This is a genomic window from Streptomyces sp. NPDC006365 (assembly GCF_042870755.1).
GTDB lineage: Bacteria > Actinomycetota > Actinomycetes > Streptomycetales > Streptomycetaceae > Streptomyces > Streptomyces xiangluensis.
In genome coordinates this window covers 1-220461 of the sequence record NZ_JBIAHS010000001.1, presented here as the reverse complement: position 1 = coordinate 220461, position 220461 = coordinate 1, and the positions used below count along the sequence as shown (strand labels likewise).

218 protein-coding genes, 2 rRNA genes, 8 pseudogenes and 2 riboswitches (1 of these 230 only partly in view) are annotated in these 220461 nt (G+C 70.0%); of the genes and pseudogenes, 102 read left to right on the top strand and 126 right to left on the bottom strand.

Annotated features, from left to right (window positions below):
• On the top strand, window positions 1–24 hold the final stretch of the coding sequence (locus tag ACFYO0_RS01140) for a carbohydrate ABC transporter permease (protein WP_388668629.1). Its footprint begins 915 nt before the window's first position; the window shows 24 of its 939 coding nt (coding positions 916–939); its start codon lies beyond the left edge, outside the window; the stop codon is at window positions 22–24.
• A gap of 91 nt (window positions 25–115) precedes the next feature.
• On the opposite strand, the gene ACFYO0_RS01135 is transcribed toward ACFYO0_RS01140, so the two are convergent.
• A complete protein-coding gene (locus ACFYO0_RS01135; RefSeq protein ID WP_388668625.1) occupies window positions 116–1735 on the bottom strand; it encodes a glycoside hydrolase family 43 protein in 1620 nt (539 codons plus the stop codon).
• Window positions 1736–2070: 335 nt separating this feature from the next.
• Window positions 2071–3420 (bottom strand): mucin-1, encoded by a 1350-nt coding sequence (locus ACFYO0_RS01130; RefSeq protein ID WP_388668622.1) that lies wholly within the window; start codon window positions 3418–3420, stop codon window positions 2071–2073.
• 182 nt (window positions 3421–3602) lie between these two features.
• Between ACFYO0_RS01130 and ACFYO0_RS01125 the strand changes: the two genes are divergently transcribed.
• From ACFYO0_RS01125 to ACFYO0_RS01110, 4 genes are all read left to right on the top strand, one after another.
• Window positions 3603–4625 (top strand): LacI family DNA-binding transcriptional regulator, encoded by a 1023-nt coding sequence (locus ACFYO0_RS01125; RefSeq protein ID WP_388668619.1) that lies wholly within the window; start codon window positions 3603–3605, stop codon window positions 4623–4625.
• A gap of 79 nt (window positions 4626–4704) precedes the next feature.
• Window positions 4705–6048, top strand: a complete 1344-nt coding sequence (locus ACFYO0_RS01120; protein ID WP_388668616.1) for an ABC transporter substrate-binding protein — start codon at window positions 4705–4707, stop codon at window positions 6046–6048.
• A 347-nt stretch (window positions 6049–6395) separates the two neighbouring features.
• Window positions 6396–7394, top strand: a complete 999-nt coding sequence (locus ACFYO0_RS01115; protein WP_388668613.1) for a carbohydrate ABC transporter permease — start codon at window positions 6396–6398, stop codon at window positions 7392–7394.
• 2 nt (window positions 7395–7396) lie between these two features.
• Window positions 7397–8251 (top strand): carbohydrate ABC transporter permease, encoded by an 855-nt coding sequence (locus tag ACFYO0_RS01110; protein WP_388668610.1) that lies wholly within the window; start codon window positions 7397–7399, stop codon window positions 8249–8251.
• Between the two features lies 1 nt (window position 8252).
• Here the strand turns inward: ACFYO0_RS01110 and ACFYO0_RS01105 are convergent, their stop codons facing one another.
• From ACFYO0_RS01105 to ACFYO0_RS01085, 5 genes are all read right to left on the bottom strand, one after another.
• The gene (locus ACFYO0_RS01105; protein WP_388668607.1) at window positions 8253–9200 is read right to left on the bottom strand and encodes a formylglycine-generating enzyme family protein; all 948 of its coding nucleotides are present in this window, start codon (window positions 9198–9200) and stop codon (window positions 8253–8255) included.
• Window positions 9201–9243: 43 nt separating this feature from the next.
• Window positions 9244–11586: a SpoIIE family protein phosphatase gene (locus ACFYO0_RS01100; RefSeq protein WP_388668604.1), complete on the bottom strand. Its 2343-nt coding sequence runs from the start codon at window positions 11584–11586 to the stop codon at window positions 9244–9246.
• A 328-nt stretch (window positions 11587–11914) separates the two neighbouring features.
• The gene (locus ACFYO0_RS01095) at window positions 11915–12436 is read right to left on the bottom strand and encodes a MarR family winged helix-turn-helix transcriptional regulator (protein ID WP_388668601.1); all 522 of its coding nucleotides are present in this window, start codon (window positions 12434–12436) and stop codon (window positions 11915–11917) included.
• 81 nt (window positions 12437–12517) lie between these two features.
• Entirely contained in the window at window positions 12518–14149 is a 1632-nt protein-coding gene (locus ACFYO0_RS01090) for a hypothetical protein (protein ID WP_388668598.1), read from the bottom strand.
• Window positions 14150–14177: 28 nt separating this feature from the next.
• A complete protein-coding gene (locus ACFYO0_RS01085) occupies window positions 14178–16082 on the bottom strand; it encodes a flavin-containing monooxygenase (protein ID WP_388668596.1) in 1905 nt (634 codons plus the stop codon).
• Window positions 16083–16084: 2 nt separating this feature from the next.
• Here ACFYO0_RS01085 and ACFYO0_RS01080 point away from each other — a divergent pair, with 2 nt between their 5' ends.
• Window positions 16085–16264 carry a hypothetical protein gene (locus ACFYO0_RS01080; protein WP_388668593.1) on the top strand — a complete coding sequence of 60 codons (180 nt, stop codon included), beginning with the start codon at window positions 16085–16087 and terminating at the stop codon, window positions 16262–16264.
• Here ACFYO0_RS01080 and ACFYO0_RS01075 read toward each other — a convergent pair.
• From ACFYO0_RS01075 to ACFYO0_RS01065, 3 genes are read right to left on the bottom strand one after another with little or no spacing between them, the layout of a single operon-like run.
• Entirely contained in the window at window positions 16225–17052 is an 828-nt protein-coding gene (locus tag ACFYO0_RS01075; protein WP_388668590.1) for an SDR family oxidoreductase, read from the bottom strand. The two genes, ACFYO0_RS01080 and ACFYO0_RS01075, sit on opposite strands and share 40 nt — an antisense overlap.
• Window positions 17053–17106: 54 nt before the next feature.
• Entirely contained in the window at window positions 17107–17304 is a 198-nt protein-coding gene (locus ACFYO0_RS01070) for a ferredoxin (protein WP_388668587.1), read from the bottom strand.
• Between the two features lie 37 nt (window positions 17305–17341).
• Window positions 17342–18583, bottom strand: coding sequence for a cytochrome P450 (locus ACFYO0_RS01065; protein WP_388668585.1), 1242 nt, complete (start codon window positions 18581–18583; stop codon window positions 17342–17344).
• Between the two features lie 430 nt (window positions 18584–19013).
• Here ACFYO0_RS01065 and ACFYO0_RS01060 point away from each other — a divergent pair, with 430 nt between their 5' ends.
• Entirely contained in the window at window positions 19014–19886 is an 873-nt protein-coding gene (locus ACFYO0_RS01060) for a universal stress protein (RefSeq protein ID WP_388668582.1), read from the top strand.
• Window positions 19887–19965: 79 nt separating this feature from the next.
• Here the strand turns inward: ACFYO0_RS01060 and ACFYO0_RS01055 are convergent, their stop codons facing one another.
• The 4 genes and pseudogenes from ACFYO0_RS01055 to ACFYO0_RS01040 all read right to left on the bottom strand — a co-directional run bounded on the left by ACFYO0_RS01055 (window position 19966) and on the right by ACFYO0_RS01040 (window position 22058).
• A complete protein-coding gene (locus ACFYO0_RS01055; protein ID WP_388668579.1) occupies window positions 19966–20325 on the bottom strand; it encodes a nuclear transport factor 2 family protein in 360 nt (119 codons plus the stop codon).
• Window positions 20318–21304: a hypothetical protein gene (locus ACFYO0_RS01050; RefSeq protein WP_388668576.1), complete on the bottom strand. Its 987-nt coding sequence runs from the start codon at window positions 21302–21304 to the stop codon at window positions 20318–20320. The genes ACFYO0_RS01055 and ACFYO0_RS01050 overlap by 8 nt, the downstream gene beginning before the upstream one ends.
• Window positions 21305–21453: 149 nt before the next feature.
• A pseudogene (locus ACFYO0_RS01045) lies at window positions 21454–21573 on the bottom strand (pyridoxamine 5'-phosphate oxidase family protein); the annotation flags it as partial.
• Between the two features lie 26 nt (window positions 21574–21599).
• Window positions 21600–22058 (bottom strand): Crp/Fnr family transcriptional regulator, encoded by a 459-nt coding sequence (locus ACFYO0_RS01040; protein WP_388668573.1) that lies wholly within the window; start codon window positions 22056–22058, stop codon window positions 21600–21602.
• Window positions 22059–22298: 240 nt separating this feature from the next.
• Here ACFYO0_RS01040 and ACFYO0_RS01035 point away from each other — a divergent pair, with 240 nt between their 5' ends.
• The 5 genes from ACFYO0_RS01035 (at window position 22299) to ACFYO0_RS01015 (ending at window position 26147) form a co-directional block, all read left to right on the top strand.
• Window positions 22299–22880 carry a hypothetical protein gene (locus tag ACFYO0_RS01035; RefSeq protein WP_388668570.1) on the top strand — a complete coding sequence of 194 codons (582 nt, stop codon included), beginning with the start codon at window positions 22299–22301 and terminating at the stop codon, window positions 22878–22880.
• Window positions 22881–23001: 121 nt separating this feature from the next.
• On the top strand, window positions 23002–23172 hold the full coding sequence (gene rpmF, locus ACFYO0_RS01030; RefSeq protein ID WP_165338983.1) for a 50S ribosomal protein L32: 171 nt from the start codon (window positions 23002–23004) through the stop codon (window positions 23170–23172).
• A 5-nt stretch (window positions 23173–23177) separates the two neighbouring features.
• Complete coding sequence (locus ACFYO0_RS01025; protein ID WP_388668567.1) at window positions 23178–24350, top strand: GTP-binding protein; 1173 nt, start codon at window positions 23178–23180, stop codon at window positions 24348–24350.
• Between the two features lie 131 nt (window positions 24351–24481).
• On the top strand, window positions 24482–24841 hold the full coding sequence (locus ACFYO0_RS01020; protein ID WP_388668564.1) for a DUF779 domain-containing protein: 360 nt from the start codon (window positions 24482–24484) through the stop codon (window positions 24839–24841).
• Between the two features lie 82 nt (window positions 24842–24923).
• Window positions 24924–26147: a phosphodiester glycosidase family protein gene (locus tag ACFYO0_RS01015; RefSeq protein ID WP_388668561.1), complete on the top strand. Its 1224-nt coding sequence runs from the start codon at window positions 24924–24926 to the stop codon at window positions 26145–26147.
• Window positions 26148–26192: 45 nt separating this feature from the next.
• On the opposite strand, the gene ACFYO0_RS01010 is transcribed toward ACFYO0_RS01015, so the two are convergent.
• The 10 genes from ACFYO0_RS01010 to ACFYO0_RS00965 form a co-directional block, all read right to left on the bottom strand.
• Window positions 26193–26387, bottom strand: a complete 195-nt coding sequence (locus ACFYO0_RS01010) for a hypothetical protein (RefSeq protein ID WP_386343238.1) — start codon at window positions 26385–26387, stop codon at window positions 26193–26195.
• Window positions 26388–26510: 123 nt separating this feature from the next.
• Window positions 26511–27371, bottom strand: a complete 861-nt coding sequence (locus ACFYO0_RS01005; RefSeq protein ID WP_388668558.1) for a phosphatidylinositol-specific phospholipase C/glycerophosphodiester phosphodiesterase family protein — start codon at window positions 27369–27371, stop codon at window positions 26511–26513.
• 314 nt (window positions 27372–27685) lie between these two features.
• On the bottom strand, window positions 27686–28606 hold the full coding sequence (locus ACFYO0_RS01000; RefSeq protein ID WP_388668555.1) for a carbohydrate ABC transporter permease: 921 nt from the start codon (window positions 28604–28606) through the stop codon (window positions 27686–27688).
• Window positions 28603–29979, bottom strand: a complete 1377-nt coding sequence (locus tag ACFYO0_RS00995; protein WP_388668552.1) for a carbohydrate ABC transporter permease — start codon at window positions 29977–29979, stop codon at window positions 28603–28605. Before ACFYO0_RS00995 ends, ACFYO0_RS01000 begins: the two co-directional genes overlap by 4 nt.
• A gap of 10 nt (window positions 29980–29989) precedes the next feature.
• A complete protein-coding gene (locus ACFYO0_RS00990; RefSeq protein WP_388668549.1) occupies window positions 29990–31345 on the bottom strand; it encodes an ABC transporter substrate-binding protein in 1356 nt (451 codons plus the stop codon).
• A gap of 53 nt (window positions 31346–31398) precedes the next feature.
• The gene (locus ACFYO0_RS00985; RefSeq protein WP_388668546.1) at window positions 31399–33075 is read right to left on the bottom strand and encodes a glycoside hydrolase family 13 protein; all 1677 of its coding nucleotides are present in this window, start codon (window positions 33073–33075) and stop codon (window positions 31399–31401) included.
• Window positions 33076–33475: 400 nt separating this feature from the next.
• Window positions 33476–34447 (bottom strand): ROK family protein, encoded by a 972-nt coding sequence (locus tag ACFYO0_RS00980; RefSeq protein ID WP_388668543.1) that lies wholly within the window; start codon window positions 34445–34447, stop codon window positions 33476–33478.
• Between the two features lie 189 nt (window positions 34448–34636).
• The gene (locus tag ACFYO0_RS00975) at window positions 34637–35965 is read right to left on the bottom strand and encodes an FAD-dependent oxidoreductase (protein ID WP_388668540.1); all 1329 of its coding nucleotides are present in this window, start codon (window positions 35963–35965) and stop codon (window positions 34637–34639) included.
• Window positions 35962–36654, bottom strand: coding sequence for an SDR family oxidoreductase (locus tag ACFYO0_RS00970; protein WP_388668537.1), 693 nt, complete (start codon window positions 36652–36654; stop codon window positions 35962–35964). Before ACFYO0_RS00970 ends, ACFYO0_RS00975 begins: the two co-directional genes overlap by 4 nt.
• Window positions 36651–37430, bottom strand: a complete 780-nt coding sequence (locus ACFYO0_RS00965; RefSeq protein ID WP_388668534.1) for a sugar isomerase domain-containing protein — start codon at window positions 37428–37430, stop codon at window positions 36651–36653. The genes ACFYO0_RS00970 and ACFYO0_RS00965 overlap by 4 nt, the downstream gene beginning before the upstream one ends.
• A gap of 293 nt (window positions 37431–37723) precedes the next feature.
• Here ACFYO0_RS00965 and ACFYO0_RS00960 point away from each other — a divergent pair, with 293 nt between their 5' ends.
• A complete protein-coding gene (locus tag ACFYO0_RS00960; protein ID WP_388668531.1) occupies window positions 37724–38428 on the top strand; it encodes a GntR family transcriptional regulator in 705 nt (234 codons plus the stop codon).
• Window positions 38429–38590: 162 nt separating this feature from the next.
• Window positions 38591–39541 carry a phosphotriesterase gene (locus ACFYO0_RS00955; RefSeq protein WP_388668528.1) on the top strand — a complete coding sequence of 317 codons (951 nt, stop codon included), beginning with the start codon at window positions 38591–38593 and terminating at the stop codon, window positions 39539–39541.
• A gap of 79 nt (window positions 39542–39620) precedes the next feature.
• Here the strand turns inward: ACFYO0_RS00955 and ACFYO0_RS00950 are convergent, their stop codons facing one another.
• From ACFYO0_RS00950 to ACFYO0_RS00935, 4 genes are all read right to left on the bottom strand, one after another.
• Window positions 39621–40700, bottom strand: a complete 1080-nt coding sequence (locus ACFYO0_RS00950; protein ID WP_388668525.1) for an acyl-CoA dehydrogenase family protein — start codon at window positions 40698–40700, stop codon at window positions 39621–39623.
• Window positions 40697–41878, bottom strand: a complete 1182-nt coding sequence (locus ACFYO0_RS00945; RefSeq protein WP_388668522.1) for an acyl-CoA dehydrogenase family protein — start codon at window positions 41876–41878, stop codon at window positions 40697–40699. The genes ACFYO0_RS00950 and ACFYO0_RS00945 overlap by 4 nt, the downstream gene beginning before the upstream one ends.
• The gene (locus ACFYO0_RS00940; RefSeq protein ID WP_388668518.1) at window positions 41875–42852 is read right to left on the bottom strand and encodes an NADPH:quinone oxidoreductase family protein; all 978 of its coding nucleotides are present in this window, start codon (window positions 42850–42852) and stop codon (window positions 41875–41877) included. The genes ACFYO0_RS00945 and ACFYO0_RS00940 overlap by 4 nt, the downstream gene beginning before the upstream one ends.
• A gap of 123 nt (window positions 42853–42975) precedes the next feature.
• Window positions 42976–43590, bottom strand: a complete 615-nt coding sequence (locus tag ACFYO0_RS00935) for a helix-turn-helix domain-containing protein (RefSeq protein ID WP_388668515.1) — start codon at window positions 43588–43590, stop codon at window positions 42976–42978.
• A 77-nt stretch (window positions 43591–43667) separates the two neighbouring features.
• Here ACFYO0_RS00935 and ACFYO0_RS00930 point away from each other — a divergent pair, with 77 nt between their 5' ends.
• From ACFYO0_RS00930 to ACFYO0_RS00910, 5 genes are all read left to right on the top strand, one after another.
• Window positions 43668–44603, top strand: coding sequence for an NAD(P)/FAD-dependent oxidoreductase (locus tag ACFYO0_RS00930; protein WP_388668512.1), 936 nt, complete (start codon window positions 43668–43670; stop codon window positions 44601–44603).
• Window positions 44604–44887: 284 nt separating this feature from the next.
• Entirely contained in the window at window positions 44888–46435 is a 1548-nt protein-coding gene (locus ACFYO0_RS00925) for an ATP-dependent DNA ligase (RefSeq protein WP_388668509.1), read from the top strand.
• Entirely contained in the window at window positions 46432–46902 is a 471-nt protein-coding gene (locus ACFYO0_RS00920) for an NUDIX domain-containing protein (protein WP_388668506.1), read from the top strand. The genes ACFYO0_RS00925 and ACFYO0_RS00920 overlap by 4 nt, the downstream gene beginning before the upstream one ends.
• Window positions 46903–47103: 201 nt before the next feature.
• On the top strand, window positions 47104–48489 hold the full coding sequence (locus ACFYO0_RS00915) for an NADP-dependent succinic semialdehyde dehydrogenase (RefSeq protein ID WP_388668502.1): 1386 nt from the start codon (window positions 47104–47106) through the stop codon (window positions 48487–48489).
• A 25-nt stretch (window positions 48490–48514) separates the two neighbouring features.
• Window positions 48515–48754 carry a DUF6213 family protein gene (locus ACFYO0_RS00910; protein WP_033325019.1) on the top strand — a complete coding sequence of 80 codons (240 nt, stop codon included), beginning with the start codon at window positions 48515–48517 and terminating at the stop codon, window positions 48752–48754.
• 13 nt (window positions 48755–48767) lie between these two features.
• On the opposite strand, the gene ACFYO0_RS00905 is transcribed toward ACFYO0_RS00910, so the two are convergent.
• Together ACFYO0_RS00905 and ACFYO0_RS00900 are read right to left on the bottom strand one after the other, a co-directional pair.
• Window positions 48768–49442, bottom strand: coding sequence for a transcriptional regulator (locus tag ACFYO0_RS00905; RefSeq protein ID WP_388668498.1), 675 nt, complete (start codon window positions 49440–49442; stop codon window positions 48768–48770).
• An 80-nt stretch (window positions 49443–49522) separates the two neighbouring features.
• Window positions 49523–50749, bottom strand: a complete 1227-nt coding sequence (locus ACFYO0_RS00900) for an acyl-CoA dehydrogenase family protein (protein WP_388668495.1) — start codon at window positions 50747–50749, stop codon at window positions 49523–49525.
• 170 nt (window positions 50750–50919) lie between these two features.
• Between ACFYO0_RS00900 and ACFYO0_RS00895 the strand changes: the two genes are divergently transcribed.
• A complete protein-coding gene (locus tag ACFYO0_RS00895) occupies window positions 50920–51564 on the top strand; it encodes a TetR family transcriptional regulator (RefSeq protein ID WP_388668492.1) in 645 nt (214 codons plus the stop codon).
• A gap of 193 nt (window positions 51565–51757) precedes the next feature.
• Here ACFYO0_RS00895 and def read toward each other — a convergent pair whose 3' ends face one another.
• On the bottom strand, window positions 51758–52297 hold the full coding sequence (gene def / locus ACFYO0_RS00890; RefSeq protein WP_388668489.1) for a peptide deformylase: 540 nt from the start codon (window positions 52295–52297) through the stop codon (window positions 51758–51760).
• 147 nt (window positions 52298–52444) lie between these two features.
• Here def and ACFYO0_RS00885 point away from each other — a divergent pair, with 147 nt between their 5' ends.
• The 4 genes from ACFYO0_RS00885 (at window position 52445) to ACFYO0_RS00870 (ending at window position 56878) form a co-directional block, all read left to right on the top strand.
• Window positions 52445–53683, top strand: a complete 1239-nt coding sequence (locus ACFYO0_RS00885) for a MurT ligase domain-containing protein (protein WP_388668486.1) — start codon at window positions 52445–52447, stop codon at window positions 53681–53683.
• Between the two features lie 19 nt (window positions 53684–53702).
• Entirely contained in the window at window positions 53703–54431 is a 729-nt protein-coding gene (locus ACFYO0_RS00880; protein ID WP_328773167.1) for a glutamine amidotransferase, read from the top strand.
• A 216-nt stretch (window positions 54432–54647) separates the two neighbouring features.
• The gene (locus tag ACFYO0_RS00875) at window positions 54648–55673 is read left to right on the top strand and encodes a 6-phosphofructokinase (RefSeq protein ID WP_388668482.1); all 1026 of its coding nucleotides are present in this window, start codon (window positions 54648–54650) and stop codon (window positions 55671–55673) included.
• Between the two features lie 251 nt (window positions 55674–55924).
• A complete protein-coding gene (locus ACFYO0_RS00870) occupies window positions 55925–56878 on the top strand; it encodes a cytochrome c oxidase assembly protein (RefSeq protein WP_388668479.1) in 954 nt (317 codons plus the stop codon).
• Between the two features lie 172 nt (window positions 56879–57050).
• Here the strand turns inward: ACFYO0_RS00870 and ACFYO0_RS00865 are convergent, their stop codons facing one another.
• The 4 genes and pseudogenes from ACFYO0_RS00865 to ACFYO0_RS00850 form a co-directional block, all read right to left on the bottom strand.
• A complete protein-coding gene (locus tag ACFYO0_RS00865) occupies window positions 57051–57587 on the bottom strand; it encodes a YceI family protein (protein ID WP_388668476.1) in 537 nt (178 codons plus the stop codon).
• The gene (locus ACFYO0_RS00860) at window positions 57584–58141 is read right to left on the bottom strand and encodes a hypothetical protein (protein WP_388668473.1); all 558 of its coding nucleotides are present in this window, start codon (window positions 58139–58141) and stop codon (window positions 57584–57586) included. The genes ACFYO0_RS00865 and ACFYO0_RS00860 overlap by 4 nt, the downstream gene beginning before the upstream one ends.
• A 43-nt stretch (window positions 58142–58184) precedes the next feature.
• Window positions 58185–61007: an ATP-binding protein gene (locus tag ACFYO0_RS00855; RefSeq protein WP_388668470.1), complete on the bottom strand. Its 2823-nt coding sequence runs from the start codon at window positions 61005–61007 to the stop codon at window positions 58185–58187.
• Between the two features lie 202 nt (window positions 61008–61209).
• Window positions 61210–61511, bottom strand: a pseudogene (locus tag ACFYO0_RS00850) (transposase); the annotation flags it as partial.
• Window positions 61512–61681: 170 nt separating this feature from the next.
• On the opposite strand from ACFYO0_RS00850, the gene ACFYO0_RS00845 reads away from it, so the two are divergent.
• Genes ACFYO0_RS00845 through ACFYO0_RS00835 form a run of 3 tightly spaced genes read left to right on the top strand, consistent with a single transcriptional unit; the run spans window position 61682 to window position 64886 of the window.
• Window positions 61682–62818, top strand: coding sequence for a DUF6777 domain-containing protein (locus ACFYO0_RS00845; RefSeq protein WP_388670788.1), 1137 nt, complete (start codon window positions 61682–61684; stop codon window positions 62816–62818).
• A gap of 24 nt (window positions 62819–62842) precedes the next feature.
• A complete protein-coding gene (locus ACFYO0_RS00840) occupies window positions 62843–64714 on the top strand; it encodes a protein kinase (RefSeq protein WP_388668467.1) in 1872 nt (623 codons plus the stop codon).
• Between the two features lie 13 nt (window positions 64715–64727).
• Window positions 64728–64886 carry a hypothetical protein gene (locus ACFYO0_RS00835; RefSeq protein ID WP_033325007.1) on the top strand — a complete coding sequence of 53 codons (159 nt, stop codon included), beginning with the start codon at window positions 64728–64730 and terminating at the stop codon, window positions 64884–64886.
• 73 nt (window positions 64887–64959) lie between these two features.
• Here the strand turns inward: ACFYO0_RS00835 and ACFYO0_RS00830 are convergent, their stop codons facing one another.
• The 4 genes from ACFYO0_RS00830 to ACFYO0_RS00815 are packed head-to-tail and all read right to left on the bottom strand — an operon-like array spanning window position 64960 to window position 69084.
• Window positions 64960–66150, bottom strand: a complete 1191-nt coding sequence (locus ACFYO0_RS00830; RefSeq protein WP_388668463.1) for a sensor histidine kinase — start codon at window positions 66148–66150, stop codon at window positions 64960–64962.
• A gap of 31 nt (window positions 66151–66181) precedes the next feature.
• On the bottom strand, window positions 66182–67924 hold the full coding sequence (locus tag ACFYO0_RS00825) for a cation acetate symporter (protein WP_388668460.1): 1743 nt from the start codon (window positions 67922–67924) through the stop codon (window positions 66182–66184).
• Window positions 67925–67962: 38 nt separating this feature from the next.
• Window positions 67963–68319 carry a hypothetical protein gene (locus ACFYO0_RS00820; protein ID WP_388668457.1) on the bottom strand — a complete coding sequence of 119 codons (357 nt, stop codon included), beginning with the start codon at window positions 68317–68319 and terminating at the stop codon, window positions 67963–67965.
• 9 nt (window positions 68320–68328) lie between these two features.
• Window positions 68329–69084: a LytR/AlgR family response regulator transcription factor gene (locus tag ACFYO0_RS00815; protein WP_388668454.1), complete on the bottom strand. Its 756-nt coding sequence runs from the start codon at window positions 69082–69084 to the stop codon at window positions 68329–68331.
• A gap of 113 nt (window positions 69085–69197) precedes the next feature.
• Between ACFYO0_RS00815 and ACFYO0_RS00810 the strand changes: the two genes are divergently transcribed.
• The 5 genes from ACFYO0_RS00810 to ACFYO0_RS00790 all read left to right on the top strand — a co-directional run bounded on the left by ACFYO0_RS00810 (window position 69198) and on the right by ACFYO0_RS00790 (window position 73710).
• On the top strand, window positions 69198–69692 hold the full coding sequence (locus ACFYO0_RS00810) for an Lrp/AsnC family transcriptional regulator (RefSeq protein ID WP_388668451.1): 495 nt from the start codon (window positions 69198–69200) through the stop codon (window positions 69690–69692).
• Between the two features lie 163 nt (window positions 69693–69855).
• Window positions 69856–70686, top strand: a complete 831-nt coding sequence (gene ddaH / locus ACFYO0_RS00805; protein WP_388668448.1) for a dimethylargininase — start codon at window positions 69856–69858, stop codon at window positions 70684–70686.
• Window positions 70683–71909: an ornithine--oxo-acid transaminase gene (rocD, locus tag ACFYO0_RS00800; protein WP_388668445.1), complete on the top strand. Its 1227-nt coding sequence runs from the start codon at window positions 70683–70685 to the stop codon at window positions 71907–71909. Before ddaH ends, rocD begins: the two co-directional genes overlap by 4 nt.
• A 129-nt stretch (window positions 71910–72038) precedes the next feature.
• Window positions 72039–72863 (top strand): SAM-dependent methyltransferase, encoded by an 825-nt coding sequence (locus ACFYO0_RS00795; RefSeq protein ID WP_388668442.1) that lies wholly within the window; start codon window positions 72039–72041, stop codon window positions 72861–72863.
• A gap of 118 nt (window positions 72864–72981) precedes the next feature.
• On the top strand, window positions 72982–73710 hold the full coding sequence (locus ACFYO0_RS00790; protein ID WP_388668439.1) for a lysophospholipid acyltransferase family protein: 729 nt from the start codon (window positions 72982–72984) through the stop codon (window positions 73708–73710).
• A 70-nt stretch (window positions 73711–73780) separates the two neighbouring features.
• On the opposite strand, the gene ACFYO0_RS00785 is transcribed toward ACFYO0_RS00790, so the two are convergent.
• The 8 genes from ACFYO0_RS00785 to ACFYO0_RS00750 all read right to left on the bottom strand — a co-directional run bounded on the left by ACFYO0_RS00785 (window position 73781) and on the right by ACFYO0_RS00750 (window position 81030).
• A complete protein-coding gene (locus tag ACFYO0_RS00785; protein WP_388670785.1) occupies window positions 73781–75370 on the bottom strand; it encodes an alpha/beta hydrolase in 1590 nt (529 codons plus the stop codon).
• Window positions 75371–75512: 142 nt separating this feature from the next.
• Window positions 75513–76316: an urease accessory protein UreD gene (locus ACFYO0_RS00780; protein ID WP_388668436.1), complete on the bottom strand. Its 804-nt coding sequence runs from the start codon at window positions 76314–76316 to the stop codon at window positions 75513–75515.
• Window positions 76313–76993, bottom strand: a complete 681-nt coding sequence (gene ureG / locus ACFYO0_RS00775; protein ID WP_388668434.1) for an urease accessory protein UreG — start codon at window positions 76991–76993, stop codon at window positions 76313–76315. Before ureG ends, ACFYO0_RS00780 begins: the two co-directional genes overlap by 4 nt.
• 239 nt (window positions 76994–77232) lie before the next feature.
• Window positions 77233–77907 (bottom strand): urease accessory protein UreF, encoded by a 675-nt coding sequence (locus tag ACFYO0_RS00770; RefSeq protein WP_388668431.1) that lies wholly within the window; start codon window positions 77905–77907, stop codon window positions 77233–77235.
• 12 nt (window positions 77908–77919) lie between these two features.
• The gene (locus ACFYO0_RS00765; protein ID WP_388668428.1) at window positions 77920–79641 is read right to left on the bottom strand and encodes an urease subunit alpha; all 1722 of its coding nucleotides are present in this window, start codon (window positions 79639–79641) and stop codon (window positions 77920–77922) included.
• Window positions 79634–79945, bottom strand: a complete 312-nt coding sequence (locus tag ACFYO0_RS00760; protein ID WP_165263778.1) for an urease subunit beta — start codon at window positions 79943–79945, stop codon at window positions 79634–79636. The genes ACFYO0_RS00765 and ACFYO0_RS00760 overlap by 8 nt, the downstream gene beginning before the upstream one ends.
• Before the next feature lie 16 nt (window positions 79946–79961).
• Window positions 79962–80264 carry an urease subunit gamma gene (locus ACFYO0_RS00755; protein WP_055614092.1) on the bottom strand — a complete coding sequence of 101 codons (303 nt, stop codon included), beginning with the start codon at window positions 80262–80264 and terminating at the stop codon, window positions 79962–79964.
• A 136-nt stretch (window positions 80265–80400) separates the two neighbouring features.
• Window positions 80401–81030 carry a TetR/AcrR family transcriptional regulator gene (locus tag ACFYO0_RS00750; RefSeq protein ID WP_388668424.1) on the bottom strand — a complete coding sequence of 210 codons (630 nt, stop codon included), beginning with the start codon at window positions 81028–81030 and terminating at the stop codon, window positions 80401–80403.
• 203 nt (window positions 81031–81233) lie between these two features.
• On the opposite strand from ACFYO0_RS00750, the gene ACFYO0_RS00745 reads away from it, so the two are divergent.
• Window positions 81234–82199 carry an ABC transporter permease gene (locus ACFYO0_RS00745; RefSeq protein ID WP_388670782.1) on the top strand — a complete coding sequence of 322 codons (966 nt, stop codon included), beginning with the start codon at window positions 81234–81236 and terminating at the stop codon, window positions 82197–82199.
• Window positions 82200–82288: 89 nt separating this feature from the next.
• Here the strand turns inward: ACFYO0_RS00745 and ACFYO0_RS00740 are convergent, their stop codons facing one another.
• Window positions 82289–82567: a type II toxin-antitoxin system Phd/YefM family antitoxin gene (locus ACFYO0_RS00740; RefSeq protein ID WP_388668421.1), complete on the bottom strand. Its 279-nt coding sequence runs from the start codon at window positions 82565–82567 to the stop codon at window positions 82289–82291.
• 70 nt (window positions 82568–82637) lie between these two features.
• Between ACFYO0_RS00740 and ACFYO0_RS00735 the strand changes: the two genes are divergently transcribed.
• The 4 genes from ACFYO0_RS00735 to ACFYO0_RS00720 all read left to right on the top strand — a co-directional run bounded on the left by ACFYO0_RS00735 (window position 82638) and on the right by ACFYO0_RS00720 (window position 85249).
• Window positions 82638–83273 (top strand): ATP-dependent Clp protease proteolytic subunit, encoded by a 636-nt coding sequence (locus tag ACFYO0_RS00735; protein ID WP_388668418.1) that lies wholly within the window; start codon window positions 82638–82640, stop codon window positions 83271–83273.
• A gap of 7 nt (window positions 83274–83280) precedes the next feature.
• Window positions 83281–83592 (top strand): hypothetical protein, encoded by a 312-nt coding sequence (locus ACFYO0_RS00730; protein ID WP_386343356.1) that lies wholly within the window; start codon window positions 83281–83283, stop codon window positions 83590–83592.
• A gap of 347 nt (window positions 83593–83939) precedes the next feature.
• Window positions 83940–84127, top strand: a riboswitch (cyclic di-AMP (ydaO/yuaA leader).
• A 3-nt stretch (window positions 84128–84130) separates the two neighbouring features.
• The gene (locus ACFYO0_RS00725) at window positions 84131–84604 is read left to right on the top strand and encodes a C40 family peptidase (RefSeq protein WP_386343358.1); all 474 of its coding nucleotides are present in this window, start codon (window positions 84131–84133) and stop codon (window positions 84602–84604) included.
• Between the two features lie 78 nt (window positions 84605–84682).
• Window positions 84683–85249, top strand: a complete 567-nt coding sequence (locus tag ACFYO0_RS00720; protein ID WP_388668414.1) for a DUF6328 family protein — start codon at window positions 84683–84685, stop codon at window positions 85247–85249.
• 24 nt (window positions 85250–85273) lie between these two features.
• Here ACFYO0_RS00720 and ACFYO0_RS00715 read toward each other — a convergent pair whose 3' ends face one another.
• On the bottom strand, window positions 85274–85897 hold the full coding sequence (locus ACFYO0_RS00715; protein ID WP_388668411.1) for a LysE family translocator: 624 nt from the start codon (window positions 85895–85897) through the stop codon (window positions 85274–85276).
• 100 nt (window positions 85898–85997) lie between these two features.
• On the opposite strand from ACFYO0_RS00715, the gene ACFYO0_RS00710 reads away from it, so the two are divergent.
• Window positions 85998–86915 (top strand): LysR family transcriptional regulator, encoded by a 918-nt coding sequence (locus ACFYO0_RS00710; protein WP_388668408.1) that lies wholly within the window; start codon window positions 85998–86000, stop codon window positions 86913–86915.
• Between the two features lie 53 nt (window positions 86916–86968).
• Here the strand turns inward: ACFYO0_RS00710 and ACFYO0_RS00705 are convergent, their stop codons facing one another.
• Complete coding sequence (locus ACFYO0_RS00705; RefSeq protein WP_388668405.1) at window positions 86969–87412, bottom strand: ATP-binding protein; 444 nt, start codon at window positions 87410–87412, stop codon at window positions 86969–86971.
• Window positions 87413–87698: 286 nt separating this feature from the next.
• Here ACFYO0_RS00705 and ACFYO0_RS00700 point away from each other — a divergent pair, with 286 nt between their 5' ends.
• Window positions 87699–88556, top strand: coding sequence for a helix-turn-helix domain-containing protein (locus ACFYO0_RS00700; protein WP_388668402.1), 858 nt, complete (start codon window positions 87699–87701; stop codon window positions 88554–88556).
• 9 nt (window positions 88557–88565) lie between these two features.
• Entirely contained in the window at window positions 88566–88793 is a 228-nt protein-coding gene (locus tag ACFYO0_RS00695) for a DUF397 domain-containing protein (RefSeq protein WP_388668399.1), read from the top strand.
• On the opposite strand, the gene ACFYO0_RS00690 is transcribed toward ACFYO0_RS00695, so the two are convergent.
• Window positions 88774–89910, bottom strand: coding sequence for an 8-amino-7-oxononanoate synthase (locus ACFYO0_RS00690; protein ID WP_388668396.1), 1137 nt, complete (start codon window positions 89908–89910; stop codon window positions 88774–88776). The two genes, ACFYO0_RS00695 and ACFYO0_RS00690, sit on opposite strands and share 20 nt — an antisense overlap.
• A gap of 208 nt (window positions 89911–90118) precedes the next feature.
• Here ACFYO0_RS00690 and bioB point away from each other — a divergent pair, with 208 nt between their 5' ends.
• The 4 genes from bioB to ACFYO0_RS00670 all read left to right on the top strand — a co-directional run bounded on the left by bioB (window position 90119) and on the right by ACFYO0_RS00670 (window position 94061).
• The gene (gene bioB / locus ACFYO0_RS00685; protein ID WP_388668393.1) at window positions 90119–91249 is read left to right on the top strand and encodes a biotin synthase BioB; all 1131 of its coding nucleotides are present in this window, start codon (window positions 90119–90121) and stop codon (window positions 91247–91249) included.
• The gene (locus ACFYO0_RS00680; protein WP_388668390.1) at window positions 91242–92522 is read left to right on the top strand and encodes an adenosylmethionine--8-amino-7-oxononanoate transaminase; all 1281 of its coding nucleotides are present in this window, start codon (window positions 91242–91244) and stop codon (window positions 92520–92522) included. The genes bioB and ACFYO0_RS00680 overlap by 8 nt, the downstream gene beginning before the upstream one ends.
• A gap of 22 nt (window positions 92523–92544) precedes the next feature.
• Window positions 92545–93264 carry a dethiobiotin synthase gene (bioD, locus tag ACFYO0_RS00675; protein ID WP_388668387.1) on the top strand — a complete coding sequence of 240 codons (720 nt, stop codon included), beginning with the start codon at window positions 92545–92547 and terminating at the stop codon, window positions 93262–93264.
• Window positions 93265–93371: 107 nt separating this feature from the next.
• Complete coding sequence (locus ACFYO0_RS00670) at window positions 93372–94061, top strand: class I SAM-dependent methyltransferase (protein WP_388668384.1); 690 nt, start codon at window positions 93372–93374, stop codon at window positions 94059–94061.
• A gap of 88 nt (window positions 94062–94149) precedes the next feature.
• Here ACFYO0_RS00670 and ACFYO0_RS00665 read toward each other — a convergent pair whose 3' ends face one another.
• Window positions 94150–94494 carry a fic family toxin-antitoxin system, toxin component gene (locus tag ACFYO0_RS00665; protein ID WP_388670779.1) on the bottom strand — a complete coding sequence of 115 codons (345 nt, stop codon included), beginning with the start codon at window positions 94492–94494 and terminating at the stop codon, window positions 94150–94152.
• A 37-nt stretch (window positions 94495–94531) separates the two neighbouring features.
• Window positions 94532–94759, bottom strand: coding sequence for a hypothetical protein (locus ACFYO0_RS00660; RefSeq protein WP_033324966.1), 228 nt, complete (start codon window positions 94757–94759; stop codon window positions 94532–94534).
• 191 nt (window positions 94760–94950) lie between these two features.
• Here ACFYO0_RS00660 and ACFYO0_RS00655 point away from each other — a divergent pair, with 191 nt between their 5' ends.
• From ACFYO0_RS00655 to ACFYO0_RS00625, 7 genes are all read left to right on the top strand, one after another.
• Window positions 94951–95853 carry an ABC transporter ATP-binding protein gene (locus tag ACFYO0_RS00655; RefSeq protein ID WP_388668380.1) on the top strand — a complete coding sequence of 301 codons (903 nt, stop codon included), beginning with the start codon at window positions 94951–94953 and terminating at the stop codon, window positions 95851–95853.
• 11 nt (window positions 95854–95864) lie between these two features.
• Window positions 95865–98432, top strand: coding sequence for an FtsX-like permease family protein (locus ACFYO0_RS00650; protein ID WP_388668377.1), 2568 nt, complete (start codon window positions 95865–95867; stop codon window positions 98430–98432).
• A gap of 188 nt (window positions 98433–98620) precedes the next feature.
• A complete protein-coding gene (locus tag ACFYO0_RS00645; RefSeq protein WP_388668374.1) occupies window positions 98621–99046 on the top strand; it encodes a GNAT family N-acetyltransferase in 426 nt (141 codons plus the stop codon).
• Between the two features lie 180 nt (window positions 99047–99226).
• Window positions 99227–100558, top strand: coding sequence for a hemolysin family protein (locus ACFYO0_RS00640; protein ID WP_388668372.1), 1332 nt, complete (start codon window positions 99227–99229; stop codon window positions 100556–100558).
• Window positions 100555–101568, top strand: a complete 1014-nt coding sequence (locus tag ACFYO0_RS00635) for a hemolysin family protein (protein ID WP_388668369.1) — start codon at window positions 100555–100557, stop codon at window positions 101566–101568. The genes ACFYO0_RS00640 and ACFYO0_RS00635 overlap by 4 nt, the downstream gene beginning before the upstream one ends.
• A gap of 427 nt (window positions 101569–101995) precedes the next feature.
• Window positions 101996–102778, top strand: coding sequence for an SGNH/GDSL hydrolase family protein (locus ACFYO0_RS00630; protein ID WP_388668366.1), 783 nt, complete (start codon window positions 101996–101998; stop codon window positions 102776–102778).
• Between the two features lie 135 nt (window positions 102779–102913).
• Window positions 102914–103264, top strand: a complete 351-nt coding sequence (locus ACFYO0_RS00625; protein WP_388668363.1) for a DUF4326 domain-containing protein — start codon at window positions 102914–102916, stop codon at window positions 103262–103264.
• A 79-nt stretch (window positions 103265–103343) separates the two neighbouring features.
• Here ACFYO0_RS00625 and ACFYO0_RS00620 read toward each other — a convergent pair whose 3' ends face one another.
• On the bottom strand, window positions 103344–103904 hold the full coding sequence (locus tag ACFYO0_RS00620; RefSeq protein WP_388668360.1) for a hypothetical protein: 561 nt from the start codon (window positions 103902–103904) through the stop codon (window positions 103344–103346).
• A 318-nt stretch (window positions 103905–104222) separates the two neighbouring features.
• Here ACFYO0_RS00620 and purB point away from each other — a divergent pair, with 318 nt between their 5' ends.
• The 3 genes and pseudogenes from purB to ACFYO0_RS00605 all read left to right on the top strand — a co-directional run bounded on the left by purB (window position 104223) and on the right by ACFYO0_RS00605 (window position 106180).
• A complete protein-coding gene (gene purB, locus ACFYO0_RS00615; RefSeq protein WP_388668357.1) occupies window positions 104223–105665 on the top strand; it encodes an adenylosuccinate lyase in 1443 nt (480 codons plus the stop codon).
• Window positions 105662–105769: pseudogene (locus ACFYO0_RS00610) on the top strand (mismatch-specific DNA-glycosylase); the annotation flags it as partial. The gene purB and the pseudogene ACFYO0_RS00610, both read left to right, overlap by 4 nt.
• A 66-nt stretch (window positions 105770–105835) precedes the next feature.
• Window positions 105836–106180: a hypothetical protein gene (locus ACFYO0_RS00605; protein WP_388668355.1), complete on the top strand. Its 345-nt coding sequence runs from the start codon at window positions 105836–105838 to the stop codon at window positions 106178–106180.
• A gap of 45 nt (window positions 106181–106225) precedes the next feature.
• On the opposite strand, the gene ACFYO0_RS00600 is transcribed toward ACFYO0_RS00605, so the two are convergent.
• Window positions 106226–107302 carry an integrase core domain-containing protein gene (locus ACFYO0_RS00600; protein ID WP_388668352.1) on the bottom strand — a complete coding sequence of 359 codons (1077 nt, stop codon included), beginning with the start codon at window positions 107300–107302 and terminating at the stop codon, window positions 106226–106228.
• A 154-nt stretch (window positions 107303–107456) separates the two neighbouring features.
• Between ACFYO0_RS00600 and ACFYO0_RS00595 the strand changes: the two genes are divergently transcribed.
• The 4 genes and pseudogenes from ACFYO0_RS00595 (at window position 107457) to ACFYO0_RS00580 (ending at window position 110762) form a co-directional block, all read left to right on the top strand.
• Entirely contained in the window at window positions 107457–109379 is a 1923-nt protein-coding gene (locus ACFYO0_RS00595; RefSeq protein ID WP_388668348.1) for an AMP-dependent synthetase/ligase, read from the top strand.
• Between the two features lie 38 nt (window positions 109380–109417).
• Window positions 109418–109969, top strand: a complete 552-nt coding sequence (locus ACFYO0_RS00590) for a transposase (RefSeq protein ID WP_388668345.1) — start codon at window positions 109418–109420, stop codon at window positions 109967–109969.
• Between the two features lie 68 nt (window positions 109970–110037).
• A pseudogene (gene mug, locus ACFYO0_RS00585) lies at window positions 110038–110505 on the top strand (G/U mismatch-specific DNA glycosylase); the annotation flags it as partial.
• Between the two features lie 122 nt (window positions 110506–110627).
• Complete coding sequence (locus tag ACFYO0_RS00580) at window positions 110628–110762, top strand: hypothetical protein (RefSeq protein ID WP_388670899.1); 135 nt, start codon at window positions 110628–110630, stop codon at window positions 110760–110762.
• A 1-nt stretch (window position 110763) separates the two neighbouring features.
• On the opposite strand, the gene ACFYO0_RS00575 is transcribed toward ACFYO0_RS00580, so the two are convergent.
• From ACFYO0_RS00575 to ACFYO0_RS00545, 7 genes are all read right to left on the bottom strand, one after another.
• Entirely contained in the window at window positions 110764–111078 is a 315-nt protein-coding gene (locus tag ACFYO0_RS00575; RefSeq protein ID WP_388668342.1) for a hypothetical protein, read from the bottom strand.
• Window positions 111059–111505 carry a MerR family transcriptional regulator gene (locus ACFYO0_RS00570; protein ID WP_388668339.1) on the bottom strand — a complete coding sequence of 149 codons (447 nt, stop codon included), beginning with the start codon at window positions 111503–111505 and terminating at the stop codon, window positions 111059–111061. The genes ACFYO0_RS00575 and ACFYO0_RS00570 overlap by 20 nt, the downstream gene beginning before the upstream one ends.
• Entirely contained in the window at window positions 111502–111837 is a 336-nt protein-coding gene (locus ACFYO0_RS00565) for a hypothetical protein (RefSeq protein WP_388668336.1), read from the bottom strand. Before ACFYO0_RS00565 ends, ACFYO0_RS00570 begins: the two co-directional genes overlap by 4 nt.
• Before the next feature lie 215 nt (window positions 111838–112052).
• A complete protein-coding gene (locus ACFYO0_RS00560; RefSeq protein ID WP_388668333.1) occupies window positions 112053–112259 on the bottom strand; it encodes a hypothetical protein in 207 nt (68 codons plus the stop codon).
• 39 nt (window positions 112260–112298) lie between these two features.
• A complete protein-coding gene (locus tag ACFYO0_RS00555; RefSeq protein WP_388668330.1) occupies window positions 112299–112712 on the bottom strand; it encodes a hypothetical protein in 414 nt (137 codons plus the stop codon).
• 62 nt (window positions 112713–112774) lie between these two features.
• Entirely contained in the window at window positions 112775–113500 is a 726-nt protein-coding gene (locus ACFYO0_RS00550; RefSeq protein ID WP_388668327.1) for an ABC transporter permease subunit, read from the bottom strand.
• A 2-nt stretch (window positions 113501–113502) separates the two neighbouring features.
• The gene (locus tag ACFYO0_RS00545; protein ID WP_388668324.1) at window positions 113503–114435 is read right to left on the bottom strand and encodes an ABC transporter ATP-binding protein; all 933 of its coding nucleotides are present in this window, start codon (window positions 114433–114435) and stop codon (window positions 113503–113505) included.
• 108 nt (window positions 114436–114543) lie between these two features.
• Between ACFYO0_RS00545 and ACFYO0_RS00540 the strand changes: the two genes are divergently transcribed.
• From ACFYO0_RS00540 to ACFYO0_RS00530, 3 genes are all read left to right on the top strand, one after another.
• Complete coding sequence (locus tag ACFYO0_RS00540; protein WP_388668321.1) at window positions 114544–115704, top strand: sensor histidine kinase; 1161 nt, start codon at window positions 114544–114546, stop codon at window positions 115702–115704.
• A gap of 14 nt (window positions 115705–115718) precedes the next feature.
• On the top strand, window positions 115719–116381 hold the full coding sequence (locus tag ACFYO0_RS00535; protein WP_388668318.1) for a response regulator: 663 nt from the start codon (window positions 115719–115721) through the stop codon (window positions 116379–116381).
• Window positions 116382–116480: 99 nt separating this feature from the next.
• Window positions 116481–117638: an ROK family transcriptional regulator gene (locus ACFYO0_RS00530; protein ID WP_388668315.1), complete on the top strand. Its 1158-nt coding sequence runs from the start codon at window positions 116481–116483 to the stop codon at window positions 117636–117638.
• A gap of 109 nt (window positions 117639–117747) precedes the next feature.
• On the opposite strand, the gene ACFYO0_RS00525 is transcribed toward ACFYO0_RS00530, so the two are convergent.
• Window positions 117748–118509: a GntR family transcriptional regulator gene (locus ACFYO0_RS00525; RefSeq protein WP_388668312.1), complete on the bottom strand. Its 762-nt coding sequence runs from the start codon at window positions 118507–118509 to the stop codon at window positions 117748–117750.
• Window positions 118510–118638: 129 nt separating this feature from the next.
• Window positions 118639–119529, bottom strand: coding sequence for an RNA polymerase sigma-70 factor (locus ACFYO0_RS00520; RefSeq protein WP_388668309.1), 891 nt, complete (start codon window positions 119527–119529; stop codon window positions 118639–118641).
• 214 nt (window positions 119530–119743) lie between these two features.
• Between ACFYO0_RS00520 and ACFYO0_RS00515 the strand changes: the two genes are divergently transcribed.
• Window positions 119744–120619, top strand: coding sequence for an alpha/beta fold hydrolase (locus tag ACFYO0_RS00515; protein ID WP_388668306.1), 876 nt, complete (start codon window positions 119744–119746; stop codon window positions 120617–120619).
• A gap of 60 nt (window positions 120620–120679) precedes the next feature.
• Here the strand turns inward: ACFYO0_RS00515 and ACFYO0_RS00510 are convergent.
• A pseudogene (locus tag ACFYO0_RS00510) lies at window positions 120680–121513 on the bottom strand (DMT family transporter); the annotation flags it as partial.
• Window positions 121514–121560: 47 nt separating this feature from the next.
• On the opposite strand from ACFYO0_RS00510, the gene ACFYO0_RS00505 reads away from it, so the two are divergent.
• The 3 genes from ACFYO0_RS00505 to ACFYO0_RS00495 all read left to right on the top strand — a co-directional run bounded on the left by ACFYO0_RS00505 (window position 121561) and on the right by ACFYO0_RS00495 (window position 126189).
• Entirely contained in the window at window positions 121561–123033 is a 1473-nt protein-coding gene (locus tag ACFYO0_RS00505) for a PLP-dependent aminotransferase family protein (RefSeq protein WP_388668302.1), read from the top strand.
• Between the two features lie 128 nt (window positions 123034–123161).
• Window positions 123162–124754: an alkaline phosphatase D family protein gene (locus ACFYO0_RS00500; RefSeq protein ID WP_388668299.1), complete on the top strand. Its 1593-nt coding sequence runs from the start codon at window positions 123162–123164 to the stop codon at window positions 124752–124754.
• A gap of 97 nt (window positions 124755–124851) precedes the next feature.
• Complete coding sequence (locus ACFYO0_RS00495; protein WP_388668296.1) at window positions 124852–126189, top strand: GNAT family N-acetyltransferase; 1338 nt, start codon at window positions 124852–124854, stop codon at window positions 126187–126189.
• 6 nt (window positions 126190–126195) lie between these two features.
• On the opposite strand, the gene ACFYO0_RS00490 is transcribed toward ACFYO0_RS00495, so the two are convergent.
• A complete protein-coding gene (locus ACFYO0_RS00490; RefSeq protein WP_388670776.1) occupies window positions 126196–127410 on the bottom strand; it encodes a trans-sulfuration enzyme family protein in 1215 nt (404 codons plus the stop codon).
• Between the two features lie 90 nt (window positions 127411–127500).
• Here ACFYO0_RS00490 and ACFYO0_RS00485 point away from each other — a divergent pair, with 90 nt between their 5' ends.
• Window positions 127501–128001 (top strand): Lrp/AsnC family transcriptional regulator, encoded by a 501-nt coding sequence (locus tag ACFYO0_RS00485; RefSeq protein WP_388668293.1) that lies wholly within the window; start codon window positions 127501–127503, stop codon window positions 127999–128001.
• A 60-nt stretch (window positions 128002–128061) separates the two neighbouring features.
• Window positions 128062–129753: a DUF885 domain-containing protein gene (locus ACFYO0_RS00480; RefSeq protein WP_388668290.1), complete on the top strand. Its 1692-nt coding sequence runs from the start codon at window positions 128062–128064 to the stop codon at window positions 129751–129753.
• A 103-nt stretch (window positions 129754–129856) separates the two neighbouring features.
• Here the strand turns inward: ACFYO0_RS00480 and ACFYO0_RS00475 are convergent, their stop codons facing one another.
• The 3 genes from ACFYO0_RS00475 to ACFYO0_RS00465 form a co-directional block, all read right to left on the bottom strand.
• Window positions 129857–130702 (bottom strand): SDR family oxidoreductase, encoded by an 846-nt coding sequence (locus ACFYO0_RS00475; RefSeq protein ID WP_388668288.1) that lies wholly within the window; start codon window positions 130700–130702, stop codon window positions 129857–129859.
• Between the two features lie 181 nt (window positions 130703–130883).
• Entirely contained in the window at window positions 130884–131399 is a 516-nt protein-coding gene (locus ACFYO0_RS00470; protein WP_388668285.1) for an immunity 21 family protein, read from the bottom strand.
• A 74-nt stretch (window positions 131400–131473) separates the two neighbouring features.
• Window positions 131474–131917 (bottom strand): rhodanese-like domain-containing protein, encoded by a 444-nt coding sequence (locus ACFYO0_RS00465; RefSeq protein WP_388670773.1) that lies wholly within the window; start codon window positions 131915–131917, stop codon window positions 131474–131476.
• A 186-nt stretch (window positions 131918–132103) separates the two neighbouring features.
• Between ACFYO0_RS00465 and ACFYO0_RS00460 the strand changes: the two genes are divergently transcribed.
• A complete protein-coding gene (locus ACFYO0_RS00460) occupies window positions 132104–132550 on the top strand; it encodes an Lrp/AsnC family transcriptional regulator (protein WP_352370563.1) in 447 nt (148 codons plus the stop codon).
• Between the two features lie 57 nt (window positions 132551–132607).
• Here the strand turns inward: ACFYO0_RS00460 and ACFYO0_RS00455 are convergent, their stop codons facing one another.
• The 6 genes and pseudogenes from ACFYO0_RS00455 to ACFYO0_RS00430 all read right to left on the bottom strand — a co-directional run bounded on the left by ACFYO0_RS00455 (window position 132608) and on the right by ACFYO0_RS00430 (window position 139319).
• The gene (locus ACFYO0_RS00455) at window positions 132608–135607 is read right to left on the bottom strand and encodes an AAA family ATPase (RefSeq protein ID WP_388668282.1); all 3000 of its coding nucleotides are present in this window, start codon (window positions 135605–135607) and stop codon (window positions 132608–132610) included.
• Entirely contained in the window at window positions 135604–136767 is a 1164-nt protein-coding gene (locus ACFYO0_RS00450; RefSeq protein WP_388668279.1) for an exonuclease SbcCD subunit D, read from the bottom strand. The genes ACFYO0_RS00455 and ACFYO0_RS00450 overlap by 4 nt, the downstream gene beginning before the upstream one ends.
• An 83-nt stretch (window positions 136768–136850) precedes the next feature.
• Window positions 136851–137023 (bottom strand): annotated as a pseudogene (locus ACFYO0_RS00445) (transposase); the annotation flags it as partial.
• A gap of 202 nt (window positions 137024–137225) precedes the next feature.
• Window positions 137226–137858 carry a YigZ family protein gene (locus ACFYO0_RS00440; RefSeq protein WP_388668276.1) on the bottom strand — a complete coding sequence of 211 codons (633 nt, stop codon included), beginning with the start codon at window positions 137856–137858 and terminating at the stop codon, window positions 137226–137228.
• A 118-nt stretch (window positions 137859–137976) separates the two neighbouring features.
• Entirely contained in the window at window positions 137977–138531 is a 555-nt protein-coding gene (locus ACFYO0_RS00435) for a SixA phosphatase family protein (protein WP_388668273.1), read from the bottom strand.
• Window positions 138528–139319 carry a hypothetical protein gene (locus tag ACFYO0_RS00430; protein ID WP_388668270.1) on the bottom strand — a complete coding sequence of 264 codons (792 nt, stop codon included), beginning with the start codon at window positions 139317–139319 and terminating at the stop codon, window positions 138528–138530. Before ACFYO0_RS00430 ends, ACFYO0_RS00435 begins: the two co-directional genes overlap by 4 nt.
• A 217-nt stretch (window positions 139320–139536) precedes the next feature.
• On the opposite strand from ACFYO0_RS00430, the gene ACFYO0_RS00425 reads away from it, so the two are divergent.
• A complete protein-coding gene (locus tag ACFYO0_RS00425) occupies window positions 139537–140475 on the top strand; it encodes an arginase family protein (RefSeq protein ID WP_388668267.1) in 939 nt (312 codons plus the stop codon).
• 9 nt (window positions 140476–140484) lie between these two features.
• Here the strand turns inward: ACFYO0_RS00425 and ACFYO0_RS00420 are convergent, their stop codons facing one another.
• On the bottom strand, window positions 140485–141225 hold the full coding sequence (locus ACFYO0_RS00420; RefSeq protein WP_388668264.1) for a class I SAM-dependent DNA methyltransferase: 741 nt from the start codon (window positions 141223–141225) through the stop codon (window positions 140485–140487).
• Window positions 141226–141445: 220 nt separating this feature from the next.
• The gene (locus tag ACFYO0_RS00415; RefSeq protein ID WP_388668261.1) at window positions 141446–142942 is read right to left on the bottom strand and encodes a vanadium-dependent haloperoxidase; all 1497 of its coding nucleotides are present in this window, start codon (window positions 142940–142942) and stop codon (window positions 141446–141448) included.
• A 359-nt stretch (window positions 142943–143301) separates the two neighbouring features.
• Between ACFYO0_RS00415 and tnpA the strand changes: the two genes are divergently transcribed.
• The 5 genes and pseudogenes from tnpA to ACFYO0_RS00390 all read left to right on the top strand — a co-directional run bounded on the left by tnpA (window position 143302) and on the right by ACFYO0_RS00390 (window position 145587).
• The gene (gene tnpA, locus ACFYO0_RS00410) at window positions 143302–143730 is read left to right on the top strand and encodes an IS200/IS605 family transposase (RefSeq protein WP_388670770.1); all 429 of its coding nucleotides are present in this window, start codon (window positions 143302–143304) and stop codon (window positions 143728–143730) included.
• A pseudogene (locus tag ACFYO0_RS00405) lies at window positions 143727–144203 on the top strand (RNA-guided endonuclease InsQ/TnpB family protein); the annotation flags it as partial. The gene tnpA and the pseudogene ACFYO0_RS00405, both read left to right, overlap by 4 nt.
• 76 nt (window positions 144204–144279) lie before the next feature.
• On the top strand, window positions 144280–144729 hold the full coding sequence (locus tag ACFYO0_RS00400) for an SRPBCC family protein (RefSeq protein WP_388668258.1): 450 nt from the start codon (window positions 144280–144282) through the stop codon (window positions 144727–144729).
• A gap of 9 nt (window positions 144730–144738) precedes the next feature.
• Complete coding sequence (locus ACFYO0_RS00395) at window positions 144739–145068, top strand: TfoX/Sxy family protein (protein ID WP_388668255.1); 330 nt, start codon at window positions 144739–144741, stop codon at window positions 145066–145068.
• Between the two features lie 111 nt (window positions 145069–145179).
• Window positions 145180–145587, top strand: a complete 408-nt coding sequence (locus ACFYO0_RS00390) for a CoA-binding protein (protein ID WP_388668252.1) — start codon at window positions 145180–145182, stop codon at window positions 145585–145587.
• A gap of 24 nt (window positions 145588–145611) precedes the next feature.
• Here the strand turns inward: ACFYO0_RS00390 and ACFYO0_RS00385 are convergent, their stop codons facing one another.
• From ACFYO0_RS00385 to ACFYO0_RS00375, 3 genes are all read right to left on the bottom strand, one after another.
• Window positions 145612–146427: a VOC family protein gene (locus tag ACFYO0_RS00385; RefSeq protein ID WP_388668250.1), complete on the bottom strand. Its 816-nt coding sequence runs from the start codon at window positions 146425–146427 to the stop codon at window positions 145612–145614.
• 33 nt (window positions 146428–146460) lie between these two features.
• Window positions 146461–148728 (bottom strand): catalase, encoded by a 2268-nt coding sequence (locus ACFYO0_RS00380; protein WP_388668247.1) that lies wholly within the window; start codon window positions 148726–148728, stop codon window positions 146461–146463.
• 100 nt (window positions 148729–148828) lie between these two features.
• Window positions 148829–149005 carry a hypothetical protein gene (locus ACFYO0_RS00375; protein ID WP_388668244.1) on the bottom strand — a complete coding sequence of 59 codons (177 nt, stop codon included), beginning with the start codon at window positions 149003–149005 and terminating at the stop codon, window positions 148829–148831.
• 127 nt (window positions 149006–149132) lie between these two features.
• Here ACFYO0_RS00375 and ACFYO0_RS00370 point away from each other — a divergent pair, with 127 nt between their 5' ends.
• Window positions 149133–150680, top strand: a complete 1548-nt coding sequence (locus ACFYO0_RS00370) for an FAD-dependent oxidoreductase (RefSeq protein WP_388668241.1) — start codon at window positions 149133–149135, stop codon at window positions 150678–150680.
• 10 nt (window positions 150681–150690) lie between these two features.
• On the opposite strand, the gene ACFYO0_RS00365 is transcribed toward ACFYO0_RS00370, so the two are convergent.
• A complete protein-coding gene (locus ACFYO0_RS00365) occupies window positions 150691–151050 on the bottom strand; it encodes a metalloregulator ArsR/SmtB family transcription factor (RefSeq protein ID WP_189327700.1) in 360 nt (119 codons plus the stop codon).
• Window positions 151051–151130: 80 nt separating this feature from the next.
• Between ACFYO0_RS00365 and ACFYO0_RS00360 the strand changes: the two genes are divergently transcribed.
• Window positions 151131–152234, top strand: a complete 1104-nt coding sequence (locus tag ACFYO0_RS00360; protein WP_388668237.1) for a cation diffusion facilitator family transporter — start codon at window positions 151131–151133, stop codon at window positions 152232–152234.
• A gap of 9 nt (window positions 152235–152243) precedes the next feature.
• Here the strand turns inward: ACFYO0_RS00360 and ACFYO0_RS00355 are convergent, their stop codons facing one another.
• Together ACFYO0_RS00355 and ACFYO0_RS00350 are read right to left on the bottom strand one after the other, a co-directional pair.
• Complete coding sequence (locus tag ACFYO0_RS00355) at window positions 152244–152801, bottom strand: YbaK/EbsC family protein (protein ID WP_388668234.1); 558 nt, start codon at window positions 152799–152801, stop codon at window positions 152244–152246.
• A gap of 43 nt (window positions 152802–152844) precedes the next feature.
• Window positions 152845–153417, bottom strand: coding sequence for a helix-turn-helix domain-containing protein (locus tag ACFYO0_RS00350; RefSeq protein ID WP_388668231.1), 573 nt, complete (start codon window positions 153415–153417; stop codon window positions 152845–152847).
• 115 nt (window positions 153418–153532) lie between these two features.
• On the opposite strand from ACFYO0_RS00350, the gene ACFYO0_RS00345 reads away from it, so the two are divergent.
• Complete coding sequence (locus tag ACFYO0_RS00345; protein ID WP_388668228.1) at window positions 153533–154384, top strand: EamA family transporter; 852 nt, start codon at window positions 153533–153535, stop codon at window positions 154382–154384.
• Here ACFYO0_RS00345 and ACFYO0_RS00340 read toward each other — a convergent pair.
• Window positions 154381–155172: an acyltransferase gene (locus ACFYO0_RS00340; protein ID WP_388668224.1), complete on the bottom strand. Its 792-nt coding sequence runs from the start codon at window positions 155170–155172 to the stop codon at window positions 154381–154383. The two genes, ACFYO0_RS00345 and ACFYO0_RS00340, sit on opposite strands and share 4 nt — an antisense overlap.
• A 120-nt stretch (window positions 155173–155292) precedes the next feature.
• On the opposite strand from ACFYO0_RS00340, the gene ACFYO0_RS00335 reads away from it, so the two are divergent.
• Window positions 155293–155823: a gamma carbonic anhydrase family protein gene (locus ACFYO0_RS00335; protein WP_388668221.1), complete on the top strand. Its 531-nt coding sequence runs from the start codon at window positions 155293–155295 to the stop codon at window positions 155821–155823.
• 102 nt (window positions 155824–155925) lie between these two features.
• On the opposite strand, the gene ACFYO0_RS00330 is transcribed toward ACFYO0_RS00335, so the two are convergent.
• Together ACFYO0_RS00330 and ACFYO0_RS00325 are read right to left on the bottom strand one after the other, a co-directional pair.
• Window positions 155926–156585 carry a DedA family protein gene (locus ACFYO0_RS00330; RefSeq protein ID WP_388668218.1) on the bottom strand — a complete coding sequence of 220 codons (660 nt, stop codon included), beginning with the start codon at window positions 156583–156585 and terminating at the stop codon, window positions 155926–155928.
• Window positions 156586–156731: 146 nt separating this feature from the next.
• Window positions 156732–157547: a DUF427 domain-containing protein gene (locus ACFYO0_RS00325; RefSeq protein ID WP_388668215.1), complete on the bottom strand. Its 816-nt coding sequence runs from the start codon at window positions 157545–157547 to the stop codon at window positions 156732–156734.
• A 188-nt stretch (window positions 157548–157735) separates the two neighbouring features.
• Here ACFYO0_RS00325 and ACFYO0_RS00320 point away from each other — a divergent pair, with 188 nt between their 5' ends.
• Window positions 157736–158650, top strand: coding sequence for a helix-turn-helix domain-containing protein (locus ACFYO0_RS00320; RefSeq protein ID WP_388668212.1), 915 nt, complete (start codon window positions 157736–157738; stop codon window positions 158648–158650).
• 40 nt (window positions 158651–158690) lie between these two features.
• Here ACFYO0_RS00320 and ACFYO0_RS00315 read toward each other — a convergent pair whose 3' ends face one another.
• From ACFYO0_RS00315 to ACFYO0_RS00305, 3 genes are all read right to left on the bottom strand, one after another.
• Window positions 158691–159506: an SAM-dependent methyltransferase gene (locus tag ACFYO0_RS00315; protein ID WP_388668209.1), complete on the bottom strand. Its 816-nt coding sequence runs from the start codon at window positions 159504–159506 to the stop codon at window positions 158691–158693.
• Between the two features lie 536 nt (window positions 159507–160042).
• Window positions 160043–160264: a hypothetical protein gene (locus ACFYO0_RS00310; protein ID WP_388668206.1), complete on the bottom strand. Its 222-nt coding sequence runs from the start codon at window positions 160262–160264 to the stop codon at window positions 160043–160045.
• A gap of 163 nt (window positions 160265–160427) precedes the next feature.
• Window positions 160428–160865 (bottom strand): DUF4442 domain-containing protein, encoded by a 438-nt coding sequence (locus ACFYO0_RS00305; protein ID WP_388670767.1) that lies wholly within the window; start codon window positions 160863–160865, stop codon window positions 160428–160430.
• A 179-nt stretch (window positions 160866–161044) separates the two neighbouring features.
• Here ACFYO0_RS00305 and ACFYO0_RS00300 point away from each other — a divergent pair, with 179 nt between their 5' ends.
• The 3 genes from ACFYO0_RS00300 to ACFYO0_RS00290 all read left to right on the top strand — a co-directional run bounded on the left by ACFYO0_RS00300 (window position 161045) and on the right by ACFYO0_RS00290 (window position 163928).
• The gene (locus ACFYO0_RS00300; protein WP_388668204.1) at window positions 161045–161428 is read left to right on the top strand and encodes a hypothetical protein; all 384 of its coding nucleotides are present in this window, start codon (window positions 161045–161047) and stop codon (window positions 161426–161428) included.
• Window positions 161429–161492: 64 nt separating this feature from the next.
• The gene (locus ACFYO0_RS00295) at window positions 161493–162521 is read left to right on the top strand and encodes a hypothetical protein (protein WP_388668201.1); all 1029 of its coding nucleotides are present in this window, start codon (window positions 161493–161495) and stop codon (window positions 162519–162521) included.
• A gap of 99 nt (window positions 162522–162620) precedes the next feature.
• On the top strand, window positions 162621–163928 hold the full coding sequence (locus ACFYO0_RS00290; RefSeq protein ID WP_388668198.1) for an MFS transporter: 1308 nt from the start codon (window positions 162621–162623) through the stop codon (window positions 163926–163928).
• Window positions 163929–163948: 20 nt separating this feature from the next.
• On the opposite strand, the gene ACFYO0_RS00285 is transcribed toward ACFYO0_RS00290, so the two are convergent.
• The 3 genes from ACFYO0_RS00285 to ACFYO0_RS00275 form a co-directional block, all read right to left on the bottom strand.
• Window positions 163949–164800: a spermidine synthase gene (locus ACFYO0_RS00285; protein ID WP_388668195.1), complete on the bottom strand. Its 852-nt coding sequence runs from the start codon at window positions 164798–164800 to the stop codon at window positions 163949–163951.
• 456 nt (window positions 164801–165256) lie between these two features.
• The gene (gene tuf, locus ACFYO0_RS00280; RefSeq protein WP_388668191.1) at window positions 165257–166438 is read right to left on the bottom strand and encodes an elongation factor Tu; all 1182 of its coding nucleotides are present in this window, start codon (window positions 166436–166438) and stop codon (window positions 165257–165259) included.
• A gap of 318 nt (window positions 166439–166756) precedes the next feature.
• On the bottom strand, window positions 166757–167485 hold the full coding sequence (locus ACFYO0_RS00275; RefSeq protein ID WP_388668188.1) for a DNA alkylation repair protein: 729 nt from the start codon (window positions 167483–167485) through the stop codon (window positions 166757–166759).
• 49 nt (window positions 167486–167534) lie between these two features.
• Between ACFYO0_RS00275 and ACFYO0_RS00270 the strand changes: the two genes are divergently transcribed.
• Together ACFYO0_RS00270 and ACFYO0_RS00265 are read left to right on the top strand one after the other, a co-directional pair.
• On the top strand, window positions 167535–168329 hold the full coding sequence (locus ACFYO0_RS00270) for a TVP38/TMEM64 family protein (RefSeq protein ID WP_388668185.1): 795 nt from the start codon (window positions 167535–167537) through the stop codon (window positions 168327–168329).
• 43 nt (window positions 168330–168372) lie between these two features.
• Window positions 168373–168849, top strand: coding sequence for a winged helix-turn-helix transcriptional regulator (locus ACFYO0_RS00265; protein WP_388668182.1), 477 nt, complete (start codon window positions 168373–168375; stop codon window positions 168847–168849).
• An 18-nt stretch (window positions 168850–168867) separates the two neighbouring features.
• Here ACFYO0_RS00265 and ACFYO0_RS00260 read toward each other — a convergent pair whose 3' ends face one another.
• Genes ACFYO0_RS00260 through ACFYO0_RS00250 form a run of 3 tightly spaced genes read right to left on the bottom strand, consistent with a single transcriptional unit; the run spans window position 168868 to window position 171733 of the window.
• Window positions 168868–169590, bottom strand: coding sequence for a cupin domain-containing protein (locus ACFYO0_RS00260; protein ID WP_388668179.1), 723 nt, complete (start codon window positions 169588–169590; stop codon window positions 168868–168870).
• Window positions 169584–170519, bottom strand: a complete 936-nt coding sequence (locus tag ACFYO0_RS00255; RefSeq protein ID WP_388668176.1) for a PmoA family protein — start codon at window positions 170517–170519, stop codon at window positions 169584–169586. Before ACFYO0_RS00255 ends, ACFYO0_RS00260 begins: the two co-directional genes overlap by 7 nt.
• Complete coding sequence (locus tag ACFYO0_RS00250; RefSeq protein WP_388668173.1) at window positions 170516–171733, bottom strand: Gfo/Idh/MocA family protein; 1218 nt, start codon at window positions 171731–171733, stop codon at window positions 170516–170518. Before ACFYO0_RS00250 ends, ACFYO0_RS00255 begins: the two co-directional genes overlap by 4 nt.
• Before the next feature lie 339 nt (window positions 171734–172072).
• On the opposite strand from ACFYO0_RS00250, the gene ACFYO0_RS00245 reads away from it, so the two are divergent.
• Together ACFYO0_RS00245 and ACFYO0_RS00240 are read left to right on the top strand one after the other, a co-directional pair.
• Complete coding sequence (locus tag ACFYO0_RS00245) at window positions 172073–172948, top strand: undecaprenyl-diphosphate phosphatase (RefSeq protein WP_388668170.1); 876 nt, start codon at window positions 172073–172075, stop codon at window positions 172946–172948.
• Between the two features lie 94 nt (window positions 172949–173042).
• Entirely contained in the window at window positions 173043–173222 is a 180-nt protein-coding gene (locus ACFYO0_RS00240) for a hypothetical protein (protein WP_386343505.1), read from the top strand.
• Window positions 173223–173411: 189 nt separating this feature from the next.
• Here the strand turns inward: ACFYO0_RS00240 and ACFYO0_RS00235 are convergent, their stop codons facing one another.
• A complete protein-coding gene (locus ACFYO0_RS00235) occupies window positions 173412–174152 on the bottom strand; it encodes an SDR family NAD(P)-dependent oxidoreductase (protein ID WP_388668167.1) in 741 nt (246 codons plus the stop codon).
• A 169-nt stretch (window positions 174153–174321) separates the two neighbouring features.
• Between ACFYO0_RS00235 and ACFYO0_RS00230 the strand changes: the two genes are divergently transcribed.
• Together ACFYO0_RS00230 and lnt are read left to right on the top strand one after the other, a co-directional pair.
• Window positions 174322–174807: a nuclear transport factor 2 family protein gene (locus tag ACFYO0_RS00230; RefSeq protein ID WP_388668164.1), complete on the top strand. Its 486-nt coding sequence runs from the start codon at window positions 174322–174324 to the stop codon at window positions 174805–174807.
• A 109-nt stretch (window positions 174808–174916) separates the two neighbouring features.
• The gene (lnt, locus tag ACFYO0_RS00225; RefSeq protein WP_388668161.1) at window positions 174917–176503 is read left to right on the top strand and encodes an apolipoprotein N-acyltransferase; all 1587 of its coding nucleotides are present in this window, start codon (window positions 174917–174919) and stop codon (window positions 176501–176503) included.
• Here lnt and ACFYO0_RS00220 read toward each other — a convergent pair.
• Both ACFYO0_RS00220 and ACFYO0_RS00215 read right to left on the bottom strand, forming a co-directional pair.
• Complete coding sequence (locus ACFYO0_RS00220) at window positions 176427–177332, bottom strand: Gfo/Idh/MocA family protein (protein WP_388668158.1); 906 nt, start codon at window positions 177330–177332, stop codon at window positions 176427–176429. The two genes, lnt and ACFYO0_RS00220, sit on opposite strands and share 77 nt — an antisense overlap.
• Before the next feature lie 29 nt (window positions 177333–177361).
• Window positions 177362–178564 (bottom strand): FAD-dependent oxidoreductase, encoded by a 1203-nt coding sequence (locus tag ACFYO0_RS00215; protein WP_388668155.1) that lies wholly within the window; start codon window positions 178562–178564, stop codon window positions 177362–177364.
• Window positions 178565–178706: 142 nt separating this feature from the next.
• Here ACFYO0_RS00215 and ACFYO0_RS00210 point away from each other — a divergent pair, with 142 nt between their 5' ends.
• Complete coding sequence (locus ACFYO0_RS00210) at window positions 178707–179297, top strand: TetR/AcrR family transcriptional regulator (protein ID WP_388668152.1); 591 nt, start codon at window positions 178707–178709, stop codon at window positions 179295–179297.
• 61 nt (window positions 179298–179358) lie between these two features.
• A complete protein-coding gene (locus ACFYO0_RS00205) occupies window positions 179359–179871 on the top strand; it encodes a DinB family protein (RefSeq protein WP_388668149.1) in 513 nt (170 codons plus the stop codon).
• A gap of 604 nt (window positions 179872–180475) precedes the next feature.
• Here the strand turns inward: ACFYO0_RS00205 and ACFYO0_RS00200 are convergent.
• The 6 genes from ACFYO0_RS00200 to ACFYO0_RS00175 form a co-directional block, all read right to left on the bottom strand.
• Complete coding sequence (locus ACFYO0_RS00200) at window positions 180476–181159, bottom strand: uracil-DNA glycosylase (protein ID WP_388668146.1); 684 nt, start codon at window positions 181157–181159, stop codon at window positions 180476–180478.
• Between the two features lie 132 nt (window positions 181160–181291).
• Complete coding sequence (locus tag ACFYO0_RS00195) at window positions 181292–182872, bottom strand: ABC transporter substrate-binding protein (protein WP_388668143.1); 1581 nt, start codon at window positions 182870–182872, stop codon at window positions 181292–181294.
• Window positions 182873–183074: 202 nt separating this feature from the next.
• Complete coding sequence (locus tag ACFYO0_RS00190) at window positions 183075–183833, bottom strand: SDR family oxidoreductase (protein WP_388668140.1); 759 nt, start codon at window positions 183831–183833, stop codon at window positions 183075–183077.
• 17 nt (window positions 183834–183850) lie between these two features.
• The gene (gene fabG, locus ACFYO0_RS00185; RefSeq protein WP_344390837.1) at window positions 183851–184612 is read right to left on the bottom strand and encodes a 3-oxoacyl-ACP reductase FabG; all 762 of its coding nucleotides are present in this window, start codon (window positions 184610–184612) and stop codon (window positions 183851–183853) included.
• Window positions 184613–184754: 142 nt separating this feature from the next.
• Window positions 184755–185147 carry a DUF3037 domain-containing protein gene (locus ACFYO0_RS00180; protein ID WP_388668137.1) on the bottom strand — a complete coding sequence of 131 codons (393 nt, stop codon included), beginning with the start codon at window positions 185145–185147 and terminating at the stop codon, window positions 184755–184757.
• Window positions 185144–185911 carry a HipA family kinase gene (locus tag ACFYO0_RS00175; protein WP_388668134.1) on the bottom strand — a complete coding sequence of 256 codons (768 nt, stop codon included), beginning with the start codon at window positions 185909–185911 and terminating at the stop codon, window positions 185144–185146. Before ACFYO0_RS00175 ends, ACFYO0_RS00180 begins: the two co-directional genes overlap by 4 nt.
• Before the next feature lie 356 nt (window positions 185912–186267).
• On the opposite strand from ACFYO0_RS00175, the gene ACFYO0_RS00170 reads away from it, so the two are divergent.
• Both ACFYO0_RS00170 and ACFYO0_RS00165 read left to right on the top strand, forming a co-directional pair.
• Complete coding sequence (locus ACFYO0_RS00170; RefSeq protein ID WP_388668131.1) at window positions 186268–188388, top strand: prolyl oligopeptidase family serine peptidase; 2121 nt, start codon at window positions 186268–186270, stop codon at window positions 188386–188388.
• A 95-nt stretch (window positions 188389–188483) separates the two neighbouring features.
• Entirely contained in the window at window positions 188484–188942 is a 459-nt protein-coding gene (locus ACFYO0_RS00165; RefSeq protein ID WP_388668128.1) for a Rieske (2Fe-2S) protein, read from the top strand.
• Here the strand turns inward: ACFYO0_RS00165 and ACFYO0_RS00160 are convergent.
• Entirely contained in the window at window positions 188935–189579 is a 645-nt protein-coding gene (locus tag ACFYO0_RS00160; protein WP_388668125.1) for an isochorismatase family protein, read from the bottom strand. The two genes, ACFYO0_RS00165 and ACFYO0_RS00160, sit on opposite strands and share 8 nt — an antisense overlap.
• 119 nt (window positions 189580–189698) lie before the next feature.
• Between ACFYO0_RS00160 and ACFYO0_RS00155 the strand changes: the two genes are divergently transcribed.
• A complete protein-coding gene (locus tag ACFYO0_RS00155; protein ID WP_388668122.1) occupies window positions 189699–190166 on the top strand; it encodes a pyridoxamine 5'-phosphate oxidase family protein in 468 nt (155 codons plus the stop codon).
• A 246-nt stretch (window positions 190167–190412) separates the two neighbouring features.
• Here the strand turns inward: ACFYO0_RS00155 and ACFYO0_RS00150 are convergent, their stop codons facing one another.
• Window positions 190413–191309 carry a LysR family transcriptional regulator gene (locus ACFYO0_RS00150; protein ID WP_388668120.1) on the bottom strand — a complete coding sequence of 299 codons (897 nt, stop codon included), beginning with the start codon at window positions 191307–191309 and terminating at the stop codon, window positions 190413–190415.
• Window positions 191310–191383: 74 nt separating this feature from the next.
• Here ACFYO0_RS00150 and ACFYO0_RS00145 point away from each other — a divergent pair, with 74 nt between their 5' ends.
• Entirely contained in the window at window positions 191384–192379 is a 996-nt protein-coding gene (locus ACFYO0_RS00145) for a DMT family transporter (protein WP_388668118.1), read from the top strand.
• Between the two features lie 9 nt (window positions 192380–192388).
• Here ACFYO0_RS00145 and ACFYO0_RS00140 read toward each other — a convergent pair whose 3' ends face one another.
• Window positions 192389–193720 carry an aminotransferase class I/II-fold pyridoxal phosphate-dependent enzyme gene (locus tag ACFYO0_RS00140; protein ID WP_388668116.1) on the bottom strand — a complete coding sequence of 444 codons (1332 nt, stop codon included), beginning with the start codon at window positions 193718–193720 and terminating at the stop codon, window positions 192389–192391.
• 100 nt (window positions 193721–193820) lie between these two features.
• Between ACFYO0_RS00140 and ACFYO0_RS00135 the strand changes: the two genes are divergently transcribed.
• A complete protein-coding gene (locus ACFYO0_RS00135; RefSeq protein ID WP_388668114.1) occupies window positions 193821–194495 on the top strand; it encodes a pyridoxamine 5'-phosphate oxidase family protein in 675 nt (224 codons plus the stop codon).
• On the opposite strand, the gene ACFYO0_RS00130 is transcribed toward ACFYO0_RS00135, so the two are convergent.
• The 3 genes from ACFYO0_RS00130 to ACFYO0_RS00120 form a co-directional block, all read right to left on the bottom strand.
• Window positions 194477–195454, bottom strand: coding sequence for a DMT family transporter (locus ACFYO0_RS00130; RefSeq protein ID WP_388668112.1), 978 nt, complete (start codon window positions 195452–195454; stop codon window positions 194477–194479). The genes ACFYO0_RS00135 and ACFYO0_RS00130 overlap by 19 nt on opposite strands.
• Before the next feature lie 195 nt (window positions 195455–195649).
• Complete coding sequence (locus tag ACFYO0_RS00125) at window positions 195650–196660, bottom strand: DMT family transporter (protein ID WP_388668110.1); 1011 nt, start codon at window positions 196658–196660, stop codon at window positions 195650–195652.
• Between the two features lie 167 nt (window positions 196661–196827).
• Window positions 196828–197361 (bottom strand): Clp protease N-terminal domain-containing protein, encoded by a 534-nt coding sequence (locus ACFYO0_RS00120; RefSeq protein ID WP_388668108.1) that lies wholly within the window; start codon window positions 197359–197361, stop codon window positions 196828–196830.
• A gap of 306 nt (window positions 197362–197667) precedes the next feature.
• Here ACFYO0_RS00120 and ACFYO0_RS00115 point away from each other — a divergent pair, with 306 nt between their 5' ends.
• Entirely contained in the window at window positions 197668–198099 is a 432-nt protein-coding gene (locus tag ACFYO0_RS00115) for an SRPBCC family protein (RefSeq protein ID WP_344390854.1), read from the top strand.
• 117 nt (window positions 198100–198216) lie between these two features.
• On the opposite strand, the gene ACFYO0_RS00110 is transcribed toward ACFYO0_RS00115, so the two are convergent.
• Entirely contained in the window at window positions 198217–198840 is a 624-nt protein-coding gene (locus tag ACFYO0_RS00110) for a PadR family transcriptional regulator (RefSeq protein ID WP_388668105.1), read from the bottom strand.
• A 240-nt stretch (window positions 198841–199080) separates the two neighbouring features.
• Here ACFYO0_RS00110 and ACFYO0_RS00105 point away from each other — a divergent pair, with 240 nt between their 5' ends.
• Together ACFYO0_RS00105 and ACFYO0_RS00100 are read left to right on the top strand one after the other, a co-directional pair.
• Window positions 199081–199989, top strand: a complete 909-nt coding sequence (locus ACFYO0_RS00105; RefSeq protein ID WP_388668103.1) for a class I SAM-dependent methyltransferase — start codon at window positions 199081–199083, stop codon at window positions 199987–199989.
• 248 nt (window positions 199990–200237) lie between these two features.
• The gene (locus ACFYO0_RS00100; RefSeq protein ID WP_388668101.1) at window positions 200238–201047 is read left to right on the top strand and encodes a PhzF family phenazine biosynthesis protein; all 810 of its coding nucleotides are present in this window, start codon (window positions 200238–200240) and stop codon (window positions 201045–201047) included.
• 55 nt (window positions 201048–201102) lie between these two features.
• Here the strand turns inward: ACFYO0_RS00100 and ACFYO0_RS00095 are convergent, their stop codons facing one another.
• A complete protein-coding gene (locus tag ACFYO0_RS00095) occupies window positions 201103–201903 on the bottom strand; it encodes a CPBP family intramembrane glutamic endopeptidase (protein ID WP_388668099.1) in 801 nt (266 codons plus the stop codon).
• A 357-nt stretch (window positions 201904–202260) separates the two neighbouring features.
• Between ACFYO0_RS00095 and ACFYO0_RS00090 the strand changes: the two are divergent.
• A pseudogene (locus tag ACFYO0_RS00090) lies at window positions 202261–202525 on the top strand (hypothetical protein); the annotation flags it as partial.
• A gap of 42 nt (window positions 202526–202567) precedes the next feature.
• Here ACFYO0_RS00090 and ACFYO0_RS00085 read toward each other — a convergent pair.
• Window positions 202568–204088, bottom strand: a complete 1521-nt coding sequence (locus ACFYO0_RS00085; protein WP_388668097.1) for a glutamate--cysteine ligase — start codon at window positions 204086–204088, stop codon at window positions 202568–202570.
• Window positions 204089–204749: 661 nt separating this feature from the next.
• Here ACFYO0_RS00085 and ACFYO0_RS00080 point away from each other — a divergent pair.
• Both ACFYO0_RS00080 and ACFYO0_RS00075 read left to right on the top strand, forming a co-directional pair.
• Window positions 204750–205379 (top strand): hypothetical protein, encoded by a 630-nt coding sequence (locus ACFYO0_RS00080; RefSeq protein ID WP_388668095.1) that lies wholly within the window; start codon window positions 204750–204752, stop codon window positions 205377–205379.
• A gap of 385 nt (window positions 205380–205764) precedes the next feature.
• Window positions 205765–205971: a DUF5999 family protein gene (locus ACFYO0_RS00075; RefSeq protein WP_388668093.1), complete on the top strand. Its 207-nt coding sequence runs from the start codon at window positions 205765–205767 to the stop codon at window positions 205969–205971.
• Between the two features lie 112 nt (window positions 205972–206083).
• Here ACFYO0_RS00075 and gcvP read toward each other — a convergent pair whose 3' ends face one another.
• On the bottom strand, window positions 206084–208969 hold the full coding sequence (gene gcvP, locus ACFYO0_RS00070) for an aminomethyl-transferring glycine dehydrogenase (protein WP_388668091.1): 2886 nt from the start codon (window positions 208967–208969) through the stop codon (window positions 206084–206086).
• Between the two features lie 182 nt (window positions 208970–209151).
• Window positions 209152–209248: riboswitch (glycine riboswitch) on the bottom strand.
• A 120-nt stretch (window positions 209249–209368) separates the two neighbouring features.
• Between gcvP and ACFYO0_RS00065 the strand changes: the two genes are divergently transcribed.
• Window positions 209369–209740: a PRC-barrel domain-containing protein gene (locus tag ACFYO0_RS00065; protein WP_388668089.1), complete on the top strand. Its 372-nt coding sequence runs from the start codon at window positions 209369–209371 to the stop codon at window positions 209738–209740.
• Between the two features lie 53 nt (window positions 209741–209793).
• On the opposite strand, the gene ACFYO0_RS00060 is transcribed toward ACFYO0_RS00065, so the two are convergent.
• From ACFYO0_RS00060 to ACFYO0_RS00005, 12 genes are all read right to left on the bottom strand, one after another.
• Window positions 209794–211155: a DNA polymerase IV gene (locus ACFYO0_RS00060; RefSeq protein WP_388668087.1), complete on the bottom strand. Its 1362-nt coding sequence runs from the start codon at window positions 211153–211155 to the stop codon at window positions 209794–209796.
• A gap of 112 nt (window positions 211156–211267) precedes the next feature.
• A complete protein-coding gene (locus ACFYO0_RS00055; protein ID WP_388668085.1) occupies window positions 211268–211945 on the bottom strand; it encodes a MerR family transcriptional regulator in 678 nt (225 codons plus the stop codon).
• 246 nt (window positions 211946–212191) lie between these two features.
• Window positions 212192–212665: a bifunctional nuclease family protein gene (locus tag ACFYO0_RS00050; protein WP_033327106.1), complete on the bottom strand. Its 474-nt coding sequence runs from the start codon at window positions 212663–212665 to the stop codon at window positions 212192–212194.
• Between the two features lie 86 nt (window positions 212666–212751).
• Complete coding sequence (locus ACFYO0_RS00045; protein ID WP_388668083.1) at window positions 212752–213480, bottom strand: MerR family transcriptional regulator; 729 nt, start codon at window positions 213478–213480, stop codon at window positions 212752–212754.
• Window positions 213481–213519: 39 nt separating this feature from the next.
• Entirely contained in the window at window positions 213520–214401 is an 882-nt protein-coding gene (locus ACFYO0_RS00040) for an FHA domain-containing protein (RefSeq protein WP_388670764.1), read from the bottom strand.
• Window positions 214402–214549: 148 nt separating this feature from the next.
• On the bottom strand, window positions 214550–215455 hold the full coding sequence (locus ACFYO0_RS00035) for a DUF881 domain-containing protein (RefSeq protein WP_388668081.1): 906 nt from the start codon (window positions 215453–215455) through the stop codon (window positions 214550–214552).
• Between the two features lie 5 nt (window positions 215456–215460).
• On the bottom strand, window positions 215461–215793 hold the full coding sequence (locus tag ACFYO0_RS00030; protein ID WP_003988855.1) for a small basic family protein: 333 nt from the start codon (window positions 215791–215793) through the stop codon (window positions 215461–215463).
• Complete coding sequence (locus ACFYO0_RS00025; protein WP_388668079.1) at window positions 215790–216692, bottom strand: DUF881 domain-containing protein; 903 nt, start codon at window positions 216690–216692, stop codon at window positions 215790–215792. The genes ACFYO0_RS00030 and ACFYO0_RS00025 overlap by 4 nt, the downstream gene beginning before the upstream one ends.
• Before the next feature lie 87 nt (window positions 216693–216779).
• Window positions 216780–219275 (bottom strand): mannose-1-phosphate guanyltransferase, encoded by a 2496-nt coding sequence (locus ACFYO0_RS00020; protein WP_344393324.1) that lies wholly within the window; start codon window positions 219273–219275, stop codon window positions 216780–216782.
• A gap of 116 nt (window positions 219276–219391) precedes the next feature.
• Window positions 219392–220000 (bottom strand): CDP-alcohol phosphatidyltransferase family protein, encoded by a 609-nt coding sequence (locus tag ACFYO0_RS00015; protein WP_388668077.1) that lies wholly within the window; start codon window positions 219998–220000, stop codon window positions 219392–219394.
• A gap of 152 nt (window positions 220001–220152) precedes the next feature.
• Window positions 220153–220269 (bottom strand): 5S ribosomal RNA (gene rrf, locus ACFYO0_RS00010).
• Between the two features lie 95 nt (window positions 220270–220364).
• Window positions 220365–220461, bottom strand: a 23S ribosomal RNA gene (locus tag ACFYO0_RS00005); the annotation flags it as partial.

Below are 220461 nucleotides of genomic sequence, written 5' to 3'. Positions count from 1 at the left end.
GTCACCCTGGGCGCACTCAAGTAACCAAGCCCGTGTAACGCAACTCGGCGGTCAGAGACGTAACTTCGTCGCTGACCGCCGAGGCGTTCGCCAGGCATTACTGGCGGAGGAACCCCTACTCCTGCCCGCCGTCCCCGCCGTCCAGATCCCGCACCTCGAACCAGTCGAAGTCGGCCGGAGCGCGCGTTCCGCCCAGATCCTGCGCGCAGATCCCGACAAACGCACCGGTGAACCGCAACCGGTTCCCGTAGTCGTCGGAGAGCTTGCTCGCGTCGAGGACCGGGCCCACAGCCTGCCAGTCGGTCCCGTCAGGCGAGACGAAGAAGCGTAGTTCCGTACCGTCGAAGCGGGCCCTCAGGTACACCGACGGCCAGTCGTCGACGTCGAGTTCGGACTCCTGGAGTTCCCCGTACGCCCCGTCGTCGCTGAGGACCACGCCCAGGACGCGTCCCCTGCCCTCGGCGTGGGTGAGGCGCAGGTAGTAGTGCGTCGACGTGTCGTACCAGCAGATGAGGCCCGCGCACTGGTTGAAGTGGGATGGGCGGAAGTCGACGACCGTCGTCACCTCGCACCGCACCGAAGTGAGGCGCCGCGCGAGAAGGCTCTGGTCGAAGAGCGAGTGCGGACTCTGCCGGCCGCGCAGCCGCAGATGACCTGGGCGTTCGCCGAGTGTCAGCCACTCGGAGGTCGCGGGCGCCCGCAGCGTACTCCAATGCCCGTCCAGGGAGGGCGAGTCGAAGTCGTCACGGGCGGGAGGCCCGGCGGCCGGGCCCGGTTGTCCCGGCTCCACCCCCGTGGGTGCCAGAACCTCCGGACTCGGCCGCCGTCCGCCGTCGGCCAGCCGCAGCCAGCCGTCGTCCGTCCAGGTCACGCGTTGCAGGCAGGTCTCACGGCCGAGAATGCAGCGCGGCCCTTCGGGCGTCTGTACGGGGCGGGAGGCCAGGTGCACGAGGTACCACTCCCCCGCCGGCGTCTCGACCAGCTCGCCGTGACCGGCCTTCTGCAGCGGCCAGTCCGGGGTGTCCCGGGTGGTCAACAGCGATCCGAGCGGGTCGAGTTCGTACGGTCCTGTCAGCTCGCGGGAGCGGGCCATGAGGATGCCGTGGTTCCAGCCGGTGCCCCCCTCGGCGAGCATCAGGTAGTACCAGCCGTCGCGGAAGTAGACGTTGGGGCCCTCGATGAGCTCGTCGTGCTTGAGGATCGTGCGGGGCTGCCCGATCAGGGCCCGCTTGTCGGCGTCGTACTCCTGGAGCAGGATCCCGGCGAAGGACGGGTGCCCGTCGCGCGGGTCCCACTGGATGTTCAGCAGCCAGCTGCGGCCGTCCTCGTCGTGGAAGAAAGACGGGTCGAATCCGGAGGAGTTCAGGAACACAGGCTCCGACCACGGGCCCTCGATCGACGGGGCCGTGATCAGGTAGTTGTCGACGTCCTTGTAGGGGTGCCCGATGGTGCGGACGATCGTGTAGACGAGCCAGAACTGCCCGTCGCGGTACGACAGTGAAGGCGCCCACACGCCGGCCGAGTCGGGGACTCCGCGCAGGTCGAGCAGATCCGGGCGGTCCAGGATGTGGCCGGCCGGTTCCCAGTGGACGAGATCCGCGGAGCGGTGCACGGGCACGCCGGGGTACCACTCGAAGGTCGAGGTGGCGATGTAGTAGTCCGCGCCGACGCGCACGATGCTGGGGTCCGGGTGGAATCCCGGGAGCACGGGGTTGCGGAGGTGGCCCGAGGTCATGCCGGTCCTTTCACAGATGATTCAGGTGCCTCAAAGACGGCTGCGCCCAAGGGCGGCGGCAGTTCGGTGACGCTCAAGAGGTTGCGCCGGCCGTAGTCGACGTGAGCGATGACGGTCCCGCCGTCCGCCGCTTACGCCATGTTGAGACGCTCTCAATCTAGGAACCGGTTGCTATCGGGTCAACGATTCGTCGCGTGAGCTGCGCTAATCGAAACTTTTCGCTGCCGCTTGGGGTGACGCGAGGACATGCCGTGGGGCATGGATCCACGGGTCGATGTGACTCGGGGCAACAGAGCCCACGGGGCTCAGTCACAGGGCGGGCAGGCTCCTGTGCGTCACTGGGATGTGGACCCGGCCCAGATCGCCGAGGCGTCGTCGCGGTGCGGGTCGGGCAGCCTGATCGGGCGGACGGGGATGGTGCGTTCGCGTCCTTCGGTGACGGCTGTCCACGGTGTGGGGTGGCCGGAGTAGCACAGGGCCGCGAGGGCGAAGACGGAGTCGGCATAGACCTCGACGTACTCGCCGATGGTGAGGATGCGCAGCGAGGCCGCGGGTTCGCTCAGGATGGTCTCGCCGAGGCGAGTGCCGTCGGGGCCGGTGACCCAGAGGTTCTTGCCGTCGCAGCCCACGGCGAGGGATGCACGGTCGGTACCCGGGGCGTCGGTGCGGAGAGTGATCTCCACGGGCCCGGAAATGCCGACGTCGCCGACCGCGTGCGGGGTTGGGTGGTCGGTCTCCTCGCCGAGCCAGGCGTTCAGGCCGGGCCACCATTCCAGGCGGGGCGCGCAATCACCTTGCACCACAAGGGACTTGGGCTGGGCGAGCATGCCGCGGCAGAGGTCCCCGTCATCACTGAGGCCGACCCGGCGGGGTGTCGTGTGCAGGACGACGCGGGAGCCGTCCGGGGCGGGGATGACCCTGGGGGCGTAGGCGCCGCTCGGGCCCAGTGGGCCGCGGCGAGTCCACGGGCCGCGCAGGCGGGGGGCCGTCCACGCCTCGATGCAGCGGGTCTGCCCGATGGAGCCGAGCAGCAGCCAGCTGCCGTCGCCGAGGCGTTCCAGGACCGGGCACTCGAACTCGTCGATGTCTCCCGGTGCGAGGAGCGGCGGGTGGACGGTCCAGTGCTCCAGATCGTCGGAGGTGGCCAGGGCCACGCAGCCGCCGGACTCCACCGGGAGGGAGGCGTCGCTCGCGCAGACGGCCATGACCCAGCCGTCGGCCTCGTCGTCCCGTACGACGAAGGGGTCGCGCCAGCCCATCCCCTCGCCTGTGCGGTACCAGCGCGGGTCGGCCTCGACGACCGGTCCGGTGCCATGGCGGCGCCAGCCCGTGCCGTCGGTGCGGTCGGAGTACGCGAGTCCGACGGCCTGGAGCGGCGTACCGCCGGGCAGCAGGCCGCTCACCCCCGTGTAGAACATCGCCATTCCGTCGCCGTGCCGGAACGGATGCATCGTCCACACCGCCTGGGCGTCGAAGCGGCCCGGCAGCCCGTTGCCGAACACGGGTCCCTGCGGCTGCCATTGGACAAGGTCGGTGGATGTCGCCCGGCCGTACGAGGTCTCCATCCGCAGGTGATCGAACTCGGCCGTCCAGGGCCCCTGAAGGTGCAGCACCGTGTAGGTGCCGTCCTCGTCCCCGAGCAGGGCGAAGTCGTTCAAGCAGAGGCCTGGCGGGGCGTATCGCATGGGCAGTTCCTGTCGGCTCACAGCGCCCAAACGCGTGCGCTGACCATCAAGTTAAAAGGGACTCACTTTGGAATCGGCCCAAGTAAATCTGAACGCAAACGCTTGCGCAACAAGGAGGCCGGGTTTACGGTCTCGTCACCCCCACATCACACCGACGTGAAATCAACGGGAGGAACTGCGCCGTGACGGCCAGCATCAACGACGTCGCCCGCGCCGCCGGCGTCTCGGCGTCCACCGTGTCCCGCGCCCTGCGCGGCCGGACCGGCGTCTCCGACGAGGTACGGGACAAGATCGCGGCCGTCGCCGCCCAGCTCGGCTACACCGCGTCCCGCTCCGCCGCCAGTCTGGCCAGCGGCCGTACGTTCACCATCGGCGTCCTGGTTCCGTACGTGGGCCGCTGGTTCTTCGGCACCGTGCTGGACGCCGCCGAGCGCGTGTTCAGCGCGGCCGGGTACGACGTGCTGCTGTACAACCTGGGCTCGCCGGAGATACGCAAGCGCTTCTTCACCAGGCTGCCGGTGCGCAAGCGGGTGGACGCGGTGCTCTCGCTGCTCATCCCGGACGAGGAGGAGTCGGCCGCGCTGCGCTCCCTGGGGGTGCCACTGGCCACCACGGTCGGTGGCACCCGGCCCGGCTTCACCGTTGTCGGCATCGACGACCGGGCCGGCACCGAGAGCGCCGTACGCCATCTGGTCAACCTCGGCCACCGCCGCATCGGCATGATCAGCGGAGCGAGCGGGCCGCTGCACTGGACCACCCCCATCGAGCGGCGCAACGCCTACCTGGACGTCCTGGCCGACGCCGGAATCGAGCACGATCCGGCGTTGGAGGCGGACGGCGACTACACCGTCGAGGGCGGTGAGCGAGCCATGACCGAACTGCTGGCCGTCTCCCGCCCGCCGACCGCCGTGTACGCGCAGTCCGACGAGATGGCGATGGGCGCCCTGCGCGCCCTGCGCCGCCACCGGCTCAGGGTCCCGGACGACGTGTCGGTCGTCGGCTTCGACGACCACGAACTCGCCGATGTGGTCGGCCTGACCACCGTCGCCCAGCCGGTCGCCGACCAGGGCGCCGAGGCCGCCCGGCTGCTGCTGCGTCAGCTGGACGAACCCGGAGCCCAAGCACCCACGGAGCAGGTGCAGATGCCCATCCGTCTCGTCCTGCGCGAGACGACCGCCCCGCCCCGACCGCGCGGACCGCAGTAACCCGCACCCCCTTGATCCCCCCACACTCGGACAGCACGTCAGCACTGCAAACCCTCGCCACAGCACGGAAGGCACAGCCATGAGTTCGACCAGTAGAAATGTCCGCCGCACAGCCAGTACGGGCCTGGCTCTCGTCCTGCCCCTGGCGGCGCTGGCCGCCTGTGGCGGGGGTGGTACCACCGACACCTCCGCCGAGGCGGGCAGCGGCAAGGGCACCATCAGCGTCTGGGCCCACCAGGGCCAGAAGAGCGAGGACACCGCGATACAGAACGCGGTGAAGTCCTTCAACTCCTCACAGAGCGACATCAAGGTCGAGCTGAAGCTGATCCCCGGCAACGACTACACCAAGACCATCACCACGACCGACGCATCCGAGCTGCCGGACGTGATGGAGTTCGACGGCCCGACCATGGCGAACTTCGTCTTCAACCAGAAGCTCGCCCCGATCGACGACCACGTCTCCGCCAAGACCCTGAGCAACGCCACCGACGCCATCAAGGCGCAGGGCGAGATCGACGGCAAGCACTACGGTCTGGGCCAGTACGACTCGGGCCTGGGCATCTACGGCAACAAGAAGCTGCTGGACGCGGCCGGCGTGAAGTACCCGACGAGCGTGGACGACGCCTGGACGGCGGACGAGTTCACCGCCGCGCTCAAGGCGCTGAAGGCCAAGGACCCCGACGGCAAGATCCTCGACGTTCAGGAGAACAACGGGTTCACCACCGAGTGGGGCACCTACGGCTTCTCCCCCATCGTCTGGTCGGCCGGTGGTTCGCTCCTCAAGGACGGCAAGGCGGAAGGCGCAATCGACTCGCCGGAAACCGTGTCGGCGCTGAAGACGTTCCAGTCCTGGAAGTCCGACGTCGACCCGAACACCGACGGCAACGCCTTCGCCAAGGGCCGCGTCGCGCTCAGCTGGGTCGGCCACTGGATGTACCCCGCTTACAGCGAGGCCCTCGGTGACGACCTCGTCGTCCTGCCGCTGCCCGACTTCGGCAACGGCCCCAAGACCGGCCAGGGCTCCTGGGCCTGGGGCATCGGCGCGGACTCCAAGAACGCCAAGGCCGCCGGCACGTTCCTGGACACCCTCCTGAACGACGAGAACGTCGCCGCGATGACGACGGCCAACGGCGCCCCGCCCGCCACCAAGTCCGCGCTCGCCGCAAGCGACCTCTACAAGCAGGGCGGCCCGCTCCAGCTGTTCTCCGACCAGCTCGCCAAGCCCTGCGGCGACACCGACATCACCCAGTCCTGCGTCGCCGTGACCCGCCCGCTGACCGCCGGATACCCCACGGTCACCGCCAAGTTCGCCGAGGCCCTCAACTCGGTCTACGGCGGCGCCGACCCGAAGGACGCCTTGTCCAAGGCAGCCAGCGCCATCGACCAGGACTTCTCCGACAACGCCGGCTACGAGATCCCGTAGGACCCATCGGCCGGGGCGGGCCGCGCACACCGCGCCCGCCCCGCCGGGAACAGGACCCACCGTCACCTTCTCGGCCGTGAAGCGACCGAGCTTGTGCGCTCAGCCGTCCACACCTCGTCACGCTCCCGACTGCCCCCTACGACAGGACGGTCACAGGTCGCATCCACCGCATGACGACCGGACCACCATGCGGTGCGGGACCGGTGACAAGGCCCCACGCCAGGAAGTCCTGGCGACATCGATCCGGTCAACACCACGTACAACCGTCTCCCCGGCCAGGCCGGTTCGTGCCTTCAAGGACTCACGAAACGATCAAGCCATCGTAGCGAGACGCTGGAAGGAACAAGGTGAAATCCGTCGAACCCGCGCACGCCGCGCCCCATGCCCGGGAGCAGGCCCCACCCGTGACCTCCGTCGAACCCGCGCGCCCGGCGCGCTCTGTGCGCAAGAACCGCGACTGGTTGCACGGACTGCTCATGTCCACGCCCGCCGTCGTCGGACTCATCGCCTTCGTCGGTATCCCGTTCGGCTACGCCGTCGTCCTCTCCTTCTACAACGTCCGACTCGGCTCCCCCCTGGAACCGACCTGGTTCGGCATCGAGCACTACCGGCGGCTGTTCACCGACCCCGATCTGTCCGGCCCGTTCCTCAGGTCCCTGCTCAACAACCTGACCTTCGCCGCGGTCGTCGTACCCGTGCAGACCGGTCTGGCGCTCTGCCTTGCGATCCTGCTCAACCGAAAGCTCAAGGCGATCGGCCTGTTCCGGTCCCTGTTCTTCATGCCGGTCGTCTTCCCGATGGCGCTGGTCGCCGTGATCTGGCGGCTCATCCTCGCCCGCAGCGATCAGGGCATGCTCAACTCCGCGCTGGACGCGGTGAGTTTCGGCAACTGGGGCGCCTTCGACTGGCTCGGCGACTCCGCCACCGCGATGGTCTCGATCATCATCCTCTCCATCTGGCAGGGCGTCGGCTTCCAGATGGTCATCCTGCTCGCCGGGCTCCAGAGCATCCCGGGTGAGCTCTACGAGGCCGCCGAGCTCGACCGCGCCTCCCGCTGGCAGCAGTTCCGCCATGTCACCCTGCCCGGCATCCGCGGCACCCTCGTGTTCGTCGCCATGCTCACCTCGGTGCTCTCCTTCCGCGTCTTCGACCAGGTCTACGTCCTCGTCAAAGGCGGCGGCCTCAATGAGGACGCCGCCCGCACCGTGATGTACCAGGCGGTCACCACCGCCTTCGACCAGAACAACATCGGCCAGGCGTCCGCGATCACCGTCGTCTTCTTCCTGATCGTCGTCGTCCTGACCCTCATCCAGCGCCGCGTCGTCCGGCCCGACAACGAGGACTGACCATGAGCATGAACACGGGCCTCACCCGCACTCCCCTGCGCCGCTTCCTCGACTACGCCGTCCTGTCCGTTCTGGCTTTCGTCTTCGCGCTGCCCGCCATCTACCTGCTCATCGGCAGCCTCAAGCCGTCCGACGAAGTCCTGAACGGCCTGTCCGGCTTCCTGCCCATCAACCTGTCCTTCGACAACTACACGGCCGTCCTCGACAGCCTGAACTCCGAGAGCACCGGTTACTTCTGGCGCTTCATGGGTGTCTCGCTGCTGCTGGCGTTCGTGGTGGTGACGGGGGGTCTCTTCGTCAACTCCATGGCTGCGTACGGGCTTTCACGGCTGAAGTGGCGCGGCCAGAACGCCGTGTTCACCCTCATCCTGCTGCTGATGCTGATCCCGTTCGAGTCGGTGGCGGTCCCGCTCTTCTACATGTTCAACGATCAGCGCAACACGCTCCCCATCCTGGCGCTCCCGTTCATCGCCAACGCCTTCTCGGTCTACCAGTTCCACACGTTCTTCCGCACGATCCCGCCGAGCATCGAGGAAGCCGCCCGCATCGACGGCGCGGGCCCCTGGCGCACCTTCTTCGCCATCATCGTCCCGATGTCGAAGCCGGCCTTCGCCTCCGTGGCGATCCTGACCTTCCTCATCCAGTGGGGCTCGTTCCTCTGGCCGGTCCTGATGGTCTCCGATCCGGCGGTACGCCCGCTGCCGCTGGAGATGAGCGTCTTCCAGGCCCAACTGCCCCCGGACTGGGGTCAGATCCTCGCCTTCGGCGTGCTCCTGGTCCTGCCCGTGCTGGTCGTCTTCGTCTTCTTCCAGCGCTGGTTCGTCCAGGGTGTCGCCAGCTCGGCCGTCAAGGGCTGAGTCAGTCGTGCCTGTGGTCCCGTACGCAGCGGAAACCGGTGTTGCCGACCGAGCTGTCCGGGCTGTTGGCGGTGCGGGCCGCGACACGGTAGCGGTTGCAGTAGGAGTCGTGGCACAGGTAGGAGCCGCCGCGCATCACGCGGGCCGTGCCCTGCTCCGGTCCCGTGGGGTCGGTGTGGGGCCCGGTGCCGTGGTCGGTGCCCCACCAGTCGGCGCACCACTCCCAGACGTTGCCGGAGGTGTTGAACAGGCCGAACCCATTGGGCGGGAAGGCGTCGACGGGGGCGGTGCCGACGTAGCCGTCCTCGCCGGTGTTGCGGAACGGGAAGCGTCCCTGCCAGATGTTGCAGCGGTGTTCGCCACCGGGCGTGAGCTCGTCCCCCCACGGGAAGCGCTTCTGGTCGAGGCCTCCGCGGGCCGCGTACTCCCATTCGGCCTCGGTCGGCAGCCGGGAGCCCTCCCACCGGCAGAAGGCGAGTGCGTCGCCCCAGGAGACATGGACCACCGGGTGCTCCCAGCGCCCGTCGAGGCCGCTGCCGGGCCCTTCCGGCGCAGCCCAGTAGGCGCCCTGCACCCCGCACCACCAGGGCGTTCCCTCCGGCCGGGGTGACTCCTTGCGCAACTCCCCCGGCAGAAACCGGGCGAAGACGTACGACCAGCCGAACCGCTCGGCGTCGGTGCGGTAGCCCGTGGCGTCCACGAACGCGGCGAAGCGCTCGTTGGTGACACAGCGGGTGTCGATCTCGAACGGCCCGACGGTCACTTCGCGGACCGGGCCTTCACCGTCACCGGGGTTGGCGTCAGCGTCCTCACCGCCCATACGGAAGGTGCCGCCGGGCAGCGCCACCTTTGAACCGCCGAGCGCAGTGCCGCTGCCGGGAACGGGCGGCTCGGACGCGGCGGGTGCCGCTTCGGAGGACCGGCCGGGTGCACAGCAGTGGGATGTCACGCGGCCCAGTACAACACGCGTCCGGTTCGCCGAGGCGAGCGAGTCAGTCCGGCAGCAGCGGCTGCTGGGCCCAGATCGTCTTGCCGTTGACGGTCTGCCGACTGCCCCAGCGCTGGGTGAGCTGGGCGACCAGCAGCAGACCTCGGCCACCCTCGTCGTAGACGTGCGCCCTGCGCAGATGCGGCGAGGTGGAGCTGCCGTCGGAGACCTCGCAGATCAGTGCGCGGTCGCGGATCAGGCGCAGCTGGATGGGCGGTTCGCCGTACCGGATCGCGTTGGTGACCAGTTCGCTGACGACCAGTTCGGTGACGAAAGCGGTCTCGTCCAGGCCCCACTCGGTGAGCTGCTCGGTGGCGTACTGCCGGGTGGCGGCCACGATTTCGGGGTCCGGCGGGATGTCCCAGGTGGCCACTTGGTCGGCGCCGAGCGCACGGGTGCGGGCCAGCAGCAGGGCCACGTCGTCGGCGGGCTGCGGCGGGAGTACGGACTTCAGCACCGCGTCGCACAGGGCATCCAGCGAATCGGCGGGCACGGTCAGCGCACCGCACAGATCGGCGATGCCGCGGTCGAGGTCGCGGTCCCGCCCCTCGATCAGCCCGTCCGTGTAGAGGGCGATCAACGAGCCCTCGGGCAGCACCAGTTCGGTCGCCTCGAACGGCAGGCCGCCCACCCCGAGCGGCGGGCCGGCGGATATCTCGACGAGCCGCGTGGTGCCGTCAGGCAGCAGGACGGCCGGCGGCGGATGTCCGGCACCGGCCACGGTCAGCCGGCGCGAAACGGGATCGTAGACCGCGTACAGACAGGTCGCTCCCAGCTCCGCGACGTCGTCGGTGGTGCTCTCGTCCGTCGCCAGGTGCGACACCAAGTCGTCGAGGTGGGTGAGGAGTTCGTCGGGCGGCAGATCCACGTCGGCGAGGGTTCGTACGGCCGTACGCAGCCGCCCCATGGTCGCCGACGACTGGAGGCCGTGCCCGACCACGTCCCCGACGACCAGGGCGACCCGGCTGCCGGACAGCGGGATCACGTCGAACCAGTCGCCGCCGATACCGGCCACCGCCCCGCTCGGCAGGTAACGGTGGGCCACCTCCACGGCCGCCTGACCGGGCAGCCCCCGCGGCAGCAGGCTGTGCTGAAGAGCCAGCGCGGTCGACCGCTCCCGGCCGAAGCGGCGGGCGTTGTCCACACAGACGGCGGCCCGGCTCGCCAGCTCCTCGGAGAGAACGACATCGTCACCGGCGTACGCATCCGGATTGACGGCCCGCACGAAGACCGCGACACCCAGTGTCGTGCCACGGGCCCGCAACGGCACCGCCAGCATCGAGTGGACCCGCACGCCGTACTCACGGTCCTTGGCGTCGCGTGCCTCATGGCCGCTCAACCACCGGTCGAAGTCCGGCTCCCCGGCCCCGCTGAGCACCGCCACTCCGTCCATCAGCGCTCGCGCGGGCGGCGAGAACGGCGGATAGGTGTCCGTCTCGCCCAGCTCGACGGCCGCCTCCGGTGTGCCCGTGGTGACGGACCGATGGGCGGCCCGACGCAGCACCACATCGGTGCGCTGTGCCGTCGGCGGTTCGTCCGCTCCGAGGACCCAGTCGAGCAGGTCGACGCTGGCGAAGTCGGCGAAGCGCGGTACCACGAGCCCCACCAGTTCCTCGGCGGTGCGCACCACGTCCAGGGTCGTGCCGATGGAGGCGGCGGCCTCGTTCAGCAGGGCCAGCCGCTGCCGGGCCCAGTGCTGCTCGCTGCTGTCGAACGCCGCCAGGGCGGTCCCGACCAGCTCGCCGGAGGGGGACCGCACCGGCCACATCTCGATGTTCCAGGCGTGGTACCGCGTGCCGGACGGTGACCGGGTGAAGCTCTCGTAGTGAACGGGTTCCCCGGTCTCGGCGACCTGCCGCAGATGCTGCAGGAAGCCCCGGCTGTGGTCGGCGTCCTCCACGGTCTCCGGGTAGTGCCGGCCGACCAGGGTGTCCTCCGGGACCCCCATCACCTGGCAGGCCACATTGTTGAGCCGCACATAGTGCTGCCCGGTGTCGAAGATCGACATCGACATGGACGCCTGCTCGAAGGCCTGCGCCGAGAGGCTGGGCCCCTGCCCGTCGGACCGCTCGGCGGTGACCACGAATCCGGTGGCCGTACCGTCCGCACCCAGCAGAGGGCTCGCCCTCAGGGCCAGCGCGAGCCGGGATCCGTCCCGGTGCCGCAGCACGGCGGTGCCCATCAGCGCGGCGACGAGCTCGGACGGCATGTCCTCGGCGAGCAGCTCCCCCGCCGCCCGGCCCACGGCCTCCTCGGCCGCGTATCCCGTCAGCCTCCGGGCACCCTCACTCCACCCCGTCACCGTGCCCTGTGCATCAAGGATCGCCGAAGCGGCGAGATGCTCCATACGCCCCAGAATGAGGGCATTGCGCCTTCCCATCAACCCGGCTGTCGTCGGTACACAACCGTCTGTCGTCGGCACGTCAACTGGGCTTCCATTGGCAGGGTCGCGACAGCGTCCTCAGCATCGCGGCACGCCAAGGCACCGGTTCGGGCGATCGACGGTGCCACCGCCGTGCACGGCCGGCGGCCCGGCGATGTCGCGTTCTGGGACAACCGCGCCGCCCAGCACCACGCGGTCAACGACAACGCCCCGCGCCGCCGGGGTGGCGGAGCGCGTCGCCATCGAGGGGGGACCGGCCGCACCGACCCGCCCCGCCCTTACGGCACGCGGGTCAGGGTTTGCGGGCCGCCGGGCCGGCTTCCTCTCCCGTGCCGACTTCTGCGGCGTAGGAGAGGAAGTCGTCGACCATGCGGTGGAAGAGCGTGGCGAGCTGCTGGAGTTCCTGGGGTGACCAGTCGGACAGCGCCATCTGCATGCCGCGGGCGCTCATCTCGCGGATGCGGTCGACGGCTTCCTGGCCGGCCTTGGTGATCTGGATGCGCTGGGCGCGGCGGTCGTCGGGGTCGGGTACGCGGGTGACGTAGCCGCCCTTCTCCAGCTGCTGCACCTGCCGGGTCACATGGGAGGCCTCCACGGCCAGCCGGTTCGCCAGCTCACCGGGGCGCATCGGCTCGGAGTCGTCGATCTGCCGCAGAAGTGCCACTGCGGCGCGGTCCAGCGGCACCCCGACCAGCGCCATGAGCCGGTCGTGCTGGCGCGTTCGGCCCATGAGATAGGCGATGCGCGTCAGCGCCCGCTCGATCTCGATCACTTCCGTGGAGGCGGGCGTGGTGGCCGGCGTTGGTGTGGACATAGGGATCACTTTACCAGCTTCTTGCCTAACTCAACTAAATCCACCCGTCCCCGGCCGGCCGCCTGCGCTCCGGTACGCCCCTCATGGTGCACGCCGCGGAGACAGCTTGAGCACGCTCCCCTCGCCGTTGGCCGAAAGAAGCAGGGAACCCTCCGGAGTGACGGCGAGACCGGCGAACTGGCGGGGAGAGCCGGGCATGCCGTGGGCGAACAGCGCGGGCTGTTCGGTGTGGCCGGTCCCTGGGGGCAGGCCGACCGCCAGGTCCTCGGCGTCGACCCTGGTCTCGCCCGTGGCGAGGGAGATCGCCAGCAGCCTGCGGTGCTCGGTGTCCACCGTGAACAGTTCGTCGCCCAGGACCACCAGCCCGTGCGGTGCGCCGAGCCCCTCCGCGACGGCCACCGCCTCTCCCCCGTCGGCTCCCTCGCTGAGCCGGAGCACTGCCCCGCGCCGGTCGTCGCTGACATAGCAGCGCCCCTCCGCGTCGAAGGCCACGTCCACGGGGTGGTCGAGCCCCTCCGCGAGCACGGTGACGGAGTCGTCGCACTCGTCGATCCGTACGACCCGGCCGGCGCCCGACTCGGCGACCACGAGGGAGCCGTCCGGCCCCAGCGCGATCCCGAACGGCTGGTTCAGCCCGGCCGCCCGTTGCCGCGTGGTCTTGTCCACGGGGTCGTGGGTCTGGACGTTCCCGTACTGGGAGGTGAGGTGCAGGAGCCCGCCCGAGGCGGTGATGCCGTGGCTGAAGATGAGCAGCTCCTGCGTGGTCACTTCGCCCGGCTCATCGTCGGCGGTGGGCTCCGGGCGTGCCACTCGGTAGTGGTCGGCGGCGTAGACCGTGCCGCCGAGGTCGATCGTCACCCCGTAGGGGCCGTCGAGTCCGGTGGGCACGATCTCGCGGATGCGGCCGTCGGGGTGCATCTCCGTGACGCCGCCACTGGCAAAGCTGGAGACGTACATGCGGTTCTCTGCGTCGAAGGCCGCGTTGTCCAGGCCGACGACACCGCTGGTGACGATCGACCGGTCGCCGCTGCCGAAGAGGTCGATACGGGTCACGATGCCGGCCACGCCGCGCGACAGAACCGTCAACACCCCGCCCTGGTCGAAGCGCACCGCGACCGGCTCGTGCACGTCCTCCGCGACCAGTTCGGGGGCGCCGCCGTCGGGGGGTATCCGCCAGACCTGGTTGGTGATCATGTGCGGGTAGTAGAGGTAGCCGTCCGGGCCGAGCTGCATCGCGTTGCCGAGGGCCAGCCCCTCGGTGAGCACGACCGGGTCGCCGCCGTCCGGGAACAGCTCGAGCAGGCGGCCGTCCATCTTCATCTCGTTGACGAAGAGGCGGTCGCCAACGCAGGTGATGCCGTTGGGCACCTTCACCTCGTCGGAGACCAGGGTGTATTCGCCCTTGGGGCTCCGGCGCCACACCCTGCCCGGCGTCAGGTCCGCGATGTACATCGAGCCGTCCGCCCCGAAGGCCAGGTCGTCCGGCGCCTGGACCGGACCGTCCAGCGGCACCACCACGTCGACGTCCCCCGAGGCGGGGTCCACGGCGCTGATCTGCCCGGCGATGAACTGAGCGACGTACAGCCGCCCGTCGGGCCCGAAGGTCACGCCGTTCGAACCCCACAGCCGGTTCGGCCGGTTGAGCCGTCTCATGTCCCACCGGCTGCTCGTGGCGGACCGGCGGCCGGTGTCGTCGTAGCGGCTGGGCGCCATGCTCGCTCCCCCTGTCATTCGGCCTGACTCATTCGGCTCCGGCTCCGGCTCCGGCTTCGGCTTCGGCTTCGGCTTCGGCTTCGGCTTCGGCTTCGGCTTCGACGAGCACGTCGTGCATGCCACCGTCCTCACGCCAGCGCCGGAGCAGTTCGTGGAACACGACCGGCCCGTCGCCGTACGACTCGCTGCGCTTCCTCGGCCTGCCCTCGTTGTTGTAGTAGCCGGGTGTGCACTCGGCCTGGAAGGCGTGCAGGTCGGCCGCCTTCTCCCGGATCGTGGCCACCCAGGCGGCCTCCGCATCGGCACTCGGCTCGATGTACCGGGCCCGCCGCTTGCGGGCCTCGCCGACGACCGCGGCCACATGGGTGGCCTGCTCGTCCAGGACGTGCACGAAATTGACGGCGCTGGCGTTCTGCAGCGGGCCGAGCTGGAAGAGGTTGGGAAAACCGTGGCTGTAGAAGCCGTGCAGCGTCTTCGGGCCCTCCTTCATCCAGGTCTCCAGCAGGCTGACACCGCCGCGGCCGTGCACCGGGACAAGTCCGGACAGGATCCCCGAGACGCCGACCTGGAAACCAGTCGCGAAGATGATGCAGTCGACCTCGTACTCGTTCCCGCCGACCACGACCGCGTCCTCGGTGATGCGCTCGACGCCCCCGTGATCGGCCGTGTCCACGAGGGTCACATTGGGCCGGTTGAACGTGTCGAGGTAGTGGTCGCTGAAGGTGGGCCGCTTGCACATATAGCGGTACCAGGGCTTGAGCAGCTCGGCCGTGGCCGGGTCGTCCACGATCGCGTCCACGCGGGCGCGGATCTCGTTCATCTTCTGGAAGTCGGCGAGCTCGTACAGCCGTTCCCGCTCCTCGGGAGACACGTCCGTGTAGCTGTTGCTCGGGATGAGCTTCTGCTGCAGCCGCGCGGTGGAGGTCCACCCGTCGTTCACCAGGTCCTCGTCGGCCCGTCCACCGGTGACGAGCGCGAGGAAGTTCTCCCTGCGGCGCTTCTGCCAGCCGGGAGTGAGCGACTTCGCCCACCGCGGATCCGTGGGGCGCTGGCCGCGTACGTCCACCGAGGACGGGGTGCGCTGGAACAGGTACAGGTGCTGGGCGTCACGTCCCAGATGCGGCACGATCTGGATCGCGGTCGCGCCGGTGCCGATGACCGCCACATGCTTGTCGGCCAGCTTGTGCAGGTTCCCGTCGGCGTCGCCGCCGGTGTACGCGTAGTCCCAGCGGCTGGTGTGGAAGGCATGTCCCCGGTACGTCTCGATGCCGGGGACGCCCGGCAGTTTGGCCTGGCTGAGTGCCCCGCTGGACACGACCACGTATCTCGCCCGCATACGGTCGCCGCGGTCGGTGGCGACGATCCACTCCGACTCGTCCTCGTCCCACCGCAGTTCGGTCACCTGGGTCTGGAAGCAGGCGTCGTCGTAGAGGTCGAAGTGCTTCCCGATGGCCTGTGCGTGCTGCCGGATCTCCTCTCCCGGCGCGTACTTCCACTTCGGGACGTAGCCGAGCTCTTCGAGCAGCGGCATGTAGACGTACGACTCGATGTCGCAGTGGATTCCGGGATACCGGTTCCAGTACCAGGTGCCACCGAAGTCCCCGGCCTGCTCGATGACCCGGATCTCCCGCACGCCCGCCTGGCGCAGTCGCGCGCCGGCCAGCAGACCGCCGAACCCGCCGCCGACGACCAGCGCCTCGACCCGGTCGTGCAGCGGCTCCCGCGGCACGAACTTGGTGTACGGATCGTCTGCGTACGAGGCGAACTCGCCGACGAGGGGCTGGTACTGCCGGTTGCCGTCTGGACGGATCCGGCGGTCGCGCTCGGCCCGGTACTTCTCGCGCAGGGCGTCCGGGTCGAAACCCAGTTCCTCGGGGGTCAGTTCCTCCGAGGTCAAGGGTGTGGTGGCGGACGGATTGTGGGGGTTGGACATCCGTGTCCTCTCTGCTGTTCGTGCTGTCCGTGCTGTCCGTGCTGTCCGCGCTGTCCGCGCTGTCCGTTCTGCTGTCCGTGCTGTCCGCGCTGCCCGTGAGCAACTGTCTTTGTGCGGCGTGCCGTTGGCCGGTCTCCGGCAGTCAGTCCGCCGGCCTGTGCCGACGGATCCAGGCGGCCTGACCGCCGTCGATGAGCAGGTCGGTGCCGGTGACGTAGCGCGATTCCGGGCCGGTGAGGAATGCCGCGGCGTCGGCGATCTCCCCGGTCGTTCCCATCCGGCCCGCGCCGCACGCGTCCACCATCCGCAGCATGTGCGCGCCGGTGTCGGACTCGGCCTCCACCCGCGACATCGCGGTGGAGATCACGCCCGGGCTGAGGGTGTTGATCCGGGCGCCGCGCCGGTTCCAGGCGAGCGCCGCGGCCTCGGCCCGTACGTGGTTGGCGCGCTTGGAGAGGATGTAGGCGCCGATCGCGTTGTCCCCGACGGCGGCGACGGCGGCGAGCCCCATCAGTTCCTCCGCGGGAGCCGTCGCAAGGACGGCTTCCTCCTCCCGGCTCAGGGACGCCATATGACCGGCCATGCTGGAGACGCACACCAGGGACGTGCCCCGGGCGGCCACCTTCTCGAAGGCGTCGATCACGTGCACCGTGCCGACCATGTCGACCTCGAAGATCTTCTGCGCCGACGCGGTCGCGGCGGATACCCCCGCGGTGTGCACCACGGCGGCCAACCGGCCCTCGCCCGACGCCGTTTCCGCGAGCCTCTCGACCGATTTCCGGTCGGACACATCGGTGACCACGCCCTGAGCCGCATAGCCCTCGGAGCACAAGGCATCGACGAGCCGGTCGAGTTGAGCGAGCGAGGCATCGGCGACGAGCACGGTACGCCCGCTGCCCAGCCGCCGCGCGACCGCCGAGCCCATGCCGCCGGCCCCCGTGACCACGAGAACATCAGGACGGTCCGCCATGGACAACCTCCTTGATTTCAGCGCTTGTTGCCGGTCTCGCGGAGAGGAGCGGCCTCACTCGTCCACCAGCCGGATGGCCGCGGCCGGGCAGATCGCCACGGCCTCGCGCACCTCGTCCAGGAGGTCGTCGTCAGGTGTCTCGGCCAGCAGGATGGCGACGCCGTCCTCGTCCCGCTGGTCGAAGACGTCCGGGGAGGCCATGACGCACTGCCCCGATGCCACGCATTTCGGCTCGTCCAGTTCCACACGCATGGTTGCTTCCTTCTGCGATACAGCGGTACGGGGTGGGTCACCAGGTGACGGGCAGGGAGTGGACGCCATAGGTGGTGCCCGTGTGGTCGAACTCCAACTGGTCGATGGTGGTGGTGAGTTGCAGGGTGGGGATACGGCGGTAGAGGGTGCCGTAGACGACCTGGAGCTCCAGTCTGGCGAGGTTCTGGCCCAGGCACTGGTGAGGGCCGTAGCCGAATCCCTGGTGCTGGCGGGCGGGGCGGCTCAGGTCCAGTCGCTCGCTCTCGGGGAACGCTTCCGGGTCCCAGTTCGCGGCGTGCAGATCGAAGATGATGCCGTCCCCGGCACGGATCACCACACCACCGATCTCGATGTCCTCCTTGGCGACCCTGCGCACTCCGGTCTGGAGGATGGTCAGGTAGCGCAGCAGCTCCTCCACCGCGTTCGCGATCACCTTCCGGTCGTCGGTGTCGCGCAGCACGGTGAGCTGGTCGGGGTTCTGCAGCAGGGCGAGCGTGCCGAGGCTGATCATCGTGGCGGTGGTCTCGTGCCCCGCGATGAGCATGGCGACGCCCATGTTGACGGCCTCCGCATGGGCCATCTCGCCGGCCTTGACCCGGCCGGCCATCTCGGACAGCACGTCGTCGCCCGGGTTCTCGAGCTTCTCCCTGAACAAGGTGTCCAGGTACTGGCCCAGTTCGCGGCTCGCCGCCATCGCCTCCTCCGCCGAGAGCGAAGTGTCCAGGACAAGGCCCGCGTTGCGCTGGAAGAACGCGTGGTCCTTGTACGGAACGCCGAGCAGTTCGGCGATGACCAGCGACGGCACCGGCAGGGCGAGCGCCGTGAGCAGGTCGACCGGCTTCGGCCCGGCCAGCATGTCGTCGATCATGCCGTCGACCATCCTCTGGATGGTGGGCCGCATGGCCTCGATCCGCTTGACGACGAACGGCCCGTTGACCGAGCGGCGCAGCCGCGTGTGCTCCGGCGCATCGGTGTTGGTGATCATCTTGGGGGTGTGGGGGGCGATCTGCGCCCGGTGCGCGTTGACGTGCGGAAAGCCGGGCTCACAGTCGTCGTTGCTGACGCGGGGGTCGGTCATCAGGGCCCGCTGGTCGGCATGCCGGGTCACCAGCCAGGGCGTGCCGCCGTTCCAGATCCGGACCTTGCTGATCCCTTTCTCCGCCCGCAACGGCTCCACGGCGGGGGGCGGGGCGAGCGGGCACGCTGCGGCCCGGGGCATCGGATACTCGGGAAGTGGCGCGCTCGCGTGCGCAGGACAGCCGGTCACGGTGTCGGCCATGTCTCTCCTCGGTGGTGGGGGCTCCGAAGGGATCGGATCGGAGACCGGCGACGCGCTGGCCGAAGGCCTCGATGAGCACATGGAAGCGGACCGGACTGACGCCTTCCGGACAGTTACCTGACAGAACGCTGATGTGATCCAGATCACTCGCGAAGGCCGCAGCGCGGGCACCCGAGTCACAGCGGCACAGACATACCACCCGGAGTACGGGAAGTGAACAAACGGTCCGGATACGGCCGTACACGGCTACTCGGAGATCTCCCAACCTCTGGCGCGGCACGCCGAATGGGCGCGCCTCAGGGCGGGCGGGCCGGTCGGCCCTCGTCCGGGACCACTGGCCCATGGCCGACATGATCGCGTCCGTACGAAGCTCATGACAGGGCCGGGGACAGCACCCGCCGCCCGTCGCATCGGACCCCGGAGGCACCCCATGCTTCGCCCCATCGCCGTCGGCGTCGACGGCTCCCCCGAGAGTCTGGCAGCCGCCGACTGGGCGGCCCGCGAGGCACAGCGCCGTTTGCTGCCGCTGCGCCTGGTGCAGGCCTGGCTCTGGCAGCCCCAGGACGTGCCCATCGCCCAGGACCCGGAGGTCCGCAGGCACTGGGCCCTGCGGATACTGCGCGAGGCGGAGCAGAACCTCGGAGGGCGGTATCCGGATCTGCCGATCAGTACCGAGCAGATCGCCGGTACGGCCGCCGAGGTGCTGCTCACGCAGGCGGAGCGGGCCGACATGCTGGTGCTGGGTTCCAGCGGACACGGCACCATCGCGGGCTTCCTGCTCGGCTCCGTCGGCCAGCAGGTGCTCGCCCACGCGGCCGGCCCGGTCGTCATGGTGCGGGCGGACAAGCACGCCGCCGCCGAGGCCCCCGGTGACGAAGTTGTGGTCGCAATCCAGGAGTTGGGCGATCCGGCCAATGAGCCGCTGCAGTTCGCCTTCGAGGCGGCTGCCGCCCGAGGGGCGACCCTGCGCGCCGTACACGCCTGGAATCTGCCCGCCCTGTACGGATACGGCGCGGCCGCCGGTCAACTGGCAAGCCAGGCGGGTGGTCTGGCGGCACTGAAGGAGGAGGCACTGTCGGCGACCCTCGCACCGTGGCGGGAGAAGTACCCCCAGGTGCACGTCACCCAGACCGTCGACCTGTCCTTCGCCTCCGGAGCGGTGCTCCAGGCCGCCGAGCGCGCCGCACTCGTGGTGGTGGGCCGCACGAAACACCGGCCGCCGCTCGGAATGCACGTGGGCCCGGTCGCCCACGCGATCCTGCACCACGCCAAGGCTCCCGTCGCAGTCGTCCCCCACGACTGACGCGTGCTCAACAAGGAGCGGGGAGAAGCCACCATGAAGGCGGCGATCTGACGGGGCGGGTCAGGGGGGTGGCACCCCGTCAGATCGCCGGCCGATAGAAGAACGTGCGCCGCGACGCGATCAGTCCGCCGTCGGTCTCGATCTCGAACCAGTCGCAGAACAGCTCACTCAGCGGCTCACCCGTGCGTGAGACACCTGTGAACTCACCCCAGCAGCAGACCTCGTACGTCCCCGAGACACAGCCGTACAGGCGGTGTGCGCCGCCCGCCACGATGCGCACCTCTCGGTAGAAGTGGTCGATGGCCGCCCGCCCGTGCAGCGGCGCGTATCCGGGGCGCTCGTACCGCGCGGTCTCCGTGAAGAGGCCGGGCAGCGCCGCCCAGTCCTGTGCGTCGATGACGAGGAGCAGTCGCTCGATGACGAGCCGCTGGTCAGGCATTGCCGTTCCGGTCGCGGAGGTGGTGCAGCGTCAGTCGCACACTGTGCCGGTTGCACTGCTGGAACAGGTCGAGCAGACGGTCCGTCAGATCGCCCTGCGGATTCCTGATGATGAAGATTCCAGTCAACTGGAGATGGGCGGCCTCGAGCTGGCCATTGCGCTGAACGTGTTCATTGATCTGCCAGATGATCGATCCGCCCGTCGCCCCGTTTACGGCCTTCCGTTTGAGGACGACGAACGAAATCGGATACTTGGCCGGCACCGCGTCCACATCCACGATGTTTCCCGCCGCTTCACTCCGTCGCTCGATCGAGCGACGGTAGTGACGGAGGTAGCTCTTCTCCACCCAGTCGGAAAGCAAATTCGAAGGACTGTCGAGTGACTGAAGGTTCTCCAGCTGTATCAGCCGGTGGTACTTCACCCGCCGGTCCAGGCACCGCTCAATACGATCCAGATACTCGTCCTGAAGCCGCTCGATCTCCGGATCCGGATCCTGGTGGAAGATCTCGACGAAGGAGTTCACGGCGTAGATCTCATCGCCGTCCCGCGCACTGTCGATGACCTTCCCGGCCTCCTCGTAGAGGCGCGCGGCCTGCGTGTAATGGTCCTGTACCGGGCCATGGCGAGCCGGGTAGTACTTCGTGAACGAGCCGACACGCTCCCGGAACTCATCGAAGGACCGGTGTGTCTCCCTGCTCAGTTTCGCGACCTTCGCCCGGGTGAGCCTGGCCTCCCTGGCCCCGTCGAGGGCGCTGGACACCACGCCGTACACCAGAAAGGCGAGCATGATCAGAATTCCGCTCAGGAGACCAGTCTGCGTCGAACTGATGCGCTTTCCGAACCAGTCCTGAACGAGACTGATCACTCCCGCAAAAGGAATGGCAGCGAAGAAGCCGGCGAGCCATCGACTGATGCCGTACCACGGCCGCCTCTCCTCTTCCTCATCGTCTCCCCCGCCACTATTGCGCGGCCCTGCCATATGTTGCCTCCCCCGAGCGCCACACCCACCGGGTAATCAGATTACCCAGGCAACTCTCCTTGACACGCGCGCATTTGGAGCCCACAGATGTGTTTTGACGGACCGTCCGCCCCCGGCGCGCGAAATGAGCGCACGCCTGCGACCGGCGCTCAGGAGGAGAGGTCGACGCCGTACATGGTGCGCCCGCCGACGAGCTCCCGCCCTGCGACCAGCTCGGCCTCGATGCGGACGAAGGCCTCGCGTGGCGAGGCGGCCCAGGAGCGCAGGCCGGCCCATGACAGCCACTCGTACGCCGTCACCGCAGGCCGCCGCTGCCGTAGGGGGCGTACAGATCCAGCAGCCGGGTCCTGGCCGCCTGCAGCCGGTGGGCGAGGACCCCGCCGACCCACTGCGCGACGGCCGCGCCCAGCGCGGGATCGGCCTGGCCCATCACACGAACCGTCTGCGCGTCGAACTCGTAGGCGCGCACCGGCGACGCGGCCTCCGCGCCCAGCTGCCACACGTACGGGGCGAAAAGCCAGGACCAGCCGACGAGCTCGCCGTGCCCAAGGGTCTCGATGACGGGAGACCGGCGCCCGGGCACATGCATGTCCAGGGTGACCGTTCCGCTACGGATGATCCAGAACCGGTCGGCCCGGTGCCCCTCCTCGAAGAGGCGAGTCCCCTGGGGGATGGACACCTCATGGGCGGCGCGCATCAGCCTGCCGCGGTGATCCACGGAAAGCGCGCTCGTCATGGTGCTGATGGCGGTCATGGCAACGGCCTGCCTTTCTACGCGACGCGAGCGAACGTTCTGTGGTGGGTGCCGCTCACCGGCCGGCGGAAGGTTCCATTCCTTCCCTCACGAGCCTGCCGCCCGCGAACGCCTCACACCCTGGGCCGAACGTCCCGTGTCACGGCCATTCGGCCCAGGAGGCCGTTCGGGACCCCTCCCCCGGCCCCTCAATAGACTCGCCGCCTGCCCTCGGAGGGACGAGAAAGGGATGGGGACACCATGGCGAGGCTGACCACGGCAGGACGTACGGGACGACTGGCCGGCAGTGCCCTGCTGGCGACGCTCGCCATGCTGACCGTGGCGGGCTGCGGCGGTTCCGGCGAGGACTCCGGGGACGCCGCGGCAGGCGCGATCACTACCGAGTCGCCGGGCTCCCGTGCCGACGGCACTCCTAAGAGCCCGTCAGCCTCCACCTCCAGCCCGTCCCCGTCCCCGAAGGTGACGGCAGCGGACGGAACCGACACCGGCGCCTGCGCCGACGGCAATTGCGAGATCGCGGTGTCCAAGCCGGTGACGATCCGCTTCAAGATCCCCGCCGGTCCCGCCAAGCTGTCCGTGACCAAGGTCGGCAAGAACGAGGTCGGCTACAAGGTCACCCAGGGCACCAGCACCAACGGCAGCTCGGCCGGCGGCACGGCGAGCGGCGAGGGCAGCGGCTGCACCACGTTCTTCTACGGCAACGGCAGCGGCACCCAGTGCGGAGGGGCCGGGGAGCCGCCCGCCAAGGAGGCCGGCACGGTCGCGCTGCAACTGGTGCCAGGCCCCGACGGCACCGCGATCCTCCGCCTCGTATCGGGCTGACCAACCCGCCGCGACGAACGGGGCCGACGGAAGCGATCGCGTCGCCACCGGCGCGGCACACTATTTCGTAATGGGATCCATTTTCATGTAGCGTTCGGGGTCGCTCACCAAGGAGGACCCCATGGCCGTTCCCAAACGGAAGATGTCCCGCAGCAACACCCGTCACCGTCGTGCCCAGTGGAAGGCCAGCACCCCGCAGCTCGTGCCGGTCACGATCGACGGGACCGTCCACCAGGTGCCGCAGCGGCTGGTGAAGGCCTACGAGCGCGGCCTGCTGCACCCCGAGGACTGAGCGCGATGGCGGACGACCGGCTGCCCGTGACCGTGCTGTCCGGATTTCTCGGCGCGGGCAAGACCACCCTGCTCAACCATGTCCTCGGCAACCGTGAGGGGTTGCGCGTCGCGGTCATCGTCAACGACATGAGCGAGATCAACATCGACGCCGCCCTCGTACGCGGCGGCGAGGCCGCCCTCTCGCGCACCGAGGAACGTCTGGTCGAGATGACCAACGGCTGCATCTGCTGCACGCTGCGCGACGATCTGCTGGAGGAGGTCGACCGGCTGGCCCGCGAAGGCCGCTTCGACTATCTCCTCATCGAGTCCAGCGGCATCTCCGAGCCCATGCCGGTCGCCGCCACCTTCGCCTTCGCCCGCGACGACGGAGCCGTACTCGGCGACCTCGCCCGGCTCGACACCATGGTCACGGTCGTCGACGCCGCGAACTTCCTGCCGGAGCTGACAGACGGCGACGAGCTCGTCGAGCGGGGCCTCGACCAGTACGAGGACGACGAGCGCACCGTCAGCGATCTGCTGATGGACCAGATCGAGTTCGCCGACGTCATCGTGCTGAACAAGCTCGACCTGGTCGACGACGAGAGCGCGGCCCGGCTCCGGGCGACCCTCACCCGCCTCAATCCCGTAGCGAGGATCGTGCCCGTCGCCCACGGCCGGGTGAATGTCGGCGAGGTACTCGGCACCGGGCTGTTCGACCTCGATCGCGCCCAGCAGGCGCCGGGCTGGGTCATGGAGCTCAACGGCGACCACGTCCCGGAGACCGAGGAGTACGGCATCTCCTCCACGGTCTTCCGCTCCCAACTGCCGTTCCATACGGGGCGGTTGTGGACCTTCGTCACCGAGGAGCTCGACAGCGGGGCCTTCGGGCAGATCCTGCGGTCCAAGGGCTTCTTCTGGCTGGCGAGCCGCCCGCAGGTGACGGGGCTGTGGTCGCAGGCAGGTTCCGTCGCCCGTTTCGAGCCCTCCGGTGCCCGCGGGGCGGATGGCCCCTCCGGCCAGGAGCTGGTGTTCATCGGCACCGGGCTGCGCGCCGAGGCGCTGCGGGCGGCACTGGCCGACTGCCTGATGAGGGACGGCGAGAGCACACCGCTCATCGATCCGTTCCCCGCCTGGTACACATACGGCATCGACGATACCTGCGAGCACGAGCCCTCCGAACCAGTGGCAGAGGGCTGAAGACTCCGGGTCGGGCGGTGGCCGGTCACAGCGCTGCCAGATCACTTCTCCGCGTGCAACCTTGTTGCAACGGGGCAGTTGGTTGGCTGAGTCACCGTCCGGCACCGGCAAGCGCTGAGGAGTGGTGCACGGTGAACTCACCCGCCCCGCGTGTGGAGCTGACGCCCGCCGCTGGCGAGCTGCTGCGTCGTCTCCGCGCCGTCCACGGTCCGCTGATGTTTCATCAGTCCGGTGGCTGTTGCGACGGCAGTGCGCCCATGTGTTATCCGGAGGGCGAGTTCCGGACCGGCGACTCCGATGTGCTGCTGGCCTCGCTGACCGTCGAGGGTATGGACGAGCCGGTGTCGTTCTGGATGTCGAAGAGCCAGTACGACGTGTGGAGTCACACCCGGCTCATCGTCGACGTGGTGGAGGGACGGGGCAGTGGATTCTCGCTCGAGGCACCCGAAGGGGTGCGTTTTCTGATCCGTTCGCGTCTCGTCGGTACATAGCATCGGCGCGGCAACCATCCTGTGGTGAACTCCCCTGTGTTCTGGGCTCGTTGAGGAGCCGGCGGAGACATCAGGGGGCGGTATGGGACGCGGACGGTTCAGAACCGTGCTGACGGTTCTCGCGGTATGGAGTGTGCTGGCCGGTGCCGCCCTGGTGGGGGCGGCACCGGCCGGCGGTGCGCAGGGCGCCGCGCAGATCGCGCCGGGCGTGAAGTACACGGAGTTCGACATTCCGGCCGCCAAGGGTGTTGCGCACGCGCATGTGATCGATGTCGATCTCCGCAATCCCCGCGTGGGTGTCGACCTCATGCATCCCGGCGCGGTGGCGGCCCGCGCCCCCGTCTCCCAACTGGCCGATGCGCGCGGCGCTGTCGCGGGCGTCAACGGCGACTTCTTCAACATCACCGAGATCCAGCATCCGGGGGTCGAGGCGACGGGCGCGCCCGTCGGCCCGGCGATCGCGAGCGCTCGCACTCTCAAAGCGGCGGTTCCGGACGGTCAGCGATTCGGTCCCGCCCTGCCGCCCGCTGCGAGCACGAAGGACGTACTGGGCGTGGGCACCGACCGCCGGGCCCGCCTCGACAGCCTGGCCCTCGACGGTTTCATCCGCACGAGTGAGACACGGCTGCCGCTCGGCGGGCTCAACCAGTACGCGCTGCCGGTCGGTACCGTCGGCGCGTTCACCTCGGACTGGGGCTCCGTCTCCCGGGCGCGGGCCACTTGCGGCACGGACACCGACCGTGCCGCACCCTGCAGTGCCGACACCTATGAGGTGACGGTCAAGGACGGCCGCGTCGTGTCCTGGGCCGACACGCCCGGCAGCGGTCCCATCGCGTACGGCACCACCGTCCTGGTCGGCCGGGAGGCGGGCGCCCAGCAGTTGCGGAAGCTGTCGCTGGGCGAGCGGGTCAAGGTGCGGCACCGCCTGGTCGCGGCCGCGTCCAGGATTCCGTACCGGTTCGTGGTGGGCGGCTACCCGCTCCTGAGGGACGGTCAGCCGCTCGCCGGCCTCGACAACGCGACCTCGGCGGTACGCACCGCGGCGGGAATCTCGGACGGTGGCAAACGGCTGACGCTGCTCGCGCTGGACGGGGCACCCGAGTTCCGTACCGGCCTCACGATCGCCGAAGTGGCCTCAGCGATGCGGCGGCTGGGCTCCGTCGACGCCTTCAGCCTCGACGGCGGCGGGTCCACGACGCTGGTCGCACGTGAGCCCGGTGCGGCTGCGGTGAGCGTACGCAACCATCCCAGCGCCGGAGCCGAACGCCCGGTGCCCAACGGGATCGGTGTGTTCTCCCGACCGTAGGAGGCGAGCCCTGCCGGGGCCTCAGGGTTTCAGGGCCTCAAGGCCTCAGGGCCTCAAGCTGCCCACGATGTCCGCCGTCGCCGAGATGCCCTCGTGGATGGTCGGCGCCATGCTCGTGCTCGCGAGATAGAAACCGAGCAGGATGCACACCAAGGCGTGCGGGATCTTCAGCGCCCCATTGCGCATGAAGATCACCGCCAGCACCACCAGCAGCAGCACCACAGAGATGGAAATGGCCATCGTCAACCTCCTCCGCCACGCCCACATCGCGGCTTTCAGCCGCAAGTGTGACGTAGCGGGGGGTTCGTCCGGGCGGCAGACGTGTCCGCCGATCGTGTGTTGACTGCTTGTGCAAGCGCTGGGCTACGCCCGCTCGTTGGCGTCCAGGAACTTCTCGAGCCCCGCGAGATCATCCGTGTTGATGTAGTCGACGTCGGCGGCGAGGAGTTCGCCCCAGAGTGCGTCACGGGCCGGGCCTGCCAGGTCGGGCGTGGCCCAGAAGCGGACCTTCTGACGGCGCGAGTGGGCCGCCGCGATGATGCTCCGCAGCTTCTGGCGCTCCGGTTCGGGGAACGGACCGATGCCCCGCCAGGTGAAGTTGAGCGTCCAGTTGTCGCTGATCAGCGGGATGAAGGAGGCGGGCGCCGGGCTGCCGAGGTCGGCGAGACGGCCGTCGTAGAAGGCGCGCCGTACGGTCTGGGCCTCCATGGGCGTACGGGCCGCGCGGTCGCCGGATATCACGGCGGTGACCGGGCCGGGGAAGACCCGTCCGTGCGCGTACGTCGTGAACAGGTGCTTGTAGCGGCGCAGATGGCGGTCGAGTTCGAGGTACGTCGAGGAGCCCTCGGTCTTGAGGTCGATCAGGAGCTGGATCGGCTTGCGGTAACCCCGGTACACCGAACCGTGGTTGGCCTTCACACGGCGGGCGAGCGGGTCGAGGTACAGGGACTCGAGGGTGCGGGCCGGGTCGAGGTCGACCGCGTCGTGGGCCACCAGGAGCTGGTCGCCGACGAGGAAGATGTCGGCCTCGAGGCTGCCGAATCGGTGGTCCAGAGCGTCGAAGAGGGGCCTGGAGTGCAGGTAGTCGTTGTGCGCGTGGGCACGCCACAGCGGGCGCGGGCCGTGCTTCCGCTCGCTCGCCTGCGCGTACGCGGGCACGGCGACCGAGCCCGCGAGGGCGGCGGCGAAGGTGGTGAGTGCTCTGCGACGGGTGGTGAGGGCCATGCTCTGCCTCCCTGGGAGTGCCGTATGGGACCTGAGCGAGTATGCGGTCCCTCGGGTGCCAAGGAGCAGTGTCTTGCGGGGAGTTGGCTGGACTGCCGCTGTGCGTTCACTTGGGCGGAGCATCGGACGCGGCAACGCCCATCCCCACAAGGAAATTGGAAAAGGCCCGCCTCCACAGGAGCTTCCCGAGGGCGCCGCAGGCCACCATCACTTGGCGGTACAACCCTCTTGGGCGGGGTCTGGAACGACTCGCGTCTCCAGGCCCAAACCGGGCAGTTGTCCGGTCCGGGCCTGGAGACGCGAGCACGAGCCGCCTACTTCAGCGCTCCTGCCATGACGCCGCTGACGAACTGCCGCTGGAAGGCGAAGAAGACCACCAGCGGGATGATCATGGAGAGGAAGGCCCCGGAGGACAGGACGTCGATATTGGTGCCGAACTGACGGGTCTGCTGTTGCAAGGCAACGGTGAGCGGGGCCGAATCCGCGTCGGCGAAGATGAGCGCGACGAGCATGTCGTTCCAGACCCACAGGAACTGGAAGATGCCGAGCGAGGCTATCGCCGGCGCGCCGAGCGGAACCACCACCCGGACGAAGAGCCACAACTCACTCGCCCCGTCGAGTCGGGCGGCCTCCAGCAGTTCACGCGGGATGCCCGCAAAGAAGTTCCGGAGCAGGAAGATCGCGAACGGCAGGCCGAAGGCAACGTGGAAGAGGACGACGCCGACGATGCTGCCGAAGATCCCGAGATCCCCGAACAGGCTGGTGATGGGCACCAGAGCAACCTGCAGCGGCACCACGAGCAGGCCGACGATGAGCAGAAACACCCAGTCCCGGCCTGGGAATTCGACCCAGGCGAAAACGTACCCGGCGAGTGAGCCGACCACCACCACCAGCAGCGTGGCGGGGACAGTGATCAGCAGACTGTTCAGGAACGAATGCGTGATCGTCGGGTCGTCCAGCAGGCTGGTGTAGTTGTGCAGGGTCAGCTGCGCGGGCTTGGTGAGCACGGTCCACCAGCCGGACGACCCGATGTCCAGTGGCCCGCGCAGCGAGGAGAGCAGCAGGCCGGCGGTGGGCAGCAGCCAGAACATGGCCACCACCAGCAGGACCAGACGTGTGGATCCGCCGACGAGCCGACGCGCCGCGCGGGCGGCAGCACCCGGACCCGGGCGGCCGGAGGCGGTGGGGACGGCGGCGTCGGTCTGGCCGGCCTGGGCGGTCTGAAGGGTTGTCATCGTGACCTCTCCTTTCGGAACCGCTTGATGTTGAGGAACATGGCCGGTGCCACCAGGGCGAGCAGGAGCACGGCGAGCGCACTGCCGGTGCCCTGGTCGTTGCCGCCGCCGAACGAGGACAGATAGAGCTGCAGGGCCAGTACGTTGGCGTCCTGCTGGCTCGCGCCGGGCGCGATGACGTACACCAGGTCGAAGATCTTCAGCACATTGATCACCAGCGTGACCAGGACGACGCCCAGCACCGGCGCCAGAAGCGGCACCGTGATGCGGCGGAACACCTGCCACTCCCTCGCGCCGTCGACACGTGCGGCCTCCAGCAATTCCCGGGGAATCCCGGCCAGCCCGGCGGCGATGAGGACCATCGCGAAGCCCGTCCACATCCAGACGTAGGCACCGATGATCGACCAGGTGACCAGGGTCGGGCCGAGCCAGTTGACACCCGCGTACTGCTCGGTGAAGTTCGTGGCGGGCAGGCGCAGTTGAACCGGTGAGGCGCCGAGCCGGTTCGCGGGCAGGGCGAAGGTGCCGTCCTTGGCGGCGGTCGCCGCGGCGATGACGCGCCCGTCACGCACAGCCTCGACCCGGACGCCGGACAGTGCCTTCTCGCCCTGGTCGATCTTCCCGGGGGTGCTGCCGCCCGGCTGGAAGTCCAGCCAGACCGTGCCGCACAACGCGCCCTGTGGGCAGGAACTCGGCGCGGCGGCCTGCGTCGCGTCGGTCAGCGTGCTGGGCTGCACACCGACCAGTGGCAGTGTGGCCGGACCGCCATCGGCGCTGACGGGCCTGCTCGTGTAGGGGCCGCCGACCGGCCCGGCCACGGTGCCGCTGCCGGGGCCCGCCACCCGGGGGTGGGCCCCGGGATACGCCGATGCCTTGAAGAAGGTGTCGTGGACGCCGGTCACCACCGCGTTGGCCACGCCCTTGCCGGGGTCCTGGTCGTAGACCAGCCGGAAGATGATGCCGGCGGCCAGCATGGAGATGGCCATCGGCATGAAGACGACCAACTTGAATGCCGTGCTCCAGCGGATCCGATCGGTGAGCACGGCGAAGATCAGGCCAAGCCCGGTGGCCGCGACGGGTGCGACCACGACCCAGATCGCATTGTTCTTGATGGCGATGAGGGTCTGGTGGTCGGTGAAGACGTCGGTGTAGTTGGAAAGCCCGACGAAGTGCGTGAATCCGTCGGGGCCGAAGAGACTGCGTACCACCGACCACACGATCGGATACACCACGAGTCCGCCGAGCAGAACCAGCGCGGGCAGCAGGAAGAAGACCGCGATCCAGCTACGGCCTCGGAGCGTCCTCCTCCTGCGGCGGGCGGGTGCCCCCGCCGCGGGGGCGGCGGGGGACGGAGGGGAAAGCGTCTGTGACATGGCGACTGCCTCAGCCAGCCTTGGCGAACGCCTTCGCGGCGTCCGCTTCGAGCTGTTTCTGCGCGCCCGCGACGTCGGAGGGCTTGGCGAGGAAGTCCTGCAGGTCCTTCCACTCCCCCTGCCCCTTGGTTCCGCCGAATGCGGCCGGCGCCTGATCGGACATGTCGAACCGGATGTTGTCTCCGGCCTTGATCAGGTTCTTCGCGATGCCCCGCACGGTGTCGTCGCGGTAGTTGGAGAAGGCCACCGCCTTGTTCGGAGACAGGAAACCGCCCTGCTGCACGGCGATTTCCGCGGCTTCCGGGGAAACCAGGAAGCGCATCAGCGCCTGCGCGCCTTCTCCGTCCTTGAGCGCGACCGCGACGTCGCCGCTACTCACCACTGGTGCCTTGCCGCCGTCCACGGACGGGAAGGGGAAGACCTTGGCGTCGGTGCCGACCTTGGCCGTGGTCTCCTGGGTGATGTTGGTCGCGATGAACTCGCCCTCGTAGACCAGCGCGGCCTTGGGCGGGTCGGAGAAGACCTGGCCGACCGAGGTGGGGAAGTCGGTCTGCAGCGCGCCGCGTGTGCCTCCGGCGATCAGGTCGGGCCTGCCGAAGATCTGGCCCAGCGTGGTCAGCGCCTTGGTCACCGATGGATCTGTCCACTTGACCTGATGCTTCGTCAACTTGTCGTACATGGCCGGGCCGGCCTGGCTGAGGTAGATGTTCTCGAACCAGTCGGTCACGAGCCAGCCCTCGGCACCGCCTATGGAGAACGGCGGGGTGCCGGAGTCGGAGAGTGTCTGACCGTCCTTGAGCAGCTGCTCCCAGGTGGTGGGGGTGGTCGTCAGTCCGGCCTGCTCCCAGATCGCCGTGTTGTACCAGAACAAGGACTTGTTGGTGACCTTGAAGAACACGCCGTACTGCTTGTTCTCGTACGTACTCAGGTCGCGCCAGGCCTTGCTGTAGTTCTGGTCCAACTCCTTGGTCACGGCGGGCTGGAGCGGCTTGAGCCAGCCGGCTTCGGCGAACTGCTGCAGCACGCCGGGCTGGGGCAGCAGGGCCACGTCCGGCGGAGAGCCGCCCTGGATCTTGCTGCCGACGAAGGTCGACACGTTGTCCCCGGTGGGCACGAAGGTCGTGCTTGCCCCGGTCAACTCGTCGAAGCGGGCCAGTACCTTGAGGAAGTTCTTCTGCTCGGCGCCTGTCCAGACGCCGGCCACCTGCAGCTTCTGCCCATCGAGCTTGGGCAGGTCCAGCGTGGAGGCGCCGCCCGCACCCGTGGTCGCGGGCGTGGTCGAGGCGTCCTTGTCCGAGGAGCCGCAGCCGGCGGCCCCGATCATCAGGACGGCGACGGCCGTCAGTACTGCCGCTCTGCCATTCATTGGGTCACTCCTTCGTGAAAGGACGTACGGAACGTGTTGCGGCGGACAACGGGTCAGTCGGTGAGGCCGTCGGCCACCCACCAGGCGGCAGTGCTGCCAGGGAGGGTGCCGGGCGGGCAGGCACCGCTCGCGAGCAGCGGTGTGCCGTGGACCGGGGCGGGACAGGGGACGTCGCCGAAGTTGACGGCGCACACCAGCCCGTCACCGCGGACGAAGGCCAGGACCTGCGGCGGGGAATCCAGCCAGCGCAGCGTCCCGTTGCCGAGCGACGGCAGGCTCTGGCGCAACCGCAGCGCGTCGCGGTACAGATGCCAGAAGGAATCGGGATCGGCCATGCCCCGCTCGGTGGTGTGCTCCGCGAACCACTCGGGCTGGGGCAGCCAGGGCTTGGCGACGCCTTCGCCCGAGGTGAAACCGAACGGGGACATGTGCCCCGACCACGGCAGCGGTACGCGGCAGCCGTCCCGGATACCCACGCGGCTGCCGCTGCGATGGAAGATCGGGTCGGTGAGCACCTCGTCCGGTAGGTCGACGACCTCCGGCAGGCCCAGCTCCTCGCCCTGGTAGATGTAGGCGGCGCCGGGCAGGGAGAGCATCAGCAGCGCGGCGGCGCGAGCGCGCGCGGAGGCCGCGTACCGCGTGACGGTGCGGACCTGATCGTGATTGTTGAGCACCCAGGTGATGGTCGACCCGGTGTCGGCTATGTCCCGCAGCGCGTCCTGGATGACCCGGCGGAAGGTGGCGGCGTCCCAGGGGGCCGTCAGCATGTGGAAGAAGAACGCCTGGTGGAGCTCGTCCGGGCGGACATAGGCGGCCTGCTCGGCCGGGGTGCGCACGGACACCTCTCCGACGAGCAGCCGGTCGATGCCGTCCCGAGCGGTGTACTCCTCGCAGATGGCGCGCCAGGTGCGCCAGACACCGTGGGTCTCGGGCTGGTTCCACGCCAGGGGGTTGACCGTGTCCCGGGCGCGCGCGTCGGCTGCCGGATCCGGGGAATCCGGCAGCGCGGGATGCTTGAAGAGGCCGGTGGCCACGTCGATGCGGAACCCGTCGACGCCGCGGTCCAGCCAGAATCGCAGTACTTGCTCGAAGTAGCCGCCGACCTCGATGTTGCGCCAGTTCAAGTCGGGCTGCTCCGGCCCGAACAGGTGCAGGTACCACTGGCCCGGCGTGCCGTCCGGCTCGGTCACCCGGGTCCAGGCGGGTCCGCCGAACATGGAGTGCCAGTTGTTGGGCGGCAGTTCGCCGCCCGCACCACGGCCCTCGGCGAAGTGGAAGCGGGATCTGCCCAGACCGCCGTCCGGGCCTTCGGCCAAGGCCCGCAGGAACCACGGGTGGCGGCTGGAGCAGTGGTTGGGGACGATGTCGATGAGCACCTTGAACCCGAGTCGGTGCGCGTCGTCCACCAGGCGGCCGAACTCGTCCAGGTCTCCGTAGACCGGATCCACGTCGCAGTAGTCGGCGACGTCGTAGCCGTGGTCGTACTGCGGCGAGGGGTAGAACGGGTTGAGCCATATGCCGTCGACACCAAGTCGCTTGAGGTACGGCAGGCCCGCGCGGACACCGGCGAGGTCGCCGATGCCGTCCCCGGTGCTGTCGAGGAAGCTGCGGACGTACACCTCGTAGATGACGGCGGTGCGCCACCACTGTTGTCGTGCGGTGTGCTCTGGCTGCTCGGAGGGGCACGGTTCGTTCTGTACCGAGCCGTCGTCGACGAACGCGTCGATCATCGGGAAACCGTCCTGGGCTGGGCGTGATGGAAGCCGGCCGCCGAGCGGGGAGGGCGACGGCCGGCCGACTGGGCGCCGGATCCCGCGCCGCGGAAGGCGCGTTGGGAGTGGATGGGATGCAGATGAGATGCGGATGGGGAGGCCGGTTGGCAAGTGTGGCCGACGGCTGACGGCTGACGGCTGACGGCTGACGGCTGACGGCTGACGGGCAAGGATTCGTTCGGCTTCGTTCACCCGGCAAGGTCGCCGGGTGTGAGGCCACCGATGAGGACGGAAGCCCATTCGTCGGCGCGATGCCCTCCGGCGAGGCCGGAACGCCGTTCGCCGGCACGACACCCGCCGATGCGGAGGTGGGGTGGCCCGCCGATCGCGCCGATCGCCGACGAGTACTGAGGGGTCGTCAGATCGCGGATAACCGAGGCAGTGCCGAAGCGACGGCGAGGGGCTGCGCCGTGGCGTTCAGCGCCGCCCCCATCGCGCCGGCGTACGGGCCGAGTGCGGCGGCCAGGAACGTCACCGGTCCGATCAGTCGCCGACGGTCGCGCAGTGCCAGTTCGACGGCCGGTCGCATCACGCCGAAGGCCGGCGCCACGCCACCGCCCACGACGACCGTCGACAGACCGAGCTGGGTCAGCACGCTGCCCAGGACCGTACCTACTGCCGTGGCGGCGGTATCGAGGATCTCCCGGGCCGTGGTGTCGCCCGACTGGGCGGCCTGGACCAGGTCTTCGGGTGTCGCGATCCGGTCCTGGTCCGTGGTCCCGCGCGAGGCGAGGACTCGGGACCAGGCGACTGCCAGCGCCCGGCCGCCCGACACCGTCTCCAGGCAGCCGCGGGCTCCGCACGCACAGCGGCTTCCGCCGGGGGCGGCGGTCATGTGCCCGATTTCGCCGATCCTGTCGCCGGGGCCGCGCAGGACGCTGCCGCCCAGAGCGATCGCACCGCCTATACCGGTGCCCATGGTCATGAACACCACGTCGGTGTGACCGCGCGCGGAGCCCAGAGCGAGTTCCGCCGAGGCGAACGCGCGTGCGTCGTTCATCAGCAGGACGGGCTTCGCGGTCGCGCGTTCGAGCGTGTCCGCAAGCGGGTAACCCTGCCACTCGCCGTCGATGTTCGGAATGGTGGTGGTGGAGCGCAGGTCCGGGCTCAGATGGCCGGGCAGCGCCACGCCGATGGCCTCGGCGGTGCGCGCGCCCACGAGTTCGGCGATGGTGGCGGCGACCTGCGCGGGACCGGCGGCCGGTGTGGGCAGCGTGCCCCGCGCGACGACGACCGCGCCGGCACGGTGCACCCACTTGATGTTCGTGCCCCCGATGTCCACCCCAAGGGCGGACCCTTCGGGGCGAGGGCCGCCCCTGGTCGCGACCATGCGATCTCCTGATGGATCAGTATTGCCTGTATAGACTTAACGGGAAGTTAGGGCGCGCAATTCATCCAGTCAATCAGTTGAGACGTAAAGAATCAGAAACGCTGGGTGATTCGAGCCGACGCGATCAGCGCTTTGGCGAGTCAGTGGCAGACGGTCACACAACCTGTCTAGCCTTTTGCGCAGTGACGGTCAGTCGGGTGCTATCAGGGCGCCGTCGGCTGCCAGGTGCTCACGCAGTTCGACGATGTTCCCGTCGCGGGGCCGGCATCCGGCGGAGACCGCCAGGGCCGCCGCGGTCCCGGCGGCCTGACCCATCGCCATGCACTGTCCGATGGAGCGGACGGAGGCATGGGCGTCGTGGGTGGCCGACAGGCACCGGCCCGCGACGAGCAGACCGTCGACGCCACGGGGAAGCAGGCATCGGTAAGGCACCCCGTAAGTGCGGCCGGTGGGCCTCTGGTCACCGGAGCCGACGTACTGCCAGATCGTCCGCTGCCCGGCGGCATGGTCCTCGATCGGAGCCCCACAGCGCGCTATGGCGTCATCGAACTGACGCGCGCTCAGGACGTCCTCCTTGCCCAGGACGTACTCGCCGATCAGACGGCGGCTCTCCCGCACGCCGATCCGCGGCGCGGACGCGATGAGGAAAGCCCGTTCGTACCCCGGCACCTGCTCGACGAGGAACCGGGTGTACTCGACGACCTGGCGACGCCCCTCCTGTTCGGCTCCGGAAAGCTGCCACGGGTCCGTCGGGTCGACGCCGCTGACGCGGGTCACGTTGGTGTGGACGACCCCGGGTTCGGTGGTCCGGTGGACAGAACCTTCGCGCCGGGGCAGCTCGTACGCTCCCGAGTCGGCGTGCAGAGCCATCAGGCGGTGCAGCTCCGCCGTCGGGGTCGCCTCGGCGTCGACACCGGCGAGCCGGAAGGTCTGGGTGAGCGGCTGCACGACGCGGTCCTCGGCGGGTCGCTCCAGCGCGGCCCCCGCGCGCCAGGCGATGTCGGCATCACCGGTGGCGTCGACGACGACCCCGGCCCGTACGAATCCGGGGCCGGCGACCGTCTCGACGACCACCCCGAGAACGTCCTGACCCTCCATCACCACCCGTGAGGCACGCGCGTGGAACAAGACCCGCACCCCGGCCCTGCCGGTGAGTTCGTCCCAGACCAGCTTGAGTGTCTCGGGGTCGTAGGTGATGCCGGTGCCCGCGCCGTAGGTGTTGGGGCGTTCGAAGGCCGCCTTGCGATCGGTGAGCTCCTGGCACACTTCCCAGCCCACGCCGCCGACGACGCGCTCCCCCGTGCCGGGCGCGTAGAAGCCGTAGAAGGTGTCCAGGACGCTCGCCCCGGTGCCGCCCAGGTGAGCGGCGCTTTCCACGAGCAGGGTGGAGGCGCCCCGTCGGGCGGCCGCGACGGCTGCCGCGGAGCCCGCCGAGCCTCCGCCGACGACCACCACATCACCGTCCCACAGCAGCGGATGGCGCTCGGCCTCCGCCTGGTTGACGCGCGTGCCGTTCATCTCAGGTGCCACCCTCCGTCTACGGGGACGACCGCGCCGGTCGTGCGGCAGGAAGAGTCCGACAGCAGCCACATGACGGTGTCGGCGATCTCTTCGGGGCTGCAGGCCCGCGCCCCGAGCGGCATCAGCCGCGGCATCCGGTCCTGGATCGCGGGATCGGTCATGGCACGGGCGGCCATCGGGGTGTCCACCAGGCCGGCCGCGACGATGTTGACGCGCACTCCCTTGGGGGCGCCGGTGAACGCGGCCGAGCGCACCAGGGGAACCAGGGCGCCCTTCGCGCTGGCGTAGGCCGCGGTGAGGAAGTCCTCATCGAGCGTGCTCGCCAGGGCGGAGCCGATCACGACGATCGACCCGCCCGAGCCGGACAGCCGCCGTATGCCGGCACGCAACAGGTAGAACACCGAGTCGAGATCGACCCGGTGCACTTCACGCCATGCCTCGTCGCCGCACTCGTCCACCGGCCCGTCGCCGAGACGCCGGCCGGACATGCCCACCGCGTGCACGATGCCGTCCAGACCGTCCAGGGCCTCGGCTGCTCGCGCCACGGCAGCGTCGGCACCCGCGGATACGGTGATGTCGTACGTATCGCGGTCGGCCTCGAAGACTTCGGCACCGGCTGCCCGCGCCGCGTTGACGCACGCGGCGCCGATCCCGCCCTGAGCGCCGGCCACCAGCAGCCGCTTCACGGTGCGCCGTCCGCGGTGCGCAGAGCGGCGGCGGAGCGGCGGGCGAATTCGAGATAGGCGCCCTCGAACAGCTCGTTGCTGCGGTCCGCGCCGACCAGGCGGGAACTGGTGATGACCGGCGGCATGGCGCCCCGCTCGGCGAGCAGTTCGGCGACCCGGACCTTGATCTCGTTGACCACGGCGATCGCGGTGAAGGTACTCACCGGGCCGACGGGAACGTCCAGGCCGTCGACGTGGCAGATGGCGTCGCCGACCGGCGATCCCAGGTCGATCACCACATCGGCGTGGTCGGCGAGCCGGGAGCCGCTCGGATGCCGCGGTTCGGCGGCGTTCGTCTCCTGCAGCGACGTGGCCACGATGACCGGCAGCCCTGCCTTCTTCGCGCCCATCGCCATCTCGATGGGGACGGCGTTGAGCCCGCTGACACTGAAGATGAACATGCTGTCCGAAGGGCGCAGCCGGAAGTTGGCCAGGATCTGGTCGGCCAGTCCCTCGACGCGCTCGATGAACATCGCCTGCCGCTGTCCGTTGGCCCCCACCACCTGGGTGTGGAACGTCATCGAGAGCTCCACCAGCGGCTGGAAGCCCGGATAGGAGCCGTAGCGGGGAAATATCTCCTCCACCGGCATGCGCGAATGACCGGTGCCGAAGGTGTAGACGACGCCGTCGGCGGCGATCGACCTGGCGGCGATCTGAGCCGCGGCCTCGACGGCGCCGGCCTGGGACTCGGCAATCTGCTCGACGATCCCGACTGCGGTACGGATCCACGATGACACGTGCAGATACCTCTCGGTACGAGGGCGGAGACAGACGGAGACAGGGCGCTCCTGCGGAACGGCCTCCGGCGAACTCGATAAGTCTAGACAGGTAGTACTCCTCTGGACGCTAGAGCGGCTACCAGTAGAACGTCAAGCATCTGCACCGGTTGATCACTGGTTACAGCCGAGCGGGACTGGTGTGGACGCGCGCCGAGGTGACGGCCTATGCTGCGGAGGCCTACCGGTATAGACAGCGGGCCTGTCGCTATGGACAGCGGAGGCCTACCGGTACAGACCAAGGGAGGAAAGCCGTGGCTCGGCGGCCCATGCCGCGACATGAAGCGGTCGAACGGCACATCCGCGGCCGGATCGCGGGGCTGAAGCCCGGGGATCAGATCGAGTCCGACGCGGAACTGTGCGACTTGTTCCAAGTCAGCCGGATGACCGTCCGGCAGGCGACCCAGCGTCTGGTCGCCGAGGGGGCGATCTACCGGATCTCCGGAGTCGGCACCTTCGTGGGGGAACCGCAGGTCCACCGCCAGATGGGCAAACTCCGCTCCTTCACCGAGGAGATGGCCCTGCGCGGCATGACCGTGTCATCTACCGTCCTGGCGAGTGAACTGCGCGTGGGCAGCCAGGAGGAGACCACCGCGCTCAGACTCGCTCCTCAGTCCAACATCGTTCATGTACGGCGGCTGCGGCTGGCCGACGAGCAGCCGATGGCGATCGAGAACGTCGTGCTGCCACCGTCCTGTGCCTGGCTGTTGCGCGAGGACCTGGCCCATGGCTCGCTGCACCAGGCCCTCACCGAGCAGGGTTTCGCCCCCTCCCGGGCCACCGGAACGCAGATAGCGGCCATCGCCACCGAGGACGACGCCGCCCTTCTGGAACTGCCCGTCGGGGCGGCCATCTTCGTCGAGCGCCGACTGATCACGACCGGCGACGGCACACCCGTCGAACTCACCGAATCCCGCTATGCGGGTTCCCGCTTCGTGTTCCACATCGAACTGGCCTAGGGGCTTCCGAACTGGCCTGGCCGGTCGGTCCCGGCCACGGGTCGTGACTGCCGGTACCAGTACCACGGCTCCGACTGCCGGTCGTCGCGCCCGGCTCCTCCGGCCGAGCCGGGGTGGGCCCCCGACATCGGTCGGAGGGTCGGCATCCTGAAGGAGAACAGCATGCCCGTCGTCGAAACGGTCCTGGGCCCTGTCACCGCTGACGAACTCGGCGCGGTGGATGCCCACGAGCACGTCTTCCTGCGTACTCCGGTCAACCCGGGCGACGAGTTCCTCGACCCCGGCAAGGCGGCGGCCGAGCTCCTGCGGGTGGCGGCGAGCGGCATCCGTACCGTCGTGGACCTGACCCCGGTCGGTCTCGGACGGCGCCCCGTCCAGCTCGCCGAGGTCTCCCGCACAAGCGCCGTCCATGTCGTGGCCGCGACCGGCTTCCACCGCAGCGCGCACTACCCGGCCGCTCACTGGGCCCGCCACGCCGACGACGCCACGCTTCTCGACGTACTCCTGGACGACCTCAGGACCGGCATGGACAGCCACGACTGGGACTTTCCGCGCCCCGTCCCCAGCCGCCACAAGGCGGGCGTCATCAAACTCGGGGCTTCGTACCACCGTATCGACCGCCACGAGGAACGCTGGTTCGCCGCGGGAGCGACGGCGGCCCGGCAGACAGGCGTGGCCGTGGCGGTCCACACCGAGGTCGGGACCGCCGCACACGCCGCCCTGGACCTCCTGGACAAGCACGGCCTGCCGGCCGCGCGGGTTCTGCTCGCCCACACCGACCGCAACCCCGATCCGGAACTGCACCTCGACCTGATCGCCCGCGGCGCCCACCTCGTCTACGACACGATCGGGCGGATCAAGTACCGGCCGGACTCCGTCGTCCTCGACCTGATCGAGCGCATGGCCGAGGCCGGCAAGCTGGATCACGTCTGCCTGGGGACCGACGTCGGACGCAAGTCCTCGCTCACCGCGTACGGCGGCGGGCCGGGAATGGACGTCCTCGGCCGGGAGTTCGTCCCGCGGCTGCGCCGGCGCCTGGGCGACGAGGCGGTCGAGACCGTTTTGCGGTACGCCCCTCAGGCACTCCTGGGCAAAGAGACCCCCGCCGTGTGAGAGCAGCGACGAGCCGCGGCCGCGCCGTCGGCCCGCCCCAAGGTGGGGCGGGCTCCTCATGGAAGTAAGCAGGTGTACGTCAAGGTGCCCGGAGGTCGACCAGTTCGGCCAGCGCCTCCCGGTGGCCGCCCGCCGTTCCGTACGCGATCGAGTCGGCCTTGGCCCGCTTCAGGTAGAGGTGCACGGGGTGCTCCCACGTCATGCCGATGCCGCCGTGCAACTGCACTGCCTCCTCGGCGGCGTGGACCGCGACGGGTGCCGCGTAGGCCTGGGCGACGGCCACCGCCACGTCCGCGTCCGTACTCCCGGTGGCCAGCGTGTCGGCGGCATTGCGGGCCGCGGCACGCGTGTTGACGACCTCCAGCCACAGCTGGGCGAGCCGGTGCTTGAGGGCCTGGAAGCCGCCGACGGGCCGGTTGAACTGCTTGCGGTCCTTCAGGTGGCGGACCGTCTCGGTCAAGCACCAGTCGGCGAGGCCGAGTTGCTCGGAGGCGAGCAGTCCGGCGCCAGCCCGCAGGCCACGTCGCACGGCGGGTTCGGCATCCCCCAGCAGGCGGCCGGCCGCACCCTCCAGCAGCACCGTCGCCACCGGCCGGGTCAGGTCCAGGGACACCTGCGGGCTGACGGTCACGGCGTCGGCGTCCACCGCGTACAGGCCGCCGTCGTCCGCGGGCACCAGCAGTACGTCGGCGACGGCCGCGTCCGCGATGCCGGTCAACTCGCCGTGCAGGGCGCCATTCTCATGTCGTACGAGCTGGTAGGCGGCGCCGGGACCGACGTGCAGCGCGACGGCGAGGGCGCCGATCCGCCGCCCGGACGCCAACTCGCCGAGAAGGTCGTCGGCCGTGGGGATGGCGAGCAGGGCCTCAGTGGCGACGACCGCGCTCGTCAGATAGGGCACGGGAGCGACTGCGCGTCCCAACTCCTCCATTACCACGGCGACTTCGCGGTGCGTGGCGCCCTGGCCGCCGGACGACTCGGGGACGAGGAGGCCCACAAGGCCCATGCCGTCGGCGAGGGCCTTCCACAGCTCGGGGTCGTACGGCGTCTCGGACTCCACGCGGGCGAGCACGCCCGCCGCGTCACAGTGGTCGGCGAGGAGATCGCGTACGGCCGCGCGCAGCGCCTCTTCCTCCTCCGAGTACAGCAGATCAGTCATCGCGCGAGGTCCTTCCAGGCGACGTCCTTGTCGGTGCGCGGCTCGGCGGGCAGGCCCAGTACGCGCTCGGCGACGATGTTCAGCAGGACCTCGCTGGTCCCGCCCTCAATGCTGTTGCCCTTGGAGCGGAGGTAGCGGTATCCGGCCTCGCGCCCGGTGAAGTCGACGAGCTCGGGGCGCCGCATCGTCCAGTCGTCGTACAACAGGCCTTCCTCGCCGAGTAGTTCGACCTCCAGGCCGCTGATCTCCTGGTTGAGGCGGGCGAACGCGAGCTTCAGCCCGGAGCCCTCGGGGCCGGGCTGGCCCGCGACGAGCTGCTGGCGCAGCCGTTCGCCGGTGAGACGGGCGACCTCGGCCTCCACCCACAGGGTGAGGAGTCGCTGATGGAGGTCGTGGGTGCGCAGTTCGGGCCGCTCGCGCCAGGTCTTCGAGACCGGGCCGATCATGCCGCCCTCGCGCGGGATGCGCATACCGCCGATGGACACCCGCTCGTTCATCAGCGTCGTCTGCGCGACGCGCCAGCCGTCGCCGATCTCCCCGAGCCGGTGGCTGTCGGGAATGCGCACGTCGGTGAGGAACACCTCGTTGAACTCGGCCTCGCCCGTGATCTGACGCAGCGGACGCACCTCGACACCGGGGTCGGTCATGTCGCAGATGAAGTACGTGATCCCGCGGTGCTTGGGCACGTCCGGGTCCGTACGGGCGATGAGGATGGCCCAGCGGGCGAGATGGGCGCTGGACGTCCACACCTTCTGCCCGTTGACGACCCAGCTGTCGCCCTCTCGTACGGCCCGCGTGCCCAGCGCGGCCAGGTCGGAGCCGGCGCCCGGCTCGCTGAACAGCTGGCACCAGACCTCCTCGCCCACCCAAAGGGGCCTGAGGAAGCGGCGCTTCTGCTCCTGCGTACCGAAGCCGAGGATCGTCGGCGCCGCCATGCCGAGGCCGATGCCGATGCGCCGCGGGTCGTTGTCGGGGGCGCCCGCGGACTCCAACTCGGCGTCCACGACGGCCTGAAGGGAGCGCGGCGCGCCAATTCCCCCGAGGCCCTCCGGGTAGTGCACCCAGGCGAGTCCGGCGTCGAAGCGGGCCTTGAGGAAGTCGAGTCGGTCGGTGGTGGCGGGAGGGTGAGCAGTCAGCAACTCCTGCGTCCGATCCCGCAGTTCGGCGGCGTCGGTCATGCCGCTCCTCCTTCGGAGAGACCGGGGATGACGGCGACACGCCCGGTGGTGACCCCGTCGGCGACACGCTGCACGGCGGCAGCCGCACCGCCCAGCGCCACGCGCTCACTGACCAGCGGCTTGATCGCGCCACGGGCGGCCAGTTCGGTGAGCTGCTCGTGGCAGCGCAGGACGAGCTTCGGGTTCTTGGTGTTGTAGAGGCCCCAATGCAGGCCCATGATCGAGTAGTTCTTCACCAGGGCGTGGTTCAGGGCCGGACTGGGAATGGACCCGCTCGCGAAGCCCACGACCACGATCCGCCCCTCGAAGGCGACGACCTTGGCGGACTGCGCGTACGCCTCACCGCCGACCGGGTCGTAGATCACGTCCGCGCCCCGGCCGCGAGTCGCCTCCTTCACGGCGCCGACGACGTCCTCGGCACGCCGGTCGATGACGACGTCGCACCCCAACTCCCGTGCCACGTCCGCCTTGTCGGACCCGCCCACGACCCCGATGACCGTGGCGCCCGCAGCCTTGCCGAGCTGCACGGCCGCGCTGCCGACCCCTCCTGCGGCAGCGTGGACGAGCAGCGTCTCGCCGGCCTCCAGACCCGCCCTGCGGTGCAGACCGAACCATCCCGTCTGGTAGCCGATGTGCAGCGCCGCGGCCTCGGCGTCGTCGAGCGCCTCGGGGGCGGGCAGTACGGCCGCGGCGTCCGCGATCGCGTACTCGGCGAAGCCGCCGTACGGCAGCGCGGGATTGCCGATGACCCGCCGTCCGTCCTCGGTCTCGCCGCAGAGTTCCACGCCGGGCGTGAACGGCAGCGGCGGCCTGATCTGGTACTGCCCGCGGCACAGCAGGGCGTCCGGGAAGTTGATGTTCGCGGCACGCACCTTGAGCAGGACCTGGCCCTCGCCGGGCACCGGCCGCTCCACCTCGTCGAGCCGCATCACCTCGCTCGGCTCGCCGTTCTGGTGCACTTGCCATGCCTGCATGCGGGGCCTCCACGGAGCGGTGTCTGTCCCGGTCGCCTCCGGGGCGCGCTTGCTCGTCTGGTGCGCCTGACCGGGCTCCAGCGCATACTAAGCGGTCGCTTGCCCTCCTGTGAACCACCGGCGTCAGCCGTCTTCGCCACCCTGCTTGGGCCGCGCCCGTACGTGCATCCGCTCCCCCTGCGGCCCGAAGATGCTGAGGAACTCCACCGGCCCGTCCCCCGTCGACCCGAACCAGTGGGGCACGCGTGTGTCGAACTCGGCGGCCTCCCCCGGCCCGAGCACGACGTCATGGTCGCCGAGTACGAGCCGCAGCCGCCCCGAGAGCACGTACATCCACTCGTATCCCTCGTGCACACGCGGGTCCGGCTCTACGGACCGGGCGGGTTCCAGCACCTTGTAGGCCAGGAGTCCGCCGGGCTGCCGGGTGAGCGGCCAGTGGGTCCGGCCACCCCGGACGATGGGCTTGGACCGGACGCGCGGGTCGCCCACCGGGGGTGCGCCGACCAGCTCGTCGAGGGGCACCTGGTGGGCGCGGGCGATGGGCAGCAGCAGTTCCAGGCTGGGTTTGCGAAGACCGGACTCCAGCCGGGAGAGGGTGCTCACGGAGATGCCGGTGGCTTCGGAAAGACCCGCCAGGGTCGCGCCCCGCTCCTTCCTGATCCGTCGCAGCCGGGGACCTACCCCCGCCAGGACTTCGTCGGTGTCCCGCTCATTGAGGTCCGCCTCGTGCTCACTCATGAATCCATTGCAGTTTCGGCAAAGATGTTTGTCAATACGGCAGCGATTCGGCGACCTTGTCCATGGAGGTGGTCACCATGACCGATCGTTACGAAGTGGTCGTCGTCGGAGGCGGCGCGGCCGGGCTGTCCGCCGCGCTCGTACTGGGGCGCGCGCGGCGCCACGTGCTCCTCGTCGACGCGGGCGAGCCGCGCAACGCGCCTGCCGCGCACATGCAGGGCTATCTGTCGCGGGACGGGATGTCACCCGCCGAGTTCCTCGCCGAGGGGCGGCGGGAGATACAGCGGTACGGGGTCGGGCTGGTCCAGGACCGCGCGGTCGACGTCGCGCGGGACGACGCCGGGGAGTTCGACGTGACGCTGGCGTCCGGGCGTTCGGTGCACGCGCGCCGGCTGGTCGTCGCGACCGGGCTCGCGGACGAAATGCCTTCGGTGCCCGGGGTCACGGAGCGGTTCGGGCGGGATGTGCTGCACTGTCCGTACTGCCACGGCTGGGAGGTCCGAGACCAGGCGTTCGGGGTGCTCGCGACGTCCGTCATGAGCGTGCACCAGGCGCTGATGATCACGCAGTGGTCCAAGGATGTGTCCTTGTTCCTGCATACGGTCGCCGAGTCCGAACTCTCGGACGAGGACCTGCGCCACCTGGCCGCGGCAGGGGTGAACGTGGTTCCCGGCGAGGTGGCGGAACTCGCCGTCTCCGGCGACCGGCTCACCGGGGTGCGGCTTGTAGACGGGTCCGAGCACGAGCGCTCCGTGGTGTTCGTGTCGCCGCGGGCCGTTCCTCGTACGGGGCTGCTGGAACGGCTCGGTGCCGACCTGAAGGAGACTCCGTTCGGCGTGTACGCCGCCGTGGACGAGACGGGGCGAACGAGCGTGCCGGGGGTGTGGGCTGCGGGTAATGCGGTGGGGTTCTCGGAGCAGGCGATCAATGCGGCTGCATTGGGGTATCGGGCGGGTGCCATGATCAATGGGGACTTGCTGTTCGCGGACATCGTGAGTGCCTCCGGCGGTTGAGCGGGTGCCTCCGGCGGTTCAGCAGGATCGCCTACCAGGCGGGTGGGTTCGGTTCGTGGGCGGCTGCGGGCCCGTTGTGGCTGGTCGCGCAGTTCCCCGCGCCCCTGACGGGGCCGCTCCCGGAACCGCCAGCCACAACGCACCGCACTCTCCGACCCGCCCACGGCCCCGACCCACCGACCGCCCAGGGGCGCGGAGCTGTATCAATGTGCGGCTCCGCCGAGTGGGCGCGACCAGCCACACACAACCCACACCCGAGACCCAACCTGTAGGACCATGGCTGCATGCTGTTCGCCCGGCTCGCCCGTGTGTCGCAGGAGGTCGCCGCCACCTCGGCCCGCTCCCGGAAGATCGGCCTGCTGGCCGAGCTGTTCCGGGACGCCGAGGCCGAGGAGGCGCCGATCGTGATCCCCTACCTGGCGGGACGCCTCCCGCAGGGGCGGATCGGCATCGGCTGGAAGGTGCTCAGCCGCCCCGTCACCCCGGCAGGAGAGCCCACGCTCGGCGTCCGGGACGTGGACGCCCGCCTGACCACGCTCGCCGGCATCTCCGGCACCGGCTCGCAGGCCGAACGCCTGCGGCTGGTCGGCGAGTTGATGGCGGCGGCCACCGCGGACGAGCAGCGATTCCTGTTCGGGCTGCTCAGCGGGGAGGTACGACAGGGCGCCCTCGACGCCGTAGCCGTCGAGGGGCTCGCCGAGGCGACCGGGACGCCCTCCGCGGACGTACGGCGCGCGGTGATGCTGGCCGGTTCGCTGCAGACCGTGGCACAGCGCCTGCTGGCGGACGGTCCGAAGGCCCTCGCCGAGTTCCGGCTCACCGTCGGCCGACCGGTCCTGCCCATGCTGGCGCACAGCGCCTCGTCCGTGGCCGAGGCGATCGACAAGCTCGGCACCTGCGCGGTCGAGGAGAAGCTGGACGGCATCCGCGTCCAGGTCCACCGCGACGGCGACGACATACGCCTCTACACGCGCACCCTGGACGACATCACCGATCGCCTGCCCGAACTAACTTCCGCAGCAAGGGAGTTGAAGGGCGAGCGATTCATCCTGGATGGTGAGGTCATCGCGTTCGACGAGGGCGGACGCCCGAAGTCCTTCCAGGACATCGCCGGACGGGTGGGCTCCCGTGTGGACGTCGGCACGGCGGCCAGGGCCCTGCCCGTCTCCCCCGTCTTCTTCGACGCACTGTCCGTGAACGGCCACGACCTTCTCGACCTGCCGTTCGCCGACCGCCACGCGGAGCTGGCCCGGCTGGTGCCCGAACCGATGCGGGTGCGGCGCACGCTGGTGACGGATCCGGCGGACGGCGAGACACGCGAGGCCGCGGAACAGTTCCTCGCGGACACGCTGGAGCGCGGCCACGAGGGCGTCGTACTGAAGGGCCTCGACGCCCCCTACAGCGCGGGGCGGCGTGGTGCCTCCTGGCTCAAGGTCAAACCCGTACACACGCTGGACCTGGTGGTGCTGGCCGCCGAGTGGGGGCACGGGCGGCGTACCGGCAAGCTGTCCAACCTGCATCTGGGGGCGCGGAATCCGGACGGCTCGTTCGCCATGCTGGGCAAGACGTTCAAGGGCATGACGGACGCGATGCTGGACTGGCAGACCGAGCGGCTGCGCGAGCTCGCCGTCAAGGACACCGGGCATGTGGTGACCGTCCGTCCCGGACTCGTCGTCGAGATCGCCTACGACGGTCTGCAGAAATCCACCCGCTACCCGGCCGGCGTCACGCTTCGCTTCGCCCGCGTCGTCCGCTACCGCGTGGACAAAACCCCGGCGGAGGCCGACACCGTCGCGACGCTGCTCGCCGCGCACCCAAAGGTGCCCCGGTGAAAGCCCCTCGCCGCAGCGCGGGCCTGCTGCTGTTCCACCACACCGGCGATGGCCTGGAGGTACTGCTCGGCCACATGGGTGGCCCGTTCTGGGAACGCCGCGACGCCGGCGCATGGACCGTACCGAAGGGTGAGTACGAGCCCGACGAGCCGGCCTGGGACGCGGCCCGCCGGGAGTTCCGCGAGGAGCTGGGCCTGGAGCCACCCGCCGGCGAGGCCGTGCCGCTCGGCGAGGTACGGCAGGCGAACGCCAAGATCGTCACCGCGTGGGCGATCGAGGCCGACCTCGACCCGGCGACGGTGGTCCCGGGGACTTTCGAGATGGAGTGGCCGAGGGGCTCGGGCCGGCTCCAGGAGTTTCCCGAACTGAGCCGAGTGGAGTGGCTCGGGCTCGACCGGGCGAGATCCGTGATCGTCAAGGCCCAGGCAGAATTCCTGGACCGCCTCGAAGAGCGAGTAGTCGGCTAGAACGCCTGCACCTGGGTACGCGGATCCGACAAGGTGCCCCGAAGGGGCGCGGGGCCGTGACATATGCGGCTCCGCCGCACGGGCGCTACCAGCCACAACCGACCCGCAGACCTGGGCGGCGCTCGCAACAGCAACGCTCCCGGAACAGGTGCCCCCGAGCGGAGCGGCCCCGCGGAGCGCCCGCGTATCAGGAGGTCAGCCATGCCCATCGCAACGGTGAACCCGGCGAACGGCGAAACGCTCAAAACCTACGACGCCCTGGGCGCCGAGGAGACCGAGCGCAGGCTCGCGACCGCCGACGCCGCGTTCCACACGTATCGCACCACCTCGTTCGCCGAGCGCGCACGGCTGATGCGCCGGGCCGCCGACCTGCTGGAAGAGGATGCGCAGGACACCGCCCGAGTGATGACCACGGAGATGGGCAAGCCGATCAAGCAGGCCCGCGCGGAGGTCGCGAAGTGCGCGAAAGCGATGCGCTGGTACGCCGACCACGCCGAGGAACTGCTCGCCGACGAGGAGGCCCCTGAGTCCGAGGCGCGCGACTCCGGCGCCTCCCGGGTGCTCGTGCGCTACCGGCCGCTCGGCCCGGTGCTCGCAGTGATGCCCTGGAACTTCCCGCTGTGGCAGGTGATCCGGTTCGCCGCGCCCGCGCTGATGGCCGGCAACGTGGGGCTGCTGAAGCACGCCTCGAACGTGCCGCAGACCGCCCTCTACCTCGAAGATCTGTTCCACCGGGCGGGCTTCCCGGAAGGCTGCTTCCAGACGTTGCTCATCGGCTCCGGCGAGGTCGAGGGCATCCTGCGTGACGAGCGGGTCAAGGCTGCGACGCTCACCGGCAGCGAACCTGCGGGCCGCGCGGTCGCCTCTGTCGCCGGCGACGAGGTCAAGAAGACGGTGCTGGAGCTGGGCGGCAGCGATCCGTACGTGGTGATGCCGTCGGCCGACCTCGACCGGGCGGCGAAGACCGCGGTGACGGCCCGAGTGCAGAACACCGGGCAGTCCTGCATCGCCGCCAAGCGGTTCATCGTGCACACGGACGTGTTCGACGCCTTCGCCGAGCGCTTCACGGCGGGCATGGAGGCGCTGAACGTCGGCGATCCGCTGGACGAGGACACGGACGTCGGCCCGCTCTCCAGCGAGCAGGGCCGCGACGGCCTGGTGGAACTGGTGGACGAGGCGGTGGAGAGCGGCGCGACGGTCCTGTGCGGCGGCGAACGGCCCGACCGGCCCGGCTGGTACTACCCGCCGACCGTCCTCGCCGACGTCACCCCCGCCATGCGCATCCACCGCGAGGAGACCTTCGGCCCGGTCGCCACGCTCTATCGTGCCGTCGGCCTCGACGAGGCGGTGGCGATCGCCAACGACTCGCCGTTCGGGCTGAGTTCCAACGTCTGGACCCGCGACGAGGCCGACATCGACCGCTTTGTACGCGATCTGGAAGCGGGCGGTGTCTACGTCAACGGGATGACGGCGTCCCACCCGGCGTTCCCGTTCGGCGGGGTCAAGCGGTCCGGCTACGGGCGCGAGCTGTCGGGCCAGGGAATCCGCGAGTTCTGCAACATCACCACCGTATGGCACGGAGCGTGAGCGTTCCGCAGTTACGATCGCCTGTGTGAACCGCGAAGTGACCCTCCCTCTGATCGTCGACGACCGCGGCACTTTGCAGGTGGCGGCCGCCGATGTCAGCAAGCTGCTGCGCACGGTCGGCGGCCGGTGGCTGCATCTGGTGGAGGCCGGTCAGGAGGGTCTCGACGAGGACACGGTGGCGACCCTCACGATCGAACTCGCCAAGCTGGCCGACCGTATCGACGTGGCCTGCATCGCCCACAGCAGCGGGACGTCGTCCGACTAGGACTCACTCGTCGCTAGGACTCGCCCCGGTCCAGCTCCCACAGCGTGTGCCAGAACATCTCCTCGTAGCGCTGCAGCAGGCGTCCGTAGCGATGGACCGCCTCCTCGCTGATCAACTCCGCGTCCAGCCCTGCCTGTACGGCGGCCACCGCCTTCTGCTCCAGGTCGGGCGCGGGTTCGGCGAACAGGTCGAAGAACCCGCAGGCCGCGTCGTCGAAGCCGTACTGGCGGCGCAGCGCCTCGGCAATGGTGGCGCAATAGCCGCCCCACGCCGAGAAGTTGGCGCTCAGCGCGAGCACCACGTCGGCCGGTGCACCGTTCAGGGCGAGCCAGGCGACGTACGCGGGATACGCCTGGGCCCCCGCCAGCGGCTCGTACGCCGCTGCCCGCGCCTCATCGGCTCCGCAGGCGGCGAGCAGCGGTCCGAGCCGGTCATGGGCCAGCGCCTCACCCTCCGCAAGCATGGTGAAGAAGGCGGAGCACTCGGGCTCGACGGCCGACCGTTCCGCCAGGTGCAGGAACGCCCGGCGGTCCGCGGCGATCACATAGCGCTGTTCCAGGGCGAGAGTGGCGAGGGTGTCACGCCGTGCCGCGCCCCGGCCGATCAGGGGCAACAGCCGGTTGGCCTGCGGGTCGGGGGCGAGCTTTCCGGTGGTGGTCTCCAGCAGTTCCCTGGCTGTCCGCGTCATCGCCGCACTCCTTCGGCTCGACTGCGCTGCCTTTCCCGTACCCCCAGGCTCTCACGGCCCCGCCGACCGCTCAGGTGCCGTCAGCGGATCGGCATACCCGCGAGGGTGCGGGCAATCACCAGACGCTGGATCTCGCTTGTGCCCTCAAAGATCGTGTAGATGGCGGCATCACGATGCATCCGCTCGACCGGGTACTCGCGTGTGTAGCCGTTGCCGCCGAGGATCTGGATCGCCTCCGCCGTCACCTTCTTCGCTGTCTCACTCGCGAACAGCTTCGACATGGAACCCTCAGCCGCGGTGAACGGCCTCCCGTTGACCGCCATCCAGGAGGCACGCCACACCAGCAGCCGGGCCGCATCGATCGACGTACGCATATCAGCGAGCTGGAAGGCGACACCCTGGTTGTCGATGATCGGGCGGCCGAACTGCTCGCGCGTCTTGGCGTAGTCGAGGGCGACCTCGTACGCGGCCCGGGCCGTGCCCACGGCCATGGCGCCCACCGCCGGGCGCGAGGCCTCGAACGTCGCCATAGCGGCGTTCTTCACGCGCTCACCCCCTGCCTTCGCCCTCTCACGGGCACGCGCCAGGCGCTCGTCCAGCTTCTCCTTGCCGCCGAGCAGGCAGGAGCCGGGGACGCGGACGTCCTCCAGGACCACCTCGGCGGTGTGCGAGGCACGGATGCCGTGCTTCTTGAACTTCTGGCCCTGGGACAGGCCGGGCGTGTTCGGCGGGATGATGAAGGACGCGTGGCCCTTGGAGCCGAGCTCCGCGTCGACGACGGCGACCACGACGTGGACGTTGGCGATGCCGCCATTCGTCGCCCACGTCTTCGTGCCGTTGAGGACCCACTCGTCCTTGGCCTGGTCGTAGACGGCGCGGGTGCGCATGGAGGCCACGTCGGAGCCGGCGTCGGGCTCGGAGGAACAGAAGGCCGCGACCTTGACGTCGCCCGCGTCGCCGTACATCTGGGGGATCCAGGTGCCGATCTGCTCCTCGGTGCCGTTGGCCAGGACGCCCACGGCGGCGAGGCCGGTGCCGACGATGGAGAGGGCGATGCCCGCGTCACCCCAGAACAGCTCCTCCATGGCCATGGGGATGCCGAGGCCGGTGGGGTCGAAGTACTGCTGGGCGTAGAAGTCCAGGGAGTAGATGCCGACTTTCGCGGCCTCCTGGATGACCGGCCAGGGAGTCTCTTCGCGTTCGTCCCATTCGGCTGCCGCGGGACGGATCACGTCGGCGGCGAAGCCGTGGAGCCAGTCCTGGACCTCCTTCTGTTCGTCGTTGAGCTCCATGGTGAACTCGGCCATGTCCCCTCCAGCTACAGCACTCACGTGTTACTTGCGGTAACAGTAGCCTGTTACCCGTCAGTAGGAAAAGTCAACTCCCGGTTCCCCTCCGGCAGCCCGTTCGATGCAGAATCCCAGCAGGGTGTTACGTTGCGCAGGCGTCACCGAACCAGTACGGGTGGGGAGAGCTCATGGACACCACACAGCGGACCGAGCAGCAGCGGTCCGCCGACCGCCGCCGGCGCGAGCTGCTGGAGGCCGCCGACCGGGTGGTGCTCCGCGACGGCCCCGGCGCCTCGATGAACGCCATCGCCGCCGAGGCCGGTATCACCAAGCCCATTCTGTACCGGCACTTCGGTGACAAGGGGGGACTGTACGCGGCTCTCGCCAAGCGCCACACGGACGCCCTGCTCGAAGCGCTGCGGGCCGCGCTGGACGCACCGGCCGAGCGCCGCGAGCGGGTCGAGGCCACGCTCGACACCTACCTCGCGGCCATCGAAGCACGTCCGCAGGTGTACCGCTTCCTGATGCATCCATCGGAGGGCGGCCCACAGAGCGACCAGGGCTTCGACGTCGGCCTGCACTCCGCTCCCCTGCTGCGCCGTATGGGTGAGGAACTCGGCAAAGTCATCGAGGAACGGGTCGACCTCGGCCCCGGCAGCGAACAGCTCGCCCGAGTCTGGGGCCACGGCATCGTCGGCATGATGCACGCGGCGGGCGACTGGTGGCTGGGCGAACGCCCGTGCTCACGCGCGGAGTTGGTACGTAGTCTGGCGGACCTGCTGTGGGGACGTCTGGCAGCGGCGGGCGACAAGGTGGGCGGCCCCAGCTTCTGACTCCGGTGAGCCGAAGCGCCCCGTGAGGGGCGCGGGGCTGTATCAATGTGCGGCTCCGCCGCGGTGGGGGTGCCCCCGCTCATGGGGGTCCCCCGCTCGAGCGAAGCCGAGAGTGGGGGAGAAGCCGAGAGTGGGGGAGCGACCAGCCACACCCAACTGGCAGACCTCATCCGAGACCGCACCCCGACGCCGCTCACCGGCTCCAAGAAGCCCGCGCGGCGGCCCGCAGAACCCGCCGCCTTCGCCACCCCTTGACGCGGTCGGTGTAGACACCCCCGTCAAGGTGATCGCACTCGTGCTGAAGGCACCGGGCGAAGAACCCGGTGCCATGAACCCGCACCAACTCACCGTCCAGCGTGCGACCTTCGACGATCGCGTGGTCGTACCGCTCCGTCCCCGCCTCAAGCCCCGGCAACGACAGACACCCCTCGGGCCCGCGCAGCAGTAGCCCGTCCGCCTCGACCAGACGCGGGTTCACCAAGTGACCCACATGCCGCCGCTCTTCGTCATCAGGGCAGTCGTACACAAAGACCCGCAACGACTGACCGACCTGGTTCGCAGCGAGCCCAACCCCCTGAGCCGCGTACATCGTCGCGAACATGTCCTCGACCAGACGCGCCAGTTGAGGGCCGAAGTCGGTGACTTCCTCGCACGGTGTGTGCAACACGGGGTCGCCAAGGAGGGACAGCGTGAGAACGCGCCCCTGGGCGCCCGGGATCGAGCCGTGTCGCATGGCCGCAAGGGTACGGTCCTCAATGTCGCGCGGGCACCGGGGTGGTGCCGCGAATCGGGCCGGTCGTGGATCTCGATAGGCTGAGGGCCACACGTTGCCGGGAGCAGGGCAGGGCGCGGCGTCGTACGCAAGGAGGATCGAGAACTGATGGCAGGCAACTCGGACCCGCTGTCGCCGCGGGCCAAGCTGGCCGTGACGGCGGGCAAGGCGGTCGCGGCGGCGTCGCGGGCCGCGGGCCGCGGCAGCGGATCGGTGATCGGCGGCCGGGTGGCGCTCAAACTCGACCCCGACCTGCTGGCCGCGCTCGCCCAGCACCTGGACGTCATTCTGGTGTCGGCCACCAACGGCAAGACCACCACGACGCGGCTGATCGCCGAGGCGCTGCGCGCCGCGGGTCCCGTCGTCTCGAACGCACTGGGCGCCAACATGCCCGCCGGTATCACCTCCGCTCTCGCCGGCGGCTCGGACGCGCGGTACGCGGTCATCGAAGTCGACGAGAAGTACCTCTCCGGCGTCGCCCGTGACACCGACCCGAAAGCCATCGCGCTCCTCAACCTCTCCCGTGACCAGCTCGACCGCGCCGCCGAGACCCGCATGCTCGCCGAGCACTGGCGTGAGGGCCTGGCCGGGTCGAAGTCCGTCGTGATCGCCAACGCGGACGACCCGCTGGTCGTATGGGCCGCCTCCTCCTCGCCGAACGTCGTATGGGTGGCCGCCGGGCAGATGTGGAAGGACGACGCCTGGTCCTGCCCGTCCTGCGGCGGTGTGATGCAGCGGCCGGGCGACGACTGGTTCTGCAGCGAGTGCGGTTTCCGCCGTCCGACGCCCAGCTGGGCGCTGTCCGGCGACCACGTACTGGACCCGCACGGTTCCGCCTGGCCGATCCACCTCCAGCTGCCGGGCCGCGCCAACAAGGCCAACGCCGCCTCGTCGGCCGCCGTCGCCGCCGTCTTCGGCGTGCCGCCGCAGGTCGCCCTGGAACGCATGTACCAGGTCCAGGCGGTGGCCGGACGGTACGACGTCGTGCAGTTCATGCAGCGGGATCTGCGGCTGCTGCTCGCCAAGAACCCCGCGGGCTGGCTGGAGACCTTCTCACTGATCGACCCACCGCCGACGCCGGTCATCCTGTCCGTGAACGCGCGCGGGGCCGACGGCACCGACACCTCCTGGCTGTGGGACGTCGACTACACGCGGCTGAGCGGGCACCCGATCTTTGTCATCGGCGACCGGAAGCTGGACCTCGCGGTGCGTCTGGAGGTCGCGAACCAGACCTTCCAGGTCTGCGAGAACCTCGACCAGGCCGTGCAGACCGCACCACCGGGGCGGATCGAGGTCATCGCGAACTACACCGCGTTCCAGGACCTGCGCCGCCGTGTCGGCAACTGACCACAGAGGACGATCATCGATGAGTGACAACAGCCTGCGCCTGGTGTGGATCTACCCGGACCTGCTGAGCACGTACGGCGACCAGGGCAACGCCCTCGTGGTGGAGCGCCGCGCCCGGCAGCGCGGCCTGGACGTGGCCCGGCTCGACGTACGCAGCGACCAGCCGATCCCCACCTCCGGCGACATCTACCTGATCGGCGGCGGCGAGGACCGGCCGCAGCGGCTCGCGGCCGAGCGGTTGCGCCGTGACGGGGGTCTGCACCGCGCGGTCGGCAACGGCGCGATCGTCTTCTCCGTGTGCGCCGGCTACCAGATCCTCGGCCACGAGTTCATCAACGACCTCGGTCAGCGCGAACCGGGCCTCGGCCTGCTCGACGTGGTCTCCACGCGCGGCGAGGGCGAGCGCTGTGTCGGGGACGTACTCGGGGACATCGACCCGCCCCTCGGCCTGCCGCAGCTCACAGGCTTCGAGAACCACCAGGGCATCACCCACCTCGGCCCCACCGCGCGCCCGTTCGCCCAGGTCCGCCTCGGCAAGGGCAACGGCACAGGAGACGGCACGGAAGGCGCGTACAACGACACGGTCTTCGGGACGTACATGCACGGGCCGGTTCTTGCCCGCAACCCGCTGATCGCGGACCTGCTGCTCAAGCTCGCGCTGGACGTCAACGCGCTGCCGCCCATCGACGACCGGTGGTACGAGGCGCTGCGCGCCGAGCGCATCGCGGCCGCGCAGCAGCCTGCCTGAGACACGCTGATACGCAGAGACACAGCTCACAGCTCGCCCGGGACAGCCCTGGACATTGGGCACAGCCCTTCTGGCGGCCCGCCCGCTCACCTGTGCGGGGGCGTCCAGCAGGCGGACGCACGATGCGGAACCGCCCCCTGCCGCCGGTAGGCTGGCCGCGTCCAACCGGACAGCGCGGTCCGGTACCCGGCCCACGTTGAGAAGGTATTTCGGGCTATGCGCATTGGTGTCCTCACGTCCGGCGGCGACTGCCCCGGCCTGAACGCCGTCATCCGGTCCGTCGTGCACCGCGCCGTCGTCGACCACGGCGACGAGGTCATCGGCTTCCGGGACGGCTGGAAAGGCCTTCTGGAGTGCGACTACCTCAAGCTCGACCTCGACGCGGTGAGCGGAATCCTGGCTCGCGGCGGCACCATCCTCGGCTCCTCCCGCGTACGTCCCGAGCAGCTCAGGGACGGCGTGGAACGGGCCAAGGGGTATGTCGAGGAACTCGGGCTCGACGCGATCATCCCGATCGGCGGGGAGGGCACGCTCAAGGCGGCGCGCCTCCTGTCGGACGGCGGCCTGCCGATCGTCGGCGTGCCGAAGACAATCGACAATGACATCGCGGTGACCGACGTCACCTTCGGCTTCGACACGGCCGTGGGCGTGGCGACCGAAGCCCTCGACCGCCTCAAGACCACCGCCGAGTCCCATCAGCGCGTGCTGATCGTGGAGGTCATGGGCCGCCACACCGGCTGGATCGCGCTGCACTCGGGCATGGCGGCCGGCGCGCACGCGATCGTCGTGCCGGAACGCCCCTTCGACGTCGAGGAGTTGGCGGCCAAGGTCGGCGAGCGCTTCTCGGCGGGCAAGAAATTCGCCATCGTGGTGGCCGCGGAGGGCGCGAAGCCTCGCGAGGGCACGATGGAGTTCGACGAGGGCGGCAAGGACATCTACGGGCACGAGCGGTTCGCGGGCATCGCCCGCCAGCTCTCGCTCGAGCTGGAGCACCGGCTCGGCAAGGAGGCCCGTCCGGTGATCCTCGGGCACGTCCAGCGTGGCGGCACCCCGACCGCGTACGACCGCGTCCTCGCGACCCGTTTCGGGTGGCACGCGGTGGAGGCCGTGCATCGTGGCGAGTTCGGCAGGATGACGGCGCTGCGCGGTACCGAGATCGAAATGGTGTCGCTCGCGGAGGCGGTCGAGACGCTGAAGACGGTTCCGGATGAGCGGTACGCGGAAGCGGAGTGCGTGCTCTAGCCGGGGCAGCGCCGTAGGACTTTCGGTCACTTCCCGGCCGCGGGTTGTGTGTGGCTGGTCGCTCCCCCACTCTCGGCTTCGCTGGAGCGGGGGGACCCCCATGAGCGGGGGCACCCCCATCGCGGCGGAGCCGCATATCGACGCAGCCCCGCGCCCTGAAGGGGCGCCCCCGGTCACCGCCGGCTCCGGAGGCGGTTCTAGTCTGGGTGCGGACAGACGGCGCACAACCAGTACGAATCAGGAGCCGGCGGATGGATCACAGCGGGCACGGCATGGTCATGGATCTGCCGCCGTTCACGCTGGGGCGAGGGCTCGCGTGGTCCGCGGACCCCTTCTTCCTCGTCGCCTGCCTGGTGGGGCTCGCCCTGTACGGGTGGGGCGTCGTGCGGCTGGTGCGGCGCGGTGACAAGTGGCCGGTCGGGCGGACCGTGGCGTTCGTCGCCGGCGTACTGACCGTCCTGCTCGTGATGTGCACCGGGCTCAATGACTACGGCATGGTCATGTTCAGCGTGCACATGGTGCAGCACATGGTGATCAGCATGCTGTCGCCGATCCTGATCCTGCTCGGCGCGCCGATCACGCTGGCGCTGCGTGCCTTGCCGGTGGCCGCCCGCCGGGGCCGCAAGGGGCCGCGTGAGTTGCTGCTGGCGCTGCTGCACAGCCGGTTCATGCGGCTGATCTCGCACCCCGCGTTCACGATCCCGCTGTTCATCGCGAGCCTGTACGCGCTGTACTTCACTCCCCTCTTCGACTTCCTGATGGGTTCGAAGACGGGCCACACCGTGATGATGTGTCACTTCCTCGCCGTCGGCCTCGCCTTCTTCTGGCCGATCATGGGCGTGGATCCCGGTCCGCACCGGCCCGGCTATCTGATGCGGATGCTGGAGCTGTTCGCGGGCATGCCGTTCCACGCGTTCTTCGGCATCGCGCTGATGATGGCGTCCGGGCCGATGGTCGAGACATACAAGAACCCTCCCGCGTCGCTGGGTATCGACGCGCTCTCGGACCAGAACGCGGCGGGCGGCATCGCCTGGGCGTTCAGCGAGATCCCGTCCGTACTCGTGCTGCTCGCGCTGCTCTTCCAGTGGTACCGCTCCGAACAGCGGCAGGCCCGGCGCAAGGACAGGGCCGCGGACCGCGACGGAGACAAGGAGCTGGAGGCGTACAACGCCTATCTGGCCTCGTTGAACGCGCGCACCCGCTGAGAACCAATTCGCCGAAGATCGCCCGCAAAGGCACCGCCCACGGTTCCGGCCTGGGGAAGGAAGTCGTCGAGATTCGTCCATCGCTGGTCCTTTCTTGGGCGCCGCGCAGCTGGGTCGAGGGCCAGGAGCACAGGGGGAAGTGGTGGTGCGCCCGATAATCTCGGTGGTTTTGTCATCGGCCACCGGTGCGTTTCGCACCTATCTCGATCGTTGCGGCGAGCTCGCGTCCGATGAAGCCGACGGCCCGGCTCACGCCGAACGCGGTCCGGTCGACCACCGCGGTTGCGGTGAAGGCGCAGCCGTCCGCCGTCGTACGGCCGTGGACCAGCCGTAGCGTCACCGGCGCGGTCACGCCGTGCGTGGTGAGCAGGCCGCGTATCGTCCAGCCACTGCCGTCGGATTCCACGGACGTGCTGGCGAAGGTCATGGCCGGGTACGCCGCGACGTCGAGGAAGTGCTTGCCCGTGACGTCCTGGTCGCGGCGCTGGTTGCCGGTGGCGAAGCTGTCCGGGGCCATGGTCACACGGACCGACGAGTCGGCCGGGTCGTCGGCGAGGACGATGGTGCCGTCGCAGACGTCGAACGTGCCGCGGACCGTCACCAGGCCCCACAGCTTCTTCACGGCGAAGCGGACAGTCGTGCGGGACGGGTCGACCATGTACGTCCCGGCGGGGATCATCGGTCGCGTGGCAGTGCTGTCGAGGCTCATCGCAGGACTCCTTGGCGGTGTGCGGTGATCTGGTTGATCGCCGCCCGGTCGGGTCCGGGCAGCAGTGCCGGGTCCTCGCCCGGCAGCAGCTGGGTGGTGTCGACCGCTTTCCCGATGTCGGCCAGCGCCGGAAGCGATACGGCGATGGTGAGCACCACGTGGGCGCAGGTTTCGGGCTGCCAGAGCACGAGCACTCGGACGAGGCCGGGCGTCTGGCGGAGGACCGGGCCGAGCCGGTTGTGGAAGGCCCGCCGGGCGGCGGCGATCCGTGCCGGGCCCTGCGGCCCGTCGAAGTCGAGGAGCGCGGCGGCCCCGGGCTCGTCGGCCGCGGCAGGGCCGGGTATGTCCTCTTCGACCTGGTAGACCTCGTCGCGGACGACGGTGGCGCCGAGTACCCCGGCGGCCGCGGCGGCGCGGGCGCCGGCCTGTGTCGGCCACAGCGACACGACGGTGGTGCGGCTGCGCCCGACCTCTTCGAGCACGTATCCGTCAGCGACGCCGTCGAGGCCGGGGTGGCTCGTTCTGCGGTTCATGGTGTGGATGCAGGCGAACATGGGGTAATCGTTGGCCGGGCAACCACTGCGGGCCTCAGTGCTACTACGTAGAACCGGTACGTAGCCCGGCCCGGGCCGCCCAAGCCGCCACCTGCGTGCGGTTGGTCAGTCCCAGCTTGCTCAGCAGGTTGCGTACGTGCGTCTCGACGGTCCGCTCGGAAAGCACCAGTTTGTCGGCGATCGCGCGGTTGGCCAGGCCTTCGGCGACCAGCGCCGCGATCTCCCGTTCCCTCGCGGTGAGCGACGCGATGCCGCCCCGTACCCCGGACAGCTCGTCGGCCAGCGCGGACGCCTGCGTTGCGATCGGCGGCACGCCCAGTCGGCGGGCGCCGCTCACGGCCTTCTCCGCAAGCGTCAGCGCGCGGTCGCGATCGCCGGCCCGGCCGCGGTCACCGAGCACGCGCGCGTGGTCGAGGCGCGCGAGCGCCAGCGCCGGCAAGGCGCCGATCCGCTCCTCCATGGCCGTCGCCTCGGCCAAGTGGCGATCGGCCCGGTCGAGGTCGCCCAGCGCCGCTGCGAGTACACCCAGCGTCCGGGCCACCGAGCCATAAATGGCTGTACTCCCGTTGAGGTAGTAGCCGGCGTGCGGCGCCAGCAGGTCGTAGCACCGCTCGGCGACGGGCAGGTCACCCAGCCGCCCAGCGGCTTCTCCGCACAAGCCCACCACGGGCATCCACATCAGGTCCTGGGGCAGGTCGGCGAGGTGCGGCCGGAGCCGGTCGAGCCACGCCGCGGCCTTCTCGCGTTCACCGATCCGCGCCATGAACAGACCGACCGACGAGGCGACGATCGGGCGCTCGCCGACGACGTACGTGGCGAGCCAGTCGACCGCCGCGCGGGAGCCGGGCACCTCGCCGACCCACGGCACGAGGGAGGTGACGAAGGCCCAGTACATGTCGTCGCCGCTCGGATCCTGCAGCCGGCCGGCCACGTCGCGCGCCTCGCCGGCCAGCCGCATGGCCCGCCCGAACCGGCCGGTGACGGCCGCGCGTGCCGCGCTGGCCCGCAGCAGATGCCACCGCGCCAGCAGGCCGCCGCGTCGTTCGGCGAGCCGGGAAAGGGCCGCCAGCTCGTCGTCGACCACGGCCAGCGTGCCGAGCTGATGGGCGGCGTCGATGCGCCACAGGTGCCCCCACATCGCCGTGTCGACGCGCCCGACGGCGCCGGCCAGCGAGATCATGCGGGATCCCAGCGCCAGCCGTTCCGCGACGCTGTCCGGTGCGCCGGCCACCTGGTGGCGGGCGTGCACCGCACCGACCAGCGCGGCCGGGTCGCCGCTGCGCTCGGCCATCGCCATCGCCCGCCGACTGATCTCGTCGGCCGCGTCCAGCCGCCCGGCCTGGGACAGGATGAACGCGTGCTGGGCGAGGACCTCGGCGTGCCGCGCGCTGTCCTCGTCGCCGAGCAGCCCACGTGCCCGCTCACACAACGCGGCGATCTCCTCGCTGATGCTGAACCCGCGGACGGCGACCGCCGCGGCGGCAGCGAGGTCGGCTCGGTCGAGTTCCTCGGCCAGGTCGGCGACGCGCGCGCAGTCCTCGAGTGCGGAGGCGAACCGCCCGTCGGCGAACTCGGCGTCGACGCGGGCCAGCAACAACTCGGCCCGGCGCGCCGGCCGGCCGTCGAGCAGGTCGAGGGCCTGCGTGTACCAGTCTCGGGCGGACGCCAGGTCGAGGCCGCGCGCCGCCGCGGCCGCCGCGGCGGCGCAGGCGTCCGATGCGGTACGGCGTTCCGCCGCGTCCACGGCCGCGCGGACACGATGCCGGGCCAGCTCCCCCAGCCGGCGTTCGCCGGCTCCGCCCGCCCCTCCCGCCTCCAACACGTCGGCGATCCGCCGGTGCCACTCCAGCCGCTCCGTACGCGGAAGCTCCGCATAGGTCGCCCGGCAGATCAGGTCATGTGAGAAGCGAAGGGCCGCCGGCGACAGCGGATCGTCGACCAGCACCCCGGCGGCGACCGCCTCAGCCAGCAGCGCGTCGGCGTTGGGCACCAGCGCACCGACGAGAGCGGCGTCGATCTCCTCGCCGGCCACCGCGCAGGCCCCGACCAAGGTCCGGCACTGCGGCGTCAACTGGCGCATCCGCTGCACGACCAGCCGGCGCAGCTCGCCAGGAAGCTCCAGTTCGCCGGCCGGCCGGGCAAGCCGGCCGTCGTGCCCGAGCAGGCGGGCCAACTCACGCACGAACAGCGGGTTGCCGCCGGTGAGCCGGTGCACGTGAGCCGGCCAGGAGCAGTGCGCCTCACTACCGAGGTAGTCGGCGACATCGTCGACGCCGAACGCTTCCACCGGCACGACACGCACGGACGGCTGCACGGCCAGCCCGGCCAGTGCCGAGACCGGCGGCCCGCCGGCCGAGTCACGCACCGTGCCCAGCACGAGCAGGCGCGCACCGGCGAGATCAGCAGCCAGGCGCCGCAGCAGCGTCAGCGAAGACTCGTCGGCCCACTGGAGATCCTCCAGCACGACGAACAGCCCAGCCGGCTCGGCCGCCCGACGCAAAGCCGTGACGGTCTCCTCCACCGCGCGGAACCGGGCGGCCGCCGACTCGCCGGGACTGCACCCGGGCTCCAGCCGCAGGTCCAGCAGGCCCGGCGCCAACCCGGTCATCCCGTCACGACCGGCCTGGTCGAGCACCCGCAGCCACGGCCAGAACGCCGGAACGCCCTCGTCCTCGACGGCGCGCCCGGCCACCACCGGCATGCCGGCGCCCTCCGCCCGGCGGGCCGCGGCCTCGGCGACGGTGCTCTTACCGATCCCAGCCTCACCGACGACCAGCGCAACGGCGCCGTCGCCCGAAAGCGCCCCGGCGCGCAGCATGTCCAGCGTCGCAAGCTGCGTCCCGCGGCCTACCAGACGAACCGTCATACCGCGTATTGTCCGCCAACCTGGCGGGCAACACCGCCCTACGGCACCTAAAGGCGGAGTTGTGCGACACCTCCGCAGGAGACCGGGCCTCCCTCGCTGAACCTGATGGCCCCGTAGCGTTGCTGGCGTTCAGCCCGGACGGGCTTCGACGCCTTGGGTGTCCGGCGATCCGCGAGCGGTCGGCTGAGGCGTCCCACAACCGCAGGCCGACGTCATCGAGTCGGTGCAGCACCGCCTCATGCAGCGGGCCCCACACCCCGGCCCGCGACCAGATCAGGAACCGGCGGTGCGCGGTCGACTTCGATGTCCCGAAACACGGCGGCAGAGCCCGCCAGGCACAGCCGCTGACCAGCACGTGGATGATCGCCGGGAACAGCCCAGCGTCTCATCAGGCGTGTCCTGCGTTCCGCCGCCCTGTGGCCGCACCTTCGACGATGGGATCAGCGGCTCGGTGATCTCCCACAGCCCGTCCGGAACAATCCAACTCCACGTACCCCGCCCCATAGACAGCCCAACGACCGCCTCACCACATAGGACACCGTCTTACTGCCTCTTCCAATTAATCTTGACTGAAAGGCTTTTCCATTCAGTAGCATGGCGCGCAAGCCCTGCTTTCGCTCTGCAGGGTGACGGGGGAACCGCCGGGGGGAGCGGTAATGACATTTCGCGTGCCCATGTACAGGGGCTTTCAATCTTCGGTCCGCAGGACCGCATTTCTGCTGGTCGCTTTGCTGATCCTCAGCGGCTGCACTCAATCCGACCGTCTGATCGTCGTGAAGGCCGTCGCCGCCGGCGTCCCGGCTCTCGATCCTTTCTTCGACGAGAAGAGTGGGCTCGGTGTGGATGCCGAGGTGCGTGGGGAGCGGCCTCGTGGCGGCCTGCAGCAAGGCAACACACCTGGACTGTACGGCGGTTCGCGTAAGCAGGGCACCTGTGACGTCGACCGGCTCAAGGAATTCCTCAACGATCCCAAGAACGGCCAGAAGGCGCGGGAATGGGCACGGGTTGTCGAAATTTCTCCGGATGCGATCGATGAGTACGTCGATCGACTCACACCGGTCCTCCTCCGTCACGACACTCTCGTTCAGAACCATGACTACAAGAAGGGCAGGGCCGTCGCCTACGACGCCTTGCTGGAAGCGGGAATCGCAGTTCTAGTGAACGATCAGGGATTGCCCGCCGTGAAGTGCTCCTGCGGTAATCCGCTGCGCACATTCGAGGGGGACACCGACATGATCTCGGTGCGGTTCGAGGACGGCAACAAGAAGTGGCCGAGTTTCCGCGAGAAGTCGGTGGTGTCGGTCGAACCGTCGTCCACGAAGCTCGACCGGCTTGCTCTCGTGGACGTGGACGACACGGACAAGGGCCTCGACCGGCCCGTGGGCACCGACGGCTCGGAGGACCGGACGTTCGACGCACGCGACGAGGCCACCGAGGAGCCGGGCACTCCCCCGGACCCGGGTTCAGCCTCGCCCACCGAGACATCGACCGACACCCCGACTCCGACCGATCCGACAAGGACCGAACCGGCGGAGCCCTCGACGCCGCCCGCCGACAGGCGGCTCACTGACACGCCGTCCCCACCGACGCCGACCGGCACGGAGCCCGCCGAGCCCTCGACGCCTCCATCGACGGACAGCACGAGTCCGCCGAGCGACGATCCGTCTCGTACGAGCTCATCACCGCCGACGAGTGATCCGGTTACCAGCGAGCCCGTCACCAGCGCACCTGTGTCCAGCAGCGCACCCGTCACGAGCGAGCCGGCGACCGATGCCCCGGTGAGCGGCGACCCCGCCCCGAGCGCGGTCTGACCCACGGCACCCAGGAGGGACCGGATGGCACCAGAAACTTCGCAGTCGGGAGTGGGCCGGGTCATCGCGGGCCGGTATCTGCTCCTGAACCGGCTCGGTACCGGCGGCATGGGACACGTCTGGCTCGCCCATGACCAGCATCTCGCCTGCGAGGTCGCGCTCAAGGAGATCGTGTTCCGCAACCCGGCGGAGGCCGGCCGGCAGCGGGCGGCCCGGGTGGCGCGTGCCCGCGCGGAGGCCCGGCACGCGGCGGGGCTGCGGGGCCATCCGCACGTGGTGACCGTGCACGACGTGCTGGAGCACGAGGGCCTGCCGTGGATCGTGATGGAGTACGTCGCGGGCGCCCTCGACCTGCGCGACCTCGTCACGCAGCGGGGCCCGACGGCGCCCGCCGAGTGCGCCCGGATCGGCCTCGCCGTGCTGGACGCGCTGACCGCGGGCCACGAGCGGGGTGTCATGCACCGCGATGTGAAGCCCGCGAACATCCTGCTGGCGCCGGACCGTTCGGGTTCGCCGTACGCGCGTGTCCTGCTCACGGACTACGGCATCTCTGTGCAGCCGGACTCCGCGGAGCCGCGCTGGACGATGACGTCCATGCTCGTGGGCACGGCCGGGTATCTGGCGCCCGAACGGGCCCAGGGCGGGCCGCCGACAGCCGCCGCCGACCTGTTCTCGCTGGGCTGCACGCTCTACTACGCGGTCGAGGGCTGCGGCCCCTTCGACCGCGACACCGACCTGGCCGCGCTCACCGCGGTCGTCCTGGAGGAGCCCCGCCCGCCACTGCGCGCGGGCGCGCTGGAACCACTCCTGGCGGCCATGCTCACCAAGGACCCGGTCCACCGCGTGACGGCCGAGGAGACGCAGGCCGCGCTGTCCGCGATCGTCATGCCGCAGTCCCCGCAGCGCACCCATCTCGATCCCGGATCGCAGCCACAGTGGGCGCACGCCGAGACGGAGGCATCAGCCATGCCTGTGCCTGTGTCGGGGCCGGGGTTCGGGCCATCGCGGTCACCGCTGCCACCCGTCTCGCCCATGTCGCCCATGTCGCCGACGTACGGACCGTCGCCCGGAAGGCGGCGGCGCCGACGCTCGAACGTCCTGCTGTCCGTGATCGCAGGCCTCCTCGGTGTGGGCCTGGCGCTCGGTGGGGTCTGGTACGCGATGGGCCGGCAGGCGGACGAGGGCGGCAGTGCGCAGCCGTACGGAGCGACCATCGGACTCGCCGAGCCGCTCAAGGACGGCGACTGTGTCATCGCCGACTGGTCCGAGACGCGTTTCGAGGGCACTCCACGGCTCAAGCTCGAGGACTGCCTCAAGGGGTCACCGGACGGCCAGGTCATGGCGGTGGTCGAGGCGGGATCCGTCCAGGAGGCGCGGACGAACGGACCCGCCCGGTGCGAGGAGCGCACCGAGAAGACCCGTAAGAAGCTCGCGGACGTACGCGGCTACGCCGTGCTGCCCACCGAAGCGGGCTTCGAGGCCGCCGGCCGGCGCACCGTCTGTCTGCTGCTAGGGGCTAACGGAGGGGTGTACGGGCCGCTCGGGGAACACCGGGAGGCGGGGCTGACGTTCATCGACACGGCCAATATGCAGAAGCAGGACTGCCTGGACGAACGGTCCGACCGGGACGCCCGGCTGGCCTCCTGCGACGAGCCGCACGACCAGCGGGTGCTCGGTTTCACCCGGCTCGGCCCCGACACCACGCTCGAAGAGGCCAAGCGGGAGTCCGTGGAGGCATGTGCGGCGGATGTGCCGCCGATCCAGTACGGCTACGACCCGAGCCGCTACGAAGCGGCGGCCTGGGCCGGGGAGAGCGGCTGGAAAACAGGCACACATTTCGTCGTATGCACTGTGAAAAGGCAGGACGGGGGCACCATGGAGAAGGACGAACCATAAGGAGGGTGTTGCGATGCCCGGTTCCACGAAGACCATGGGGGTGCTCACCGTCGGCGGCCTGGTAGTGGTCACGGCCTACACGGTGGCGCTCGGCAGCAACGGCTGGCTGTGGTTCGGCTGGGTCGTGCTCGGCCTGATCACGCTGGCGATGGTGGCCTCACGCAGCACCTGATGCGCTCGCGACTCCTCCCCGGACAACCGTTTCCGACCGGTCCGGGGAGGCTCTCATTCGCGGGAGAAGCGCCCTAGTGCACGCCAGGCTGGTATTTGGGCAGCCTGGCGGTGATTTTCATGCCCGCACCGAGGGCGGTCTCGATGACGAGGCCGTAGTCGTCTCCGTAGACCTGCCGCAACCGGTCGTCGACGTTCGACAGGCCGATGCCGCCCGAGGGGCTGACCTCGCCTGCCAGGATGCGGCGCAGCCAGTCGGGGTCCATGCCGGGGCCGTCGTCCTCGATGACGACGAGGGCCTCGGCCCCCGCGTCCTGTGCGGTGATGCTGATGTGGCTCTTGTCGACCTGGCCGGTGCCGCCCTCCAGTCCGTGTTTCACGGCGTTCTCCACGAGGGGTTGCAGACACAGGAAGGGCAGGGTCACCGGGAGTACTTCCGGGGCGATCTGCAGGGTGACCGAGAGGCGGTCCCCGAAGCGGGCCCTGACCAGGGTCAAGTAGTGATCGATGGCATGGAGTTCGTCGGCGAGCGTGGTGAAGTCGCCGTGCCTGCGGAACGAGTAGCGGGTGAAGTCGGCGAATTCCAGCAGGAGTTCACGGGCGCGCTGGGGGTCGGTGCGGACGAACGAGGCGATCACGGCAAGCGAGTTGAAGATGAAGTGCGGGGAGATCTGGGCGCGCAGGGCCTTGATCTCGGCCTCGATCAGCCGCGTACGGGACTGGTCGAGGTCGGCGAGTTCCAGCTGGACCGAGACCCAGCGGGCGACCTCGCCGGTGGCCCTGACCAGTACGGCTGACTCGCGGGGTGCGCAGGCGACGAGCGCGCCGTGTACGCGGTCGTCGACGGTGAGCGGGGCGACGACGGCCCAGCGCACCGGGCAGTCCGGTTCGACGCAGTCGAGGCGGAAGGCTTCGCCGCGGCCGTTCTCCAGCGGTCCACCGAGCCGGTCCATGATCTGCGTCTTGTGGTGCTCGCCCACGCCTTCCCAGGCCAGGACCCTGTCCTGGTCGGTGAGGCAGAGCGCGTCGGTGCCGAGCAGGGTGCGCAGTCGCCGAGCCGACTTGCGGGCCGTCTCCTCGGTGAGGCCCGCCCGCAGTGGGGGTGCGGCGAGCGAGGCGGTGTGCAGGGTCTCGAAGGTGGCGTGCTCGACGGGGGTGCCGAGTCCGCCGAGGCTCCGTGGGCGCGTGGTGCGGCGACCGAGCCAGAATCCGGCCGCCAGCAGCGGAAGCACGGCCACCAAGAGCCCGGCCAGGAAACCGCTCATGTCTCCACCACCCGGTTCATGACTACCCAGCTCATGCGTCGACTTCTTTCGCGCTCACAGCCGTCCGCACCTGGCCGCCCGACAGCTGCTCCGGCAGATGGAAGCGGGCGAGGATCGTGGCCGTGCCCGCCGGTACCAGCCCGGGTGTGGCCAGCGACACCAGCACCATGGTGAGGAAGCCCAGCGGCACGGACCACAGCGCGGGCCAGGCGAGGAGCGCGTGCAGCGGGCCCGTGCCCGGGAAGCCCGCCATGGTCGCGGCGACCGCGAGCAGCGCCGAGCCGCCGCCGACCAGCATCCCGGCCGCCGCGCCGGGCGGGGTGAGACGCCGCCACCAGATGCCGAGGACGAGGAGCGGGCAGAACGACGACGCGGACACGGCGAAGGCGAGCCCCACGGCGTCCGCGACGGGCAGTCCGCCCACGACCACGCTGGCCATCAGCGGCACGATCATCGAGAGCACCGTACCCAGCCGGAAGTGCCGTACGCCGCGTGCCGGGAGCACGTCCTGGGTGAGCACGCCCGCCACCGCCATGGTCAGCCCGGACGCCGTGGACAGGAACGCGGCGAAGGCACCGCCCGCCACCAGTGCGCCCAGCAGGTCTCCACCGAGTCCGCCGATCACCCGATCGGGCAGCAGCAGTACGGCTGCGTCGGCGTCCCCGGTGAGGGTGAGCTCGGGGGCGTACAGGCGGCCCAGCGCGCCGTAGAGCGGCGGCAGCAGGTAGAAGGCGCCGATCAGGCCGAGTACGACGACCGTGGTGCGGCGGGCAGCGACGCCGTGCGGGCTGGTGTAAAAGCGGACGACCACATGCGGCAGGCCCATGGTGCCGAGGAAGGTGGCGAGGATCAGTCCATACGTGGCGTAGAGCGGGCGGTCCTCGCGGCCCTCGGCGAGCGAGGTGGACATGCCGCCGTTGCTGCCGCGGTCGGCGACGGGGACGTGGTCGCCCTTGGTGAACCCCAGCTCGGTGCCCCGCTCGATGCGGTGGACGCCCTCGGTGAGCCGTACCGCCTCGTCCTCGTACCGCTCGCCGTCCACGGTGCCCGTCGCCGTGACGTTCAGCGGTGCCGCGAGCTTCAGGTCGAGGCTGCTGTCGACACGGACGACGCTGTGCTCGCGGAAGGTCGCCGGTTCGTCGAAGGCGTTCCGTGGCGATCCGTCGCCCTGCCAGGCGAGGACGAGGAACAGTGCGGGCACGAGCAGGGCGGTGAGTTTCAGCCAGTACTGGAAGGCCTGTACGAAGGTGATGCTGCGCATGCCGCCGGCGGCGACGGTCGCGACCACGACGACGGCGACGATGATCCCGCCGAGTGACTTGGGGGCCCCGGTCAGCACGTTCAACGTCAGCCCCGCGCCCTGCAGCTGGGGCAGCAGATACAGCCAGCCGACCCCGACGACGAAGGCACCGGCCAGCCGTCGCACCGACTGGGAGGCGAGCCGTGCCTCCGCGAAGTCGGGCAGCGTGTAGGCGCCTGAGCGGCGCAGCGGAGCTGCCACGAAGAGCAGCAGGACGAGATAGCCCGCCGTGTAGCCGACGGGGTACCAGAGCATGTCGGGGCCCTGGACGAGGACGAGGCCCGCGATGCCGAGGAACGAGGCGGCGGACAGGTACTCACCGCTGATGGCCGCCGCGTTCAGCCGGGGTCCGACCGTGCGCGAGGCGACGTAGAAGTCCGAGGTGGTCCGTGAGATGCGCAGGCCGAAGGCGCCGACGAAGACGGTCGCCACGACGACGAGGGCGACCGCGGGAACGGCGTAGTTCTCGTTCACGGCTCAGCCGTCCTCGTTCGGGTTCATGGGGCTACGGCTCAACGGTCCTCGACGAGGCGGACGAAGTCCCTCTCGTTGCGGTCGGCCCGGCGCACGTACCAGCGGGCGAGCAGCACCAGGGGCGGGTAGACGCAGAAGCCGAGGACGAGCCATTCGAGGTTCGTGCTGTCGTTCATGAAGGTGAACACCAGCGGCAGCGGTCCCACGAGCAGCACGAGTACACCGAACACCGTGAGCGCGGCGCGCAGCTGGCTGCGGATGAGCGACCGGACGTAGGTGTGGCCGAGAGTCGTCTGCTCGTCGATCTCGGTGCGGGGGCGGTAGCCGTTCAGCCTGCGGGTGCGGCGGGGCGGCCCCGTGACGACCACGCGGCGATCGGTCGGATCCTGTGCCATTGAAGCCCCCTAGCTCGCTGTCCGGCGCATCAGCAGCTCGCGCAGCTCGCGGGCGTGCCGGCGGCTGACCTGCAGCTCGACGGGACCGACCAGGACGCTCACGGTGCCGGCGTCCAGCCGGAGCTCGCTGATGTGGCCGAGCGCGACGAGATGCCGCCGGTGGATGCGGACGAAGCCGCGCGAGCGCCAGCGCTCCTCCAGCGTGGACAGCGGGATACGCACCAGATGGCTGCCCTGCACGGTGTGCAGTCGCGCGTAGTCACCCTGGGCCTCGACATGCGTGATGTCCTCGACGGCCACGAAACGGGTGACCCCGCCCAGCTCGACCGGGATGTGGTCCGGGTCGGGTTCGTGCACGGGGATCAGCGGAGCCGCCTCCTTCAGCTCGGCGGCCCGGCGGACGGCCTCGGCCAGCCGTTCCCGGCGTACCGGCTTCAGGAGGTAGTCGACGGCCTTGAGGTCGAAGGCCTGCACCGCGAAGCCCTCGTGAGCGGTGACGAACACGACGAGCGGGGGTTTGGCGAGGCCCGCGAGCAGCCGCGCCATGTCCAGGCCGTCGAGCCCGGGCATCTGGATGTCGAGGAAGATCACGTCGATCGCGTCGTCGCCGTCGGGGCCGCACTCCAGGGCGCGGTTGATCCGGCGCAGCGCCTCGGTCGCGTCGCTCGCGCCCTCGACGCTCTTCACGCGTGGATCGGCCTCCAGCAGGTAGAGCAGCTCTTCGAGGGACGGCGGTTCGTCGTCGACGGCGAGGGCGCGCAGCATGAGGCTGGAGTCTAGGAGCAATCCGGACGTCTGCACATGTGCGAGACGGGGCTGTGACCTCTGGGCCTGCGGAGCCGTGGGATGCGGCCGTCGTCGCTGGATACAGTGCGCGCATGAGCCCCAAGTCCGTGCCGTTCGACGATCTCGACCGCAAGATCGTCACGGCCCTGATGGCGAACGCCCGGACCAGTTTCGCCGTGATCGGCGCGGCGGTCGGCCTGTCGGCCACGGCGGTCAAGCGCCGTGTCGACCGGATGCGCGAGACCGGTGTGATCACTGGATTCACCGCCACAGTGAAGCCGGACGCGCTCGGCTGGCGTACGGAGGCGTACGTCGAGGTGTACTGCGAGGGCGCGGCCCCGCCGCGGCGGCTGGCGGAGGTGGTGCGCAACCATCCGGAGATCACCGCCGCGATGACGGTGACCGGGGGCGCGGACGCGCTGCTGCATGTACGGGCCCGGGACGTGGACCACTTCGAGGAGGTGCTCGAGCGGATCCGTACAGAGCCGTTCATCCGCAAGACGATCAGTTACATGGTGCTGTCGCATCTGCTCCCGGAGAGCCCCGAGGCGGGCGCGAACCAGCCGGCTCCGGCGCCGGAGGAGTGAGCGCCCCGGCTCGCGCACCGATCATGCGGTGAACCGTCCGAATACGCAGCGTTCCTGCGCCGACGCGCAATTGTCGGTGCTTGTCGCCCCTCTCCCCCGCTTCCTACCGTTGACTCACCGCCAGTCATCACCTCGTCACCGCAGGAAGCGGAGGAACCCCTCTGTGCCCAACAGCCGTGTGTCGCGCCCGAAGCACTTTCTGGTCTGCGAACCCAGCCACTTCGCCGTGCAGTACGCCATCAACCCATGGATGCATGAGGACACACAGGTCGACGTCGATCTGGCCCGCGGCCAGTGGGCGGAGCTGATCCGCGCCTACCGCGCCCACGGCCACACCGTCGACAGCGTCGAGCCGGTCGCCGGTCTCCCGGACATGGTCTTCGCCGCGAACTCCGCGCTGGTCGTGGAAGGCCGGGTGTTCGGCTCGCTGTTCCACGCCCCGCAGCGGCGGCCGGAGTCGACCGCGTACGAGACCTGGTTCAAAAACGCGGGCTTCGACGTCCAGCACCCCGAGTCGGTGTGCGAGGGCGAGGGCGATCTCGTCCCGGTCGGCCCCTACATCCTGGCCGGCACCGGCTTTCGTACGACGCGGGATGCGCACCGCGAGGTGCAGGAGTTCTTCGGCATCCCGACGATCGGCCTGCAGCTGGTGGACCCGTACTTCTACCACATGGACACCGCGCTGTTCGTCCTCGACGACGGAGGCGACGGCCCCGAGGCGAACATCGCGTACTACCCCGAGGCCTTCTCCCCGGGAAGCCGTGAGGTGCTCGGGCGGCTGTTCCCGGAGGCGGTGATCGCCACGCGTGAGGACGCGATGGCGTTCGGGCTCAACTCCGTCTCGGACGGCCGCCATGTCTTCATCTCGCCCCGCGCCGAGGCGCTCGCGGACCAGCTGACCCGCCACGGCTATGTTCCCGTCCCCGTCGACCTGTCCGAGCTCCACAAGGCCGGCGGCGGCATCAAGTGCTGCACCCAGGAGATCCGTTCATGACCGCTCCCGCGCGTACGCGTACCTCCGCAGACCTGATCCGCGCCGAGGAGCCCGTCCTCGCGCACAACTACCACCCGCTGCCCGTGGTCGTCGCGCGCGCCGAGGGCGTCTGGGTCGAGGACGTCGAGGGCCGCCGCTACCTCGACATGCTGGCCGGCTACTCGGCCCTCAACTTCGGCCACCGCCACCCGGCGCTGATCGAGGCCGCGCACCGCCAGCTCGACCAGCTGACGCTCACCTCGCGTGCCTTCCACAACGACAAGCTCGCCGAATTCGCCGAGTCCCTGGCCGAGTTGACCGGCCTGGACATGGTGCTGCCGATGAACACGGGCGCCGAGGCCGTGGAGAGCGGCATCAAGGTCGCCCGCAAATGGGCGTACGAGGTGAAGGGTGTCCCCGCGGACCAGGCGACCATCGTGGTGGCCGCCGACAACTTCCACGGTCGTACGACCACCATCGTCAGCTTCTCCACCGACGAGAGCGCCCGAGCGGGCTTCGGCCCGTTCACGCCCGGCTTCCGCATCGTCCCCTACAACGATCTCGCCGCGCTCGAGGCGGCGGTCGACGAGACGACGGCGGCCGTCCTCATCGAGCCGATCCAGGGCGAGGCGGGCGTGGTCATCCCGGACGACGGCTACCTCACCGGCGTACGCGAACTGACCCGGCGGGCCGGGTGCCTGTTCATCGCGGACGAGATCCAGTCGGGCCTCGGCCGTACGGGCCGCACGCTGGCCGTCGAGCACGAGGCGGTCGTCCCGGACGTGGTGCTGCTCGGCAAGGCGCTCGGCGGCGGCATCGTCCCCGTCTCCGCGGTCGTGGCGCGCCGCGACGTGCTCGGCGTGCTCCGGCCCGGCGAGCACGGCTCGACGTTCGGCGGCAATCCGCTGGCCGCGGCGGTGGGTTCCGCGGTCGTCGAGCTGCTGGGGACCGGTGAATTCCAGCTCAGGGCAGCCGAGTTGGGCGCGACCCTGCGCGAGGGTCTGGCCGCTCTCGAGGGCAGGGGCGTACGCGGTTTCCGTGCGCGTGGTCTGTGGGCGGGCGTCGACGTCGACCCCGCCATCGGCACCGGCCGCGAGATCAGCGAACGCCTCATGCGCGAGGGCATTCTCGTCAAGGACACCCACGGCTCGACGATCCGGCTGGCACCACCGCTGACCATCACCGACGGGGAACTCCGCTCGGCGCTCGGGACACTGGAGAAGGTTCTGGCAGAAGGGGCTTGAGAGCAGAAGGAGCCTGCGCGACTGGGGCCGGAACCAGGAACTGCTTTATCCTTTATGGTGATTGGTTCCGGCCAAGCGGGCTAGATTGTGCACTGTCCCAGTCAGTGATGAGCGAAAAGAGCCACAGGGATGTCCGAACTCTCCACACCAGGCGCCCAGGGCGCCATGCGGAATCCCAAGCTCAAGACCAATGTGTCGCACTCCGCGCGCATCTGGAACTACTGGCTGGGCGGCAGGGACAACTACCAGATCGATCAACAGGTCGGCGATCACATCCTGTCCTTCGTGCCGGAAATCTCGCGCTCGGCCCTCGCGGACCGACAGTTCCTGGCGCGCTCTGTGCGGTTTCTCGCCGGTGAGGCGGGAATCCGGCAGTTCCTGGACATCGGCACGGGCCTGCCGATCGTCGACAACACCCACGAGGTGGCCCAACACGTCGATCCCGGCTGCCGGATCGTCTACGTGGACAACGACCCCATCGTGCTGAGCCACGCCCGTGCCCTGCTCACCAGCACGCCCGAGGGCGCCACCGACTACATCGACGCCGACGTCCACGCCCCCGACTCGATCCTCCAGGGCGCCGCCCGGACGCTGGACTTCAGCCGGCCCGTGGGGATCACGATGCTGGGCATCCTCAATTTCGTCCTCGACAACGATGAGGCCCGCTCCATCGTGCGGCGGCTCATGGACGCCGTGCCCTCCGGCAGCCACCTGGTCGTCTCCCATCCGACCTCGGAGGTCGACGGCCTGGCGATGGCCCAGGCGGTCCACTACTGGAACACGCAGGGATCGGCGCCGATGACACTGCGTTCCCGCGAAGAACTCCTGGGACTCTTCGACGGTTTTGATCTCCTCGAGCCGGGCGTCGTCTCCTGCCCACGCTGGCGACCCGACTGTCCGCAGGACGAGATCGTCGATGTGACCCACTTCTGCGGAGTGGCCCGCAAGCCGTAGCACACCCGGTTAACACAGGCCCGCGCCTGCACATACACTGGCGTCTCTCCCGCGTACTTATTGACCTGCTAGAACACGGCGGTTGAGCCGATCCGGCGGAGTGAGGAGCGACGACCCCATGTTCTACTACGTACTCAAGTACGTGATCCTGGGACCTTTGCTGAGACTGGTCTTCCGTCCCCGGATCGAGGGGCTCGAGCATGTACCGGCGACGGGCGCGGCCATTGTCGCCGGTAATCATCTGTCGTTCTCGGACCATTTCCTGATGCCCGCGATCCTCAAGCGGCGGATCACGTTCCTGGCGAAGGCGGAGTACTTCACGGGCCCCGGTATCAAGGGCCGTCTGACGGCCTACTTCTTCCGCAGCGCCGGGCAGATCCCGGTGGACCGCTCCGGCAAGGAAGCAGGTCAGGCGGCCATCCGCGAGGGCCTCGGCGTGCTGCGCAAGGACGAGCTCCTCGGCATCTATCCGGAGGGCACGCGCTCGCACGACGGCCGCCTCTACAAGGGCAAGGTGGGCGTCGCGGTCATGGCCCTCAGGGCCCAGGTCCCCGTCATTCCCTGTGCGATGATCGGCACCTTCGAGGCCCAGCCGCCCGGGAAGAAGATCCCCAACATCCACCCCGTGGTGATCCGCTTCGGCAAGCCCCTCGACTTCTCCCGCTATGCCGGCATGGAGAACGAGAAGGCGATCCTGCGCGCCATCACCGACGAGATCATGTACGCCATCCTCAGCCTCTCCGAGCAGGAGTACGTCGACCGGTACGCGGCCGACGTCAAGGCCGAGGAAGCCGAGCAGAAGGCGGCCGAGAAGGGGCGCAAGTTCCCGCGGATGCCGCTGAGTTGAAGATAAGAGCATGCGGAGGGGGCGGCCGGGATCCCGGCCGCCCCCTCTTCGTGCCTGTCGTGCTTAGGGACTACGGCTTGGGCGTGGCGTGCGGGGCGCATGTCACGTCGGCCGCGTCGACCTTGCCGGTGAGCAGGTAGGTGTCCACCCGCTCGTTGATGCAGGGGTTGGCCAGTCCGGTGACACCGTGCGAGCCCGCGTTCTTCTCGGTGATCAGACGGGAGCCCTTGAACCGCTTGTGCAGCTCGACGGCGCCCTCGTACGGAGTGGCGGCGTCCCGCGTGGCCTGCACGATCAGCACGGGCGGCAGGCCCTTGCCGGTCTTGACGTTCAGCGGGGTCTGCTGCTTGGCCGGCCAGGTGGCGCAGGGCAGGTTCAGCCAGGCGTTGGCCCACGTCATGAACGGGTACTTCTTGTGCAGCTCGGTGTTGTCGCGGTCCCACTTCTTCCAGCTGGTGGGCCACTTGGCGTCGGTGCACTCGACGGCGGTGTAGACGGCGTTGCCGTTCTCCGAGGCGGCGTTGCCGGCGGTGTCCGACAGGTCCGGAGCGGCGGCGTCGACGAGCGCCTGGGTGTCACCGGCGACGTACTTGCTCCATACGCCGGCGGTGGGCGCCCACGCGGAGTCGTAGTACGGAGCACTCTGGAAGAAGCTGATGAGCTCGGCAGGACCGACGAGTCCGCCGATCGGGTTCTTCTTGGCCGCTGCGCGCAACTGCAGCCACTGGGCCTGGACTTCGGCCCGTGTGTCGCCCAGGTGATAGGTCGCGTCGTTCTTGGCGACCCAGTCCTGCCAGTCCTGCCAGCGCATCTCGAAGGCGACGTCCTGGTCGAGGTTGGCCTCGTACCAGATCTTCTCGCGCGACGGGTTGACGACGCTGTCGGCGACCATGCGGCGCACATGCGTCGGGAAGAGCGTGCCGTAGACGGCGGCGATGTACGTGCCGTACGAGACGCCGAGGAAGTTGAGCTTCTTCTCGCCGAGGGCGGCCCGGATGACGTCCAGGTCGCGCGCGGTGTTGGGCGTCGTCATGTGCGGCAGCATCTCGCCGCTGCGCTCGGCGCAGCCGTCCGCGTACTCGGCGGCGAGCTTGCGCTGGGCACGCTTGTCGGCCTCGGAGTCCGGCACCGGGTCCATCTTGGGCGCCTTCACGAACTCCTGAGGGTCCGCGCAGGAGATGGGCGCCGAGTGCCCTACACCGCGCGGGTCGAAGCCCACGAAGTCGTACGCCTTCGCCGTGTTGACCCAGAGCGGGGCCTTGGTGGTGACCCGGCGCGGGAAGCGCAGGCCCGAGCCGCCGGGGCCGCCGGGGTTGTAGATGAGGGCGCCCTGGCGCTCCGCCTTGGTGCCCGTGTTGCCGATGCGGTCGACGGCGAGCTTGATCTGCTTGCCGTTCGGCTTCGCGTAGTCGAGCGGCACCGTGACCCAGCCGCACTGGATGGGCTTCTCAAGTCCCCAGTCGGCCGGGCAGTTCTGCCAGTCGATGCCGGCCTTCGCAGCCCGGGCCGCGGCGATCGCGGTGCCGCGCGCCTCGCGGTCCTGGCCGTGGCGGGTGTCCGCACTGGCGGACGGCGCCGCGACGGCGCCGGCTATCAGTGTCGCCGTGACGAACACTCCGGCCGAGCCGAGCGCTGCCGCTTTCTTCTTCGGCGGTCTCATACCCGTCAAGTGGGCCTCCCCGTACGTGTGGTGGTCGGTACGGGGATCCTTTCGGCTGTGACCTCCCTGAGAACAGGGGTGACTTGGCTTCTTTGCCAATCCGATAACCGGTAACCGCCTGCCCGTTGAGCGGAGTTGTCCGTTACGGGACGAGTATGCGCAGGGCTTCGTCGAGGGTGCGGCGCAGCCGCAGAGCGTCCGGGGCGAGGGCGGTCACGAGGACGCCGGGTCCTGCGAGCGGGGTGAGCGCGGCGTACTCACCCAGGAGCTGCGGGCTGGGCGGCGCCTCGGCGAATTCCGGTCGTACGACGATGAGTTGCCCCACGGCGCGATGTCCTGCCAGAACCGCCGGGCCGTCCCAGCCGCCGGGGGCGCCGGGCCCGCAGGACAGTTCCTGGTCGAGCAGTGGGCGCCCGTCGAGACGGACGGTGAGACGGCTGATGAGGCGGCCGGGCTCCTCGTGGGCACGGCCGAGTACCTGTTCCTCACGCAGCGTCAGGCGGGCGCCGGGCGCGAGATCGGCGCGGGTGGTGACGTACAGCTCGCTGCCGTTCGCGGAGATCAACTGCTCGGGCAACCAGCGCAGTTCGGCGCCGTCGGCAACCGTGAGGCGCACGTCGTAGCGTGCCTCGCCCTTGGCCTGGCCCGGCAGGGCGATGGTGGCGGCGGCGGATCCGATGTGTAGTTCGGCGCCCTCGGCGGCGGTCGCCTCGACGGTGAAGTGGTCACCACCGAGGGGGCCGCTCATCGCCCCGACCAGCATGACGCGCGCCTCGGAGCCGGTTGCCCGGGTGCGGCGCAGGGCGAGGGGGCCTTCGCCTTCCAGGGTGGGCAGGGCGGTGCCGCCGCGGCCGTCGGGGCGGGCGGCGATGCGGGCGGTGGCGCGTACGCCGGCTGCTTGGGCGTCTCCGGGTGCCCCGGCCGCTCGGGCTGTTCGGGTCGTCACGGCGTCCACGCGGCGAGTTGGGTCCGTACCCACTCGGCGACCTCACGGACCCCGCCCTCCGCCCTCAACGACTGGAAGACAACCGGCAGTTCGGCGCGCTGGGCCTTGGCATCGGCGGCCATCCGCCCGAGGTCCGAACCGACGTGCGGGGCGAGGTCCGTCTTGTTCACGACCAGCAGATCGGCGGTGGTGACACCGGGCCCGCCCTTGCGCGGGATGTCATCACCACCGGCCACGTCGATCACGAAGATCTGCGCATCGACGAGCCCCTTGGAGAAGGTCGCGGTGAGATTGTCTCCCCCGGACTCGACGAGGATCAGGTCCAGCGGACCGATCTCGTCCTCCAGATCCTCGACGGCTTCGAGATTCGCGGAGATGTCGTCCCGGATCGCGGTGTGCGGGCACGCGCCCGTCTCGACGGCGGTGATCCTCTCGGGCGGCAGCACGGCCTCCCGGAGGAGGAACTCGGCGTCCTCGCGGGTGTAGATGTCGTTCGTGACGACGGCGAGGGAGAGTCCGTCGCGGAGTTCTCGGCAGAGGGCGGCGACGGTGGCGGTCTTGCCGGAGCCGACGGGGCCGCCGAGTCCGATACGGAGGGCACGGCGGGTGCCGTCAGGGCGGTGCGCGTCCGCGCTCACGGCTCCGCCGTGGTGAGGGTGGGAGTGGTCGAGGTGCATGCGGGCTGCTCCTGTGGCTTTCGTGTCGGTCGGTGGTTGTTGTGCTGCCGCCGGGTCCGCGCCCGGGGTTGTTTCGCCCCGCCGCCCCTACCCTTCCCATCCCGGGGCTGGCCCCGGACCCCGCTGCGGGCTGCGCCCCCAGACCCCCATCGGCCTGGCGGCCTCGTCCTCGAACGCCGGACGGGCTGAATTCAGCCCGTCCGGCGTTCGAGGATCGGAGGTCCGGGGCGAGACCCCTCCTACGACGCGAACAGACGAACCGCCCACGCGGCATGCACCTCCGCACCGATCTCCAGCAGCGGCGCGGAAGCCGCAGGCAGCGCGTCGACGCCCTCCTCCACGGCACACCGAGCCGCTTCGGCCGCCCGGCCCGCGACACGGTCGAGATCCGGAGCCAGCCGAGCCAACACCCCCGTGGCGTCAAAGGGATCGAGGCTCAGCAACCGCACCGTCGCGGAAGCCGCCCCACTGACACTCTCGTACGCGGAGCAGTACGCGGCATCCACCTCCCCAAGCCCTGCGGCCCGAGCAGCCACCCCGAGGACGACCGGCTGATGGGCCCCCTTGGGGAACGCCCGCGCCAGGGCGTCGAGTTCGGGAGACGGCCACGTCGCCCGAGCCGCCCGCATCAGCTGCCGCCCGAGCTTCCGCGCGGCAACCCGCAGCGCGGCCGACGGCGTACGGGCGTCCGCCGCGGCGTCGAGTGCCCGAGGATCAAGCCCCAGCGCCCCCGCCGCTGCCAGCGAGGCGGACACCAGCCCCGCCGTGTGCAACCGGCCACGGCAGAACTCCTCAAGACTCTCCGCCCCCGTGATCCGCCCGGCCTTGACGGCCGCCTCGGCCCCGCCGGAGTGCGCGTGCCCACCGGCGGGAAAGCGGCCATCGGCCAGGACGAGAAGCGCGGCTCGGGACATGGTGACGCGTCCTTAGAAGAGGAAGTACCGCTGCGCCATGGGCAGTTCGGCAGCGGGCGTGGCCTCGACCAGCTCTCCGTCGATGTGCACGGCGAAGCTGTCCGGATCGACCCGCACCTGAGGCCGCGCATCGTTCTCTCGCATGTCCGCCTTGGTCACCGCCCGCGTCGACTCGATCGCCACGAACCGCTTCCCGAGCCCGAGGCGATCCGGCAGCCCGTCCTCGACCGCGAGCGGCGCCACGAAGTTGAAGGAGTTGGAGGCCGGAGCCCGCCCGATCGCCCCGTACATCGGCCGGGGCAGAATCGGCTGCGGCGTCGGAATGGACGCGTTGGCGTCGCCCATCTGCGCGTACGCGATCTGCCCGCCCTTGATGACGAGATGCGGCTTGACCCCGAAGAAGGCGGGCTCCCACAGCACGAGGTCCGCGAGCTTGCCGGTCTCGACGGAGCCGACCTCGCGGGCGAGCCCCTGCGCGAGGGCCGGGTTGATCGTGTACTTGGCGACATAGCGACGTACGCGGTGATTGTCGGCGCGCCCGTCACCGGGCAGCGCGCCCCGCCGGCCCTTCATCACATGCGCGGTCTGCCAGGTCCGCATGATGACCTCGCCCACCCGCCCCATGGCCTGGGAGTCCGACGAGATGATCGAGATGGCGCCGAGGTCGTGCAGGATGTCCTCGGCCCCGATGGTGGAGGGCCGGATACGGGACTCGGCGAAGGCCAGATCCTCGGGCACGGCGGGGTTCAGGTGGTGGCACACCATCAGCATGTCGAGGTGTTCCTCGGCGGTGTTGACGGTGTAGGGCCGGGTCGGATTGGTGGAGCTGGGCAGGACGTGCGGCTCAGAGACCACGGTCATGATGTCCGGTGCGTGGCCGCCGCCCGCGCCCTCCGTGTGGTACGCGTGTATGCCGCGCCCGGCGATCGCGGCGAGCGTGTCGGCCACGAAGCCCGCTTCGTTCAGGGTGTCCGTGTGGATCGCCACCTGGATACCCGTCTGCTCGGCGACCGTCAGCGCGGCATCGATGGCGGCAGGTGTGGAGCCCCAGTCCTCGTGGATCTTCAGACCCAGCGCGCCGCCTCGGATCTGCGAGAGCATCGCCTCGTGCGAGACGGTGTTGCCCTTGCCCAGCAGCCCGAAGTTGAGCGGGTACTCCTCCATCGCCTCCAGCATCCGCGCCAGATGCCAGGGGCCGGGCGTGACGGTGGTGGCCTTCGAGCCCTCGGCCGGACCCGTGCCGCCGCCCACGAGGGTCGTGATGCCGGAGGCGAGTGCCTCGTCGGCGATCTGCGGGCAGATCAGGTGCACATGGGCGTCGATGGCACCGGCCGTCAGGATGCGGCCGTTTCCCGCGATGATCTCCGTCTCCGGTCCGATGACCAGGTCCGGATGGACCCCGTCCATCGTGTCCGGGTTGCCCGCCTTGCCGATGCCGGTGATCCGGCCGTCGCGGATGCCGACGTCGGCCTTGACGATGCCCCAGTGGTCGACGATCACGGCACCGGTGATGACGGTGTCCGGCGCACCCTCCGCACGCGTGGCACGCGCCTGGCCCATGGACTCGCGGATGACCTTGCCACCGCCGAACACCGCCTCGTCACCGGCGAGCCCGGGCCCGCCGGATCGATCCTCCTCGATCTCGATCAGCAGATCGGTGTCGGCGAGCCGGATCCGGTCGCCGGTGGTCGGGCCGAACAGATCGGCGTACGCGGCACGCGAGAGCTCAGCCATCAAGAGCACCTCCGGTCTCACCGCGCAGTCCGGGCACCACACGGGCGCCGGTGAGCGGAACGAGTTCGACGTCTACGGGGATACCGGGCTCGAAGCGCACAGCGGTGCCTGCGGCGACGTTGAGCCGCTTGCCTCGCGCGGCGGCGCGGTCGAAGTCCAGACCGGGGTTGGCCTCGGCGAAGTGGTAGTGGGAGCCGACCTGGACGGGCCGGTCGGCGGCGTTGAGGACGGTGAGCCGGGTGACCTCGCGGCCTTCGTTGAAGGCGACGGGTCCGTCGGCGAAAAGGATCTCTCCGGGAATCATGGTGGCCGCTCCCCCGTCAGACGATCGGGTCGTGGACGGTGACGAGCTTGGTGCCGTCCGGGAAGGTGGCCTCCACCTGGACGTCGTGGATCATCTCGGGGATGCCCTCCATGACGTCCTCGCGGGTGAGGATCTTGCGCCCGGAGGCCATGAGTTCGGCCACGGTACGGCCGTCCCTCGCGCCTTCGAGGATGTGCGACGTGATGAGCGCGACGGCTTCAGGGTGGTTCAGTTTCAGTCCGCGCGCCCGGCGCTTCTCGGCCACGTCGGCGGCCACATGAATGAGTAGCCTCTCCTGCTCGTGCGGGGTCAGTTGCACGGCGTCCCACCTCACAGTCCTCGCTCCGGACCGTGCGGGGTCCGGCTTCCGCAGCCGCCGGGCAAAATCCCAGGTGGCGTGGAGGCGCAGGCTAATTGGGCGGCGTTTCAGCGAAGTTAACCAGCCGTCGGCCGACTCAGGCCCGCGCGTCGGGGTTCCCCATGCTCATCAGGCCCCGCAGCCCCTCCTGCAACACCTCCACCGGTGCGGTACCGAAGATCGCCATCTGTGCCACAAAGCCCTGCGCCGACGCGATCATGGTCCGGGCCACGCTTTCGGCCGGTACGTCGTCCCGCATCATCCCCGCGTCCTGATAGCCCTGGACGACCTTCATCCAGGCCCCCTGCACGCTGCTGTAGCCGTCGTTGATCACGGCCGACAGCTGTTCGTTGCGCAGGGTCTCCGTCCAGACCTGGATGATCAGCCGGGGGTACACGAACTCCCCGTTGTGGACCATCCCCGACCTCCCTCCGAGGACCGAGCCCATGACGCGCCCTACCAGCTCGTCGGGCGGCGGGGGCGGGCTCTGGCGGGCTGCCGCCTCGAAGTGTTCACGAATCTCCGACAGCACCTCGGTCACGATCGCACTGATCAGCTCGTCCTTGCCGCTGAAGTAGCGGTAGACGGCACCCGCCGAGAGATTCACCTCCTTCAGCACGTCCTGCATGGACGTGGCGTGGAAGCCGTTGCGGGCGAAGCAGAGGGCCGCGCCGTCGAGGATCTGACGGCGACGGGCATCGAGGTGTTCCTGAGTCACGCGGGCCATGACAGAAAAGTAAAACGAACATTCCTTCTTGACAAGCCCGCAGGGTTCGCCGGATGGTGGCAACGAACGTAAAACGAACGATCCTTCTTTATGAGCCTCGACCTCGATCGGAGAGGAAACCCATGTCCGCCACCTCCGCTACCGCCACCAGGACCACCACTCCACCACCGTCGACAGCACCCTCGCCGTCGCACGGCCGCCGTATGGTCGCCGTCGTCCTGCTGGTCCCCGTCCTGGTCGCCCTCGCACTGTGGGCGTTCGCCTGGCCCGCGGCCCGTACCGCGCCGCACGACCTGCCGCTCGGCGTGGCGGGTCCCGCTACCGCGACGGCCCAGGTGGAGCAGCGGCTCGAGGCCCGCGAGGGCGCCTTCGAGATCCACCGTTACGCCGACGAGAGCGCCGCCCGGGACGCGATCGAGGACCGGACCGTATACGGGGCGGTCGTCGCCACCGAGCAGGGGCCGAAGCTGCTCACCGCCTCGGCCGCGAGTCCGGTCGTCGCCCAGCTGCTCCAGCAGGCGGTGACCCAGCAGGCGGGTGGCGCCCAGGTGCAGACCGTTGATGTGGCGCCGGCCTCCGCCGGTGATCCACGCGGGGCGGCGCTGTCGTCGAGCGTGCTGCCGATGGCGCTGGCCGGCATCGGCGCGGGAGCCGCCGTGACGCTGCTGGGGCTGCGTGGCTGGCGTGCGGCCGGTGCGCTGGTCGGCGCGGCTGTCCTGGTCGGCGCGGTGGCCGCCGCGATCGCCGACAGCTGGCTCGACGTGCTCACCGGGAACTGGTGGGCCGAGGCGGGCGCTCTCGGGCTGTCGACGCTGGCGGTGAGCGCCGCCGTCGCGGGTCTCGCGGCCCTGTTCGGCACGCCGGGCGTCGGGCTCGGCGCGTTCGTCATGATGCTGCTCGGCAACCCGTTCTCCGGCGTCGGCTCGGCACCCGAGATGCTGCCCCAGCCGGTCGGCGCGATCGGTCAGTGGCTGCCGCCGGGGGCGGGCGCCTCACTGCTCCGCTCGGTCTCGTTCTTCGACGGAGCCGCCGCGGCCGGTCCCGCGCTCACCCTCACCTGGTGGGCAGCGCTCGGCCTTGGCGCGATCATCCTGGGCAGCGCGCTCCAGCGGCGCAAGGCACCTGCCGACCCGGTCGTCGCCGAGCGGGAACCCGCCCGGGCCGGCTGACCACCGCGAAGAGCCGACCGTGCGCCCCCGCAGTAGCGGACGGGGGCGCACGGTCTTTTGCGTGCACGGGCGCCGCCCACAGGAGTGCCCTACGAGGCGCTGGGCCCCCGGTGCTCCGCCGCGATACCGAAGCGCTGCTGTTCGCGGGGAGCGGACGCGACCTCGCGGACGCTGGAGACGGCGCTGATCACCTGCTCCTCGGCCGGGTCTTGAAGTTCTTCGAGTCGTTCCAGGTCAGCGGCGGAGACAAGGGCGACGAGGGGCTTTCCGTGCCGCGTCACGACGACACGCTCCCCGCCGTACACCACTTTGTTGATCAGGTCGGCGAGCTCAGCCCTGGCTTGCGTCACCGGAATCTCGTAGGCCATGCTCCCCATCATAACGTCATGTACGTCCTGTACATTTTTTACAGGACCTCACCCGGAGGAGGCGTGTGTCATGACCCGACCGTCCGCCCGCTACGTCCTGCCCGAGTTCACCGAACGCACCAGCGCGGGGCAGCGGACCATGGATCCGTACTCGAAGCTGCTGGAGGAGCGGATCGTCTTCCTGGGGACACCGATCGACGACACGTCGGCGAACGACGTGATGGCGCAGTTCATGCACCTCGAGTACCAGTCGCCGGACCGCGACATCTCGCTGTACATCAACTCCCCCGGCGGCCAGTTCAGCGCGATGACCGCGATCTACGACACGATGCGGTTCGTCAGCTGTGAGGTGGAGACCGTCTGCCTGGGGCAGGCGGGGGCCGCCGCCGCGGTACTGCTCGCGGCCGGTGCGCCGGGGAAGCGGTCCGCACTTCCGGACGCACGCGTGCTGATCCACCAGCCGGCGCTCCCCGAGCCGGTACAGGGCCAGACATCCGATCTGGCCATCCAGGCCGAGGAGTTGATGCGCACGCGCAGGATGCTCGAGGAGATGCTCGCCAGGCACACCGGCCAGAGCCAGGAGCGGATCAGCGCGGACATCGAGCGGGACAAGATCCTGGAGGCACCGCAGGCTCTGGAGTACGGGCTGGTCGACCGCATCATTCCGAGCCGCAAGACCTCGCTCACCGCCCCCGGCGCGAGGTGAACGGCGGATGCTCCCACCCGAATTGCCCCCACTGCCGGCCCTGACCCGGGCGGAGGGTGAACTGGTCGACCGTTACCTGGAGGTGCTCGATCTCCTCGGCCGGATCAATCCGGCGAACCGCGGCGACACCTATGGCGGACTGCGCGCGGCACAGGCGCTGGTCACCAAGGCCACCGCGCTGCGCGATGCGCTGAACCTGATGCACCAACGCGGCGAGCACGAGTTGCACGCACCGACCCTGACGCGGGCCCTGCGGGTCCTCGACGGTGAACGTCGGGCGGCCCGCGTCGCCTTGCCGCCGGAGACCTCCGACATCTGACGCCCACCGAGCGGCCCGGGGGCTCCGCAGGCGACTGAGGGGGCGTCCGGGCAAGATGTGAAACGGACCAAATGACGTACCCCTGAAAGGAGTAGACAGAGGTACGTTCAAAGGCCCCCACAACTTGCGCAGCGCGCGTACTCAAACACCGGAATCGGACATTCCGGTGCTGGTACGAGGGCCCTCGACCCCTCGACGCTCGTTCGACAACAGGCCTGTCCACCCGAACGGATGAGTGGTGAGTAAGCCCACAAACCGCCGATTCCGCTCGGACTTTCCGACATTCGTGCGTCAAGATCCCTTCCGACGACAAGCCCCCGCCGCAGCGGCGGGGCGGTCCGGGCGGACGCCGAGTCCTGCCGCCGCCCGGATGACGGGTCGACAGAAGTGGATCGGCAGGAGTGGAGGACCCAAGCACGACGGGCCGCCGGAGACTTCCGAGTGGTCCTTGGGGTGAAGCCGCACACCGCGGCCGGGCAACTTCGCCAGCCCGAATCCGACAGGTCATCCTTCACAGGCGGCTGACGAAGGGTTGCGCATGTCTGCGCTCAATCGTGTCCCGTCGCTGTTGACCAGGGCCGGTACCGCATCGGCTCTCACCGTCGCCGTTGTCGGCGGCAGCGTTGTTGCCCCCGGTCTCACATCCGACGCCGAAGCAGTAACCCCAGCGAAGAAGGCACTTCAGGTAGCGGCCTCCAAAAAGGGATCCCCGTACAAGTGGGGAGCCACGGGGCCCAGGCGCTTCGACTGCTCCGGGCTCACGCTCTACTCGTTCAAGAAGGCGGGGAAGAAGCTGCCCCGTACGGCCGCCCAGCAGTACAACAAGACGCGCCACATCTCGGCTTCGAGCCGCAAGCAGGGAGATCTGGTGTTCTTCCACTCGGGCCGGAACGTGTACCACGTCGGCATCTACGCCGGGAAGGGACGGATCTGGCACTCCCCGAAGACCGGGGACGTGGTGAAGCTGCAGAAGATCTGGACGAAGAGCGTCTGGTACGGCCGGGTCAGGTGACGCGCGTGGGGTGGCGGCGGTCATCGCCGCCACCCCACGGGGCGTGATTCGGGCGGCTGACGGGTTACTCATGGATCCATGGCCCACCAACCGCCCAGCGACCGAGAGCCCGACGACCGAGAGCCCGACGAGCGACGTCCGGGCGACGAGCGTCCGTACGCTCAACGGATGGAGCGGCGCGAGACACCGCTCGAGCGCGCCGACCGCAACTTCATCGAACTGCTCCAGGAGTTGAGGGTCACCCAGACGGGCGTACAGATCCTCTTCGCATTCCTGCTGACTCTCGCGTTCACTCCGCGCTTCCCGTCTCTCGACTCGGTGCAGCGCGCCACGTACATCACGACGCTGTTGCTCGCCGTGCTGTCCTCCATCCTCCTCACGGCACCGGCCGCCCTGCACCGCCGGCTGTTCCAGCAGGGCGCCAAGCCGCAGATCGTGGCGGTCTCCTCGCACCTCGCCCAGATCGGGATGGGTGTGCTGGCATTCGCGCTCACCGGCTCGGTCCTGCTTGTCGTCGATGTGACGGCGGGCCGCCTCGAAGGGATTCTGGCCGGCGCGGCCACCTTGGTGATCTGCTTCGGCCTGTGGGGGCTCGTGCCGCTCTTGATGAAACGGGCCGGCGGCAGGAACCCGGACGATTCCTGAGCCCTGCCGGCCGGGCTCTCCGGCTCAGGCGAGCACCGTTTCGAGAACGAGCCCCAGTCCCAGCACCGTAAGAGCGGTTCCGGTGACGGCCTCGATGGCCCGGGCCGTACGCGGCCTGCGCAGCCACCGGCCGAGCCGGTCCACGAGCAGCGCGACCGCCGGGAACCAGATCAGGGCGAGCGCGACCACGATCAGCGCGAGGACCAGCGTCCGAGGCATCGCGGGACTTCCAGCCGGTACGAACTGCGGCAGCAGGCTGAGGAAGGTGATCGTCGCCTTCGGGTTGAGGGCGTTGGTGACGAAGCCCTGCCGCAGGGCTCCGGCCCCGGACACGACCGGCGGATCCTCTGCCCCCGTCGTACGCCTGCCGCGCACCGACTGCAGCGTCCGCACGCCGAGCCAGAGGACGTAGGCACCGCCGAGCAGTTGGAGCGCGCGGAACAGCGGGGGCACGGCGGTCAGCACCGCGGCCACCCCGACGACGGCGAGGGCCGTGTGGACGAGCAGCGCCGCCGCGATGCCGAGCGCGCACGCGATACCGGCCCGGCGGGAGACCAGGGCGTTGCGGACCACGACGGCGAAGTCGGCACCGGGCATGGCCACCAGGCCTGCGGCGACCCCGGTGAAGGCGATGAGCTGTCCATCCATGAGCACCAGCGTGCCCGCTGCAAGCCTTCAGCAGGTATGTGCAATATCCTGGACCAGCCTTAAGCAGTTCTTTAGTCCGCACTAGGGCCGGGAGCCTCGCATGTACGACCCCACGCGGCTCGCGGCGCTGGTGGCGGTCGCCGAGGTCGGCTCGATCACCCGCGCCGCCGAGCGCCTCGGCTACACCACTCCCGCGCTCTCCCAGCAACTGGCCAAGCTGGAGCGGGAGGCGGGCACGGCGCTTCTCGTACGCCACCACCGCGGCGCCCGCCTGACCGGCGCGGGCGAACTCCTCGTGGCCCGGGCGCGCCGGGTGCTGGACGAGATGGACCGGGCGCGGCTCGAACTGGCGCGCCTGGCCGGGCTGTCCGGCGGCACGCTACGGCTCGGCACTTTCCAGACGGCAGGGATCCATCTGCTGCCGCCGGTGCTGAGCGCGTTCCGCCGGGCCCATCCTGATGTGGAGCTGAGCGTGGCGGACTACGAGCCGCCGGCCGGCATCGCCGCGGTGGCCGCGGGCCAGGTGGATCTGGCGCTGACGCACGGCTACGAGCCCGCGGACCCCGTCCCGCTGCCCGCCGCGGTGTCCGCGGAGCAGGTCATGGTCGAGGAGCTGGTGCTCGTGACCGCCCCCGGGCACGCCCTGACCAGCGGCTCGTCGCGGCTGCCGCTGACCGGTCTTGCCGGCCGGCAGCTGATCAGCATGGCCCCGGACCACCCGCCCCGGCAGGGCGTGGAGGCCGCGCTCGCCCGCGCGGGCGCCACACCCTCGGTCCTCGTCGCGACTCCCGGCTACGCCCTCGTGTGCGCCCTGGTCAGCGCGGGCCTCGGCATCGCGGTGGTCCCGGAGATGGTCGCCAGAACCGCCGCCACTCCCGTGAGCATGCGTCTCCTGGAGCCAGGCGACCTGCGCAGGACGATCTCGGTCGCCTATCGCACCGACGAGCAGGCACCCGCGGCCGACGCCTTCCGCGCGCTGCTCCGCGGCGCTTTCGGCCGCGCGTCCCACCAGACCTGACAGTCAGCACCCCTGAGGGTCCGCAGCCGACAACCCGCAATCCCCGCAGCCCCTCAGTCGGCAGGGACCGGCTGAACCGGAGTCGTCCAGGGCAGCATGATCGAAACCGTCTTGCCGCCCTCACGGGTGGGCCGGACCGTCAGCTTCCCCCCGCACTCGGCCGTGAGGAAGCGGATGATCACCATCCCTCGGCCGTTGTCCTGCTGGACGGCCGCGGGGAGTCTCTTCGGGAAGCGCGGATGGCTGTCGGTCACGCCGATGCGCAGTTGCTCGTCACGGTCGAGCGTGAGGTCCACCGTGAAGGTCGGTGACTGGCCGAAGGTGTGCTGGACGGCGTTGGTGGCGAGTTCGGAGACGATGAGACGGACGGTGTCGGCGGCTTCCGCGTCGGACGGAAGGCCCCATTCGGCAAGGACGTTGGCGACGTAGCTGCGAGCGGCGGAGACCGAGGCGGGATCGCTCGGCAGAGTGACGGATGCTTCCAGGTGGTCTGCCATGGCGAGGTCGTCCCTTTCCCACGGGACCGGAGTCCGACACGGAGCGGAGGTTCGAGTACGGTCCCGGACTGGTGCTGCGCGCCAGACTGCCACTACAGGGCCGGTCTCGGTGCCGATCCACCAAGATATGCATATATCTGTCGCTCGAAGCGGTGAACTCTCCGACGACCGACCGTATTTGGGCCGTGCCCAGGGTGGTCATTCGGACGGGTGACCGGGTCGTCTTCTGCCGTCGCCGCGACGCCTGACGCTATACCGTCGGCGCGACGGTCGGAAGGAGACGACCATGCAACACGGTCCCGCGGTACGCCGCCGCAAACTCGGCGCCCAGCTGCGCGCCTTGCGCACAAGCGCGGGTCTCACGAGCGGCGAGGCCGCCCGGCGCGTCGGTTGGCACCAGTCGAAGGTGAGCAGGATCGAGACCGGCCGCAGCGGGGTCAAAGCGGCGGACATACGGCGACTCCTCGACGCGTACGACGTCCGGGATCCGGAACTGCTCGAGTTGCTCGTCGCACTCGCGGGCGCCTACGGCGATGGCCGGCACCGCTGGTGGAATGCCTACCGGGGTCTGCTGCCGCCCACGTACCGCGACTTCATCAGCCTGGAGTCGCAGGCCGGCGCGATGCGCACGCTGGAGAACTCCGTGGTTCCCGGGCTGTTGCAGACACAGGAATACGCCCGCGAGGTGACGCGGGCCGCCCTGGACGGGCTGCCGGACGGCAAGGTCGACGCGCTGGTGGAGGTGCGCCTCGCCCGCCAGGAGGTGCTGCGCTCGGACACGCCGCTGCGACTGAGCGCGGTCCTGGACGAGGGAGTGCTGCGGCGGTCAGTCGGCGGACCGGAGGTGATGGCACGGCAGTTGAGGCGTCTGAGGGACGCTGCCCGACTGCCTCACGTGCGGATTCAGGTGCTGCCGTTCGGAGTTGGGGCGCATGTCGGGGTGACCGGACCTTTCGTTATCTTTTCATTTTCGACCACTTCTGATCTGGATGTGGTTGTTCTCGACCACTTGACGAGTAGCCTCTATCTCGAAAGGGAAGAGGACGTTCAGGCCTACACCGAGGCCTTCAACTCCCTTCAGATCCACGCCCTTTCGCCCGAGGACTCGTTGGATTTCATCGCCGGTCTGGCTGACGGCGAGTAAGGAGGCACCATGTCCACCCCCCTGCCTCGGTCCGTACCTCTCAGCACCCGTCTGCACGGTGTGCGGTGGCAGCGCAGCAGCCGCAGCACAGGAATGAACAACTGCGTCGAGACGGCCTGTCCGGCCTCCGGCCCGTGGGCCGGACTTCTCGCGGTGCGCGACTCGAAGAACACTGCGGGTCCCGCCCTGCTCTTCGCCCCCTCGGCCTGGGAGGGCTTTATCGACGCGCTGCGCTGATCACCCGTACGGCATGGTCGAGTTGCCCGTCGGTGAGGTCCGCGCGGGCGGTGAGCCGCAGCCGTGAGATGCCGTCCGGCACCGACGGGGGACGGAAGCAGCCGACGGCCAGTCCCGCCTCGCGGCAGTCCGCCGCCCAGCGCACGGCCTGCTCCGGCGAGGATGCGCGCACGGAGACGACGGCGGCGTCCGGGCTTACCGCCTCGAGACCCTCGGCGGTCAGGCGGGAGTGCAGGGTCGTGGCCACGGCACGCGCACGTGCCGCCCGTTCCGGTTCCCGGCGCAGCAGGCGCAGGGCCGCGAGGGCGGCGCCCGCGGCGGCCGGGGCCAGACCGGTGTCGAAGATGAAGGTGCGAGCCGCGTTGACCAGGTGGTCGATCACATGGGCCGGGCCGAGGACGGCGCCGCCCTGGCTGCCGAACGACTTCGACAGGGTGACCGTCGTGACGACGTCCGCCGCCCCCGCCAGTCCTGTCGCATGCGGTGCGCCCCGGCCGCCGTCACCGAGCACGCCGAGCCCGTGTGCGTCGTCGACGACCAGACCGGCGCCGAACTCCCGGCAGGCGTCCGCGAGTTCAGCGAGCGGAGCCGCGTCGCCGTCCACCGAGAAGACCGTGTCGGACACGACGACGGCGGGTGCGGAGTGCGTGCCCAGCACCTTGCGTACGGCGTCGGGGGCGGCGTGCGCGACGACCTGCGTGGTGCCCCGCGCGAGACGGCAACCGTCGATCAGCGAGGCGTGGTTGCCCGCGTCCGACACGACGAGAGAGCCGTGCGGCGCCAGCGCGGTGACGGCGGCGAGGTTGGCGGCATAACCCGAGGAGAAGACGAGCGCGGACTCGAAGCCGCAGAACTCGGCCAGCTCACGCTCGAGGTCGGCGTGCAGCTCCGTGGAGCCGGTGACGAGCCGGGAGCCGGTGGCGCCGCCGCCCCACACCTGTGCGGCATGCGCGGCTGCCTCGGTGATCTCGGGGTGCCGGGCCAGGCCCAGGTAGTCGTTGCTCGCGAGATCGAGCAGCGGGGACTGAGCAGGGCGTGGGCGCAGGGTGCGGACGAGTCCGGCCCGGCGCCGCGTACGCGCCTGTTCGTCGATCCACGCGAACGGCGATCCGGCCATGTGTCCTCCGGGCCTTGAGGGTCTTGAAGGTCTTGCGTGAGGGCACCTCTTGCAGGCAGTGCTCTGCGGACGGTGCTTTGTAGGCAGTGCACAGACCCTAGCCGCCCGGCCCGCCACCCATGATGTGGAAAAAACCACACCTCGAACGGGCTGTCTTGTACGAACTCTCCTTGGCCCCGCCCGCTCGCATAGGCCAGGATCTGACCCCATGGACCTGCTGAACACGCTGGTGGACAAGGGGCTTCGGCGCGAGCTGCCGACCCGCGACGAGGCACTGGCCGTACTGGCCACCTCCGACGACGAACTCCTCGATGTGGTGGCCGCGGCCGGCAAGGTAAGGCGGCAGTGGTTCGGCCGAAGGGTGAAACTCAACTATCTGGTCAACCTCAAGTCGGGCCTGTGCCCCGAGGACTGCTCGTACTGCTCCCAACGCCTCGGCTCCAAGGCGGAGATCCTCAAGTACACCTGGCTCAAGCCCGACCAGGCCTCCGAGGCGGCGGCTGCCGGGCTCGCGGGGGGCGCCAAGCGGGTCTGTCTGGTGGCGAGCGGGCGCGGGCCGACGGACCGTGACGTCGACCGGGTCTCGGACACCATCAAGGCGATCAAGGACCAGAACGAGGGGGTCGAGGTGTGCGCCTGCCTCGGTCTCCTCTCCGACGGCCAGGCCGAGCGGCTGCGCGCGGCGGGTGCGGACGCCTACAACCACAACCTGAACACGTCCGAGGGTACGTACGGGGACATCACGACCACCCATACGTACGCCGACCGTGTGGACACGGTTCACAAGGCGCACGCGGCGGGCCTGTCCGCCTGCTCCGGCCTGATCGCGGGTATGGGCGAGAGCGACGAGGACCTGGTCGACGTCGTCTACGCGCTGCGTGAGCTGGACCCGGACTCGGTCCCGGTGAACTTCCTGATCCCCTTCGAGGGCACCCCGCTCGCCAAGGAGTGGAATCTCACCCCGCAGCGCTGTCTGCGCATCCTCGCGATGGTCCGCTTCGTCTGCCCGGACGTGGAGGTGCGCATCGCGGGCGGCCGTGAGGTCCATCTCCGTACGATGCAGCCGCTCGCGCTGCACCTCGCCAACTCGATCTTCCTCGGCGACTACCTCACGAGCGAGGGCCAGGCGGGCAAGGCGGACCTGGACATGATCGCGGACGCCGGATTCGAGGTGGAGAGCACGGACGAGGTGACGCTGCCGGAGCACCGGGGGGCTGGTGGGTGCGGCTCGGAGGGCGTCTGCGGTTCCGCCGATTCGGACGCGATCCCCGAGGCGCGTACGGATCTGGTCGCGGTACGCCGCCGTGGTGCCGGAACGGATCTCGCACCCAATGCCTGACCTGCCCGTGAGCGAGCTGCTCGAGCTCGACCGACGCCACGTATGGCATCCGTACGGTCCGATGCCCGGCCGTCAGGAACCGCTCGTCGTGGAGTCGGCGAGCGGGGTACGGCTGACGATCGCCGGTGAGCCGGGCGAGCTGGTGGACGGCATGTCGTCCTGGTGGTCCGCCATCCACGGCTACAACCACCCGGTACTCAACGACGCGGTGCGCGAGCAGCTCGGGCGGATGAGCCACGTCATGTTCGGCGGGCTCACGCACGAGCCCGCCGTGCGGCTGGCAAGACGTCTGGTCGATATGTCACCCGAGGGGTTGGAGCATGTCTTCCTCGCCGACTCCGGTTCGGTCTCGGTCGAGGTGGCGGTCAAGATGTGCCTGCAGTACTGGCGTTCGCTCGGCCGACCGGCCAAGCAGCGCCTGCTGACCTGGCGCGGCGGCTATCACGGCGACACCTGGCAGCCGATGTCGGTGTGCGATCCCGAGGGCGGGATGCACGAGCTGTGGCAGGGGGTGCTGCCCCGGCAGGTGTTCGCGGATCCGCCTCCGGTCGCGTACGAGGAGTCGTACGCCGACCATCTGCGCTCGCTGATCGAGCGCCACGCCGATGAACTGGCCGCGGTGATCGTGGAGCCGGTGGTGCAGGGCGCGGGCGGGATGCGGTTCCACTCCCCCGGGTATCTGCGGGTGCTGCGCGAGACGTGCGACGCGCACGGCGTACTGCTCGTGTTCGACGAGATCGCGACCGGTTTCGGGCGCACGGGTGCGCTGTTCGCGGCGGACCATGCCGGTGTGACGCCGGATGTGATGTGCGTGGGCAAGGCTCTGACCGGCGGCTATATGACGATGGCGGCGACACTGTGTACGTCACGGGTCGCCGAGGGAATCTCGCGCGGCGAGGTCCCGGTGCTCGCCCATGGCCCCACCTTCATGGGCAATCCACTCGCCGCCGCGGTGGCCTGCGCCTCCATCGACCTGCTCCTCGGCCAGGACTGGCGGACGGAGATCAAGCGCATCGAGACGGGGCTGCGGGAGGGGCTGGCACCGGCTTCGGAGCTTCCGGGCGTCCGGGACGTACGCGTCCTCGGTGCCATCGGTGTCGTGCAGCTGGATCACGCCGTCGACATGGCGGCGGCGACACGGGCGGCGGTGCGCGAGGGCGTGTGGCTGCGGCCGTTCCGCGACCTCGTCTACACGATGCCCCCATACGTGACGGGCGACGCGGACGTGGCGCGGATCGCGCGCGCGGTGTGCGCGGCGGCGCGGGAAGGGTGAGCAGGGAGATGCGGGAGGTGACATGCCCGTACTGGTGATCACGGGGACGGGCACGGAGGTCGGCAAGACGGTCACGACCGCGGCCGTCGCGGCGGCTGCCGTCGCCGCCGGGCGGTCCGTTGCCGTGCTCAAGCCCGCGCAGACGGGCGTACGGCCGGACGAGCGCGGCGACGCCGACGAGGTGGTCCGGCTCGCGGGCCCGGTGACCGCGCTGGAACTCGCCCGTTATCCCGAGCCGTTGGCGCCCGCGACGGCTGCCCGCAGAGCGGGCCTCCCGCCGGTGCGGGTGCCGGAAGTGGCGGAGGCGGCGGGCAAGCTGGCCGCCGAACACGAGGTCGTGCTGGTGGAAGGGGCGGGCGGGCTGCTCGTACGTTTCGACGACGCGGGCGGCACGCTGGCGGACGTGGCCCGCCTGCTGGACGCACCTGTGCTGGTGGTGGCCTCCGCCGGCCTCGGCACCCTCAACACGACGGAACTCACTGCCCGCGAACTGGCCGCCCGGCAGCTCGATCTGCTCGGCATCGTCGTGGGCAGCTGGCCGAACGACCCGGACCTCGCCTCGCGCTGCAACCTCGCCGATCTCCCGGTGGTGGCGGGGGCTCCGCTGCTGGGGGCGGTCCCCGAAGGGGCGGGGCGACTGCGACCCGCCGACTTCCGTGCTGCCGCACCGAGTTGGCTGGCCCGGCCGCTGGGCGGGACGTGGGATGCGGACACGTTCGCTGTGGGGCAGGCGGCGGAGTAGGCGCGGGGCGGGCCGACACAGGGCGCCGCATCGCGGCTCACGGGGGGGTCAGTGGGCGCGTGCGGGGGGACAATCGCCGTAGCGCAAGTCGCCCAGGGGAGGTCTCCATGCGACCACGCGGTTCCCGGACCACCAAGTCCGGCCGGATGGCCCCGGCACCCGTGCACCACCCGGTGTTCGCCCGCTTCTACGCCAGAATCAGTGTCGCCTCCGAGCCCGCCATCGGCCCGCATCGCGACGAACTGCTCGCCGGGCTCTCCGGCCGGGTCATCGAGATCGGCGCTGGCAACGGACTGAACTTCGCCCACTATCCGAGCACCGTCTCGGAGGTCGTCGCCATCGAACCCGAGCGCAGCCTGCGGCAGTTGGCGGTGACCGCGGCCCTGCGCTCCGAAGTGCCCGTCGACGTGGTGCCGGGCGTCGCGGAGGGGCTGCCGGTCAAGAGCGAGGCGTTCGACGCGGCGGTCCTGTCGCTGGTGCTGTGCAGCGTAAGAGATGTGCCGAGGGCCCTGGCCGAGATCCGCCGCGTCCTGCGTCCCGGCGGTGAGCTGCGGTTCTTCGAGCACGGCAAGGGCGGCGGCGCGGCGATGGGCGTCACCCAGCGTGCCCTGGACCGTACCGTGTGGCCGCCGCTGTTCGGCGGCTGCCATGTGAGCCGGGACGTCCTCGGCGCGCTACGGGACGCGGGGTTCGAACTGGGCCCGTACCGGCGGCTGTTGGTGCCCGAGAAGGGGCTGCGCCTGCCGAGTTCGTACTGCGTGCTCGGCACGGCTCGCTCCGCGGGTCAGGCCGTTTGAAAGCGCGGATCCGTTGTGGCTGATCGCGCCCACGCGGCGGAGCCGCACATTGACACAGCCCCGCGCCCCTAAGGGGCTTGCGGCCTCCTCAGGGTTCGAGGCTCCACTGCCGCAGCTCCCGCGTGATGTCCTGTACCGTCGCCTCGCCTGTCTTGACCAGGCGGGCGAGGTCGCGGACCTGCTCCGGCGAGGTGACGACCTTCAGGCCGCTGGCGACGAGATAGGCGTATGCGACGGCCGTGGCGAACATCGCGTTGGAGCGTTCGAGTGCGGGGATGTGCAGCAGGAGCTGGAGCAGCGCGGCGGCGCGGGCGTGTGGACTGTCGTAGACGGGGACGCCGAATATCTCCGCATCGTGCCGGCTGACCGCGGCAACGAGGGCTCCCCAGTCGGTGACCTGGGGATCTCCGGGAGTCTTCTGTTCGGCGACCATGAGCAGCCAGGCAAGGTCGACTCTGACGTTCAAGAGTTCAGCGACGACCTTCTCGCTCCGGGCCGAACTCCTCGGCGAACACGGACTCGTACTGCTTCATGAAGTCGGCGGCGGCCTCCACGAAGGTGTGGCCCACTTCCCCGGTGTCCTGTCTGACCAGCTCTTCGATATAGCGGTTGACACTCATGCCGCGGGCCAGGGCTCGCTCACGCGCGGCGCGGGCGGTGCCCTCGTCCACGCGTACGTTCAGTTGGGTCTTCGCCATGCTTTGAAGCTAGCGCCTGGGCGCTAGCAGAGCAAGGGGCACCCATCAGGAATCCACTAAGGGTGCCCCTTACATCAAACTCAGGGGTACCGACCTGCGCAGGAGAGCGGCTCGGACTTCGGGTGGATACCGAGTGTGCGCGGGATCACACTAGGCTCGCTCGCGGGACCGAACCGACCTAGGAGGCGGCCTTGTCCACTGCAGTTGCGGAGCACGCCCTCGGGCGCACGGACGCCGAGGAGATCGCGGCCCGCGCCCGTGGTCTCACCAAGGCGTACGGCACAGGCGAGACGACGGTGCTCGCCCTCGACTCGGTCGATGTGGACATCGCGCGCGGTCGCTTCACGGCGGTCATGGGCCCCTCGGGCTCGGGGAAATCCACGCTGATGCACTGTCTGGCGGGGCTCGACACGGTGTCGGCCGGACAGGTGTGGCTGGGCGACACCGAGATCACCGGGTTGAAGGAACGCGAGCTGACACGGCTGCGCCGGGACCGGATCGGCTTCATGTTCCAGTCGTTCAACCTGATCCCGACGCTGAACGCCATCGAGAACATCACGCTGCCCATGGACATCGCGGGCAAGAAGCCCGACGAGAAGTGGCTGGACCAGGTCATCGACGCGCTCGGCCTGCGCGACCGGCTGAAGCACCGACCGGCTCAGCTGTCCGGCGGGCAGCAGCAGCGCGTCGCCTGCGCCCGCGCGCTGGCCTCCCGCCCCGAGCTGATCTTCGCCGACGAGCCGACGGGCAATCTCGACTCACGGGCCGGTCTCGAAGTCCTCGGCTTTCTGCGGAACGCCGTCGACGAGCTGGCCCAGACCGTCGTCATGGTCACGCACGACCCGGGCGCGGCGGCCCACTCCGACCTGGTGCTCTTCCTCGGGGACGGCCGGATCGTGGACGAGATGGCGCGGCCCTCGGCGGAGGCGGTGCTGGAACGCATGAAGAGGTTCGACACCATCCGCGGCACGTTCGAGGACGGCGCCGCCCCCGGTCAGGGCAGCGCCCCCGACCAGGGCGTCGCACTCGACAAGGGCGTCGCTCCCGACCAGGGCGTCGCTCCCAACCAGGGCATCGCCCGCGACCAGGACTGAGGCAGGCCGTCGTGCTGAAGGCGACACTCCGGAGTTTCCTCGCGCACAAGGGGCGGCTGCTGCTCTCGGCACTGGCCGTCCTGCTGTCCGTGGCGTTCGTCGCGGGCAGCCTGATCTTCTCGGACACGGTCACCCGTACCTTCGACCGGCTCTTCGCGTCCACGTCGGCCGACGTGACCGTGCTGCCGCGTGAGGATCTGGACTCGCAGCTGCCCTCCGGGGCCGTTCAGACCGTGGACGCGAGCATCGAGGACCGTATCGCCCGGGTCGACGGTGTCGCCGACACGCATCTGGACGTCTCCGTCGAGGGTGTCACCGTCGTCGACAGCGAGAACGAGTCCGTGGGCCCGACCTCCGGCGCGCCCACCATCGCCACCGGCTGGTACGTCACCGAGCGCAGCCCCGTGGAGCTGACCTCCGGCCACGAGCCGCGCGGGCCCGGTGAGGCGCTGATCGACGCGGACACGGCCGACAACAAGGACGTACGCATCGGTGACACGCTCACCGTGATCGCACAGCCGGGTTCGTTCAAGGTGGAGATCGTCGGCATCGCGACCTTCACCACCACCAACCCCGGTGCGGCGCTCGTCTTCCTCGACATCCCGACCGCGCAGACCGAGCTGCTCGGCGAGAGGGGTGTCGCCACCAGCATCGCGGTGGACGCGGAGGACGGTGTGAGCGACGCCGCTCTCAAGCAGCGCATCTCTCGCGAGATCGGCACCGAGACCTATGAGGTGGAGACCGCCGACGAACAGGCCGAGTCCGCCGCCGCCGAACTCGGCGGCTTCCTCGACGTGATCAAGTACGTGATGCTCGGCTTCGCCGGAATCGCGGTACTGGTCGGCGTGTTCCTGATCGTCAACACCTTCTCCATGCTGATCGCCCAACGCACCCGCGAACTGGGCCTGTTGCGAGCCCTTGGCGCTGATCGGAAGCAGGTGCGCCGGTCCGTGCTCCTGGAGGCGACCCTGCTGGGCCTGGTGGGCTCCACGCTCGGGCTGGCCACGGGAATCGGGCTCGCGTTCGGACTGATCGAACTCATGGGCCTGCTCGGCATGAACCTCAAGTCCACCGAGATGGTCATCGGCTGGGTGACCCCCGTCTCGGCGTACGCGGTCGGGGTCGGCGTCACCTTCGTCGCCGCGTATCTGCCGGCGCGACGGGCCGCCGGTGTGTCGCCGATGGCCGCGCTCGCGGACGCCGAAATCGCCGGTGTGGGGCGGCCGTTGCGGGTACGGGCCGTGGTGGGAACGGTCGTCGGAGCACTCGGCGCCGCCGCGCTGGTCGGGTGTGTGACCGCGACGGAGACAGGATCCGCCGCTTCCCTGCTGGGACTCGGCGTCGTCCTGACCCTCATCGCGACCGTCATCGCCGGACCGCTCCTCGTACGACCCGTGATCCGCGTCCTCGGCGGAGCGTTCCCGGCTCTGTTCGGCTCGATCGGGCGGATGAGCCAGCGCAACGCGCTGCGCAATCCGCGTCGTACGGGCGCCACCGCGGCAGCTCTGATGGTCGGCCTCGCCCTGGTCGGCGGGATGTCCGTGGCCAGCGCATCCATGACCGAGTCCTTCGACCAGCAGATCGACAAGACACTGGGCGCCGACTTCGTGGTGCAGAACAACAACTTCCAGCCGTTCCCGCAGGAGATCACCGAGAAGGTGGACGACACGGACGGTGTCGGAATCGTCGTACGCCAGCGGTTCGCGCCCATCGCGGCCAGTCTGCCGGACGGCGACCGCGTCGAGACGGCCGCGGCGGGTTACGGCGACCAGCTCGACAAGGTCGCGAACGTCACGTACGCGCAGGGCGACACCGCGGCGGCGCTGGCGCCCGGCAACATGGCCATGGATGTCGACTACGCCGAGGATCACGACGTACGCATCGGCAGCGTCATCCCCATCGAGTTCCCGGCCGGCCGGCAGACCGAACTGCGGGTGGCCGCGCTCACCGACCAGGAGGGCGGCGAGGGCTTCGGCGCGCAGGGAGCGATGTACTTCGGCCTGAAGACCCTCGAGCAGTACGTGCCGGGCGGTCAGGACTCGACGCTGTACTTGAACGCCGCCTCGGGCACCTCCGTCGACACGCTGCGCTCGCGCCTGGAGCAGACGCTCGACCCGTATCCGCAGGTGCAGGTGCGCGACCAGGCCGACTACAAGCAGCTGGTCCGCGACCAGATCGCCGTACTGCTCTATCTGGTCTACGCCCTGCTGGGCCTGGCGATCGTCATCGCGGTGCTCGGCGTGGTCAACACCCTTGCCCTCTCGGTCGTGGAGCGTACGCGCGAGATCGGGCTGCTGCGCGCGATCGGCCTCGCCCGGCGGCAGTTGCGCCGGATGATCCGGCTGGAGTCTGTGGTGATCGCCGTGTTCGGCGCGGTTCTCGGGCTCGCGCTGGGGCTTGTGTGGGGCGTGTGCGTGCAGCAGGTCCTGGCGCTCCAGGGCATGACGGCGCTGGCGATCCCGTGGGGCACCATCGTCGCGGTCGTGGTGGGCTCGGCGGTCGTGGGCATCGTGGCTGCGCTGCTCCCGGCGTTGCGTGCCTCGCGGATGAACGTGCTGGCGGCGATCGCGCACGAGTGACGGGCTCACGTTTGCCCTCAAATGCCCGGTGAGCCAAGAGAGTTCACTTCGGGTCGAGCGGCCGGTCGTCCTCAGGGGGTCCCTTGGACGGCCGGTCCGTCCGAATGAGGCATGGCGCGTGACAGGGAACGCAAAGTACGCACGGAATCCGTTCGCCAGACAGGCCGGCGCTCTGCTTGGCTCACCCCATGAGCGATCTCCACATCCGCTGTGCCACCCTCTCCGACCTCGACGCCGTCCTCGCCTTCTGGAAGGTGGCCGCCGAGGGCACGAGCATCAGTGACGACCGGGAGGGCGTGGAGCAACTCGTCGCCCGTGATCCCGAGGCGCTCATCCTCGCCGAGTATGACGGGGAGCTGGTGGGCACGGTCATCGCGGGCTTCGACGGCTGGCGCTGCCATCTGTACCGGCTCGCGGTGCATCCGGACCGCCGCCGCCTCGGCATCGGCTCGGCGCTGCTCGCCGCCGCGGAGGAGCGGTTCGTACGGCTCGGTGGGCGGCGAGGAGACGCGATGGTGCTGCAGCGCAACGAGACCGCGCAACATGCGTGGCGGTCGGCAGGGTACACACCCGAGGAACATTGGCGGCGGTGGGTGAAGCCGCTCGGCGCGTGACCGGCGCACGGGGACTTTGCTGACCCTTTACTATGTGAGGATCTGGTCTTCTTTCTAGGAAAGGTGTGAGCGTCCGCCCATGGGCGAGCCTCCCAGTCCCGGCAGCCCGCGCGGTCTCGCGCCGTGCGGGCATCATGCGATCCCCACTCCTCTGTCCGACCATGGGACGGAGGTGACCCCATGACCGAAGTGCTCCTCCTCGCGGTGGCCGTTCTCCTCTCCCTGGCCTGCGGCGCCTTCGTCGCGGCGGAGTTCTCGCTGACCACGGTCGAGCGCAGCGAGCTGGAGCGGGCCGTCGAGCGCGGCGAGGTCGGCGCCTCGGGCGCCCTCAAGGCCGTACGGAATCTGACCTTCCAGCTGTCCGGCGCGCAACTCGGCATCACCGTCACCAACTTGATCGTCGGCATGCTCGCCGAGCCGTCCATCGCCAAGCTGATCGCCGGCCCGCTGGAGGCGGTCGGCATGGGACCCTCGGTGGCCTCTTCGACCGCGCTGGTCATCGGTACGGCACTGTCGACGGTGTTCCTGATGGTCGTCGGCGAGCTGGTGCCCAAGAACTGGGCGATCTCCTCACCGCTGTCGGTGGCCAAGAAGGTGGCGACGCCGCAGCACTGGTTCAGCACGCTGTTCCGGCCGTTCATCACCCATCTCAACAACACCGCGAATCGTGTCGTACGCCGCTTCGGTGTCGAGCCCACGGAGGAGCTGGCCTCGGCCCGTGGGCCGCAGGAGCTGATGGCCCTGGCCCGGCACTCCGCGAAGGAGGGCGCGCTGGAGGCGGACACCGCCGAGCTGTTCGTCCGCACACTGAACCTCGCGGACCTGACCGCGGAGAACGTGATGACGCCGCGCGTACAGGTCATCGCCCTGGATGTGCAGGCGACCTGCGAGGACGTGGCGAACGCGACGCGCGCGACGGGTCTTTCGCGCTTCCCCGTCTACCGCGGCAACCTCGACTCGGTCGTGGGTGTCGCGCACATCAAGGACGTACTGGCGGTGCCCGCCGAGCGCCGTAGCCGCAGCTCCGTCGCGCAGCTCATGCGCGAACCCCTTCTCGTACCGGAGTCGCTGACCGTCGACCGGCTCCTGGACCGGATGTCCGGGAAGCGGACGATGGCCGTCGTCATCGACGAGTACGGCGGCACCGCCGGGGTCGCCACCCTGGAGGACATCGTCGAGGAGGTCGTCGGCGAGGTGCGGGACGAGCACGATCCGCACGAGGCGCCCGACCTGGCCCAGGCCGGCAAGGACGACGACGGCCGGGTGCTCTACTCCGCCGACGGCGCGGCCCGCACCGACCAGCTCGCGCGGGTCGGGCTGCGGGTGCCGGAGGGACCGTACGAGACGCTGGCCGGGCTCGTCGCGACCGAACTCGGCCACATTCCAGCCGTCGGCGACACCGTGGACGTCGTCGGCTGGCGGCTCGAAGTGACGGACGCATCGGGGCACCGGGCCGCGCGGGTGCTGCTGCACGCTCCGCTGCCGCTCATTGAGGAGAAGGGGACGCTGTGACCGCCGTACAGCTGCTGATCGGTCTGGCGACGCTCGTCGTGAACGCCTTCTTCGTGGGCGCCGAGTTCGCGCTGATCTCCGTACGCCGCAGCCAGATCGAGCCGTTCGCCGAAGAGGGTGACCGGCGGGCGCGGAGCGTGCTGTGGGGGTTGCAGCACGTCTCCGCACTCATGGCCGCCGCGCAGCTCGGCATCACGCTGTGCACGCTGGTCCTGGGTGTGGTCGCGGAGCCCGCGATCGAGCATCTGCTGGAGCCGGTGTTCCACGCGGTGGGCGTGCCGGAGGGCGCGGGGCACCTGATCTCGTTCGTGATCGCGCTGGCCCTGGCGACGTATCTGCACATGCTCCTCGGCGAGATGGTGCCGAAGAACATCGCGCTCGCCGAGCCGGTGCGCACGGCACTGCTGCTCGGCCCGCCGCTGGTCGCACTCTCCCGGGCGCTGCGTCCGGTGATCTTCACCATCAACGCCTTCGCGAACGGGCTGCTGAAACTGATGCGCGTGGAGGCTCGGGACGAGGTGACCGCGACGTTCTCGGACGACGAGCTCGCCCGCCTCGTCCAGGACTCCAGCGCCGCGGGCCTGATCGACGACCGGGCCCAGGAACGGCTGCACGACGCACTGGAGCTGGGCCGTCGCCCTGTGCGGGACGTCGTCCTCCCGCTGGAACGCGTCGTCTACGCGCGCGTGGGCGTCACGCCCGAGCAGTTGGAGGCCCTGTCGGCGGAGTCCGGCTTCTCCCGCTTCCCCGTCGTGGACAACGGCCGGCGCATCGTCGGCTACCTCCACGTGAAGGACGCCCTGGACGCGATGCCGCGCGATCTCCCGTTCCGGGTCACGGACATGCGCTCGATCGCCCGCGTCCGGGAGAGCACGCCGCTGGACGACGTGCTCACGGCGATGCGGCGCAGTCGTACGCATCTGGCGGCGGTGATCGGCGGGGACGGGCTGCTGGCGGGGGTGGTGACGATGGAGGACGTACTGCGGGAGTTGTTCGGTCAGCCGGCGTGAAGGGCGAGTTGGCGGGCCCGCGACCTTGAGGGGTCGGGCCGGAGTGGGGCAAGTGATCGGCTTACCGGCGATGCCGGTGGCGGCTGACCGGCACCGTCGCCGGTGAACCGGTGCTCGGCGGACACCGGTGGCTGGCCGCTCACCGGCGGGTGCCGGTGGCCGACGGGCCTCGTCGGTTGGCCGGTGGCCGAAGAACTGGCAGGTGCCTGGTGCACGGCCGGCAAGCATGGCCGTGGTGGAGCCGCCATCGGCTGACCGCCTGGAGCCGAAGGTTCCGAGGGGTGGCAGACCGCCGGGAGCAGTGGGTGCCAGCGGGCGCCCGACCGCCGAGAGCCGAAGGCTCCGACGGGTGGCAGACCGCCGGGAGCCGGGATGCCAACGGGCGGCCGACCGATCGGTATGTGCACGGGATACCATCGCTTCCGCCATGGAGACGAATGCCATCTACACCAGTTTTGTCGCGGTCGGCGACTCCTTCACCGAGGGCATGTCGGACCGGTTGCCCGACGGCTCGTATCGCGGCTGGGCCGACCTGCTGGCCGGCCGGATGGCCGCTCGGACGCCGGGCTTCCGGTACGCCAATCTCGCCGTGCGCGGCAAGCTGATCGGGCAGATCGTGGCCGACCAGGTGGGCGCGGCGGCGGCCATGCAGCCGGACCTGATCACGCTCGTGGGCGGGCTGAACGACACACTGCGACCCAAGTGCGACATGGGTCGGGTACGCGGGCTCCTGGAGGAGGCCGTCGAGCGGCTCGCCCCGTCCTGCAAACAGCTCGTGCTGATGAGCAGCCCCGGACGCCAGGGCCCGGTGCTGGAACGGTTCCGTCCGCGCATGGAGGAGCTGTTCGCCTGCGTGGACGACCTCGCGGCCCGGCACGGCGCACTCGTGGTCGACCTCTACGGCGCCCCTTCACTCGCCGACCCCCGTATGTGGGACGTGGACCGGCTGCACCTGACGGCCGAGGGACACCGCCGCGTCGCGGAAGCGGTGTGGCAGACACTCGGCCACGAGGCGCAGGACGTCGAATGGCGCACCCCGATGCCCACGAGCGCACCGCCAGGTTGGGTCACTCGCCGGACCGCCGACATCCGGTTCGCCCGGCAGTACCTGCTGCCGTGGATCGGACGGCGGCTTGCGGGGCGCTCCTCGGGCGACGGCCGACCGGCGAAGAGGCCCGAATTGCTGCCGTTCGACGGACCGGCGGCGTAGGCGTACGAAGGGCCGCTGACAGGGGCGTACGAACGGGTGGGGGCGTAGGCGTAGGCGTAGGAAGTGGCGGTGGCGCGGGTCGCCTGCGCGTCGGATGATCGGAGGCGTCGCCCGGCGGCGCGAAGGGAGCCTCGCGTGACCACCACCGTGATCAACCTCAAGGGCCATATCCAGGAATTCGGGCCCCGGCTGGAGAAGGCCCCCTCGGACCTCGTCTACGTCGGCCGCCGCTGGACCAGGGGCGGCTGGGACCTTCCCGAGCACCCGCTCAACAACCCGTTCGTCCCCGACACAGCCAAGAAGAAGCACGACGGCACCCGTGCCGAGGTCATGGCCAAGTACCGGGCGTACCTCCTCGAACGCCCCGACCTGCTCGACCTGGTGCCCGGACTGCGCGGCAAAACGCTGGCCTGTTGGTGCGCGCCGGAGCTGTGCCACGCCGACATCCTGGCGGAGCTCGCGGACGCCTCCGAGCGACGCTCGTAGCCTCGCATTGACCACGCAGTCGGAGTCCGTGTACGCCAGCGGACGGTTGTCTCCCGCGCTCGCCGCGCCATCGGCTTCACTATCTGGGGGACCAGCGGCGTCTGACGCCGACCTTCACTCGCGGTGCCAGGACCGCTTCTGCTTTCGCGATGAATTCTCGCCGTGCTTCGGCGAGCGCACCCTCTGCGCGAGCGTTCTGCACGAGGAGATCATCCACGTCCAGTCTCAGACGCCAGACGTCCGCCTGCCGAGCGGCTGCCGCATAGAGTGCGTCGGCCAACTCGCCCATGGGAGCAGGCCCGGTGATGGCCACGTTCGTTGCTGTGCGGCGCAGCGCACCGAGCGCGGCGGTCGCAGGCTCCCACAGCTGTCTGTTGTCGACTTCGATGCGCCACTCGACGGCCATGCGAGCCTCGATGAAGGAGTTCATGGATTGCCGGAACGCCTCGCACTGATCGAGGAAGGTCGCGAAGGCGGCGCGCCGTTCGTCGCGAAGGCGATTCCGGACCTGGGCGGCTTGCTGGTCCTGTGCCTGGCGACGCGCGGTCCGAGCATGGAGAAGTGGTCCGATCAGTCCGGCGGACAAGGTTCCCCCGATACCCAGTCCGGTCGCCCAGATGATCGCGTTGCCTTGGTCCATGCCAAACATAATGCCGTTGCGAGACCTCCAATGTTTCAACTTGACCGATTGGTGGCCGACTTGACCCACCGTTGCCCCGACGACTGGCGTCGCCGGGGCGCCAGGTGCGCCGGCGACGCCAACTGGTGACACATCTCCGACGGTCCCACTGGTACTTTCCCGCCCGCCCCTGGTCCGCCCCACTCGTCTGCCTCCCCCGTGGCGGACAAGCGGGGCTTCTCGAGCCTGGAGACGGCGGTCGTAGCGCCCCTGACCTGCATCTTATGAACCGAGTGGGCGTGCACGGGCCGCCCCGGACGACAGGTAAACTCCGTACACGTGACTCCCGCGCCCGCAAAGCCCCGTATCCCGAACGTCCTCGCCGGCCGCTACGCCTCCGCCGAGCTCGCCGTCCTGTGGTCCCCCGAACAGAAGGTGAAGCTGGAGCGTCAGCTCTGGCTCGCTGTGCTGCGGGCCCAGAAGGATCTGGGGATCGAGGTGCCGGACGCCGCCCTCGCCGACTACGAGCGCGTTCTGGACCAGGTCGACCTGGCCTCGATCGCCGAGCGCGAGAAGGTCACGCGGCACGATGTGAAGGCGCGGATCGAGGAGTTCAACGACCTCGCCGGGCACGAGCACGTCCACAAGGGCATGACCTCGCGTGACCTCACCGAGAACGTCGAGCAGCTCCAGGTACGGCTCTCGCTGGAGCTGATGCGCGACCGTACGGTGGCGGTCCTGGCGCGGCTCGGCAAGCTGGCCGGTGAGTACGGCGAGCTGGTCATGGCGGGCCGCTCGCACAACGTCGCCGCGCAGGCCACCACCCTCGGCAAGCGCTTCGCGACCGCCGCCGACGAGCTGCTCGTCGCGTACGGCCGGGTCGAGGAACTGCTCGCCCGCTACCCGTTGCGTGGCATCAAGGGCCCGGTGGGCACGGCCCAGGACATGCTCGACCTGCTCGGCGGCGACGCGGCGAAGCTCGCCGAGCTGGAGCAGCGCATCGCCGGGCACCTGGGCTTCTCGCAGGCCTTCACCTCCGTCGGCCAGGTCTACCCGCGCTCGCTCGACTACGAGGTCGTCACCGCCCTGGTGCAGCTGGCCGCGGCCCCGTCCTCGCTCGCGAAGACGATCCGCCTGATGGCCGGGCACGAGCTGGTGACCGAGGGCTTCAAGCCCGGTCAGGTCGGCTCCTCGGCGATGCCGCACAAGATGAACACCCGCTCCTGCGAGCGTGTCAACGGCCTGATGGTGATCCTGCGCGGCTACGCCTCGATGACCGGCGAGCTGGCGGGCGACCAGTGGAACGAGGGCGACGTCTCCTGCTCGGTCGTACGCCGCGTCGCGCTGCCCGACGCCTTCTTCGCACTGGACGGCCTGCTGGAGACGTTCCTCACCGTGCTCGACGAGTTCGGTGCCTTCCCCGCGGTCGTCGCGCGTGAGCTGGACCGCTATCTGCCGTTCCTCGCGACGACGAAGGTCCTGATGGGTGCCGTACGCGCCGGTGTCGGTCGGGAGGTCGCCCACGAGGCCATCAAGGAGAACGCCGTCGCCTCCGCTCTCGCGATGCGCGAACAGGGCGCCGAGCGCAACGAACTGCTCGACAAGCTGGCCGCCGACGGCCGCCTGCCGCTGGACCGTGCGGACCTCGACGCGCTGATGGCCGACAAGTTGTCCTTCACGGGTGCCGCCGCCGACCAGGTATCCGCCGTCGTCGGCCGGATCGAGGAGATCGTCAAGCAGCACCCGGAGGCGGCGGGTTACACGCCGGGGGCGATCCTCTGACCCGCTTCACCCCTGCGGACCTGGAGGCCGCCCGCGACCGGCTTGTGCCTGATGTCACCGCGGACGGCCTCCGCGTTCTGTTCTGCGGCATCAACCCACATTTAGAAATACGCCGTTGACCTGCGCAGGAACACGATTCGAAAGATCAACTGGGAAAAGATTGGGAAAAGGTGAGCGTTTCCGCGATCCGCAACTCCATTCCCGGTGTCACGTTCGCATACACGCCCTCTACTCCCCCAATCTCGACGGTGCTGGAACGCCAGCTCGGCCGGGATCGGGTACGGTTCGCCCCGAGTGGCCGGGTGTTCCTGGCCGCGCTGCTGCACCGGCTCCCGCGCGGTGTGCTGCGCCGGGCACGGCTGCTGGTGCGCCCGGACACGGTGCTGCGCTGGCACCGTGACCTGGTCTCGCGCCGCCACGCGGCCCGTTCCCGGCCCAAGCGTGCGGGTCGGCCGCGTACGGTGCGCTCGATCCGCGTTCTCGTGCTGCGTCTGGCGCGGGAGAATCCCGGCTGAGGCTACCGGCGCATCCTGTGCCGCTCGAAAAGTCGTCGGCGCACGTCAAGCCGCGTGACGGTATTCGTTGATGAGGCCGCCGAGGATCTGGGTGCGCAGCAGTCTGGGGGCGTTGATGTCCATCGTGACAGGCTGCTGGGCTTCGGGTGGTAACTGGTTGCGCGCCTGGTGCGGCCGGTGCTCGTTGTAGTGCCTCTGGTAGGCCGCGAGCACCTGCCGGGCGTGCGCCTCTCCCAGGATGAGGATGTGGTCGAGGACCTCGCGGCGGATGCTGCCGATGACACGCTCGCAGTGTGCGTTCATCCGAGGAGCCCGCGGTGCGCTCTTGACCACGTCCAGTTCCTCGGCCTCGAAGACCGCGTCGAACGCCTCGCCGTACTTGCCGTCGCGGTCGCGCAGCAGGAACCTCAGGGACTTCATGCGCATGCCGAGGTCGGCGGCGAGATTCCGCGCTTGCTGTACCGTCCACTCCCGCGTTGGGTGGCTGGTGACGCCGGTGATGTGCAGGCGCCTGGTGCCGTGCTCGAGGAAGGCCAGCGCATAGAGCCGCCTGCCGAGCGCAGTGTCGATGTGGAAGAAGTCTGCCGCGATGATGCCTTCGGCCTGGGCGGTGAGGAACTCGCGCCAGGTGGGGCCGGAGCGACGCGGCGCGGGGTCGATGCCCGCTGCGTGGAGGATCTCCCACACCGTCGAGGCTGCGGTCCGGTACCCGAGCCGAGCGAGCTCGCCTTGGATCCGCCGGTGCCCCCATCTCGGATTCTCGCTGGCAAGTCGCAGTACGAGGCTCTTGAGCGCCGTGGCCGTCGGCGGCCGACCGGTGCGCCTGCGGGCGCTGTAGTCCCACTTCGCGGCGATGAACCTGCGGTGCCAGCCGAGCAGGGTGCCGGGGGTGACCGGGAAGACCTCACGCCAGCGACGCCGAGGTATCAGACCGGAGAGGACAGCGAACCAGAATCGATCAGCGGGCTCGTAGCGGACCGGGCCGGCCAGCTGTCGGCGCAGCACCGCGTTCTCGTGCCGCAGCACGAGAAGCTCCGCGTCCTTCGCCGTATCCGCACAAAGCAGTATCGAGGGGAGGGAGAGCAACTTCCGGGTCACCTTGTACAGCAAGGACACGATCACCCGGACATGCTGCCAGCCGATGAACCGTCATCGCTGCCACCTGCACCGACGACTTTTCGAGCGGCACACTCGCACCTGCGCCGCAGGTATTGACCTTCCGTTACGCATGAGTAAGTTGACTCCCGAGTAAGTCCGACGGGCACCGGGAGCCGACATGGGCGTACGCAAGGATCTGAAGCGGGCGAAGCAGCGCACCGATCTGCTGGGCCGTACCAGGGTCGAGGTCGTCAAGGACGCCGACGGCGTGGTCCGCGAGGCCCGCACGCCACCCCTCGCATCGCCGCCCACTACCGGCACGACCGCCGACCTTCCCTGCGTCAACGCGGCCGAGGCCCCGGACGCGGTTGTCCTGCGGCGCCAACGAAACGGCACCTGGCACCCCGTCACCGCCACCACCTTCGCCCACGAAGTCACCGCCGTGGCCAAGGGACTGATCGCCGCCGGCCTCGAACCCGGGGGCCGTGTGGCGGTCATGTCCCGCACCCGCTACGAGTGGACCGTCCTGGACTTCGCCATCTGGGCCGCCGGCGGCCAGACCGTCCCCATCTACGCCACCTCCTCCGCCGACCAGGTCGAGTGGATCATCCGCGACTCGGGCGCCCGTCACGTCGTCACGGAGACGAGAGAGAACACGGAGACGGTCGCGACAGCCATTGCAGATCACCACCACCCCCCGCGCATATGGCAGTTGGAGACGGAAGACGCAATAGGTTCCCTCACCACCCTCGGCAGGGACGTCCTCGACGACGACGTCGCCAAGCGCCGCACCGCCCTCACCCCCGACACCATCGCGACCGTCTGCTACACCTCCGGCACCACCGGCAAACCGAAGGGCTGCGTCCTCACCCACGCCAACCTCCACGCCGAGGCCGCCAACACGGTCGAGCTGCTGCACCCGATCTTCAAGGAGGTGACCGGCCAGACAGCTTCCACCCTCCTCTTCCTCCCCCTCGCCCACATCCTCGGCCGCACGCTCCAGATCGCCTGCCTGATGGCCCGCATCGAGATCGGCCACTGCCCGAGCATCAAGCCCGACGAACTGCGCCCGGCCCTCAAGGAGTTCCGCCCCACCTTCCTCGTCGGCGTCCCGTACCTCTTCGAGAAGATCCACGACACCGGCCGCGCGACCGCCGAGAAGATGGGCCGCGCCGCCTCCTTCGACCGCGCCGACCGCATCGCCGTCCGCTTCGGCGAGGCCTACCTGCACAAGTTCCTCGGCACCGGAAAGGGCCCCGGCCTGGGCCTCTACGCCGCCTGGGCCCTGTACGACCTGCTCGTCTACCGCCGCGTCCGCAAGGAACTAGGCGGCCGCATGAGCTACGCCATCAGCGGCGGCTCGCCCCTCGACCGCAACCTCAACCTGTTCTTCTACGCCGCCGGAATCATCGTCTACGAGGGCTACGGCCTGACCGAGACGACGGCCGCCGCCACGATCGTGCCGCCGCTGAAGCCCCGTCCGGGCACGGTGGGCCAGCCCGTCCCCGGCACCGCCGTGCGCATAGCCGACGACGGTGAGGTGCTCATCAAGGGCGGCATCGTCTTCGGCTCGTACTGGAACAACCCGGCGGCTACGGACGCGGTCCGCACCGACGACTGGTTCGCCACCGGCGACCTCGGCTCCCTCGACGAGGACGGCTATCTCACCATCACCGGCCGCAAGAAGGACATCCTCGTCACCTCCGGCGGCAAGAACGTCTCCCCGGCCGTCCTGGAGGACCGCCTGCGCAGCCGCTCACCGATCGGCCAGTGCCTCGTGGTCGGCGACAACCGCCCCTTCATCGGCGCCGTGATCACCCTCGACCCGGAGGCCGTCACCCACTGGCTGGCGGTGCGCAAGCTGCCCCCCGACACCCCCATGGCCGAGGTGGTCAAGGACCCCCGGATGCGTGCGCAGGTCCAAAAGGCCGTCGACTACGCCAACGAAGCCGTCTCCCGCGCCGAGTCCATCCGCGCCTTCGCCCTGGTCGAGGGCGAGTTCAACGAGGACAACGGGATGCTCACCCCGTCCCTGAAGGTCAAACGGCACGCGGTGACGACGGTTTACGCGGACGAGATCGAGGCGTTGTACGGCGGCTGAGGGTCCGCTCGGGCGCCCATGTTGGGTGCATCAAGCTCATGGACGGTCAGGGACCGGCGACGAGGCAGGCGATGCTCGGTGTCCGGTCCTCGGCCCCGGTCCTCCTCGCCGAGATCGGCGCGGACATGAGCCGCTTCCCCACCCCCGAACACCTCGTCTCGTGGGCCAAGTTATGTCCGCGGACGATCCAATCCGGGGCGAAGAACACGTCTGGGCCGGCCGGGCAGGGCAACCCCTGGCTCAAGGGAGCCCTCGGCGAAGCCGCCAACGCGGTCGCCCGCACCGACACCTTCCTCGGCGCCCGCTACCGCCGCATCGTCAAACGCCGCGGCCACGCCAAAGCCCTGGTCGCCGTCGCCCGCTCGATACTCGTCATCGCCTGGCACCTGATCAACGACCCGGACGCCTCCTACCGGGAACTCGGCGCCGACTGGCACCGCCGCCACCTCGACCCCGCCCGCAAGACCCGTGATCTCGTCCGCCAACCGCTACCCGAACCGATCAGCGAACCAGGGGAGATCGCGAACCTGCAGATCCGTCGACGCGACCGACTCGGCGGAACTCTACACGAGTACCAATATGCCGCTTGACCAGCCCGGATGATTAATCGGCACCCGCAGAGTCGGCGCCGCTCTAACCTGCCGTATCCCAGCTCAGCGGATTCTTCTGCGGCATCAATCCCGGTCTCATGACGGCCGCGACGGGCCACCATTTCGCCCGCCCGGGCAACCGCTTCTGGCCGGTCCTGCACCTCTCCGGCTTCACACCCCGGCTGCTGAAGCCTTCGGAGCAGGGCGAGTTGCTCTCGTACGGGCTCGGCATCACGAACGTGGTGGCGCGGGCGTCCGCGCGCGCCGACGAGCTGAGCGCGGAGGAGTACCGGGAGGGCGGGCGTCAGCTGAGTCTGAAGGTGGCACGTCTGCGTCCGCGCTGGCTTGCGGTGGTGGGCGTCACCGCGTATCGGGCGGCCTTCGACGACCCCAGGGCTCAAGTGGGGCCGCAGGAGGGGACGATCGGTGACACCCGTGTGTGGGTGCTGCCCAATCCGAGCGGGCTGAACGCGCACTGGACCGCGCAGACGATGGCGGAGGAGTTCGGGCGCCTGCGGGCGGCGGCGGAGGCCTGAGCGAGCCGGCACCGTACACGGACACGAAGGCCATGCAGTCCCACGGGAGACGCTTACCCACCGCGCTTCCGCGGCCGCCCAGTCGATCTCTTCGTCAGCGCCAAGATCTGGAGGAAGGGTCGATGACGCCGGTGCCGATCCAGATCCAGCCCATGTGCTCGCGGATGCCCTGCCAGGGCCAGCCGGGCGCCGCCGATCTCGAAGAGGGCGGCGACGACGAACAGGGCAACGGAACGAGCGACGGTCATACCGGCTGACCTACCGACGGCCCGCGCCGCTGAGCTTCAGCGGGTCACTGGATGCCTGGCAGCCACACCCGTCCTCACCTGCGGTCTCCGGCGCGCAGGAGCAGGAGCGGCGGCGCTGACCGAGCCACCAGGTGCCGGCGGCGGCCACGGCCAGGACGACGGCGAGGGCGGGCAGTCGGCCCACCATCACCCCGGCGCCGGTGCCCAGGACGCCCGCCGTGATCAGGACGGGCAGCGCGCAGCACGCCACGCAGGCCAGGGCTGCCAGGCCCCCGAGCGCTTTCGTGGCGCGCACAGGGCGGGGGTCAGCAGCAGGGTCCGGCATGGCGGTTCTCCTCGGCGAGGCCGGTGAAGGGGATGGGGCAGCAGGCGCTGGACGCGCAGACGGTCAGGTCATCGCAGCCCGCGTCGACGGCCGCGGCCAGGGAGGTGCGGATGGTGGTCAGGTCCGCGATCTTCGCGTCGACCTCGGCGAGCTTGGCCGCAGCGCGGTCCTGGAGCCCCGCCACGGGGCGGCCGTGGCGGTGGCGGCCTGCCTCCAGCAGCTCGGCGACCTCCTCCAGCGTGAAGCCCAGGCGCTGGGCGGCCTTGATCACCCGCAGCGCAGTGACCGCGTCCTCGCCGTAGACGCGGTGACCGCCGTTGCTGCGTTCCGGCTCGGCCAGCAGGCCGCGCCGCTCGTAGTAGCGCAGCGTCTGGATGTTCACCCCGGCCGCCTCGGCGACCTGCCCGCTGCGCAGGCCCGTGCTCACCGCTGCTCCCCGGCGGCAGCGGTCCGTGCGGCGAGGGCGTCCAGGACCGCCTCATGCTCCTGGTCTGCAGAGATGTCCAGCCGGATCAGGTCCTCGCCGGGGGTGGTGGTGAACGTGAAGAAGGAGCAACAGCCGCCCTCCCGCTCCACCAGGTCACGGACCCGATCCTCAACGCCCCCGCCGCCTGCCAGGTCAAAGCGCAGATGGAGCGGCTGGGGACGGGACAGCGAGGTCAGGCGCTCGGAGAACAGCGCATCCCACTCGGCGACCCGCAAGGGCCGCTCCTCGGTGGGCAGCGTGCAGGACTGCGGCACCCACGCAAGATCACTCATCGCGCTCACTCCCGTCGTCACGTCCCCGGTGGTGGGGACACCTCCGACGGTAAACCTGTACCTGGGTACCGGTTGCAACTTCGTAGCACGGCACTGGCCAAACTGAGCTGCTCAGGCACAAGAGCACCCTGCTGGAGCCGGGGAACCTCTCCGAGACGCCCACGGCCGACTGGAGCGCCAGGTCCGATCCCCATATCCGCGACCGGGAAGCAAGATCAGGAACAGGCCCGGCCGGGATGCGGGGCCACCCGCTGCGGGTGAGGCCGGTGCCATGCCCACGGCTTCACGATCGGGCCGGAACCGTGCACCGCGTCCTGATGCGCCGAGGCCTGAACCGACCGCGGGACCTCGATCCGCCCACGGGCGAGCTGATGCGCGAGGTGATCCGCTACGAGCACGACCGGGTCGGTGACCTGGTCCACGTCTACATCAAAAAGCTCGGACGCATCCCCAGGGCGGGGTCATACCGGGTCCGTCTCCGTGACGACGGCCAGGAGTTGGACTTCGTCCGTCTCGTCCCGCTCGGCGACGGCCACGGCGACCCAGCGGCCGGTCCCCTCCGCCTCCCACAGGTAGGCCACGCGTGCGCGTGCGCTGAGCGAGGCCCACGGCTCGGGTATCTCCTCTCGCTCGGTGCGCAGGAGGACGGTCTGCAGGTTCAAAGGAGCGGTCTGCCCCCAGCGTGGTGCGAGGCGTTCGTAGACGGCGTCCCGGTACTTCTCGTACTGGCCCACCGTCACCGCACGCTCCGCTGGGTCACCGCCCCTCAGTCCGTGGCTGCGCTCTAACTCGACGACGTGAGACCGGCCGTGCTCCGCGGGAAAGGGGCGGACGCACAGCTCGTCGATGAGGGCGATGTGCCGGGCAGTGTGCATGAGGTCCAGTAAACCGGTCCCCACTGACAATTGGCGCTCCGTCAGCCACAAGCCGCCGCTGGTCAGGCGTCCCTGCGCCGTACGCTCCACGCCCCAGCCGCCAGCGCGGCCCCGGCCCACAGCGCGGTCACCACCAGCCCGCTCCAAGGGCCGAGCGCGCCGTCGGACGTCTCGTGGAGAACCACCTGGCCCGCCTTGTCCGGCAGGAAGTCGGCGACCGAGCCGGACGCTCCCCCGACGACGAACGACACGATGAGCAGGAACGGGATCAGGATGCTCAGGGTGGCGACTCCGCTGCGCAGCAGGGCGGTCAGGCCGGCCGCGAAGAGGGTCATCAGCGCGAGGTAGATCCCGCAACCGACGACACCCCGCAGTCCCTCGCCCCAGCTCAGCCCGCTTCCCTGGTCGCCGAGGACTGCCTTGCCCACGGCCAGGCTCACGAACCCGGTGACAAGCCCGACGGCCAGGGCCGGTACGCCGACAGCGACCGCCTTGGCCGCGTACCACCGCCCGCGGTGGGGCACCGCGGACAGCGAGACCCGCAGCGCACCGCCCTGGAACTCCGACGAGACGGCCTGCGCGCCGAACGTGATCGCCGCGATCTGCCCGAAACTGACGCCGAAGAATGCCGAGAACAAGGGGTCGAAATCCTCGTCCGAGGATGCGTCGAGCCCGGCGATCGCGGAGAAGGCCGCGGTGACGACTACGACGGCGGCCAGTCCGGCGAGGAGGGACCGCAGCGTACGGATCTTGAGCCACTCGGAGTGGAGTACGGGTGCGAACGGCATGGTCAGGCCTCCTGCGGGTGCGTCGGGGACTGGGCGGCGAACTCGGCCTCCGTCGCGGTCAGATCGAGGTACGCCTGCTCCAACGTGCCCTCCTCTGCCGCGAGCTCAAGGATGGGCACTCCCGTGCCCGATGTGAGGCGGCCGATGTCGTCCACACGCGCGTGGTGCACGATCCACCGTTCGTCCTCACCCGCCACGGCGTCATATCCGTGCCGGGCGAGCAGCTCCCGAAGTGCCGCACCGTCGGTGGTGCGTACGCGTACGCGTGGCTGCACGCGCGCGTCGATGAACTCCCGCATCGGCATGTCGGCGAGCAGCCGTCCGCGGCCCAGGACGACGAGGTGGTCGGCGAAGGACGCGGTCTCGTTCATCAGGTGGCTGGAGACGAGCACGGTGCGGCCCTCGCGGGCGAGTCGGCGCATCAACTCCCGGATCCAGATGATGCCTTCGGGGTCGAGCCCGTTCGACGGCTCGTCCAGCAGGACCACCGGCGGGTCGCCCAGGAGTGCGGCGGCGATGCCCAGGCGCTGACGCATGCCGAGGGAGTACGTTCTGACGCGGCGGCGGGCGACCGAGGCGAGCCCCGCTTCTTCCAGGACCTCGTCCACACGGCGTTCCGGGAGGCGGTTGCTCGCTGCGAGCACGCGCAGATGGTCCCGTGCGGTGCGCGCGCCGTGCGCCGCCTGCGCGTCGAGCAGGGCACCGACGTGGCGCAGCGGCTCGTCGAGCGTCGCGTAGGCGCGGCCGCCGATGGTGGCGGTGCCGGATGTCGGCCGGTCCAGGCCGAGTACGAGCCGCATTGTGGTGGACTTCCCGGCGCCGTTGGGACCGAGGAAGCCGGTGACCCGGCCCGGCGCGACGTGGAAGGTCAACCGGTCCACGGCGCGTGTGGCGCGGTACTCCTTGGTGAGGTCTTGAACGTCGATACTCGTCATGGCTCAAGGCTGGCGGCCGGGCATGGGTGCGGGCCTCCCCCACCCGTGGAGAGTGTCTCCCTCGCTCGGGGGAAGCTCGTTGTCAGTGGCGGCTGCCACCATGACGGAATGGCCCGCCTGCTGCGCCCGCTGATCCGGGGGACGACGTACACCCGCCTGCTGCATCTGTGGGTTCCCGTGCTGTTCCTCAGCGTGTGGCTGTTCATCGACATGTCCAAGCCGTGGGTGCCCGCGGTGTTGCTGCTTCCGCTGGGGCTGATCCCGGCCGTGCGCCTGGGCGAGGGTGTGCAGGCACAGTTACTGCTGACGCCGGGCGAGCGGGGCGCCCCGGACGCGGCGATCACGGTCGCGCCGTCGGCCACGTGGCGGGACCGGCTGCGGACGGTGGTGTGGCTGGAGGCACGCATGGCCCTCGGCGTGGTGGCGATGGGGATCAACGTCTGGCTGCCGGTCCTCGCCGTGGACCTGACGCGGCTCTCCTTCGGATATGTACCCGACGACAATCCGCTCCTGCCGGTTTCCGAGCCCCACTGGGCGTACGCGCTGCTCGTTCCGTTGCCGCTGATCGTCCTCTACGCGTCCGTGGTCGGCCTCGGCGAGCTGATCACGGCCATCGCCCGCCGCCTCCTCGGACCGTCCGCAGCCGAGCGGGTCGCCGCCCTGGAGGAGCGCACCGAGCGGCTTCTGGAGCGCACGCGCATCGCCCGCGAGCTGCACGATTCGATCGGCCACGCGTTGACCGTGGCCGTGGTGCAGGCGGGTGCCGCACGGGCGGCGGGCGACCCCGAGTTCACCGACCGGGCCCTGGGCGCCATCGAGGACACGGGCCGAGCCGCCCTCGAGGACCTGGAGCGCGTGCTGGGCGTGCTGCGCGAGTCGCAGCGGCCGGTGAGCAGCCGCCCGACGCTGGCGGAGGCCGACCGGCTCCTGGAGTCGGCGCGCGCCGCCGGGGCGAAGCTCGACGCCGAAGTGACGGGGGCCCTGGAGAGCGTGCCCGGCCCGGTCTCGCGTGAGGGCTATCGCATCCTCCAGGAGGCGCTCACCAATGTGCTGCGGCACGCGGGGCCCGTGCCCGTGCGGGTCCGTATAGCGGTCGAGGACAAGGCCCTGTCCCTGGAGGTGCGCAATCCGTTGACGGCGGAGATATCCGGGCGCGGGGGCAGCGGCCTGCGGGGCATACGGGAGCGTGCGGCGCTGCTCGGCGGCGACGCGCGGACCGGGCCGCACGACGGCGACTGGCAGGTGCACGCCGAGCTGCCGCTGCGCTGATCTACGCTGGCCGGATGCCGGTCACCGTTCTGCTCGTCGACGACGAACCCCTCGTACGAGCGGGACTGCGTGCCGTGCTGTCGGCACAGCCCGACATCGAGGTGGTCGGTGAGGCCGCCGACGGCGCTGCCGTGATCCCTCTGGTGCGGCAGCTGTGTCCGGACGTCGTAGCCATGGACGTGCGTATGCCGCTCATGGATGGCATCGAGGCCACGCGCGCTGTGCTGCGGACGGTGGACCGGCCGCCGAAGATCCTCGTGGTGACGACCTTCGAGAACGACGAGTACGTGTACGAGGCGCTGCGCGCGGGCGCCGACGGTTTTCTGCTGAAGCGGGCGCGGCCGGCGGAGATCGTACACGCGGTGCGGCTGGTGGCCGAGGGCGAGTCGCTGCTGTTCCCGGCGTCGGTGCGGCAGCTGGCCGCCGAGCACGGGGACGGTGGCGGGAATCCCGCGGCGCGGGCGGCGCTGGAGCGGGCCTCGCTGACCGAGCGCGAGGCGGAGGTGCTGCGGCTGATGACCCGCGGTTTGTCCAACGCGGAGATCGCCGAGCGGCTGGTGGTCGGCACCGAGACGGTGAAGTCCCATGTCAGCGCCGTACTGTCGAAGTTGGGGGCGCGGGACCGGACCCAGGCGGTGATCGCGGCGTACGAGTCGGGGTTCGTGGCGCCCGGCTGATCCGGGACTCCCGGCAGGCGGCTGGTGGCAGGCACTCGCCGGGGTCAGCCGCGGCGAGTACGATCCGCCCAACACGCGCACGAGCTGGGAGGACGTACGTTGGGGCAGCTGACCGGCGGGGATCCCTCTCTGCTGCGGAGGATCAACTCCGCGGTGGTGCTGCACGCGCTGCGGGCCACGGACTTCGCGACTCTCACTGAGATCACCCGGGTGACCGGTCTGTCCAGGCCCACCGTCGAGGGTGTCGTCGAAGGGCTCGTCGCGGGCGGCCTCGTTGTCGAGGCGGCGGCCGAGGAGCGCGCCGCGCGGCGTCAGGGGCGGCCCGCGCGGCGGTACCGATTCCGGGCGGAGGCGGGTCATCTGCTGGGGCTTGAAATCGGTTCGCACCGGGTGGCCGCGATCCTCGCGGACCTGGACGGCCGGGCCCTGGGTACGACGGCCAAGGACGTTTCCGAGGCGGCGTCGGCGGACGAGCGGCTCGAGCAGCTGCGTACCGCCGTTGCCGAGCTGCTGCGCGACGCGGGCGTCGCGCGCGGTTCGCTGCGGGCCGTTGGCGTGGCAACGCCCGGCATCATCGAGGCGGACGGCACCGTACGGCTGGGCGCGGCTCTGCCTGAGTGGACGGGACTGCATCTGGGCGAGCGGTTGCGTCGCTCCTTCAAGTGTCCGGTGCTGGTGGAGAACGACGCCAACGCCGCGGCGGTCGCCGAGCACTGGAAGGGGGCGGGCACGGAGTCCGACGACATGGTGTTCGTGCTGGCCGGGCTGAGTCCGGGGGCCGGGTCGTTGATCGGCGGGCGGCTGCACCGGGGGTACGGGGGTGCGGCCGGGGAGATCGGTGCACTGCATCTGCTGGGACGCGAGGCGAGGCCGGAGACATTGCTGTCCACGACCGGCAAGCCGTTGCATCCGCTTGATGAGCAGGCGGTCGCGGGGGTCTTCGCGCAGGCGCGCGAGGGTGATCAGCGGGCTCGGGCGGCCGTTGAGCGGTTCATTCAGCGGCTGGTGCACGATGTGGCGGCGCTGGTGCTGGCCCTTGACCCGGAGCTTGTGGTGATCGGGGGCTGGGCTGCGGGGATCGATGGTGTGCTGGAGCCTCTGCGCAAGGAGTTGTCGCGCTACTGTCTGCGGCCGCCTCGGGTGGCGCTTTCGGTCCTGGGCGAGGCTGCTGTGGTCATGGGGGCGTTGCGGCTCGCTCTCGATCATGTGGAGGAGCAGCTGTTCGCGGTGGAGGGGACGGTTACGGCACGGCGGTGAGGTGTCGGCGGGGTTGTTTCGCCCCCGCCACCCCTATCGGCCTGACGGCCTCGTCCTCAAAGTCCCCCGGCAACCGCTGGGAGGTGCCCCCGGACGGGCTGCAATTGCCTCAGGACGCCCGCCGCTCCGGATCGTGGTGGATCTCCACCCCGCCCGTGTCGCCGAACGTCAAGCGGCACGTGTCGGCCCGGTACGTGGCGATCGAGGCCGCCGCGGTCCGGCCCCCGGCGTAGAAGCGGGTGGTGACGACGAGGACGGGGGCGCCGGGGAGGCGGTCGAGTTCCTTGGCGTCGTCCGCGCGGGCCGAGCCGAGTTCCACGGCGCTGTCCTGGCCCTCCAGGTCCAGGCGCTGGAGTTCGCGGAGCACCGCACGCGCGCGTGCCGCTCCCGCGGGCGCGTCGATGGCCGAGAGGTCGGGAACCGACGACACCGGAACGTAGAGCAGTTCGGCGGCCACGGGCTGGCCGTGCGTCACGCGGGAGCGGCGTACCGTGTGCACCTGCTCCTCGGGGCCGGTCTCCAGGATGTCGGCAACCGCCGTGGGCGGAACCGCCACCGTGCAGTCCATGGGCTGCCATGTGTCACCGGTCGCGCCCGGCCACGCGTGCTGCTCGGAGCCCACGGCCACGCCCATGCGCGGTGGAGCCACGGTCGTGCCGACACCGCGGCGGCGCTGGAGCCGGCCTTCGAGTTCGAGCTGCTCCAGAGCCTGGCGGAGGGTGGCCCTGGCGACTCCGAACCGCGCGGCAAGATCACGTTCGTTGGGCAGGATCTCGCCCACCGAGAACTCGGAGTCCAGTGCCTCGCTCAGTACGGTCCGCAGGTGCCAGTACTTGGGCTCCGGCACCGTATCCAACTGCGTGGTCCCCACCGTGTCCTCCGCAATCGCCGTGCCCCGGCGGCTTTCAACGCCCTTGTTTATTAAAGGTTCTTGCACTAACTCCTGCGACCATAAGACGGCCCTCACCCTTGGTCAAGACCAATCCTGGACACATGCCGTTCAGGCGTCGGCCAGCGACAGCAGCTTCTCCGGGTTGCGCACGATGTAGACGCACTGGATCCGGCCGTCGGCGACGTCCAGCTGGAACACGCTGTCGGGCTTGCCCGCGGACAGGACGAGCAGTGCGGGGCCACCATTGAGTTCCACGATGCGGAACGACGCGTCCTGAACGCCACCGCCATGTTTGGCGGCGCCGATGACGAAGCGGCTCACCTTGTCGGCCGACTCGATCACGCGCACCGGCGCCTTGGCCCGGCCACCGCTGTCGCCGACCAGGCGTACGTCCGGGGCCAGCAGGGTCAGCAGCCCTTCCAGGTCGCCTTCGGTCGCCGCGGCGATGAACCGTTCGGTGAGTTCGCGTTGCAGCACGGGGTCGACCTCGTAGCGCGTGCGCCTCTCGTCGACGTGCTTGCGGGCCCGCCCGGCGAGCTGGCGCACCGCGGGCTCGCTGCGGTCGAGGGTGGTGGCGATGTCGGCGTACGGAAATCCGAACGCCTCGCGGAGGACGAACACCGCGCGTTCCAGGGGTGACAGGGACTCCAGGACGACGAGGACGGCGAGCGAGACGGAGTCGGCGAGCACGGCCCGTTCCGCCGCGTCCGGGACGGTGTCGGTGAAGTCGGTGGCGTACGGCTCGGGCAGCCATGGTCCTACGTAGGCCTCGTTGCGTGACTGGATCTGGCGCAGCCGGTCGATGGCGAGTCGGGTGGTGATGCGTACGAGGTAGGCGCGCGGTTCACGTACCTCGGCATGGTCGGCGCCGGACCAGCGCAGCCACGCCTCCTGGACGACGTCCTCCGCGTCGGCCACCCGGCCGAGCATGCGGTAGGCGACGCCCATCAGGACGGGACGGTGCTCTTCAAAGACCTCGATCGCGGTGTCGGTAGCCACGGCACCCATCCCATCCGACGACTCGGAACAATGTCCAGGCGACGCGGAAGCCAACCCGGGGCAGGCCGGACACGTCGAGCGGCGTACGGCCGGCAGGTTGGCATCGCCTGGGCACTACCGGCGGGTAGCAACTGCTGACAAACTGTCTAGGAGTAGGTCGTGTGCGCACCACCCCTGCCCGCGTCCGCCCTGTCCCCAGACGAGGAGCAGTTCCATGTCCGCCCCGGTCAGCCGCCCCGTTCCTTCCTCGTTCTCGCCCGGCCCGCAGTCCGTGACCTTCTCCGTCCCCTCTCCGCTCGGCCCGCTGCCCGTGACCCTCGCGTACACGCGCGTGGGCAGTGGCGAGCCGCTTCTGCTGCTGCACGGGATCGGCCACCACCGGCAGGCCTGGGACCCGGTCATCGGCATCCTGGCCGTCGAGCGCGATGTGATCGCGGTGGATCTTCCCGGCTTCGGCGAGTCCTCCCCACTGGCCGAAGGGCTCGCCCACGATCTGCCGACGATGAACGCCGCGCTCGGCGCGCTGTGCCAGGCGCTGGAGATCGAACGGCCGCATGTGGCGGGCAACTCGCTGGGCGGGCTGCTGGCCCTGGAGCTGGGCCGCGAGCAGCTCGTTCGGTCCGTGACGGCGCTGTCGCCCGCGGGCTTCTGGTCGCCAGTCGAGCGGCGGTACGCCTTCGGGGTCCTGCAGGCGATGCGGCAGACCGCGATCCGCATGCCATTGCCGGTGGTGGAGCGACTGTCGCGTACGGCGGCCGGGCGCACCGTGCTGACCAGCACCATCTACGCCCGCCCCGGCCTGCGTTCACCCGAGGCGGTCGTCGCCGAGACGCTGGCGCTGGCCCATGCCGCGGGATTCGCCGAGACGCTCCGGGCCGGCACCGCCGTCCAGTTCACCCACGACGTCCCCGGGCTGCCCGTCACGGTGGCGTGGGGCACCCGCGACCGGCTGCTCATGCGGCGCCAGGGGGTCCGCGCCAAGTACGTCATCCCGCATGCCCGGCTGGTGCGGCTGCCCGGATGCGGGCATGTCCCGATGAACGACGACCCGGCGCTCGTCGCCCGCGTCATCCTCGACGGGAGCCGCTGAGACGGCAGCCGCCGGCCTCCGCGCCCGACTCCTCAACGCCCCTGATCCCAGGGCGACTCCGGCACCCACCAGGGAACTGCCCACGGCCTGGGCCGGACCGTAGGAGCCCGTGCCGACGAGCGGTGCGGTGAAGGCGGCGGCGACGGGGATGAGGCCGGAGAAGAGGGTGGCACGCTCTGCGCCGATGCGCTGCATGCCCATGTACCAGCAGACGAAGCCGATGACCGTGACGATCACCGCCTGCCACAGCAGCGCGGCGAGTTCGCTGGTGTCGGGCGTACGCAGCCACGCGCGGCCCTCGACGATCAGTCCGGCCAGCGCCGACTGGACCGCCGCGAGAGAGCACACGGTGGCGGCCAGCAGCCGTGGCCCGAGCGGTCGCAGCACGGGCACGGCGAGGACCGCGAAGCCGACCTCTCCGACGAGCGCGCACACGGAGAAGGCGATTCCAGCGCCGTCGGTGTGTCCCCAGCCCTGGACGGTGAAGGCGCCCACAGCCACGAGCAACGCACCGTACAGGACGGGGCGTTGGGGCCGACGGCCGTCCAGGAGAGGCATGAGTACGGCCACGACCACCGGGGCGCAGCCCACGAAGACTCCCGGAACCGCCGGTTCGGCGGTGCGTTCGGCGGCGAGCACGGCGAGGTTGAAGCCGACCATGCCGACGGCCGCGAGCAACGCCAGCCGTGTCCACTGCCGTGCGGTCAGCCCGCGCAGGGGCGCCGTGCCGCCGCGGCCGACCAGGAGCAGGAGCAGGAGACAGGCAAGGCCGTAGCGCAGGAACTGGCCGCCCGCGTACGGATATTCGCCAAGGACGCTGTTGGCGGTGAAGGAGCCTCCGACGAGGAGGCCGGCCAGGGCGGCGAGCAGGGAGCCGCGGGTGGTGGCGTTCATGGAGGCGACGCTATGGACCCCACCGGACCGGTTTAAGGTCCACTTTCATGACGCCATCGGGGACCAATACGGGTCGTCCTCCGGGTACGCCGGCACCAGCTTCGGGCACGTCCGGATCGGCCTGGGCTGCCGCCTGGGAGCTGCTTCTGCCGGCCGCCTCGGCACCGGCACGCGGGCGCGGGCGCTCTTTGCAGGCCGCGTTGCGGGAAGCGGTCCGTTCGGGGCGGCTCGCGCCCGGCACCCGGCTGCCGTCCAGCCGCGAACTCGCCTCCGATCTCGGGGTATCCCGAGGGCTGGTCACCGAGGCGTACGAGCAGTTGACCGCGGAGGGCTATCTGCGCAGCGACCGGGGAGCCGGAACGTGGGTGGGCGGTGCCGTCCGGGCCGCCCACCCCCGCGCGCGTGATCTCGCGCCCCGCTCCCCCGGTGCCCGCGTCGACTTCCTGCCCGGCACCCCGGATCTGTCGCTCTTCCCACGCGCGGCCTGGGCAGCCGCTCAGCGCGGGGTACTGGCCGAACTGCCGCACCACGCGCTGGGTTACCCCGATCCGCGCGGGCTGCCCCGGCTGCGTACGGCCCTCGCGGAGCTGCTGGCCCGGCGCCGGGGCGTGGTCGCGGACCCGGAGAGGGTGCTGGTCGTCTCGGGCGTGGCGCAGGCGACGACGCTGCTCGGATTCGTGCTGCACGCGCGCGGGGTGCGCGCTGTCGGCGTCGAGGACCCAGGCACCCCCGAGCACGGCGCGCTGTACACCTCGGCCGGCGTCCGCACCGTACCGCTGCCGCTGGACGACGAGGGGCTGGCCCTCGGGCCACTGCGGGAGTCGGGCGTACGGGTGGTGGTGACGACGCCCGCGCACCAGTTCCCCTCGGGTATCGCGTACTCCGCGCGGCGCCGGGCCGAACTCCTCGACTGGGCGCACTCCGTGGACGGGCTCGTCGTCGAGGACGACTACGACGGGGACTTCCGCTACGACCGGGCGCCGGTCGGTGCCCTTCAGGGGCTCGATCCGGAGCACGTCGCGTACACGGGGTCCGTCAGCAAGTCGCTGGCACCGGGGCTGCGGCTCGGCTGGCTGCTGGTGCCGGCGTCGCTGGCCGAGGAAGTCGTCGAGCGCAAGCGCACGATGGATCTCGGCAATCCGGTCGTCGACCAGGCGCTCCTCGCCCGCTTCATGGAGCGCGGCGACTACGACCGGCAACTGCGGCGCTGCCAACGCGCCTATAAGGAACGGCGCGACGTCCTTGTGAGTGCTCTGGAGGAGCACTTTCCCGGCACGCGGGTGTCCGGGATCGCGGCCGGGCTGCACGCGATCGCCACGCTGCCCCTCCGGTACGGGCCGTCGTCACGCTTCCTGGCACGGACAGCCGCGGCCGGCGTCGCGGTACGACCTCTGACCGATTACGCGCAGACGTCGGCCGGAGAGGAGGGGGTGGTGCGGCTGGTGCTGGGGTATGCGCATGTGCCTCCGGCGCGTATCAGGGAGGGGGTGCGGCTGATGGCTGAGGCCGTCGGTGCTTAGTGGGCGCTTCTTCGCCCCCGGTTCCCAAGTGGCCGGTGCAGTTGTTCACTTGTGGTTTCCGTGCGCGCTGTGGTGCACCAGTAGTTGTGTCTCTGCACAGTGGTCCAACCCGTCCCAGGAGGCGTTCCATGTCAGACAGCCCGTCGAGCAGCCCGCTCCCCGCGCGCCGCAGCGTTCTCCGCGGCTCGCTCGCCGCGTCGGCGGCGCTGGCTGTGCCGGCCACCGTCGGTACGGCGCCTGCCTTCACTTTGTCGGGGCGGCCGAAGGCCGGGTGGGGTGTGCAGAGCGGCGACGTGAGCGCGCACTCCGGCCTGGTATGGGTGCGTTCGGACCGGCCGGCGCGGATGGTCGTGGAGACCTCGGCGACCGAGTCGTTCCGTAAGGCCCGCAGATGGCACGGCCCGCTCCTGGGCCCCGGCACGGACTTCACCGGCACGACACGGCTGCGCGGACTGCCTGCCGGCGAGCAGATCCACTACCGCGTCCTGCTCGCCGACCCGGATGACCCGCGCCGCACCGGCGAGCCGGTGACCGGCACCTTCCGTACGGCGCCCCTGGGACGGCGCGACGGGGTGCGCTTCCTGTGGTCGGGCGACCTGGCGGGCCAGGGATGGGGCATCAACCCGGACTTCGGCGGCTACACGATCTTCAAGGCGATGGCCGGGCTCGACCCTGACTTCTTCCTCCACAGCGGCGACACCATATACGCCGACGGACCGATATCCGCGACCGTGCCCCTGCCCGACGGCACCACCTGGCGGAACATCACCACCGAGGAGAAGTCCAAGGTCGCCGAGACCCTGGCCGAGTTCCGCGGCAACTTCCGCTACAACCTCCTGGACGAGCACCTCAAGGCGTTCAACGCGCAGGTGCCGTCGATCGTCCAGTGGGACGACCACGAGGTCACCAACAACTGGTATCCGGGCGAGACCCTCACGGACACCCGGTACACGGAGAAGAACGTCGACGTGCTGGCGTCCCGGGCACGGCAGGCGTTCGGCGAGTACTTCCCGATCTCGACCCTGCGGCCCGGCGCCAAGGAAGGCCGAGTGCACCGGGTGCTGCGCCACGGTCCGCTGCTGGACGTGTTCGTGCTGGACATGCGGACGTACCGCAACGCCAACTCCCCCGATACGCAGACCACCGACCCGCAGGGCATCCTCGGCGCCGAGCAACTGGAGTGGCTCAAGCGGGAGCTGTCGCGGTCGCGCGCGGTGTGGAAGGTGATCGCCTCCGACATGCCGCTCGGCCTGGTCGTACCGGACACCGGGGACGGCAAGCCGAACATCGAGGCCGTGGCCCAGGGCGACCCGGGCGCGCCGCTCGGACGCGAGCTGCAGATCGCCGAGCTGCTGCGGTTCATCAAGCACCGGCGGATCACGGGCACGGTGTGGCTGACGGCGGACGTGCACTACACCTCGGCCCAGCACTACCAGCCGTCGCGGGCCGCGTTCACCGACTTCGAGCCGTTCTGGGAGTTCGTCTCCGGCCCGCTGAACGCGGGTGCCTTCCCGGCGAACGCGCTGGACAACACCTTCGGTCCGGAGCGGGCGTTTGTGAAGGCGCCCACTGTCGCGAATGTCTCGCCCGCCGGTGGTTACCAGTTCTTCGGCGAGGTCGACATCGACGGCGGCAGCGGAGAGCTGACGGTGCGACTGTGTGAGCAGGACGGGACCGTGCTGTACACGAAGGTTCTCCAGCCGGGCCAGGTCGGGCAGTAAGCCAGCAAATATAGTTCTAAACAGGACAGAGGGTGTCTTAATCGCTCAGTCACAAAGCGTTCGTGATCACGCAACACCCTTCCTGCACAGTGGTTGCATGACTCCAGACATGACTGACGCAGTACATACGAAGAACGACCGTCCGGAACAGCACGGGAGCCGCGGACTCGTGGCGCGGTTCCGCAGCTGGTGGGAACGACGCACCCACGATCACGCGCCTCCGAAGGGTCATACCGGCGCCCGGCCGCCCGCCGACGTGCGGGAGGCCGGGCCCCCCGAGGCGGTCCCTGCCCTGCCGGAGGCCGTCAGCGCGGAGGCCGTCCTCTGGCGGATGCGGACCACCGTGCGGGACGAGCCGGGCTCGCTGGCAGCGCTGTGCACAGCACTCGCGGGCCGGCGGGTGGACATCCTGAGCCTGCAGACGCATCCCCTTGCCGAGGGCACGGTTGACGAGTTCCTGTTGCGGGCCCCCGCGGAGGTGGACGCGAACGCGGTCACCCGCGCGGTCGCGCAGGCCGGTGGTGCCGGTACCTGGATCGAGCGGGCCGACGCGCACGACCTGGTGGACGCGCCCACACGCATCCTGGGCCTGGCGACGCGCACGGCGCTGGACTCGGCCGAACTGCCCCTGGCCTTGCGGCAGTTGCTGGGCCGGTGCAGCATCCGGTCGCTGCCCGCCGGGGCCGTGGGCGTGGACGGCGCGGACATGGAGGTGCCCGTGGCGGGGGCTCTGGCTCATGCCGAAGGGGCGCCCGAGAACACCCTGATGCGGCTGCGCGCACCCGAAGGCGGAGTGATCACCGTGGAGCGGCCGTATCTTCCGTTCACGCCCACCGAGTTCGCACGGGCCCGCGCGCTGGTCGAGCTGGACGCCCAGCTCGGTCCGCGCCTGCCGCGCGGGCAGGACGTACTGACGCTGCCTCAGGGCAACGCCATCACCGTGCGCCGCGCCGGCCCCCATGACATCGATGCCGCGAAGGCCATGCACGACCGGTGCTCGCCGCGCACGCTCAGCCTGCGGTACCACGGGCCGATCGGAGACGCCGACCGCTACCTCAACCACCTCCTCAGCCCCCGCTTCGGGCGGACACTCGCCGTGGAGACCGCCTCGGGTCGCCTGGTCGGGCTCGGCCATCTCCTCTGGGACGGCGACGAGACGGAGGTCGCGCTGCTCGTCGAGGACGGGTGGCAGCGGCACGGCATCGGCAGCGAGTTGCTCGGCCGCCTGGTGACCATGGCCGTCGAGGCCGGCTGCGACAGCGTGTACGCCGTCACGCAGTCGTCCAACACGGGCATGGTGGCCGCGATGCGGGGCCTCGGCCTTCCCCTCGACTACCAGATCGAGGAGGGCACGCTGGTCATCACGGCGCGGTTGGACGTGACTCCGGTGAGTTCACGACTGCCGTACGACCATGAGCAGCCCGTAGGGGACTAGCCCGGACTAACCCTCGGTGGACACCGAACGGTTCGGCCGGCCCGACGCAACGCGCCGGGCCGGTCCGCTCCCCCGCCCCGACCCCAACGCCCGCTCCAAGTCCCGCCACAGATCCTCCACGTCCTCCAGCCCCACCGACAGCCGCAGCAACCGGTCGTTCACCCCGGACGTGCGGCGGTCCTCCGCGTCGACGATGCGGTGGCTGATCGAGGCGGGATGCTGGATGAGTGTGTCGACGCTGCCGAGGCTGACCGCGGGGGTGATGAGACGGACCCCGGCGATGACTTGGTGGGGGTCGCCGGAGACCTCGAAGGCGATCATGGCGCCGCCGAGCCGGGGATAGTGGACGCGGGTGACGCGCGGGTCGGCGGCGAGGCGGCGGGCCAGTTCCGCGGCGTTCGCGGACGCCGCACGGACGCGTACGGGCAGCGTGGCAAGACCGCGGAGCAGCAGGTAACCGGCGAGCGGGTGCAGCACACCGCCGGTGGCGAACCGGACCTGGCGCAGGCGGCGGGCGAACTCCTCGTCGCAGGCCACCACCCCGGCCATCACGTCACCGTGTCCGCCCAGGTACTTGGTGGCGCTGTGCAGCACGAGTCGCGCCCCCTGTTCGGCGGGCCGCTGGAGCACCGGCGTGGCGAAGGTGTTGTCCGCGAGCAACGGCACGGTCCCGCAGGCGTGCGCGATCGCCCGCAGATCGAGTTCCGCGAGCGTCGGATTGGCAGGTGACTCGACCATCACCAGACCCGTGTCCGGCCGCAGCGCGTCCGCGATACCGGCCGGGTCGACCCAGGTCACCTCGGTGCCGAGCAACCCGGCCGTCAGCAGGTGGTCGCTGCACCCGTAGAGGGGACGTACGGCCACGACATGCCGCAGGCCCATCGCGTTCCGTACGAGCAGTACGGCACTCAACGCGGCCATGCCGCTCGCGAACGCCACCGCGCTCTCGGTGCCTTCCAGCCGGGCAAGGGCCGTCTCGAACCGGGCGACGGTCGGATTGCCGAGCCGGCCGTAGACCGGCGGTCCCTCCAAGGTGGCGCCGTTCGCGGCGAAGGCGTCGATCCGGGCGGCCTCGGCGCGACTGTCGTACGACGGATAGGTCGTCGACAGGTCGATCGGCGGGGCGTGCAGCCCCTGCCGGGCGAGGTCGTCCCGCCCGGCGTGCACGGCCTCGGTGGCCAGGGCCCGCACATCGTCCGTCACGTCCGTTGCGTCAGCCATCACGTCGTACGCGTCGTCAAATACGTCCATGACCAGCAGCCTGAACAGTGGCCGGAGTACGGGCGCAAAATCCCGTGCTACGTTCGGGCGATGTCCGAATCCGTCGTACTCGATCCGGTGGACCTCCATCTTCTGCGGCTGTTGCAGAACGACGCACGGGCCACCTATCGCGACCTCTCCGCGCAGATCGGCGTCGCACCCTCGACCTGCCTGGACCGGGTGACGCGGCTGCGCCGGGCGGGCGTCATCCTCGGCCATCAGCTGCGGCTCGATCCGACCAAGCTGGGGCGGGGCCTTGAGGCGCTGCTGTCCGTGCAGGTCAGGCCGCATCGGCGGGAGCTGGTGGGGCCGTTCGTGGAACGGATCCGGGCGCTGCCGGAGTCCCGTACCGTCTTCCATCTCACCGGCCCCGACGACTATCTCGTCCATGTAGCGGTGGCGGACATGGCGGATCTGCAGCGGCTGGTCCTCGACGAGTTCACCTCGCGGCGCGAAGTGGCCCGTGTCGAGACGCGGTTGATCTTCCAGCAGTGGGAGTGCGGACCGCTGCTGCCGCCCGCCCCGCGCACGACCGGCGTGGAACCGGGCTGACGCGCACGGCTCCCGTATATCCGGCTGACGCGCACGGTCTCTCCGTATGAGGATGTCCGCATGTCAGAGACGAAGAGCCCGCTGCCCCGCGAGGTCGCCGACGCATACGTCGACGACCTCATCGCCCTCGACCCGGTCACCGGTACGTATCTCGGCGTGAAGGAGAGTTCCAGCAGGTTGCCCGACACCTCGCCCGCCGGTCAGGAGGCGCTCGCCGAGCTGGCGCGGGCGACGCTCGCGAGGCTCGACGAGGCGGAGCGGCAGCCGGGTGCGGACAGCGACATCGAGCGCCGCTGCGGACGTCTGCTGCGCGAGCGGCTGACCGCCGAACTCGCCGTGCACGAGGCCGACGAGGGGCTGCGATCCGTCGGCAACCTGGCCACGGTCGCGCACTCGGTGCGCGAGGTGTTCACCGTGACTCCGGCCCAGACGGACGAGGACTGGGCCGCGATCGCCCAGCGGCTGCGCGCGGTGCCCACGGCGCTGGCCGGCTACCGCGAATCCCTCGCTCTCGGCCTGGAGCGCAAGCTGTACGCCGGCCCCCGCCCCACCGCGACCTTCATCGGCCAGCTCACCGAGTGGTCGGACACGGACGGTGCGGGCCGCGGCTGGTTCGAGGACTTCGCGTCGGCAGGTCCCGCCTCCCTGCGTACGGAACTGGACGAGGCCGCCCGATCGGCGACCGCGGCTGTCGTCGAACTGCGCGACTGGATGCGCGAGGTGTACGCGCCCACGATCGAGGGCGCGCCGAACACCGTGGGCCGCGAGCGGTACGCGCGCTGGTCGCGCTACTTCAACGGTACGGATCTGGATCTCGACGAGGCGTACGCGTACGGCTGGTCCGAGTACCACCGCCTGCTCGCCGAGATGAAGACCGAGGCCGAGAAGGTGCTGCCCGGCGCCGAGACACCGTGGGTGGCGCTCGCGCACCTCGACGAGCACGGCCGGCACATCGAGGGCGTCGACGAGGTCCGCGACTGGCTGCAGGGCCTGATGGACCAGGCGATCGAGGCGCTCGACGGCACGCACTTCGAACTCGCCGAGCGGGTACGGAAGGTGGAGTCCCGCATCGCCCCACCGGGCAGCGCCGCGGCCCCGTACTACACGCCGCCGTCCGAGGACTTCTCACGCCCCGGCTGTACGTGGCTGCCGACGATGGGGCAGACCCGCTTCCCGGTGTACGACCTGGTGTCCACCTGGTACCACGAGGGCGTCCCCGGCCATCACCTCCAGCTGGCGCAGTGGGTGCACGTGGCCGGGAACCTCTCCCGCTACCAGGCCACCGTGGGCGGCGTGAGCGCCAACTGCGAGGGCTGGGCGCTGTACGCGGAGCGGCTCATGGACGAGCTCGGCTTCCTCACCGACGCCGAGCAGCGGCTCGGCTACCTGGACGCCCAGATGATGCGCGCGGCCCGCGTCATCGTCGACATCGGCATGCACCTGGAGCTGGAGATTCCGGCTGACTCGCCCTTCCACCCCGGCGAACACTGGACGCCCGAGCTGGCCCAGGAGTTCTTCGGCGCGCACAGCAGCCGCCCCGCGGACTTCGTGGAGAGCGAGCTCACCCGCTATCTCTGCATCCCCGGCCAGGCCATCGGTTACAAACTCGGCGAACGTGCCTGGCTGCTGGGCCGCGAGAACGCACGCCGCCGCCATGGCGCAGCCTTCGACGCCAAGGCCTGGCACATGGCGGCGCTGTCGCAGGGGTCTCTGGGCTTGGACGACCTGGTTGACGAGCTCTCCCAGCTCTGACTGCGCGGTGGGCGCGTACGTGCTGCCCGAGGTCTTCCCTCGGCAGCACGTACGCAGGGTCGACGTCAGGCAGGCCAGGCCGGGATCACATGGGACGAGCCTCTCACTGCCGGAACCCGCCCACCGAGTCGACGACCTGTCCGGTGATCCACTCGGCCTCGTCCGTGGCGAGCCAGGAGATGAGGCGGGCGGGGTCGTCGGGTATGCCCCAGCGGCCGGCCGGGAACATCGCGGCGACGGCCTCGTAGTCGTCGCCGGTCATGTAGTCCGTGTCGACGGGGCCGGGGTTGACGGTGTTCACGGTGACGGCGAGGTCAGCGAGGGCGGTCGCCAGGGAGCGGGTGATCGAGGCGAGGGCGCCCTTCTGGAGGGCGTAGGCGATCTCGCCCGGCATGCCGCCCGCGATGTCCTGCCCGGAGGTCATCATCACCACACGCCCGCCCGGAGTCCGCGGCGGGCAAGCGGCCCGCATCCGGGCGTAGGCCTGGACGAGCAGCAGCACGGAGCGGGTGTCGACCGCCCAGTGGGCGTCGAGCATCGCGGCGTCGATGGTGTCGAGAGTGCCGTCGTCGCCGGAGAGGGCGTGGTTGGCGACGAGGATGTCGAGACGCCCGCCGAGTGCGTCCGCGGCCCGTGCGACCAGTTCGGCGGGCACGGTCGGGTCGGACAGGTCGCCCGGACCGTCGACCACCCGCGCCTCCGGGTCCCCGAGCACCTCGCGCACGCCCTCGGCCACCTCCTGGGGACGGTCCGCACCCCACGGCATGGCGGCATCGTGCGGCACATGGTGGTGCAGATACAGACTCGCTCCGTACGCGGCAAGCCGCCGGGCCACGGCGTAGCCGATGCCTCCGCGTCTGCTGGCGCCGGTGACGAGGGCGGTACGGCCGCGCAGCGGCAAGGGGTCGCGGCGCAGTGATTCGGCGGTGGGGTGCGGGAGTTGGGGCATGGCGCACCATGATGGTGGGGCGGGCGCTCGGGCCGCACATGATTTTTCCACCGCGCCCTGATGCGGCCACAGGCCGCTCAGGGGCGCGGGACTGTATCGATTTGCGGCTCCGCCGCGTGGGCGCGACCAGCCACGACGAACCCGCAGCTTCCAACCGCATCCCCAGCGGAGCGCCTGGCGCCTAGCCCGCGACCCGCCGCAGTTGGACCAGCCCCAGCCACGTCTCGGGCCCGGGCTCCGCATACGCCGCCCGGACCGCGTACCGCCCGGCTTCCAGCGCGATCCGCAGATGCCCCGCCTTCTCGGCGTCGTTACCGGGCCACGCCGCGTCGAACAGGACCACGGCTCCCGGGATGTCCCAGTGGAGTTCCCGCTGCCACACCGCCGCGTCGAGCGCCGCCGGAACACCGGCCAGCAGCTGCCTCTCCGACTCCGCGGCGCACCACCGTACGAAGGTGCCGTGCTCGGGCAGATAGGCGGTCGAGGCGGGATCGTCGCCGAGGACGAGGGCCGTGGCGTTGCCGACCGGAAGCAGACCGATGTAGCCGTCCACGTCACAGGCCCGGTCGTAGTCGGACGCCAATTCGACGCCGTCCGCCCCCGTCCAGAACGGCAGCACCACCTCCGGGATCGCTATGAGGGGCCCACCGCCGGACTCCACCCACTCGACCGCACCTTGATCCGCGTGACTCACCATGCGGGAGAAGCTACACGCACCGGGTGACACGGAAATGGCTGTGTCACCCATGAGTCCCATAGGCAGCAGAGTGCTCAGCAGCCGCAGTCCGCCGCGTCGGCCGGTGCGGTCAACACGTCGGGCTTACGCCGCTCGTGGCCCTCCCAGGTCTCGAACTCGAAGCCCTCGCGCACCCAGTACTCGAAGCCGCCGAGCATCTCCTTGACCTGGAAGCCGAGTTGGGCGAGGGCGAGGGCGGCGCGGGTCGCGCCGTTGCAGCCCGGCCCCCAGCAGTAGGTGACGACCGGCACGGACTTGTCGAGGAGTTGCTCGGCCTGCTCGGGGATGAGGGCTGTGGGCAGATGGATCGCGCCGGGCACATGACCCTGGTCCCAGGACTCGGTGGAGCGGGAGTCGAGGACGACGAAGCCGGGGTCGCCGTCTGCCGCGAGCGTGGCGGCGACGTCGGACACGTCCGCGTGGAAGGCGAGGCTCGCGCGGAAGTGGGCGGCGGCTGCGGCGGGGGACGCCGGGGGCATGCGCAGAACCGGGTTCACGGCGGTGGTGGTCGTGGTGTTGCCGGTCGCAGTCGCGGTCTTGGTCACGGTGTGGCCTTCCGTCGGGTTTCGTGCTCAAGAATCTACGGCCGGTAATCCGCCCTTCTGAAGGGGCGATCCACGGTCTCACCCATGGTCAGCCGGGGATTCCTCTGCTATTCCTCGACCATGACCGCGTATTCCCCGGACGCCACCGACTGGCGCATCCTCGAGGTCCTCCAGCGCGAGGGCCGGGCCAGCTTCGCCGAGTTGGCCCGTGCCGTCTCCATGTCCGCGAGCGCGGTCACCGAACGAGTGCGCCGACTGGAGGAGGCGGGCGTCATCCAGGGGTACGCGGCTGTCGTGGACCCGGAGAGGCTGGGGCTGCCGATCCTCGCCTTTGTGCGGCTGCGCTATCCGACCGGGAACTACAAGCCGTTCCACGATCTTGTCGCCGCGACCCCCGAGATCCTGGAGGCGCACCACGTCACGGGCGACGACTGCTTCGTCATCAAGGTCGCGGTGCGCTCCATGAGCCACCTGGAGGAGGTGACGGGCAAGCTCGGCACGCTCGGCTCGGTGACCACGAGCGTCGTGTACTCGTCACCGCTGCCCCGGCGTCCCATCGGCCACTGATCCCGCTGCCCTGCCACCTCATCGCTCGCGGCCGCCGTCACCGCGCCGCCCGACCGGTCACCGCCCCCTCTGCCGTACGACCGACCCCGACCGCCCCTTCACCACCTCCAGCTGGGCGTGGATGCGGCGCCGCAGATCCGGTACGTGGCTGACGATGCCGACGCTGCGGTCGCGCTCCCTCAGCGAGTCGAGGACGTCGAGTACCTCGTCGAGGGTCTGGTCGTCGAGGCTGCCGAAGCCCTCGTCGATGAAGAGGGTGTCGAGACGGACACCGCCCGCCTCGTCGGTGACGACGTCCGCCAGGCCCAGCGCCAGGGCGAGGGAGGCGAAGAAGGTCTCGCCGCCGGAGAGTGTCGCCGTGTCGCGTTCGCGGCCGGTCCAGGCGTCGACGACGTGCAGTCCCAGGCCACTGCGGCCACGTCCGGCGCGGTCGTCGGAGTGAACGAGGGTGTACCGGCCGGAGGACATGCGCTGCAGGCGTGCGGTCGCGGCGGCGGCGACCTGTTCCAGGCGGGCGGCGAGGACGTAGGACTCCAGGCGCATCTTGCGTTCGTTGTCCGCGGAGGTGCCCGCGGCGAGGGTGGCGAGGCGGGCCACGCGGTCGTACTCCTCGCGCAGCGGACCGAGTCGGCGCACGGACGCGGTCGCCCGGTGGGTGAGCCGGTCGAGTTCGGTGCAGCGCCGGGCGGCGGCGTCGCGGGCCGAAGCGGCCTCGCGGACCCGGCGGGCGGCATCGGCGGCGGCCTGTTCCGCGGCGGCGAGGTCGGCGGGCGGCTGCTGGGCGGCCTCGGCGGTGTCGGCCTCGGCGAGTACGGCCCGTACGGCTGCCTCCTCCTGTTGCCAGGCGTCGAGCCGCCGTTGGAGGTCGCGGTGAGCCGCGTCGTCGAGGAGCGCGGCTGCCGCGGCCTGCGGCGTGTCGAACCCGGCGCGGAAGGCCGCGTCGGCGAGTCGCGCGTCGGCGTCCTTGAGCCGCTGCGCGGTGTCCGCCGCCAGGCGCGCGGCCTCCGCGGCCTCGGTGAACTGCGCCGCCTGCCGCTCCAGTTGCGCGGCCCGCGCCGATACGCTGCCCGCGGCGCCCCTGGCCTGCGCCAACTCCTCCGCCAGTCCTGCCCCTTCGCGGTCGAGGGTCTCCCGGCGCGCGGCGCGTGAGGCGGCGCGCAGCGCGGCTTCCTGACGGGCGGCGAGCCGCCGCTCGTGCTCGCGCTCGGCCTGTCTCAGGGCCTCGCTCGCCGCGTGCAGACCGGAGGCGGCTTCGCGCGCCTCGGCGTGTTGCCGCGCCAACTCCTCGGCCTGCTCGGCGAGTTGCGCGGTGGGAGCGTCGCCGGCCTCGGCGGTCGCCGCGGCCAGCGCCTCGCGTACGACGCCGAGCCTCCGCTCGGCCTCGGCGCGCTGCTCGTCGGCCTCCTGATAGGCGACGAGCGCGGACTCCTCCGTCTGCTGGTCCACATGTCCGGCGATCTTCCGGGCGGGCGCCGGGTGTTCGGTGCCACCGCAGACTGCGCAGGGTTCGCCGTCCACGAGAGCGGCGGCGAGTTCCGCGGCGATGCCCTTCAGGCGCTGTTCCTTGAGGTCGAGCCAGTGGGCACGGGCGTCGGCGGCGTGCTCTCGCGCGGCGAGCACGCGGGCGTGGGCGTCTTCCGTGTCGCCGGCGAGCTGGTCCCGCAGCCGCGCTGCCTCGAGCCGCGTCCGGGCGGGCTCGCGCTGTACGGCGAGTTGCTCGGCGCGAGTGGCGCCCTCCTGCGCCGATTCGATGCGCGCCTGGTGCCCGGCGTGGGTGGTCTCCCAGGAGGCGAGCCAGCTCTCCGCATCCTGGAGCACGTCCTCGTCGGCGCGCTCCTGGCGGTCCAGGGCCTCGCGCTCGGTGGCGAGTTCTGCCAGCCGGTGCTCGGCCCGGCGGGCCGATTCCAGGCCGCCCAGTTCCTCGGCGGCCTTGCGTGCGGCAGCCGCGAGGCCACTGGCGCCGGCGTCGGCGAAAGTCTCCGGGATCAGCGCACGCGCGTGTGTCTCGTCGGCAGCGGCCCGCCGGTGCTCGGCCTCCGCGGCGTCGCGCAGGGACAGCGCGGGCGCCACGGCCTCGGCCTTGCGAGCACGCTCCATCCGCGCCCGGGCCTCCCCGTGCGTACCGGAGTGCTCCTCCAGGCGCGCGGCCCGCTCCCGCGCCTCGGTGAACCGCTGCTGCAACCGCGCCACTTCGCGTACGTCACCGAGAACGCGATCCGCCTCCGACTGCGCCGACTCGGCGGCTTTCTGGGCGCAGTGCGCAACGGTGAACCGTTCGCGTGCGGTACTGCGGGCGATCGCGGCCCAGGACAGTACGGACTCGGCGAGCCCTGTGTCTCCGGGCGCCACATCGGGCAGCGGCAGCTCCACGATGTCCCCGGCGGCCTGCTGCATACGGTGCGCGTCAGCGAGTAACTCCGCGTCCCCTTCGCGTACTTGGGCCTCCGCCGCGCGCCGCAGCTCGGCCAGGCGCTGCTCGACGGCCGCGAAACGGCGGGTGTCGAAGAGGCGGCCGAGGAGCTTGCCGCGGGCCTCGGCGTCGGCCCGCAGGAAGCGCGCGAAGTCGCCCTGCGGCAGCAGTACGACCTGGCAGAACTGCTCGCGGTTCATGCCGAGCAGCTGCTTGACCTCCTCACCGATCTCCTGGTGGGAGCGACTGAGGTCCTTCCAGGAGCCCGCCGACGCGTCGTACTCGCGTAGCCGGCTCTGCGGCTTGTCGACGGTTGTGCCCGGCCGGTTCCCCTTTTTGGGACGCTCCCAGGGCGGCTGCCTGGTGATCTCCAACCTCCGCCCGGCGACGGTGAGTTCGAGCCGGATCTCGGTACGGGTGCCGGGCGCGGCGTGGTCACTGCGCAGCGTCATGCCCTGGCCGCTCTGCCGGGCGCCCGGCACCGACCCGTACAGGGCGTAGCAGACCGCGTCCAGCACCGAGGTCTTGCCCGCGCCGGTCGGCCCGTGCAGCAGGAAGAGCCCGGCGGCCGACAGCTCGTCGAAGTCGACCGCCTGGGCGCCGCCGAAGGGCCCGAACGCGGTCATGTGCAGCCGGTGCAGCCTCATCGGGCCACCTCGTGGACGGCCTCGTCCGCGCGTACGGCGTCGAACGCGTCACGGAGCACGGCCTGTTCGCGCGCGTCGGGTCCCGCGCCGCGCACATGGGCCACGAAGTCCTCCGCGATCTCCTGGTCGCTGCGTCCCGCCAGCCGCCGGGCGTACGAGACGTCCGGGTCGTCGGGCGCCCGCTCGGGATCGAAGACGAGGCTCAGCGTGTGCGGGAAGCGCTCGCTGAGCCGTGCCATGGGGTCGGCGGGGTGCACCGGGTCGGTGAGGGTCGCCTCGACCCACGCCTCTTCGTGCCGGGCCAGCTCCGGGTCGGCCAGCAGGTCCTCCAACCGCCCTCGGACACGGGCGAGAGCGCGCGGTACGGGGCAGTCGATCCGCTCGGCGTCGAGCGAACCGTCCGCTCCCAGATCGACCAGCCACATGCTCTTGCGATGGTCGGCCTCCGAGAAGGAGTACGGCAACGGGGAGCCGGAGTAGCGCACGCGCTCGGTGATGGTCTGGCTGCCGTGCAGATGACCGAGTGCCGCGTAGTCGACCCCGTCGAAGACCCCGGCCGGTACGGCGGCGACCCCGCCCACCGTGATGTCCCGCTCGCTGTCACTGGCCTCGCCCCCGGTGACGAAGGCATGCGCGAGGACTACGCAGCGGGTTCCCCCCGCTCGCGTGGCGAGGTCGGCGCGGACCCGCTCCATCGCCGCCGCGAGCACCGCCTCATGACCGGGCTTCTCGACTCCGAACTCGTCCTTCACCAGGGCTGGTTCGAGATACGGCAGCCCGTAGAAGGCCACGTCGCCGTGGGCGTCGGCCAGCACCACGGGCGTGCCGCACGCCGAAGGCTCGGTCCGCAGATGGATGCCCGCGCGGTCGATCAGCCCGGCTCCCACCCCCAGCCTGCGCGCCGAGTCATGGTTCCCGGAGATCATCACCGTCGGCACACCGAGGTCGGCCAGCCGGTGCAGGGCGTCGTCGAAGAGCTCGACCGCGGCCAGGGGCGGCACCGCCCGGTCGTACACGTCCCCCGACACGACCACCGCGTCCACCCCGCGCTCGCGCACGGTCGTGACCAGGTGGCCGATGAACTCGGCCTGGGCACCGAGCATGTTCACCCGGTGGAACGCCCGGCCGAGATGCCAGTCGGAAGTGTGCAGCAGCCTCATGATCCCCGAGACTAACTGCCGGGTCGGACATCACGGGCGGCTACTGCCGTATCGGTCCGGCGCCCGGAGCCGGACCGAGAGTGTCCGCCCCACCGGTAGCGGCGCACGTGCCTGCTGTACTCCTTCCTGAGCAGGCGGGCGGAGACGCCCTTGAGGCTGTTGACCAGCTTGGACAGCTGGACCTTCGGCGGTAGTGCTCCAACAGGTGTACGTGGTCGTGTTCGCCGTTGAACTGCTTCAGCCCGGCCTCGAAGTTGCACCTGTACCGGATGGGCGGCGCGCCCGTCCCGGCTGCCGGGAGGGCCGTCGTCAAGCGCCCGTGCGGCGTCAAACCGACCGCCGCAAGGTAGGTGGGAATCTCCTTCCTGAGGCTTGCCAAAGGCAGGAGATCACTTCACAACGCGGACACTCAGATCGGCGTCGGCGGCGAGGAGGAGCTCACCCCGGAACCGTCACCGTCATGAGCCGGCGTCCCCATACGCCTCTCCCCCCAGCTCGAACCCCGCCGTCCCCGCCGTGGCATCGGCCAGCCACGCCCGGAACGCCTCCACGTCCGCGTCCGGGAGGGCGATCTCGAGGGTGACGGCCTCTCCGTAGCGGACGTCGCGTACCTCGCGCCCGGTCGACCGCAGGTCGTTCTGCACCTTGCCGGCCCGCTGGTGGTCGACGGTGACTGTGGCGAGACGGAAACGTTTGCGTGTGATGGTGCCAAGGACGTCCAAGGCCTCGCCCACCGCTCCCCCGTAAGCGCGGATGAGTCCGCCCGCGCCGAGCTTGACGCCGCCGTAGTAGCGGGTGACGACGGCGACGACGTACCGCAGGTCGCGGCGCAGCAGCATCTGGAGCATCGGGACACCGGCCGTGCCGCCGGGTTCGCCGTCGTCGCTCGCCTTCTGCACGGAGGCGTCGGCGCCGATGACGTACGCGAAGCAGTTGTGCGTGGCGTCCGCGTGCTCCTTGCGGACGGCCGCGATGAACTCCTGGGCCTCCTGTTCGGTGGCCGCCGGGGCGAGCGCGCACAGGAAGCGGGAGCGGTTGACTTCGGTCTCGTGCACGCCTGCGCGGGGCACCGTGCGGTACTCGTCCTGCATCGGGCCAGCGTATGTGCCGCACGCGAAGGTGCCGATCGCGAAGGTGCTGCACGGGAAGCGCTCCGCACGCGCGCGTGCGTCCCGTCGGGCCGCTCGGTGCGGAAGCTCAGGGCGGAGGTCAGCCCTTCTTGCCCGGCTTCGTGCCGCGCGGCACGGTCATGTCGGTGAGCAGCGCCATGCCGGGTCCGAGGGAACGCCAGGTGTCGCCGTACCAGGTGAGGACAGCGATCGCCGACGTCGGGAATTTCGTGCGGACCTCGTCCAGCGCGTCGTTGAGGCTGTCCCCGGCCAGGGTGAGCACCAGCTCCTCAAGGCCGGGGTTGTGCCCGATCAGCAGCAACGTCCTGACCTCGTCGGGCACTTCGCGCACCGCTGCCAGCAACTCCGGCACGTCGGCCGCGTACAGCCGCGGATCGTGGCGTACGGGAGGAGGTGTGGCCCATTCGGCGGCGGCCAGTTCCCAGGTCTGGCGGGCGCGCAGGGCGGTGGAGCAGAGCGCGAGATCGGGCACCCAGTCGGCGGCGGCGAGCGCGCGCCCGGCAGCCGGGGCGTCTCTGCGGCCACGCGGTGCGAGCGGTCTTTCGTGGTCGGCGACGCCGTCCGGCCAGGCCGACTTGGCGTGCCGCAGGACGACAAGGCGGCGCCACGGGGGCGCTCCGGCGGGCGCGTTCATGACAGGGTCCCGCGGCCGATGTCACGGGTGAGTTCGAGCCCGAGGAGGCGGTCGGCGTAGGCGTACGTCTCGAAGCGGGCGCCGTCCGGAACGGTCTGGGACGTCGCCACCCGGCGCAGTACGTCGAGTACGGCGGGCACGTCCAGGTCGTCCTCCCAGGCGGCGCGCAACTGTTGGCGTACGGGATCGGGGATGGGACTGGACGGATGTGTGGCCCAGGCGGCGACGGCTCCCCGCCAGTGGCTGAGGACCTTCTCGGCGTCGGCCAGGCCGGCCGGGCCGAGGCTGAGGTGTTCGTGGCGGGGCCGCGCGAGCAGGGCGAGACGCAGGGCGGAGGGCTCGGGCTCCTCGCTCCCCTCACCGGCCTCGCGAACCGGACCGCTCTCGTCATCGGCCGGGGCCTCGTCGTGCACGGGGGCGACCTCGACTCGTACGCCGTCCGGCGCCTCGTCGCCCTCGCCGCCGCCCGGTCCTTCCGAAGCCGCGACAACACGGAGCACCTGTGCCTCGCCCAGCGCCGGTTCGCCGGCCCGGTGGTCCTCGAACGGCCGGATGCCGAGGGCCGAGGCGCGTTCCCGGAGTTCCGCGTGCCCTTCAAGGGCGGTCAGCACCGTCCAGACGGGCGTCCCGTTGAGTTCCAGGGCGCGTACGAGTATGTCGGCGACCAGGAGCACCCGCAGGCCGGTGGTGTCGGCGCGCGGCACATGGGCCTCGACGCGGGTCAGGCCCCGGCGGGCGGGGGCGGCGTCGGCGGGTTCGCCGGTTCGGGCGTCGGTGATACGGAGCACGGGGTGAGCGTAGGCCCGTGAGCGGCTGGGCGCAGGGGGACGTGCGTCATTCGGGAGCCGCGCGGTGGTGGACGTGGCCGACACGCGGTCGGCCCGTGCCCATCCGGTCGGCGGTGCCTCAGGTGGGAGTGTCCGGTCTGCGGCACTATGGTCCTGTGGTGGCGGTGCTCGAACAGTCGGCGCCCAGGGGCATGTCGGCGGACAAAGGAGTTCGGGCGTGCGTGAGTTGCGTGAGTTGATGGTCATCGAGGCGCCCTCCGTGCTCGGACTGCGTCCGTCCGGCGTGCAGGATCTGCCGGAGGCCCTGCGCGACGCCGGGCTGCTCGACCGCCTCGGGACGGCGGTGGCCATGGGGGTCCCCCCGCTCGAGCGAAGCCGAGAGTGGGGGAGGGTCGAGGCGGCGGCGTACGACCCGAGGCGCGACGCCGACACCGGGGTGCTCAACCCGGTCGGTATCGCGCGGCACTCCGTCGCGCTGGCCGACGCCGTGGGCGGCGTACTGGACCGGGGCGGCTTCCCCGTGGTCCTCGGCGGTGACTGCAGCATCCTGCTGGGCAATCTCCTCGCCCTGCGCCGCCGGGGGCGTTACGGCCTGCTGTTCCTCGACGGCCACACCGACTTCTACCAACCCTCCGCGGAGCCGGCGGGCGAGGTGGCCTCGATGGAACTCGCCCTGGTCACGGGCCGCGGGCCCAGCCTGCTGACCGACCTGGAGGGCCGTGGTCCGCTGCTGAGGGACGAGGACGTCGTAGCCCTCGGCTTCCGCGACACCGAGGAGTCCACCGCGGCCGGGATGCAGCCGCTGCCGCCGGGGCTGCACGCACTGGACCTCGATGCGGTACGGGTTCTCGGCGCCGACACCGCCGCGCGTCAGGCGGTCGAACGGCTCAACGGGGGCGGGAGCGACGGGTACTGGGTCCATCTCGACGTCGACGTACTGGACGACGCGGTGATGCCCGCCGTCGACTACCGCATCCCCGGTGGGCTGACCTGGCCGGAACTCGAGAGCGTGCTGCGGACCGCGCTGGCCGGCGAGCGAGCCGTCGGCTTCGACGTCACGATCTTCAACCCCCGCCTCGACCCCGACGGCACCATCGCCGCCCGCCTCACCGAGTGCCTGTGCCGGGGCCTGTCGGCGCTGCGCAGCGCTCGCTGAAGCCGGCCGTCAGGCGGCGGGCTTCTCCCAGACCGAGACATGCCGGCGGCTCTCGCTGGTGAACGGCGCCCGTGTCCAGTCCTCCCACCGGTCACGCAGCCGCATTCCGGCAAGCCGCGCCATCAGATCCAGTTCCGACGGCCACACGTACCGGAACGGGTAGTACTCGTGCTCGGCCCGCCCGTCGACGATCGTGACGTAGTTCGAACTCATCGCCTGGGTGGCGACGTCGTAGATGTCGAACGCCCACTGTGTCGGGCTGATGTGGAACGGCACGGCGTTCTGCCCGGGCGGCAGCCGGCGCAGCTCCGGCACCCCCACCTCGATGACAAAGCAGCCACCGGGCCGCAGATGCGTGGCGGCGTTCTGGAAGCAGGCCACCTGGGCGTCCTGCGTCGTCAGGTTGTTGATCGTGTTGAACACGAGATAGGCGACCGCGAACGTACCCTCCACCCGCGTCGTGGCGAAGTCGCCGATCGTCACCCCGACGCTGTCCCCGCCGGGCTTGGCGCGCAACCGGGCCGCCATGGCCCGCGACATGTCGATGCCATGGACCGGGATCCCGCGCCGGGCCAGCGGCAGTGCGATCCGGCCGGTGCCGACGCCGAGTTCGAGCGCCCGGCCGTCGCCGGCGAGCCCGGCCAGCAGGTCGACCGCCGGATCCACCGCCTCCGCGCGGAACATGTCCCCCAACGACTCGTCGTAGCCGGCCGCCACCTTTTCCCCGAAGTAGCCGTCCTCATCATGCATTTGGGGAACGTACCGCCTGTGGCCCGGCGGACGCTCGCGGTTTTTCCAGCCCAGCGGGCACGCCGCGCAGCGCTTGGGAACAAGGGTGGGTGCACCGCACACATGACGCTGTCCGTGCTTCCGTGCGGCGACCGAAAGGTCCCGCGGCATGACGGCCGGCCTGGTGCCGCAGGGATCCCGGGGCACCAAGCCGGCCGGTCGTTCCACGGAGCGCGAGCGGTCAGATGGCGAGGGTCGTGCCGTCAAAGCGGCTGAGGGTGAAGTCCGCGTTCTCCAGCGTGGCCTTCTTGGCCTCGCGCAGGACGCCGATGGCGATCTCCTCGCCCAGCCGTACCGACTCCGAGTAGTCGGTACGCCAGTGCACGCCGCCCATGTTGCGGCCGATGGCGATGTTGGCGGCGACCTTGTTGAGCTCGCCGCCGACGGTGAGCTGTCCGGCGTCCGGGCCGGTGTACGGCTCCAGGGCGGTGCCGTCGGTGGTGGGCACAACCGGGTCTGGCAGGACGTGCGACTCGTCGAACCACGCCTTGAGGATCGTCGCGCACGCCCCGGCCACCGTGGCGTGTCCGGCGCCGTACGCGGGGTGCGTCGGGCTGCCCTCGGGGAACGCCTGCGGCAGCAGATAGCTGCCGTACTTCTCGAAGACGCGCTTGACGGCGACGGAGTCCAGCACGCCGGTGTCGAGCGGGTACTCGCGCTGCCCGCGCAGCTGCAGGTGAACCCGGCCCCCGAACTCCTCCGGCCGCAGCCGACGGTGCACGTACCACTTCTGGAACCACACCGCCTTCAGGGCGCGGGTGGCGACTTCCGTGACGAGCGAGAGGATGTGCGGATCGCCGTACGTCCCGAAACCGGTCTGGTTGCGCGAGAAGTTGTACGGGTTGCCCGGGTCCACCGGCGCCTTCATGTCGAGCAGGATGAGGGCGGCGTTGAGGTAGGCCTCGTACAGCGCGTCGAAGTGCACGTAGTGTGCCAGGTCGCGCGGGGTCTGGATGTACCGACGGGTGGCGAAGTCCCGCTCGTCCGGCTCGGGTTCGAAACCGTTCTGCACCTCCAGCCAGTCGTCCCAGGTGGTGAGGTGGTCGACCGGACGGACCAGGGTGTCGAGCCGCTGTGGGATCAGCAGTGCGCCGTACCGGATGTCCTTGAACAGGAACTGCGAGACGTACGGCCCTGCCAGATCGCCCCGGGTGTCCCCGCGGAAGATGGTCTGCGGGGTGACCTGGCTGTCCAGCTTCGGCGCCCGGAAGTCCGCGAGCCCGCTCAGTTCGCCGGCCGCTTCGGCGATCAGCTCGCTGTCGGTGAACCGGGTGAACAGCACATCACGGCACAGCGCCATCCAGTACAGTTCGACCGCCTCGGCGGAGCTCTGCGCGCTGTCGATGCGCGGTGCGGGAGGCACGGATACCGCCTGGGCGTCCGGGCCCTGCAGGTCGAAGGAGGCACCGGCCTGCGGGTTGGTCAGCTTGCGGGTGCCTCCGAGCGGGATCCGCTCGAAGTCCTCGAAACTGCCCGTGGCCAGCGCCCTGCGCAGCAGGTGGTACGCGGCCGGGTCGACCTCTCCGAACTTGTTGTGCGGTAATGCCTTGGAGTAGTTGGCGACAAAGGCGTGGTCCGTCTCAGCCCCGTTGGCGGCGTGCACCGGCACGTGGCGCTGGAACTCCGCCTCAGCCGCCCGGATCCGCGCATCGCGCGCGGCAAAACGACGATCACTCATGCGAATACCCCCGTATTCCCCGTGAGTTGTGCGTGAGATGAGTGGCGCGTGAATCGCACTCAACTCATAAGACTCCGGGCGTCTCGGGATCGTTCCGCGGAATCAGGCAATCCGGTACATCTACACATGTGCGAGGCGGAGTTCCCCTATGGATCCGGCGCGAACCGGGTGCGCGGCGGGGCGCCGCCGCGCACGGTTTCCATCCGATATCTGGCGAGGGGACGCCCCGCTTTAGCGGGGTGGGGAATCGCTTCTCTGGGCTGCTCTGACCTCAACTCGGTGCACGGATCTGCACTGTTCACCTGTGCTGCCTTCTTGCCGCACTAGACCTGTCGCGTGTGTATAGTGATCGTGTGACTGTGACCAGGAAAGTTCGCCGGTTCTCCGGCGGCGTGTACGACCTTGGGCTCCATGTGGTGTGGTGCCCGAAGTACCGCCGCCCGGTCCTCGGTGGAAGGGTCGCATCACGCCTGGATGAGCTGATCCGGCAGAAGGCCGACGAACGGGGGTGGGAGATCGTGGCGCTTGAGGTGATGCCTGACCACGTCCACTTGTTCGTCAAGCATGACCCGAAGTCGTCGGCCTCGTACGTGGCGAACCAGTTCAAGGGCTTCACCTCGCGCGTGCTGCGCTCGGAGTTTCCGCACCTGAAATCGCGGATGCCCACGCTGTGGTCGTCGTCGTACTTCGCCGCCTCCGTCGGCGCAGTCTCGGCTGCGACGGTGCAGCGGTACATCGACACTCAGTGGGAACGACCCTGGAAGAAGAACCAGGTGGACGACGCATGATCCGCGCGTACAAGTTCCTCCTGCGTCCCACCGTCCGCCAGGAGCGGGCTTTGACGGAGATGCTGCGGGACCACTGCTCCCTGTACAACGGCGCGTTGCAGGAGCGCCGGGACGCCTACCGGCACACCTCGAAGACGAGCATCAAGTATGCAGACCAGTCGGCCCAGCTTCGCGAGATCCGGGCGTTCGACCCGGAACGCCAAGGCCGCTGGTCGTTCTCCAGCCAGCAGGCGACGCTGCGCCGCCTGGACAAGACCTTCCAGGCGTTCTTCCGCCGCGTCAAGGCCGGACAGACACCCGGCTACCCGCGATTCAAGGGCGTCGGGCACTTCGACACCGTCGCTTTCCCCAAGGATGGCGACGGCTGCCGCTGGGACTCCACCCCGCACGACCCCCACACCCGCGTCCGCCTCCAGGGTGTCGGACACGTCCGGGTCCACCAGCACCGGCCCGTGCCCGGCCGGGTCAAGACAGAAGACGACGGGTACGAGCCCGCACGCCGTACGTTCGGACGGTGCGCCCAACGCCGATGCCGGGGATTCTGGACACATGACGATCGACGTGACGGCACAGCGGGTCCTCCCACTGCCTCCCGATCGGGTGGCCGGGTACGCGACGGACTGGCGCCACGACGCCGAGTGGACGCAGGGCATCCGCACGGCGGAGCTGACCCGGGAGGCGGACGGGGGCGGTTTCGGTGTGGGCGCCGAGGTCACCCGTACCGCCTCTTTCCTGCGGCGGCGCATCGACTATGTCCTGCGGGTGGCCGCGTACGAGCCCGGACGGCTGCTGGACATGGTCTCGGTGGCCGGTCCGTTCCACATGCACGTCACCTACGCCTTCGAGCCCCACCCACGCGGAACCCTCGCCCGCATCCGCGTCCGGGGCGGCGAAGGCGGCTTCTACCGGCTGGCCGCACCGCTCCTGGCCCGCCAGGTTCGCTCTTCGATCACCAAGGACCTGCGCAGCCTCGAACACCGGCTCGCCGAAAGGGAATGAGGGCCTTCCATGGCGTACGACGAAGGACTGGCCGAGCGGATTCGTGAGCACCTGGGTGCGGATCCGGGCATCGCGGAGAAGCGCATGTTCGGCGGCATCTCCTTCCTGTACCGCGGCAATATGGCCGTGGCCCTCCGCGGCGACGATTTGATGGTCAGGGTCGGCCCGGACGCCACCGAAGCGGCCCTCGCCCGGCCGGGAGCGCAGGTCTGCGAGATGGGCGGGCGCCTGATGCGCGGCTGGATCCTGGTCGCCGCGTCCGCGCTCGAGGAGGACGAGGCGCTCAGCGCCTGGATCGACGAGGGGTACGCATTCGCGGCGGGCCTGCCGCCCAAGTGAAGCCGGACCCTGAGGCCGGACTCGGACCTGCCGAGCGGGCGGGAATCACCGTTGCCTGCCCGCTGTTGCCTGCCAGAGCAGGCATCGCAGGCAGCCCCAAGGAGGCCGATCGTGTACGGCGACTCAGCAACGGTCCGCAAGATCCTCACCGAGCTCGGTGACACCTGGGCGGTCGTCGGACTGTCGACGAACGAGCGCCGGGCGGCCTACGGAGTCGCCAAGGTCCTCCAGCGCTACGGCAAGCGCGTCGTCCCGGTGCATCCGAAGGCCGAGACGGTGCACGGGGAGAAGGGGTACGCGTCGCTGTCGGACATCCCCTTCGACGTGGACGTCGTCGATGTGTTCGTCAACAGCGACCTGGCCGGTCCCGTCGCCGGCGAAGCCGCCGCCATCGGCGCGAAGGCCGTCTGGTTCCAGCTGGGCGTCATCGACGAGGCGGCGTACGAACGGACGCGTGCGGAGGGCCTCGACATGGTCATGGACCGCTGCCCGGCCATCGAGATTCCGAAGCTCGGCTGACCCGCGACCGCCGGCCGCCCGTCCTCAGCGGTTCCTGCGCGACGTCACCGTGAACTGCGCCCCGTCGGGATCCCGGAGCACCGCCTCCGTCGGGGGCACCTCCGTGTGCGATGTGCCCACCCGGACGACGGTGCCGCCGTGGGCCCGCGCGGCGGCGACGCATGCCTCGACGTCGGGGACCGCGAAGTGGATCTGCCAGTGCGGCCGGATGGTGGGATCGGGCGCCGCCTCCACGGCGCCGGAGTGTATCCGGGCCACGATCTCGCCCTCGCTGCGCAGGACGACTTCGTCCGCCTCGTAGTGGACCTCGCAGCAGCCGGGCCGTGCGGAGGCCCACTCGAGGACCTCGCCGTAGAACATGGCGGCGTCGAAGGCGTCGCGGGTGTGCAGCCGTACGAAGGCCGGGGCGGCCCGGCGCCACGACTCCCAGCCGGAGATGAGCCGGCCCTCCCAGATGCCGAAGACCGCTCCGTCGCGGTCCGCGAGGACAGCGGCCCGGCCGGGCGGGAACGCGATCGGGCCGACCGCGGTCGTGCCGCCGCGTTCCTGCCCCCGGGCCACGGCGTCGTCGGCGCTGGACACGGCGAAGTAGGGGGTCCAGGCGACGGCCATCTGCCACATGGAGGCCACGGCCGCGATGCCCGCGACCGGCACATCGTTGGCGTACGCGATCCGGAACCGGTCGCCCAGCGGGACCGAGCGGAACTTCCAGCCGAACACCGCGTGGTAATAGTCCTCCGCGGCGGCTTCGTCGCGTGCCGTCAGGCTGACCCAGCATGGGGCGCCGAACACCGACTGACTGGAGATGACATCTTCTTGAACTGTGGTGTCACGGTTCATGGCAGTACCGTCCTGGCTTCCTGACCGGTGTGCTCAGCCGGTGCCGAATCGCTCCCAGACGCGGTGCTCGCCCAGCAGCCGGGTGATCTGCTCCAGGGCGCTCGTGCCGCTGTTCGCGGTCACGACGCCCGGCGCACCGGCCGGGACGCCCGCGGCATCGAGGGCGGTTTCGGCACCCGCCCAGCCGCCGATGGCCTTCCCGTGCCGGTAGGCCTCCGACAGCATCAGAAGCACCCGCGGATCCGTGGTTGCTTCCGTACCAGCATCCCCCGCCTTGGCGTCGCGCGCTCCGTAGGCGTCGCTCCCGGGTCCCGGAGCGCCCGCCAGCAGCACGGCGTCGTACTCCACCGACCGGGCCGTCGCGAAGGTGCGCTGCACCTGGACCGGCTCGCCCTCCGCGTCGAGCTTGCCGCCGGCCGGGGCGATCACCAGCGGGACCATGCCCGCGTCCAGGACCGCCCGGCGCACGGTGCGTACGCCGTCGAGGTCGCCACGCTCGTCGGTGACGATGCCGATGACGCGCCCGTCCAGCGGCCAGGTGTGGCCCAGCTGTGAGAGGGCGGGACTGGGGTCGACGGCCGTGAGGGAAACGGTGGCCTCGGGAGCGGGCAGGCCGAGACCGGTGGCGACCTGTTCGCACAGTTCGGGGTCGATGTTGGCGAGCACCTGGAGCCCTCGCTCCTTGACGGCCTGCTCGTAGCACTTGCCCAGCTCGAAGGTGTACGCCGCGATGATGTGCTCGCGCTCCACCGGGGACATGCTGCGCCAGAAGAGCCGGGGCTGGCTGAAGTGGTCCGAGAAGGAGGCCGGGGCCTCGCGCTGCTTCCTGGCCGTCGGCACCTCCACCGGCGTCTCGATGTACGCGCCGGTGTTGGCACCCGCGAGGAACGGGCAGCCTCCGTCGAGGGAGTTGGGCCGGTAGGGCGCCGCTCCGGTGTGGACGGCCGTCTGGTGCATGCCGTCCCGGTGCATGTCGTTGACGGGGGCGTGGGTACGGTTGACGGGGAGCTGCGCGAAGTTCGGCCCGCCCAGGCGGGAGATCTGGGTGTCCAGGTAGGAGAAGAGCCGGCCGGCCAGCAGCGGGTCGTCGGTGATGTCGATGCCGGGCACGAGGTGGCCGGGGTGGAAGGCGACCTGTTCCGTCTCGGCGAAGAAGTTCGACGGGTTGGCGTTCAGCGTCAGCAGGCCCACGGGCTGCACGGGCGCCAGTTCCTCCGGGACGATCTTCGTCGGGTCGAGCAGGTCGATGCCCTCGAAGGTCTGCTCGGCGTTGTCCGGGAAGGTCTGGATGCCCAGCTCCCACTGCGGGTAGGCGCCCGCCTCGATGGCGTCGGCGAGGTCGCGCCGGTGGAAGTCCGGGTCGATGCCGTTGATGAGCTGCGCCTCCTCCCACACCAGGGAGTGCACGCCGAGCTTCGGCTTCCAGTGGAACTTCACCAGCGTGGTGGCGCCCTCGGCGTTGACCAGCCGGAAGGTGTGCACGCCGAAGCCCTCCATCGTGCGGAACGAGCGCGGGATGGCCCGGTCGGACATGTTCCACAGCGTGTGGTGGGTGGCCTCGGTGTGCAGCGTGACGAAGTCCCAGAACGTGTCGTGGGCGCTCTGTGCCTGGGGGATCTCCCGGTCGGGATGCGGCTTTCCGGCGTGGATGATGTCCGGGAACTTGACCGCGTCCTGGATGAAGAAGACCGGGATGTTGTTCCCGACCAGATCGAAGGTGCCCTCGCCGGTGTAGAACTTCGTCGCGAAGCCCCGCGTGTCACGCACCGTGTCCGAGGAGCCGCGCGAGCCGAGCACCGTCGAGAACCTTACGAACACCGGCGTCTCGGCCTCGCCTGTCAGGAAGGCCGCCTTGGTGACCTTCGCGGCGGTGCCATAGCTCCGGAAGACGCCGTGCGCGGCGGCACCGCGCGCGTGCACGACCCGCTCGGGGATGCGCTCGTGGTCGAAGTGGGTGATCTTCTCCCGCAGATGGTGGTCCTGCAGCAGAACCGGCCCACGCTCACCGGCCTTCAGCGAGTGGTCGGTGTCGTAGAGCCTGGCTCCCTGGGCCGTCGTCAGGTAGGCGTCACCCTGGGCGTTGGTTGACTGGTCTGCGCCCGTGGGACGTCCCGTCGGACTGACCGTCTCGGGTGCGGTCTGGTCAGGTTTGGGCGGAAGGGGTGCGTGGGGTTCGGTCGGTTCGGCGACCGACGGCGTCTGCGCCGCCGGCTTGCCGGGGACGCCGTCCGTCGGACCGTCTTCGCGCAGTACGTCGGCGGCCTTCTGCGCTGCGGCACTCAGGGGGTTCTTCTCGCTCATCGCACTTCCAACTGTCGGGGAGTGGTCTGCGCCGCCTGGGTACCCCCGGCCGTGCCCTTGAACCAGCCGGACCTCGGCTGCCCCGTCCCGCGCGGAGCGATCAGTCCTCTCCCAGGATGATGTTGCTCTGCAGGTCCACGAGCTCCTGTTCGCCCCGATCGACCCTGCCGCCCCCGCGCGCGGAAGGAACAGCGCGCGCACCCTGTTCGGGCCCGCGCTCCGTGATCTCCGGCTTGACGCCGGACGACTCGATGTCTGTGCTGGTGCCGGTATCCACGAGGGCACCTCCTACGTCATCCGTTCGTGACTGCGAGTACCCGGCATCACCGTTCGAAACGGGCGGTGCCTTCCCCACCCGGGCAGAGCGGACGCTTCGGCCCGCGGTTCGGGGGGACTCGGGGCCCATGACCGAGAAGGCAGACATCCGGGGTTCGTACTGGATCGACACGGCGCCCGGTGAGACGTATCCGCCGCTCGACGCGGATGTGACCGTCGACGTGGCCGTGGTCGGCGCGGGCATCGCCGGCCTGAGCACGGCCTGGGAACTCGCCCGCGCCGGGCGCAGTGTCGCGGTCCTGGAGGCCGACCGCGTCGCCGCGGGCGTCACCGGCCACACCACCGCGAAGCTGTCCGCCCAGCACACGCTGATCTACGACCGGCTGCGCCGAACCCGTGGCCCGGAGGCGGCGCACCTGTACGCACGCTCGCAGACCGAGGCGATCGAGCACGCCGCGGCCCTCGTCGACGAACTGCGCATCGACTGCGACTGGGAGCGCAGGAGCGCGTTCACATACACCCGGGACGAGCGCCGGGCCGACGAGTTCCGCGCCGAGGCGGAGGCCGCCCGCGGGGCCGGCCTGGACGCGGAGTTCGTGACCGAGACCGGTCTCCCGTACTCCGTGGCCGGTGCGGTCCGTGTCGCCCGCCAGGCCCAGTTCCACCCGCGCAAGTACCTCCTCCGCCTCGCCGAGGATCTACGGCGCCGGGGCGCCCTCATCCACGAGCGCACCCGGGTCGTCGGCCTCGAAACGGGCGACGCCTGCCGTCTGACGGCCGAAACCGGGGCGCGGGTGACAGCCGGCGCAGTCGTGATCGCCACGCATTATCCGGTCTTCGACCGGGCGCTGCTGTTCACCCGGCTCTCCCCGCGACGTGAACTCGTCGTGGCCGCGCCGATCGCGGCGGACCGGGACCCGGACGGCATGTACATCACGCCCGAGGAGGACACCCGCTCGGTACGCACCGCCCCGTACGTGGACGGCCGGCGGCTGCTGATCGTCACCGGCGAGCACTTCACGCCCGGAACCGGCGACACCGACAAACGGTTCGCCCGCCTCACCGACTGGGCCGAGGAGCACTTCCCGGACATCACGCCCTCCCACCGGTGGGCCACTCAGGACAACGACTCCACCGACACCGTGCCGCTCGTCGGTCCGCTGCCCCCGATGTCCCGCCACGCGTATGTGGCGACCGGGTTCGGTGGCTGGGGGCTCAGCGGCGGCATCATGGCCGGCCGGCTGCTCTCCGGGCTCATCGTCGGCGACCGCCCGCCCTGGGCCGAGCTGTACGATCCGCGGCGCCTGCGTTCCGTACTCCGTGAGGCCCCGGCCTTCCTCAAACACCAGGCGAACGTGGCCCGGCACTTCGTGGGCGACCGCATTCCCCCGTCGCACGCCGACTCCCTGGCCGACATCGCGCCCGGCAACGGCGCCGTCGTCCGGCACGGCGGACAGCGCTGCGCGGTCTATCGCGACGAGGACGGGCGCCTGCACTCCGTGTCCGCGAGGTGTACGCACATGGGGTGCCTGGTCGCGTTCAACGCGGCGGAGCGCGCCTGGGAGTGCCCCTGCCACGGCTCACGCTTCGGCACGGACGGCCGGGTGGTGCAGGGGCCGGCGACGCATGCCCTGGAGCAGCGCGATGTCCGCGATGAGGAGCCCTTGGAGGACTGACCAGCTGGGTTCAGTCGTGCGCGGGCCGGCCGCTGAGCCTGTGGTCGGCAAGGTTGAGCGCCTCGTCCACGACCCGGCGCAGATGGCCGTCCCGCAAGGAGTAGATCACCCGGCGGCCCTCCTTGCGGGTGTTCACCAGGCCCGCGAGACGCAGCCGCGCCAGATGCTGGCTGACCGCCGGGCGGGCGGCGCCGCACCGCTCTGTGAGCGTGGTGACGTCGGCCTCGTCGTCGGTCAGGGCGTGCAGCAGCGCGAGCCGGGTGCGGTCGCCGAGGAGGGCCAGGACTTCGGCGGCGAGGGCGAACTGCTCCTCGCCGGGGGTACGCGGATGCGCATCCTGCGCAGGTGACAGGTGCATGCGTGCGCTCATACGCACATAATGGCTCCGTGGGCCTTGCCGAGTCCACTCCCGCGTGGAGTTCCACTCCCGGGCACGGAAAGGGGTCGCTTGTGAGCGCCGAGCACCATGGGCACGCCCACCACCAGAATGAGCACGGACACGAGCACGGACACAGCCACGAGCATGATCACGGTCACCGTCACGACGGCGGCGGGCATCGCTCGCGCCTCTCCCGTCCGTTCCATCGGCTGAGCCACCTCCTCACGCCCCACTCCCACGAGACCGCCGACAAGGTCGACGCCGCCCTGGAGTCCTCCGCCCGCGGCATCCGGGCGCTGTGGATCTCCCTGTCCGTGCTCGGTGTGACCGCCGTGGCGCAGGCGGGCGTTGTCGTGGTCTCCGGTTCGGTCGCGCTGCTGGGCGACACCGTGCACAACGCCGCCGACGCACTCACCGCCGTGCCCCTCGGGATCGCGTTCGTGCTGGGCCGGCGCGCGGCCACGCGGCGGTTCACGTACGGCTACGGCCGGGCCGAGGACCTGGCGGGCCTCGTGATCGTGCTGACGATCGCCGGGTCCGCGGTCTTCGCGGGCTGGACGGCGGTCGACCGGCTGCTCGATCCGCGCCCGGTCGAGCACATTCCGGTGGTCGCCGCCGCAGCCGTGATCGGCTTCGCGGGCAACGAGTGGGTGGCCCGCTACCGCATCCGCGTCGGCCGTGCGATCGGCTCGGCCGCGCTCGTCGCGGACGGTCTGCACGCGCGCACGGACGGCTTCACCTCGCTCGCCGTCCTGCTGGGCGCGGGCGGCGCGGCGCTCGGCTGGCAACTGGCCGACCCCATCGTCGGACTGGCGATCACGGCGGCCCTGCTGCTGGTCCTGCGGGACGCCGCACGTGAAGTCTTCCGCCGGGTGCTGGACGGGATCGACCCGGCGCTGGTCGACCGGGCCGAGCGGGCACTGCGTGAGGTGCCGGGCGTGCAGGGCATCGGTGAACTGCGGCTGCGCTGGATCGGCCACCGGCTGCGGGCCGAGGTGGCGGTGGTCGTGGACGGTGACGTGACCGTACGCCAGGCGCACCGCGTGGCCGTCGAGGCGGAGCACGCCCTGCTGCACGCCGTTCCCGGGCTCACCGCGGCCCTGGTCCACGCCGACCCGTCACCCGCGCCCGGCGAGACGGATCCCCACCTGGCCCTGGCCCACCACACGGCGTGACCGACGGGGTCAGGCGACGCCGAGCCCCTCCACCACGACAGCGTTCGGCAACTCCGCGAACGCCTTCCCCGGCACCAGCAGCTTCCCGCGCCGGCGGCCGCTGCCGACCAGGACGTACGGCAGATCGACCACCGCCGAGTCCACGAGCACCGGCCAGGCGGCGGGCAGCCCGATCGGCGTGATCCCGCCGTACTCCATCCCGGTCTCGCCGGTGGCCGTGTCCGTCGGCGCGAACGACGCCTTGCGCGCGCCGAGTTGGCGCCGGACCACGCCGTTCACATCGACCCGGGTGCCGGAGAGCACGACGCAGGCGGCGAGCGTGCTCTCCCCGCCTCGCTTGCCCGCGACGACCACGCAGTTGGCCGACTGGTCGAGGAGTTCCGGACCGTAGTGCTCGAGGAATGTGGCGGTGTCGGCCCACTCCGGCTCGGTGTCGACGTACACGATCTGCTCGGCGGGGACGTTGCCGCGCCAGTGGCGTACGGCGTCGGCGACCGGGCGGGTCAGTTCGTCAAGGCAGTCGGGCGCGGGCGTTGCGTTGTCGAAGTGTCCGATGGGTGCACGCATGACCGCACGCTAACAGGCGTACGGACGGCCTTCGACGGCTGTCTCAGTGCACGCCCGGGACCGACACCGTCATGACCATCTCCAGCGGTACGTCGCCCGAATTGGCATACGTATGGGGCACGTTGGCCTCGAAGGAGGCGCTCGCGCCCGCGGGGACCCGGTGCTCCCTGCCGTCGACGGTGAGCGTCAGCTCGCCCGCCGTGACATGGATGAGTTCGACCGTGCCGGCCGGGTGCGCGTCCGAGGAGCTGCCCTCACCCGGCATCAGCAGCCAGTCCCACATCTCCAGCGGGCCGGGCGCCTCCGTGCCCGCGAGGAGCCGGTTGTAGCTGCCGGCCTCGGTGTGCCAGAGCCGTACGGCCTGCTCGGCCGGGACGATCCGGACCTTCGGTCCCTGCTCGTAGTCGAGCAGGGTGGTGATGCTGATGCCGAGGGCGTCGCCGATCTTGACGACGGTGCCGAGGCTGGGGTTGGTGCGCGCCTGCTCGATCTGGATGAGCATGCCGCGGCTGACCCCGGCGCGAGCGGCGAGTGTCTCCAGGGTGAAGCCGCGCTCGCTGCGCCAGCGCTTGACGTTGCGCGCCAGGGACTGGGTCAGCAGTTCGAGGTCCGACACATCACGTCCAATACGTCCAATACCTGAGTTCAATATTCTGGATGCCAGAGTTCAATGCTTTGCACTATGGTCTGGTGCACCCGTTCGTTCACTGCACTGTACTGCGAGGCACTCCGTGACAGCATTCTTCGCCCTGGCCACCAGCGTCCTGTGGGGGCTGGCCGACTTCGGCGGCGGGCTGCTGACCCGGCGTACGCCGGCGCTGACCGTGGTGGTCGTCTCGCAGTCGATCGCCACCGTCGTGCTCGGCGCGATCGTGGTGGCGACGGGTGCCTGGAGCGAGGCGGGTCCGCTGCTGTGGTTCGCGGTGGCGGCGGGGCTCGTCGGGCCGGTCGCGATGTACGCCTTCTACAAGGCGCTCGCCCTGGGCCCGATGGGTGTCGTCTCACCGCTGGGCTCCCTCGGCGTCGCCGTCCCGGTGGGGGTGGGCCTTGTCCTCGGCGAGCGCCCTGGGCTGCTGCAGTTCGCGGGGATCGCGGTCGCGGTCGTGGGCGTCGTGCTCGCCGGCGGCCCGCAGTTCAAGGGCGCACCCGTGCAGCGGCAGGCCGTCCTGCTCACCCTGCTGGCGGCGTTCGGATTCGGCGCGGTGATGGCCCTGATCGCCGAGGCCTCGACCACTCTCACCGGCCTCTTCCTCGCCCTGTTCGTCCAGCGCATCACGAACGTCGTCGCGGGCGCCACCGCCCTGTACGCCGCCGTCCGCCGCGGCACCGAGGCTCCCCCGAAGCTCTCACCGGCCGCGCTCCCGGCCCTCGCCTTCGTCGGCCTCGCCGATGTCGCCGCCAACGCTACGTACTCGCTGGCCGCCCGGAACGGCCCGGTCACCGTGGCGGCCGTACTCGCCTCGCTCTACCCGGTGGTCACGGCCCTGGCCGCACGCGGCGTCCTCGGCGAACGGCTGCGCGGCGTCCAGGCGGCGGGTGCGGGCCTGGCCATCGTCGGCACCGTACTGCTCGCAACCGGTTAGGAGTCGGCGCGTACGTCGTCGACGGCGCCCTCGGCGCCCAGCGCGGCGAGGCGGGCGGCGCCCTCCGCGTCGAGTTCGGTCAGGGCCAGCAGCTGGTCCGGTGTGACGCCTTCGGGGATCGGCACCGGAGCCGGCGTACGCAGGGGTGGCTGCCACCCGTCGCCCGGCGACCAGCGCCGTACGACACGCGCCGGGGCCCCGGCCACCACCGCGTGGTCGGGCACCACTCCGCGGACCACCGCACCGGCCGCCACCACGACGTTCCGCCCGATCCGCGCGCCGGGCAGGATCACCGCACCCGTCCCGATCCAGCACCCGGAGCCGATCTCCACCGCCTCCATCCGCGGCCACTGCTTGCCGATCGGCTCGTGGGGATCGTCGTACGAGTGGTTCGTGGACGTCACGTACACATAGGGCCCGAAGTAGCAGTCGCTGCCGATCGTGACCGTCGTGTCGGCGATGACGTGGCTGCCGCGACCGAGCACGACACCATCGCCGATACGCAGAATGGGATCGGGGCCGAGGTCGAGATCGGGCATCAACCCGGCGGTCAGCGTGACCTGTTCGGCGACGATGCAGTGGGCGCCGAGATGGATCCACGGCTCACCGAAGACCGTGCCGAGCGGGAAGGCGAGCCTGGTACCTGTTCCCATCGCGCCGAAGCGGAACCGTCCCGGGCTCTCGGCGCTCACGGATCCCGTGCGCTGCACCCAGGCCCAGCCCGCATGCACGGCGCGCTGGACTAGGCGGCGCCGCCATGACGAGAACGTGTTCCTGCTCCTGGGCACCCGCTCACCGTACTCAGCGGGCGCCGCACCCAAGAGGCCGTACGCCTGTGATCTTCGCCCCACCCGGCCATCCGGACCGATGGCTTACGGTGCCGGTAGCGACGAGACGAGGAGTTGACGATGACGCACGAGGCGCTGATCGCGAGCGTGGGCGGCAAAGATCCGAAGGTGGATCAGGAGGCGTTCGCCGCCCCCACGTCCGTGGTGCTCGGCGATGTGACGCTGCACGCGGGCGCGAGCGTCTGGTACGGCGCGGTGCTGCGAGCCGAGTTCGAGCCGATCGTCATCGGCACGGGCAGCAACGTCCAGGACAACTGCACGCTCCACGTCGACCCCGGTTTCCCCCTCACCATCGGCGAGCGCGTCTCGATCGGGCACAACGCCGTGGTGCACGGTGCCACGGTGGAGGACGACTGTCTGATCGGGATGGGTGCCACTGTGCTGAACGGCGCGGTGATCGGGGCGGGGTCCTTGGTCGCGGCGCAGGCCCTGGTGCCGCAGGGGATGCGGGTGCCGCCGGGGTCGCTGGTCGCGGGCGTACCGGCGAAGGTGCGGCGGGAGCTGACGGCGGAGGAGCGCGAGGGGATTGCGCTGAACGCGGCGGTTTACACGGAGCTGGCGCAGACACACCGGGAGGTGGGCGCCCCGTAGGGGCGCTGGGCTGTGACATTGGGCGGCTCCGCCGCGATGGGGGTCCCCCCGCTCGAGCGAAGCCGAGAGTGGGTGAGCGACCAGCCGCAACGGACCCGCAGATCAGTCAGTGGCCGGCACCGGCTCCGGCTCAGCCGCCGCAGGCGCCTTCGCCTCTGCCGACATCTGCTTGGCCTTGCGCTTGACGACCAGCATCGACACAAGGCCGATGAGCACCGCCACCACAAGTCCCAGCCAGGAGAACCGCTTGAGCCACGCCTCGGCGACCACTCCGACGTAATAGATGACCGCCGTGGTACCGCCTGCCCAGAGGATGCCGCCGAAGACGTTGGCGATGAGGAACTTCCAGTACGGCATGTGCAGTACGCCCGCGAGGGGGCCCGCGAAGATCCGCAGCAGGGCCACGAAGCGGCCGAAGAAGACGGCCCACATGCCCCACTTCTCGAAGGACCGTTCCGCGGTGGCGATATGGCCCTCGCTGAAGTGCTTGGGGAACTTGCCGCCGAGCCAGGCCAGCATCGGGCGTCCGCCCTTGCGTCCGATGGCGTAGCCGATGGAGTCACCGATGATGGCGCCCGCACTCGCACAGGCGCCGAGGATGAGCGGGTCGATCTCGCCGTGCTGGGAGGCGAGCAGCGCCGAGGAGACCAGGATGATCTCGCCGGGCAGCGGAATGCCCAAGCTTTCCAGACCGATGACCACGCCCACCAGGACGTAGATACTGATCGCCGGCACGGTCTCGAGCCATTCCTGGACGTGCAACGCCGCTTCCTCCCCTGGTCACTGAACACGCGTTCCCGGCGTGCGCTCCGTGTTGAGCGCGCGCCGGGGCAGCGTACCTGCTGACGGGGACGGCAACGGCGTACCGGTGCTCGCACGGCTGCTCACGAGTACCGGAGCGGGGGTGGTCAGCTCAACGGTCGCGGCGAGAGCGTCTCGGTGAAGGGAGTGACAGGGCGCTCGATGCGTTCGCCGTCCACGGTGATGTCGACCGCTTCGTTGTAGAAGGCGAGGAGTCCCTTGATGGCGGCCGCCGTCGGCAGCGGGTCCGGGTAGCTCCAGACGATGTTCCCGGGGACGTCGAGGTCGCCCCGCAATGACCAGTACTGGGCAGTGCCCTTGTACGGGCAGCCCGTGCTGTGGCCGGTTCGGTCGAAGAGGTCGAGGCGGACGTCCTCGCGCGGGATGTAGTACCGCACCGGCAGGCCGGTCTCGAAGAGCAGAACGGGGCGGCGGGTGTCTGCGACGACCGTGCCGTCGATCTCGACCTGGATGTGGCGGCTGCTGGCGAGGGCGTCCACCCGGTGGTGCGGGTCCTTGGGGTGGATGAAGATCTCTTCCTCTTCCTCGTACCAGTGGTCGAGCCCCCGGCCGCTCCGCTCGGACCACTCGAAGGCGATGTGGCCGGCCAGGTCCTCGGCGGGGTAGGTCCAGGCAGCGTTCTCCAGCAGTTCGCCGTCGACTTCGAGGTCGTAGAAGATCCGCGATCCGGAGTGTTTGCCCGTCCGGGGGTTCTTCGCCGGCCGGAGCAGGTCCTCGCGGACCTCGTCGCGGGGGAACGCGTACAGCGGGACGGGCCGGTCCGGCTCCCAGACGAGTACGGGGTGGCGGCTGTCGACGACGGTGACATCGCCCTTGCGGCCACGGACCCAGCGTTCGCTGGGCTCCCACAGGAAGCCCTCCGGGGTGGTCCGTACGGATCGCATGGTGAACAACACGCTCATTGCCCCATGCTCACCGACGCCCCCGCCGAGTACAAGAAATCTGGTCATATGGAACCGAAGGGTTCCCTTTGGGTCGTTGATCCGTTGGGTTGCGCCAAGTTGAAGATCATGTACCCGTCAGCCCTTATCCTGGCTGAGCGCAGCGCTTTCACGCGTGCAGAGTTGCGTTCACCGCAGGGAGCATGCCCATGGGCACCACAGAGGCCGTTCATTCACCGTCCGACAGCGAATTCCTGGACGGCACGTCGGCCGGGTCGGCGGGGCCCATGGTGCCGCGCCTCGTACTGGGCGCACGTCTGCGCCGGCTGCGGGAGGAGCAGCACATCTCCCGTGATGCAGCGGGCCATGTCATCCGTGCCTCACAGTCCAAGATCAGCCGGCTGGAGACCGGCCGCCACGGCTGCAAACTGCGGGACGTGTCCGATCTCCTCACGCTGTACGGAGTCACGGACGAGGCCGAGCGCGCCACCTTGCTGGCTCTGGCCAAGGAGGCCAACACCCCCGGCTGGTGGCAGGCCTACAACGACGTGGTGCCCAGCTGGATGCAGGCCTACCTGGGAGTCGAGCAGGCAGCCACGCTCATCCGCTGCTTCGAGGTGCAGCGTGTTCCCGGCCTGCTCCAGACCCCCGACTACGCCCGCGCCGCCCTCCGCCTCGACCAACCTGACGCCTCCGCGGACGAGCTGGACCGGCGGGTCACCCTGCGGATGACCCGCCGGCGGATCCTGGGTCGGCAGCAGCCGCCTCAGCTCTGGGCCGTGATCGACGAGGCGGCGCTGCGGCGTGCGGTGGGCGGCACCAGCACGATGCGCGCCCAGCTCCGGCACCTCATCGAGGTCTCCCAACTCCCGCGGGTCACCCTCCAGATCATGCCGTTCCGCGCCGGCGGGCATGCGGCGTCAGGCGGCCCGGTCACCATCCTGCGGCTGCCCGGCGGCCAGTTGCCCGACGTGGTCTACCTCGAGCAACTCGCCAGTGCCCTCTATCCCGACAAGCCGGCCGAGATCGAGTACTACTGGGGCGTCATGAACCGCCTGGTGGTGCAGGCCCAGTCACCGGAGTCGACGCCCGCGATCCTGCACCGGATCCTCCAGGAGACCTGACCTGCGGACGCGCTTCGTCAGGCCGCGCAGCCGGTGGGCCTCAGCGCTTGAGGGCCACGCCGCCGTACTGGTGCACCTCCGCCGGCAGGCCCCAGGCGCTGGTGTCGGGGCGCCAGCGTGAGCATGACGCGACGCCGGGTTCGAGCAGTTTCAGACCGTCGAAGTAGCGCGCGATCTGCTCGGGGCTGCGCAGGATGTACGGGATCGAACCGCCCTCGTTGTACTGCTGGATGGCCGTGACGTACTCCTCGCTGGTATTCGTGCTGTCGTACTGGACCAGATAACTGCCCGGGGGCAGGGCGTCCACCAGTTGCCGCACGATCGAGCGGGCCTCGTCGTAGTCCTCGATGTGGCCCAGGATGCCCATCAGCATGAGAGCGATCGGCTGATCGAAGTCCAGCGTCTTCTGGGCCTCCCGCACGATGGTGGCCGGCTTGCGCAGGTCGGCGTCGACATAGTTGGTGACGCCCTCGGGGGTGCTGGTGAGCAGCGCGCGGGCGTGTGCGAGCACCAGGGGGTCGTTGTCGACGTAGACGATCTTGCATTCAGGGGCGACCCGTTGGGCGATCTCATGCGTGTTGTCCACGTTGGGCAGCCCGGTACCGATGTCCAGGAACTGCCGGATGCCCTCCTCTGCGGCCAGATGCCGGACGGCGCGGGCCAGGAAGTACCGGGCGGCACGCGCTCCGGTCTCGATCCCGGGGAAGATCTCGCGGAACGCGTCACCGGCTACGCGGTCGACCTCGTAGTTGTCCTTCCCGCCCAGCCAGTAGTTCCAGATCCGGGCCGACTGCGGCACAGTGGTGTCGATCTTGGAGAGCGCCTCCGGGTCGGAGATGTTCGGCTCATCAGTCATGGACGCTCCTGTGTGTAGTCGGTGCGGGGTCCGCGCCGCGTTGAACGGGCACATAGGCGAATACCAGCCGTGGCGCCCACGTTATTCCTCACGGCTCGGCGCAGGTAAGTTCACGAGCCACCAACTGCCCATGTTCAGCTGATCATTGGCTGGTTTCCGGCGCATTCGCGGGGCGGGTGAGCTCGGGCCCGGCGTCCCGCAGGAGGCCACCGTGCGGGGCGCCCCGGAGAGAACCCAGGGCGCCCGCCCAGCGCCGCGATGGCCGCTTTCTTACACCGCGGCGATGCCGACCTCGTCGCCGGAGGGGCGAAAGAGGCAAGCCGGTGGCCCTGGCGACCTTCGCTCGCGAGCCGTCCCTACTGGCTCACGCCCGGTCCCGGGCCTCGCCGCCACCGATGGGCCGGTGACGTGAAGAACCATAGTGGCCTGTGTGACGGGTGAGGCAATAGCGCTGGTTACGGCGTCAGTTCCTCGTAAGGAGTGAGGGCGGCCACGGTGAGGGTGGGTCCCCGTCGTCCGGGAAGGGTGGGACGTATCTACTCACGCACGTCCAGGCGGCTGATACCGCCGGCGCCGCCGATCCGGTCGAGTGCGCGGGCCCGGCGGCGGGCATCGCGGATTCCCCGTGTGGCGGCCGACTCGATTCGGTGGGCGTCAGCGGTTCTTTCGGGGCGCCGGCGCTCCCGCCGAATCAGCACGGTCGTCGCCCAGGCGACGAGGCCGAGCAGAGCGACCCCGACGATCACCACGAGCACCATCGCAACCTCCGCTCATCGCCGGGCCTCGCGTTCCCGAGGCCCGGAAGCGCGAACCATCCGCGCTTCCCATCGTGCGGGCTCCTCGGGTACGAATCACCGCTCGCCGTCGGCAGTTGCGTACCCGGGAATCTGCCAGGACTCGGCAACCAGGCCGCGAACGGGTTCAGTTGTTCGGGCGAAGTGTCCAGACGACCGTCATCTCTCCGGTAACGGCACCGTCCTCCCGCTGGATGACGACGGCCACCGGGAACTCGGGGCGCTTGCCGTCGTCCAGTTCGGCGATGACGTCGGCGATGGGACGACCGAGCGTCGCGGTGGCCGTGACGGACCCGCGCGCAAGCTTCTTGTACGCGATCTCCGCGCTGACGGCGAGCGGTACGGCGCGCGAGAGCTGGTCCCCGAAGGCGGCGAGGACGACCGCCCCGCTCGCCGACTCCCCCAGCGTGAAAATCGCTCCGGCGTGCGGCCCGCCGACATGGTTGTGGTATTCGCTCTGATCGGGCAGGGCGAGAACGGCCTTCTCCGGCGTGGTCTCGAGGTACTCGAGTTTCAGGGTCCGGACCATCGGCACCGTGGCGGCGAGCATCTCGCCGATCGACATCTGGTCTGCGCTCATGACCGCAACGTTACCCGCGAGTAGCCTTCCCGGCCAGAAGCCGAAGCCGAGAAGGCTTAGCCGGACCCCGCCAAGTCCAGTCGCAGCCGACCAGTTCGGGCAATGAGCGCGGCCCGGACGGCCCGGACGGGGAACAGCCGACGGTCGCGGACTGGAAGGCCGTGGTGAACCCCAAGACCGGCATCGCCTTCGACGTGCCGGCCGCCAAGAGCACGGAGGAGATCGCTCGCGCCGACTCGAACTCCTGGGTCTACGGGGCGTATACGCAACAGGAGAAGGCGGACATCGACGCCGACGCCGTGGAGTCGTACACGACGAAGTCCGGCATCACGGACAGTGTGGGCACCGCGTGGTCGACGGGCGTGAAGAAGTCGGGGAAGTGTGACAGCGACGGCAAGTCGACCGTGGTCGGCTTCAAGAACGCCGACGGCGACTTCGCCTTCTGGTGGTTCCACGGTGCAAAGGGTGCATCCGGGGAAGTACCGGACGCGACGGTGAAGAAAATCCTCAGCACCGTACGGCTGTACACGGACCCGTCGGGGTCCTGACCGGTACACCGCTGACGAGAGTCAGTGACAAAAACGTGTCCGCGCGCCGCTAGGGTGGGCGCCCATGTGGCCAGGACAGCAGCCGCCCGGGGGCGAGCAGAACCCGCAGGACCCGAATCAGAATCCGTATCAGCAGCCGGGGTACCAGCAGCCGAATCCGTATCAGCAGCCCGGATATCAGCAGCAGCCCAACCCCTATGCGCAGCAGCCCGGTCAGCCGGGCTGGGGTACGCCCGTGGATCCGCTGGGCGCTCCCCAGCCGCCGCAGGGCGGCGGTGGCAACAACAAGACGAAGGTCGTCGCGATCGTCGCGGCCGCCGCCGTCGTCGTCGCGGCCGGCGTCACCGGATTTCTGGTCCTGGGCGGCGACAAGGACGACACGGCGAACGCCCCCGACAAGAAGGGCCCGGCCACTACGGCCCCCGCGTCGAAGAAGCCGAGCGCGTCCGCATCCGGCGGTGGGGACAATCCGCGCGGCACCGAGAGCGAGAAGCCGACCATTCCCGGCTGGAAGGTCGTGGTGAACCCGCGGTTCGGCACCGAGTTCGACGTGCCCGCCGACTGGGAGCTCGACAGCGCGGGCACCAGCGTCGGCTTCGAATGGGAAGAGAAGGGCAAGCTGGACCGGACCACCGTCACGGCCCCGGCCTATCTCAAGTCCAAGTGGTGCTCGGACGACTCCGACAAGGACGGCCGTGAGGAGGACACCGCTCTCGCCACTGCCGGAACACGTGGGGAGAACGGCGCCACGAGCACGGCTCAGGCGGCCGAGACGCGAGTTCCCTGGTGGATCTTCGGCGGCTTTACGCAGCCTGACAAGAAGAGCATCAAGTTCACCAAGCCGAAGCCGTTCAGGACGGCTTCGGGCCTTGAGGGCAGCGTCGCCACGGCGTATTCGCAGAACACTCCGCAGAACGGAAAGTGCGACTCCGACGGCAAGGCCATCACCTTCGCGTTCAAGAACGGCGCGGGCGATTTCGTCACCTGGAATCTGTACGGCGCCAAGGGCGTAGACGACGAGATTCCGGAGGCGACGATTCAGAAGATCCTCACCACGGTTCGTCTCACGGATGACGCTCCCACGGATTCGTAACATGCCGGGCTTGCTGGGTTCGCCGGGCGTTGTAGGGGTTCCCGGGTTTCGGCGCTAAACGCGATTGGCAAGTCGGGGCGGTGACGCGATAGTTCACCAGTGACCGGTCCCGCCGCTGCCCCGAGACGTCTGCGCCGCCGCCCCGACTGGGCCGGCCGGAACTACACGCTGCTGACCGCCGCCTCGGTCGTGACGAGTCTCGGCAGCCAGGGCGCGCTGATCGCGGCGGCGTTCGCGGTGCTCGACGCGGGCGGTGACGGCGGCGACGTGGGCCTGGTGGCAGCGGCCCGTACGCTCCCGCTGGTGCTGTTCCTGCTGATCGGCGGCGCGGTCGCGGACCGGCTGCCGCGGCATCGGGTGATGGTCGCGGCCAACGCCCTCAACTGCCTTTCGCAGGCGGCCTTCGCGGTCCTCGTGCTCGCCGGGGAGCCGCGGCTCTGGCAGATGATGCTCCTGACCGCGCTCGGCGGCACGGGCCAGGCGTTCTTCGGTCCCGCGGCCGAGGGCATGCTGATGTCCTCCGTCAGCGGCGAACAGGTCGGCCGCGCCTTCGCGTTGTTCCGGCTGGCGACGCAGGGGTCCGGTCTCGGCGGGGCGGCCGTCGGTGGGGCGATGGTGGCGGCGATCGGCCCCGGCTGGGTGCTCGCGGTGGACGCGGTGGCGTTCGCGGTCGCCGGGTCGCTGCGGGCCTTCCTCGACGTGAGCCACGTACCGCCGCGCGAGCCGGGCGAGGGCCTGCTCGCGGATCTCCGGGACGGCTGGCGCGAGGTCGTCGGCCGGCCCTGGCTGTGGTCGATCGTCGCGCAGTTCTCCGTCGTGGTCGCCGTGGTCGCCGCCGCCGAGTCGGTGTACGGACCGCTGGTCGCGCGGGACAGCCTCGGCGGGGCGGCGCCGTGGGGGCTGGCTCTCGGCGCGTTCGGCGCCGGGAACGTCGGCGGCGCGATCCTGATGATGCGCTGGAAACCACGCCGCATGCTCCTCGCGGGCACCCTCTGCGTCTTCCCGCTGGCCGCGCCGTCGGCCGCGCTCGCGGTGCCCCTGTCGGTGGCCGGGCTCTGTGCGGTGATGTTCGTGAGCGGTGTGGCCCTCGAGGTCTTCGGGGTTTCCTGGATGACCGCGCTGCACCAGGAGATCCCCGAGGACCGGCTCTCCCGTGTCTCGGCGTACGACTGGTTCGGCTCCGTCTCGATGGTCCCGCTGGCCACGGCCCTCGCGGGCCCGGCGGAGGAGGCCTTCGGGCGTACGGCGGCCCTGTGGGGGTGCACCGTGCTGGTGATCGTGGTGACGGCGGCGGTGTTGTGCGTGTCCGACGTACGGAACATGACGCGCCGTACGAAGGAAGTGGTCGTGGGAGTGCCGACGACGAGTGAGCCGGCGGGCTGGAAGAGCGCGGCCGAGGGCTCGTGAAGGGCACGGTCAAGGCTGCGTCAGCCGATGCTGAACGCGCCGTCCGGTGGTTCGGGCGACGGCACCGCGTTCGCGTCCCGTACGGGCTGGGCGTCCCCCATGAAGTCGCGCAGCGCGGCCCCGTGTTCGATACGGGCCGGGAATGCGTCGGAGGCGGTACGGCGGGCCAGGGTGGTCGTGTCGACGGGGTGATGGGCGGCGACGAGGATCGCGTTGCCGAACCGGCGACCGCGCAGCACGCCCGGCTCGGCGATCAACGCCAGTTCCTCGAACACCGTTGAGAACGTGGCGAGTTGGGAGCGCAGGAAGGCGAAGGGCGCGGTGTCGGCGAGGTTCGCCAGATAGACCCCGTCGTCGCGCAGGACCCGCTCGGCCTCTCGGGCGTACGCCACCGATGTCAGGTGCGCCGGCACGCGTGAGCCGCCGAAGACGTCGGCGATCAGTACGTCGACGGAGTCGGCGGCGGCGCTTTCGCTCTCCAGCCAGGCGCGGGCGTCAGCGGCGTGCAGTCTGACGCCGGCATCGTCGGGGACGGGGACGTGCTCGTTGATCAGGTCGATCAGCCCTCGGTCGGCCTCGACGACGTCCTGGCGGGAGCCGGGCCGGGTCGCGGCGAGATACCGGGGCATGGTGAGTGCGCCGCCGCCGAGGTGCAGCACGTCGAGCGGGCGCCCGGGCTCCGCGAGGGTGTCGAGGACGTGCCCGAGCCGTCGGGCGTACTCGAACTCCAGGTGCGTTGGTGCGTCGAGGTCGACGTACGACTGCGGGGCGTCGTTCACCGTCAGCAGCCAGGCGCCCTTCCGATCGATGTCCGGGAGCAGCTTGGCGGTTCCGTGGGCCACGGGGCGGGTCACAGGTATCCGTTCGTCCACGGGTGCCTCCGGCGGTTGGGCGGGTGGGTTCGTTTTCGGGTGCGGGTTCGTTGTGGCTGGTCGCGCAGTTCCTCGCGCCCCTGGGTGGGTGGTGGGTCGGGGCCGCGGACCGGTGCGTCAGCCCGTCGCAGGGTGGGCATACGGCCCTCCGGCTCCCACAGGGCGCAGGTGACCTGAGACAGAACCTACGCGACGGGCATACGACGCACCGACCCACGTCCCCTCCCGCCGGTGGGAAGCTGCGGGCACGTAATGGCTGGTGAGCATGGTGGCTGACGGCTCCGGGAGCGCCCCTTTTAGGGGCGCGGGGAACTGCGCGACCAGCCACGACGCACCCGCAGTCGCGACACGACAGTCACCCCACTCCCTGGCCGGGGTGCCGGGGGGCGCAGCCCCCAGTTTCGGGAAGGGGTGGGCTTGGGGAAAGGAAAACCCTGCCCCAGCCCACCCGCACGGTCAGCCGACCGACGTCACCGTGCCCGCACCAACCGTCCGGCCACCTTCGCGGATCGCGAAGCCGAGGCCCGGCTCCAGCGGGACGTCGCGGCCCAACGAGACCGTCATGGTGACGGTCTCGCCGGGCCGGGCAACAGCCCGCTCGCCGAGGTCGACGTCACCGACCACATCCGCGGTGCGGATGTAGAACTGCGGCCGGTACCCGGTGGACACCGGCGTCGTACGGCCGCCCTCGCGCGTCGACAGGACGTACACCTGTGCCGAGAAATGGCGACTGGGTACGACGCTGCCGGGCGCCGCGACGATATGACCGCGGCGCACCGCGTCGCGTGCGACACCGCGCAGCAGCAACGCCACGTTGTCCCCTGCCTGCGCCTCCTCCATCGGCTTGCCGAAGGTCTCCAGGCCGGTGACGACGGTGTCCACGGAAGCACCGAGCACTTCGACACGGTCACCCACGCGAATCGTGCCGCGCTCGACCGCGCCCGTCACGACCGTGCCGCGTCCGGTGATGGTGAGCACGTTCTCGACGGGCAGCAGGAACGGCGCGTCGAGATACCGCTCGGGCATCGGCACGTATGTGTCCACGGCGTCCAGCAGCGCGCCGATCGCCGCGGTCCAACGCGGGTCCCCCTCAAGGGCCTTGAGCCCGGAGACCCGTACGACCGGTACGGAGTCGCCGCCGTAGCCGTGCGCGGAGAGCAGCTCGCGGACCTCCAGTTCGACGAGGTCGGTGAGCACAGCGTCCTCGCCGTCGGCGACGGCGTCGGCCTTGTTGAGGGCGACGACGATGTGGTTGACGCCCACCTGCCGGGCGAGCAGCACGTGTTCGGCGGTCTGCGGCATGATCCCGTCGAGCGCGGAGACGACGAGGATCGCGCCGTCGAGTTGCGCGGCCCCGGTGACCATGTTCTTGACGTAGTCGGCGTGGCCGGGCATGTCGACGTGCGCGTAGTGCCGGGTGTCGGTCTCGTACTCGACGTGCGCGATGTTGATGGTGATGCCGCGCGCGGCCTCCTCCGGCGCCCGGTCGATCCGGTCGAACGGAATGAAGGTGCCGGAGCCGCGCTCGGCGAGGACCTTGGTGATGGCGGCGGTCAGGGTGGTCTTGCCGTGGTCGACATGGCCCATCGTGCCGATGTTCAGATGTGGTTTCGTGCGGACGTAAGCCGTTTTGGACATGGCGGTACCTCGAAGCCTCTCAGTGGAACCGAGTGATGGTCCCGGCGATGCGGGACGGGGACCCCAAGGAACTTGCCGACCCTCCCCCTGCGGGGTCCGCCGGACGATCCGGAGAGGGTCAGCTTCGGGCGCCGTCGACGGCGGCCACTGTGGTCAGGACGGCAGCCTTCGGGGCATCCGCGAGTGCGGATGCTGCGAGGAGGAAGGCGTGCCGGAACATGAGGAGATCATTGCTGACGTATCAGCCGACGTCGAGTGAATTTCGGCGGCCGGGAGGCGGACGTGAACCTGGGGCTCACCAGTGGTTCTGCTGGTCCGTCAGGGGCCGATGTTCTTGAGCGCCTCACGCGCAGAGAGTGGTGAGAGCCGTTCCCGGGCCACGAACGCGCGTACCGCCTCCGGGTCCGTCTTGGCGTACTCGCGCAGGCACCAGCCGATCGCCTTGCGGATGAAGAAGTCGGGGTGGCCGGACTGGCGGACGCAGTACGCGAAGAGGCGTCCGGTGTCGGTGGAGTCCTTGTAGCGGAGCTGGTGGAGGAGGGCCGTGCGGGCGATCCACAGGTCGTCGTCCTCGATCCAGGCGTCCATGTCGGCCCGCAGCTTCGGGTCGGCGGCCACCAGGCCTCCCACCACATGGCAGGCGAGCAGGTCGACGGTGTCCCACCAGGGGACCGTGGAGACGAGATGGCGTGCCACCGGCAGGAAGCCGGACGAGAGACGCGTCACATGGCGGCGCAGATAGTCGACTGCGAAGTAGTGGTACTCGCGTTGCGGCAAACGCCAGCAGCGCAGCGCCACCGCCGTGCAGTCCGCCTCGTCTGGGCGGGGCGTGCCTGCCAGCACGGTTCGTGAGAGCGCGCGGCGATCCGGCGTGGTCAGGCCGAGGAAGGGCGCGATGTCCTTCATGTACGCGCGCATCGACTCGGCCCGGCCGGAATCGGCCGCCGCCGCGTATGCGGATGTGAGCCGCTCCAGCAGAGCGTCCGCGACGGCGCTGCGGGGCGGCTCCAAACGGCCATCTGACGTTCCGGTGGCTGTGACGCCCATGAGACGAACCATACGGCGATCACACACATGGGTCAGTTAGTGTCGCCGAATGCTCGATGCCACCACCCGCTCTGGGGGCACCGCCACGGCCGCTCCCCCGGCCGTCGCCACGGAGCTCGGCTCCGCCGAGTTCGCCGCCCCCGAGTTCGCCGCCACGCCGACGGGTCTTGCCGCGCGCTGCACGAGGGCGCTGCTCTCTCCCTGGTCCCGGCTGGCCCTGCTCGTGACGCTGCTCATGGCCGCCGCCGCGACCGTGCTGCTCTTCCAGCCGCAGAAGCTGCTCGCCGACGGCTGGCCCCCACAGCTGAACGGTGCCGCGGCGGCCGTGGTGTTCGCGGTGGCGTACGGGCTGTGCACGGTCGCCTTCGTGCCCCGGCCGCTCCTCAATCTCGCGGCGGGCGCCCTCTTCGGCTCGCAGCTGGGGCTCGGAGCCGCGCTCACCGGCACGGTACTCGGGGCGGGGATCGCATTCGGGCTCGGCCGGATCCTCGGACAGGACGCGCTACGGCCCCTGCTGCGCGGGCGCTGGCTGAAGCTCGCCGACGGCCAGCTCAGCCGACACGGCTTCCGCTCGATGATGGCCGCGCGACTGTTCCCCGGAGTGCCGTTCTGGGCGGCGAACTACTGCGCGTCCTTCTCCCGTATGGGCTACCTCCCCTTCCTCCTCGCCACGGGGCTCGGCTCGATCCCGAACACCGCGGCATACGTCGTCGCCGGCGCCCGCGCCTCGACGCCGACGTCCCCCACCTTCCTGATCGCCATGGCCTGCATCGCCCTCCCGGCCCTGGTGGGAACGGCCATCGCCTGGCGCAAGCGCCACCATTTCGCCTCGAAGAGGCCATGACTCAGTGGGTTGGACAAACCAACCCACCCCCTACACTGGCCGCATGAAGGACGCCCGCCCCTGCTCGATCGCCGACACGCTCGCTCTCGTCGGCGAGAAGTACTCCTTGCTCGTCCTGCGCGAGGTGTCCCTGGGCGCCACGCGGTTCGACCAGCTGGTGCGCAACATCGGCGCTCCACGCGACGTACTCACGACCCGCCTGAAGCGGCTGGTCGGCGCCGGGATCCTGGAAAAGGTCGCGTACAGCGAGAAGCCGCCGCGCTTCGAGTACCGGCCCACGCAGGCCGGCCTGGAGCTGGAGCCGGTGCTCCTGACGCTCATGGCATGGGGCGACCGCCACCTCAACGCCGACGATCGCCCCATGGTGCTCGAACACGTAGGTGACAACGGATCCGCCGGCGGACACGAACTGGTGCCGGTCCTCGTCTGCTCGGAGTGCGGCGAGGAGGTCCGGCACGACGACTTGGCGGCCCACTCGCAGGCCCCGGGCTGGACGGTGACAGGGCCCGCGGTGGCATAGAGCCGCGCTTACGTTCCTTTACGTTCCCTGATACACGTCGAGCCGCCCGCACATCCCGAACTTGCCGTACGCCGACGGCTGTTCGGCGCGTACGGCGGCGTCGGCGAGGTGGGACACGTCACCCTTCTCCAGCCGGTCGAGCTGATCCCCCGTGGCCGCGGCAGCCGCCTGTGCCCCGCGTTCCCAGCGCTCGCGCCACTCGGCGAGCCGGGGCCGTACGAGCGCGGCAGCGGCCCTGTGGAACGCGGCCAGCGCCTCGGGCCCGTTTGCGTCGCGCAGCGCCCGGTAGCCCTCGAGGGCGAGGTCACGCCGGGCGCGGGCGATGCGCTCCCGCTCGTCCTCGGGTGCGTCCGCCGGGATGACGGTGGCAGCGGCGTAGGTCTCCGGGTCGGTCAGGTACTTCGGGGGCAGCGTGAGCACCGCGTCGCCCGCCTCCGGCAGGCCGTTGTTCTGCATGAGGACGGTGATGCGCAGGTCGTTCTCGTTGACGAGCCGGTGGATGGTGCCGGGCGTGAACCAGGCGACCGTGCCGGGTGCGAGGGGCGTCACCTCGTATCCGGACGTCGTCAGGGTCTGCACCGCGCCCCGCCCGCCGGTGACGACATACGCCTCCGAACAGGTCAGGTGCAGATGGGGAGTTCCGCCGCACACCCCGTCCGTGGCGGGCCAGTCGTAGACGGACAGATGCGAGACGGCGACGGCTCCGGGGAGTCCGGCGAAGCCGGGGGCGGCGCTCACCACGGGTGCTCCTCCAGGTACTTGGCGATCTCCTCACGCTCCCAGGCGCCGTCGGCGACGATGACGCGGTAGCGGCGGGTGAGGGTGTCGCCGGGCGCGAGCTCCAGTTCGTCGAAGAAGGCGAAGGACGGGGCGACGGCCGCGAACGGCTCGTGGCGGACGAACCAGTGGGCCGGGTGGGAGCCACCCGCGCCGGTGTGGTCGTTCTCCGGGGCGTGCGCGAAGACGAGGGTCGCGTGGCCGTCGGTGACGTCGTGCTCGCCGGAGTACGCGAGCCAGGGCGCCTGCTGCCCCATCATCTCGGGTCCTTCGCTGTCGGGCCCGATGATGCGCCCGTCCCGGAAGGCGCGAGGGCCGCGCCAGAAGAGACCCGTGTAACCGGCCATCTCCCGCCCGGCCGTCGTGGGACTGCCGAACCGCAGGGGCTCGTCCCGCCGGTTGGTGACGGCGGTCGTCCAGGTCAGCGCCCAGGACCCGGACGACGGGTCCACGTCATGCACCTCGATACGGCGCTCTTCGTCCGCCCAGAGCGTGCCGTCGTACGGATGCCAGGTGAGCCGCTCGGCGATGACAGAACGGCCACTGTCCGAGCCGACCTCGCCAAACTTGACGTGCGCCATCGACCCGACACGCTCCGGGAGTTCGAGATACCCCTGTCCGTGCACGTACGAATTGCCGCCCCACAGGTTCGCCCCCGACAGATGCGAGGCGGTCATCTGGAGGCCCTTGTGCCAGCGATGGTCGTTGGGCCGGTAGTCGGTGACAACGTTGCCCGCCAGGGTCCTGAGCGGATGCACGTACGGCTTCGGGGCCTCCCAGGCCGCCTCGGGGCCGTACACATAGCTGAACAGCTCGACGCCGGTGGTGGGTTCGGTGATGGTGATGCGGTCGCCGTGGGCGTGGACGATGCGCAGTCCGTCCTGTGCGGTCATGCCGGTACCTCCTTCTCGTGCGTCGCCGGTGCCCAGCCGGGGGCGCCGCCGTGCAGGGCGGTGTAGTAGGGGTCGCCGGGGCCGATCTCGCCGGCCCGAACAGTCGTGTCCGTGAACGCCGACTTGTAGAGCGCGGTGATCAGCTCCAGGCTGGTGCGACCGTCGGCGCCGCTGCTGCGCGGACGCTCGCCCGCGCGCATGCTCGCGACCAGCTCCCGCAGCTGGGCCAGGTGTGAACTCGGCACGTCCGCGCCGAAGTTCTGCCAGGCGGCCACGTCCTCGGCCGGTGCGTCCGGCACCGGGATGACGCGCCAGTTGTCGTTGCTGTGGCCGTAGAGGTGGGTGAGTTCGACCGTCGCCCGCTCGCAGTCGATGCGGATGCGGCTGACCTCGTCCGGGCTGAGCACGCTGTTGACCACCGTCGCGAGAGCACCGCTCTCGAAGCGTACGAGCGCGGTCGAGACATCCTCCGTCTGCACATCGTGCACCAGGCGTCCGGCCATGGCCCGTACCTCGGTCCACGGGCCGAGCAGGTCGAGCAGCAGATCCATCTGGTGGATGCCGTGCCCCATGGCGGGCCCGCCGCCTTCGGTCTGCCACTTTCCGCGCCAGGGCACCGCGTAGTAGGCGGCGTTGCGATACCAGGTGGTCTGGCAGTGCGCCACGAGCGGCCGCCCCATCGCCTCCTCGGCGATCAGGCGTCGTACGTGTCTCGCGCCCGAGCCGAAACGGTGCTGGAAGACGATGGCGGCATAGGGACCACCGTCGAGCCCTTCCTCGGCCTCCACGGCGTCGAAGTCGGCGAGCGAGGGCACGGGCGGCTTCTCGCACCACACCCAGGCACCGGCCCGCAGCGCGGCGACGGTCTGCGCACGGTGCAGGGTCGGCGGGGTACACACGGAGACGAGGTCCGGGCGCTGTTCGGCCAGCATCCGGTCGAGATCGGTGTACCCGTGTGGGACACCGCCCTCCGCGCAGAACCGCTTGACCGCTTCGGCGTCGATGTCGACCGCCGCGACGATCTCCACCTCGCCCTCGGCGGCGAGTGCGGCGAGGGCGGGCAGGTGGCTGCCGGCGATGGCTCCGGTGCCGACGATCGCGGCCTTGATGCGGCGGCCGTCGAACGGGGCCGCGGGGCGTTTCTCGGACGAGGTCCGGCGCGAACTCTGGTGCGGGATCGTCTCGCTGGGGGTTGCGTCGCGGGGGGTACGCATCTACGTGATCAGCACTCCATCGGACGTGACGTTCGGCTCTGGCGGACGCCCGCCGACCCCGGTTGGCCACCGATCGCAGCAAGCGCTTTCACTCCTCGCGGAAACGTAAGCGCCGAGGTCGGGGCGGGTCAACACCCTGTCCAGCGTTGCAGAGCGTGCACCGCTGTGCGCCGCGCGGGGCGTGCGCCGGTGCGCGCTGGGCAGGGCCCGGCCGCCCGCCCTTCCGTCGCGGGACGCTACGCTGCCCCGGTCGCGTCTGATCACCTCATACGGCAACACGACGCGTACGTCCGCTTATTCGCTCCGCACCCGCCCTCGGCACTTGGATCACGTAACTTCATGTCTTGGTTTGAATCCCTCATCCTCGGACTCGTCCAGGGGCTGACCGAGTTCCTGCCCATCTCCTCCAGCGCACATCTGCGGCTGACCGCGGCGTTCGCGAGCTGGGACGACCCGGGGGCGGCATTCACCGCGATCACCCAGATCGGCACGGAGACCGCGGTGCTGATCTACTTCCGCAAGGACATCGCGCGGATCATCTCGGCGTGGTCCCGTTCGCTGGTCGACAAGGCGATGCGGCAGGACCACGACGCGCGAATGGGCTGGCTGGTGATCATCGGCTCGATTCCGATCGGCGTGCTGGGCGTCACGCTCAAGGACCAGATCGAGGGACCGTTCCGTGATCTGCGGATCACCGCGACAACACTGATCGTGATGGGCATCGTCCTCGGTGTCGCGGACCGTCTCGCCGCGCGCGAGGAGGCCGGTGGCAAGCACCGGGTACCGAAGGAGCGCAAGTCGCTCCAGGAGCTGACCGTCAGGGACGGCCTCGTCTACGGCGTCTGTCAGGCGATGGCTCTCATCCCCGGCGTCTCCCGCTCGGGCGCCACCATCAGCGGCGGCCTGTTCATGAGCTACAGCCGCGAGGCAGCGGCCCGCTACTCCTTCCTGCTCGCCATCCCGGCGGTGCTCGCCTCCGGCCTCTTCGAGCTGAAGGACGCGAGCGAGGGCGGGCATGTGTCGTGGGGGCCGACGATTTTCGCGACGATTGTTGCCTTCTTCGTGGGTTACGTGGTCATCGCCTGGTTCATGAAGTTCATCTCGACCAAGTCCTTCATGCCCTTCGTCTACTACCGCGTCCTGCTCGGCATCGTGATCATCGTGCTGGTCAGCACGGGCGCCCTGAGCCCGCATGCGGCGGAGTCTGCGGGCTGACAGTCGCCGGTCGACTGTCATCGTGACCAACCACATACGTCTTGGGTAGTCGTTTGGTAGCGGGCTGTCAGCCCATGGGCCTACGCTTGTGCGCATGTCCCCCAATTCCGTGACCCCTGGTTCCGTGCGGTCCGCTGCCGCGCTGAATGAGCAGATCCGCGCCTTATGGATACGTTCGGGCGGCTCTTTGTCGCCTCAGGAGCGGGCGGAGTATGAGCTGCTGGTGGTGCAGTGGGCCGCCGCGGTTCGCGGTGAGGTCATCGAAGCGGCTTAGCTCCGCTGGTTTCGCAGTTCGGAAGGCCCGGGGGCTGCGGAGTGCTACGGCTGCGGGTCCGTTGTGACTTCTCACTCCCCACTCTCTGCCTCACTCGAGCGGGGGGACCCCCATCGCGGCGGAGCCGCATTTGTCACAGCCCCGCGCCCCTGAAAAGCGGCTGCGCCGCTTAACGGGCGCAGCCCGCGTTCAGCGACCCCCCGCCACCCGTAGCACCGTCCCCGTCGCGTACGACGCCTCCGGGGACAGGAGCCACGCAATGGCCGCGGCGATCTCCTCGGGGGCGCCGGCTCGGCGCAGGGGAATCGTCGGGATCAGGCGGGACGGACGGTCCGGGTCGCCCATGGCGGCGTGCATGTCGGTGTCCACCAGGCCCGGCGCCACCCCGTTGACTCGGATGCCGTCCGGGCCCAGTTCCTTCGAGAGGCCCATGGTCAGGGTGTCGATCGCCGCCTTGGTTGCCGCGTAGTGGACGTACTCTCCGGGGCTGCCGAGTGTGGCCGCCCCCGACGAGACGTTGACTATGGCACCGGTGCCACGGGGCACCATGTCCCGGGCGGCCCGGCGTGAACAGAGCAGCGTGCCGAGGAGGTTGACCTCCATGACGCGGCGCAGGTCCGCGGTGTTCGTGTCGGTGAGGCGTCCGAGCCTGCCGGTCACCCCTGCGTTGTTCACCAGGCCCGTCACCGGGCCCAGCCGCTCCGCCGCCGTGTCGAAGAGCCCTTCTACGCCTCTCTCGTCGGAGACGTCGACGCGTACGGTGACGCAGCGCGCGCCCGTCTCGCGTACGGCGGTTGCGGTGCGCTCGGCAGCAGCGTCGTCGTGCGCGTACCCCACCACCAGGTCGTGTCCGTCCGCCGCCAGCCGCAGACAGGTTGCGGCGCCGATTCCGCGGCTGCCGCCTGTGACGACCGTGACGGGACGAGACATCTGGGCTCCCTCATGATCCATGTGTGCGCACTGCCAACCATCGCAGGTCCGCCGGTACGTCAGTCCACGGGGTCCGTGCGCACCGGTTCGACCGTACGGACGGCACACGGCCGGTGAATATCGGGGCACACCCCTTGGCTCGGCCCGCCCCGTGGCCAACACTGAGCCGATGACGCAGCGTGTGGAACTGGCGACGGTGATGGACCGACTCGCGGTCGACGGACTGATCACCGAGTACGCGGTGGCGGTCGACGACGGGGACTGGGAGGCGTACCGGGGCCTGTTCACCTCGGACGGGCGGGCGGACTATCGGTCGGCGGGCGGTATTGAGGGGGATGCCGGGCAAGTCTCCGGGTGGCTGGCGCAGACGATGGAACTGTTCCCGATGCGGCAGCATCTGATCGTCAACCGCCAGGTGCGGTTCGGGCCGCTGGAGCATGACATCGGTGACACGGCCCAGGTGCGGGCGGACTATGTGAACCCGATGCGGTTCGCCGGTCACGACGGCGGATCCACGGCGCCGGACTTCGTGTGCGGCGGCCGTTACGACTTCGCGCTGCTGCGTACGGACAGTGGCTGGCGGCTGCGCGCGGTGGTCGTCAACGAGAAGTGGCGCCGGGCCCCGCAGAGCAGTCCTCAGCCCGCGGCGACCTGATCGGATACGCCCTTACGGAGATCGTCCCCGTCGCGCACACTGGAGGTAGGCAACAGAGGTAGGCAACAGAGGTACGCACCGGGCGTCGGGGGGCCGAGGGAGGCGCTGCATGCAACTGTCCGCCACTGACTGGCGCCGGCGCCTGGAGTCCCCCCGGTGGCGCGGTGCCGCTGCCGCATTCGCCGGGGCACTGCCCATGCTGAGCTTCCCGCAGCCGTCCCTGTGGTGGTTCGCGTATGTCGCGCTGGTGCCGTGGATGCTGCTCGCGCGCTCGGCACCGACGGCGCGGCGGGCGGCGTACGACGGCTGGCTGGGCGGGTTCGGTTTCATGCTGGCCGTGCACCACTGGCTGCTGCCGAGTCTGCATGTCTTCACGTTTGTCATAGCCGCCCTGCTCGGCGCCCTGTGGGCCCCTTGGGGCTGGCTGGTCCGCCGGTTCCTGGGGGGATTGCCCTCCCCCGGCAAGGTCGTTGCCGCGCTGTTCGTGCTGCCGTCGGGCTGGCTGATGGCCGAACTCGTGCGCTCCTGGGAGGGCTTGGGCGGGCCGTGGGGCATGCTCGGCTCGAGCCAGTGGGAGGTGGAGCCGGCACTGCGGCTCGCCTCGGTCGGCGGGGTGTGGCTGCTCAGCTTCCTGATCGTCGCCATGAATGTCGCGGTGGCCGTCCTCATCGCGATACGCCGGTCACGCCTCCCGGCCCTCGCCGCACTGGTGGCGACGGCCGTTGCCACCTCGGCCGCCTGGGTGTGGTCGCCACGCCCCGACGCCGACGGCCAGGTGCGGATCGCCCTGGTGCAGCCCGGACCGATCCACGGCGTCGGCGGCGCCGAGAAGCGGTTCGCGCGTGAGGAGGCGCTCACCCGGCAGCTGGCCGGGCAGGGTGTGGATCTCGTCGTCTGGGGCGAGAGCAGCGTCGGCTTCGACCTCGCCGACCGGCCCGACCTCGCGAACCGGATCGCCGCGCTCTCCCGCGAGGTCGGCAGCGACATCGTCGTGAACGTGGACGCGCGCCGCTCCGACCAACCCGGCATCTACAAGAGCTCGGTGGTCGTCGGTCCCGAGGGTCCGACCGGCGACCGCTACGACAAGATGCGACTGGTCCCCTTCGGTGAGTACGTCCCGTTCCGTTCCGTTCTCGGCTGGGCCACCTCCGTCGGCAAGGCCGCGGGCGAGGATCGCAGGCGTGGGACGGAGCAGGTGGTGATGAGCGTCGGCGACGGGCTGCGGGTGGGCCCGATGGTGTGCTTCGAGTCGGCGTTCCCCGACATGAGCCGCAATCTCGCGCGGAACGGCGCCGACGTGCTGCTGGCGCAGTCGTCGACCTCGACGTTCCAGAACAGCTGGGCGCCGGAGCAGCACGCGTCGCTGGCGGCGCTGCGGGCCGCCGAGACGGGCCGGCCGATGGTGCACTCGACCCTCACCGGCGCCTCCGCCGTCTACGGCCCGAGCGGTGAGCGGGTCGGCGACTGGCTCGGCACGAGCTCGAGTGCCTGGGAGGTGTACGAAGTACCTCTGGCCGGCGGTGTCACGCCGTACGCACGCCTCGGCGAGTGGCCGGTGTACGCGGCGTTGCTGATCCTCGCGACCCTCGGCGCCACGCAGGGCATACGGTCGCTGCGGATCAGGCGGGCCGCTCCTGAACCGCACGTACCACCCGCTCGCACAGCTCATGGGTCGCCAACGCATCCCGGGCACTGAGCATCTTCCCCGCCCGTACGGCGTCCAGAAAGGCGAGCACAGCCTGCTCGATACCGCGCTGGCGGGCCACCGGCACCCAGTCGCCACGCCGCCGCACGGTCGGCTGGCCCTTGTGGTCGATGACCTCGGCGAGGTTCACGACCTGCCGCTTGGTGTCCTGACCCGACACCTCGAGTATCTCCTCGTTCGAACCGCTGAGCCGGTTCATCACACCGAGCGCGGTGAACCCCTCCCCCGCGAGCACCAGCACCACGTGGTGCAACAGCCCGGCCTCGACCCGGGCCCGCACGGTCACGTCGTCGACCGGGCCCGGCACCAGGAACCGCAACGTGTCCACGACATGGATGAAGTCGTCGAGGATCATCGTGCGGGGATGCTCCGGCAGACCGACGCGGTTCTTCTGCATCAGGATCAGCTCGCGCGGGTGGTCGGCGCACTGGGCGTACCCGGGTGCGTAGCGCCGGTTGAAGCCGACGGCCAGGCTGGTGTTCCGATCCTCCGCGAGCCGCACCAGGCGCTCGCTGTCGGCGAGTTCGTACGCGATCGGCTTGTCGACATACGTCGCGACACCGGCCTGAAGCAGTCGTCCCACGATCTCGGGATGCGCGAGCGTGGGCGCGTGTACGAACGCCGCGTCGAGGTCCTGGGCGAGCAGGTCCGAGAGGTCGGTGTGGCGACGCTCGGCCGGGATGTGGAGGCTGTCGGCGACCCTGGTGAGGGTTGCGGGCGTCTGCGTGTGCAGATGCAGTTCGAGGCCCGGCTGAGTGGTGAGCACCGGCAGATACGCCTTCAGCGCGATGTCGCCGAGTCCGATGCAGCCGACCTTCACAGGGGTCTCCTCAGGGTCCTCAGGGGCGCCTATGCGGGTGTCTCACGGGTGTGTGCCCCGTCCGAAGCATACGGCGGCCGTGGTGGCCGCCAGTCGGCGATTGAGTCGAAGCTCCGCAGGAAGAGGCCCGGTCCGGCCTTGGAGACCACCGCTACCGTGGCATTGCGCAGGACGATGCCGGGGCGGCTGCGCATCATGTTGAGGCGGGCGACGCCGACGGCCTTGCGGGCGATGGCGGTGGTGCGCGGCTTGCGGTCCGCCGTGTAAGCGGCGAGGTCGGGCCCTTCGGGGGCGCTGCGGTCGGCGAGTACGACGGCGTCCTCGATCGCCTGGTTCCCGCCCTGTCCCAGCGTCGGCGGCATGGCGTGCGCGGCGTCGCCGAGCAGGGCGACCCGGCCACGGTGGAAGGCGGGCAGCGGCTCGGCGATGTGGTGGACGTCGTGGCGCAGGACGTCCTCCGGGCGTGCCGCGGCGATGACGGCGGGGATCGGTTCGTGCCAGTCGCCGAAGAGCCGGACCAGTTCGGCGTGCTCGTCGTCGGGTGCCCGTCCGCCGGCCGGGGCCATGGCGGCGGCGTACGCGTAGACCCTGCCGTCCTTGAGCGGATGCGTGCCCCAGATACGGCCACGGCCCCAGGTCTCGTGCGAGGCGAACGCGGTGCCCGGCACCGGAACGACGACCCGCCACGTCGTGAATCCGGAGTAGACCGGTCCGCCGTGCTCCGGGAACAACGTGCGGCGTACGGCGGAGTGGATGCCGTCCGCGCCGACGACCAGCTCGGCCTCCAGCTCGCCGTCGGATGTGCCGACGCGGGCCGGGCGGCCGACATCGCCAGGATCGGTGAGGCTCGCCGCAGCGGCTGTGCGCACGGCGCCTTCGGGGAGTTGTGCGGCCAGCTTGTCGATGAGTGCGGCCCGGTGCAGCACGACGAGCGGCCCGCCGAATCGTTCGCCCATGGCCGCCGCGCTGGTGCGCATGAGCCAGCGGCCTGACGGGGTGCGCAGGCCTCCGTCGCCCTGCCAGGCGGCGAGTTCGCGGATCTCGTCGCCGAGTCCGATGACGTCGAGGGCGCGGAGGGAGTTGGGGGCGAGGGAGATTCCGGCGCCGACGGGTTCGAGCGAACGGGCCCGCTCCAGGACGGTGACCCGCCAGCCGCGCCGGTGCAGCGCCACCGCCGCGGTCAGGCCGCCGATGCCGCCGCCCACGACGACCGCGCGGGGTATCTGAGCCATGTCTCCTCCTGCGGTTCTGCGATCTGCGATACCTACGGTTCTTGCGCTTCCTGATGTCTGCGATTCGTGCGGAAACTACGTCTGTAGTGACCGGACACCTCGACCGTACTACAGGTGTAGTGCGGACGGTAGGTTGGGCCTCATGTCCGTACGCAGCACCGGCCCGACCCGCGCCGAACTCATCAGCGACACCGCCCTCGACCTCCTCGCCGCGCGCGGCATGCGCGGCCTCACACACCGCGCGGTCGACGAGGCGGCCGGGCTGCCGCAGGGGTCCACATCGAACTACGCACGTACGCGGGTGGCGTTGCTGGAGGCCGCGGTGCGCAGGCTCGCGCAGCGCGAGGCGCAGGTGCTGGCACTGCATGAGATGCCGGACCCCCGCGGCGGACGTGACGCGCTCGTCGACGGCTTGGCCCTGGCGGTGCACCGCTCCCTCACCCGCCACCGTGAACTGCTCTTCGCTCGCTACGAGTTGGCCCTGGAGGCGACGCGCCGCCCGGAGCTGCGCGCGTTCTACGACGCACAGGGGCGGCTCTTCCGGGACACCCTGACCACCATGCTGACGGCGGTGGGTTCACAGTCACCGGCGGGGCATGTCCGGTCGCTGGTCGCCTGGTCCGACGGCCTGATGTTCGCCTGCGTGGCGGGCTCGTACCACGCGGAGGTGCCGAGCCTCGACGAGGTGCGGGAGGGGCTGCGGGAGCTGATGGCCGGGATGCTGGGTGGCTGATCCGGGCGGGGCCCGGCGATATCCCCTGGCGCTGCGTCAACGGGCGGGCGAGGATGCGAACATGACGACCGAACGCCGTGAGCCCGCCACCACCGCCGACGAGCGCACGATGCTGGAGGGCTGGCTGGACTACCACCGGCAGACCCTCGCATGGAAGTGCGAAGGCCTCACCGATGCCCAGCTCAGGACCGCCTCCGCGGAACCGTCCGAGCTGACCCTGATGGGGCTGGTGCGGCACATGGCGGAGGTGGAGCGAAGCTGGTTCCGCAGGGTGCTCGTAGCTGAGGACGCCGGCCCGATCTACTTCACCGAGGAGGACCGCGACGGCGACTTCCACCTCTCCGAGACGGACACCTGGGAGGAGGCCTACGCCACCTGGCAGGCCGAGATCGAGAGCGCCCGGCGCAACGCGGCCCGTTTCGGCCTCGACGACATCTCCGAGGGCAAGCACCTGCGGACCGGCCAGCGGTTCAACCTGCGCTGGATCTACACCCACATGATCGAGGAGTACGCCCGCCACAACGGCCACGCGGATCTGATCCGTGAGCGCATCGACGGGGCCATCGGCGACTGAGGCACCCGTGCGGGCCGAGGCACCCCCGCGAGCCGTTCACCCGTGCGGGGCATCCCCCGCTTCGCGGCTCCCCAAGAGGGCCCGGACACAGCAGAGTTGCGCGGGTGCACCGATCCACGACCACCGCAACGCTCCTGGTCACCGTGGCCGTCTCGGCCGTCTCCGGCTGCGTGACCGTCCAGCACCCGCCCTCCCCCGGCGTACCGGCGCCTGCGAGCCGCCCCCCGGTACAACGGCCCGAGGTCAGGTCAGACCCGCACCTCGTGCAGGCCCCGGCCCACGAGGCCCTGGAACGCGTCGGCCCGCCCAGCCGCCCTTCCCCGTCGGCGGCAACACCTCGGTCGGCAGCACCACCGCCTCCCACGGCCGCCCCGCGCCGGACCCCCACGCAGCCGCCGAGGACCGCTGAGCCCGAGAGCCGCGAACTGCCTGCTGCGCGGCGCGGCGACCCACACGTCCCGCCCCGGCCGCGCCCGGCGAATCCGGGCGTGTGCGACCTGGGCCGAACGTACGGCGGCTGGCAGCCGGACAGCCCACAGGCGACCATCTGCGAGGAGACGTACGGGAGTTGAGCCCCGGCCCCCGAGGTCAGCCAGTCAGCCCGTCAGCCCAGGTTCGGGATCCGCCAGTCGACCGGGGTGTGGCCCTGCCGGGCGACCGCCTCATTGATCTGGGTGAACGGGCGCGAGCCGAAGAACTTCTTGGCGGACAGGGGCGAAGGGTGCGCGCCCTTCACCACGGCGTGCCGTTCCTCATCGATCAGGGGCAGCTTCTTCTGGGCGTAGTTGCCCCACAGCACGAAGACCGCCGGGTCCGGGCGCGCGGCCACCGCCCGGATCACCGCGTCCGTGAACTTCTCCCAGCCCTTGCCCTTGTGCGAGTTGGCCTCGCCGCCACGCACCGTAAGCACCGCGTTGAGCAGCAGGACGCCCTGCTCGGCCCATGGCATCAGAAAGCCGTTGTCCGGGATCGGGGTGCCCAGCTCCTCGTGCATCTCCTTGTAGATGTTGCGCAGCGACGGCGGGACCTTGACACCCGGCCGGACGGAGAAGCACAGGCCATGACCCTGGCCCTCGCCGTGGTACGGATCCTGGCCGAGGATCAGTACCTTCACCCGCTCGTACGGCGTCGCGTCGAGCGCGGCGAAGACCTCCTCGCGCGGAGGGTGGACGGAACCCTTTCCGCGCTCCTCCTCGACGAACTCGGTGAGCTCCTTGAAGTAGGACTTCTGCAGCTCTTCGCCCAGGACGCCGCGCCAGGACTCGGGCAGCATGGCGATGTCGGTCACGTGAACTTCCTCCGTTGTGCGCTGACTTCACGGCCGCAGTGTGCGTACGGCCAGGACGGCCGCGCTGGGCGCGGCCGTCCTCAGAGCACAGAACCTACAGGCGCCCACTGACAATCGGGCCCGAGGGCGGAGCTACCAGCTGGTCTTCCAGTACAGCTCCCACATCGCCATCATCGTCGCCGGGTCGATGGAGTTCTCGGCGCCGGCGATGTCTTCGTTCGCGGCCACATACGACTTGCCCTGCCACAGCGGAATCAGCCGCGCGTCGTCGACGAGGATCGCCTGGGCCCTCTCGAACTGGGCGCCCACGGCGCCCCGGTCGCTCTCGCGGCGGGACTCGGGAATCAGTTCGTTCGTGATCTCGGGTGACTCGTACGGGGTACCGAGCGCGTTCTGCTTGCCCACGAAGGGCGCGATGAAGTTGTCGGCGTCGGGGAAGTCCGGGTTCCAGCCGCGCCCGAACACCGGGTACTCGCCCTTCTGGTAGCCCGGCGCGTAGGTCTTCCAGGGGCGGCTCTTCAGCTTGACGGTGAACAGCTTGGAGGCCTCCAGCTGCCGCTTCAGCTCCTCGAAGGCCGGCTTGGTCTGCGAGCCGTAGCGGTCGGTCGTGTACCAGAGGGTGATCGGGACGCGCTCGGTGATGCCATCATCCGCGAGGATCTGCTTGGCCTTGGCGGAGCTGGGTTTGCCGAAGTCGTCGAAGAAGCCCGTGGTGTGGCCGACCAGGCCCTTGGGGATCATGGAGTACAGCGGCTCGACGGTGTCCTTGTAGATGTTGTGGACGAGCGCCGGACGATCGATGACCTGGGCGATCGCCTTGCGGACGGCGGGCTTCTTGGCCCACGGGTCCTTGGGGTTGAACACCAGGTAGCTGATCTCGGTGGTGGGGTTCTCGACGAGCTGGAGTCCCGTGTCGTCGCCGCTCTCCTGGATGTCCACGACGTCGGTGGCGCCGAGACCGCGGTAGATGACATCGATCTGCTTCTTCTTGAGAGCGTCGACCACCTGGGACGACTCCGAGAAGTAGCGGATGGTGACAGCGTTGTTCTTGAGGTCAGCGATGCCCTTGTAGTTCTCGTTCTTGACGAGCTTGGCCTCCTTGCCGTCCTCGTAGGACTCCACGCGATACGGCCCCGCGCCGATGACGTCGCCGTCCTCGCGGAGCTTGTCGGCGGGGTAATCCTCGGGATCCACGATCGCCATGGCGGGCGTGGAGAGCACGAAGGGGAACGTCGCGTCGGGCTGGTTCAGATGGAAGACGATCTCGCGATCGCCCTTCACCTCGGTCCGGGAGAGGGTCGTCAGCAGACCCGCGGGGCCACCGTTGACGTTGATCTTCTTGATCCGGTCGATGGAGTGCTTGACGGCCTTCGCGTCCAACGCGTGTCCGTCGGAGAACTTCAGACCCTCGCGCAACGTGCAGCTGTACACCGAGCTGGAGCTGTCGGTGAACTTGCAGCTCTCGGCGGCGTCGGGCTCGGGCTTGGACGCACCGGCGGGGAAGTTCAGCAGGGTCTGGTGGACATTGCGGAACAGCTCCCAGGAGCTGTCCCAGGAGGCCGCCGGATCAAGGGTGCTGGGCTGACTGGTCGTCCCCACGACGATCGGCTTCCCGTCGTCGGAGGAACCCGAGGAGAAGACACCGCATCCGGCGACCACGGCTATGGACGTGATCGCCCCCAGCTGACGCAGGTACCTGTCCCGCTTGAACACGCGCACGCTCCTCGATCGGCCATACCACAAGGGTGGCCAGACGATACCGCAGCGCCGGGCCGGTTGGCGCGCCGCCCTGGCAGCGCGCTTGATCAGCAGGTATGCCCGCACGGTGTGCGAATGGTGTCACTCCTGTGCGCGACCCTGACCGGTGGGCGCCCGAGCGGCTTCGGCCGGGCCGCCCGGGCGCCCTTCGCCTTCGTCAGCCGACCCCCGCGTTGAGGAAGATCCCGCCGTCGACGACGAGCGTCTGCCCGGTGATCCAGTCCGACTGCTCCGAGGTGAGGAACGCGGCGGTGCCCCCGATGTCCGACGGCATGCCGAGCCGGCCGAGCGGGTAGGCCGCGGCCGCTTCCTCCTCGCGGCCCTCGTACAGAGCCTTGGCGAACTGGGTCTTGACCACGGCCGGGGCGATCGCGTTGACGCGCACCTTGGGCGCGAACTCGTGCGCCAGCTGGACGGTCAGGTTGATCATGGCGGCTTTGCTGATGCCGTACGCGGCGATGAAGGGCGAGGCCGAGACGCCGGCCACAGAGGAGATGTTGACGATCGCACCGCCGTTCTCGCTCTGCCATGCCTTCCACGTCTGCTGGGCGAACCCGAGCGCCGAGATGACGTTGGTCTCGAACACCTTGCGCGCGACATTGAGGTCCAGCTCGGCGATCGGCCCGAAGACCGGGTTCGTGCCCGCGTTGTTCACCAGGAAGTCGACGCGGCCGAACGCCTCCATGGTGCGCTCGACGGCAGCTGCCTGGTGGTCCTCGTCGTGGGCCTTGCCCGCGACGCCGATGACGCGGTCGGCGCCGAGCTTCTCCACGGCCTCCTTGAGCGCATCCTCGTTGCGCCCGGTGATACACACCCGGTCACCGCGGGCGACCAGCGCCTCGGCGACGCCGTAGCCGATACCGCGGCTCGCGCCGGTGACGAGCGCGACCTTTCCCGATAGCTCCACAGTGGTCATGTCTCTTTACCCCGGCCCTAGTTGAGCGGTCCGCCGGCAACGTACAGCACCTGTCCGGAGACGAATCCGGTGTCGTCGCCCGTGAAGAAGGCGATCGCGCCCGCGACGTCGTCCGGCCTGCCGACACGCTGTACGGGGATCTGGGTGGCGGCCGCGGCCTGGAACTCCTCGAAGCCCATGCCGACGCGCTCGGCGGTGGCGGCGGTCATGTCGGTCACGATGAAGCCGGGCGCGACGGCGTTCGCGGTGACCCCGAACTTGCCGAGCTCGTGCGCGAGCGTCTTGGTGAAGCCCTGCAGACCGGCTTTGGCGGCGGAGTAGTTGACCTGCCCGCGGTTGCCGAGCGCCGAGGACGAGGAGAGGTTGACGACACGGCCGAACTTGGCGTCCACCATGTACTTCTGGACGGCCCGCGTCATCAGGAAGGCGCCGCGCAGGTGCACGTTCATGACCGTGTCCCAGTCGGACGCGCTCATCTTGAAGAGGAGGTTGTCGCGGAGCACGCCCGCGTTGTTCACGAGGATGGTCGGCGCACCGAGCTCCTCGGCGATCCGCGTCACGGCGGCCTCGACCTGGGCCTCGTCGGAGACGTCGCAGCCGACGGCGATCGCCTTGCCGCCGGCGGAGGTGATCTTCTCCACGGTGTCCTTGCACGCGGCCTCGTCGAGATCGATCACCGCGACGGCACGCCCCTCGGCGGCCAGGCGTACGGCGGTCGCGGCGCCGATACCGCGCGCGGCACCGGTTACTACGGCGACCCGCTGCTCAGTGGTGGACATTGCTGGTTCTCCTCGCCTTTGACAAGCCTGCTGCTCACACGGTTCGCCCCTCTGGTGAGCGACCGCTTAGTACCCCTCAGCGGAAGTGACGCTAGAAGCCCTGACACCCGGTGTCAACGAAACACCACGCACATGTGATCCATCACCTCACCAGCAGGTCGAGAAGTCGCTCGACCTCGGCCTCGGGATCCGCGGTGAGACCGGTGTGCACGGGACCCGGCTGGACGACGGTCGAGCGGGGCGCGATCAGCCAGCGAAAGCGCCGGCCCGCGTCGTCGCGCGCGGCCTGCCCCGCCGCCGCGCCTCCGGCACAGACACCCTCGACGGCGTGCAGCGCGGCGCGCACTCCGGACACGTCCGCCGCCGGGTCGAGCGCCCGCAGCTTGCTCTCGTCGAGATGCGTGCGCGCCGCCACGTACGACTTCGCGCGGCAGTAGACCAGCACGCCCGCGTTGAAGCACTCTCCCCGCTCGACGCGCGGCACCACGCGCAGCAGCGCGTACTCGTAGACGTCACGGCCGTCGCGCCCGCTCACTTCTCCCCCACCTCGCCGATCTCGATGCGTTCGTGAATCGTGGCGGCGCGCGCCAGCAGCGGCTCCGCGTACGCGCGCCTGAGCGCGTCAGCCGAGTCGAACCCCGGCTCGCCCGTCAGCCAGGCCTCGGGGATCTCGGCGGTCACCTCGGCGAGCAGCTCCTCGGTGACGAGCGGCGCCAACTGAGCGGCCGCGGAAGCGATTTCGGGGTCGAAGGGCGCGAGCGCGTGGTCGGAGGCGTCGTACGGCCGGACCGCGGAGGTGGGTGCGCCGGGCCAGTTGTGCTGCCAGATCATCGTGGCACCGTGGTCGATGAGCCACAGTTCGCCCTGCCACACGAGCAAATTGGGGTTACGCCATGATCGGTCCACGTTGTTGACCAGCGCGTCGAACCAGACGATCTTCCCGGCTTCCTCGGGGCTCACCCTGTGCGCGAGGGCGTCGAAGCCGATCGCGCGTGAGAGAAAATCCATCCCGAGGTTCAGCCCACCGCTCGACTTGAGCAACTCCTGTACTTCCTCGTCCGGTTCACCGAGTCCGATGACCGGATCGAGCCCGATCGTGACCAGTCCCGGCACGCGCAGACCCAGGCGGCGGGCGAGTTCACCGCAGACGACCTCCGCGACGAGGGTCTTCCGCCCCTGCCCGGCACCGGTGAACTTCATGACGTACGTTCCGAGATCATCGGCCTCGACGAGCCCCGGCAGCGAACCGCCCTCACGCAGAGGCGTGATGTAGCGGGTCGCGCTGACTTCCTTGAGCATCGTCCCAGGTTACTGGGGTGCTGACGCTCCGCGGTCGACGAGGGACGCTCAGCGCCCTCGGTGGTGCGTCAGGTGCTTGGTCCGCGAGTCGACGGCGCGGCACGCAGCCGGCCACGGCGGCGCCCGGGCGCGGCGGAGGCGCTGGCGAAGCGGTCGAGGAAGATGGTGAGGATGACCACGGCGAGGGCACAAGGGCCGCCACCAGAATTTCGGACTCCCCTCCGGAAGAGACGGAGGCCCCCACAGCTCCGGCCACGGCGCCCCCACCACCCTCGGTGCCGGATCCGCCGACCTCCAGAAGTGGATCGACCGGGGACACTGATCCGGAACGGCTGTCGTCTGTCGGAAGGATCACTGTGACCACCCCGCACGAAGACCTGCCTCTCCAACTCGCGCGCACGAAACGCTTCTCGCTCGGCGTCCCCCGCTCCTTCACCGTCTCCCCCGACGGCGACCGCGTGCTCTTCCTGCGCACCGCGAGCGGTCGCTCCACGACCGGCTGCCTGTGGCTGTACGAGGACGGCGAGGAGCGCCTGCTCGCGGACCCGCGCGGGCTCGGCGACGGCGGCGAGGTCCCGGAGGCCGAGCGGATCCGCCGGGAGCGGGCACGCGAGACAACCGGCGGGATCGTCTCGTACGCCACCGACGAGGCCGTACACCTGATCGTGTTCGCCCTCTCCGGCGACCTCTGGACAGTGCGCACGGACGGAAGCACCCCGCGCAGGATCCCCACGCCGGGCCCGGTCGTCGCCCCGCGCCCCAGCCCAGACGGCACCCGCATCGCGTACGTGAGTGGCGGCGCCCTCCGCGTCGTACGCAGCGACGGCACGGCCGACCGCGCGCTCGCCAGGCCGGAGCACCCGGAGGTGACGTACGGGCTCTCCGACCATGTCTCCGCCGAGTCGCTGGGCCGGACGCGGAGCTTCTGGTGGTCCCCGGACGGGGAGGCGCTGCTGGTCGTACGCGCCGACACCTCCCCGGTCCAGCGCTGGTACATCAGCGACCCGGCGCACCCCACGCGCCCGCCGCGCGCTGTCCCGTATCCGGCCGCGGGCACCGCCAACGCGGAGCTCTCGCTGCATGTGGCCGGGCTCGACGGAGACCGGGTCGAGGTGCGGCTTCCCAAGGAGGCCGAGGAGCATCCGGTGGGCGAGTGGACGGACGCGGCCTTCGAGTACGTCGTGGAAGCGGGCTGGGGCGACGGCGGCCCCTTCGCCGTCGTGCAGACCAGGGACCAGCGCTCGGCGTATCTGCTCCGCATCGACGCCTCGACCGGTGCTGCCAGGATGTTGCACCATCAACGCGACGCTGCCTGGCTGGAGTTCGTCCCCGGAACGCCGGCCCACACCGCCGCCGGTCCCGTCCTCACCACGCAGGACGGGATCCGCGGACTGTGGATGCCGGCGACCGGAGTGCGTACGCCCGAGGACATGTACGTCCATGATCTGCTCGGCGTGGTCGGCGAACGGATCTTCTTCGTCGCCAGTCAGGAGCCGACCGAGTTCCACGTCTGGTCGTACGACCCGGCCGGCGGGTTCGTCCGGCTGACCGACGAGCCGGGCGTGCACAGCGCCGCCGTCGGAGGCGGCACGGTCGTCCTGGACAGCAGGACGCTCGACGGGCAGACGGTGACGGTGCTGCGGGACGGCAAACAGGCCGGGCGGATCCGGGTGCTGTCCGAGCGGCCCGTGACCGAGCCGCGGCCCCGTTTCCTGACGCTCGGCGAGCGGGAACTTCGAGCGGCGCTCTACCTGCCGGAATCGTACGAACCGGAATCGTACGAACCGGGGGCGCGTCGCCTGCCCGTGATCGTGCACTCGTACTCGGGGCCAGGCTGGCAGACCGTCGTGAAGGCGACGGCCTGGTGGCACGCGGTGAACCAGTGGTTCGCCGAGCAGGGCTTCGCCGTGCTGTCCGTGGACGGGCGGGGTACGCCAGGGCGTGACCGGGCATGGGAAACGGCCATCCACGGCGACCAGCTGACGCCCGTGGTCGAGGACCAGGCGGACGCGGTGCGCGCGGCTGCGGACCTCTTCCCGGAGCTGGACACGAGCAGCGTGGCGATCCGCGGCTGGTCCTTCGGCGGCTACCTCGCGGCGGGTGCCGTACTGCACCGGCCCGATGTCTTCCACGCGGCCGTCGCGGGCGCGGCACCGACCGATCTGCGCCTGTACGACACGCACTGGAAGGAACGCTTCCTCGGCCACCCGGACGTCCAGCCGGAGAACTACGAGCGCTGCTCCCTGGTGGCGCACGCGCACAAGCTCACGCGTCCCCTGATGCTCGTCCACGGAATGGCCGACGACAACGTGGCGCCCGCGCACCTGCTGCGCTTCTCGGCGGCGCTGCTTGCGGCGGGCCGTCCCCACACAGTGCTGCCGCTGCCCGGTTCGACCCATTTGGTCATACAGGAAGGCGTGATGGATACGCTGCTCCGGCTCGATCTCGATTTCATCAAGACCGCAAGCACTCTGTGAACGACCCTCGTGACGTGCGCGTACACCTTGATGTGGATCAGCGCGCTCCGCGTTGGTCCTAAGCACATCTGTACATCTGTGGAAGGGACCGCCACATGTCCAGCGAATCGCTTCAGCCTGCGCCGGCAATCTGTCGCCGCACCCTCCTTGCGGCACTCGGCGCGGCCGGTGCCACCGCCGCGTTGACCGCCTGCGGAGGCTCCGACGACAGCCCGTCCAGCTCATCCGGCTCGTCCGAATCATCCAGCTCCGCCGGCGCCGGCGGCGGCGAGGCGCTGGCCAAGACCAGCGAGATCCCCGAGGGCGGCGGCAAGGTTTTCGCCGACCAGGGTGTCGTCGTCACGCAGCCGACGGCCGGCGAGTTCAAGGCCTACTCGACGGTGTGCCCGCACCAGAAGCAGCGCGTGAACAGCGTCGACAACGGCGTCATCACATGTCCGGCCCACGGCAGCCAGTTCAGCGTCACGGACGGCGGCGTCAAGAAGGGGCCCGCGACCAGTGGGCTGACCGAGGAGAAAGTCATGGTCGACGGCGACTCGATCATGCTCATGTGATCCTCCGCGGACGCTTGAAACAGGCCAGCACCTCGTCCGTGGTGGTGATCGTGGCCACCAGGGCGAGCGTGCTGCGGACCATCGCGGGGGTGTAGTCGGAGGGCACCCCCGCGATGGCGTCCCTGGGCACGACGGTGGTGTATCCGCGGTTGACGGCGTCGAACACGGCGTTGGGTATGGCCACGTTGGCCGATACGCCGGTCACGATCAGTGCGCGGCAGCCCAGGTTGCGCAGCAGCGGGTCGACATCGGTGCCCGCGATCGGCGACAGCCCGTGCAGCCGGCGTACGACGAGATCTTCGTCCGCAACCTCGATGGGCGCCGCGACGCGCACCGCCGTCGTCCCCGACAACTGCTGCACCGGCAACCGCTCCGCGGCGCGGAACAGCCGGGCATTGTGACTGGCACCACGTCCGTCCGGCCGACGCTCGGCAATCGCATGGACCACCTGCACCCCACTCTCGTGCGCCCCCGTGACCAGCTGCGCGATCCGGGCCAGAACGCCCGAGGCACGCGCCTCCTCGGCAAGTTCGGGCAGCGCGCTTTCCGGCCCGACGACACCGTTCTGGCACTCGACGGTCAGCAGGACAGTGGTCGCCGGGTCGAGGAGTTCTCTGAGCTCTTCGTACGACGGCATGGCTCCCCCTGTCGCGGAAGACGGCTGGCGCCGCGGTGGCGGGCGAGCGTAGCGACCATTGCGTGAGGGCGGAAGACGCAGCATGATTTCCTGACGCCCAGTCAGAAAGAGGGACCCACATGACCACCACGCAACGCCGGGGCCGAAAGATCATGATGACCCCCGAAGAACTGGACGAGTTCCTGACCACCCAACGCACCTGCCGAGTAGCAACCGTCTCGGCAGACGGCGCCCCCCACCTCAGCGCCCTCTGGTTCGCCTGGGACGGCGCCTCTCTCTGGCTGTACTCGATCACCCGCAGCAAACGCTGGTCCGACCTGCGGAGGGACCCCCGCATCGCGGTGGTCGTAGACGCGGGCGACGAGTACGGGGAGCTGCGGGGCGTGGAGCTGACGGGCACCGTCGAGTTCGTGGGCGAGGCACCGCGCACTGGCGAGCCGCATCCCGAACTCGACGCCGTGGAGCGCTTGTTCGCACGAAAGAACTTCACCCTCGACGAGATGCCCCACGACGGCAGACACGCATGGCTCCGCCTGACCCCGGAGTCGGTCAAGTCATGGGACTTCCGCAAGCTGGCCGCGCTTTGACGACAGGGGTTCCGGTCGCCCCCTCAGGGGCGCGGGCTGCATCAAGGCGCGACTCCGCCGCGGTGGGGTCTCCCCCCTCTCATGGGGTTCCCTCGCTCGAGCGGAGCCGAGAGTGGGAGAGAAGCCGAGAGTGGGGAGCGACCAGCCACAACAAATCCGCACCCGACACAAAACCCCGCTTGCGGGGGCCTTGGGGCGCAGTCCCCCCCAGTTCCGGGAAAGGGCGGGCTCGGGGAAAGCAACCCCCTACGAACCCCCGGCCACCCGCAACGCCTCCGCCGCCGCCCGAACAGACGGCCGCCGATCCCCATCGGCACGCCACACCGCATACACATGCCGGGTGACGCGCTGACGAACCGGCACCGTACGCACACCATCCGGCACCGCCCCCCGCCCAAGGCGCGGCGCAACACACACGCCAAGCCCCGCAGCAACCAACGCAAGCTGCGTTTGGTGCTCCTCCGCACGATGCGCGACAGCAGGCTCGATCCCCTTGGCGCGAAGCGTGAAGAACAGCCACTCGTGGCAGAACTCCCCCTCGGGCCAGGCGATCCACTCGTCGTCGGCGAACTCCTCCAGCTCCACCTCGTCCCGCCCGGCAAGCGGATGCCCGGCAGGCATCGCCACATCGGCGGCATCGTCAAGAAGCGAGGCCTTGACCAGCCCCTCCGGCACAGGCAACGGCTTGTTGTACCAGTCGAGCACGACCGCCATGTCGACATCGCCCCGAACCACGGCGAAAACGCCTTCTTCAGGCTCCAACTCCCACGTCCGAACCCGCAGTCCAGGATGCTCGGCCCGCAGCGAGGCAAGCGCCGCAGGAAACAGCCCACGCGCGGCCGTCGGGAACGCGCAAAGCCGCAACTCCCCCACCACCTGCCCCCGCTGCGCCTCCAGATCGGACTGCGCAAGCTCGACCTGGGACAGAATCCGCGCGGCATGATCGGCGAGCAACCGCCCCGCGTCAGTGAGCCGCACCCCCCGCCCGTTCTTGGCGACGAGCCGCTGCCCCACCTCCCGCTCCAGCTTGGCCATCTGCTGGGACACGGCCGAGGTAGTGACATGCAGCCCCTCGGCCGCACGGCTGACCGAGCCATGCCGCGCAAGGGCGTCAAGAGTACGCAAGCGCTCCAGATTCAACACGTAAGCGATACTACGAGGTACCGCGAAAAAAGTCTCGCTTGTACTACGAGATAGCCCCGGCCATCGTGGTCGACATGAGCGCCGCCACCCCAAGTCGCCCGCACCCCGGAACCCTTTCTCCCACCCGCGCCCGAACCCCCACCCACAGCCCCACAACTCCACCAGGCACCGCCGCACCGCAGCCCCGCCGAGCCCTCGACTGGCGCGTCCGCTTCGGCTTCCTCTCCCTCATCTGGGGCTTCAGCTTCCTGCTGATCAAGGTCGGCACGGAAGGGTACGCACCCTTCCAAGTGACGCTCGGACGGTTGGTGTTCGGCACCCTGGTGCTCGCGACCGCGCTGGCCTGGAAGCGGGAGCGGCTGCCGCGCGGGACGCGTACCTGGGCGCATCTGGCAGTCGTGGCGTTCTTCCTCAACGCACTCCCCTTCTCCCTGTTCGCGTACGCCGAGCTGACGATCCCGTCCACGCTCGCGGGGATATGCAACGCGACCTCGCCCCTGTGGGGCATGGCCCTGTCGCTGGTCGCCCTCTCCGAGGACCGGCCCACGCGCCACCGGGTCGCCGGTCTCGGCATCGGCTTCCTCGGCGTGCTCACGGTGCTCGGTGCCTGGCAGGGCTTCCACGGTCTCGACGCCACGGGCACGGCGCTGGCCCTGCTGGCCTCGCTCAGCTACCCGATCGGCTGGATCTACCTCAGGCGCACGCTGGCCGGCTCCAGCTACTCCAACCTCTCGCTGACCGGCGCCCAATTGCTGCTGGCGACAGCCCAACTGGCCGTGGTCACGCCGCTGTTCACCACCTTGCCGAACCGGTTCACGGTCCTGCCTCTGCTCGCGATCGTCGCACTGGGCGCGCTGGGCACGGGCGTCGCCATGCTGGTCCAGTACGGCCTGGTCGCCGAGGTCGGCCCGACGACGGCTCAGATGGTCACGTACTTCATCCCGGTCATCGCCACGGCCGCGGGCGTCGCGATCCTCGGCGAGTCGCTGACCTGGTCGACACCGGTGGGCGCGGCCATCGTGCTGGCGGGCGCGGCACTCACGCAGTCCAGGCCCAAGTCGAAAGCGTAGGGGGCGGGTTCAGACGTAACGGCGCGCAGGCGCCGGGTCGATGGCGGAGGCGACCGCGTCCGCCAACGGCCCGATGTCGTGCGCGGCGAGCGTCGAGACGGTGATCCGCAGGCCGGGCGGCGAGCTCACCCGGAAGCCGGCGCCCGGCGCGACGGCCCAGCCGGAGTGCAGCAGCCGTGCGACGGGCCCGGTCTCGTCCGGCACGGGTACCCACACGTTCATCCCGCTGCGTCCGTACGCCTCGATGCCGCGCTCCGCGAGCGCGGCGATCAGCGCGTCCCGCCGCCGCCCGTACGCCGCCGCCACCTCCCGTACGTCCACCGCACCGCTCGCCCACAGCCGCACGACGGCCCGTTGCAGCAGATGGCTCACCCACCCCGGGCCCAGCCGCTGCCGCCCCTGGACGCGGTCGGCGGTGACAGGATCGCCGGTGAACACGGCGAGCCGCAGGTCGGGACCGTAAGCCTTGGCAGCCGAGCGCACGAAGGCCCAGTGATGGGTGACTCCGGCCAGCGGGTGCAGGGGCAGGTCGACGATGCGATGGCCGTGGTCGTCCTCGATGAGCAGGGTCTGAGGGTGCTCCTCGATCACGGAACGCAGGGCACGCGCGCGCGTAGCGCTCACAGCGGCGCCGGTCGGGTTCTGCGCGCGGTCGGTCACGATCAGCGCACGGGCACCCGAGCGCAGCGCGCCCCGTACGTCGTCGGGCAGCGGCCCTTCGTCGTCGACACCGACCGGGAGCGTACGCAGCCCGAGCGCCGGGGCCAGGTCGAGGACGCTGCGCCAGCCGGGATCCTCGACGGCGACCGCGTCCCCGGGCCTGAGGTGGGCGGCCAGCACGCGCTCGATGGCGTCGAGCGCTCCGGAGGTGACGGTGACGGGCCCCTCAGGCACCCCGTCCGCGTCCAGGTCCACACGCGCGAGCCGCGCCAACTCCGGTTCCACGGCGGCCTCTCCGTAGAGCTCCGGCTCACGGTCAGCGTGCGCCGCTGCCGCCGCAAACGCCTCGGTGAGCGCGGGCAGCAGGGCGGGATCCGGATTTCCGTCGGACAGGTTCCGTACCCCGGGCGGCACCTCCAGGCGCGAGAGCTCACGGGCCGTCGTGACCGGCTTGGGGCGTACGCGGCTGCCTCGCCGGCCCGCGGTCTCGATGACCCCCCGCTCCCGCAGCGTGCGATACGCGGCCGCGACGGTATTGGGATTCACGCCAAGATCGGCCGCCAACTCCCGCATGGGCGGAAGCAGTTGACCGGGCTCAAGGCCTCCCGTGCCCACCGCGCGCTCGACGCTGGCCGCAATCTCGGCTGCGCGCCTTCCCTCGATCCGATACTCTCCTAGCACAAAATGCATTATGCACTAGTGCAATACATTCGAGCAAGTGTGCGCGACGAGCACGCAGACGACCGAGCACACGGAACAACACGGAGAGCTGGAGACCCCGATGACGCAGACGACCCCGCGGCCCGCCGCCTACACCCCGACCGACCGCACCGTCCCCACCCGCTCCCGCAAGCGTGCCGCGTACGACCATGAGACGGTGCACTCGATACTCGACGAGGGGTACGTCTGCCATCTGGGCTTCGTCCGCGACGGAGCGCCGGTCGTGCTGCCCACGCTGTACGGCCGGATCGGTGAGCGGCTCTATGTGCACGGCTCGACAGGTTCGCGTCCGCTGCGGATGGCGGGCCAGGCCGAGCCGGGGCTCGCGGTCTGCCTCACCGTCACGCACGTCGACGGTCTGGTGCTGGCCCGTTCGGCCTTCCACCACTCGCTCAACTACCGCTCAGCGGTGGTGCACGGCATCGCCCACCAGGTGACGGACCCCGACGAGAAGCGCGAAGCCCTCGACGCCCTCGTGGACCAGGTGGTGCCGGGCCGCTCGCAGGACTCCCGACCCGCCAACGACAAGGAGCTGGCAGCCACCGCCGTACTCCGACTCGACCTGGGCGAGGTCTCGGCCAAGCTCCGTACGGGCGGCCCCAATGACGAGCCCGAGGACCTGGGGCTGCCGCACTGGACCGGAGTGGTGCCGCTCCACAAGGGATACGGCACCCCCGTCCCGGCCGACGACCTGGCCCCCGGCGTCGAACTGCCCGACTACCTGACGACGCCCTGAGGCTCCTCCTCGGGCGCCTCCCGCATACGCTCCGCGCCGTCTCGCGCCTCCGCGACCGCGAGTCCCGCGACCGAGCCGAGCATCAGCAACGTACCCACGAGCGTCGCCGCGGTGAGCCGCTCGCCGAGCAGCCCCACGGCCAGTACCGCCGCGCTCACCGGCTCCAGGAGCATGATCACGGAGACGGTGGCCGATCGGACGACGGCGGCCCCCGCGAAGTACAGGGCGTACGCGAGGGCGGTCGGGATGGCGGCGACATACGCCAACAGGGCCATAACCAGGGCGGGTTCGGCGGTGTGCGGCACCAGGCCCTCGGTCAGGCCGAAGGGCAGCAGACACAGAGTCGTGACGCCGAACGCGCCCACGGTGGTGGAGGACGCGTCGGCCCCGCCGTCACGCCCCCACCACCGGGTCAGCAGCGTCATCACGGAGTACCCGGCGGCGGACGCGAGCGCGAGCGCGACCCCCCAGGGCCGTACCGTCGCATCTTCGCCGCCCAGCACCAGCACCGCGAGCCCGGCGAGCGCCCCGATGACGGCGGCGGTGCCGCCCCGCCCGAGCCGCTCGCCCATGGTCAGCCGCGCCCCGAGCGCGATGAGCACAGGACCGGCGCCGAGGGTGACGACGGTGGCCAAGGCGAGTCCGGTCGCCTCGACGGCGGCGAAGTAAGCGGTCTGGAAGGCGGCAAGACCGAGACCGGTGATCCCGATCCGCAGCAGGGTCGTACGCGGACGAAGGCGCGGCCGCGCGGTGCGACGCGGCCGGGGCCGCAGCAGCCGGGCGGCGAGGAGCAGGAGGAGTCCGCCCGCGCAGCGCCAGAACGACAGGGCGATGGGGCCCATGTCGCTCGCCCGGTAGACGAGCGAGGCGGCCGCGCCCGCGGTGCCCCAAGCGGCGCCGGCGACGGTCAGATAGAGGAGGCCTCGCCCGATGGGCAGGCCGGAAGCAGCATTCGACACGTGTTCTCTCCGCAGATACGCAGTTCGGAAAGGACCACGTCACGCGCAGAGCACAGCGGCGCGTGGAAGGTCCTCGGACTTCGTCTGCGAGCAGCACCGTTCCGCCCGACCGGCGGTCGGGCGTGGATTCCGGAGGGCCCGCCTCAGGCGGCGGGGGGAGGAAGAACGAGTACGTCCGAATGCATGATCGGCAGCCTAGGCGGCGCTGCCCCGCGCCGACAACTGCTTATCGGTGTCGCCCCCGGCACTGGCCACCGGCCCCTCCGAGCCCTTGGCCGGCGTCGACGACTGCGCGATGAACGCGCCGAGCAGCACCATCGCGCCGCCCACTAGCTGCGGCGCGGAGAGGTGTTCGCCAAGGAGGATCCAGGCGAGGACGGTCGCGATGACCGCTTCGAGGCAGGCCACGACGCCCGCGACCTGCGGGGAGAGCCGGCGCACGGCCAGCACGCCGGTGACGTACGCGAGGACGGTGGCGATGAGCACGATCCAGACCAGCAGGTACCCGGCGGCGACCGTCGTGCCATTCATGTTCGCGCCGCCGCCGAGGACCGACCAGTCCATACCCCACGGGCGCGCGACAAGCGTCAGCACGATCGCGCCGACGAGCAGGCCGTACGCGATGACGCCCAGCGGGTCCGGGGCCTGGTCGCCCGCGTCGCCGCCCTGGTCGGACAGGACGAAGTAGCCGACCTGGCAGCAGGCCGCGCCGAGCGCGAGCAGCAGTCCGAGGAGGTCGAAGCTCAGCCCCGACCACACCTCGACGACACAGGCGAGCCCGCCGACGGCGAGTACGACTCCGAGGGCGGCGGCACGGGTCACCGGCCGCCGCTGCACGAACCGCACCCAGCCGAGAACCAGCGCCGGCGCGAGGTACTCGACGAGCAGCGCGACCCCGACGGGGATCCGGGAGATCGCCGCGAAGTAGCAGGCCTGGACGCCGGCCACAGCGAGCAGCCCGAACCCGGCGAGCAGCGCGGGGCGCTCGCGCAGCAGTCCCCGGTGACGTACGGCGAGCGGCAGCATCACCACGGCGGCGCCCGCGACGCGCAGCCACACCACATGGAGCGGGTCGAGGCCCGCGTCGATCAAGGGTTTGGCCGCGACACCGGATCCCCCGAAGGCGACCGCAGACACCAGCGCGAGGCCCAGCCCGACGCCCCTTTGCCGGTTGCCGTGACTGCTCTCAGATGTACGCATCGGCACATGATGACAGGCGATGACAGGAGCGTCATCCCCAATGACACCTGTCTCAGCGGTTGGACGGCTGGGCGGGCAAGACTGCGCACGACTGCGGACGTACCCCTGGAAACCGCCGACAGCACAACTGGGAAGTGTCAGCCGTGACAGCTCAGGCTCAGGCTCGCGGCCGCTCAGGCTTCGACGCCGGGCTCCACCGCGGCGTCAAGACGGGCCCGTAGCGTCGCCACGTCGACTCCCGCCCGCTCAAGCACCAGCACGGCCCGGGACTCGGGATCCGCGACGATCGCCGCGAGCAGGTCGATCCCGTCCGCCGGTTCGCCGCCTCGTCGCGCGGCGAGCGCGCACGCGTACTCCATGGCGCCGGCCGCAACGGGGGACCAGCCGTCCTCGCGTACGGTCGGCACGGCACCGGCGTCCTCCACGCCGCTCTGCCAGCGCAGGCCGTAGCCGATGCTGCGCTGCACGAGATAGCCGAGCAGCCGCGCGATCCGAGGCCCGTCGTCGACGACCGCACGCACCTCCGGGTCGGACTCCAGGAGCGTATGCAGCAGATGGGCCGTGTCGATCTGCCGGTCCCCGTCCCGCAGCGCCCTTCTGCGCGCACCGGCGACCACCGCCGCAAGCTCCTCACTGAGCCCGGCCTCGATGTCCATACGGTTCAGGCCACGATCGGTGGCCTGCTGCCGGGGGATACGCGGTTGCACACCCCTTACCCCATCAGCCCCTTCGAGCCGAGTCATCCCCGGCGGGAAGCATTCTCGCGTCCGACACAAGTTGGGCAGACGTAGGCGGATTCTCCTCCTTACGGATGACATCACACCCTTGTCCCTGACTGAGCGCGCGCCACCTTGCCTCGCGCAGCAAGCGCAACCACCCTGCCCCGGCGCACGCTCACAGGGATCCCCAATTTTCTGACGGTTCATCAGTATTGAATGTTGCGGGCCCTCCGGCTACGTTCCGCGACACCGTAGCTGCGCCGGGCGCAGCGCCTGACACGAAGGGGTGGTCGCATGGCCGAAGTCAGCGCGGAAGCACGGATCGAGGCGCCGGCCGAGAAGGTCTGGGCGCAGCTCACGGACTTCTCCTCCTACGGGGAGTGGAACTCCACGCACACCAGCTTCCCCAAGGGCGGCCCTCAGACCCTCGAAGTCGGCGGCACCTTCGAGGAGCACATGAAGCTGATGGGTTTCCCCGCTGAAGTCGACTGGACCATCGAGCAGTTGGAGCCCGCCCGCACGCTGGCCATCCGCGGCAAGGGACCGATGTCCGTGACGGTCGCGACGCGCTACACACTCACACCGGAGGGCGAGGCCGCCACTCAGGTACGTATCGACGGGGAGTTCACGGGCGCCGCCGTCTCACTGATGGCGGGCAAGCTCAAGGACTCGGCAACGGCGGCCCTCAACGAATCGCTGCGCAAACTGGGCGGGTTGGTCACCTAGAACACCGAGGACCAAGTCGCCACAGAGCTGGCCACCCCATACCCAAAGGGGGGTACTTCGCTGTCGAAGTACCCCCCTGTGCGGGCCATCGGACCGTGAACACCGGCCCTCATCCCGTCAGTCCTCGTCGGCGAGGATCAGATACAGCTTCTTCCGGGCTTCGTTGATGACGGACAACGCCTTCTCGCGCTGCTCCTTGCTGCCGGTCTTCCAGACCTGGCCGAACGCCTCCATCAGACCGAAACCGGCCTGCCGGATGTCGCTCAGCGCCTCCCAGTCGACCCCGCGCCCGGCCTCTTCCCAGGGAGCCTCAGGGCCCTCGCCTGCCGCGGTGCGGCCCGCCTCGGTGAGCGAGAACAGCTTCTTTCCGCCCTCGGTCGCGCTGGCGATCAGGCCTTCGTCCTCCAGCAGTTGGAGGGTGGGGTACACCGAGCCGGGGCTGGGCTTCCACGCCCCGCCGCTGCGCTCGGCGATCTCCTGGATCATCTCGTAACCGTGCATGGGCCGGTCCTTCAGCAGAGCCAGGATCGACGCGCGTACGTCGCCGCGCCGCGCCCTGCCCCGCGGTCCGCCGCGTCCGCCGCGGCCGCCCCAGGGCCCCGGACCGAAGCCCGGCCCAAAGGGACCGAAGGCACCTCGGCGCCCTTCGAAGCCTCCCCGGCCATGCGGGCCGGGTCCGCCGTGTCCACGTCCAGGACCAGGCCCAAAGCCCGGTCCGAATTCCTCTCCATGGGAACGCATCGCAATCACTCCATTCCATCATTGATCGGTCGCGATGCGTCAACGATATATCGGAATAGCTCGCCCGACAAGCCCCTCCTGGCAGCGCTCACTGTCCCGTCTCTAATGATCTGTCTCTGTATCAGATGATCTAGCCTGATTCGCCGGTGGTCGCAGGTGATCTGGTCCACCGATGACGGCCGCTCGAAGCGCCGGAAAACCGGTGGAGCCGTCGGAGCACGAGTCCGTACCGTCCGTGGGATGACCTATCTGAGCCCTCTGGGATATCTGCTGGGCATCGAGGGTGCTGCTTTGCTGCGCGGCATCAGGGAGGGGAGCGCCGACCGGGCGTTCGTCGAGGCCCGGATCGCCGAGATCCGCACCCTGCTGGATGCGCCCGCCCTCGCGCATGCCGAGGGGGTCACGGCGAGTCCGGGCACGATCAGCGCGGCCGACGTCTACCAGGGGTGGGCGCCGCACTATGACGCCCCCGGCAACCAGATGATCGACGTCGAGCAGCCCGTTGTCCGGCGCATCCTGGACAGCCTGCCCGCCGGCACGGCGCTGGACGCCGCCTGCGGGACCGGCCGCCACACCACCTACCTGCATGAACTCGGCCACGATGTGATCGGCGTCGACGCCTCGCCCGAAATGCTCGCCCAGGCCCGCAAGGGCCTGCCAGATGTCGACTTTCACGAGGCCGACCTGCACCGGCTGCCGCTTCCCGACAACGCGGTCGACACCGTCGTCTGCGCGCTCGCCCTGACTCACGTCCCCGACCTGGTCCCCGTGCTGGCCGAGTTCGCGCGTGTCCTGCGCCCTGGCGGGAACCTTGTGATCTCGGATGCCCACCTGCTGGTGTCCTACCTCCGTCCGACCCTGGCCCGCCGTCCCGGCCCGGACGGCCGCCCGTCCCTCCTCGCCGAATATCACCGCCCGCTCAGCGCCTACCTCGCCGCAGCCCTCCCACTGGGCTTCCAGGTCCGGCACTGCGAGGAATCCCGCCGCCCGCGCCACTTCCTCGACTCCGACACCGCCCCGGATCCACTCCCGACCTACATGTCCTGGGACCTGTTGCACTGGTGCCCGGAAGCGTCGGCCGCGGCCCTGGACGATTCCCCGATCGTGGTCGTCTGGCACTTCCAACTCGAAGGCACCCCGAGGGGCTGAGCAACCCGACCAGATCCACTGAGACAGCGTCCGGCATCCGCTGGTCCAGGACCACATCACCCGAGATTCCCAGCATCCCCGGGTCTCAACTGAACTGGTCCCCGCAGGTCACAGGTCTGAATCGGGACCAAATCCTTTGAGACGGGACACTCACGTCCGCACCCCGCCCCCGAAACAGCCCACCTCCGGTCCACTCACCCCGAATTGGCCTTGGCCGGCCGCTGCAATCCCGGCTTAGCGTCAGCGTCATGCGGATTCGAATCGTCGACGCCTTCACCAACCGCCCCTTCGCCGGCAACCCGGCCGGGGTCCTCCTCCTCGACGCCTTCCCCGACGACGCCTGGCTCCAGAACGTGGCCCTGGAGGTCAACCACGCGGAGACGGCGTTCGCCCACCCCCTACCCGAAGGCGGCGAAGCCGACTGGGCACTGCGCTGGTTCACGCCCGTCGCCGAGGTCGCGATGTGCGGCCACGCGACGCTCGCCACCGCGCATGTGCTGGCCACCACAGACGCCACCCAGGGGCCCGTACGGTTCGCGACCAGGAGCGGCGTACTCATCGCAACCACGAACGACGACGGGTCCATCACACTGGACTTCCCGACCGCACCGCTCACCCAGGTCGAGGTCCCGGCGGGCCTGGCCGAGGCCCTGGGCGCCGAGCCGCTCACCGCGCACGACACAGGCCCGAACGTCGGCGACCTCCTGGTCGAACTGGCCGACGAGAAGACCGTCCTGGGCCTCACCGCCGACCACAAGGCCCTCGCCCGGCACTCCGAGCGCGGCTTCATCGCCACAGCCGTCGCCGAAGACCCTTCACAAGGCCATGACTTCGTCTCGCGCTGCTTCTTCCCGAGGATAGGCATCGACGAAGACCCGGTCACCGGCAGCGCCCACACGGCGCTCGCCCCCTACTGGTCCGAGCGCCTCGGCCGCCCCGACCTCACCGGCCTCCAGGCATCCCCCCGCTCAGGCCTGGTCCACACCCGCATCCACGGCGACCGCACCCTGCTCACGGGCCGCGCGGTCACCGTCATCGATGGCGAACTCCACACGTGAACAGCACAGAAGGGGCGTACGACATCCTCGTACGCCCCTTCCAGATCCGTAATGTTCACGCAGTGGGCAGCCACCCCACCTTGCCCGCCAGCAGCGCGTACCCCACGAACGCCCCGATGTCGAGCAGTGAGTGGGCGACCACCAACGGTCCGACGCGGCCCCAGCGGCGGTACAGGTAGACGAAGACGACCCCCATGACCATGTTCCCGATGAACCCGCCGATGCCCTGATACAGGTGATACGAGCCGCGCAGTACGGAGCTGGCCATCAGCGCGGTGCCCGGCGTCCACCCCAACTGCCCGAGCCGGCGCAGCAGATATCCGACGACGATCACTTCCTCCAGGACGGCGTTCTGCACCGCGGAGAGGATCAGCACGGGGTACTTCCACCACACGTCGGGCAGCGACTCCGGAACCACCGTGAGGTTGAACCCGAGGCCACGGGACGCCAGATAGAAGGCGATCCCCGTACTGCCGATCACCGCTGCGATCGCCGCACCCCGGCCCAGATCCGGCCACGGACGGGTGCGGTCGAAGCCGATGGTGCGCAACGCCGCCCCCTCGCGGAGCAGCAGGTGCGCGACGAGCAAAACCGGGACCAACGCCGACGTGATCCCGAACAGCTGCCAGGCCAGATCGAGCCATGGACGCCCCGGTGCCGCCGAAGCGTTCAGATTGGCCGCCTGATCCTTCAGGCCACCGGGCTTCGTCACCGACCCGACAAAGCTGATCAGCGCGGAAACCCCGCTCGCACCGAGCGACACCCCCAGCACGAGCAGCATCTCATCGCGAAAAATTCGTCGCGCCGGCTGCTCCGCTGGAAAAGAATCGGCCACCGACCCCGCCTCCGCCTGCACACGTGCCTCCAGTTGTGTAATTCCGTCTCATCCCCATCCTGGCCCCGCCAAGGTCTCGAAAGAAGTTACGAAGATCGTGCGCGACAGGTCGTCGGGGGACGGACGCCCTACGGGGCGTACCACCCCCTGTCAAGCCACGTCATACGGCCGCCGTACGGCTCACGGCTCAGGCAGGGAGGGGCACCACCGCATGGGACGTCACAGCTTGCCTGACCGGCGCGGGAGGAACACAGCCGACCCCCGTCCACACGCGCGACCTCGCGAGGTGGCGATCGCGACCGCGCTCGTTCCCTCCTTCGCCGGGGGCACGTGGCGGCAATCGAGGGCGGGCTGCTGCCCCTCCGGCCGACCTGCCAGGACAGCGTCGTGCGCCTGACCGCCGGGGTCAACGAGGACCCGGGCAGCATCTCGCGGGCCCAGCTCGTCGCCGAGCTCCAGAGGCTCACCGATCCGGAGCGCCCCAGTGCCACTGATCGCGATCGCCGTGGGCCCGGACGCCGACCAGGACGAGGTCGACCAGATCGCGAAGGCGACGGGCGGCTCGGGCCATCTGGTCACCGACCCGCCCGAGATCCACTCGCTGATCCTCAAGGCCATCGTGCGGGCGGGCAGCCGGAGTTGATCGCCGCAGCGGGATCCCGGGCTCGCCGAGTCGGATCGCGAGTCACCCCAGGGGGATCGCCGGCTCCGGCAACCCCACCGGCCAGGTGTGTACCGGCTCACCGAGGTGCATCAGCTCGCAATAACGTTTCGTCATGGCGGCCAGCGCCGCCCCCCGGTCCACGCCGGTCTCCAGCGCCCGGTGGAATGTACTGGCTTGCCAGGACGCTCCGTTCACCCGGCTTCTGCACCGCTCCTCGATCACCCCGAGGTAGAACTCCCGGTCGGCCGGCTCGACACCCCACGCGTCCAGACCCGCCTCCGCGAGCGGCAGCAGCTCGTCCAGCACCAGCTGCACCGCGGGCACCCGCGTCGTCCCGCCGTACCGGCCGCGCCGCGGCCACTGAAGGTGTGCGTCGATGCCATATCGGCACGCGTGGTCGAAGTTGGCGGCGGCGGCCTCGAAGGGCAGCCGCGTCCATACGGGCCGGGCGTCCCCGGCGAGGGCGCGTATGAGCCCGTAGTAGAAGGCCGTGTTGGCGATGACGTCGGTGACGGTCGGACCGGCGGGCAGTACGCGGTTCTCGACGCGCAGATGCGGAACGCCGTCGTCGATGCCGTACACCGGGCGGTTCCAGCGGTAGATGGTGCCGTTGTGCAGCACGAGTTCGCCGAGCCGGGGGATGCCGCCGTCGTTCAGGACGCGCTGCGGATCCTCGTCGTCGCAGATCGGCAGCAGCGCCGGGAAGTAGCGCAGATTCTCCTCGAAGAGGTCGTACGCCGACGAGATCCACCGCTCTCCGAACCAGGTGCGCGGACGCACCCCCTGGGCCTGCAACTCGGGCGGACGCGTGTCGGTGGACTGCAGGAACAGCGGCGGCCGGGACTCGCGCCACAGCTCGCGGCCGAACAGAAACGGGGAGTTGGCGCCGACCGCGACCTGCACGGCGGCGATCGCCTGCGCCGCGTTCCACACGTCGGCGAAGCGGCCCGGCGTGACCTGAAGGTGCAACTGCACGGAGGTGCAGGCGGCTTCGGGCGCTATGGACGCGGACGTGCAGCTGAGCCGCTCGACGCCGTCGATTTCAAGTGTGAAGTCCTCGCCGCGGGCCGCCACGATCTGGTCGTTGAGCAGGGTGTAGCGGTCCACGTCGGAGAGGTTCGCGGAGACCAGGTCGTCGCGTGCGAGCGTGGGCAGAATGCCGACCATCACGACGCCCGCGTCGACCTCGTTCGCTTTGCGATCGGCATATGCGAGCGAGGTGCGCAACTCCTCGGCGAGGCGGTCGAATACGCGGCCCCCCAGTCGATGTGGGGCAATGTTGACTTCCAGGTTGAACATGGCGAGTTCTGTTTGGAAATCACGGCTGGCGATACGTTCAAGTACTTGAGCGTTCATCATGCGCGGCATACCGTCCGGCCCCGCGAGATTGAGCTCGATCTCCAGGCCCATAAGGTTCTTCGGGCGGTCGAACCGCTCGTCCGCCAACAGCCGCTCAAGCCCCGCCAGGCACTGCCGGAGCTTGCCTCGGTAGCGCTGCCGATCGGACAGGCCGAACGACGCTGCCTCGACCTTCTCCCCCATCGAAGCGTCCCTCCTCGACTGGGCAGCCCGACAAACCGGCCGCTGACGTCCCGGGTCACGGGGGATGATGCCCAGGCAATGCGATCGATAACGTCCTGGACAGTCCTGTCGGCCGCTACCCTGGACGCAGGATCTCCAGGCACATTCACGCGGCATGAGGCAGGGCACGGTTTTCGGCCGGGCGATGACCTCTTCTGCGACGAGTTGCGGTCTCGTAAAAAACGCCGACGACATTTGGCCGACCGTTTCGGTGAGGTATCCCGAGGTCATCACCGGGCACTCATGGAGAATCGGGATCAAAGGCCCTTATCGACGACCGAATTGTGCCTATCCCTTAATCTGCGCAACTGCTAGACGAAACACCGCCTGAACACGTGTCGTATAAACTTCTCGAACGAGGCAGAGAGTCGGCGCTCGTGGTCGCCGGACCTGTCGTCACAGTGACGTCATTCACCGCGAGGTGAGCCGCGCAGCGTCTGATGCGTGCGATCGCAAAGCGACAGAAGAACCCTTGATGCGAGCGTACGCGCCAGACGCCGCGCGACAGGCAGCACGGTGGCCCCACAGGCCGGGAACCCCGCCCCTCTGCCCCCAAGTGCTGACAGCGTCGTCCGCCACCGCCCTCGCGCCACCTGTGCCTGTCGAAGAGAGGCGACTCACCATGCCGCTGCATGTCCCTCCGGCTCCCGCGCCCGCTGTACGTACCGTCCTCACGGCCCTCGGTTCTCCCACCGCCGTCCGCGAGGCACCCTCCCCCACTCTCGGCTTCGCTCGAGCGGGGGGACCCCCATCGTCCCTTCGCAACGCCCAGGGCCCCGCGACCCCCGACCTCCCGCTGCCCGTCCACGTGCTCGACCGGATCACCCCGGCCGGCGCCTCGGCCACCCGTCTCGCAGGGTGGCGCTTCCTCATCCGCTGCGGTGGGTCTGCCGTGGCGGCTGCCGAGACCAGGCTGACCCCCGACGGATGGGCTTTCTCCCACTTCTTCGAGGGGCCGTACGTCACCGCCACAGAGCACGCGCTGCGCCAGGCGGAGGCCATGACGCAGTCCTACCAGGCCCGCCTGCTCTCCGTACCCGAGCTCTACATGCTCACGCTTTGGCTGCACGGCGACTGCACCGCCGACGGCGCCGAAGGCCACCCCGCCGCCACCGATCTCCTGGTGCCCCTCGCTCCCGCGCCACCCGGCATCGCCGCGCACCGCCCGCACCGCGTGGCCGAACTGCTGCCCGTCCTGACCAACCGGCTCACCCCCGCCTCCACTCCCCCGCTGCTCGGCTCACCGGCCTGAGCACACCTCGGCTTCCGTGCCCCGCGGCCCCACCCCGGTCGCGGGGCACGCTGCTGCGTGCAGTGGCGAGGGGGTTCCCCCGCTCGAGCGAAGCCGAGAGTGAGGGAAGGGACGCAGCGCACGCCGGGCCCATTATGACTAGACCTATCCGGCCATTCCGAACCACCCGAACAGGCAGCCCAGTTGGAATGAACCATCCGCACGAGTGGTGCGTCATCAACCTGTGAGGAGCGCCACCTCGAAATCCCTGCGGATTGACGTTTATAGGGCAACACTGGGTTCCGTACCGACTGACAAACGGGGGGCGGCCATGGACACCACATCGAGCCGCAGCACAGACCACAAGACGATCACCGACCTCACTACACAGGGAAAGATCCCACCAATGTGCCAGCACCAGCCACCGTGTCCGACAGCCGACTCCGCCGACCGGGAAGCAGCGCACCTCGTGGCGCACCACCCGGAGCAGGGATGGAGCCTGCTGTGCAACGGCGTCCTGCTCTTCGAGGACACCGGTGAGCTCCTGCCGGACGGCCGGATCATCGCCCCGCACCGACCGCTCGCCGGCGCGCAGGTGATGACCGCCGCCTGAGCCGCACGGGCGCACCACGGGGGACGCCAGGCACGCTGCCAGGACATATGAGGGGCCGGCCCCGGGACATCCCGGAACCGGCCCCGACGTATGCCCGGACGCGATGACGCGGCTACTCGTCGTAAGCGTCCAGCGGCGGGCAGGAGCAGACCAGGTTCCGGTCGCCGTACGCCTGGTCGATCCGCCGCACCGGCGGCCAGTACTTGTCCGCGGCCGACACCCCTGCCGGGAAGACGGCCTCCTCACGGCTGTACACGTGTTCCCATGCGCCGCCGAGCACGGCCGCCGTGTGTGGAGCGTTCCGCAGCGGGTTGTCGTCCGACGGCCACTCCCCGGAGCCGACCCGCTCGATCTCCGTACGAATGGCGATCATCGCCTCGCAGAACCGGTCGAGTTCGGCCAGATCCTCGCTCTCGGTCGGCTCGATCATCAGCGTCCCGGCCACCGGGAAGGACATCGTCGGCGCGTGGAACCCATAGTCGATCAGTCGCTTGGCGATGTCGTCGACGCTCACGCCGGTCGCCTTGGTCAGCGGCCGCAGATCGATGATGCACTCGTGCGCCACAAGCCCGCCGGGACCGGTGTACAGCACGGGATAGTGCGGTTCCAGCCGCTTGGCCACGTAGTTCGCGCTCAGCACGGCGACCTGCGTGGCTCGCTTGAGCCCCTCGCCGCCCATGAGGCGTACGTACGCCCAGGAGATCGGCAGGATCCCGGCCGAACCCCAGGGAGCGGCCGAGATCGGGCCGACGCCCGTCTCCGGGCCCGCGGCGGGCTGCAGGGGGTGGTTCGGCAGATACGGCGCCAGATGCGCGCGTACACCGACCGGGCCGACGCCCGGACCGCCACCGCCGTGCGGGATGCAGAACGTCTTGTGCAGGTTGAGGTGCGAGACGTCACCGCCGAAGCGGCCCGGCTTGGCGAGGCCCACCAGCGCGTTCAGGTTGGCGCCGTCCACGTACACCTGACCGCCCGCGTCATGCACCTGCGCGCAGATGTCGGCGACGTGCTCCTCGAAGACACCGTGCGTTGAGGGGTACGTGATCATCAGCACCGCCAGCTCGTCACGGTGCTGCTCGATCTTGGCGCGCAGGTCCTCGACGTCGATCTCGCCGTCCTCGGCGGTGTTCACGACGACGACCTTCATGCCGGCCATGACGGCGCTCGCCGCGTTCGTGCCGTGCGCGGAGGACGGGATGAGGCAGACGGTGCGCTGCTCGTCGCCGTTCGCGCGGTGATATCCGCGTACGGCGAGCAGGCCGGCCAGCTCGCCCTGCGAACCGGCGTTGGGCTGGAGCGACACCTTGTCGTAGCCGGTGACCTCGGCAAGCTGCTCCTCCAGCTCACGGATGAGCGTGAGGTAGCCCTGTGCCTGTTCGGCGGGCGCGAACGGATGCATCTGCCCGAACTCCGGCCAGGTGACCGGCTCCATCTCGGTGGTGCCATTGAGCTTCATGGTGCAGGATCCGAGTGGGATCATGCCGCGGTCGAGCGCGTAGTCGCGGTCGGCGAGGCGGCGCAGATAGCGCAGCATCGCGGTCTCGGAGCGGTGCTGGTGGAACACCGGGTGCGTGAGGTACTCGTCGGTGCGCAGCAGCGCGGTGGGCAGCGTGTCGTCGGCGGAGGCGTCCAGCGCCTCAATGTCGCCCTCGACGCCGAACGCGGTCCAGACGGCGCCCAGTTGGGTCCGCGTGGTGGTCTCGTCGCAGGCGATGGACAGCTGGTCGGCGTCGACGAGACGCAGGTTGACCCCACCCTCGCGGGCGGCCGCGACGATCTCGGCGGCCCTGCCCGGCACCCGGACGGTGAGCGTGTCGAAGTACGCCTCGTGGACGACCTCGACTCCGCCCGCCTTGAGCCCCGCGGCGAGGATCGTGGCGTACCGATGGGTGCGCTGCGCGATCGACCTGAGGCCCTCCGGACCGTGGTAGACGGCGTACATACCGGCCATCACGGCGAGCAGGACCTGAGCCGTACAGATGTTGCTGGTCGCCTTCTGCCGGCGGATGTGCTGCTCCCGCGTCTGAAGGGCGAGCCGGTACGCCTGGTCGCCGTCCGCGTCCAGCGAGACACCGACGAGACGGCCCGGCAGGTTGCGGGCGAACTTCTCGTGGACCGCCATGTATCCGGCGTGCGGCCCGCCGAAGCCCATCGGTACTCCGAAGCGCTGGGTCGTGCCGACCGCGATGTCGGCGCCGAGCTCGCCCGGCGAGGCAAGCAGCGTCAGCGCCAGCAGATCGGCGGCGACGGTGACGATCGCGCCCAGCTCATGCGCCTGCTCGATGACGGGCTTGATGTCCCGTACGGCACCGGAGGCGCCCGGGTACTGGATGAGCAGGCCGGTCACGCCACGCTCGCAGACATCGGCCGGGATGCCCTCGCTGAGATCCGCGACGACCACCTCGACGCCGATCGGCTCGGCGCGCGTCTCGATGACGGCGATGGTCTGCGGCAGCGCGTCGGTGTCGACGAGGAAGACGCCGTTCTTGACCTTGCCCACGCGTCGCGACAGCGCCATGGCCTCGGCCGCGGCGGTGCCCTCGTCGAGCAGCGAGGCTCCCGACGTCGACAGGCCCGTAAGGTCGGCGACCATGGTCTGGAAGTTCAGCAGCGCCTCCAGGCGGCCCTGCGAGATCTCCGGCTGATACGGGGTGTACGCGGTGTACCAGGCCGGGTTCTCCATGACGTTGCGCAGGATCACCGGCGGCGTGAACGTGCCGTGGTAGCCGAGCCCGATCATCGAGTCGAGGACCTCGTTACGGTCCGCGAGGGAGCGCAACTCGGCGAGGACCTCGGCCTCGGAGCGCGCGGCCGGCAGCGCGAGCGCCTCGGCGTCCTTGATCACATCCGGCACCGCGGCGGCCGTCAGCTCTTCGAGCGAGCCGTACCCCACCTGCGCGAGCATCTTGGCCCGGGCCTCGGTGTCGGGCCCGATGTGGCGCTGCTCGAAGGGGATTCCCCGTTCGAGCTCGGAGAGCGGAATGCGATGGGCGGTCATTTGCGGAGGCCTCCTGGTCTGACACGACCTTCGAGGGCACCACGGCGCGGGTGCCCGGACGGCCTCCCCCTCTGTCATCTCGACCTGAGAGCTTCACCGGTCCGCCGTCTGTACGGCGTCCCGGCTTTCACCGTCGGTGAGAGCGGAAGCCGTCAAACACCCGCTCTGCTTTCCAGAGTGGCCTCGTCCGCGCGGTACGTGGGCCTGAGAGATTCCGGGGAGGATTTGCTCCTTCGGCGCCTCCGATGAAGCCTTGGAGGACTCTCCCGCACGGGGTCAGCGGCCGTTGACAGAGTACCAGCGGGCATCCCCCGAGTGGCCGCCCACCGCAAAGTGCCCTTTCGTAGTGCTTATGGATGCGTAGTGCTGACGGATGAGTTGTGACCAGATGGAGGGCCCGTGCAGACCGACATCGATCCGCGCAACCTGATCGGCCGCAAGGCGTTCGACCGCGACGGCCACAAGATCGGCACTGTCGACGAGGTCTATCTCGACGACGCGACCGGTACGCCGGAGTGGGCCGCCATACGCACCGGCCTGTTCGGCAGGGATGCCTTCGTGCCCCTGGAGCCCAGCGAACTGGTCGAGGGCACCTTGCGGATCCCCTTCGACCGCGCCCTCATCAAGGACGCCCCCGACTTCGGCGTCGGCCGCCATCTCTCCCCGGAACAAGAACTCCAGCTCTACCACCACTACGGCCTCGACGTAACTCCCCCGCCTCCGCCCCCGGACCGCGACTTCGGCCACCTGGCAGGCTCGGACGAGCCCTAGGCGAGCTTTTCGCATCCGGTGCGGTATTCCCGGCGGAGCGCTGTCGCCGAGGCCTACGGTCTTCGCGACACCAGCGGCAGCGGGTCCGCCGGCTCCAGCTCCGGATCGTCGATGCGAAAGGTGCGTACGCGCCCGGGTTCGGAGTCGGGCGTCTCGAACCGCACCGTGACCCGCCCGATGCCACTGCCCTGCACCCACCCGTGCCCGAACTCGGCATGCCGTACGTCATGCCCCGCGGCCCACCGCCGCACGGCGGGCGCCTCCTGCTCATCGGCCGGCTCCTGCGCCTCGTCCTGCGCCGGATGCTCCGGCTCACCCGCGTGGGTCCGTGCCTCGGCCTGCGCCCGAACCTGCGCGAAGAGATCCTCCTGTGTGTAGTCGGCGAGCCCAGAAACCCCGACTCCCAGCAGCCGTACGCCTCCGGTGGTGTCCACGGACTCCAGCAGCCGCGCGGCCGCCTCCCGCACCACCGCGGCGTCGTCCGTGGGGCCCCGCAGAGTCTCGGAACGGGTCAGCGTCGAGAAGTCGTACCGCCGCACCTTGAGGACGATGGTCCGCCCCGACAGATGCGCGCCGCGCAGCCGCCGCACACACCGGTCGGCGAGCCGCTGCACCTCCATCCGCACCCGCACCCGTTCATGGATGTCCACGTCGTAGGTGTCCTCGACGGACACCGACTTTGTGTCCCGCTCGGCCACCACGGGCCGCTCGTCGTGCGCCAGCGCCATGGCGTACAGCGCGCTTCCGTGGGCCTTTCCGAGGAGCCGTACGACCTCGTCCTCACCCGCCTCGGCGATCTCCCCGACCGTCGTGATCCCGGCCCGCCGCAGATGGTCCCCGGTGGCCGGCCCCACCTCGGGCAATGTACGCACCGACATGGGAGCGAGCAGTTCGCGCTCCGTCCCCGGGTCTATCACCACCAGACCGTCGGGCTTGGCCTGCTCTGAGGCGATCTTCGCGAGCATCTTGGAGGCCGCCAGCCCCACCGACCCGGTCAGCCCGGTGACGGCCCGGATGTCCGCGCGCAGCTTCGCCCCCGCCAGCCGGGCCGAAGCCTCGTCCCAGGCCGCTCCCCCGGCCTCCAGATCGACGAAAGCCTCGTCCAGGCTCAGCGGCTCCACCAGCGGCGACAGCTCGCGCAGCAGCCCCATCACCTGCTCACTGATCTCCCGGTAGAACCCGAACCGGGGCACCAGATACGCGGCGTTCGGCGCCAGCCGTCGCGCTTGCGCCATGGGCATCGCGGAATGGACCCCGAAGACCCGGGCCTCGTACGAGCACGTCGCGACCACACCCCGCGGCCCGAGCCCACCCACGATGACCGCTTTGCCGCGCAGGCTCGGCTTGGCCGCCTGCTCCGCCGAGGCGAAGAAGGCATCCATGTCGAGATGCAGGATCGTGGGCGCGGCTCTCATATCTCCGATGCTGCCCTACGCCACTGACAATGCCCCCGTACGCAGCAGCCCTCGCCCCTCGGTGCGCAAGCCCTGGCCCCTCGATGTGCGGGACCCTCCGGTAACCGCTCGCTCAGACCGCGCGGTTGCGACGCCGCGCCAGCTCGTCCGCGGGATGGTGCCCGACGAGTGTCTCCCCCGTGTCGACGCGCTCCCCGTGCAGCTGCGAGAGCGCGCTCTCCACGTCGCGCCAGACCACCCCCACGGCGATCCCGAAGATGCCCTGCCCACCCTGGAGCAGCGCGTGGACCTCGTCGGGCGAGGAGCACTCGTAGACCGTCGCCCCGTCGCTCATCAGCGTCATGCGCTCGAGGTCACGGAATCCGCGCTCCCGCAGGTGCTGGACCGCGGTACGGATGTTCTGCAACGACACACCCGTATCGAGAAACCGCTTGACGATCTTCAGGACGACAACGTCCCGGAAGCTGTACAGCCGCTGCGTCCCCGACCCGTAGGCAGGCCGCACACTCGGCTCGACGAGGCCTGTGCGGGCCCAGTAGTCCAGTTGCCGGTAGGTGATGCCCGCGGCAGCGCAGGCCGTGGGACCGCGATAGCCGATCTCCTCGGACGCCACCCCGCCACCGTCCGGCGCCGGCGCCGGACGCTGCTGTGGAGCGTGGTCGGCCGCGCCGCCATGCTGGGGATACCCCATGCCCGAGCGGAGCCGAGAGCTTGGGGGAGGGTACGGGCCGCTCTCCACCGGACTGCGTCCGGGGGCGCCCCCAGCCGTACCGTCGCCGCTGCTTCTCACGCCGACCTCCGTCCCCTTGACCTGCCTCATCGACGGTAGGCAGTCACGGGGGGTGCGTCAACGACCACCGCACTCGGCACGCCGAGTGATAATCACCCTAAGAGTGGTTTCCCGTGCCCCATCACGGGGAAAGGCTGGCCGAATGCTCCCGGCGCGACCGCCGCACGCCCTGTCGGCCGGTGGTCCCGGAGGGTCACTGCATATTCGTCCCGAAGCCCCAGCCCTGGTTGTGTGCGTCAGGCCGGGTCACTGGCTGTTGGTGCCGAAGTCCTCGGGCGAGATCTGGTCGAGGAACTCGCGGAACTTCTCCACCTCGTCCTCCTGCTCGTCCGGAATCGCGATCCCCGCGTCGTCCAGCACTCCGTCGCTGCCGTAGATCGGCGTCCCGGTGCGCAGCGCCAGCGCTATGGCGTCGGACGGCCGGGCGCTGACCTCGACCCCGCTGGCGAACACCAGCTCCGCGTAGAAAACACCGTCCCGCAGGTCCGTGATGCGCACCTCGGTGAGTTCCTGGCCGACGGCCTCCAACACGTCCTTGAACAGGTCGTGCGTCAGCGGTCGCGCGGGAGCCATGCCCTGCTGTGCGAAGGCGATCGCCGTCGCCTCCCCCGGCCCGATCCAAATGGGGAGGTAACGGTCGCCTCCCACTTCACGCAGGAGCACGATCGGTTGGTTGGAGGGCATTTCGACCCGGACACCTACGACGTCGAGCTCGTTCACACAGCAACCCTAGGCCGTGCTCGGCATCTTTGGGTAGTCGAGCACGTAACGGGCGGCGGATCCGGGCTCGGTCACATGCCTCGGGTTCAATGCAGCCGTACTCCGAGCGCGGACTGCACGAGCGCGGCATGCAGCTTCACCGCGAGTCCCGCCAGCTCCCTGGTCCGCGCCTCCGCGTGTGCCCTGGTCTGCGGATTGCGGTGCAGACGCAGCGGGGCGACGACCTGGTCGACGAGTCCGGCCTCACGGTCGGCGGCGGCCTTCACGGCGCGCAGATGCCGCGGCTCGATCCCGAAGCGCCCGAGTTCCACGACAAGGCCGGCCACGGTCACCGCCTCGGCGCCGTAACCCCCGTCCGGCAGCGGCGTGATGAGGCCGTACGACTCCCACTCATCGAGCTCCTGCTCACCGATCTCGGCGGTGGCCAACAACTCGGCCCGCCCGATTCGCGCCGCGGTGGGTCCCTCCGGCTCGTCGGCGGCCTCGCCGTCACGCTGCCGTCCCAGCGACGGCAGCCGCACCGCCTCACCGCGCTCCATGGCGTCCAGGTGTTCGCGGATCACCTTCAGGGGCAGATAGTGGTCCCGCTGCATCCTCAGTACGTGGCCCAGGCGCTCGACGTCTTCCGGGCTGAACTTCCGGTACCCCGACGGGGTCCGCTGCGGCTCGATGAGCCCTTCCGACTCCAGGAAGCGGATCTTTGAAATGGTGACTTCGGGGAACTCCTCGCGCAGCACGTTCAGCACCGTGCCGATACTCATCAGCCCACTGGCGGCGGCGCCGTTCCCGGCACCGCCGCTCGGTGTTCGAAGCATGGCCCTTCCCTGGGGTCCCCGGACGGATTCTGGGGAGGGTCAGATTCCCCGCTGGCTCGCGTAGAAGACCAGCCGGTACTTGCCGATCTGCACCTCGTCGCCGTTCGACAGCGGGACGGAGTCGATCCGCTCCCGGTTGACGTACGTGCCGTTCAGGCTGCCGACGTCCGCCACGGTGAACGTGCCGTCCGGCTGCCGACGGAATTCCACATGGCGACGCGACACCGTCACGTCGTCCAGGAAGATGTCGCTCTGCGGATGACGGCCCGCCGTGGTCAGGTCGCTGTCCAGCAGGAAGCGGCTGCCCGAGTTGGGGCCGCGGCGCACCACCAGGAGCGCTGAGCCGAGCGGCAGCGCGTCCACAGCCGCCTGCGCCTCGGGCGACAGCATCGGCATCTGTGTCTGGCCGGTGGCCTCGGCGTCATAGGCCTCGAGGCCCGAGATGGAGATCGTCGATGTGGTCTCCGACGGACGCTCGGCAGCCGCTCCGGCGCGCAGCGGCGCGCCGCAGTTGGAGCAGAAGCGGCTGTTCTCCGCGTTGCGATTCCCGCACCTCGTGCACACCAGGGCCGACATGGACGGATCCTCCTGCCGCGGCTGTCCTGCCTGGGCATTGGACGCGTACGGATCGGGGGAGAACCCTCCACCCGCACTTGAGGTTGGATCCCCGAAACCTATGCGGCCTGACTGGGCAGGGTCAACAGACGACGCGCCCTGACCACCGGAAATGTCACCACCCGGGCCACCGAGCTGATCTCGGAACAGCGGGCGCTCCCCCTGCCCTTCGGCATCTTCATGGCGCGACGCGCGATGGCGGGCAGTGGCACTGTCGCTGCCCTCTTTCGCGCTCTTGCCAAACCATTTCGCAAACAACTTCACGGGCGATTCCCCTTGACCGAAACAGACCCGCCCGTGGGGCAGGACGAACCCTGATTACACACACCGGTCGAGCCGGACATCTTCACAACGTCGGCATCCACCAGACAGTTTCCACCACGCACCACCCATTCGGTGCGTCGACCCCCCGCAACGTCATGCCCGCGACGAGCCGCCCGCATGCGCCCCCGCCTCACTGGGAGGACGACCGAGCGTAGTCAGGCTGCTTCGCTGGTCGCAAGGCATCAACGATGATCTTGTCGGAGCGCTCCACCGTGACAGTGGCCTGCTCCTTCTCCAGAGTCTGCACCACTCCACCGGGGATGTTGAGCGCCGGTTCGAGGTCCTGCGGCTTGCCGATGACCTTGAAACGATAAGGCGCGCTGATCTTGTTCCCGTCGACGCTCACTCCACCCCCGCTCGGGTCGGTCAGGTACGTGCTGGCGACCACCCGTACTCCATTGACCTGGATCGCCTCCGATCCGGCTGCGCGCAGCTCCTGGATCGCGTCGAGCAGCATGTCGGCCTCGACCGTCCCCTCCGTGTCGTCGATGGTCAGCGTGATGCCGGGCCCCTGCGCCGCCACCGTGCCCGCAAGTATGCCGAGCTGCTTCTCCTTCTCGACCGTCTGCTTGCGGGCCTCCTCGGCCTGGTCCGAGCTGTTCTCCAGCTCGGTTCGCTGATCTTCGAGACCCTGTTTCTCCTCTTCCAGACGCTGAGTACGGTCATCCAGTTCATCGAGGATGCGTACGAGATCTTCCTGACGCGCTCCACGCAGCGCGCCGTCGCCGTCACTGTTGGACGCCACCTGAACGGCCAGGCCGAAGCCGAGACCGAACAGCAGAAGGGCGACGATGAACTGCGCACGTGACAGGCGTGGCGGCCACAGACCGTTCACCAGCCGCTGCCGACCCGACAGGGTCGGCTCGGCCTGCTCCGGCTCGCTCTCGGGTGGCTCCGATGCTTTCGACGTCTGAGGAGCCTCGGTTTCAGACGTCTTCGGCCCCTCAGCCGGGACTTCTTCGGGCAGCTTCTTGCTCAGCCAGTTCTCAGGGGAGGCCTTGGGGGCCTGCTCAGGGGTCTCTTCCTGGTTGCTCATCGGCCTCACGCCCGGAACACGTGCCGGCGGATCGCCGCGGCATTGGAGAAGATGCGGATGCCGAGGACGACGACGACGCCCGTGGACAGCTGAGCGCCGACGCCGAGCTTGTCGCCCAGGAAGACGATCAGCGCGGCCACCACGACGTTGGAGAGGAACGACACAACGAAGACCTTGTCGTCGAAGATGCCGTCCAACATCGCGCGCAGACCGCCGAACACGGCGTCGAGCGCCGCGACCACGGCGATCGGGAGGTATGGCTCGACCACCGCCGGAACTTCGGGCCGAACCAACAATCCAGCCACGACTCCCACGACGAGGCCCAGTACGGCGATCACGATGTGCCCTTCTCTGTGCTCGGTTCTGCTGTTCGTACGATCACGCTCGGCGCCGCGGGCAGCCGGACGTCGTCCTCGACGGAAAGGCCGGTCTGGATCCCGTAGTTCTCGTGCAGCGCCTGCAAATACAGCCCGTCGGCACTGCTCTCGAACTCGCTGCTCAGCCCATTGCCGTCCCCCACAGCGAGCACGGTGTACGGCGGCACCAGCGGCTTGTTGTCGACCAGTATCGCGTCGCCCGCCGCCCTGATCGCGGACAGCGACGTCAGCCGCTGCCCGTTGATCGAGACGGCTTCGGCGCCCGATGCCCACAACCCGTTGACGACCCGCTGCAGGTCGCGATCCCGTACGCGCCCCGTGTCGGAGAAGCCCGACGTCTCGCGCGCGTCTCCGTCACCGCTCTGATCGGCTTCCTTCGCGTCGTCCACGACCAGCTTCACGCCGGGACCATGCACTTCGACCGCTCCCGACAGGATTCCGACCAGTTCGCCCCGGTCACCGCCGTGCTTCTTCAGCGCCTCGCGCTGCCGAGCGCTCACGTCGTCGCGCAACTCGTCGACACTGTCCTCGAGCTTGTCGGCCACCGCGTTCTCACGGTCGATGCGGTCGATGAGTTCCTCGCGCTCCTTCGCGACGACCGGAGCCTCGACCCGCGCCTGTGCCGCGCCCACGGTGACCACGAGGGCCGCCAGTACCAGTCCGGCCGCGAGACCCACCTTTGCCCGCACCGTCTTCGGCATGCCACCGGCGTTCTCGGCCTTCTTACGGGCGGCCGCCTCCGCATACCCCTCGTCCAGGCTGTGGTCCATGACGTTGGTGAGCAGCGACATGGAGGCGTCCAGCCGCGGAGGGCGCGTGGGGGTGCTCCGAACGGGGGGGTGCTGCGGCATGCCGCACATCGTCGCACGTCGCGACCGCCACCTCCGAATGGCCCCACCGACGTGCCGAACGGTGCCCCGGCGGGGCACCGTTCGGCACGCGTGTGCTCAGCGCCCGGCGCTGTCCACCACAGACGACCACTCGTCGAGCAAAGCCTGGGCGGACGCGTCGTCTGGCCCCTCGGCCCACAGATGCGTGACGGCCTCCGCAGGATCGGGCAGCACCATCACCCAACGCCCGTCGGTCTCCACGACCCGTACGCCGTCGGTTGTGTCGACAAAGCGGTCCCCAGCTGCCTCCACAACCCGCCGCATCACCAGGCCCTTCACTGCCCAGGGAGTCGCAAGATCGCGCTTGAGGACATGCGCCCGCGGAATCCGCGCATCGATCTGGCTGAGCGTGAGCTGAGTGCGCGCCACCAGACCGATGAGCCGTACGAAGGCCGCCGTACCATCGAAGACGCTGCTGAACTCCGGCACGATGAACCCGCCGCGCCCATCACCTCCGAAGATCGTCGAGTCGTCGCGCCCGACCCGTGTCAGATCGTCCGGCGAGGTGGTCGTCCAGTCGACCTGAGTGCCGTGGTACGCCGCTACCTGCTCGGCGATCCTCGTGGTGGTCACCGGCAGTGCCACCCGCCCGCTGCGCCGCTCGGCGGCCACCAGGTCGAGCATCACCAGCAGCGCCCGGTCGTCCTCGACGATCCGCCCCTTCTCGTCGACGAGCGAAAGCCGCTCACCGACCGGGTCGAACCGCACTCCGAACGCGGCCCGCGCCGAGGCCACGATCTCCCCGAGCCGCACCAGCCCCGACCTGCGTGCATCCGCCGTCTCGGTAGGCCTCCGCTCGTCCAGACCGGGATTGATGGTCAACGAGTCGACACCGAGCTTGCCCAACAGGCTGGGCAGAACCAATCCGGCGCTTCCGTTCGAGGCATCCACGACCACCTTCAGCCCGGATTCAGCAATCCCGGTGGTGTCGACATTCCTGAGCAGGGAGCCGGTGTACGAGTCGAAGACGCTGGCCGGAAAGTGCAAGTCCCCGATCTCGCCCGGGAACGCACGCCGGTACTCCTGCCGCGCGAAAACCCGGTCGAGCTTGCGCTGACTCGCCTGCGACAGATCCGCCCCACGCCCGTCGAAGAACATGATGTCGACCGAGTCCGGGACCCCCGGAGTCGTCCGGATCATGATTCCGCCGGCACTGCCCCGAGCGGTCTGCTGCCGCGCCACCGGCAGCGGTACGTTCTCCAGGTCCCGTACGTCGATGGCGCTTGCTTGCAACGCTGAAATGACCGCCCGCTTCAGCGCACGAGCACCCCTGGAGTGATCGCGGGCCGTCGTGACCGTGGAGCCCTTCTTGAGCGTCGTCGCATATGCCCCCGCGAGGCGCACGGCGAGCTCCGGAGTGATCTCCACATTGAGAATCCCGGACACCCCGCGGGCACCGAAGAGATGTGCCTGTCCGCGGGACTCCCAGATGACCGAGGTGTTGACGAAGGCGCCGGCCTCGATGGTCTTGAACGGGTAGACGCGTACGTTCCCCTGCACGATCGATTCTTCGCCGACAAGGCACTCATCGCCGATGACCGCGCCGTCCTCGATACGCGCGGCCCGCATGATGTCGGTGTTCTTTCCGACGACACAGCCGCGCAGATTGCTGTGCTGGCCGATGTACACGTTGTCGTGAAGAACGGCCTTGTGCAGAAAGGCTCCGCTTTTCACCACGACGTTCGAGCCGACAACGGTGTGCTCACGGATTTCGACGTCGGCCTCGACCTTGGCGTAGTCGCCGATGTACAGCGGGCCTCGCAGAACCGCATCGGGATGCACCTCGGCACCCTCTGCCACCCACACGCCCGGCGAGATCTCGAAGCCGTCGAGCTCGACATCGACCTTGCCCTCCAGGACATCGGCCTGCGCCTTCACATAACTCTCGTGTGTACCGACGTCCTCCCAGTAACCCTCAGCGACATAGCCGTAAACCGGCTTGCCCTCCTTCATCAGCTGCGGGAAGACATCACCGGACCAGTCGACGGAAACATCAGCCTCAACATAGTCGAAGACTTCGGGTTCCATGACATAGATGCCCGTATTCACGGTGTCCGAGAAAACCTGGCCCCAGGTCGGCTTCTCCAGGAAGCGCTCGACCTTTCCCTCATCATCGACAATGGTGATGCCGAATTCCAGCGGATTGGGAACCCTTGTAAGACAGACAGTGACGAGTGCACCCTTTTCCTTGTGGAAATTGATCAAATCGGTGAGATCGAAATCGGTCAGAGCATCACCGGAGATCACAAGGAAAGCGTCGTCCTTCAACGCCTCCTCGGCGTTCTTGACGCTACCGGCAGTACCGAGTGGCTTCTCCTCATTGGCATAGGTGAGCTCCATTCCGAGCTCTTCACCGTCGCCGAAGTAGTTCTTGACGAGCGAAGCCAGGAACTGGACAGTTACGACGGTCTCGTTGAGCCCATGCCGCTTGAGCAGCCGCAGCACATGCTCCATGATTGGGCGATTGGCCACGGGCAGGAGCGGCTTGGGCATGCTTGAGGTCATAGGGCGAAGGCGTGTGCCTTCGCCTCCGGCCATCACGACGGCCTTCATGTCGGAAGCGTCCTCCTTGAAGAGATGACGGTCTAGCCGACTTCACCCGTCCAGATTGTCCCGCACATTCGGTCTGCGGGCCATCAGAGGCCACTACGACTGCCCATTCGGCGAGCTCAATCGGCCATGGCGTCCGCGCGGACAAGGCGGCGGACCTGAACCACGTAGAGGATCCCTGCCCACCAGTAGAGCGTTGTACCCCATCCTGCGAACGCCCATCCGAAAATAGCAGCGAGTGACGCGATCCATCCACTTCCGTCGCTGAGCAACAGCAACGGGAAGGCATACATCAAGTTGAACGTAGCTGCCTTCCCAAGGAAGTTCACCTGCGGCGGCGGATAGCCATGGCTCCTGAGGATGCCCACCATCACCAGCAGAACCAGCTCTCGCGCCAACAGGGCGGCCGTCAACCAGAGTGGCAGAATCTCGCGCCAGGTGAGACCGACCAATGTCGACAGAATGTAGAGCCGGTCGGCCGCGGGGTCCAGGAGCCGGCCGAGACTGCTGATCTGGTTCCAGCGCCGGGCAAGCTTGCCGTCCAAATAGTCGCTGATGCCACTCAACATGAGCACCAGAAGCGCCCAGCCGTCGCTCTTGGGCCCACCGAACTCAGGCCACAGGATCAGCCACAGGAAGACAGGTACGCCGACGAGACGCGCCATGCTGAGGATGTTCGGGATGGTGAGGACCCGGTCTGTCTGGACGCGGGTCTCTTGGACCTCCACCCGGGGGCCTCCTGTGGGAGCGTGCCAACGTTGCCACCTGACCTTACCCGCAGGCATCTCCCTGTGGCGCAGAGGGGTTCGGTTAGCACAGTGGAAACAAAAAAAGCTCCGGCCCTCGGACTTATCGTCCGAGGACCGGAGCTCTACATTTAGTTCGGCGGTGTCCTACTCTCCCACAGGGTCCCCCCTGCAGTACCATCGGCGCTGTAAGGCTTAGCTTCCGGGTTCGGAATGTAACCGGGCGTTTCCCTCACGCTATGACCACCGAAACATTATGAAACTGTGGAACACCCGCACCATTGCCGTGGCCCGGCAACGGGGTTGTTCGTGGTTTCAGAACCAACACAGTGGACGCGAGCAATCTGGGGACAAGCCCTCGGCCTATTAGTACCAGTCACCTCCAGCGGTTACCCGCCTTCCAGATCTGGCCTATCAACCCAGTAGTCTCCTGGGAGCCTTAA

Bases quoted from the DNA above. Each gene is read 5' to 3' on its own strand.
- ACFYO0_RS00380 (WP_388668247.1), bottom strand. From the start codon at position 148,728: ATGAGCGAGAAGAACCCCCTGAGTGCCGCAGCGCAGAAGGCCGCCGAC.
- ACFYO0_RS00515 (WP_388668306.1), top strand. From the start codon at position 119,744: ATGTCCGCCCCGGTCAGCCGCCCCGTTCCTTCCTCGTTCTCGCCCGGC.
- ACFYO0_RS00575 (WP_388668342.1), bottom strand. From the start codon at position 111,078: ATGCCGGACCCTGCTGCTGACCCCCGCCCTGTGCGCGCCACGAAAGCG.
- ACFYO0_RS00175 (WP_388668134.1), bottom strand. From the start codon at position 185,911: ATGCTCAAGGAAGTCAGCGCGACCCGCTACATCACGCCTCTGCGTGAG.
- ACFYO0_RS00460 (WP_352370563.1), top strand. From the start codon at position 132,104: ATGACCGCGTATTCCCCGGACGCCACCGACTGGCGCATCCTCGAGGTC.
- ACFYO0_RS00865 (WP_388668476.1), bottom strand. From the start codon at position 57,587: ATGAGCCTCGACAGCACTGCCACGCGACCGATGATCCCCGCCGGGACG.
- ACFYO0_RS00855 (WP_388668470.1), bottom strand. From the start codon at position 61,007: ATGACGGTTCGTCTGGTAGGCCGCGGGACGCAGCTTGCGACGCTGGAC.
- ACFYO0_RS00950 (WP_388668525.1), bottom strand. From the start codon at position 40,700: ATGACTGATCTGCTGTACTCGGAGGAGGAAGAGGCGCTGCGCGCGGCC.
- ACFYO0_RS00710 (WP_388668408.1), top strand. From the start codon at position 85,998: ATGTACGACCCCACGCGGCTCGCGGCGCTGGTGGCGGTCGCCGAGGTC.
- ACFYO0_RS00565 (WP_388668336.1), bottom strand. From the start codon at position 111,837: ATGAGTGATCTTGCGTGGGTGCCGCAGTCCTGCACGCTGCCCACCGAG.
- ACFYO0_RS00480 (WP_388668290.1), top strand. From the start codon at position 128,062: ATGTCAGAGACGAAGAGCCCGCTGCCCCGCGAGGTCGCCGACGCATAC.
- ACFYO0_RS00660 (WP_033324966.1), bottom strand. From the start codon at position 94,759: ATGGCGAAGACCCAACTGAACGTACGCGTGGACGAGGGCACCGCCCGC.
- ACFYO0_RS01135 (WP_388668625.1), bottom strand. From the start codon at position 1,735: ATGACCTCGGGCCACCTCCGCAACCCCGTGCTCCCGGGATTCCACCCG.
- ACFYO0_RS01000 (WP_388668555.1), bottom strand. From the start codon at position 28,606: ATGACAACCCTTCAGACCGCCCAGGCCGGCCAGACCGACGCCGCCGTC.
- ACFYO0_RS00750 (WP_388668424.1), bottom strand. From the start codon at position 81,030: ATGGCCCGCGTGACTCAGGAACACCTCGATGCCCGTCGCCGTCAGATC.
- ACFYO0_RS00205 (WP_388668149.1), top strand. From the start codon at position 179,359: ATGACGACCGAACGCCGTGAGCCCGCCACCACCGCCGACGAGCGCACG.
- ACFYO0_RS00580 (WP_388670899.1), top strand. From the start codon at position 110,628: ATGACGCCGGTGCCGATCCAGATCCAGCCCATGTGCTCGCGGATGCCC.
- ACFYO0_RS01010 (WP_386343238.1), bottom strand. From the start codon at position 26,387: ATGGCCATTTCCATCTCTGTGGTGCTGCTGCTGGTGGTGCTGGCGGTG.
- ACFYO0_RS00315 (WP_388668209.1), bottom strand. From the start codon at position 159,506: ATGACTGATGAGCCGAACATCTCCGACCCGGAGGCGCTCTCCAAGATC.
- ACFYO0_RS00420 (WP_388668264.1), bottom strand. From the start codon at position 141,225: ATGCATGATGAGGACGGCTACTTCGGGGAAAAGGTGGCGGCCGGCTAC.
- ACFYO0_RS00975 (WP_388668540.1), bottom strand. From the start codon at position 35,965: ATGAACGGCACGCGCGTCAACCAGGCGGAGGCCGAGCGCCATCCGCTG.
- ACFYO0_RS00955 (WP_388668528.1), top strand. From the start codon at position 38,591: ATGCCCGTCGTCGAAACGGTCCTGGGCCCTGTCACCGCTGACGAACTC.
- ACFYO0_RS00110 (WP_388668105.1), bottom strand. From the start codon at position 198,840: ATGCGTTCCCATGGAGAGGAATTCGGACCGGGCTTTGGGCCTGGTCCT.
- ACFYO0_RS00735 (WP_388668418.1), top strand. From the start codon at position 82,638: ATGACCCGACCGTCCGCCCGCTACGTCCTGCCCGAGTTCACCGAACGC.
- bioB (WP_388668393.1), top strand. From the start codon at position 90,119: ATGGACCTGCTGAACACGCTGGTGGACAAGGGGCTTCGGCGCGAGCTG.
- ACFYO0_RS00785 (WP_388670785.1), bottom strand. From the start codon at position 75,370: ATGAGACCGCCGAAGAAGAAAGCGGCAGCGCTCGGCTCGGCCGGAGTG.
- ACFYO0_RS00240 (WP_386343505.1), top strand. From the start codon at position 173,043: ATGTCCCCCAATTCCGTGACCCCTGGTTCCGTGCGGTCCGCTGCCGCG.
- ACFYO0_RS00845 (WP_388670788.1), top strand. From the start codon at position 61,682: ATGTACAGGGGCTTTCAATCTTCGGTCCGCAGGACCGCATTTCTGCTG.
- ACFYO0_RS00155 (WP_388668122.1), top strand. From the start codon at position 189,699: ATGACCACCACGCAACGCCGGGGCCGAAAGATCATGATGACCCCCGAA.
- ACFYO0_RS00720 (WP_388668414.1), top strand. From the start codon at position 84,683: ATGGCCCACCAACCGCCCAGCGACCGAGAGCCCGACGACCGAGAGCCC.
- ACFYO0_RS00115 (WP_344390854.1), top strand. From the start codon at position 197,668: ATGGCCGAAGTCAGCGCGGAAGCACGGATCGAGGCGCCGGCCGAGAAG.
- ACFYO0_RS00295 (WP_388668201.1), top strand. From the start codon at position 161,493: ATGTGGCCAGGACAGCAGCCGCCCGGGGGCGAGCAGAACCCGCAGGAC.
- ACFYO0_RS00490 (WP_388670776.1), bottom strand. From the start codon at position 127,410: ATGGCTGACGCAACGGACGTGACGGACGATGTGCGGGCCCTGGCCACC.
- ACFYO0_RS00255 (WP_388668176.1), bottom strand. From the start codon at position 170,519: ATGACCGCACAGGACGGACTGCGCATCGTCCACGCCCACGGCGACCGC.
- ACFYO0_RS00310 (WP_388668206.1), bottom strand. From the start codon at position 160,264: ATGGTGCTCGTGGTGATCGTCGGGGTCGCTCTGCTCGGCCTCGTCGCC.
- ACFYO0_RS00690 (WP_388668396.1), bottom strand. From the start codon at position 89,910: ATGGCCGGATCGCCGTTCGCGTGGATCGACGAACAGGCGCGTACGCGG.
- ACFYO0_RS00700 (WP_388668402.1), top strand. From the start codon at position 87,699: ATGCAACACGGTCCCGCGGTACGCCGCCGCAAACTCGGCGCCCAGCTG.
- ACFYO0_RS00370 (WP_388668241.1), top strand. From the start codon at position 149,133: ATGACCGAGAAGGCAGACATCCGGGGTTCGTACTGGATCGACACGGCG.
- ACFYO0_RS00980 (WP_388668543.1), bottom strand. From the start codon at position 34,447: ATGGTCGCGACCAGGGGCGGCCCTCGCCCCGAAGGGTCCGCCCTTGGG.
- ACFYO0_RS01040 (WP_388668573.1), bottom strand. From the start codon at position 22,058: ATGACCGCCATCAGCACCATGACGAGCGCGCTTTCCGTGGATCACCGC.
- ACFYO0_RS00545 (WP_388668324.1), bottom strand. From the start codon at position 114,435: ATGACGAGTATCGACGTTCAAGACCTCACCAAGGAGTACCGCGCCACA.
- ACFYO0_RS00165 (WP_388668128.1), top strand. From the start codon at position 188,484: ATGTCCAGCGAATCGCTTCAGCCTGCGCCGGCAATCTGTCGCCGCACC.
- ACFYO0_RS00100 (WP_388668101.1), top strand. From the start codon at position 200,238: ATGCGGATTCGAATCGTCGACGCCTTCACCAACCGCCCCTTCGCCGGC.
- ACFYO0_RS00730 (WP_386343356.1), top strand. From the start codon at position 83,281: ATGCTCCCACCCGAATTGCCCCCACTGCCGGCCCTGACCCGGGCGGAG.
- ACFYO0_RS00415 (WP_388668261.1), bottom strand. From the start codon at position 142,942: ATGAGTGATCGTCGTTTTGCCGCGCGCGATGCGCGGATCCGGGCGGCT.
- ureG (WP_388668434.1), bottom strand. From the start codon at position 76,993: ATGCACCTCGACCACTCCCACCCTCACCACGGCGGAGCCGTGAGCGCG.
- ACFYO0_RS00365 (WP_189327700.1), bottom strand. From the start codon at position 151,050: ATGAGCGCACGCATGCACCTGTCACCTGCGCAGGATGCGCATCCGCGT.
- ACFYO0_RS01050 (WP_388668576.1), bottom strand. From the start codon at position 21,304: ATGGCAGGGCCGCGCAATAGTGGCGGGGGAGACGATGAGGAAGAGGAG.
- ACFYO0_RS00440 (WP_388668276.1), bottom strand. From the start codon at position 137,858: ATGCAGGACGAGTACCGCACGGTGCCCCGCGCAGGCGTGCACGAGACC.
- ACFYO0_RS00470 (WP_388668285.1), bottom strand. From the start codon at position 131,399: ATGGTGAGTCACGCGGATCAAGGTGCGGTCGAGTGGGTGGAGTCCGGC.
- ACFYO0_RS00540 (WP_388668321.1), top strand. From the start codon at position 114,544: ATGGCCCGCCTGCTGCGCCCGCTGATCCGGGGGACGACGTACACCCGC.
- ACFYO0_RS00935 (WP_388668515.1), bottom strand. From the start codon at position 43,590: ATGAGTGAGCACGAGGCGGACCTCAATGAGCGGGACACCGACGAAGTC.
- ACFYO0_RS00820 (WP_388668457.1), bottom strand. From the start codon at position 68,319: ATGGCACAGGATCCGACCGATCGCCGCGTGGTCGTCACGGGGCCGCCC.
- ACFYO0_RS00945 (WP_388668522.1), bottom strand. From the start codon at position 41,878: ATGACCGACGCCGCCGAACTGCGGGATCGGACGCAGGAGTTGCTGACT.
- fabG (WP_344390837.1), bottom strand. From the start codon at position 184,612: ATGTCCACCACTGAGCAGCGGGTCGCCGTAGTAACCGGTGCCGCGCGC.
- ACFYO0_RS01055 (WP_388668579.1), bottom strand. From the start codon at position 20,325: ATGCCTGACCAGCGGCTCGTCATCGAGCGACTGCTCCTCGTCATCGAC.
- ACFYO0_RS00925 (WP_388668509.1), top strand. From the start codon at position 44,888: ATGCTGTTCGCCCGGCTCGCCCGTGTGTCGCAGGAGGTCGCCGCCACC.
- ACFYO0_RS00670 (WP_388668384.1), top strand. From the start codon at position 93,372: ATGCGACCACGCGGTTCCCGGACCACCAAGTCCGGCCGGATGGCCCCG.
- ACFYO0_RS00400 (WP_388668258.1), top strand. From the start codon at position 144,280: ATGACGATCGACGTGACGGCACAGCGGGTCCTCCCACTGCCTCCCGAT.
- ACFYO0_RS00455 (WP_388668282.1), bottom strand. From the start codon at position 135,607: ATGAGGCTGCACCGGCTGCACATGACCGCGTTCGGGCCCTTCGGCGGC.
- ACFYO0_RS01130 (WP_388668622.1), bottom strand. From the start codon at position 3,420: ATGCGATACGCCCCGCCAGGCCTCTGCTTGAACGACTTCGCCCTGCTC.
- ACFYO0_RS00355 (WP_388668234.1), bottom strand. From the start codon at position 152,801: ATGCGTGCACCCATCGGACACTTCGACAACGCAACGCCCGCGCCCGAC.
- ACFYO0_RS00485 (WP_388668293.1), top strand. From the start codon at position 127,501: ATGTCCGAATCCGTCGTACTCGATCCGGTGGACCTCCATCTTCTGCGG.
- ACFYO0_RS00270 (WP_388668185.1), top strand. From the start codon at position 167,535: ATGCTCGATGCCACCACCCGCTCTGGGGGCACCGCCACGGCCGCTCCC.
- ACFYO0_RS00215 (WP_388668155.1), bottom strand. From the start codon at position 178,564: ATGGCTCAGATACCCCGCGCGGTCGTCGTGGGCGGCGGCATCGGCGGC.
- ACFYO0_RS00535 (WP_388668318.1), top strand. From the start codon at position 115,719: ATGCCGGTCACCGTTCTGCTCGTCGACGACGAACCCCTCGTACGAGCG.
- ACFYO0_RS00795 (WP_388668442.1), top strand. From the start codon at position 72,039: ATGTCCGAACTCTCCACACCAGGCGCCCAGGGCGCCATGCGGAATCCC.
- ACFYO0_RS00590 (WP_388668345.1), top strand. From the start codon at position 109,418: ATGGACGGTCAGGGACCGGCGACGAGGCAGGCGATGCTCGGTGTCCGG.
- ACFYO0_RS00105 (WP_388668103.1), top strand. From the start codon at position 199,081: ATGACCTATCTGAGCCCTCTGGGATATCTGCTGGGCATCGAGGGTGCT.
- ACFYO0_RS00435 (WP_388668273.1), bottom strand. From the start codon at position 138,531: ATGAACGCGCCCGCCGGAGCGCCCCCGTGGCGCCGCCTTGTCGTCCTG.
- ACFYO0_RS00465 (WP_388670773.1), bottom strand. From the start codon at position 131,917: ATGCCCCCGGCGTCCCCCGCCGCAGCCGCCGCCCACTTCCGCGCGAGC.
- ACFYO0_RS01100 (WP_388668604.1), bottom strand. From the start codon at position 11,586: ATGGAGCATCTCGCCGCTTCGGCGATCCTTGATGCACAGGGCACGGTG.
- ACFYO0_RS00075 (WP_388668093.1), top strand. From the start codon at position 205,765: ATGTGCCAGCACCAGCCACCGTGTCCGACAGCCGACTCCGCCGACCGG.
- ACFYO0_RS00335 (WP_388668221.1), top strand. From the start codon at position 155,293: ATGACGCACGAGGCGCTGATCGCGAGCGTGGGCGGCAAAGATCCGAAG.
- gcvP (WP_388668091.1), bottom strand. From the start codon at position 208,969: ATGACCGCCCATCGCATTCCGCTCTCCGAGCTCGAACGGGGAATCCCC.
- ACFYO0_RS00705 (WP_388668405.1), bottom strand. From the start codon at position 87,412: ATGGCAGACCACCTGGAAGCATCCGTCACTCTGCCGAGCGATCCCGCC.
- ACFYO0_RS00695 (WP_388668399.1), top strand. From the start codon at position 88,566: ATGTCCACCCCCCTGCCTCGGTCCGTACCTCTCAGCACCCGTCTGCAC.
- ACFYO0_RS00080 (WP_388668095.1), top strand. From the start codon at position 204,750: ATGCCGCTGCATGTCCCTCCGGCTCCCGCGCCCGCTGTACGTACCGTC.
- def (WP_388668489.1), bottom strand. From the start codon at position 52,297: ATGCGACACGGCTCGATCCCGGGCGCCCAGGGGCGCGTTCTCACGCTG.
- ACFYO0_RS00915 (WP_388668502.1), top strand. From the start codon at position 47,104: ATGCCCATCGCAACGGTGAACCCGGCGAACGGCGAAACGCTCAAAACC.
- ACFYO0_RS00210 (WP_388668152.1), top strand. From the start codon at position 178,707: ATGTCCGTACGCAGCACCGGCCCGACCCGCGCCGAACTCATCAGCGAC.
- ACFYO0_RS01060 (WP_388668582.1), top strand. From the start codon at position 19,014: ATGCTTCGCCCCATCGCCGTCGGCGTCGACGGCTCCCCCGAGAGTCTG.
- ACFYO0_RS00475 (WP_388668288.1), bottom strand. From the start codon at position 130,702: ATGCCCCAACTCCCGCACCCCACCGCCGAATCACTGCGCCGCGACCCC.
- ACFYO0_RS00885 (WP_388668486.1), top strand. From the start codon at position 52,445: ATGGCAGGCAACTCGGACCCGCTGTCGCCGCGGGCCAAGCTGGCCGTG.
- ACFYO0_RS01090 (WP_388668598.1), bottom strand. From the start codon at position 14,149: ATGGCGCCCAGCCGCTACGACGACACCGGCCGCCGGTCCGCCACGAGC.
- ACFYO0_RS00135 (WP_388668114.1), top strand. From the start codon at position 193,821: ATGACGCAGACGACCCCGCGGCCCGCCGCCTACACCCCGACCGACCGC.
- ACFYO0_RS00020 (WP_344393324.1), bottom strand. From the start codon at position 219,275: ATGAAGGCCGTCGTGATGGCCGGAGGCGAAGGCACACGCCTTCGCCCT.
- ACFYO0_RS00385 (WP_388668250.1), bottom strand. From the start codon at position 146,427: ATGAACCGTGACACCACAGTTCAAGAAGATGTCATCTCCAGTCAGTCG.
- tuf (WP_388668191.1), bottom strand. From the start codon at position 166,438: ATGTCCAAAACGGCTTACGTCCGCACGAAACCACATCTGAACATCGGC.
- ACFYO0_RS01025 (WP_388668567.1), top strand. From the start codon at position 23,178: ATGGCGGACGACCGGCTGCCCGTGACCGTGCTGTCCGGATTTCTCGGC.
- ACFYO0_RS00905 (WP_388668498.1), bottom strand. From the start codon at position 49,442: ATGACGCGGACAGCCAGGGAACTGCTGGAGACCACCACCGGAAAGCTC.
- ACFYO0_RS00740 (WP_388668421.1), bottom strand. From the start codon at position 82,567: ATGGCCTACGAGATTCCGGTGACGCAAGCCAGGGCTGAGCTCGCCGAC.
- lnt (WP_388668161.1), top strand. From the start codon at position 174,917: ATGCAACTGTCCGCCACTGACTGGCGCCGGCGCCTGGAGTCCCCCCGG.
- ACFYO0_RS01005 (WP_388668558.1), bottom strand. From the start codon at position 27,371: ATGGCCCTCACCACCCGTCGCAGAGCACTCACCACCTTCGCCGCCGCC.
- ACFYO0_RS00990 (WP_388668549.1), bottom strand. From the start codon at position 31,345: ATGAATGGCAGAGCGGCAGTACTGACGGCCGTCGCCGTCCTGATGATC.
- ACFYO0_RS00395 (WP_388668255.1), top strand. From the start codon at position 144,739: ATGGCGTACGACGAAGGACTGGCCGAGCGGATTCGTGAGCACCTGGGT.
- ACFYO0_RS00645 (WP_388668374.1), top strand. From the start codon at position 98,621: ATGAGCGATCTCCACATCCGCTGTGCCACCCTCTCCGACCTCGACGCC.
- ACFYO0_RS00265 (WP_388668182.1), top strand. From the start codon at position 168,373: ATGAAGGACGCCCGCCCCTGCTCGATCGCCGACACGCTCGCTCTCGTC.
- ACFYO0_RS01035 (WP_388668570.1), top strand. From the start codon at position 22,299: ATGGCGAGGCTGACCACGGCAGGACGTACGGGACGACTGGCCGGCAGT.
- ACFYO0_RS00680 (WP_388668390.1), top strand. From the start codon at position 91,242: ATGCCTGACCTGCCCGTGAGCGAGCTGCTCGAGCTCGACCGACGCCAC.
- ACFYO0_RS01015 (WP_388668561.1), top strand. From the start codon at position 24,924: ATGGGACGCGGACGGTTCAGAACCGTGCTGACGGTTCTCGCGGTATGG.
- ACFYO0_RS00230 (WP_388668164.1), top strand. From the start codon at position 174,322: ATGACGCAGCGTGTGGAACTGGCGACGGTGATGGACCGACTCGCGGTC.
- ACFYO0_RS00500 (WP_388668299.1), top strand. From the start codon at position 123,162: ATGTCAGACAGCCCGTCGAGCAGCCCGCTCCCCGCGCGCCGCAGCGTT.
- ACFYO0_RS00190 (WP_388668140.1), bottom strand. From the start codon at position 183,833: ATGACCACTGTGGAGCTATCGGGAAAGGTCGCGCTCGTCACCGGCGCG.
- ACFYO0_RS00235 (WP_388668167.1), bottom strand. From the start codon at position 174,152: ATGTCTCGTCCCGTCACGGTCGTCACAGGCGGCAGCCGCGGAATCGGC.
- ACFYO0_RS00900 (WP_388668495.1), bottom strand. From the start codon at position 50,749: ATGGCCGAGTTCACCATGGAGCTCAACGACGAACAGAAGGAGGTCCAG.
- ACFYO0_RS00930 (WP_388668512.1), top strand. From the start codon at position 43,668: ATGACCGATCGTTACGAAGTGGTCGTCGTCGGAGGCGGCGCGGCCGGG.
- ACFYO0_RS00835 (WP_033325007.1), top strand. From the start codon at position 64,728: ATGCCCGGTTCCACGAAGACCATGGGGGTGCTCACCGTCGGCGGCCTG.
- ACFYO0_RS01070 (WP_388668587.1), bottom strand. From the start codon at position 17,304: ATGCGTGTGGAACTGGACGAGCCGAAATGCGTGGCATCGGGGCAGTGC.
- ACFYO0_RS00895 (WP_388668492.1), top strand. From the start codon at position 50,920: ATGGACACCACACAGCGGACCGAGCAGCAGCGGTCCGCCGACCGCCGC.
- ACFYO0_RS00035 (WP_388668081.1), bottom strand. From the start codon at position 215,455: ATGAGCAACCAGGAAGAGACCCCTGAGCAGGCCCCCAAGGCCTCCCCT.
- ACFYO0_RS00630 (WP_388668366.1), top strand. From the start codon at position 101,996: ATGGAGACGAATGCCATCTACACCAGTTTTGTCGCGGTCGGCGACTCC.
- ACFYO0_RS00245 (WP_388668170.1), top strand. From the start codon at position 172,073: ATGTCTTGGTTTGAATCCCTCATCCTCGGACTCGTCCAGGGGCTGACC.
- ACFYO0_RS00995 (WP_388668552.1), bottom strand. From the start codon at position 29,979: ATGTCACAGACGCTTTCCCCTCCGTCCCCCGCCGCCCCCGCGGCGGGG.
- ACFYO0_RS00505 (WP_388668302.1), top strand. From the start codon at position 121,561: ATGACGCCATCGGGGACCAATACGGGTCGTCCTCCGGGTACGCCGGCA.
- ACFYO0_RS00275 (WP_388668188.1), bottom strand. From the start codon at position 167,485: ATGGGCGTCACAGCCACCGGAACGTCAGATGGCCGTTTGGAGCCGCCC.
- ACFYO0_RS00595 (WP_388668348.1), top strand. From the start codon at position 107,457: ATGGGCGTACGCAAGGATCTGAAGCGGGCGAAGCAGCGCACCGATCTG.
- ACFYO0_RS00025 (WP_388668079.1), bottom strand. From the start codon at position 216,692: ATGTGCGGCATGCCGCAGCACCCCCCCGTTCGGAGCACCCCCACGCGC.
- ACFYO0_RS00875 (WP_388668482.1), top strand. From the start codon at position 54,648: ATGCGCATTGGTGTCCTCACGTCCGGCGGCGACTGCCCCGGCCTGAAC.
- ACFYO0_RS01075 (WP_388668590.1), bottom strand. From the start codon at position 17,052: ATGGCGGACCGTCCTGATGTTCTCGTGGTCACGGGGGCCGGCGGCATG.
- ACFYO0_RS01095 (WP_388668601.1), bottom strand. From the start codon at position 12,436: ATGTCCACACCAACGCCGGCCACCACGCCCGCCTCCACGGAAGTGATC.
- ACFYO0_RS00810 (WP_388668451.1), top strand. From the start codon at position 69,198: ATGAGCCCCAAGTCCGTGCCGTTCGACGATCTCGACCGCAAGATCGTC.
- ACFYO0_RS00830 (WP_388668463.1), bottom strand. From the start codon at position 66,150: ATGAGCGGTTTCCTGGCCGGGCTCTTGGTGGCCGTGCTTCCGCTGCTG.
- ACFYO0_RS01065 (WP_388668585.1), bottom strand. From the start codon at position 18,583: ATGGCCGACACCGTGACCGGCTGTCCTGCGCACGCGAGCGCGCCACTT.
- ACFYO0_RS00160 (WP_388668125.1), bottom strand. From the start codon at position 189,579: ATGCCGTCGTACGAAGAGCTCAGAGAACTCCTCGACCCGGCGACCACT.
- ACFYO0_RS00555 (WP_388668330.1), bottom strand. From the start codon at position 112,712: ATGCACACTGCCCGGCACATCGCCCTCATCGACGAGCTGTGCGTCCGC.
- ACFYO0_RS00640 (WP_388668372.1), top strand. From the start codon at position 99,227: ATGACCGAAGTGCTCCTCCTCGCGGTGGCCGTTCTCCTCTCCCTGGCC.
- ACFYO0_RS00770 (WP_388668431.1), bottom strand. From the start codon at position 77,907: ATGTCCCGAGCCGCGCTTCTCGTCCTGGCCGATGGCCGCTTTCCCGCC.
- ACFYO0_RS00880 (WP_328773167.1), top strand. From the start codon at position 53,703: ATGAGTGACAACAGCCTGCGCCTGGTGTGGATCTACCCGGACCTGCTG.
- ACFYO0_RS00940 (WP_388668518.1), bottom strand. From the start codon at position 42,852: ATGCAGGCATGGCAAGTGCACCAGAACGGCGAGCCGAGCGAGGTGATG.
- ACFYO0_RS00815 (WP_388668454.1), bottom strand. From the start codon at position 69,084: ATGCTGCGCGCCCTCGCCGTCGACGACGAACCGCCGTCCCTCGAAGAG.
- ACFYO0_RS01085 (WP_388668596.1), bottom strand. From the start codon at position 16,082: ATGTCCAACCCCCACAATCCGTCCGCCACCACACCCTTGACCTCGGAG.
- ACFYO0_RS00790 (WP_388668439.1), top strand. From the start codon at position 72,982: ATGTTCTACTACGTACTCAAGTACGTGATCCTGGGACCTTTGCTGAGA.
- ACFYO0_RS00320 (WP_388668212.1), top strand. From the start codon at position 157,736: ATGGGCACCACAGAGGCCGTTCATTCACCGTCCGACAGCGAATTCCTG.
- ACFYO0_RS00840 (WP_388668467.1), top strand. From the start codon at position 62,843: ATGGCACCAGAAACTTCGCAGTCGGGAGTGGGCCGGGTCATCGCGGGC.
- ACFYO0_RS00250 (WP_388668173.1), bottom strand. From the start codon at position 171,733: ATGCGTACCCCCCGCGACGCAACCCCCAGCGAGACGATCCCGCACCAG.
- ACFYO0_RS00665 (WP_388670779.1), bottom strand. From the start codon at position 94,494: ATGGTCGCCGAACAGAAGACTCCCGGAGATCCCCAGGTCACCGACTGG.
- ACFYO0_RS00085 (WP_388668097.1), bottom strand. From the start codon at position 204,088: ATGGGGGAGAAGGTCGAGGCAGCGTCGTTCGGCCTGTCCGATCGGCAG.
- ACFYO0_RS00450 (WP_388668279.1), bottom strand. From the start codon at position 136,767: ATGAGGCTGCTGCACACTTCCGACTGGCATCTCGGCCGGGCGTTCCAC.
- rpmF (WP_165338983.1), top strand. From the start codon at position 23,002: ATGGCCGTTCCCAAACGGAAGATGTCCCGCAGCAACACCCGTCACCGT.
- rocD (WP_388668445.1), top strand. From the start codon at position 70,683: ATGACCGCTCCCGCGCGTACGCGTACCTCCGCAGACCTGATCCGCGCC.
- ACFYO0_RS00550 (WP_388668327.1), bottom strand. From the start codon at position 113,500: ATGCCGTTCGCACCCGTACTCCACTCCGAGTGGCTCAAGATCCGTACG.
- ACFYO0_RS00725 (WP_386343358.1), top strand. From the start codon at position 84,131: ATGTCTGCGCTCAATCGTGTCCCGTCGCTGTTGACCAGGGCCGGTACC.
- ACFYO0_RS00760 (WP_165263778.1), bottom strand. From the start codon at position 79,945: ATGATTCCCGGAGAGATCCTTTTCGCCGACGGACCCGTCGCCTTCAAC.
- ACFYO0_RS00145 (WP_388668118.1), top strand. From the start codon at position 191,384: ATGAGCGCCGCCACCCCAAGTCGCCCGCACCCCGGAACCCTTTCTCCC.
- ACFYO0_RS00860 (WP_388668473.1), bottom strand. From the start codon at position 58,141: ATGTTCGCCTGCATCCACACCATGAACCGCAGAACGAGCCACCCCGGC.
- ACFYO0_RS00745 (WP_388670782.1), top strand. From the start codon at position 81,234: ATGGTCGCCGTCGTCCTGCTGGTCCCCGTCCTGGTCGCCCTCGCACTG.
- bioD (WP_388668387.1), top strand. From the start codon at position 92,545: ATGCCCGTACTGGTGATCACGGGGACGGGCACGGAGGTCGGCAAGACG.
- ACFYO0_RS01110 (WP_388668610.1), top strand. From the start codon at position 7,397: ATGAGCATGAACACGGGCCTCACCCGCACTCCCCTGCGCCGCTTCCTC.
- ACFYO0_RS00985 (WP_388668546.1), bottom strand. From the start codon at position 33,075: ATGATCGACGCGTTCGTCGACGACGGCTCGGTACAGAACGAACCGTGC.
- ACFYO0_RS00715 (WP_388668411.1), bottom strand. From the start codon at position 85,897: ATGGATGGACAGCTCATCGCCTTCACCGGGGTCGCCGCAGGCCTGGTG.
- ACFYO0_RS00325 (WP_388668215.1), bottom strand. From the start codon at position 157,547: ATGAGCGTGTTGTTCACCATGCGATCCGTACGGACCACCCCGGAGGGC.
- ACFYO0_RS00765 (WP_388668428.1), bottom strand. From the start codon at position 79,641: ATGGCTGAGCTCTCGCGTGCCGCGTACGCCGATCTGTTCGGCCCGACC.
- ACFYO0_RS00060 (WP_388668087.1), bottom strand. From the start codon at position 211,155: ATGAGAGCCGCGCCCACGATCCTGCATCTCGACATGGATGCCTTCTTC.
- ACFYO0_RS00305 (WP_388670767.1), bottom strand. From the start codon at position 160,865: ATGTCGATCGGCGAGATGCTCGCCGCCACGGTGCCGATGGTCCGGACC.
- ACFYO0_RS00620 (WP_388668360.1), bottom strand. From the start codon at position 103,904: ATGGACCAAGGCAACGCGATCATCTGGGCGACCGGACTGGGTATCGGG.
- ACFYO0_RS00495 (WP_388668296.1), top strand. From the start codon at position 124,852: ATGACTCCAGACATGACTGACGCAGTACATACGAAGAACGACCGTCCG.
- ACFYO0_RS00870 (WP_388668479.1), top strand. From the start codon at position 55,925: ATGGATCACAGCGGGCACGGCATGGTCATGGATCTGCCGCCGTTCACG.
- ACFYO0_RS01120 (WP_388668616.1), top strand. From the start codon at position 4,705: ATGAGTTCGACCAGTAGAAATGTCCGCCGCACAGCCAGTACGGGCCTG.
- ACFYO0_RS00045 (WP_388668083.1), bottom strand. From the start codon at position 213,480: ATGCTTCGAACACCGAGCGGCGGTGCCGGGAACGGCGCCGCCGCCAGT.